Annotated in this window: 202 protein-coding genes, 3 tRNA genes and 2 riboswitches (1 of these 207 only partly in view); of the genes, 144 read left to right on the top strand and 61 right to left on the bottom strand. The window is 61.3% G+C overall.

Annotation, left to right across the window (positions count from 1 at the left end; translation table 11 throughout):
• Window positions 1-73, top strand: the end of a protein-coding gene (locus GEOBRER4_RS11585; RefSeq protein ID WP_185242424.1) for a TldD/PmbA family protein. Its footprint begins 1,268 nt before the window's first position; the window shows 73 of its 1,341 coding nt (coding positions 1,269-1,341); its start codon lies off the left edge, out of view; the stop codon is at window positions 71-73.
• 63 nt (window positions 74-136) lie between these two features.
• On the opposite strand, the gene GEOBRER4_RS11580 is transcribed toward GEOBRER4_RS11585, so the two are convergent.
• From GEOBRER4_RS11580 to GEOBRER4_RS11565, 4 genes are all read right to left on the bottom strand, one after another.
• Window positions 137-421, bottom strand: coding sequence for an ArsR/SmtB family transcription factor (locus tag GEOBRER4_RS11580; RefSeq protein ID WP_085812462.1), 285 nt, complete (start codon window positions 419-421; stop codon window positions 137-139).
• Between the two features lie 69 nt (window positions 422-490).
• On the bottom strand, window positions 491-1,471 hold the full coding sequence (locus tag GEOBRER4_RS11575; RefSeq protein WP_185242423.1) for an ABC transporter ATP-binding protein: 981 nt from the start codon (window positions 1,469-1,471) through the stop codon (window positions 491-493).
• A complete protein-coding gene (locus GEOBRER4_RS11570; RefSeq protein WP_185242422.1) occupies window positions 1,468-2,430 on the bottom strand; it encodes an ABC transporter ATP-binding protein in 963 nt (320 codons plus the stop codon). The genes GEOBRER4_RS11575 and GEOBRER4_RS11570 overlap by 4 nt, the downstream gene beginning before the upstream one ends.
• A gap of 88 nt (window positions 2,431-2,518) precedes the next feature.
• On the bottom strand, window positions 2,519-4,630 hold the full coding sequence (locus tag GEOBRER4_RS11565; RefSeq protein WP_185242421.1) for an HD domain-containing phosphohydrolase: 2,112 nt from the start codon (window positions 4,628-4,630) through the stop codon (window positions 2,519-2,521).
• 337 nt (window positions 4,631-4,967) lie between these two features.
• On the opposite strand from GEOBRER4_RS11565, the gene GEOBRER4_RS11560 reads away from it, so the two are divergent.
• The 18 genes from GEOBRER4_RS11560 to GEOBRER4_RS20285 all read left to right on the top strand — a co-directional run bounded on the left by GEOBRER4_RS11560 (window position 4,968) and on the right by GEOBRER4_RS20285 (window position 26,354).
• The gene (locus GEOBRER4_RS11560; protein WP_185242420.1) at window positions 4,968-6,077 is read left to right on the top strand and encodes a SpoIID/LytB domain-containing protein; all 1,110 of its coding nucleotides are present in this window, start codon (window positions 4,968-4,970) and stop codon (window positions 6,075-6,077) included.
• A 1-nt stretch (window position 6,078) separates the two neighbouring features.
• Window positions 6,079-7,104, top strand: a complete 1,026-nt coding sequence (queA, locus tag GEOBRER4_RS11555) for a tRNA preQ1(34) S-adenosylmethionine ribosyltransferase-isomerase QueA (protein WP_185242419.1) — start codon at window positions 6,079-6,081, stop codon at window positions 7,102-7,104.
• Window positions 7,105-7,174: 70 nt separating this feature from the next.
• Window positions 7,175-8,293, top strand: a complete 1,119-nt coding sequence (gene tgt, locus GEOBRER4_RS11550; protein ID WP_185242418.1) for a tRNA guanosine(34) transglycosylase Tgt — start codon at window positions 7,175-7,177, stop codon at window positions 8,291-8,293.
• Between the two features lie 110 nt (window positions 8,294-8,403).
• A complete protein-coding gene (gene yajC, locus GEOBRER4_RS11545; RefSeq protein WP_085812469.1) occupies window positions 8,404-8,724 on the top strand; it encodes a preprotein translocase subunit YajC in 321 nt (106 codons plus the stop codon).
• A gap of 36 nt (window positions 8,725-8,760) precedes the next feature.
• The gene (gene secD / locus GEOBRER4_RS11540) at window positions 8,761-10,359 is read left to right on the top strand and encodes a protein translocase subunit SecD (protein ID WP_185242417.1); all 1,599 of its coding nucleotides are present in this window, start codon (window positions 8,761-8,763) and stop codon (window positions 10,357-10,359) included.
• A gap of 11 nt (window positions 10,360-10,370) precedes the next feature.
• Window positions 10,371-11,276 carry a protein translocase subunit SecF gene (gene secF / locus GEOBRER4_RS11535; RefSeq protein WP_185242416.1) on the top strand — a complete coding sequence of 302 codons (906 nt, stop codon included), beginning with the start codon at window positions 10,371-10,373 and terminating at the stop codon, window positions 11,274-11,276.
• A 9-nt stretch (window positions 11,277-11,285) separates the two neighbouring features.
• A complete protein-coding gene (locus GEOBRER4_RS11530) occupies window positions 11,286-11,858 on the top strand; it encodes a tetratricopeptide repeat protein (protein WP_185242415.1) in 573 nt (190 codons plus the stop codon).
• A 144-nt stretch (window positions 11,859-12,002) separates the two neighbouring features.
• Window positions 12,003-13,712, top strand: a complete 1,710-nt coding sequence (recJ, locus tag GEOBRER4_RS11525) for a single-stranded-DNA-specific exonuclease RecJ (RefSeq protein WP_185242414.1) — start codon at window positions 12,003-12,005, stop codon at window positions 13,710-13,712.
• Window positions 13,706-14,605, top strand: coding sequence for a cation diffusion facilitator family transporter (locus GEOBRER4_RS11520; RefSeq protein ID WP_185242413.1), 900 nt, complete (start codon window positions 13,706-13,708; stop codon window positions 14,603-14,605). The genes recJ and GEOBRER4_RS11520 overlap by 7 nt, the downstream gene beginning before the upstream one ends.
• A gap of 134 nt (window positions 14,606-14,739) precedes the next feature.
• Window positions 14,740-15,600, top strand: a complete 861-nt coding sequence (locus GEOBRER4_RS11515; protein WP_185242412.1) for a cytochrome c3 family protein — start codon at window positions 14,740-14,742, stop codon at window positions 15,598-15,600.
• A gap of 257 nt (window positions 15,601-15,857) precedes the next feature.
• Complete coding sequence (locus tag GEOBRER4_RS11510; protein WP_185242411.1) at window positions 15,858-17,282, top strand: serine hydrolase domain-containing protein; 1,425 nt, start codon at window positions 15,858-15,860, stop codon at window positions 17,280-17,282.
• 398 nt (window positions 17,283-17,680) lie between these two features.
• Window positions 17,681-18,472 carry a metallophosphoesterase family protein gene (locus GEOBRER4_RS11505; RefSeq protein ID WP_226377767.1) on the top strand — a complete coding sequence of 264 codons (792 nt, stop codon included), beginning with the start codon at window positions 17,681-17,683 and terminating at the stop codon, window positions 18,470-18,472.
• A gap of 13 nt (window positions 18,473-18,485) precedes the next feature.
• Complete coding sequence (locus tag GEOBRER4_RS11500; protein ID WP_185242409.1) at window positions 18,486-19,661, top strand: amylo-alpha-1,6-glucosidase; 1,176 nt, start codon at window positions 18,486-18,488, stop codon at window positions 19,659-19,661.
• 143 nt (window positions 19,662-19,804) lie between these two features.
• Complete coding sequence (locus GEOBRER4_RS11495) at window positions 19,805-20,389, top strand: LemA family protein (RefSeq protein ID WP_085815101.1); 585 nt, start codon at window positions 19,805-19,807, stop codon at window positions 20,387-20,389.
• 18 nt (window positions 20,390-20,407) lie between these two features.
• Window positions 20,408-21,274, top strand: a complete 867-nt coding sequence (locus tag GEOBRER4_RS11490; protein ID WP_185242408.1) for a TPM domain-containing protein — start codon at window positions 20,408-20,410, stop codon at window positions 21,272-21,274.
• Window positions 21,274-21,921, top strand: a complete 648-nt coding sequence (locus GEOBRER4_RS11485) for a TPM domain-containing protein (RefSeq protein WP_185242407.1) — start codon at window positions 21,274-21,276, stop codon at window positions 21,919-21,921. The genes GEOBRER4_RS11490 and GEOBRER4_RS11485 overlap by 1 nt, the downstream gene beginning before the upstream one ends.
• Window positions 21,922-22,071: 150 nt before the next feature.
• Window positions 22,072-22,950: a response regulator gene (locus GEOBRER4_RS11480; RefSeq protein ID WP_085812481.1), complete on the top strand. Its 879-nt coding sequence runs from the start codon at window positions 22,072-22,074 to the stop codon at window positions 22,948-22,950.
• Window positions 22,951-23,240: 290 nt separating this feature from the next.
• Window positions 23,241-26,354 (top strand): PAS domain-containing protein, encoded by a 3,114-nt coding sequence (locus GEOBRER4_RS20285; protein WP_185242406.1) that lies wholly within the window; start codon window positions 23,241-23,243, stop codon window positions 26,352-26,354.
• Here GEOBRER4_RS20285 and GEOBRER4_RS11470 read toward each other — a convergent pair.
• From GEOBRER4_RS11470 to GEOBRER4_RS11460, 3 genes are all read right to left on the bottom strand, one after another.
• Complete coding sequence (locus GEOBRER4_RS11470; protein ID WP_185242405.1) at window positions 26,283-27,446, bottom strand: DUF819 family protein; 1,164 nt, start codon at window positions 27,444-27,446, stop codon at window positions 26,283-26,285. The two genes, GEOBRER4_RS20285 and GEOBRER4_RS11470, sit on opposite strands and share 72 nt — an antisense overlap.
• The gene (locus GEOBRER4_RS11465) at window positions 27,443-28,549 is read right to left on the bottom strand and encodes a dipeptide epimerase (protein WP_185242404.1); all 1,107 of its coding nucleotides are present in this window, start codon (window positions 28,547-28,549) and stop codon (window positions 27,443-27,445) included. Before GEOBRER4_RS11465 ends, GEOBRER4_RS11470 begins: the two co-directional genes overlap by 4 nt.
• 111 nt (window positions 28,550-28,660) lie before the next feature.
• Window positions 28,661-30,226 (bottom strand): hybrid sensor histidine kinase/response regulator, encoded by a 1,566-nt coding sequence (locus GEOBRER4_RS11460; protein ID WP_185242403.1) that lies wholly within the window; start codon window positions 30,224-30,226, stop codon window positions 28,661-28,663.
• 410 nt (window positions 30,227-30,636) lie between these two features.
• Here GEOBRER4_RS11460 and GEOBRER4_RS11455 point away from each other — a divergent pair, with 410 nt between their 5' ends.
• A complete protein-coding gene (locus GEOBRER4_RS11455) occupies window positions 30,637-30,819 on the top strand; it encodes a hypothetical protein (RefSeq protein WP_185242402.1) in 183 nt (60 codons plus the stop codon).
• Between the two features lie 89 nt (window positions 30,820-30,908).
• Here GEOBRER4_RS11455 and htpG read toward each other — a convergent pair whose 3' ends face one another.
• On the bottom strand, window positions 30,909-32,843 hold the full coding sequence (gene htpG, locus GEOBRER4_RS11450) for a molecular chaperone HtpG (protein ID WP_185242401.1): 1,935 nt from the start codon (window positions 32,841-32,843) through the stop codon (window positions 30,909-30,911).
• Window positions 32,844-33,046: 203 nt separating this feature from the next.
• Between htpG and trpE the strand changes: the two genes are divergently transcribed.
• From trpE to GEOBRER4_RS11420, 6 genes are all read left to right on the top strand, one after another.
• Window positions 33,047-34,522 (top strand): anthranilate synthase component I, encoded by a 1,476-nt coding sequence (gene trpE / locus GEOBRER4_RS11445; protein ID WP_185242400.1) that lies wholly within the window; start codon window positions 33,047-33,049, stop codon window positions 34,520-34,522.
• Between the two features lie 168 nt (window positions 34,523-34,690).
• Window positions 34,691-36,142 (top strand): sigma-54 interaction domain-containing protein, encoded by a 1,452-nt coding sequence (locus tag GEOBRER4_RS11440; protein WP_185242399.1) that lies wholly within the window; start codon window positions 34,691-34,693, stop codon window positions 36,140-36,142.
• A 381-nt stretch (window positions 36,143-36,523) separates the two neighbouring features.
• Window positions 36,524-39,538, top strand: a complete 3,015-nt coding sequence (gene pruA, locus GEOBRER4_RS11435; RefSeq protein WP_185242398.1) for an L-glutamate gamma-semialdehyde dehydrogenase — start codon at window positions 36,524-36,526, stop codon at window positions 39,536-39,538.
• Window positions 39,539-39,939: 401 nt separating this feature from the next.
• Window positions 39,940-40,920 (top strand): class 1 fructose-bisphosphatase, encoded by a 981-nt coding sequence (locus GEOBRER4_RS11430; RefSeq protein WP_085812491.1) that lies wholly within the window; start codon window positions 39,940-39,942, stop codon window positions 40,918-40,920.
• A 99-nt stretch (window positions 40,921-41,019) separates the two neighbouring features.
• The gene (locus GEOBRER4_RS11425; RefSeq protein ID WP_085812492.1) at window positions 41,020-41,262 is read left to right on the top strand and encodes a hypothetical protein; all 243 of its coding nucleotides are present in this window, start codon (window positions 41,020-41,022) and stop codon (window positions 41,260-41,262) included.
• 149 nt (window positions 41,263-41,411) lie between these two features.
• Window positions 41,412-42,860 (top strand): sigma-54-dependent transcriptional regulator, encoded by a 1,449-nt coding sequence (locus tag GEOBRER4_RS11420; protein ID WP_185242397.1) that lies wholly within the window; start codon window positions 41,412-41,414, stop codon window positions 42,858-42,860.
• A gap of 119 nt (window positions 42,861-42,979) precedes the next feature.
• On the opposite strand, the gene GEOBRER4_RS11415 is transcribed toward GEOBRER4_RS11420, so the two are convergent.
• Together GEOBRER4_RS11415 and GEOBRER4_RS11410 are read right to left on the bottom strand one after the other, a co-directional pair.
• Window positions 42,980-44,023 (bottom strand): HD domain-containing phosphohydrolase, encoded by a 1,044-nt coding sequence (locus GEOBRER4_RS11415; protein WP_185242396.1) that lies wholly within the window; start codon window positions 44,021-44,023, stop codon window positions 42,980-42,982.
• A complete protein-coding gene (locus tag GEOBRER4_RS11410; RefSeq protein ID WP_185242395.1) occupies window positions 44,020-46,341 on the bottom strand; it encodes a PAS domain S-box protein in 2,322 nt (773 codons plus the stop codon). The genes GEOBRER4_RS11415 and GEOBRER4_RS11410 overlap by 4 nt, the downstream gene beginning before the upstream one ends.
• 264 nt (window positions 46,342-46,605) lie before the next feature.
• Between GEOBRER4_RS11410 and fliK the strand changes: the two genes are divergently transcribed.
• Both fliK and GEOBRER4_RS11400 read left to right on the top strand, forming a co-directional pair.
• Complete coding sequence (gene fliK / locus GEOBRER4_RS11405) at window positions 46,606-47,550, top strand: flagellar hook-length control protein FliK (protein ID WP_185242394.1); 945 nt, start codon at window positions 46,606-46,608, stop codon at window positions 47,548-47,550.
• Window positions 47,543-47,821 (top strand): EscU/YscU/HrcU family type III secretion system export apparatus switch protein, encoded by a 279-nt coding sequence (locus tag GEOBRER4_RS11400; RefSeq protein WP_085812496.1) that lies wholly within the window; start codon window positions 47,543-47,545, stop codon window positions 47,819-47,821. Before fliK ends, GEOBRER4_RS11400 begins: the two co-directional genes overlap by 8 nt.
• On the opposite strand, the gene GEOBRER4_RS11395 is transcribed toward GEOBRER4_RS11400, so the two are convergent.
• The 3 genes from GEOBRER4_RS11395 to purM form a co-directional block, all read right to left on the bottom strand.
• Window positions 47,818-48,543: a ChaN family lipoprotein gene (locus GEOBRER4_RS11395; RefSeq protein ID WP_226377766.1), complete on the bottom strand. Its 726-nt coding sequence runs from the start codon at window positions 48,541-48,543 to the stop codon at window positions 47,818-47,820. The two genes, GEOBRER4_RS11400 and GEOBRER4_RS11395, sit on opposite strands and share 4 nt — an antisense overlap.
• A 251-nt stretch (window positions 48,544-48,794) precedes the next feature.
• Entirely contained in the window at window positions 48,795-49,409 is a 615-nt protein-coding gene (purN, locus tag GEOBRER4_RS11390; protein ID WP_185242393.1) for a phosphoribosylglycinamide formyltransferase, read from the bottom strand.
• 15 nt (window positions 49,410-49,424) lie between these two features.
• Entirely contained in the window at window positions 49,425-50,471 is a 1,047-nt protein-coding gene (purM, locus tag GEOBRER4_RS11385; protein WP_085812499.1) for a phosphoribosylformylglycinamidine cyclo-ligase, read from the bottom strand.
• 143 nt (window positions 50,472-50,614) lie between these two features.
• Here purM and rimI point away from each other — a divergent pair, with 143 nt between their 5' ends.
• The 6 genes from rimI to GEOBRER4_RS11355 all read left to right on the top strand — a co-directional run bounded on the left by rimI (window position 50,615) and on the right by GEOBRER4_RS11355 (window position 54,734).
• On the top strand, window positions 50,615-51,064 hold the full coding sequence (rimI, locus tag GEOBRER4_RS11380) for a ribosomal protein S18-alanine N-acetyltransferase (protein WP_185242392.1): 450 nt from the start codon (window positions 50,615-50,617) through the stop codon (window positions 51,062-51,064).
• The gene (locus GEOBRER4_RS11375; RefSeq protein WP_185242391.1) at window positions 51,054-51,863 is read left to right on the top strand and encodes a dihydroorotate dehydrogenase electron transfer subunit; all 810 of its coding nucleotides are present in this window, start codon (window positions 51,054-51,056) and stop codon (window positions 51,861-51,863) included. The genes rimI and GEOBRER4_RS11375 overlap by 11 nt, the downstream gene beginning before the upstream one ends.
• Before the next feature lie 2 nt (window positions 51,864-51,865).
• The gene (locus tag GEOBRER4_RS11370; RefSeq protein WP_085812502.1) at window positions 51,866-52,783 is read left to right on the top strand and encodes a dihydroorotate dehydrogenase; all 918 of its coding nucleotides are present in this window, start codon (window positions 51,866-51,868) and stop codon (window positions 52,781-52,783) included.
• The gene (locus tag GEOBRER4_RS11365) at window positions 52,783-53,817 is read left to right on the top strand and encodes a KamA family radical SAM protein (RefSeq protein ID WP_185242390.1); all 1,035 of its coding nucleotides are present in this window, start codon (window positions 52,783-52,785) and stop codon (window positions 53,815-53,817) included. The genes GEOBRER4_RS11370 and GEOBRER4_RS11365 overlap by 1 nt, the downstream gene beginning before the upstream one ends.
• A 349-nt stretch (window positions 53,818-54,166) precedes the next feature.
• Window positions 54,167-54,322, top strand: a complete 156-nt coding sequence (locus GEOBRER4_RS11360) for a hypothetical protein (RefSeq protein ID WP_185242389.1) — start codon at window positions 54,167-54,169, stop codon at window positions 54,320-54,322.
• A 19-nt stretch (window positions 54,323-54,341) separates the two neighbouring features.
• Window positions 54,342-54,734, top strand: a complete 393-nt coding sequence (locus GEOBRER4_RS11355) for a TraR/DksA family transcriptional regulator (RefSeq protein ID WP_185242388.1) — start codon at window positions 54,342-54,344, stop codon at window positions 54,732-54,734.
• A gap of 99 nt (window positions 54,735-54,833) precedes the next feature.
• Here GEOBRER4_RS11355 and GEOBRER4_RS11350 read toward each other — a convergent pair whose 3' ends face one another.
• The 3 genes from GEOBRER4_RS11350 to GEOBRER4_RS11340 form a co-directional block, all read right to left on the bottom strand.
• The gene (locus GEOBRER4_RS11350; RefSeq protein WP_085812505.1) at window positions 54,834-55,925 is read right to left on the bottom strand and encodes a dethiobiotin synthase; all 1,092 of its coding nucleotides are present in this window, start codon (window positions 55,923-55,925) and stop codon (window positions 54,834-54,836) included.
• Between the two features lie 150 nt (window positions 55,926-56,075).
• Window positions 56,076-58,004 (bottom strand): SpoIIE family protein phosphatase, encoded by a 1,929-nt coding sequence (locus GEOBRER4_RS11345; RefSeq protein WP_185242387.1) that lies wholly within the window; start codon window positions 58,002-58,004, stop codon window positions 56,076-56,078.
• Window positions 58,005-58,148: 144 nt separating this feature from the next.
• The gene (locus tag GEOBRER4_RS11340) at window positions 58,149-58,706 is read right to left on the bottom strand and encodes an HD domain-containing protein (protein ID WP_185242386.1); all 558 of its coding nucleotides are present in this window, start codon (window positions 58,704-58,706) and stop codon (window positions 58,149-58,151) included.
• Window positions 58,707-58,932: 226 nt separating this feature from the next.
• Between GEOBRER4_RS11340 and GEOBRER4_RS11335 the strand changes: the two genes are divergently transcribed.
• The gene (locus tag GEOBRER4_RS11335) at window positions 58,933-60,306 is read left to right on the top strand and encodes a sigma-54-dependent transcriptional regulator (protein ID WP_185242385.1); all 1,374 of its coding nucleotides are present in this window, start codon (window positions 58,933-58,935) and stop codon (window positions 60,304-60,306) included.
• Window positions 60,307-60,320: 14 nt separating this feature from the next.
• Here GEOBRER4_RS11335 and gptM read toward each other — a convergent pair whose 3' ends face one another.
• Window positions 60,321-61,619, bottom strand: coding sequence for a geopeptide radical SAM maturase (gptM, locus tag GEOBRER4_RS11330; protein WP_185242384.1), 1,299 nt, complete (start codon window positions 61,617-61,619; stop codon window positions 60,321-60,323).
• 337 nt (window positions 61,620-61,956) lie between these two features.
• Between gptM and GEOBRER4_RS11325 the strand changes: the two genes are divergently transcribed.
• Window positions 61,957-63,798 (top strand): TonB-dependent receptor plug domain-containing protein, encoded by a 1,842-nt coding sequence (locus GEOBRER4_RS11325; protein ID WP_185245318.1) that lies wholly within the window; start codon window positions 61,957-61,959, stop codon window positions 63,796-63,798.
• Window positions 63,786-66,284, top strand: coding sequence for an ATP-binding protein (locus tag GEOBRER4_RS11315; protein WP_226377765.1), 2,499 nt, complete (start codon window positions 63,786-63,788; stop codon window positions 66,282-66,284). The genes GEOBRER4_RS11325 and GEOBRER4_RS11315 overlap by 13 nt, the downstream gene beginning before the upstream one ends.
• Here the strand turns inward: GEOBRER4_RS11315 and GEOBRER4_RS11310 are convergent.
• The 8 genes from GEOBRER4_RS11310 to GEOBRER4_RS11275 all read right to left on the bottom strand — a co-directional run bounded on the left by GEOBRER4_RS11310 (window position 66,219) and on the right by GEOBRER4_RS11275 (window position 74,959).
• A complete protein-coding gene (locus GEOBRER4_RS11310) occupies window positions 66,219-66,515 on the bottom strand; it encodes a hypothetical protein (RefSeq protein ID WP_185242382.1) in 297 nt (98 codons plus the stop codon). The two genes, GEOBRER4_RS11315 and GEOBRER4_RS11310, sit on opposite strands and share 66 nt — an antisense overlap.
• Before the next feature lie 266 nt (window positions 66,516-66,781).
• Window positions 66,782-67,153, bottom strand: a complete 372-nt coding sequence (locus tag GEOBRER4_RS11305; RefSeq protein ID WP_085812514.1) for a response regulator — start codon at window positions 67,151-67,153, stop codon at window positions 66,782-66,784.
• Window positions 67,128-68,231: a chemotaxis-specific protein-glutamate methyltransferase CheB gene (cheB, locus tag GEOBRER4_RS11300; protein WP_185242381.1), complete on the bottom strand. Its 1,104-nt coding sequence runs from the start codon at window positions 68,229-68,231 to the stop codon at window positions 67,128-67,130. Before cheB ends, GEOBRER4_RS11305 begins: the two co-directional genes overlap by 26 nt.
• Window positions 68,232-68,262: 31 nt before the next feature.
• Entirely contained in the window at window positions 68,263-70,302 is a 2,040-nt protein-coding gene (locus GEOBRER4_RS11295; RefSeq protein ID WP_185242380.1) for a hybrid sensor histidine kinase/response regulator, read from the bottom strand.
• A complete protein-coding gene (locus GEOBRER4_RS11290) occupies window positions 70,303-72,039 on the bottom strand; it encodes a methyl-accepting chemotaxis protein (protein WP_085812517.1) in 1,737 nt (578 codons plus the stop codon).
• Between the two features lie 50 nt (window positions 72,040-72,089).
• Window positions 72,090-72,626 (bottom strand): chemotaxis protein CheW, encoded by a 537-nt coding sequence (locus tag GEOBRER4_RS11285; protein WP_185242379.1) that lies wholly within the window; start codon window positions 72,624-72,626, stop codon window positions 72,090-72,092.
• 36 nt (window positions 72,627-72,662) lie between these two features.
• Complete coding sequence (locus GEOBRER4_RS11280; RefSeq protein WP_185242378.1) at window positions 72,663-74,495, bottom strand: CheR family methyltransferase; 1,833 nt, start codon at window positions 74,493-74,495, stop codon at window positions 72,663-72,665.
• Between the two features lie 290 nt (window positions 74,496-74,785).
• Window positions 74,786-74,959 carry a hypothetical protein gene (locus GEOBRER4_RS11275; protein WP_185242377.1) on the bottom strand — a complete coding sequence of 58 codons (174 nt, stop codon included), beginning with the start codon at window positions 74,957-74,959 and terminating at the stop codon, window positions 74,786-74,788.
• A gap of 293 nt (window positions 74,960-75,252) precedes the next feature.
• Here GEOBRER4_RS11275 and wecB point away from each other — a divergent pair, with 293 nt between their 5' ends.
• The 3 genes from wecB to GEOBRER4_RS11260 all read left to right on the top strand — a co-directional run bounded on the left by wecB (window position 75,253) and on the right by GEOBRER4_RS11260 (window position 78,056).
• Window positions 75,253-76,344, top strand: a complete 1,092-nt coding sequence (gene wecB, locus GEOBRER4_RS11270) for a non-hydrolyzing UDP-N-acetylglucosamine 2-epimerase (protein ID WP_185242376.1) — start codon at window positions 75,253-75,255, stop codon at window positions 76,342-76,344.
• 421 nt (window positions 76,345-76,765) lie between these two features.
• Window positions 76,766-77,326 carry a M23 family metallopeptidase gene (locus GEOBRER4_RS11265; RefSeq protein WP_185242375.1) on the top strand — a complete coding sequence of 187 codons (561 nt, stop codon included), beginning with the start codon at window positions 76,766-76,768 and terminating at the stop codon, window positions 77,324-77,326.
• Window positions 77,327-77,762: 436 nt separating this feature from the next.
• Window positions 77,763-78,056, top strand: a complete 294-nt coding sequence (locus tag GEOBRER4_RS11260; protein WP_085812522.1) for a hypothetical protein — start codon at window positions 77,763-77,765, stop codon at window positions 78,054-78,056.
• 108 nt (window positions 78,057-78,164) lie between these two features.
• On the opposite strand, the gene GEOBRER4_RS11255 is transcribed toward GEOBRER4_RS11260, so the two are convergent.
• Both GEOBRER4_RS11255 and GEOBRER4_RS11250 read right to left on the bottom strand, forming a co-directional pair.
• Window positions 78,165-78,527 carry a GNAT family N-acetyltransferase gene (locus GEOBRER4_RS11255; RefSeq protein WP_226377764.1) on the bottom strand — a complete coding sequence of 121 codons (363 nt, stop codon included), beginning with the start codon at window positions 78,525-78,527 and terminating at the stop codon, window positions 78,165-78,167.
• Window positions 78,528-78,647: 120 nt separating this feature from the next.
• Complete coding sequence (locus GEOBRER4_RS11250; RefSeq protein ID WP_185242374.1) at window positions 78,648-79,166, bottom strand: nitroreductase family protein; 519 nt, start codon at window positions 79,164-79,166, stop codon at window positions 78,648-78,650.
• A 208-nt stretch (window positions 79,167-79,374) separates the two neighbouring features.
• On the opposite strand from GEOBRER4_RS11250, the gene GEOBRER4_RS11245 reads away from it, so the two are divergent.
• The 10 genes from GEOBRER4_RS11245 (at window position 79,375) to GEOBRER4_RS11205 (ending at window position 91,679) form a co-directional block, all read left to right on the top strand.
• A complete protein-coding gene (locus GEOBRER4_RS11245) occupies window positions 79,375-80,250 on the top strand; it encodes a universal stress protein (RefSeq protein ID WP_185242373.1) in 876 nt (291 codons plus the stop codon).
• Window positions 80,251-80,496: 246 nt separating this feature from the next.
• Complete coding sequence (locus GEOBRER4_RS11240; protein WP_185245316.1) at window positions 80,497-81,069, top strand: TetR/AcrR family transcriptional regulator; 573 nt, start codon at window positions 80,497-80,499, stop codon at window positions 81,067-81,069.
• Between the two features lie 208 nt (window positions 81,070-81,277).
• Window positions 81,278-82,570, top strand: coding sequence for an efflux RND transporter periplasmic adaptor subunit (locus tag GEOBRER4_RS11235; protein WP_185242372.1), 1,293 nt, complete (start codon window positions 81,278-81,280; stop codon window positions 82,568-82,570).
• 100 nt (window positions 82,571-82,670) lie between these two features.
• Window positions 82,671-85,829, top strand: coding sequence for an efflux RND transporter permease subunit (locus GEOBRER4_RS11230; RefSeq protein WP_185242371.1), 3,159 nt, complete (start codon window positions 82,671-82,673; stop codon window positions 85,827-85,829).
• Between the two features lie 2 nt (window positions 85,830-85,831).
• Complete coding sequence (gene adeC / locus GEOBRER4_RS11225) at window positions 85,832-87,256, top strand: AdeC/AdeK/OprM family multidrug efflux complex outer membrane factor (RefSeq protein ID WP_185242370.1); 1,425 nt, start codon at window positions 85,832-85,834, stop codon at window positions 87,254-87,256.
• A gap of 152 nt (window positions 87,257-87,408) precedes the next feature.
• Window positions 87,409-87,540 carry a hypothetical protein gene (locus GEOBRER4_RS20235; RefSeq protein WP_264177083.1) on the top strand — a complete coding sequence of 44 codons (132 nt, stop codon included), beginning with the start codon at window positions 87,409-87,411 and terminating at the stop codon, window positions 87,538-87,540.
• Window positions 87,541-87,611: 71 nt separating this feature from the next.
• Complete coding sequence (locus GEOBRER4_RS11220) at window positions 87,612-88,601, top strand: TAXI family TRAP transporter solute-binding subunit (protein WP_185242369.1); 990 nt, start codon at window positions 87,612-87,614, stop codon at window positions 88,599-88,601.
• Between the two features lie 23 nt (window positions 88,602-88,624).
• A complete protein-coding gene (locus tag GEOBRER4_RS11215) occupies window positions 88,625-89,917 on the top strand; it encodes an alpha/beta fold hydrolase (protein ID WP_185242368.1) in 1,293 nt (430 codons plus the stop codon).
• Window positions 89,914-90,699: an MlaA family lipoprotein gene (locus tag GEOBRER4_RS11210; RefSeq protein ID WP_185242367.1), complete on the top strand. Its 786-nt coding sequence runs from the start codon at window positions 89,914-89,916 to the stop codon at window positions 90,697-90,699. Before GEOBRER4_RS11215 ends, GEOBRER4_RS11210 begins: the two co-directional genes overlap by 4 nt.
• A gap of 29 nt (window positions 90,700-90,728) precedes the next feature.
• Window positions 90,729-91,679, top strand: a complete 951-nt coding sequence (locus GEOBRER4_RS11205; RefSeq protein WP_185242366.1) for a hypothetical protein — start codon at window positions 90,729-90,731, stop codon at window positions 91,677-91,679.
• Window positions 91,680-91,701: 22 nt separating this feature from the next.
• Here the strand turns inward: GEOBRER4_RS11205 and GEOBRER4_RS11200 are convergent, their stop codons facing one another.
• Genes GEOBRER4_RS11200 through GEOBRER4_RS11190 form a run of 3 tightly spaced genes read right to left on the bottom strand, consistent with a single transcriptional unit; the run spans window position 91,702 to window position 94,858 of the window.
• Window positions 91,702-92,433 carry an SDR family oxidoreductase gene (locus GEOBRER4_RS11200; protein ID WP_185242365.1) on the bottom strand — a complete coding sequence of 244 codons (732 nt, stop codon included), beginning with the start codon at window positions 92,431-92,433 and terminating at the stop codon, window positions 91,702-91,704.
• Window positions 92,434-92,486: 53 nt separating this feature from the next.
• The gene (locus tag GEOBRER4_RS11195; RefSeq protein ID WP_226377763.1) at window positions 92,487-94,397 is read right to left on the bottom strand and encodes an FUSC family protein; all 1,911 of its coding nucleotides are present in this window, start codon (window positions 94,395-94,397) and stop codon (window positions 92,487-92,489) included.
• Window positions 94,394-94,858, bottom strand: coding sequence for a MarR family winged helix-turn-helix transcriptional regulator (locus GEOBRER4_RS11190; protein WP_185242364.1), 465 nt, complete (start codon window positions 94,856-94,858; stop codon window positions 94,394-94,396). The genes GEOBRER4_RS11195 and GEOBRER4_RS11190 overlap by 4 nt, the downstream gene beginning before the upstream one ends.
• A gap of 173 nt (window positions 94,859-95,031) precedes the next feature.
• Window positions 95,032-95,109: riboswitch (cyclic di-GMP riboswitch) on the top strand.
• Window positions 95,110-95,216: 107 nt separating this feature from the next.
• On the opposite strand from GEOBRER4_RS11190, the gene GEOBRER4_RS11185 reads away from it, so the two are divergent.
• Window positions 95,217-95,525 carry a hypothetical protein gene (locus GEOBRER4_RS11185; RefSeq protein ID WP_185242363.1) on the top strand — a complete coding sequence of 103 codons (309 nt, stop codon included), beginning with the start codon at window positions 95,217-95,219 and terminating at the stop codon, window positions 95,523-95,525.
• Between the two features lie 65 nt (window positions 95,526-95,590).
• Here the strand turns inward: GEOBRER4_RS11185 and GEOBRER4_RS11180 are convergent, their stop codons facing one another.
• Entirely contained in the window at window positions 95,591-96,970 is a 1,380-nt protein-coding gene (locus GEOBRER4_RS11180; protein ID WP_185242362.1) for a rhodanese-like domain-containing protein, read from the bottom strand.
• Window positions 96,971-97,168: 198 nt separating this feature from the next.
• Between GEOBRER4_RS11180 and GEOBRER4_RS11175 the strand changes: the two genes are divergently transcribed.
• From GEOBRER4_RS11175 to GEOBRER4_RS11115, 13 genes are all read left to right on the top strand, one after another.
• Complete coding sequence (locus tag GEOBRER4_RS11175) at window positions 97,169-98,518, top strand: MATE family efflux transporter (protein WP_185242361.1); 1,350 nt, start codon at window positions 97,169-97,171, stop codon at window positions 98,516-98,518.
• A gap of 386 nt (window positions 98,519-98,904) precedes the next feature.
• Window positions 98,905-99,597, top strand: a complete 693-nt coding sequence (locus GEOBRER4_RS11170; protein WP_185242360.1) for a phosphoadenylyl-sulfate reductase — start codon at window positions 98,905-98,907, stop codon at window positions 99,595-99,597.
• A 70-nt stretch (window positions 99,598-99,667) separates the two neighbouring features.
• Window positions 99,668-100,573 (top strand): sulfate adenylyltransferase subunit CysD, encoded by a 906-nt coding sequence (gene cysD / locus GEOBRER4_RS11165; RefSeq protein ID WP_185242359.1) that lies wholly within the window; start codon window positions 99,668-99,670, stop codon window positions 100,571-100,573.
• A complete protein-coding gene (gene cysN / locus GEOBRER4_RS11160; protein ID WP_185242358.1) occupies window positions 100,573-102,228 on the top strand; it encodes a sulfate adenylyltransferase subunit CysN in 1,656 nt (551 codons plus the stop codon). Before cysD ends, cysN begins: the two co-directional genes overlap by 1 nt.
• A gap of 204 nt (window positions 102,229-102,432) precedes the next feature.
• Window positions 102,433-102,738: a hypothetical protein gene (locus GEOBRER4_RS11155; protein WP_185242357.1), complete on the top strand. Its 306-nt coding sequence runs from the start codon at window positions 102,433-102,435 to the stop codon at window positions 102,736-102,738.
• A gap of 152 nt (window positions 102,739-102,890) precedes the next feature.
• On the top strand, window positions 102,891-103,229 hold the full coding sequence (locus tag GEOBRER4_RS11150; protein ID WP_185242356.1) for an ArsR/SmtB family transcription factor: 339 nt from the start codon (window positions 102,891-102,893) through the stop codon (window positions 103,227-103,229).
• Between the two features lie 24 nt (window positions 103,230-103,253).
• The gene (gene arsB / locus GEOBRER4_RS11145) at window positions 103,254-104,309 is read left to right on the top strand and encodes an ACR3 family arsenite efflux transporter (RefSeq protein ID WP_185242355.1); all 1,056 of its coding nucleotides are present in this window, start codon (window positions 103,254-103,256) and stop codon (window positions 104,307-104,309) included.
• 13 nt (window positions 104,310-104,322) lie between these two features.
• Window positions 104,323-104,757 (top strand): arsenate reductase ArsC, encoded by a 435-nt coding sequence (locus GEOBRER4_RS11140; RefSeq protein ID WP_185242354.1) that lies wholly within the window; start codon window positions 104,323-104,325, stop codon window positions 104,755-104,757.
• A gap of 20 nt (window positions 104,758-104,777) precedes the next feature.
• Entirely contained in the window at window positions 104,778-105,170 is a 393-nt protein-coding gene (locus GEOBRER4_RS11135; RefSeq protein WP_185242353.1) for a DUF2703 domain-containing protein, read from the top strand.
• Between the two features lie 102 nt (window positions 105,171-105,272).
• Entirely contained in the window at window positions 105,273-106,220 is a 948-nt protein-coding gene (locus GEOBRER4_RS11130; protein ID WP_185242352.1) for a permease, read from the top strand.
• A gap of 12 nt (window positions 106,221-106,232) precedes the next feature.
• Window positions 106,233-106,868 carry a cation transporter gene (locus tag GEOBRER4_RS11125; protein WP_185242351.1) on the top strand — a complete coding sequence of 212 codons (636 nt, stop codon included), beginning with the start codon at window positions 106,233-106,235 and terminating at the stop codon, window positions 106,866-106,868.
• Window positions 106,869-106,911: 43 nt separating this feature from the next.
• Window positions 106,912-107,142, top strand: a complete 231-nt coding sequence (locus GEOBRER4_RS11120) for a thioredoxin family protein (RefSeq protein WP_085812546.1) — start codon at window positions 106,912-106,914, stop codon at window positions 107,140-107,142.
• Window positions 107,139-107,534 (top strand): thioredoxin family protein, encoded by a 396-nt coding sequence (locus tag GEOBRER4_RS11115; RefSeq protein ID WP_185242350.1) that lies wholly within the window; start codon window positions 107,139-107,141, stop codon window positions 107,532-107,534. Before GEOBRER4_RS11120 ends, GEOBRER4_RS11115 begins: the two co-directional genes overlap by 4 nt.
• 86 nt (window positions 107,535-107,620) lie before the next feature.
• Here the strand turns inward: GEOBRER4_RS11115 and GEOBRER4_RS11110 are convergent.
• The 8 genes from GEOBRER4_RS11110 to gap form a co-directional block, all read right to left on the bottom strand.
• Window positions 107,621-107,707 (bottom strand) — tRNA-Leu (locus GEOBRER4_RS11110).
• A 189-nt stretch (window positions 107,708-107,896) separates the two neighbouring features.
• Complete coding sequence (locus GEOBRER4_RS11105) at window positions 107,897-108,385, bottom strand: ferritin-like domain-containing protein (RefSeq protein ID WP_185242349.1); 489 nt, start codon at window positions 108,383-108,385, stop codon at window positions 107,897-107,899.
• Window positions 108,386-108,733: 348 nt separating this feature from the next.
• Window positions 108,734-108,820, bottom strand: a tRNA-Leu gene (locus GEOBRER4_RS11100).
• Window positions 108,821-108,964: 144 nt separating this feature from the next.
• Window positions 108,965-109,051: transfer RNA gene (locus tag GEOBRER4_RS11095), tRNA-Leu, on the bottom strand.
• A gap of 62 nt (window positions 109,052-109,113) precedes the next feature.
• Window positions 109,114-109,512 carry a preprotein translocase subunit SecG gene (gene secG / locus GEOBRER4_RS11090; RefSeq protein WP_185242348.1) on the bottom strand — a complete coding sequence of 133 codons (399 nt, stop codon included), beginning with the start codon at window positions 109,510-109,512 and terminating at the stop codon, window positions 109,114-109,116.
• A gap of 67 nt (window positions 109,513-109,579) precedes the next feature.
• Complete coding sequence (gene tpiA / locus GEOBRER4_RS11085; RefSeq protein WP_185242347.1) at window positions 109,580-110,335, bottom strand: triose-phosphate isomerase; 756 nt, start codon at window positions 110,333-110,335, stop codon at window positions 109,580-109,582.
• Window positions 110,336-110,432: 97 nt separating this feature from the next.
• Entirely contained in the window at window positions 110,433-111,632 is a 1,200-nt protein-coding gene (locus GEOBRER4_RS11080; protein ID WP_085812559.1) for a phosphoglycerate kinase, read from the bottom strand.
• Window positions 111,633-111,724: 92 nt separating this feature from the next.
• Window positions 111,725-112,720, bottom strand: coding sequence for a type I glyceraldehyde-3-phosphate dehydrogenase (gene gap, locus GEOBRER4_RS11075; RefSeq protein WP_185242346.1), 996 nt, complete (start codon window positions 112,718-112,720; stop codon window positions 111,725-111,727).
• 282 nt (window positions 112,721-113,002) lie between these two features.
• Between gap and GEOBRER4_RS11070 the strand changes: the two genes are divergently transcribed.
• The 11 genes from GEOBRER4_RS11070 (at window position 113,003) to GEOBRER4_RS11020 (ending at window position 126,743) form a co-directional block, all read left to right on the top strand.
• Entirely contained in the window at window positions 113,003-115,087 is a 2,085-nt protein-coding gene (locus tag GEOBRER4_RS11070) for an ATP-binding protein (protein WP_185242345.1), read from the top strand.
• Between the two features lie 117 nt (window positions 115,088-115,204).
• Window positions 115,205-115,978, top strand: a complete 774-nt coding sequence (locus GEOBRER4_RS11065) for an MBL fold metallo-hydrolase (protein WP_185242344.1) — start codon at window positions 115,205-115,207, stop codon at window positions 115,976-115,978.
• Window positions 115,979-116,254: 276 nt separating this feature from the next.
• Entirely contained in the window at window positions 116,255-117,550 is a 1,296-nt protein-coding gene (gene purB, locus GEOBRER4_RS11060) for an adenylosuccinate lyase (protein WP_085812563.1), read from the top strand.
• Window positions 117,543-118,631: a mechanosensitive ion channel family protein gene (locus tag GEOBRER4_RS11055; RefSeq protein WP_085815106.1), complete on the top strand. Its 1,089-nt coding sequence runs from the start codon at window positions 117,543-117,545 to the stop codon at window positions 118,629-118,631. The genes purB and GEOBRER4_RS11055 overlap by 8 nt, the downstream gene beginning before the upstream one ends.
• Window positions 118,615-121,605, top strand: coding sequence for a phosphoribosylformylglycinamidine synthase subunit PurS (locus tag GEOBRER4_RS11050; protein ID WP_185242343.1), 2,991 nt, complete (start codon window positions 118,615-118,617; stop codon window positions 121,603-121,605). Before GEOBRER4_RS11055 ends, GEOBRER4_RS11050 begins: the two co-directional genes overlap by 17 nt.
• Before the next feature lie 86 nt (window positions 121,606-121,691).
• Entirely contained in the window at window positions 121,692-122,516 is an 825-nt protein-coding gene (locus GEOBRER4_RS11045; protein ID WP_185242342.1) for a phosphoribosylformylglycinamidine synthase subunit PurQ, read from the top strand.
• 159 nt (window positions 122,517-122,675) lie between these two features.
• Window positions 122,676-124,100, top strand: coding sequence for an amidophosphoribosyltransferase (gene purF / locus GEOBRER4_RS11040; RefSeq protein ID WP_185245314.1), 1,425 nt, complete (start codon window positions 122,676-122,678; stop codon window positions 124,098-124,100).
• The gene (gene pyrE, locus GEOBRER4_RS11035) at window positions 124,100-124,648 is read left to right on the top strand and encodes an orotate phosphoribosyltransferase (protein WP_012530762.1); all 549 of its coding nucleotides are present in this window, start codon (window positions 124,100-124,102) and stop codon (window positions 124,646-124,648) included. The genes purF and pyrE overlap by 1 nt, the downstream gene beginning before the upstream one ends.
• Window positions 124,649-124,901: 253 nt before the next feature.
• Window positions 124,902-125,534 (top strand): YkgJ family cysteine cluster protein, encoded by a 633-nt coding sequence (locus GEOBRER4_RS11030; protein WP_449727631.1) that lies wholly within the window; start codon window positions 124,902-124,904, stop codon window positions 125,532-125,534.
• Complete coding sequence (locus GEOBRER4_RS11025; protein ID WP_185242340.1) at window positions 125,534-126,079, top strand: YaeQ family protein; 546 nt, start codon at window positions 125,534-125,536, stop codon at window positions 126,077-126,079. Before GEOBRER4_RS11030 ends, GEOBRER4_RS11025 begins: the two co-directional genes overlap by 1 nt.
• A 133-nt stretch (window positions 126,080-126,212) precedes the next feature.
• On the top strand, window positions 126,213-126,743 hold the full coding sequence (locus GEOBRER4_RS11020) for a dioxygenase family protein (protein ID WP_185242339.1): 531 nt from the start codon (window positions 126,213-126,215) through the stop codon (window positions 126,741-126,743).
• A 15-nt stretch (window positions 126,744-126,758) separates the two neighbouring features.
• Here GEOBRER4_RS11020 and GEOBRER4_RS11015 read toward each other — a convergent pair whose 3' ends face one another.
• The 3 genes from GEOBRER4_RS11015 to GEOBRER4_RS11005 form a co-directional block, all read right to left on the bottom strand.
• Window positions 126,759-127,508, bottom strand: coding sequence for a DUF72 domain-containing protein (locus GEOBRER4_RS11015; RefSeq protein ID WP_185242338.1), 750 nt, complete (start codon window positions 127,506-127,508; stop codon window positions 126,759-126,761).
• Window positions 127,509-127,524: 16 nt separating this feature from the next.
• Window positions 127,525-128,073 (bottom strand): phosphatase PAP2 family protein, encoded by a 549-nt coding sequence (locus GEOBRER4_RS11010; RefSeq protein WP_185242337.1) that lies wholly within the window; start codon window positions 128,071-128,073, stop codon window positions 127,525-127,527.
• A 224-nt stretch (window positions 128,074-128,297) separates the two neighbouring features.
• The gene (locus GEOBRER4_RS11005; RefSeq protein WP_085812571.1) at window positions 128,298-129,320 is read right to left on the bottom strand and encodes a cytochrome c3 family protein; all 1,023 of its coding nucleotides are present in this window, start codon (window positions 129,318-129,320) and stop codon (window positions 128,298-128,300) included.
• Window positions 129,321-129,467: 147 nt separating this feature from the next.
• On the opposite strand from GEOBRER4_RS11005, the gene GEOBRER4_RS11000 reads away from it, so the two are divergent.
• The 11 genes from GEOBRER4_RS11000 (at window position 129,468) to GEOBRER4_RS10950 (ending at window position 140,309) form a co-directional block, all read left to right on the top strand.
• The gene (locus GEOBRER4_RS11000; protein ID WP_185242336.1) at window positions 129,468-130,001 is read left to right on the top strand and encodes a DUF4124 domain-containing protein; all 534 of its coding nucleotides are present in this window, start codon (window positions 129,468-129,470) and stop codon (window positions 129,999-130,001) included.
• An 87-nt stretch (window positions 130,002-130,088) separates the two neighbouring features.
• Window positions 130,089-130,919, top strand: coding sequence for a carboxylating nicotinate-nucleotide diphosphorylase (nadC, locus tag GEOBRER4_RS10995; RefSeq protein ID WP_185242335.1), 831 nt, complete (start codon window positions 130,089-130,091; stop codon window positions 130,917-130,919).
• Window positions 130,916-131,899 (top strand): biotin--[acetyl-CoA-carboxylase] ligase, encoded by a 984-nt coding sequence (locus tag GEOBRER4_RS10990; RefSeq protein ID WP_185242334.1) that lies wholly within the window; start codon window positions 130,916-130,918, stop codon window positions 131,897-131,899. The genes nadC and GEOBRER4_RS10990 overlap by 4 nt, the downstream gene beginning before the upstream one ends.
• A 96-nt stretch (window positions 131,900-131,995) precedes the next feature.
• Window positions 131,996-132,760, top strand: a complete 765-nt coding sequence (locus GEOBRER4_RS10985; protein WP_085812575.1) for a type III pantothenate kinase — start codon at window positions 131,996-131,998, stop codon at window positions 132,758-132,760.
• A 156-nt stretch (window positions 132,761-132,916) separates the two neighbouring features.
• Complete coding sequence (gene fusA, locus GEOBRER4_RS10980; protein ID WP_185242333.1) at window positions 132,917-135,022, top strand: elongation factor G; 2,106 nt, start codon at window positions 132,917-132,919, stop codon at window positions 135,020-135,022.
• A gap of 91 nt (window positions 135,023-135,113) precedes the next feature.
• Complete coding sequence (locus tag GEOBRER4_RS10975) at window positions 135,114-136,274, top strand: SPOR domain-containing protein (protein WP_185242332.1); 1,161 nt, start codon at window positions 135,114-135,116, stop codon at window positions 136,272-136,274.
• A 6-nt stretch (window positions 136,275-136,280) separates the two neighbouring features.
• Window positions 136,281-137,222 (top strand): hypothetical protein, encoded by a 942-nt coding sequence (locus tag GEOBRER4_RS10970; RefSeq protein WP_185242331.1) that lies wholly within the window; start codon window positions 136,281-136,283, stop codon window positions 137,220-137,222.
• Between the two features lie 16 nt (window positions 137,223-137,238).
• Window positions 137,239-138,108, top strand: coding sequence for a GTP-binding protein (locus GEOBRER4_RS10965; protein ID WP_185242330.1), 870 nt, complete (start codon window positions 137,239-137,241; stop codon window positions 138,106-138,108).
• A gap of 5 nt (window positions 138,109-138,113) precedes the next feature.
• Complete coding sequence (locus tag GEOBRER4_RS10960) at window positions 138,114-138,797, top strand: MgtC/SapB family protein (protein ID WP_185242329.1); 684 nt, start codon at window positions 138,114-138,116, stop codon at window positions 138,795-138,797.
• Window positions 138,798-138,834: 37 nt separating this feature from the next.
• Complete coding sequence (rbr, locus tag GEOBRER4_RS10955) at window positions 138,835-139,371, top strand: rubrerythrin (protein ID WP_185242328.1); 537 nt, start codon at window positions 138,835-138,837, stop codon at window positions 139,369-139,371.
• 122 nt (window positions 139,372-139,493) lie between these two features.
• A complete protein-coding gene (locus tag GEOBRER4_RS10950) occupies window positions 139,494-140,309 on the top strand; it encodes a cytidylate kinase family protein (RefSeq protein ID WP_085812582.1) in 816 nt (271 codons plus the stop codon).
• A 235-nt stretch (window positions 140,310-140,544) separates the two neighbouring features.
• On the opposite strand, the gene GEOBRER4_RS10945 is transcribed toward GEOBRER4_RS10950, so the two are convergent.
• Window positions 140,545-141,399, bottom strand: coding sequence for a PHP domain-containing protein (locus tag GEOBRER4_RS10945; RefSeq protein WP_185242327.1), 855 nt, complete (start codon window positions 141,397-141,399; stop codon window positions 140,545-140,547).
• 142 nt (window positions 141,400-141,541) lie between these two features.
• On the opposite strand from GEOBRER4_RS10945, the gene GEOBRER4_RS10940 reads away from it, so the two are divergent.
• The 6 genes from GEOBRER4_RS10940 to GEOBRER4_RS10915 all read left to right on the top strand — a co-directional run bounded on the left by GEOBRER4_RS10940 (window position 141,542) and on the right by GEOBRER4_RS10915 (window position 146,789).
• A complete protein-coding gene (locus GEOBRER4_RS10940) occupies window positions 141,542-141,766 on the top strand; it encodes a hypothetical protein (RefSeq protein WP_085812584.1) in 225 nt (74 codons plus the stop codon).
• Window position 141,767: 1 nt separating this feature from the next.
• On the top strand, window positions 141,768-142,430 hold the full coding sequence (locus tag GEOBRER4_RS10935) for an endonuclease III domain-containing protein (protein WP_185242326.1): 663 nt from the start codon (window positions 141,768-141,770) through the stop codon (window positions 142,428-142,430).
• A 132-nt stretch (window positions 142,431-142,562) separates the two neighbouring features.
• Entirely contained in the window at window positions 142,563-143,420 is an 858-nt protein-coding gene (locus GEOBRER4_RS10930) for an NAD(P)-dependent oxidoreductase (protein WP_185242325.1), read from the top strand.
• Window positions 143,421-143,890: 470 nt separating this feature from the next.
• Window positions 143,891-145,690, top strand: a complete 1,800-nt coding sequence (gene ftsH / locus GEOBRER4_RS10925) for an ATP-dependent zinc metalloprotease FtsH (protein WP_185242324.1) — start codon at window positions 143,891-143,893, stop codon at window positions 145,688-145,690.
• A gap of 195 nt (window positions 145,691-145,885) precedes the next feature.
• Entirely contained in the window at window positions 145,886-146,362 is a 477-nt protein-coding gene (locus GEOBRER4_RS10920) for a YehS family protein (protein WP_185242323.1), read from the top strand.
• A gap of 43 nt (window positions 146,363-146,405) precedes the next feature.
• Window positions 146,406-146,789, top strand: coding sequence for a hypothetical protein (locus GEOBRER4_RS10915; protein WP_185242322.1), 384 nt, complete (start codon window positions 146,406-146,408; stop codon window positions 146,787-146,789).
• 29 nt (window positions 146,790-146,818) lie between these two features.
• Here the strand turns inward: GEOBRER4_RS10915 and GEOBRER4_RS10910 are convergent, their stop codons facing one another.
• Window positions 146,819-147,490 (bottom strand): hypothetical protein, encoded by a 672-nt coding sequence (locus GEOBRER4_RS10910; protein WP_185242321.1) that lies wholly within the window; start codon window positions 147,488-147,490, stop codon window positions 146,819-146,821.
• Window positions 147,491-147,679: 189 nt separating this feature from the next.
• Between GEOBRER4_RS10910 and GEOBRER4_RS10905 the strand changes: the two genes are divergently transcribed.
• The 25 genes from GEOBRER4_RS10905 to gltX all read left to right on the top strand — a co-directional run bounded on the left by GEOBRER4_RS10905 (window position 147,680) and on the right by gltX (window position 175,372).
• Complete coding sequence (locus tag GEOBRER4_RS10905) at window positions 147,680-148,471, top strand: dienelactone hydrolase family protein (RefSeq protein WP_185242320.1); 792 nt, start codon at window positions 147,680-147,682, stop codon at window positions 148,469-148,471.
• Between the two features lie 389 nt (window positions 148,472-148,860).
• On the top strand, window positions 148,861-150,126 hold the full coding sequence (locus GEOBRER4_RS10900; protein ID WP_185242319.1) for a metallophosphoesterase family protein: 1,266 nt from the start codon (window positions 148,861-148,863) through the stop codon (window positions 150,124-150,126).
• Window positions 150,117-153,080, top strand: coding sequence for an AAA family ATPase (locus tag GEOBRER4_RS10895; RefSeq protein ID WP_185242318.1), 2,964 nt, complete (start codon window positions 150,117-150,119; stop codon window positions 153,078-153,080). The genes GEOBRER4_RS10900 and GEOBRER4_RS10895 overlap by 10 nt, the downstream gene beginning before the upstream one ends.
• 13 nt (window positions 153,081-153,093) lie before the next feature.
• Window positions 153,094-153,990, top strand: coding sequence for a DMT family transporter (locus GEOBRER4_RS10890; RefSeq protein ID WP_185242317.1), 897 nt, complete (start codon window positions 153,094-153,096; stop codon window positions 153,988-153,990).
• Window positions 153,991-154,166: 176 nt separating this feature from the next.
• Window positions 154,167-154,847: a site-2 protease family protein gene (locus GEOBRER4_RS10885; RefSeq protein ID WP_185242316.1), complete on the top strand. Its 681-nt coding sequence runs from the start codon at window positions 154,167-154,169 to the stop codon at window positions 154,845-154,847.
• A gap of 40 nt (window positions 154,848-154,887) precedes the next feature.
• Window positions 154,888-155,871, top strand: a complete 984-nt coding sequence (gene trpS / locus GEOBRER4_RS10880) for a tryptophan--tRNA ligase (protein WP_085812596.1) — start codon at window positions 154,888-154,890, stop codon at window positions 155,869-155,871.
• Between the two features lie 19 nt (window positions 155,872-155,890).
• Window positions 155,891-156,748 carry a segregation and condensation protein A gene (locus GEOBRER4_RS10875; RefSeq protein ID WP_185242315.1) on the top strand — a complete coding sequence of 286 codons (858 nt, stop codon included), beginning with the start codon at window positions 155,891-155,893 and terminating at the stop codon, window positions 156,746-156,748.
• Window positions 156,738-157,316: an SMC-Scp complex subunit ScpB gene (gene scpB / locus GEOBRER4_RS10870; RefSeq protein ID WP_185242314.1), complete on the top strand. Its 579-nt coding sequence runs from the start codon at window positions 156,738-156,740 to the stop codon at window positions 157,314-157,316. Before GEOBRER4_RS10875 ends, scpB begins: the two co-directional genes overlap by 11 nt.
• Before the next feature lie 64 nt (window positions 157,317-157,380).
• Window positions 157,381-158,181 carry an AmmeMemoRadiSam system protein B gene (gene amrB, locus GEOBRER4_RS10865; RefSeq protein ID WP_185242313.1) on the top strand — a complete coding sequence of 267 codons (801 nt, stop codon included), beginning with the start codon at window positions 157,381-157,383 and terminating at the stop codon, window positions 158,179-158,181.
• A complete protein-coding gene (locus GEOBRER4_RS10860; RefSeq protein ID WP_185242312.1) occupies window positions 158,181-160,808 on the top strand; it encodes an A-adding tRNA nucleotidyltransferase in 2,628 nt (875 codons plus the stop codon). The genes amrB and GEOBRER4_RS10860 overlap by 1 nt, the downstream gene beginning before the upstream one ends.
• 269 nt (window positions 160,809-161,077) lie before the next feature.
• Window positions 161,078-161,461 (top strand): hypothetical protein, encoded by a 384-nt coding sequence (locus GEOBRER4_RS10855; RefSeq protein WP_085812601.1) that lies wholly within the window; start codon window positions 161,078-161,080, stop codon window positions 161,459-161,461.
• Window positions 161,462-161,628: 167 nt separating this feature from the next.
• The gene (locus GEOBRER4_RS10850; RefSeq protein ID WP_185242311.1) at window positions 161,629-162,678 is read left to right on the top strand and encodes a DHH family phosphoesterase; all 1,050 of its coding nucleotides are present in this window, start codon (window positions 161,629-161,631) and stop codon (window positions 162,676-162,678) included.
• A gap of 43 nt (window positions 162,679-162,721) precedes the next feature.
• Window positions 162,722-163,864, top strand: a complete 1,143-nt coding sequence (locus GEOBRER4_RS10845) for an aminotransferase class V-fold PLP-dependent enzyme (protein WP_185242310.1) — start codon at window positions 162,722-162,724, stop codon at window positions 163,862-163,864.
• Between the two features lie 143 nt (window positions 163,865-164,007).
• The gene (locus tag GEOBRER4_RS10840) at window positions 164,008-165,330 is read left to right on the top strand and encodes a PhoH family protein (RefSeq protein WP_085812604.1); all 1,323 of its coding nucleotides are present in this window, start codon (window positions 164,008-164,010) and stop codon (window positions 165,328-165,330) included.
• A 73-nt stretch (window positions 165,331-165,403) separates the two neighbouring features.
• Entirely contained in the window at window positions 165,404-166,432 is a 1,029-nt protein-coding gene (tsaD, locus tag GEOBRER4_RS10835; protein WP_185242309.1) for a tRNA (adenosine(37)-N6)-threonylcarbamoyltransferase complex transferase subunit TsaD, read from the top strand.
• Window positions 166,432-167,259, top strand: a complete 828-nt coding sequence (gene rsmA / locus GEOBRER4_RS10830; protein ID WP_404813839.1) for a 16S rRNA (adenine(1518)-N(6)/adenine(1519)-N(6))-dimethyltransferase RsmA — start codon at window positions 166,432-166,434, stop codon at window positions 167,257-167,259. The genes tsaD and rsmA overlap by 1 nt, the downstream gene beginning before the upstream one ends.
• A gap of 63 nt (window positions 167,260-167,322) precedes the next feature.
• A complete protein-coding gene (locus GEOBRER4_RS10825) occupies window positions 167,323-168,675 on the top strand; it encodes a UDP-glucose dehydrogenase family protein (RefSeq protein WP_185242307.1) in 1,353 nt (450 codons plus the stop codon).
• A gap of 91 nt (window positions 168,676-168,766) precedes the next feature.
• On the top strand, window positions 168,767-169,702 hold the full coding sequence (locus GEOBRER4_RS10820; RefSeq protein ID WP_185242306.1) for a UDP-glucuronic acid decarboxylase family protein: 936 nt from the start codon (window positions 168,767-168,769) through the stop codon (window positions 169,700-169,702).
• 6 nt (window positions 169,703-169,708) lie between these two features.
• A complete protein-coding gene (locus GEOBRER4_RS10815; protein ID WP_185242305.1) occupies window positions 169,709-170,119 on the top strand; it encodes an FtsB family cell division protein in 411 nt (136 codons plus the stop codon).
• A complete protein-coding gene (locus tag GEOBRER4_RS10810; protein ID WP_185242304.1) occupies window positions 170,116-170,286 on the top strand; it encodes a hypothetical protein in 171 nt (56 codons plus the stop codon). Before GEOBRER4_RS10815 ends, GEOBRER4_RS10810 begins: the two co-directional genes overlap by 4 nt.
• Window positions 170,283-171,947 carry an arginine--tRNA ligase gene (gene argS, locus GEOBRER4_RS10805; RefSeq protein WP_185242303.1) on the top strand — a complete coding sequence of 555 codons (1,665 nt, stop codon included), beginning with the start codon at window positions 170,283-170,285 and terminating at the stop codon, window positions 171,945-171,947. Before GEOBRER4_RS10810 ends, argS begins: the two co-directional genes overlap by 4 nt.
• 9 nt (window positions 171,948-171,956) lie before the next feature.
• Window positions 171,957-172,718 carry an SPOR domain-containing protein gene (locus tag GEOBRER4_RS10800; RefSeq protein WP_185242302.1) on the top strand — a complete coding sequence of 254 codons (762 nt, stop codon included), beginning with the start codon at window positions 171,957-171,959 and terminating at the stop codon, window positions 172,716-172,718.
• A 68-nt stretch (window positions 172,719-172,786) separates the two neighbouring features.
• Complete coding sequence (locus GEOBRER4_RS10795; RefSeq protein ID WP_185242301.1) at window positions 172,787-173,629, top strand: response regulator; 843 nt, start codon at window positions 172,787-172,789, stop codon at window positions 173,627-173,629.
• 83 nt (window positions 173,630-173,712) lie between these two features.
• Entirely contained in the window at window positions 173,713-173,901 is a 189-nt protein-coding gene (locus GEOBRER4_RS10790; RefSeq protein WP_185242300.1) for a DNA gyrase inhibitor YacG, read from the top strand.
• A 67-nt stretch (window positions 173,902-173,968) separates the two neighbouring features.
• Entirely contained in the window at window positions 173,969-175,372 is a 1,404-nt protein-coding gene (gene gltX / locus GEOBRER4_RS10785) for a glutamate--tRNA ligase (RefSeq protein WP_185242299.1), read from the top strand.
• Window positions 175,373-175,553: 181 nt separating this feature from the next.
• Here gltX and GEOBRER4_RS10780 read toward each other — a convergent pair whose 3' ends face one another.
• A complete protein-coding gene (locus GEOBRER4_RS10780; protein ID WP_085812615.1) occupies window positions 175,554-175,721 on the bottom strand; it encodes a DUF362 domain-containing protein in 168 nt (55 codons plus the stop codon).
• A 236-nt stretch (window positions 175,722-175,957) separates the two neighbouring features.
• Here GEOBRER4_RS10780 and GEOBRER4_RS10775 point away from each other — a divergent pair, with 236 nt between their 5' ends.
• Window positions 175,958-177,223 (top strand): acetate kinase, encoded by a 1,266-nt coding sequence (locus GEOBRER4_RS10775; RefSeq protein ID WP_185242298.1) that lies wholly within the window; start codon window positions 175,958-175,960, stop codon window positions 177,221-177,223.
• 104 nt (window positions 177,224-177,327) lie between these two features.
• Here the strand turns inward: GEOBRER4_RS10775 and pta are convergent, their stop codons facing one another.
• The 4 genes from pta to GEOBRER4_RS10755 form a co-directional block, all read right to left on the bottom strand.
• The gene (gene pta, locus GEOBRER4_RS10770) at window positions 177,328-178,329 is read right to left on the bottom strand and encodes a phosphate acetyltransferase (RefSeq protein WP_185242297.1); all 1,002 of its coding nucleotides are present in this window, start codon (window positions 178,327-178,329) and stop codon (window positions 177,328-177,330) included.
• A 90-nt stretch (window positions 178,330-178,419) separates the two neighbouring features.
• Window positions 178,420-178,917 (bottom strand): MogA/MoaB family molybdenum cofactor biosynthesis protein, encoded by a 498-nt coding sequence (locus GEOBRER4_RS10765; protein WP_185242296.1) that lies wholly within the window; start codon window positions 178,915-178,917, stop codon window positions 178,420-178,422.
• Between the two features lie 22 nt (window positions 178,918-178,939).
• Window positions 178,940-179,416: a cyclic pyranopterin monophosphate synthase MoaC gene (gene moaC, locus GEOBRER4_RS10760; protein ID WP_185242295.1), complete on the bottom strand. Its 477-nt coding sequence runs from the start codon at window positions 179,414-179,416 to the stop codon at window positions 178,940-178,942.
• A gap of 1 nt (window position 179,417) precedes the next feature.
• On the bottom strand, window positions 179,418-180,629 hold the full coding sequence (locus GEOBRER4_RS10755; protein ID WP_185242294.1) for a molybdopterin molybdotransferase MoeA: 1,212 nt from the start codon (window positions 180,627-180,629) through the stop codon (window positions 179,418-179,420).
• A 70-nt stretch (window positions 180,630-180,699) separates the two neighbouring features.
• Window positions 180,700-180,821: riboswitch (molybdenum cofactor riboswitch) on the bottom strand.
• A 328-nt stretch (window positions 180,822-181,149) separates the two neighbouring features.
• Here GEOBRER4_RS10755 and moaA point away from each other — a divergent pair.
• On the top strand, window positions 181,150-182,130 hold the full coding sequence (moaA, locus tag GEOBRER4_RS10750; RefSeq protein ID WP_185242293.1) for a GTP 3',8-cyclase MoaA: 981 nt from the start codon (window positions 181,150-181,152) through the stop codon (window positions 182,128-182,130).
• 68 nt (window positions 182,131-182,198) lie between these two features.
• On the top strand, window positions 182,199-182,630 hold the full coding sequence (locus tag GEOBRER4_RS10745) for an MOSC domain-containing protein (RefSeq protein ID WP_085812622.1): 432 nt from the start codon (window positions 182,199-182,201) through the stop codon (window positions 182,628-182,630).
• Here GEOBRER4_RS10745 and GEOBRER4_RS10740 read toward each other — a convergent pair.
• Both GEOBRER4_RS10740 and GEOBRER4_RS10735 read right to left on the bottom strand, forming a co-directional pair.
• Window positions 182,627-184,612, bottom strand: coding sequence for a cache domain-containing protein (locus tag GEOBRER4_RS10740; RefSeq protein ID WP_185242292.1), 1,986 nt, complete (start codon window positions 184,610-184,612; stop codon window positions 182,627-182,629). The genes GEOBRER4_RS10745 and GEOBRER4_RS10740 overlap by 4 nt on opposite strands.
• On the bottom strand, window positions 184,609-185,976 hold the full coding sequence (locus GEOBRER4_RS10735) for a sigma-54-dependent transcriptional regulator (protein WP_185242291.1): 1,368 nt from the start codon (window positions 185,974-185,976) through the stop codon (window positions 184,609-184,611). Before GEOBRER4_RS10735 ends, GEOBRER4_RS10740 begins: the two co-directional genes overlap by 4 nt.
• A gap of 268 nt (window positions 185,977-186,244) precedes the next feature.
• Here GEOBRER4_RS10735 and fdnG point away from each other — a divergent pair, with 268 nt between their 5' ends.
• From fdnG to GEOBRER4_RS10705, 6 genes are all read left to right on the top strand, one after another.
• Window positions 186,245-189,274, top strand: coding sequence for a formate dehydrogenase-N subunit alpha (fdnG, locus tag GEOBRER4_RS10730; protein ID WP_185242290.1), 3,030 nt, complete (start codon window positions 186,245-186,247; stop codon window positions 189,272-189,274).
• Window positions 189,271-190,110 carry a 4Fe-4S dicluster domain-containing protein gene (locus tag GEOBRER4_RS10725; RefSeq protein WP_085812626.1) on the top strand — a complete coding sequence of 280 codons (840 nt, stop codon included), beginning with the start codon at window positions 189,271-189,273 and terminating at the stop codon, window positions 190,108-190,110. The genes fdnG and GEOBRER4_RS10725 overlap by 4 nt, the downstream gene beginning before the upstream one ends.
• Window positions 190,111-191,322: an NrfD/PsrC family molybdoenzyme membrane anchor subunit gene (gene nrfD / locus GEOBRER4_RS10720; protein WP_085812627.1), complete on the top strand. Its 1,212-nt coding sequence runs from the start codon at window positions 190,111-190,113 to the stop codon at window positions 191,320-191,322.
• Between the two features lie 118 nt (window positions 191,323-191,440).
• The gene (fdhD, locus tag GEOBRER4_RS10715; RefSeq protein WP_185242289.1) at window positions 191,441-192,844 is read left to right on the top strand and encodes a formate dehydrogenase accessory sulfurtransferase FdhD; all 1,404 of its coding nucleotides are present in this window, start codon (window positions 191,441-191,443) and stop codon (window positions 192,842-192,844) included.
• A gap of 91 nt (window positions 192,845-192,935) precedes the next feature.
• Window positions 192,936-193,109, top strand: coding sequence for a twin-arginine translocase TatA/TatE family subunit (locus GEOBRER4_RS10710; RefSeq protein WP_015837255.1), 174 nt, complete (start codon window positions 192,936-192,938; stop codon window positions 193,107-193,109).
• Window positions 193,110-193,356: 247 nt separating this feature from the next.
• Window positions 193,357-193,809 (top strand): bacteriohemerythrin, encoded by a 453-nt coding sequence (locus GEOBRER4_RS10705; protein WP_185242288.1) that lies wholly within the window; start codon window positions 193,357-193,359, stop codon window positions 193,807-193,809.
• A 91-nt stretch (window positions 193,810-193,900) separates the two neighbouring features.
• Here GEOBRER4_RS10705 and GEOBRER4_RS10700 read toward each other — a convergent pair whose 3' ends face one another.
• Window positions 193,901-194,662 carry an SDR family oxidoreductase gene (locus GEOBRER4_RS10700; RefSeq protein WP_185242287.1) on the bottom strand — a complete coding sequence of 254 codons (762 nt, stop codon included), beginning with the start codon at window positions 194,660-194,662 and terminating at the stop codon, window positions 193,901-193,903.
• 263 nt (window positions 194,663-194,925) lie between these two features.
• On the opposite strand from GEOBRER4_RS10700, the gene GEOBRER4_RS10695 reads away from it, so the two are divergent.
• The 7 genes from GEOBRER4_RS10695 (at window position 194,926) to GEOBRER4_RS10665 (ending at window position 202,287) form a co-directional block, all read left to right on the top strand.
• Window positions 194,926-195,768 (top strand): DUF302 domain-containing protein, encoded by an 843-nt coding sequence (locus tag GEOBRER4_RS10695; RefSeq protein ID WP_085812634.1) that lies wholly within the window; start codon window positions 194,926-194,928, stop codon window positions 195,766-195,768.
• A gap of 32 nt (window positions 195,769-195,800) precedes the next feature.
• Window positions 195,801-196,154 carry a DUF488 domain-containing protein gene (locus GEOBRER4_RS10690; protein ID WP_185242286.1) on the top strand — a complete coding sequence of 118 codons (354 nt, stop codon included), beginning with the start codon at window positions 195,801-195,803 and terminating at the stop codon, window positions 196,152-196,154.
• Between the two features lie 43 nt (window positions 196,155-196,197).
• Window positions 196,198-198,144: an aconitate hydratase gene (locus GEOBRER4_RS10685; RefSeq protein ID WP_185242285.1), complete on the top strand. Its 1,947-nt coding sequence runs from the start codon at window positions 196,198-196,200 to the stop codon at window positions 198,142-198,144.
• Entirely contained in the window at window positions 198,128-199,105 is a 978-nt protein-coding gene (pdhA, locus tag GEOBRER4_RS10680; protein ID WP_185242284.1) for a pyruvate dehydrogenase (acetyl-transferring) E1 component subunit alpha, read from the top strand. The genes GEOBRER4_RS10685 and pdhA overlap by 17 nt, the downstream gene beginning before the upstream one ends.
• Window positions 199,106-199,171: 66 nt before the next feature.
• Complete coding sequence (locus GEOBRER4_RS10675; protein ID WP_185242283.1) at window positions 199,172-200,158, top strand: alpha-ketoacid dehydrogenase subunit beta; 987 nt, start codon at window positions 199,172-199,174, stop codon at window positions 200,156-200,158.
• Window positions 200,159-200,168: 10 nt separating this feature from the next.
• Complete coding sequence (locus tag GEOBRER4_RS10670; protein ID WP_185242282.1) at window positions 200,169-201,650, top strand: dihydrolipoamide acetyltransferase family protein; 1,482 nt, start codon at window positions 200,169-200,171, stop codon at window positions 201,648-201,650.
• 241 nt (window positions 201,651-201,891) lie between these two features.
• The gene (locus tag GEOBRER4_RS10665; protein ID WP_185242281.1) at window positions 201,892-202,287 is read left to right on the top strand and encodes a response regulator; all 396 of its coding nucleotides are present in this window, start codon (window positions 201,892-201,894) and stop codon (window positions 202,285-202,287) included.
• A gap of 81 nt (window positions 202,288-202,368) precedes the next feature.
• Here GEOBRER4_RS10665 and GEOBRER4_RS10660 read toward each other — a convergent pair whose 3' ends face one another.
• Window positions 202,369-203,958 (bottom strand): methyl-accepting chemotaxis protein, encoded by a 1,590-nt coding sequence (locus GEOBRER4_RS10660; RefSeq protein ID WP_185242280.1) that lies wholly within the window; start codon window positions 203,956-203,958, stop codon window positions 202,369-202,371.
• 373 nt (window positions 203,959-204,331) lie between these two features.
• Here GEOBRER4_RS10660 and GEOBRER4_RS10655 point away from each other — a divergent pair, with 373 nt between their 5' ends.
• Window positions 204,332-204,754, top strand: a complete 423-nt coding sequence (locus GEOBRER4_RS10655) for a PaaI family thioesterase (RefSeq protein ID WP_185242279.1) — start codon at window positions 204,332-204,334, stop codon at window positions 204,752-204,754.
• Window positions 204,755-204,927: 173 nt separating this feature from the next.
• Complete coding sequence (locus GEOBRER4_RS10650; RefSeq protein ID WP_185242278.1) at window positions 204,928-205,425, top strand: hypothetical protein; 498 nt, start codon at window positions 204,928-204,930, stop codon at window positions 205,423-205,425.
• Window positions 205,426-205,435: 10 nt separating this feature from the next.
• Here the strand turns inward: GEOBRER4_RS10650 and GEOBRER4_RS10645 are convergent, their stop codons facing one another.
• Window positions 205,436-206,389, bottom strand: coding sequence for a rhomboid family intramembrane serine protease (locus GEOBRER4_RS10645; protein WP_226377762.1), 954 nt, complete (start codon window positions 206,387-206,389; stop codon window positions 205,436-205,438).
• A gap of 390 nt (window positions 206,390-206,779) precedes the next feature.
• On the opposite strand from GEOBRER4_RS10645, the gene GEOBRER4_RS10640 reads away from it, so the two are divergent.
• The gene (locus GEOBRER4_RS10640; RefSeq protein WP_226377761.1) at window positions 206,780-207,289 is read left to right on the top strand and encodes a pyridoxamine 5'-phosphate oxidase family protein; all 510 of its coding nucleotides are present in this window, start codon (window positions 206,780-206,782) and stop codon (window positions 207,287-207,289) included.
• Window positions 207,290-207,292: 3 nt separating this feature from the next.
• Here GEOBRER4_RS10640 and GEOBRER4_RS10635 read toward each other — a convergent pair whose 3' ends face one another.
• Window positions 207,293-207,475, bottom strand: coding sequence for a putative signal transducing protein (locus tag GEOBRER4_RS10635; RefSeq protein ID WP_085812645.1), 183 nt, complete (start codon window positions 207,473-207,475; stop codon window positions 207,293-207,295).
• A 479-nt stretch (window positions 207,476-207,954) separates the two neighbouring features.
• On the opposite strand from GEOBRER4_RS10635, the gene GEOBRER4_RS10630 reads away from it, so the two are divergent.
• Window positions 207,955-208,314: a response regulator gene (locus GEOBRER4_RS10630; protein WP_185242276.1), complete on the top strand. Its 360-nt coding sequence runs from the start codon at window positions 207,955-207,957 to the stop codon at window positions 208,312-208,314.
• Window positions 208,315-208,845: 531 nt separating this feature from the next.
• Window positions 208,846-209,760 carry a hypothetical protein gene (locus tag GEOBRER4_RS10625; protein ID WP_185242275.1) on the top strand — a complete coding sequence of 305 codons (915 nt, stop codon included), beginning with the start codon at window positions 208,846-208,848 and terminating at the stop codon, window positions 209,758-209,760.
• A gap of 72 nt (window positions 209,761-209,832) precedes the next feature.
• Here GEOBRER4_RS10625 and GEOBRER4_RS10620 read toward each other — a convergent pair whose 3' ends face one another.
• The 3 genes from GEOBRER4_RS10620 to GEOBRER4_RS10610 are packed head-to-tail and all read right to left on the bottom strand — an operon-like array spanning window position 209,833 to window position 213,660.
• Window positions 209,833-210,237 carry a bacteriohemerythrin gene (locus GEOBRER4_RS10620; protein ID WP_185242274.1) on the bottom strand — a complete coding sequence of 135 codons (405 nt, stop codon included), beginning with the start codon at window positions 210,235-210,237 and terminating at the stop codon, window positions 209,833-209,835.
• 31 nt (window positions 210,238-210,268) lie between these two features.
• Window positions 210,269-212,287, bottom strand: coding sequence for a cache domain-containing protein (locus GEOBRER4_RS10615; protein WP_185242273.1), 2,019 nt, complete (start codon window positions 212,285-212,287; stop codon window positions 210,269-210,271).
• The gene (locus tag GEOBRER4_RS10610) at window positions 212,287-213,660 is read right to left on the bottom strand and encodes a sigma-54-dependent transcriptional regulator (protein ID WP_185242272.1); all 1,374 of its coding nucleotides are present in this window, start codon (window positions 213,658-213,660) and stop codon (window positions 212,287-212,289) included. Before GEOBRER4_RS10610 ends, GEOBRER4_RS10615 begins: the two co-directional genes overlap by 1 nt.
• Before the next feature lie 282 nt (window positions 213,661-213,942).
• Here GEOBRER4_RS10610 and GEOBRER4_RS10605 point away from each other — a divergent pair, with 282 nt between their 5' ends.
• From GEOBRER4_RS10605 to GEOBRER4_RS10580, 6 genes are all read left to right on the top strand, one after another.
• Window positions 213,943-215,946, top strand: a complete 2,004-nt coding sequence (locus tag GEOBRER4_RS10605) for a cation:proton antiporter domain-containing protein (protein WP_185242271.1) — start codon at window positions 213,943-213,945, stop codon at window positions 215,944-215,946.
• Between the two features lie 303 nt (window positions 215,947-216,249).
• The gene (locus GEOBRER4_RS10600; protein ID WP_185242270.1) at window positions 216,250-216,744 is read left to right on the top strand and encodes a DUF3124 domain-containing protein; all 495 of its coding nucleotides are present in this window, start codon (window positions 216,250-216,252) and stop codon (window positions 216,742-216,744) included.
• Window positions 216,745-216,757: 13 nt separating this feature from the next.
• Complete coding sequence (locus tag GEOBRER4_RS10595; RefSeq protein ID WP_185242269.1) at window positions 216,758-219,448, top strand: cation-translocating P-type ATPase; 2,691 nt, start codon at window positions 216,758-216,760, stop codon at window positions 219,446-219,448.
• A gap of 116 nt (window positions 219,449-219,564) precedes the next feature.
• Window positions 219,565-221,565 carry a cation:proton antiporter domain-containing protein gene (locus tag GEOBRER4_RS10590; RefSeq protein ID WP_185242268.1) on the top strand — a complete coding sequence of 667 codons (2,001 nt, stop codon included), beginning with the start codon at window positions 219,565-219,567 and terminating at the stop codon, window positions 221,563-221,565.
• Between the two features lie 99 nt (window positions 221,566-221,664).
• Window positions 221,665-224,157, top strand: coding sequence for a glycogen/starch/alpha-glucan phosphorylase (locus GEOBRER4_RS10585; RefSeq protein WP_185242267.1), 2,493 nt, complete (start codon window positions 221,665-221,667; stop codon window positions 224,155-224,157).
• 120 nt (window positions 224,158-224,277) lie between these two features.
• The gene (locus GEOBRER4_RS10580; protein ID WP_185242266.1) at window positions 224,278-224,775 is read left to right on the top strand and encodes a chemotaxis protein CheW; all 498 of its coding nucleotides are present in this window, start codon (window positions 224,278-224,280) and stop codon (window positions 224,773-224,775) included.
• A gap of 58 nt (window positions 224,776-224,833) precedes the next feature.
• Here GEOBRER4_RS10580 and GEOBRER4_RS10575 read toward each other — a convergent pair whose 3' ends face one another.
• The 3 genes from GEOBRER4_RS10575 to GEOBRER4_RS10565 all read right to left on the bottom strand — a co-directional run bounded on the left by GEOBRER4_RS10575 (window position 224,834) and on the right by GEOBRER4_RS10565 (window position 227,602).
• Window positions 224,834-226,366 carry a Ppx/GppA phosphatase family protein gene (locus GEOBRER4_RS10575; protein WP_185242265.1) on the bottom strand — a complete coding sequence of 511 codons (1,533 nt, stop codon included), beginning with the start codon at window positions 226,364-226,366 and terminating at the stop codon, window positions 224,834-224,836.
• A 140-nt stretch (window positions 226,367-226,506) separates the two neighbouring features.
• On the bottom strand, window positions 226,507-227,031 hold the full coding sequence (locus GEOBRER4_RS10570; RefSeq protein ID WP_185242264.1) for a helix-hairpin-helix domain-containing protein: 525 nt from the start codon (window positions 227,029-227,031) through the stop codon (window positions 226,507-226,509).
• Window positions 227,032-227,080: 49 nt separating this feature from the next.
• The gene (locus tag GEOBRER4_RS10565) at window positions 227,081-227,602 is read right to left on the bottom strand and encodes a SixA phosphatase family protein (RefSeq protein WP_185242263.1); all 522 of its coding nucleotides are present in this window, start codon (window positions 227,600-227,602) and stop codon (window positions 227,081-227,083) included.
• Window positions 227,603-227,787: the final 185 nt, after the last annotated feature.

Genomic DNA, 227,787 nt, shown 5'->3' with positions numbered 1-227,787 from the left:
CGACCTCCGCTTCTTCGGAGGGGCGGGGTCGCCTTCGCTGAGGGTCGGCGAACTGGAAATCAGCGGTGCCTAGATACAGGAAAAGGCCGCACCCGGATCGGGTGCGGCCTTTTCTTCATTTCAACCACAGATGACCTTAGGGCTCTTCGTGCAGTATCACGATCAGCCGGCGCACGAACGGGCTCACCACGGCATAGCGGACCTCGACGCCGTCCCGGGTCCCCTCTATGATCCCCTTGTTCTTCAAAAGAGCCAGATGCTGGGAGACCGTCGCCTGCGGCAGTCCCAGGCACTCCCAGATGTGCTTGACGTTGCACTCCTGGGTGCAAAGTCCGGCCACTATCTTGAGGCGGATGGGGTGCCCGAGCACCTTGAGCATCTCCGCTTCCTTGCCATAATCCTTCGTCTTGTCGAATGCCACGTGGTATCCTCCGGTAGATTCTTCTAGGGGTAATCTATATATACTGATGGGGCTTGTCAAGGAAAGCTTCTAGGAGCGGTAAATCCTCTTGCTGAAATGGCAGGCCGCCCGGTGGCCGGGCTCCTTCTCCAGGAGTTCTGGGCGCTCCTCGCCGCAGATCGCCTCCGCGTAGGGGCAGCGGGTATGGAAGGGGCAGCCGGCGGGCGGGGAGAGCGGGGAGGGGAGCTCTCCGCGGGCCACGAGTCGCCTGCTCTTTTTCTGCGGGTCTACGCTCGGTATGGCGCTCAAAAGCGCCTCGGTGTAGGGGTGCAGCTGCCTGGACAGGACATCGTCCCGGCTCCCGGTCTCGACGATCCGTCCCAGGTACATGATGGCGATCCGGTCGCTTAGGTGCTTCAACACCGAGAGATCGTGGGTGATGAAGAGAAAGGAAAGCCCGAGGTCCTTTTTCACTTCCTGTAGCAGGTTGATGATCTGGGCCTGGATCGAGAGGTCGAGCGCCGAAACCGGCTCGTCGGCGATGATGAGCCTGGGGGAAACCGCGAGCGCGCGCGCGATCCCTATGCGCTGGCGCTGGCCGCCGGAAAACTGGTGCGGGAAGCGGGCAAGCTGCTCCGGGGCAAGCCCCACCCGTTCCATCAGGCGCGCCACGCGCTCGCGCCGCTCGGCCTTGGTCCCGATCCCGTGTATTTCCAGCGGCTCCCCGATGATCTGCGCGACCCTCATCCTCGGGTTCAGCGAGGAGAAGGGGTCCTGGAAGATCATCTGCACTTCGCGGCGGTACTGGGCGAGTTCGTCCTTCCCCATGGCGGAGAGCTCGCGGCCGCCATAGCGGATCGACCCTTCGCTGGCGGGGATGAGCCCGGTCAGAAGCCTCGCCACGGTGGACTTGCCGCAGCCCGACTCCCCGGCGACCCCGAGCGTTTCCCCCGGATAGATCTCGAGGTCGACGCCGGCTACCGCGGTCAGCTCCCTTTTCTCGGCGAAAAAGCCGCCGCGCACGGGGAAGCGCTTGACCAGATTTTCGGCCTGCAAAAGGGGCGTGGTCATGGCGCTTTCAGGCAGCGGACCAGGTGGCCGGGGCCTGCCTCCTTCATCTCGATCATGTGCTTCGTACAGCGCTCCTCGCCGATGGGGCAGCGCTCCCTGAAGGGGCAGCCGGTGAACTCGCCCTTAAGGTCCGGGACGCTCCCTGCGAAGGTGGCGAGCTTCTCGCCCGGCTTCCCGGATTCCGGGAGGGAGGCCAAGAGGCCTCGGGTGTAGGGGTGCAAAGGGTTCCCGAAGAGCTCGGCGGTAGGTGCCGTCTCGACGATTTCACCGGCGTACATGATGGCGGTCCGGTCCGCGCGCTCGGCGACGATCCCCAGGTTGTGCGTGATGAGGATCAACCCCATGCTGTGTTCCGCCATGAGCCGGTCCAAAAGCTCCAGGATCTGCGCCTGGATGGTGACGTCGAGGGCGGTGGTCGGTTCGTCGGCGATGACGAGTTCAGGCCGCAGGGCGAGCGCCATGGCGATCATCACCCTCTGCCGCATCCCGCCGCTTAGCTGGTGCGGGTAGTCCTTCATCCGCTCGCGGGGCGCGGGGATGCCGACCTCGGAGAGGATCGCAGCCGCCTCCTGCTCCGCCTGCTTCTTGTCCAGCCCGCGGTGGACCCTGAGCCCCTCCGCCACCTGGTAGCCGATTGTGAAGACCGGGTTCAGCGAGGTCATCGGGTCCTGGAACACCATGGCGATCCGGTTCCCCCTGATCTCCCTCATCCGCTCTTCGGAAAGCCCTAAAAGCTCGATCCCCTTGAAGCGGACAGACCCGGCGGTGATCCTCCCCGGCGGGGGGACCAGGCGCAAGACCGACGCGGCTGTGATGCTCTTGCCGCACCCCGACTCCCCGACGAGGGCAAGCGTCTCCCCAGGCTCCATGGAGAGATCGACCCCGCGCACGGCCCGAAGGACGCCGGACTTCTGCGGAAACTCGGTGCAAAGACCTGCTATTTCCAGTAATGGGGACAAGGGCACTCCCTTAAGGCTTTGTGCCAACCGCTGCGGCATCGGCTGGGGGCCGGCGTTCGGCGAAAAGTTAATTTCTACCACATAGACTTCAAGGGGCAACGGAGGTCAGCGACCCGCCGGCAGGCTTGACGGGGAAGGGGACCACGTTCGGGGGCGTGGTTTCCTCGCGTTGCGGCAGGAAGTTAGGGGTCTTCAGCAGCTTGGTGAAGATGGGGACCAGGGCTGGGTCGAACTGGGACCCGCTGTTCTCCGCCAGTTCAGCGATCGCCACCTCGAGCTTCAGCGCCTTGCGGTAGGGACGGTCGGATGTCATGGCGTCGAAGGCGTCGGCGATGGCCAGGATGCGCGACTCCAAAAGAAGCTCCTCGGCGCGCAGCCGGTTCGGGTAGCCACTACCGTCGAAGCGCTCGTGGTGCTGCCCTATGCAGAGCCGCACGTCGTGGAGGAACTCGATCGGCTCCAGGATCTTCATGCCGATGGTCGGGTGCTGCTGCAGTTCGGCCACGTCCTCGCTGGTTAGGAGCGCCTCCTTGTGCAGCAGGGATAGGTCGATCCCGATCTTGCCGATGTCGTGCAGGATCGCGGCGCGCTCGATCACCTTGAGCCGGTTCTGCGGGAGTTCCAGCTTGCGCGCCAGGGCGAGCGAGAAGCGGGTAACCCTCTCGGAATGGCCGCGGGTGTAGCTGTCGCTTGCCTCGATGGCGGAGACCAGCGCCTGGATCGTGTTCAGGTAGGTCTTTTGCTGCTCGTCGTAGAGCATCGCGTTCTTGATGGCGATGGAGGCCTGGGCGGCGATGGTCGACAAAAGCTCCAGTTCCTCGTGGTTGTAGACCGTGTTGTTCAGTTTGTTGACCACGGCGAGGGTCCCGATCATCTCGTCCTTCACCATGAGCGGGGCGCAGATCAGGGTCTTGCGCTCGAAGCCGAGCGGGCTGACCGGGTCGAACTCCGGCATCTGGGCGATGTCGGTGATGAGCAGCGGCTTGCAGTTCTGGATCACCCAGCTGGAGACGCTGGAAGGCTTCATAGGGACGCGCAGGGCCTGCGCGTTGGGGTCGCGGTGCCCGACCAGGTTGGTCACCTTCAGCTCGCCGTTGTGGGCGTCGTAAAGGATGATGTAGCCCACCTGGGCCTGGAGGGTGTCCATGGTGGTCTTCACCACCAGCTGGTACAGGTCCTCGACCTCGATGGTCGAGTTGATGGCGAGCCCGAGCCGGTACAGGGTGGAGAGTTTCGCCACCGCCTTCTCCAGGTTGGTGTTCTTGTCTTCAAGTTCCCCGGCGAGGTCGGCGATCTTGTAGTTCGCCTCCTCGATCTCCTCGATCCGCTCCTCAAGGTTGATGTTCAGGTTCTCGATCTCGCGGATCTGCTCCTCGAGCCTGCCGTTTAGCTGGTGCGTCTCGCGGTGGAAGGCGAGCTTCTCCTGGGCCCGGGCCAGTTCACGCTCGTGCGCCACGGTCGATGCCATCAGCGAGGCGAGGGTCCTGACCATGTGGTTGAAGCTCTTGGCGAGGGTCTGCATCTCAAGGCTGGAGGTCAGGTTGATCTCCTGGCTGAAGTCGCCCCCCTCCACCTGCTGCATGCAGCGGATCAGCCTGCGGATCGGCTTCTCCACGTAGATGACCAGGAAGATGAAGATGGTGGCGACGGTCAAAAGGACCAGGAGCAGGCTGGAGAAGACGGCCAGGTCCCGCTCACGGGAGATGAAGCCGTTCATGTAGTCGAGGGAGAGCTTTATCTCGAGAAGCCCCAGGCTCTCCTTGCTGGCGGGGTGGCATTTATAGCACTGGGGGGCGTTGAAGATGCGGGCGTAGGAGACGAAGACCCCTTCGGCGGGGAAGAGGCTCATGTTGCGCGACTGCGACTGCTGCTCGCCCAGACTTGGTATCTTGCTCCCCACCTCGGCCCGGTCGGCGGAGATGAGGATCTTCCCCTCGCTGTCGACGATGCGGATCGACTTGACGAACTCCCTGGACTTGATCCGTTCGAAGATGCTCCCCACCTCGTCGGAGCGCCCGGAGAGCATCGCGTTAGCCACGCTGCTCTTTATGGTCTCGATCAGCACCGAGGTGTTGCGGTTGGCGATCTCGTGCAGCATTTCCTTTTGCTGCTGGAAATTGAGGTAGGCGACCGACGAGATGATGAGCACCAGAATCAGGGCCACCAGGGTGAGGATCTTCATCTTTAGGGAGTTGAACATATAGGTCCGGACTTCTTTGGTTGGAAACGCGAAATAGCCAGGTACCTCAGCGATATAGCCTGTTTTTGCGTTTCTGGCAACAGTTATTTGCCCCTGGCGCCCCCTTCGGTGGCGCAAAAACAGGGGTCACTCCGCGCCCTTAGCCTCGCCTGGCGGCTTGAGGCGACTGCCGGGGCGGTGCTGGGTATCGCTCTAATGAGAGAATAAGCAATTCACTTGCCAATCGCGCGCGGCGCCGTTTGGTTAGAACGATAAAATTATTGACTTTGTCGGCGGTTCCATGGTTTATATCTAGGGCTTTTTGCGTCGAGCTAAACGGTTGTTGTATACGGAAAATATGAGTCTCTTCAGGGCGTTGATCATACTATTTATTTGCCTCGCGGCCGGCGGCAGCGTCGCGGCGATGCGTCCCGAAACGGTCAGGGTGGCCCTCTTAAAGGGGGTGGAGAGCGTCAGGGTTGACGGCTCCGGAGTCCTTCTGACCGACGGCCGTGGCGAGCCCCTCGACCTGGAACTTCCCCTCGATGTCAGAAGGTCCTTCAGCGGCGTGTCGGTCAACGGCAAGAACGTCGACCGCCTCATCGCCGTTGCCGCAGGAAAACTCATCGTCAACGGCAAGGGTTACCGCTCCAAAGTGGAGGTGAGCGCCGCGGAGAAGGGGCTTTTGGTGGTGAACGACCTGCCGCTCGAGGAGTACCTGGTGGGGCTCATCAACTGCGAGATCTCCTCTGCCTGGCCCATTGAGGCCGTCAAGGCGCAGGCCGTGATCGCCCGTTCCTACGCCGTGTTCCAGATGCAGGCCAGGCGCGGCGCCCCCTACCAGCTGGAATCCAGCGTCATGGACCAGGTTTACGACGGGGCGGACGGAGAGGACAGCCGCGCCGCACGCGGCGTCGAGGAGACCGCAGGCCAGGTGCTCACCTACGACGGCAAGACCATCCAGGCCTTTTACCATTCCAACTGTGCCGGGCACACCGAGAGTTCGAAGAACGTCTGGGGGATGTCGGTCCCTTATTTGCAGGGAGTCGCCTGTCTTTACTGCGGGGGGGCGAACCCGATCAAGTGGGAATTGAAGCTCCCCCTGAAAAAGGTGGAGTCCTCGCTGCGCGCGGCCGGCTACCAGGTGGCCGGGATCAGGGAGTGCCGGGTGCGCGGCAGAAACGAAAGCGGACGGGTGCAGGAGGTTCTTGTCGAATCCACCCGCGGCAAGGTGGCGGTACCCGGAGTCGCCTTCAGAAAAGCGCTAGGCTACGGCGCCGTGAAGAGCACCAACTTCGATCTGCGCCAGTCGGGCGACGAGCTTTCCATCACCGGCTCCGGTTCCGGCCACGGCGTGGGGCTTTGCCAGTGGGGCGCCAAGGGGCGCGCCAACGAGGGGTTCGACTACCGCGAGATCCTGAGCTACTACTACCCGGGCGTGAAGCTTTCCGACGGGTACGGCCGCTAGCATGTTCCTTTCCGATTTCGATTACGAACTCCCCCCGGAGCTGATAGCCCAGCACCCGGCAAGCCGCAGGGACGGCGCAAGGCTTCTGACCCTCGAGCGCTCAAGCGGCGCCATCGGCGAGGGGACCGTGGCGGGCATCGCCGCGCATTTTTCGCCTGGAGACCTCCTGGTCCTGAACGACACCCGCGTCATCCCGGCGCGGCTTCACGGCAACAAGGAGTCCGGGGGAGGGGTCGAGATCTTCCTGGTGCGCAGGGTCCCCGGGGAGCCTGAGTGCTGGAGCTGCCTGATCAAGGCGTCCAAGAGCCCCAAGGACGGCTGCCGGGTCATCCTTCCCGGCGGGGTGACCGCGACCGTGCTCGGTCGCGACGGCGGCGACTGGCGGGTCCTCTTCGAGGGGAGCCCCGACTTCATGTCCTGGCTGGAGCGGACCGGCAGCATGCCGCTTCCCCCCTACATCAAAAGGGCGCCTGAGGGGGAGGACCTGGAGCGCTACCAGACCGTGTTCGCGCGCGAGAAGGGTGCGGTCGCAGCCCCCACGGCCGGGCTGCACTTCACCCCCGCGATCCTGGACGAGATCAGGGAGAGGGGTGTCGAGATCGCCCCGGTTACGCTGCACGTGGGGCTAGGGACCTTCATGCCGGTCCGGGTGGAGGACCTCTCCCAGCACACCATGCACCGTGAGCTGTACCGGATACCGCAGGAAACAGCCGCCGCGATCCGCCGCACCAAGGAGCGGGGGGGGAGGGTAGTGGCCCTGGGGACCACTTCGCTCAGAGCCCTGGAGCATGCTGCGGCCTCGGGTGAACTGGAAGCAGGCGAGCGGGAGGCGGATATTTTTATCCTGCCGGGATACCGCTTTAGGGTGGTTGACGCCTTAATAACGAATTTTCATCTCCCCAAATCGACCCTATTTATGTTAGTGTGCGCATTCGCCGGCAAGGAGGCCATGCTGAAAGCCTACCGCGAGGCGGTTTCCAGGCGCTTTCGCTTCTTCAGTTACGGCGACGCGATGTTCATCGGCTAACGAACTCTCCCCACATTGATGTCGGTAAGGGGAGGGGGAGCAAAGAATACAGGCAGCAAACGGGATATTTTTGGCAGCTATAAGCTTCGAACTCATAAAGAAAGACCCGGGCTCACTTGCCCGCCTAGGCTCTCTGACAACAACGCACGGCAGCATCCAGACCCCGATCTTCATGCCGGTCGGCACCCAGGCGACGGTAAAGGCGATGACGCCGGAGGAACTGGTCGAGGTGGGCTCCCAGATCATCCTCGCCAACACCTACCATCTCTACCTGCGCCCCGGCCACGAGCTGATCGGGCGGCTGGGGGGGCTGCACCGCTTCATGCACTGGGACCGTCCCATGCTCACCGATTCCGGCGGCTTCCAGGTCTTTTCCCTGGGGGAGCTGAGGAAGATCTCGGAGGAGGGGGTGAATTTTCGCTCCCACATCGACGGTTCCCGGCATTTCATCTCGCCCGAGGTCTCCATCGCGATCCAGGAGGCGCTCGGCGCCGACATAGCCATGTGCTTCGACGAGTGCCCCCCGTACCCTGCCGAGTATTCCTACGTGCAGAAGTCGCTGGAACTAACCACCCGCTGGGCCCTGCGCTGCAAGAAGGCGCACCAAAGGCCGGACCAGGCCCTTTTCGGCATCGTCCAGGGTGGGATGCACCCGGAACTTAGGCGGGAGAGCGCGAGACAGATCACCGACATCGGTTTTGACGGCTACGCCCTAGGCGGGCTGTCGGTCGGCGAGGAGAAGGAGGTCATGCACCGGATGATGCATGAGTGCTCCGACATCCTCCCGGAGAACTCCCCGCGCTACATCATGGGGATCGGCGCCCCGGAGGACCTGGTGGAGGCGGTGAACGCCGGCTTCGACATGTTCGACTGCGTCATGCCCACCAGAAACGCCAGAAACGGGGCGCTCTTCACCAGCTTCGGCAGGATCAACATCAAGGCGGCCGTCTACGCGGAGGACCAGTCCCCGATAGATCCCGCCTGCAGCTGCTACGTCTGCAGGAACTACAGTCGCGCCTACCTGCGCCACCTGTACCGCAGCCAGGAGATACTGGCCTCACGGCTGAACAGCTGGCACAACCTGCACTACTTCCTCGATCTTATGGCGCAGATACGCGCCGCCATCGGACGCGGGGAATTTGCCAGCTTCAGGAATGATTTTTACGCGGCGCGTGGTTCGCTGCTCTAGCTCCGCTGTTGACTAAATACACGCACTTACCCCTCCGGGGAGAGTGTCTCGAAGCTTTATCGCTTTTGCGTTGAAAAAGACGGATGGAATTCAAATCCAGGAGGTAACACATGTTTGGTGTGGCGGTTGCAAATGCGGCCCAGGATGCGGGCGCGCAGGCAGGAGGGATGATGGCGCAGTTCCAGGGGTTGATCCCGCTGGTGTTCATGTTCGCCATTTTCTACTTTCTGCTGATCAGGCCCCAGCAGAAAAAGGCCAAGGAACACAGAGCGCTTTTGGAAGCCCTCAAGAAGGGGGATCAGGTGGTGACAGCCGGCGGCATGCACGGCAAGGTGACCGCGCTCGACGACCAGGTGGTTACCCTGGAGATCGCCCCCGGCGTCAACGTCAGGATCAACAAGGGGTACATTGCGTCGATCAAGCAGGACTAGTGCACTGATTCAATTTTTCCGAAAGGAGCTTTTCCCATGAAGGGTTATACCTGGCGCATATCTTTGATTCTCCTCTTCATCATCGCCTCGTTCGTCTACCTGACGCCGACGCTCGTCGACACGCTCCCCTCCTGGTGGAGCGGACTGCTCCCCAAGGACAAGATCCATCTGGGTCTCGACCTGCAGGGGGGAACCCACCTAGTCATGGGGGTCGAGACCGAGAAGGCCGTGGAGGGGTCGCTTGACCTGGTCGCGACCGACCTGGAAGACTCGCTCACCCAGCAGAACCTCCGCTACAAGAGCATCGCCCGCGTCGGCAACGACAAGGTGCAGCTCGTCCTGTACGACCGCGGCAGCGCCGACGCGGCGCAGGCCCTGATCAAGAAGAAGTACCCCGACATGCAGATCCAGCCTGCGACCGACGAGGCCGGCTTCATCGCGATGCAGGTACGCATCAACGAGAAAGAGGCCCAGGTGAGAAAGGACCGCGCCGTGGCGCAGGCCCTTGAGACCATAAGGAACAGGATCGACCAGTTCGGCGTCTCCGAGCCGGTGATCCAGCGCGAGGGGCTGACCAACATCGTGGTGCAGCTCCCCGGCATCAAGGATCCCAAGCGCGCCATCGACCTGATTGGCAAGACCGCCCGCCTCGAGTTCAAGCTGGTGGACGAGACAGTCAATGCCGCCACCGCCACCGCTTCGAGCATCCCGATGGACGACGAGCTCCTCTACGAGAAGAGGGCCGACGCCACGACCGGGGCGGTCTCCGAAACCCCGATCGTGGTCAAGAAGAAGGCGATCATCACCGGCGACCTGTTGACCGACGCGCAGATCCGCATCGATTCCCAGTACAACCAGCCCTACGTCGCCATCGACTTCAACTCGACCGGCGCAAGGCTCTTCGATCAGGTGACCGCCGCCAACGTCGGCAAGCGCTTCGCCATCGTGCTCGACAACAACGTCTACTCCGCTCCGGTGATCCGCGAGAGGATCTCCGGCGGCAGCGCCCAGATCTCCGGCTCCTTCACCGAGAAGGAAGCGGCCGACCTTGCCATCGTGCTGCGCGCCGGTTCGCTTCCCGCACCGGTCAAGATCCTGCAGAACGTGACGGTAGGACCTTCCCTGGGTAAGGACTCGATCCACAAGGGGCTCATGGCCGGTCTCATCGGCGTCCTTCTGGTCGTCGGCTTCATGGCGGTCTACTACAAGCTCTGCGGCATGGTCGCCAACTTCGGGATGGTGCTCAACATCCTCTTCCTGATGGGCGCGCTCTCGGCGCTCGGCGCAACGCTCACCCTCCCGGGTATCGCCGCTATCGTCCTTCTGGTCGGCATGTCGGTTGACTCCAACGTCCTCATCTTCGAGAGGATCAGGGAGGAGCTGAGGCTCGGCAAGACGCCGCACGCTGCGCTCGACGCCGGCTACGACAAGGCGTTTCTCACCATCATGGACTCGCACGTGACCGCCCTCATCACCGCCGCAGTGCTCTTCCAGTTCGGCACCGGCCCGGTCAAGGGTTTCGCGGTCTCCCTGAGCCTCGGTATCATCATCAACCTTTTCACTTCGCTCGTTTCCACCAAGGTCATCTTTGACGCCTACCTGGAGCGTGCGCACGTGAAGAGACTCAGCATATAAGGGGGAGACCAATGGAACTTCTGAGAAATACCAACATAGATTTCATGGGGTTGAGGAAGATCTCCTTCATCATCTCCGGCATCGTCGCCATCGTCGGCATCTTGGGCGTCATCGCCATCGGGCGCGGCACCACCAACATGGGGATCGACTTCTCCGGCGGCATCGCGATGCAGGTGAAGTTCACCCAGCCGGTCACCACGCAGATCGTGCGCGACGCGCTCGGCAAGGGGGGGATCCACGAAGTCGAACTCCAGGAAATCACCGGCGGCAACCAGATCCTGGTCAAGATGCACAAGTCCGAGAAGACCGCGCAGAGCGTGGAGGAGGTGCTTAAACAGCAGATCCCCGGCAACCCGTTCACCGTGGAAAGCTCCACCGAGATCGGCCCCTCCATCGGTGAGAAGCTGAAGAAAGACACCCTGATCGCCGTGGCGCTCTCGATGCTCGGGATCATCCTTTACATCGCCTGGCGCTTCGACTTCAAGTTCGGGGTGGGCGCCGTCGTCGCCACCATGCACGACGTTCTCGCCATGATCGCGGTCTTCTACGTGCTGCATAAGGAGGTCAACATCCTCCTGATCACCGCGGTCCTCACCATCGCCGGCTACTCGCTGACCGACACCGTCGTCGTCTTCGACCGTATCCGCGAGAACATGCACAAAAGCCTCAAGGACCCGATGTTCGTCGTCTTCAACCGGAGCATCAACGAGACGCTCTCCCGTACCATCATCACCTCGGTCACCACCTTCCTGGCCGCCATCTCCCTCTATCTCTTCGGCGGCGAGGTGATCAACGACTTCGCCTTCGCGCTCGTGGTCGGCGTAGTGGTGGCAACCTATTCATCCATCTTCGTCGCCAGCCCGATCGTCGCCCTCTGGGAGAAGAACCCGGAAGCGACCGAAGCGAAGGCGGCCTAAGGAGGCATCGTGAGCAAGGAAAATTTACTCACCCTGATAGTGGCTCTGATCGTCGGCATGCTTGGCGGCTACATCATCTTCAACGTGGCCGGCAACAAGAACCTCCCTTCCAACGCGGCGGTGCCGCAGGGAGCGGGTTCACCGACCGATTACCAGCGGCGCATCGTCGAGGCCGAGAAGATCGTGGCCCAGGACCCGAAAAACGTGCAGGCCTGGACCCAGCTGGGCAACGACTACTTCGACACCGACCAGCCCCAGAAGGCGGTCAACGCCTACGCCAAGGTGTTGGAACTCGACCCCAACAACCTGAACGTCATGACCGACCAGGGGATCATGTACCGCAAGATCGGCTGGTACGACAAGGCGATCGCCAACTTCGAGAAGGCTCAATCCATCGACCCCAAGCACCTGCAAAGCCTCTACAACCTGGGCGTCGTCTACTACATGGACCTGAAGCAGATCGACAAGGCCAAGGAAGTCTGGACCAAGTACCTGCAGTTCGACTCCACGAGCCCCACGGCCCAGCAGATCAAGAACGACATGGCCAACCTGACCCAGATGCCGACCAGCTTCAAGAAGTAGCAAACCCTGTTCAAAGAGAAAAACCCGCTCCGGCGGGTTTTTTTTATTCTCCCATTAGATTCGCCGGCCCCCGGCCCTTATGCTATTATTTCCCCCTGACTGAACCCTGCCGCCCTCACAGGCCGGCGGCAACCCGGAGTACGGATGCAACCTGTAACCCACAAGACATGGCGGCCCCGCGAGGCCGACCCCGGCGCCGTCGAGGCGCTCACCCGCTCCGGGTTCCCGGCTTTACTGGCGCGGCTTCTGGCCAACCGCGGCATCGACGGAGAGAAGGGGGCGAAAGCCTACCTCTCTCCCGTTCTTTCCGGGCTGGAAAACCCTATGCTGATGAAGGGGATGGCCGAGGCCGTAGAGCGGCTTGTCAAGGCGCGCTTGCAAGGAGAGCGCGTTTGCGTGCACGGCGACTACGACGTGGACGGTGTCACCGCCTGCGCGCTTTTGATCAGCTTTTTCCGGGCCGTCGGCATCGACTGCTTCCACTACATCCCCAAACGCCTCACCGAGGGGTACGGGCTCTCCCCGCAGGGGGTCGCCGCGGCGGGGCAGGGTGGGGCGACCGTCATCGTCACCGTTGACTGCGGCATCACCTCGGTCGAGGAGGGGGACCTTTGCCGCGACAGCGGCATCGATCTCATCGTCACCGACCACCACGCCCCTGGTGAGCGCCTCCCCGATGCTCTAGCCGTGATCAACCCGCTGCAGCCGGGATGCCCCTTCCCGTTCAAGTCGTTAGCCGGTGTGGGGGTCGCCTTCCACCTCCTGATCGCGCTTCGCGCGAGGCTGCGCGCCGATGGCCGTTTCACTGAAGGCGAGCCGGATCTGAAGCAGTACCTCGACCTGGTGGCGCTTGGAACCGTCGCGGACGTGGTGCCCCTTCTGGGGGCGAACCGGATCCTGGTGAGCTACGGGCTGAAGCAGCTCACGTCCGGCTCCCGGATCGGCATCGCCGCACTCAAGGAGGTGTCCGGCGTGACCGGGGAGGTCGGCTGCGGCGCAGTGGGCTTCCGGCTCGCCCCGCGGATAAACGCCGCCGGGCGCCTGGAGGATGCGGCCCTGGGCCTTGAACTCTTACTGACCGGCGACCCTGTCCGGGCCAAAGAGATCGCGTCGCTTCTTGACGACAGCAACGCCGAGCGCCAGGCGCTGGAGCGGGCCACCCTCGAAGAGGCGCGCGCCATGCTGGAGCAGGGGGCCTGCCGGGGGAGAAACAGCATCGTGCTGGGGTCGGAACTCTGGCACCCGGGGGTGATCGGCATCGTGGCGTCCCGCATCGTGGAACTGTTCCACCGCCCGGTGATCCTGTTCGCCTTCGAGGGGGAGACCGGGAGGGGGTCCGGGCGCAGCATTTCCCGCTTCCATCTCCTGGATGCCATCAGGAGCTGCGGCAAGCACCTTCTGCGCTTCGGCGGGCACAGCCACGCGGCGGGGCTCTCCATCGCTCAGGAGGAACTGGAATCCTTCCGCTCGAGTTTCGAGGAAGCGGCCCAGACGCTCGACGCCGAGGCCCTTACCCCGGTCCTTCCCTACGACCTGGAGCTCCCCCCGGGCGCTGTGGACGAGGCGCTCGTGTCCGAACTTGAGCGTTTGAAGCCCTACGGCATGGGGAACCCCGAGCCGCTCTTTCTGATCAGGGGGGCGCGGGTCGAAGATTGCCGGGTCCTTAAGGGAGGGCACCTGAAGCTCAAGGTGGTTCATGGCGGTCGTGCCTTCGATGCCATCGCCTTCGGGCTCGCCGACAAGGGTGGGGCGGAACGGGTCGACCTGGTCTTTTCCCCAGGGATCAACGTCTGGAACGGGAAGAGGAGCCTCCAGCTCACCGTGAAGGATCTGCGCGAGGTGCCGAAGTGCTGAGGGGCGAGCGCTTCAATAAGGCGGACCGCGCCATCAGGGTCGGCTTCTGGCTCAACGCCATGCTCATGATCATGAAGCTTGCGGCGGGCCATTACGGCGACTCCGAGGCTGTCTTCGCCGATGGCGTGGAGAGCGCCTGCGACTTCATAGCGATAGGTATGACCCTTATCGCGCTGAAACTCGGACGCAAGCCCTACGACGAGGACCACCCCTACGGCCACGGCAAGGCGGAAAGCCTTTCCGCCATCTTCGTCTCCATCATCATCGGCGCCACCGGCGCCTGGATCCTCTACGGCGCCCTCGCCACCCTGGTGCACGGGACCTATCCCAAGCCCGCGTTGATCGCGGTCCTGGCTGCAGCGGTGACCATCGTGGTCAAGGAAGTCCTTTACCGCTACTCGATCCGGGTGGGGCGCTCCCTGGGGAGCCCGGCGCTCCTCGCCATCGCCAAGGACCACAGAAAGGACGCCGTCACCTCGGTCGCCACCCTGATCGGCGTCGGCTGCGCCTATTTCGGCGCCTCCGCCATGGATCCCATCGCTGCCGGCATCACCTCCTTCTTCATCTTCCACATCGGTTACCAGACCTTCCGCTCCTCGGCGCACGAACTGATGGACGGCCAGCCCGAGCAGGAACTGCTGCGCGCCATCACGCTTTTGGCCGAGAGGGTGGAGGGGGTCGACCTGGTGCACGAGATCAGGGCCCGGCATTCCGGGCAGTTTCTCATCGTTGACCTGAAACTGGACATGGACCCCGAGATGACTGTGAAGCGCTCGCACGCCATCGCCACCCAGGTGAAGGAAGATATCTTCGAGCACTTCAATAACGTGGGCGACGTGATGATACACATAAATCCCTCCGACGAGCCCCACGAAGATCTGAACCGGCTCTAGAAGTTCCGTCCCTTCTTCCCGCCCGATCCTCCCGCTCGCAGATCGTAGCAACAACTCTCGCTTGACAGAGGGTCCGCTTAGGTAGTATTAGGATCAGTCGGATTGTGAATACATTGTTATTTTCTGGAGGAGAGATGAAGAAGAAAGTATGTAGCGCACTGGCGAAATCCAGCTGGCTCTCGCTGTTGCTTTTGGGGGTGGTTCTAGCCGCTTCCACTGCCTTCGCAGCCAAGGTTGCGACCGTCGACATCCCGGTAAAGGCTGAGCTGTACGCCACTATGCCCGCACCGCTCAGCCCGGTCCAATGCGCCCAGTGCCACAACACTGTCTTCGGCGCGCTGAAGGACGCAGGCGGCAGGCACCGCTTCGACTGCCAGCAGTGCCACAAGACCATCCACGCGTACAACCCGAAGAAGGGGAACTACGACGAGATCATGCCCAAGTGCGCCTCCTGCCACACCGAGATCCACGGGCCCGCCAACAAGGACTGCTCCACCTGCCACAACCCGCACAGCCCCGGCAAGGTTGCCATGACCCCGAGGCTCGTCAATACCTGCGCCACCTGCCACCCGGCGCAGAAGGAAGAGCTGGTCAAATTCCCGAGCAAGCACAGCAAGGTCTCCTGCGACAGGTGCCACACCTCGCACGGCTACATCCCCACCTGCTTCAACTGCCACAAGCCGCACTACAAGGAGCAGCCGATCGAGACCTGCCTCAAGTGCCACCCGGTGCACCAGCCGAAGAGCATCCACTACCCGAGCCCCGAGCCGGCGCAGACCTGCGGCGCCTGCCACGGCAAGATCTACGAGAAATGGAAGAAGACCCCGAGCAAGCACGCCAAGGTCAACTGCGCGACCTGCCACAGGGACAAGCACGGCTACGTGCCGCAGTGCACCGAGTGCCACAAGGCTCCGCATCCGAAGTCGATCCTGGATCGCTTCCCGAAATGCCTGGGCTGCCACCTCGACGTGCATGACCTCCCCAGCATGAAGTAGGCGCTTAGCGCAAACCAGAAGCACAAAAGAGGCCCCGGTAAGTTTCCGGGGCCTCTTTTGGCATGTTCCTCCTCAAGTGTTCCCCGCACCACGCCGAAACGGTGACTTACATCACATTTTTTTCAGGCCTGCTCCTGTATCGTAGCGCAAGTCCGCAGCTCAACCGCGGCAACCCCCGTAGCTCGAAGGCGCAATCCGCTGGTTCCTTCACAGGCTCTGCCGCTTTCGACCCAGACACAGAACACAAAAGGAAGCCCGTGCGCGTCATCATCCTTATACTCATGCTTTTCCCGTTGCTGGTTCCCCAGGACCTGTTCGCCTCCGTGGACCCGGTTCCTCCCGGGCTGGTCTCCAACCTCGATCTGCTGCTGGAAAGGGCGATGTCCGAGAACCTGATCGCAGGTGGAGTCGTCGTGGTGGGCAACCACGAAGGGATCCTGGCCACCGCCTCCCGCGGCCAGGTCCGTTCCGCAGCCGGCGCCGAGCCGATCACGGACCGCACCGTCTTCGACCTGGCCTCGCTCACCAAGGTGGTGGCCACTACCCCCGCGGTGATAAAGCTCCTCGACGAGGGGAAGATCAACCTAGCCGATCCCGTTTCGCGCTGGTTTCCCGAATTCGAGGGATCGCAGCTCACCGTGCTGCACCTTTTAACCCACACCTCCGGCCTTGCCGACGTCCACGTCGGCTCCAGCCAGCCGATCCAGGGGGTGATAAGGAAGGCCGCGTCGCAACTCGCCCGGAAGAGCCCCGGGACTTCCTTCGATTACGCCGACATCAATTTCATCCTCCTGGGAGAACTGGTACGCAGGGTTTCCGGGGAGCCGCTGGACGTCTTCTGCAAGGAAGAGATCTACGAACCTCTGGGGACCAGGGTGACCCAGTTCCTTCCTCCGGCGGCCCTGGTTCCCGAGATCGCTCCCACCTCCGGCAACCGCGGCGGCGTGGTTCAGGACGAAAACGCCCGCCGGCTGGGTGGGGTTGCCGGGCATGCCGGCGTCTTCAGCTCGGCACACGACCTCTCCCGCTATGCAAGGCTTTTGCTGGGCAAGGGAACCCTCGACGGCAGGCGCATCCTGTCCGAGCAGGCGGTGGCACAGATGACCACCCCTTACCTCTGCAACAACGGGCGCGTCAAGCGCGCCCTGGGGTGGGACATGTCCTCGCCCTTCTCGGCCCCGAAGGGTAGCTTTTTCTCCGACTCCTCCTTTGGGCACACCGGTTACAGCGGCTCCTCGATCTGGATCGACCCCGAACAGGACCTCTTCGTGATCATGCTGACCAGGAGGGAGGATTACCGCAACGTAAAGAGCTTCAACCAGCTGCGCCGTGACATCTCCACCTACGCCGCCGCCGACTTCAGGGCCCCCGGCAGCCAGCTGCCGCAGCCCGTCCCGGTGGCGGAGCTGCCGCAGATCAGGAACCGGGTGCTCCTGGCTTCCGCTGCCGAGGTCATCGAGATACCGGTCCGGCGCAGCAAGGCCGCCTCCCACTCCAAGTGGGGCATCGACCGGCGCGCTGCCAAGTGCTCCACCAAGAAGGCGGACCGGCATCTCGCCAAGGCCCGCCCCGGCAGCCGCACCGCTAAAGTCGCCAGTGCCCGCTCCGGTCACAAAAATAGCCGCGTTGCCAAGGTGGCCAGGAATGAGTCCGGAAAGAAGCGCCGCTTGACCAAGAGCTAGCTGCGAATCTCTCTGCCGGTTGCTGCTGACATAGGCGTTGCTTCCAGATTTTTTTTATGTTAGCTTGTTGCAGGTTAAAAAACACAAATACTGTCTGGGGTTTTGCCATGGCTCGGAATGCATCAACCCACGATCTTGGAATGCTTTGCCGCTGTTGCGATTGCAGGTCCTATCTGCTTCCGGACCTTGAAGGGCTGACAGAAGACGAAGTGAAGACGATTGAGGAGCTGTGCAGACTCTGCGTCGAAAGCTCCAGGCGCAACGCGGCAAATGGCTGATACGTGGTTCCCGCCAGCCACACCGATGAACCCGCTTCTGTCACCTTCCGAAGGTTCCCGCCAACGATGATGATCCCGTCTCTAAGAGCATCTGCTCCCGTTTTAAGACTGCTCGTACTCGTGCTGCTGCTAATCTCCCCATTCTCGGGACTGTGCCGCGGCGAGACTCTCCACCAGCGCTCCAGCGTGCTCCTGGCGGCAAAGGCCCGTAAGGCGCCTGCCGACGACTTCAGCTTCGTGGTACTTGGCGACAGCCGCGGCGGGGACCGGACCTTCTCCAAGCTGCTGGAACTGGCGCGATCCTACAACCCACTTTTCATCCTGCATGCCGGCGACTACTCCGACGAGGGTAGCGAGACCGAAACGGCAAAATTCCTGGCGCTGCTGCAGCGGCAAGTGCCCGAGCTCCCGATTTTCGTGGTTATCGGGAACCACGAAAACCGGGAGATCTTCCCGCGTTATGTCGGGCCCCTCAACTTCACCCTCGATATCCCCCGGCTCGGTTTCAGGCTGGTGGCCCTCGACAACGCCGACGGCGAGCTGCGCCCCCCGGAGCAGGAGCTTCTGCGCGGGGAGCTTGCCTCGGCTCCGGCCGCTGTTTTCGCCGCCATGCACATCCCCCCCCGGACCGGGCGCTGGCGCGGGCACACCTTTAAGAAGGGAGCGGAACAACTCGAGATGATCCTGAAAGGAAGCCGGGCGCAGGGGCTCTTCTTCGCCCACTCCCACCTCTATGACCGCTCCGTATTCGCCGGCATCCCGGCCTTCATCGCCGGCGGCGCCGGCGCGCCCCTGGTGTGGTTCACCCGCAACGGGGAGACCGTGTACCACATCCTCGTGGTGCGGGTGAGAAAGGGGAAGGCAAGCTACCAGATGGTGCCGCTTCGCGAGGAGCCTCACCGTCGGCGCTGAAGAGGTAACCGTGATGGACCATGAACTGATGACGGAGTGCTACCGTGAGGCGCTGGCCCTTTTGCGGGAGAATTCCACGCCGGGCGGCATCCTGGCCTCTGGAAAGAACCCGAGGTCGGAGGGGCGCAACTACACCAGCATCTTCGGCCGGGACGCCTCCATCTGTGCCCTGGGGATGGCCGCGTCGGGGGATGCCGAGCTTGGGCGCACCGCAGTGGAAGGGCTCTTGACCCTGGCCCGGTACCAGGCCGTAAACGGGCAGATACCGAAGTACGTGAAGCCGGAGTCGGGCGAGGTTGACTTCTGGTATTCCGGCTGCATCGACGCCACCTTGTGGTGGCTGATCGCGATACGCGTCATGGACCGCTTCCTTCCCGAGGCAAGGCTTGGAGAGCGGCTTGCCCCGCAGACGACCCTGGCTCTTTCCTGGCTCAATTGCCAGGAGCACCAGGTCTGGCGCCTGCTCCAGCAACTGGACGCAAGCGACTGGGCCGACATCATGCCGCGGGCGGGGTACGTCCTTTACACCAACGTCCTCTGGTACTGGGTGAAGACCCTGTACGCCCTTCCCACCGCGGCAGAGACCAAAGAGTACCTGAACACGCTCCTCTCCCCCTTCGGCAGGACGGTCCCCGCGCACAAGCGCGCACGCCTGCTGGTCCACTACATCCGCAACCGCAGCAAACCTACGCCGTTCTACCTGAGCTTCGTCAACTTCTCCGACTGGGGGGAGGAGATAGACGTTTTCGGCAACATCATGGCCCACCTGGTCGGGGTCAGCCCCCCCTCCACCGGCGACAAGGCGGTGGAGGCGCTTTTGGCCCTTAAGGCGAACCAGCCGCATCCCATCAGGGTGGTTGGAGACCCTATCCGCCCAGGCTCGCGCCTTTGGCGCCCCTACATGCAGCGTCACCGGCAGAACCTCGCCTGGCAGTACCACAACGGGGGCGCCTGGCCCTTCGTGGGCGGGTTCTGGGTGCTGCTCCTGGCGCGCCTAGGGCGCACGGGGCAGGCGTGGTCGGAACTGGAGAAGCTGGCCCGCACGAACCGGGTGAACGGGTGGGAGTTCAACGAATGGTTCCAGGGAGAGACCGGAGAGCCGATGGGAATGCCCAGGCAGTCCTGGAACGCCGCCCTCTACGTCCTGGCCTACCGCACCCTTGCCGACGGCACCCGCTACCTTCCCTGATCCCTGGGCCCGTCGTTCACACGGCTTCCGTCCATCCTCCTTCTCCCGGACAAATTCATTTTTCAACTTTCTCCTTAGGTAGGGTGACATTTACCCCGGCCATGATTATTATTGTGCTCATGATATTCAAGGAGGATGAAAACATGAAAAGAGCCATCTTAATGATACTCGCGCTTGCCACCCTGCTAGGACTCTCCGGATGTGGCTACAACACCATGCAGGCCAAGGAGGAGGCGGTCTTCGCCGCCTGGGGCGACGTCGAGGCAGCGTACCAAAGGCGCGCCGACCTGGTACCGAACCTGGTGGAAGTGGTGAAGGGGTACGCGAAGCACGAGGCCGAGACGCTCACCGCCGTCACCGAGGCAAGGGCCAAGGTAGGCTCGGTGCAGGTGACCCGGGAGGCCATCAACAGCCCGCAGGCGATGCAGAATTTCCAGCAGGCCCAGTCGCAGTTGTCAGGCGCCCTGTCACGGCTGATGGTGGTGGTGGAGCGCTACCCCGACCTAAAGGCGAACCAGAACTTCATGGACCTGCAGAACCAGCTGGAGGGAACCGAAAACCGCATCAACGTGGCGCGGGTGCGCTACAACCAGGCGGTGCAGGATTTCAACACCACGATACGCAGCTTCCCCAACTCCCTTACCAACTCGCTGCTGCTGCACCTGCCGCGCAAGGAGCCCTTCAAGGCGGAAGAGGGGGCGAAGGTTGCCCCGAAGATCAAGTTCTAGCTCTTCGATCGAGACTGCATGAAAAAGCTCCTTTTAGCCATCTGCTTTCTTCTCTACGCGACCCTTTGCCTGGGGGCGGAGGTCCCGCCCCTCAAGGGCTACGTCAACGACTACGCCGCGATCCTCTCGCCTGCGGTGGCGCAGCAGCTGGAGAGCGAGCTGGCGTCCTTCGAGAGAAGCGACTCGACCCAGATCGTGGTCCTCACCATACCGAGCCTGGAAGGGGAGGTGCTTGAAGAGTACTCCATCAAGGTGGTGGAGAAATGGCAGATCGGCCAGAAGGGAAAGGACAACGGCGCCCTGCTACTGGTGGCGAAAAACGACCGCAAGGTGCGCATCGAATCGGGTCGCGGGCTTGAGGGTACCTTGACCGACCTGATCTCCGGCCGCATCATCCGCAACGAAATCACCCCCGCCTTCAAGAGGGGGGACTTCGACCAGGGCGTGGTCAGCGGAGTTGCGGCCATCATGGCGACGGTGCGCGGGGAGTATAAGGCGGAGCCGAACGACCTCCGGCACGGCAAAAAGGGGGCGAGCCCCATCTTCACGCTCCTTCTCTTCGTGCTGGTCGCATCCGTGTTTCTGGGAGGGATCTCCAGGTTTCTAGGGGGAGTGGCGGGGGCGGTCGGGCTCCCTGTGGCGGCTTTGCTCTCCTTCGGGGCGACCTCCCTGCTGCTATTGGGAGGGCTCGCGCTCCTGGGCTTCATCCTGGGCCTTTTCGTCTCCTTTTTGTTCGGCTCAGGGGGGAGGGGAGGGGGCTTCGGGGGCGGCCCCTTCTTCGGCGGCTTTGGAGGTGGCGGCTTCGGCGGAGGCGGTTTCGGCGGGGGCGGATTCTCAGGAGGCGGCGGCAGCTTCGGCGGCGGCGGCGCCTCGGGAGACTGGTGATGGATCTATCGCAGGTGCAACTGGCTGAGGAGTTCTTCTCCTCCGAGGAGAAGGAGCGGATCCGCGAGGCGGTCGTCCGAGCGGAGAAAGGCTCCAGCGGTGAGATAGCCACCATGGTCGTGTGGGCAAGCGACCGTTATCGCGAGGCTGAGGCGCTCGGGGCGCTGCTTCTGGCCGCGCTCGTCGCCGTGGTTGTGGCCGTAGCCTTCAGGCATGTGACCATCTGGAGCTACATCCCGCTGGTCTGCCTGCTCTTTTACCCGGTCCTGCTGCTGCTCCGACGTTTCCCCAGGCTGAAGCTCTCTTTCGCCGGAGCGAGCCGTGTGGCAGAGGCGGTCGGGGAAAGGGCGCTGGTCGCTTTCTACCAGCAGGGGCTGTACCGGACCAAGGACGAGACCGGCATCCTCATCTTCATTTCGCTTTTGGAGCGCAAGGTCTGGATCCTCGGGGACCGCGGCATCAACAGGAAGATCCCCCCCGGGCAATGGCAGTCCCTGGTGGACGAACTGACCCGCGGACTGCGCGAGGGGACGGCTGCGGACAGCCTCTGCCGGGTGATCTCCAGGTGCGGCGACGAACTCGCCCGTCATTTCCCCCGGCAAAGCGACGATCTGAACGAGCTCCCCGACGAGATTATCGCCTCCTGACGGCTCCCCTTCACCTGCATTTAGAAAAAGTCATTGACTTTCCATCCTTTTAGCTCTCATTATGATGATCCGTGCCGAGCTGCCATGAGCGCAGCCGGTCGTGCAAATCACCGCGCGGTTGCCGGAGAGGCGCCAACTGGAGCAGAAAGCATGTCCGCCGACATAGAGTCTTTGAACACCCCGCCGCAAACCCGCAAGCCGCTGGGGGAAATTTTCGTGGAGCGGGGGCTCTTGACCAGGGTATCCGTCGAGCGCCTGATCGAGCACGCCAAGAGCAAGGGGATCCGCCTTGGCGAGTTGCTGGAGGTGATAGGGCTGGTCTCGCCCGAAGAACTGGCCGAGGCGCTGGCGATCCAGTACCGCTGCAGGAAGATCTCGGATTTCTCCAAATACGCCTATCCCCCGGCGATGCTGCGCATGATACCGATGGAGATGGCGGTGAAGCATACCGTCTTCCCTTTGAAAATGGACGACGGGCGGCTCGGACTCGCAGTAGCCGATCCCACCATGGACGAACTGTTCCAGCAGATTTCGGAACGGCACAAGGTGAAGCTGATCCTTTACGTTGCCACCCGCATGGAGATCAACCGCGCCATCGCGAAGCACTACCTGGGGCAGCCGGTGACCGGCCCCGAGGGAAAGACCATCCTTCTCGTCGAGGACGACCCGCTCACCCGCGAGATGGTGGCGAAAATCCTGACCAAGCACGGGTGCATCGTCGAGACGGCGATCGACGGCATGGACGCCTTCGCCAAGATCTTCGCCCTGAAGCCGAAGCTGGTGATCACCGACAAGGTGATGCCGAAACTGGGCGGTTACGAGTTTCTTTACGCCATCCGCAATATCCCGGAATTCCGCTACCTGCCGGTTATCCTGATGACGGCCGCCGCGACCCCCGACGAGGAAAAGGAGGCCCTGGAGAAAGGGTTCTTCGACTTCGTGCTGAAGCCGGTCAAGGAGATCGGGCTCCTCACCAGGGTGAAAAGGGCCTTCCAGAGCAGGGAAGCCCTGTACGGCAAAACCGCCTAGTCTCTCCCCTTTTTTCGCCCCCCGGGGAGCCTCGTTTCGGCGCGGCTCCCCGTCTTATTCTCTGCCCCGCTCGCCTTCTTAATCTCCTCTCCGCTCCCCTTTCCTTTACTGCCTGTTCGCCGGCAGATACTCCTTCACGCATCCTCTGCAACGAATACCCCTAATGAGATCTCTCGCCCGGCCGAAAAGTAGAATAGGCAGTGCCACGGTCTGACAAGCTTCCGGCGCTGCCCCACCTCAACAGCTCGGAATCCAAGCTTTTACAGCCGTGGCGACCGCCGGAGCATCGCATGAGCGCTTTTTTTTCCAATAAACACGCAGGGCACTCCGCCAGAAAGCTGGTGCTCTGGACCACGTCGGTGGTGCTGCTGGTAAACCTCTTCCTCGCCTCCACCGGCTTCTTTTCCCTTTGGCAGAGCAGGGAGACCTACCTGACCAACGCCCACGTGCAAAGCGACAACCTGTTGCAGGCGCTTTCCTACAGCATCGCCGGGGTGCTGGACTCCGCTGACATCGCCATCCTTTCCATGGTGGACGAAGTGCAGCAGGACCTGCGGCAGGGTGGCATCGACGAGGCCAACCTGAACCGGCTGCTGGCTTGGCAGCATTCACGGCTGCCGATGCTGGACAGCATGCGGATGGCGGATGCCAAAGGGGATATCCGCTACGGGACCGGGTTGCTTCCGGGCGCCTTGAAAAACGTCTCACAGAGGAATTACTTCAAAAAACTGGCGCAGGACCCTCAGGCGGGGCTGGTGATCTCGGAGCCTATCATGGGGCTGATCAGCGGCAAATGGGTCATCACCCTGGCCCGCAGGGTTGCGCGCCCCGACGGCGCCTTTGCCGGAGTGGTCTACTGTGCCATAGACCTGGAGCGCGTCCGCGGCTTGCTCCTCCCCATGCAGATAGGGCCCCACGGCAGGATCACCCTGACCGATGCGGCACTCGCCCCCATCGTGCGGCACCCGCGCGGCGAGGATGGCGGCGCCTCATCAAGGGACACAGGCCTCATCGGCCGCATTGGTGAGCAGATCGCCCGGGAGCGCGAGAGCGGGAGTGACTATGCCGCAAGCAGCGCCGCCGGCTCGTCGAGGCTTGCCTCGTTCCGCAAGGTGGGACGCTTTCCGCTGTACCTCGTTCTGGAACTGGCACCGGAAGACTTCCTCGCCCGCTGGCGCGTCGAACTGCTCCAGGTGGGTATCATGGTCTGCGTCTTCATCGTGGTCACCCTGATTCTTTCCAGGCTCATCTACCTCAGGTGCCGCCGGCAGGTTGCGGCGGAAGATGCGTTGAACCTGGCCAAGGAGGAACTGGAGCAGAGGGTGGCGGAGCGGACGGCCGAGCTGCATCTTGCCAACCTGCAGCTTAAACGGGAACTGGCCGAGCGCGAGCAGGCCGAGAAAAGGGAGCGCGAAGGGCGCCGCATGCTGGCGCTGATCATAGACACCATCCCGCAGTTCGTCTTCTGGAAGGACCGGCAGAGCGTCTACCAGGGATGCAACGCGATCTTTGCCAGGGCGTCCGGCATCGCGCACCCGGACGATATCAGGGGCAAGACTGACTTCGATCTCGCCTGGCTGCGCGAGGAGAGCGAGGCCTACAGAAAAGACGACCGCTATGTCATGGAGCAGAACCAGGCCAGGTTCCACATCATCGAGCAGCAGCTGCAAGCCGGCGGCATGCGCCTGTGGGTGGACACCACCAAGGTGCCGCTTTTGAACGAGCAGGGAGAGGTGACCGGGGTGCTCGGGGTTTACGAGGACGTCTCCGAGAGAAAGGCGATCGAGGAGGCGCGCGACAAGGCCCTGGCGTTGGTCGAATCCCTTCTCGCCGCCTCGCCCACCGGGATCATGGTCTACGAGGGGGCAAGCGGAAGCTGCGTCATGGCGAACCAGGCGATGGCCGCGATGCTGGGAGGGACCCAGGAGCAGATACGTTACCAGGGCTTCAGGGAGCTGGTGCTCTGGCGGGAGGCGGGGATCCTGGAACTCGCCGAGCAGGTCCTTTGCGCCGGGGGGACCAGGAGCATAGAGGTCTGCGCGAAAGCGGCTTCTGACAAGATCATCCAGGCCGAATTCCTCCTGTCGCGCTTCGAGGTCGAGGGGCGTCCGCACCTCATGCTGATCGCGGTCGACGTGACGACGCGAAAAAGGCTTGAGGAGGAGAAGAGGCAGATAGAGGCCCAGATGCTGCACGTGCAGAAGCTGGAGAGCCTGGGGGTTCTGGCAGGGGGCATCGCGCACGACTTCAACAACATCCTGATGGTGGTGCTGGGCAATGCGGACCTCGCCTTGATGCGGCTTCCCGAGGTGACGCCGGCGCGGGAGAACCTGGTGCAGATCGAGCAGGCTGCAACCCGCGCCGCAGACCTGGCCCAGCAGATGCTCGCCTATTCCGGGAGAGGGAACTTCGTGATCCAGAAGCTCGATCTGGCGCGGACCGTGAAGGAGATGGCCCAGATGCTCGAGGTTTCCATCTCCAAGAAGACCCTGTTGCAGTACGATTTCGCCCCCGACCTTCCCGCCATAAGCGGCGACGCGACGCAGTTGCGCCAGGTGATCCTGAACCTGGTGTTGAACGCTTCCGAGGCGATCGGCGACAAAAACGGCGTGATAGGGATCAGGACCTGCTACATGGAGTGCGACCGCAGTTACCTCTCCGAGTCCTGGATCGACGACCGTCTCCCAGAGGGACCGTACCTGATGCTCGAGGTCTCCGACAACGGCTGTGGCATCAAGAAGGAAATCATCCCTAAGATCTTCGACCCTTTCTTCACCACCAAGTTCACCGGGCGCGGGCTCGGCATGGCCGCGGTGCTCGGCATAGTGCGCGCGCACAACGGCGCCATCAAGATCTACAGCGAGGAGGGTAGGGGGAGCACCTTCAGGCTGCTGCTGCCGTGTCTGCCGGCAAAGGGGGGGGAGCCGCAGCAGCAGGCGGATGAGGATCTGTGGCGCGGCAGCGGGACGGTCCTTCTTGCGGACGACGAGGAATCCATCAGGGGGCTGGGGCAGGAGATGCTTGAGACGCTTGGGTTCGAGGTGCTGACTGCCTGCGACGGGCGCGCCGCGGTCGAGGTGTTCAGGGAAAAGCGGGACGAGATAGTCTGCGTCGTTTTGGACCTGACCATGCCCGAACTGGACGGCGAGCAGACCTTTGCCCAGCTGCGTGAACTGGAACCCGGGGTGAAGGTGATTCTTTCCAGCGGCTACAACGAACGTGAGGTGAGCCGGAAACTCGCCGGCGCCGGGGTTTCCGGGTTCATGCAGAAGCCGTACAAGCTTTCGGAGATGAGCAGCAAGCTGCGGCAGATCCTCGGGCCCCGCGCCGGTTCAGACCAGGCGGCAGAGCTGGGCGGCCAGGATCCCGAACCAGGTCCCGACGATGTTTCCCAGGATGGCTAGCAGGAGCCCGACCGAGGCGAGGCCGGGGTGGTAGACCTCGGCCACGACCGGAGCCGAGGCGACCCCGCCGACGTTGGCCTGGCTTGCGGCGGCCACGAGGAACATGGGTGCTTTCAAAAGGTGCGCCCCGATCAGCAGGAAGAGGGCGTGGACCGCCACGATGAGGATTCCGGCGCCGATCAGGAGCAGAGCCGAACCGATGTCCGCGACCGAGGCCTTGGCCCCGATGGCGGTCAGGACGAAGTAGAGGAGATCATAGCCGGTCCGGGAGGCGCCGGATCGCTCCAGGCGGCGCAAAGGAGAGAAGGAGAGGATGATCCCGAGAAGGGTCACGATGACGATGGTCCAGGTATAGCTGGTCAATACGTCCTTGACCTGGGGCATCATCGAGCCTGCGAGATGGGCGCCAGCACCGCCAGCCAGGGCGACGGCGAGCGATATCGCTATCCCGCTAAAGGTGCGGCGGCCACCGGTGGTCGCCAGGTAGCGCACCGCCTCTTCCCCCAGGCGATCGAGCGCGGCGCGGTCCGAGCGGTTCCAGCGGTCGAAGGCAGGCTGCAGCCCGACGATGGCGATCATGAACCCCATCCAGAGGTAGGGGACCACAGTGTCAACGATCACCATGGGCGCGAAGACCTCGTCCGGCACCGAAAGCGCTTCCTTCACCGCGATCATGTTGGCGCTGCCGCCGGTCCAGGAGGCGGAGACCGCTCCGAAGCCGGACCAGAACTGGGCACCTATCACCGGTTTGAAAAGCGAGAAGGAGAGGGCGGCCCCGGCGATGATCCCGACAGCTCCGATGAAGAACATGGAAAGCGCCAGGGGGCCTAGCCTCAGGATGGCCTTGATGTCCACCGGCAGAAGGAGGAGCACCAGGCTTGCCGGGAGGAGCCAGCTGGTGATGAGGCCGTAGACCGGGCTCTTGGAGGCGATAAGCCCGAAGGTCGCCGCGAGCATGGGGAGGAAGTAGATCCAGAAGACGGAAGGTAGCAGGTCGAAGAAGCGCCTGGTCCGCTCTTGGCGCGACAACCAGAGGACCAGCGCCTCGATGGAGATCAGTACGGCTACGATGAGAGCCGGGTTGCTGATCATGTGATGTGCGGCTCCACCCCGATGCCGGGGCCGGCCTGGTGCAGGTCGAACCGCCCATGGTCGTCGAGGTAGGGGGATCGGGCCAATTCACCCTTCAGAAAGAAGGTGGTGTCCATGTCCAGGAAATCGAAGCAGGCGAGCCCCGCCGCGAAATGAGCCGAAGCGGTGACCGCCAGCGCGCTCTCCATCATCGCTCCCAGCATGAGCCGGATGCCGCGGGAGGCGGCGAGCCTCGCGATCTCGGCCCCTTCGAGGATCCCGCTTTTCATGAACTTCACGTTGATGGCGCTGACCGCGTTGCTGTCGATGGCGCGCCGGGCGTCTGCCAGGGAGCCTACGCTCTCATCGGCGCAGACCAGGGTCTCGCTTCCTGTGAGCGCCGCCGTGATCTCGGAGAGCCCCTCCCAGTCGTTTTTAGGCACCGGCTGTTCCAGAAGGACCGGCCGCACCCCTTTCGCCGCAAGACGGTCGAGAAACGCCAGCATCCCACCGGCGCTGAACCCCATGTTGGCGTCCAGGATGATCTGGCTCTTAGGCGCTATCTCGTGTACTGCAAGCACGCGCGCCAGGTCGAGTTGCTCGTCGCGGCCCACCTTGATCTTGAAGGCGCCGAAACCGCGCGCCGCGAACTCCCGGCCAGTGGCCCTCGCCTCGTCCAGCGAGCCGATGACGACGGTTATGTCGGTGGAGAAGGAAAGCCTTGGCTCAAGGGCCGCCACCGGGGCGAAGAGGCGGTAAAAGGGGATGCCGCGAACGCGGGAAGAGAGGTCGAGCAGCGCCATCTCCAGGGCCGCAAGCCCCGCGTGGTTGCCGGCGAAAGCCGCTGCGAACTGACGGCAGGTGCTCTCGGCGTCTTCGATGGTCTTCCCGCGCAAGGCGGCAGCCGCCTGCTGCAGGTTCGCCAGGGTTCCCTGCACGGTCTCCCCGGTGATGTGCGAGGCGACCGCAGCCTCCCCGTAGCCGGAGACCCCGTCAGGCGTGGAGAGCCTGAGAAAAACGTTCTCCAGTTCGTCGTGCTGCCCGGTGGCTATCCTGAAGGGGGAGGCCAGCGGCGCCCGGATCACGGCGGCGACGGCATCTTGTATCTGAAAGGAAGTCTCCATTATGTGTCTCCTCGGCGGTTTGCGGCCCTGTTTCCGGCCGTTGCGGGAAAAGCATGTTGTGAAGGATACCACCCCGCCGGAGGTTGATTCCCGTCTCCCGAATTTTCTACGCTAGCCGATGACCTTGCGCAGCGCGTCCATGTCGAAGGGCTTCTGCAGCACGCCCTTCACACCCTTCCCCTCGAAGCGGCGTGCGACTTCCTTTTCACTGTAACCGCTTGTTATGATGACCTTTACCGTGGGGTCGATGCCGCGCAGCTGCTCGTAGGTCTCCTCGCCGTCCATCACAGGCATGGTGAGATCGAGCATGACGAAGGCGTAGTCGTCGCGCTGCAGGTAGAGCCCTAGAGCGGAATGTCCGTCGCGGGCGGTGATCACCTCGTACCCCAGCCGCTCCAGCATGGCGCCGACCAACTGGCAGACCTCCTCCTCGTCGTCTACAAGTAGCACCGGTCCCATCCCCATCGGTTCGCCGTCAGGCTTCGTGGTCGGGGCTGCCGTCGGCACATCCTCGTCCACGGGGAAGAGCAGAGTGAAGGTGGATCCCTTTCCTACGTCGCTTTGCAGCCGCACCCCACCCCTTAGCCCTCTGACCACGCCCATGACGGCGGCCATCCCCAACCCACGTCCAGTATCCGGGAAGAGGCGCTCGAAGAACCGGGCCCTGGTTTCCTTGTCCATCCCGTACCCGGTGTCGCTTACCGAGAGGCGGATGTACGATCCGGGTGCGAGTTCCTCGCTGCCGCGGAATTCCGCAAGCTCTTCCTGCTGGTAATGCTTCTGTGAGGTGGAGATCTTGATCTTGCCTACTTCGTTTCTGAGCGACTCCGAGGCGTTCAGGACCAGGTTCATCACCACCTGGCGCATCTGGACCGGGTCTGCGGAGAAAAGGCCCAGCGGCCGGGAGGACTCCAGGCGCAGTGTCGCCTTCTTCGAGATGGCAGCCTGCAGCATCTCCGCCATTTCCTCCAACAGCAGGTTAAGGTCGATCGGTTCCGAGGAGAAGGGGCCCTTGCCCAGGTAGAAAAGCATCTGCTTTAGCAGGGCCGCCGCGCGGTGAGAGGCCCGCTCCACCCGGTGCAGGTTTTCGCAGGCGGGGGCCCCGGGGGTGAGCTGCATCAGCGCAAGCTCCGTGTTCCCCATGATTGAGGTGAGTATGTTGTTGAAATCGTGAGCGATCCCGCCGGCGAGCACACCTAGGCTTTCCAGCTTCTGGACGTGCTGCAGCTGCAATTGTTTGTGCTCGCGTTCCCGCTCGGCCGTAGTCACGGCGGCAGCCTGCTCAAGGCGCCTGAGCTGCGAGATGTCCCTCAGTGTGACCATGACGGCGTCGGGGGCTCCTCCCCGATCCCGCACCGGTATCGCGTTCAGGTTGACCCATACAGGAGCAGGCTTACCTTCCTGGTGTATCACCACGACAAAATCGTGGACCTCTTCGGCGCTCCGTAGCGCGATGGTGGCCGGGTGCTGGTCCGGCGAAAGGTCATCACCGCTTTCACCGGTCAAGCGCCAGCGGGGTTGGGTGCCACAACTGGCGAGGAACTCCTCCCTGGTCATTCCAAGCGTGGTCAAGGCAGCGTGATTGACATCGACCATGGAGCCGTCAGCACTTTGCAGGTACGCCCCCAGTTCCATGTTCTGGAACAACGTCTTAAACCCTTTCTCGAAATCGCTCATTTCACCACCCTCTAAGCTATCTGGCGAGACGGTCCGGCTTGTCGCTGCATCGAACGGCGCGGAAGATACAGGAATATATGACAAATCTCATGGGATGTAAATTAAAAACAGTGGGAGGATGGGGAGGTTGATGCGCGCACGAGACTCATGTGTTCAAATTTCCGACAGCCTAATGTGAAAGATGTGTCGGAGATTTTAACATCTTGGCGGAGGCGGGAGAGGTTGCCTCTCCTTGAGGTTGGAAAATGTCTGCATTTCCCGCAGCTTGCAGCAGGGGAAGGAAATCGCGCCAGATGCCATTTCTGGCACTGTCTATGCTGACTTAAAATCATTCTTGTCCAGGAGCTTCGGCCTTTCTGGCGGGAGTCAGCAACCAGAGGGATGCTCTGGATGAAAAGGAGGTGGCCGCTATGAATTACCTGAGCTACGGCCACGAATGCGTCGTTTTTCTGCTAGCGACGATGTTAGTTTCGCACCTGATCCTGGACCTGTTCCCTCCGGTGTTGCGCCGGCTGCGCACGGCGTTCGTCATCGCGCCGATACCTGCCAGTGCCGCCTTCATCCTCCTGGTTTCCGCCTACTTCTTCTTCTGAGCCGAGCGTTGCTTCCTGCGGCTCAGGGGTACCTTTAACATGTAAAAGCCGGAGGGACCTTCGTGTCCCCCCGGCTTTTTTTGCTTCCCTTACTTCCCGCCGGCTACCATCAGCTCGCTCACCAGCTTGGTGAAGCGGAGCGGGTCCTTGATCGGAGAACCCTCGGTGAGGAGGGCCTGGTCGAAGAGGAGCTCGCTGTAGTCCTTGAGCTTCGGATCTCCCTTGTCCTTTTCGTACATCGCGGTCATGACCTGCAGGATCTGGTGGTCCGGGTTCAGTTCCAGGATCCTCTTGGCTTCCGGGACCTCCTGGTTCATCGCCTTGAGGATCTTCTCCATGTTGGCGTTCAACCCCATCTCGTCGGCCACGAGGCAGCAGGCGCTGTCGGTCAGGCGGGAGGAGAGGCGTACTTCCTTCACCTTCTCCTTGAGGGTCTCCTGGATAAACTCCATCAGGCTCCCGTATTCCTTCTTCGCCTCCTCCTTCTTCGCTTCCTTCTCCTTCTTCTCCTCCTCGGTGTCGATCTCGAGGTCCCCCCTGTCGATCGCCTTCAGGTGCTTCTCCTGGTACTCGTGGATCGCCTGCACCACCCACTCGTCCACCGGGTCGGTCATGTAGAGGACTTCGTAATCCTTCTTGCGCAGCGCCTCCATGTAGGGTGAGTTCTCAACCGCCTCGCGGGACATGCCGGTGATGAAGTAGATCTCCTTCTGCCCCTCGGGCATGCGCTCCACGTACTCCTTGAAGGAGACGTACTTACCTTTCTCCGTCTTGGAGCTCTCGTAGAGAAGGAGGTCCTGGATCTTCTCCTTGTTGGCATGGTCGAAGTGGATCCCTTCCTTGAGCACCGGTCCGAATTCAGCGTAGAACTTCAGGTAGTCCTCGAAGTTCTTCTCCTTCATATCCGCAAGGGTGGAGAGGATCTTGCCGACCAGGGACTTCTGGATCCTCTTGATCTGCACGTCCTCCTGCAGGATCTCGCGGGAGACGTTGAGCGGCAGGTCGGAGGAGTCGACAACACCTTTGATGAAGCGCAGGTAGTCGGGGAGCAGCGCCTCGCAGTTGTCGGTGATGTAGACCCGCTTCACGTAGAGGTGCACGCCTTTCTTGTGGTCGCGCAGGAACAGGTCGTAGGGCTTGTGCGAAGGGATGTAGACGATCGCCTTGAACTCGCTCACCCCCTCCGCCGAGTAGTGTATGGTGGAAAGCGGCTTGTCGTAGTCGTGGGAGATGTGCTTGTAGAACTCCTCGTACTCCTCCTCGGTGATCTCGCTCTTGGACCTGGTCCAGATCGCCTTCATGGAGTTGAGGGTCTCCTCGGTGGTCTTCTCGATGGTGCCGCCACCCTCGATCACCTTGCCTTCGGCGTCCTTCACCGGCTCGGTGCGGGTCACGTCCATGACCACCGGGTACTGGACGTAGTCGGAGTACTTCTTCACGATGGAGCGGATCTTCCACTCGTCGAGGAACTCCTTCATGTCGTCTTTCAAGTGCAGGACGATCTCGGTGCCGCGGGTTTCCTTTTCGCATTCCTCGATGCTGTAGCTCCCGTCGCCGGTAGACTCCCAGCGGCAGCCGAACTCCTTGCCGCCGGCCTTCCTGGTGGTGAGGACGACCTTGTCTGCCACCATGAAGGAGGCGTAGAAGCCGACGCCGAACTGGCCGATCAGCTCCGGGTTGTCAGCCAGGTTCTGCTCCTTGAGCGCTGCGACGAAGCTCTTGGTGCCGGATTTGGCGATGGTGCCGATGTTCTCGGCCACCTCGTCCATGCTCATGCCGATGCCGTTGTCGGTGATGGTGAGGGTTCCCGCCTCCTTGTCGGCGTGGAGCTTGATCTTCCAGTCGGAGTTCCCCTCCAGGAGCTCCATGTTGGAGTGGGATTCGAACTTTATCTTGTCAATGGCGTCAGATGCGTTTGAGATCAGCTCCCGGAGGAAGATTTCCTTGTTGGAATAGAGGGAGTGGATCACCAGGTCCAGGAGCTGCTGAACCTCGGTCTCGAACTTTTTGACGGTCTTGGTCATGGTGGTAGTGATCTCCTTTGAGAAAGTGATTGGACCCGCAGAAGCTAATCACTGCAATCCCGTATTTCAAGGGGGGAAGAAAAGAAAACTGGTTTTGGTTTTGACTCTCACCGGGCGATATGTTAATAAAGTCGGGCTTAAATTCTTTCCCGGCAGGGAGATACGCCCGGTTTCCTCCTCCTTGCCACCCGTCAAGGAGCCCCATGTACTATCCCGATTTCGCTTCGTTCCAGACCCTTTCCACCAAAGGCAACCTGATCCCGGTCTACAGGGAGATCCTGGCAGACCTGGATACGCCGGTCAGCGCGTTCAAGAAGATCGACGACGGCCGTTACGGCTTTCTCCTGGAGAGTATCGAGGGTGGCGAGAAGTGGGGGCGCTACACCTTTCTCGGCTCCTCGCCGGCGGTGGTGATCCGCGGCAAGGACAACTGGGTGGAAATCGTGGAGGGGGGCGAGGTGCGCCGCGTGGAGTCGTCGGATCCGCTCAACTACATCCGCGACTACATGGCACGCTACCAGCCGGTGGAGGTCCCGGGGATCCCGCGCTTTTTCGGCGGTGCCGTGGGGTACCTGGGGTACGACGCGGTCAGGCACTTCGAGACACTTCCGGACAGCAACCCCAGCGACATCAACACCTACGAAGCCAACTTCATCATCACCGACACCATCCTCATCTTCGACAGCCTGAGCCAGAAGATCAAGGTGGTGTCGAACGCGCACGTCGACGGCGGCACTTCGCTTAAGGACGCCTACGACGACGCCATAGCGAAAATCGAGGGACTGATCGCCCGCCTGAAGACGCCGCTTCCTGCAAGTGAGAAGAAGCCGTCGAACGGAAAGGTGGAGTTCAGCTCCAACGTGAAACCGGAGGAGTTCGAGGCTGCTGTAACCCGCGCCAAGGAATACGTCAGAAACGGGGACATCATCCAGGTCGTCCTCTCCCAGCGCTTCTCCGGCAACCTCACGGTGGAGCCGTTCGACATCTACCGCGTGCTCCGGACCCTGAACCCGTCGCCGTACATGTTCTTCCTGCGCCTGGACGAGACCCTGGTCGTCGGAGCCTCGCCCGAGGTGATGGTGCGCAAGGAAGGAGAGATGGTGGAACTCAGGCCGATCGCCGGCACCCGTCCCCGCGGCGCGAATCCCGCGGCCGACGAGGAACTGGCGCGTGACCTTTTGGCCGACCCCAAAGAGCGCGCCGAGCACGTCATGCTGGTGGACCTGGGAAGAAACGACCTGGGGCGTGTCTGCAAGACCGGGAGCGTCAAGGTCACCGAGCTCATGGTCATCGAGCGCTACTCCCACGTGATGCACATCGTCTCCAACGTGCAGGGCGAACTCTCTCCGGGGCAGGACGCCTTCGACGTGGTGCGCGCGACCTTCCCCGCGGGTACACTCTCCGGCGCTCCCAAGGTACGTGCGATGGAGATCATCGACGAGCTCGAAGGGGTGCGGCGCGAGGTCTACGGCGGCGCCGTCGGTTATTTCTCCTTCTCAGGCAACATGGATATGGCCATCGCCATCAGGACCCTGGTGATCAAGGACGGCAAGGTGCACCTGCAGGCAGGCGCCGGCATCGTCGCCGACTCCGACCCCGCGGCCGAGTACACGGAGACGGTCAACAAGGCAAAGGCCGTGGTTAAGGCCATAGAAATGGCCGAACGGGGGTTGGACTAGAAAAAGGGAAGGTTTAGCCGATAAAAGGTAGAAAAGGGGACGGGCTACTTTGCGAAAATAAAGTTGCCAGTCCCCTTTTTTTGTCCTTTCGTTATTCGCTGTTGCATATTGTATGCAGGTGTGCATAATGCTTGGCGCTAGTACCTTCAGCCTCAGTAAGGAGTGACGATGACTGAACCGGTTACGGAAAATCTCTCCACGCTCGACCTCGAGGAGATGGCGCGCCAGATGCGGGCCTTCCAGGATCTGACCCGCGAGCTGGACGCGATCATCGATTCGTCTTCCGACGGGCTCTGGATCTGCGACGCCGGGGCCCGCGTCATCCGCATCAACCCTGCCTCGGAACGGATCAACAACATCAAGGCTTCTGAGGTCGTCGGCAAGAACATGCGGGAACTCCTGGAAGAGGGGTTCATAGACCGCTCTGCGGCGCTGGAGGCGATCACCACCAAGAAGGTGGTAAGCCAGCTTCAAAACAGGGAAGGGCGCAAGCTGATCTCGACGGGGACGCCGGTCCTGGACGCAAACGGCGAGGTGATCCGGGTCGTGGTGAGCGAGCGGGACATCACGGAAATCGACAACTTGCAGCGGGAGCTGGAGGAGCAGGAGGCTCTGCGGGACCAGTTCCGCAACCACATGCTGGAACTTCAGCAGGCGGATGTCGCTTCCAAGAGCGTCGTTGCCCGCAGCCCGCTGATGGTGAACGCCCTGAAACAGGCGCTCAAGGTGAGCGCGGTGAACTCTACGGTGCTCATCCTCGGGGAGTCCGGCGTCGGCAAGGGGCTTATCGCAGAGTTGATCCACAAGAATTCCACCAGGGCGGACAAGCCGCTTATCGAGATAAACTGCGGCGCCATACCGGAGTCGCTGATTGAGTCCGAACTTTTCGGCTACGAGAAGGGGGCCTTCACCGGCGCGCAGGCGACCGGCAAGCCGGGCTATCTGGAACTTGCCGACGGCGGCATCCTGTTCCTGGATGAGATAGCGGAACTGCCGCAGTCCGCGCAGGTGAAGCTCCTTCGCTTCCTGGAAAACGGGAAGGTGATTCGTCTGGGGGGGACCAAGGCGCGGCATCTCGACGTGCGTATCCTCGCGGCCACGCACCGAAATCTCGACGAGATGGTGCGGCAGGGGAGCTTCAGGCTGGACCTGTATTACCGGCTCAACGTGATACCGATCAGCGTCCCTGCTTTGCGTGAGCGGCGTGACTGCATTCTGCCGCTGGTAAGGCACTACTTGGATGTATTCGGCGCCCGGGACTCAATCCGCAAGCGTCTGACCCGTGCCGCCTCCGATGCGCTACTTGCCTATGACTACCCGGGAAACGTGCGCCAGTTGATGAACATCTGCGAAAGGCTCGTGGTCATGGCCGAGACCGACCTGATCGACGTGAAGGACCTTCCTGCCGAGATCTCCGCGGGCGAAGGCCGCTCAACCGCAGTTGCCGGCGTCTGGCTGGAGGATACGCCGCTGCAGGAGACGCTGGACCAGCTCGAGAAGGCGGTCCTGGAAAAGGCGCTGGCCAAGCACCGCAACCAGAGTCGTATGGCTGAAGTGCTCGGGGTGAACCAGTCCACCATCGCCAGAAAGCTCAGGAAATACGGGCTGAAAGGCAATTGAAAGGCAATTGACGATGGACAATTGACAACGTAACTTCATCCTTTCCTGCCACCGTTTCGACGTACCTGCAACATCCTCTTTTGCCTTATGCATGATTGCATAATCTTGCCCCCGCTTTGCCGCCTTGATCCGCTCTCAGCGCACCTCTAGCTGCCTTTCTTTTCCTGGTTTACGGAGCCATGCGCCGCAACAAGTTCCCTCAAGACTGTCCTTTCTGCTCAAATTTAGCCGTAAGTGCAAGCGGTTAGCGTGGCCCCTTTCACCACGAGACGGTCCGGTCAGCTGTCTTCCCTCTAGGCTGCATGTCGCTGGCATGGCTTGTGCTCTTAATAAGAGAGTTTATGATTACCTTCTGGAATATCTGTCTTAAAGGAGCTTTGGATGAACAACAGCGAACTGAACAATCGAGTCGTGGCAAGGGGCAAGGAGTTCTTCTCCACTATTTCCGGCGAAAAACCGTCCCTCTTTAATAAGGGCGCCTGGATGGGCAAGGTCATGGATTGGAGCATGAAGAACGAGACCTTCAAGATCCAGATGTTCCGCTTCGTCGACGTCTTCCCGTCTCTCACCACCGGGAAGCTGCTGACGGACCACATCCGCGAATACTTCGGCGAAGAGAAGGACATGCCTCCGGTCCTCTCCACCGGCGCCAAGGTGGCCGGCATGCTCGGCTCCTTCGGCGGGGCCGTTCTCAACAAGTTCCTCACCACGAACATCCAGGAGATGGCCCGCCAGTTCATAGTGGGGGAGAACACCAAGGAAGCGATCAAGAACATGGAGCGCCTGAGAAAGGACGGCTTCGCGTTCGTGGTCGACGTCCTTGGCGAGGCGACGCTTTCCGAGAAGGAAGCTGACATCTACATGAACACCTACCTGGAGCTTCTGGACTCGCTCAAGAAGGAGTACAAGGACTGGAAACCGCTGCCGGGCAGGGGAGGGGACGGAAGCCTCGACTGGGGCCACGCTCCCAAGGTGAACGTCGCGGTCAAGCCGACGGCGCTTTTCTGCCTGGCCAATCCGCAGGACTTCGAGGGTTCCGTCGTCGCCATCCTGGAGCGCGTGCGCAAGATCGCGGTGAAGGTCATGGATCTGAACGGCTTCCTCTGCATCGACATGGAGTCCTACCGCCACAAGGACATCATCATCGAGGTCTACAAGAGGCTGAAGCTCGAATACCCGGCTTACCCGCACTTCGGCCTCGTGCTCCAGGCGTACCTCGTGGACACCGACAAGGACCTCCCGGAACTTCTCTCCTGGGCCCGCGAGAAAAAAGTCCAGATCTCCATCCGCCTGGTCAAGGGGGCGTACTGGGACTACGAGACCGTAAAGGCGAAACAGAACGACTGGAAGATTCCGGTCTGGACCATCAAGGCCGAGTCGGATGCGGCCTACGAGCGCCAGGCCCGAATGATCCTGGAAAACTCCGACATCTGCCACTTCGCCTGCGCCTCGCACAACATCAGGACCATCTCCGCGGTGATGGAGATGGCAAAAGGGCTGAACGTGCCGGACGAGCGTTACGAGTTCCAGGTGCTCTACGGGATGGCGGAGCCGGTCCGCAAAGGGATCCTGAAGGTTGCCGGCCGCATCCGCCTCTACTGCCCGTATGGGGACATGGTCCCCGGGATGGGGTATCTGGTCCGGCGCCTTTTGGAGAACACGGCGAACGAGTCCTTCCTGCGTCAGAGCTTCGCCGAGGACGCGCAGATCGAGCGGCTCCTCGAAGACCCTGCACTGACCGCCGAGCGCGAGCGTGCAGTACGCGCCGCTAAGCAAAAAGCCGAAGTTAAGGGGCCCGGTAACCTTACGCCCTTCAACAACGAGGCGATGGTCGACTTCACCAGGGCAGACCACCGCGCCGCCTTCCCGAACACCATCGCGGAGGTGAGGAAGCAACTGGGCAAGACCTACCCCCTCTTCATCAACGGCAAGGAAGTGAAGACCGGCGACACCATTCCGTCGGTGAATCCCAACAAACCGTCTGAGACCGTGGGCATCGTTTGCCAGGCGGGTACTAAGGAAGTCGGCGACGCTATTGCCGCAGCCAAAGGCGCGTTCCCGGCATGGCGCGACACGGACATCAAGGTTCGCGCCGAGTACCTCGTGAAGGCCGCTGCGGTCGCGCGCCGCAGGATCTTCGAGCTCTCCGCATGGCAGGTGCTGGAGATCGGCAAGCAGTGGGACCAGGCTTACGCCGACGTCTGCGAGGCGATCGACTTCCTCGAGTACTACGCCCGCGAGATGATCACCCTGGGGAGCCCGAAGCGCATCGGACATGCGCCCGGCGAGCTGAACCATTACTTCTACGAGCCCAAAGGGGTGGCGGCTGTCATCTCCCCGTGGAACTTCCCGCTGGCGATCAGCATGGGGATGGTGTCGGCGGCGATCGTTGCCGGCAACTGCGTGGTGTTCAAGCCTTCCGGCCTCACCTCGGTCATCGGCTACCACATCGTGGAACTCTTCCGCGAAGTCGGCCTTCCCGACGGCGTCTTCAACTACACCCCCGGCCGCGGTTCGGTCATGGGAGATTACCTGGTCGACAGCCCGGACATTAGCCTCATCGCCTTCACCGGATCGATGGAGGTCGGCCTGCGCATCATCGAGCGCGCCGCCAAGGTGTACCCGGGACAGGAGAACGTGAAGAAGATTGTCTGCGAGATGGGCGGCAAGAACGCCATCATCATCGACGACGACGCAGACCTGGACGAGGCTGTCCCGCACGTACTCTACTCGGCCTTCGGCTTCCAGGGGCAGAAGTGCTCTGCATGCTCCCGCGTCATAGTCCTTGACGCCGTCTACGACAAGTTCGTGGAGCGTCTGGTCTCCATGGCGCAGGCGACCCTGGTCGGTCCCTCCGAGGACCCGGCCCACTATATGGGCGCCGTAGCCGACGACAAGGCGATGAAGACTATCAAGGAATACGCCGAGATAGGGAAGAAGGAGGGGCACGTGCTTTACGAGAGCAAGGTCCCGAGCGACGGCGGTTACTACGTCCCGATGACCATCATCGGCGGCATCAAGCCTGAGCACCGGATCGCGCAGGAAGAGATCTTCGGACCGGTCCTTGCGGTGATGCGCGCCAAGGACTTCGACCAGGCCATCGCCTGGGCCAACTCCACCAAGTTCGCGCTGACCGGCGGCGTCTTCTCCAGAAGCCCCGAGCATCTGGCCCAGGCCCGCAAGGAGTTCCGGGTGGGGAACCTTTACCTCAACCGCAACAACACCGGCGCACTCGTCGGCCGCCAGCCCTTCGGCGGCTCCAAGATGTCCGGCGTCGGGACCAAGGCCGGCGGGCACGACTACCTGCTGCACTTCATGGACCCGAGGGTGGTCACCGAGAACACCATGCGCCGCGGCTTTGCCCCGGTCGAGGAGGACGACGACTGGGTCGCATAAGACGGCTGTTGCTGAACCTGGTTCATCGATAGACAAAGCGCCTGCACCCGGAATGGGGCAGGCGCTTTGTCTTTGCTGATGAGAGCATCCCTCACCCCCGCACCCCTCCCCCAGAGGGCCATCCCCCTCTCACTACGGAGAGATGTATGGGTGGGTAATTCCGGGCATTTTGTCTCAAGGGGGGAGGGGGAGACAGTCACAGACGGAGCGGTTTCTCTCACAGCTCATGCTTTGACGAAGCAGGATAAAAAGTAGACAGTATCGCGACAGATTCCTTTGTTTAATGATAACTTAAGGGCCTCCTAAACCTCCTTGCCCGGCCATTTTTTCCTTGATTTATATGGGTATTTGACATACTCTACGTGGCCGTAAAATAATTTTAATTTAATCTGGAGGGAGATATGCCTAATGCACCGGGAACGTCCAAATTCCAAATAGATCTGCGCCGCCATCTGCGCGCCCAAAACATTTGCGACAACCTCGTCCACCTCATGTGCGAGATTGCCGAGGCCAGCAAGTACGTCATCAACGCAGTGCGCACCGGTGACCTCGGTGTCGCCGGTACCTCCAACCTGTACGGCGAAGAGCAGCTCGCGCTCGACGTCCTCTCCGACCGCATCATGCGCAAACGCCTGATCCACTCCGGCGTGGTCTGCAATATCGCCTCGGAAGAGATGGACGAGATCTACCAGTGCCAGGCGAGCGCCGACGGCCTGTATTCCGTGGCCTATGATCCCCTCGACGGCTCGTCGCTGGTGGACGTGAACCTCGCCGTAGGGACCATCGTCTCCATCTACGCCGGCTGCGACCTCTTGCAGCCCGGCCGCAACCAGGTCGCCGCCATGTACATCCTCTACGGGCCGAGGGTCTCGCTGGTCTACACCGTTGGAGACGGGGTGCATGAGTTCACCATGAACAACCTGATGGAGTTCACCCTGACCCGCGAGAACATCAAGATGGCTCCGGAGGGGAACATCTACGCCCCCGGCGGGCTCCGGAACAAGTACAACGCCGGCGACGAGAAGTTCATCCGCCACCTGGAGGCGAAAGGGTGCAAGCTCCGCTACTCCGGCGGCTTCGTTCCCGACATAAACCAGGTCCTGATGAAGGGGAAGGGGCTCTTCATGTACCCGGCGCTGAGCGGCTCCCCCAACGGCAAGCTGCGCATCCTTTTCGAACTTAACCCCATGGCTTTCATCATCGAGCATGCCGGCGGCGCGGCCAGCAACGGCAGCATCCCCATCCTCGACATCGTGCCGGAATCGCTCGACCAGAGGGCTCCGATCTACATCGGCTGCAAAGAGGACGTGAAGACCGCGACCTCGTTTGTCAACGGCGGCAAGCAAGACGTCAACATGGCAGGTTCGTTTGTAAACGGGTAACGCTTTGTTGTAAGATGGTCCGTCCCGGGACAACTTTTCGCTAAAGTTGTCCCGGGATGAGTCGATAGTAAATAATTAGTAATTCTCAGAGGTAAGCTGATGGAAACACAACCCGCAACAAAGAGGCTATGCAGTGAAATTCAACTTTTCGACCTGTGTGACCTTGATACCTGCACCTGCAAGGACGGCCGTTACTGCACCAATCCGGCGATCCTGGCGCGTTTCGAGGCCATAAAGGAAGAAGACGAACGCAATCACTATGTAGCAGAAGAGTTTGACGAAGAAGACGAGGACGCTGAAGAGTTCGACGGGCATGATGACGACTACGAAGAGGAAGAGTAGCGACAACCTCTGTTCATTGATCATGTAAACGAGAGAACCGCTTGCTTCAGGCGGTTCTTTTGGTTCTTGCCCCAAAATTCCTGTCATTTCGTTGCGCCTGACTTGGCAACAGCCTCAGGCGAATTATAATAGCGCATCGGGGGACAGCCATGACTGCAAAACTGCTCATATTGGATGACGATCACGACATCCTGCTCATGTTAAAGAGCATCTTCGCCGGCGAGGATTACGAGCTGCTGCTTGAAAGCGACAGCGAAGGGGCCTTGAAGCGCGTTATCTCCGACCGTCCCAATGTGGCTATCATGGATATCAGCCTGCCGCAGAAGTCGGGCATCGAGGTCTTAAAGGAAGCGAAGAAGATAGATCCGGGCCTCGCCGTCATCATGGCTACCGGCTACAAGACCACCCAGAACGCCATCGAGGCTATGAAGTACGGCGCCTTCGACTACGTCACCAAGCCCTTCGACATGACGAAGCTAAAGGGTGCGGTGAAGAAGGCCCTGGAGTGCAACCTCCTGAGCCGCAAGGTGCGTTACACCCGCGAGCGCCCGCAGGTCGAGGAGGACCTCACCGAGGACCTGATGATAGGTTCCTCCCCCGAGATGATCGAGATCTGGAAGATGGTGGGGACCGTGGCCGATTCCGATGCGACGGTGCTGATCCAGGGCGAGTCGGGAACCGGCAAGGAACTCCTGGCCCGCGCCATCTACAACAACTCCCGGAGAAAGAACCGCCCCTTCCTGGCGGTGAACTGCGCCGCCCTTCCGGAGGCGCTCTTGGAGTCCGAGCTTTTCGGGCATGAGAAGGGGGCCTTCACCGATGCCCATTCCAGGAGGATCGGGAAGTTCGAGCAGTGCAACGGCGGCACCATTTTCCTGGACGAGATAGGGGAGATGAGCCAGGCGAACCAGGGTAAGTTCCTGCGCGTCTTGGAGAACCAGGAGTTCGAGAGGGTGGGGGGGAACGAGACCATCAAGGTGGACGTCCGGGTCATCGCCGCGACCAACAGGAGCCTCATCACCAACGTGAAGGAAAAGACCTTCAGGATGGACCTTTACTACCGGTTGCGGGTGGTGAACTTCTTCCTGCCGCCCCTGCGGGACCGAGCCGAGGACATACCTCTCCTGGTCGACCTCTTCGTCAAGAAGTTCTCCAAGAAGTACGGCAAGAACATCAAGGCGGTGGCGCCCGAAACCATGGCTATGCTGATGACCCATCCCTGGGAAGGCAACATCAGGGAGCTCAAGAACGTCATCAATTCCGCCACGGTTTTCTGCCGCGGCGACATCCTGATCCCCGGGGACTTTGAGTCTTTCCTCACCGCAAAGGCCGGCTTCAAGGAGGTCGACCTGGAAGCTGCCGGCGACGATTACTACGAGGTGTTCTGGAGCATGCTCGAGCCCGTCTTCGACGGGATCTGCCAGAAGAACAAGGGGGCGATCTACGAGAGCGTCAACATGGGGCTGGAAAAGGCCCTGATCCACATGGCCATGGAGAAGAGCAACAACAACCAGGTCTTTGCAGCGAAGCTCCTGGGTATCAGCCGCAACACCCTGAGGGATAGGCTGGAGCGCTACCGTATCGGGGCCGCCGACTAAGGCACCGCCGCAGTCCCGCAAACCGGGGTACCAGACAAAGACAAAGCCGGAATGAACCCGCCTCGTGGTTCGCTCCGGCTTTCTTTATTTCTGTCGCCATAAGGTGCGGCAGGGCGCCGTTACAGTTTCTTGCCCGCCGCGTTTTCCCATTCTTGCTTGGGGATGCTCAGGAACAGGTCGACGAGCCTCGGGTCGAACTGCTTGCCGCGGCAGCGCGTCACCTCGTCCAGCACCGCATCGAAGGTCAGCGCCTTTCTGTAGGGCCTGTCGGAAGTCATGGCGTCCAGGGTGTCCACCAGTGCGAAGATGCGCGCGCTGATGGGGATCGCCTCCTCCATCAGCTTCCCCGGGTAACCGTTCCCGTCCCAGCGTTCGTGGTGGTTCAGCACCAGTTCCGCGGCCCCGGAAAAATACCGGATGCCGGAGAGGATGTCGAAGCCGATGCTGGGATGCTGGCGCATGATCTCCCACTCGGAGTCGTCCAACTTCGCGGGCTTCAACAGGATGTTGTCGGAGACCCCGATCTTCCCGATGTCGTGCAAGAGCGCGCCCTTGCCTATTATGATGCGATCTTCCTCGCTGATCCCCGCGGCTTGTGCCAAGAGCTTGGCGTAGGACATCACCCGCTCGGAGTGAGACCCTACCTCCTTTTCCCTGGCGTCCAGCGCCCTAATCAGCGCCACCAGCGTGTGTTCATAGGCGAGGTTGATTTCCCCCATCACGGTGCGGATCACCTCGGTCTGCTCGGCTACCTTCTGCTCCAGGTTCGCCTGGTATTCCTTGTTCTCCAGCACCAGCCTGCGCTTTTCCAGGGTGTTCTTCACGGTGAGGAGCACACGGTCCAGGTTGAACGGCTTGGTGATGTAGTCCTCGGCACCGAAATGGATGCAGGAAAGTGCGGTATCCATGTCGTTCATCGCCGTGATCATCAGCACGGTGGTGTCGGGGGTGGCCTCCTTGATGTCTTTCAGGAGGTCGATCCCGGAGCGGCCGGGCATCATTATGTCCAAAAGCGCCAGGTCCAGCTTGTGCTTGTTGATTATCTCCAACCCCTCCTCGGCGCTAGCGGCCTGGAAGCAGGTGAACCCTTCCTTTGACAGGGTGATGTTGATCAGTTCCCTGATCATGTCCTCGTCATCGGCGATCAAGATGTTTCCTTTCAATTGCTACCTCCTGAAATCTCTAACGCCGTCTGCGCCGCCCCCCCTTTCAGGGTGTCCCTCACCTTTCTGATGAGTGCGTCGCCGGCAAAGGGTTTTGGCAGGAACTGCATCCCTTTTTCCAGTATCTTCTCCAAGTTGGCCCTGTCGTCCGTGTGCCCCGACATGAACAACACCTTCAGTTCCCGCTTCCTGGCTATCAGCTGCTCCGCCAGGGCAGGCCCGCTCATGAACGGCATCACCACGTCGGTGAGGAGCATGTCGATCTCCTGCGAGTGCTCCTCGAACAGCGCGATCCCCTGTCCCGGGTCCGTTGCCGCGAAAACGGTGAAACCCCGCATTCTCAGGGTGTGCACCACGAGGTTGAGCACCCCGGGCTCGTCCTCGACGACCAGTATCGAGTAAGAGGAGTCGATGTCCTCTTCGGCCGGGTGCGCAGCCGGCGCGGGGAGAGGCTCAGAGGCGCGGGGGAGGTAGACGTTGATGCAGGCTCCCTGTCCCGGTTCGCTGACCACCTCTATGTACCCTCCGCTTTGCTTGACGATGCCGTACACCGTGGCGAGACCGAGGCCGGTGCCGCGACCCATCTCCTTGGTGGTGAAGAAAGGCTCGAAGAGCCGCTGCTTCACCTCTTCGGACATCCCTTGTCCCTGGTCCGCCACGCTGAGCCTGACGTAGCTTCCAGGAAGCGACCCAGGGTGCAGGTGCGAGAACTCGCGGTCCAGCTCGAAATTGGTCGTGGCCACGGTGATCACCCCTCCGATTTCGGAGGCGTCGCGCGCGTTGACGATCAGGTTCATGACAATCTGTTCCAGCTGCCCCGGGTCGATCCTCACGAACCCTGTGTCTTCGGAAAGCGAGGTGACGAGCCCTATGTGTTCCCCGATCAGGCGTTGCAGCATCTTCTGCACCGCTTTCACCTGCTTGTTGATGTCGAGCACCCTCGGTTCCAGTACCTGCCTTCTGCTGAAGCTCAGAAGCTGTCTGGTAAGGTCGGCGGCACGCTCGCCCGCCCGCAGTATCTGTTCCGCCTCCTTGTGCGCCTGTGATCCTTGGTCCATGGATCGCACCAGGAGCGTGGAGTAGCCGTTGATCACGGTGAGCAGGTTGTTGAAGTCGTGCGCTATGCCACCCGCCAGTTGCCCGATCGCCTCCATCTTCTGTACCTGCCTCAGGTGTTCGATGGCGAGTTTCCTCTCGGTCACATCCTCCTTGACCCCTACGAAATGGGTGACCTGCCCCTCGGAGTTCTTGATGGCGGAGATGTGCCCGCTCTCCCAGAAGAGCTCGCCGTTCTTTTTCCTGTTGTGCAGCTCGCCGTGCCACTCCCGCCCCGAGGTTATGGTGGACCAGAGTTCCTCGTACACCTTGGGGTCGGTGAGTCCAGATTTCAGGATGCTCGGGTTTTTACCGATCAGCTCATTTTCGCTGTAGCCGGAGACCTCGATGAACTTCGGGTTCACGTACTCGATCCTGCCGAAGAGGTCCGTTATCACCACCGACACCGGGCTTTGCTCGACGGCGCGCCAAAGTTTGCTCAGCTCGGCTTCGGCGCGCTTGCGCTCGGTTATGTCGAGCAGGGTCCCAATGATGGCGGCACTGCCGTTTACCCAGGTTCTGGTGCCGTTCACCTCTAGATCGATCAGGCTCCCGTCGCGGCGCTTGCCCCGGAAGAAGAAGTGCAGGCTGTCGCATCCTTCCATGAGAGGGCGCAGGAACCGGGTCATCACCTTGATCTGGTCCTCCGGCGCGACCAGCTCCAGTAGAGACCTCGCTTCGATGAGCTGCTGCGGCTCGTAGTCGAAGATGTCCCCGAACTTCGGGTTCACGTAGATGAAGATGTCGTCCTGCAGCATGAAGATACCGACGAGCGACTGTTCCACCAGGCTATGGAAGCGCGCCTCCGTTGCCGAGAGCGCCTCCTCCGCCATTCTTCGCTCGCGGCGAACCACAAAGTCGTTCAATTCACGTTTGATGGCTGGTGTCAGCCTGGAGAGCCTGTCCTTCAGCAGGTAGTCGTGAGCGCCGGCGCGCATCGCCTCTACGGCTGCGTCCTCGCCCATCTGCCCGGAGACCATGATGAAAGGGAGGTCCATGCCCTGGTCGTGAAGGAGCTTCAGCGCCGCAAGCCCGCTGAACTTCGGCATGACGTAGTCAGAGATGACGATTTGCCATCCCCCGTTCTCCAGTGCTGCCTGCATCTCTTCAGGCGTCTCAACCCGCTCGTAGCTTACAGAGAATTCCCGCTGTATCTGGCGCACTATGAGTGCGGCATCTTCGGCGGAGTCGTCCACTATCAGGATACGCAGTTCGTGTTTCATCGGTGACCTGCCTCTGAAGTACAGGTGAAATTTGACCGTTACTTCCTTATCGGCTGCGGATCAAGATATGTTTAGCAGCTTACAGCAAAAAATAGGAGATGAAACCGCGGCGCAGCAGATAGGATTTCTACACTACTAATTGGCCGCAGAGTGTGCTATGAATCGGGAAAGCCGCTTGCGCCATGACTTTCACGCCCGTCTCAGATGGTTGGCTCCTTTTCCCGCGCGGACCAGATAGCGACGCCAGCACCACAGGATCCGGACATGTTCATCAACGACGAAAGCCAAAAACAGGTTTTGCCTATCCTGGCCAAGGCCGCAGTCACCCCCGTCGTGGAGGCCCAGCACCGGGCAAGCCAGCAGCTGCAGCTGAATCCGGGCCAGCAGGTGAAGGCCGAGATCATCTCCAACCTCCCTAACAGCCTCTACATCGCGCGGGTGGCGGGCGAACTGTACCACCTCGAGATCCCCATGAACGTGGCGCCAGGGGAGACCCTGGAGATGACCTTCCTCACCGCCGACCCGCGCGTCACCTTCCAGGTGCTGCGCCCGGAGGTGGGTGAGTCGGTGAAGCTGAGCTCGATGGGAAAGTGGCTCGCCGACGTGGTCAAGAACGCGCAGCCGCTCCCCCCCCAGGAACCGCTGCTGGAATTCCCGGAACAGGCATCGGCGCACCTGGCCGACAGACTGAAGAGCGCACTGACCCAGTCAGGTCTTTTCTACGAGTCCCACCTGGCCCAGTGGGCCGGCGGAGCTCTGCAGCTCAAGGAACTCCTGAAGGAGCCGCAGGGCAAACTCTCCCGTGCCGCAGAGGGGGAGGGAGGCGAGGGGGACGGGAAAGAGAGCGCTGCGGCCGACTTTGCCGACAGCAGGACGCTGCCGCTTATCAAAGAGCAACTGCAGCTTTTGAACTCGGGGGTGCTTGCCTGGCGCGGCGAGGCCTGGCCCGGCCAGGACATGGAACTGGCCATCCGCGAGGGGGACGAAGAGAGGTGGGAGCAGGGTATCGAGGCTACCCTGTCGCTCGACCTGCCGCGGCTTGGCGGGGTGAAGGCGACGCTTCGTTTCTCGGCCGAAGGCCTCTCCGTCGATTGCGTCTGCAACAGGCCCGGCTCCTCGGAGCTGATGCGAAACGAGGGTGCGGAACTGCGTGCGGCGCTTGAGTCGTGCGGACTGCACCTGACCAGGCTGGCGGCAAAAGATGAGTAAGGACGCGAGCGAAATGAAGCGAGCGGTGGCCATGGCCTACAGCGGCGAAGACGGCGCGCCAAGGGTCGTCGCCAAGGGAACCGGTGTCACCGCCGAAGCGATACTCTCGCTGGCCCAGGAGCACGGGGTCTACGTGCACCAGTCGCCCGAGCTTTTGAACCTTTTGATGCAGGTCGACCTGGACAGCGAGATCCCCCCGGAGTTGTACCAGGCGGTGGCTGAGCTCCTCGCCTGGCTTTACTCGCTGGACCAGGCTCTGCCGGAGCGCTAGAGAGGCGACTCCACCAGCAGGTAATCGGCGTCCGCGCCGGTGACGGTTTTCTCCCCAAGCGGCGGAATGGGGGGGAGGACGATCTTGTAAGAGATCCCATTCCCGAGTTCCGCGGCAATCCCCCCGGTACCCCTGGCGTGCCCCCCTCCCGCGATGACTACCACAGTAGTGCCGGGATGAAGCTGCAGATAATCCTCGACTTTCCTGGCCATCACCTTGTTCCTTAACAGCTGCGCCTCGGCCAGGTTCCTGAGCGCTTCGCCCTTTTTACCGTGGCTTGGGATGCTGGACCGCATCGAGAGCAGGTACTCGTCGCTTGCCTTCGCGTCGATGCCGGTGGGGAGCTTGGCGAGCTCTGCGTCGGTGAGCGATGTGAACCCGTTCTTGCCGACAGCCTGCACCACGTCCCTCGGCGCGTTGATGGCAACGACGGGGACGTGGTTGTCGCGCGCAAAGAGCAGCAGGTCGCGGTACATCTCCCACGGGATGAAGCGCCAGCTCCACTCGTACACCTTCCTGAAGGCGTCCTCCGGCACTTTCCCGGCGCTCCAGGCGTCGAGGGCTGGTTGCGTCGTCTCCTCGAACATCTCCATCGCGATGGCGAGCTGTTTCCCCTGCGCCTTGAGCCCCTTCAGGACTTCGAGCTGCAGCTCGTGATGCGCTGTGGCGTCGTGCCGCTCCCCCAGAAAGACGAGCCTTGTCCCTGAAAGCTCCTCGATCATGGACTTCACCTCGATCCGCTCGCGGTCCTCTACCCGGATGGCCTGGGTGATGGCGCACCCTGAGAGGGAGACGATGAGGAAGGGGAGGGAGAGGAAAAATTAGAGGTGTCGTTTGAGCATGCCGCAGGTTATAGCAGAACTCGAAAACCATTGGCAAGGAGAACATCTGAGGAAATCTTGGAAGAGCAAAGATAAAAAAATCCCCCTCGTTCCGTGAGGGGGATTTTTGTTTTAAAGCCGGATTGTCAGGATCAGGTTCCGACGGCGACCACGCGGCCGTTGACTTCAAGGAGCCCCTCGGTGAAGAGCCGGATCGCCTCGGGATAGAGGCGGTGCTCTTCCTTCTGGATCCGCGCCGAAAGCGTCTGCTCGGTGTCACCCTCAATTACCGGCACCGCGGCCTGCAGGATGATGGGGCCGGTGTCGGTGCCCGGGTCGACGAAATGGACGGTGCAGCCGGCAACCTTGGCGCCGTAATCGAGCGCCTGCTGCTGGGCGTGCAGCCCGGGAAAGGCGGGGAGCAGGGCCGGGTGAATGTTCATCACCGCCATCGGGAAGGCCTCGAGGAGCACCGGGGTGATGATGCGCATGAAGCCGGCGAGCGCCACCAGCTCGACGTCGAACTCGCGCAGGGTGGCCACCAGTGCCTCGTCGTAGGCCTCCCTGCCGGAATAGGCGCGGTGGTCCAGGTGCAGCGCCGGGATGCCGGCTTTGCGCGCGCGCTCCAGGCCGAAGGCGTCCGCCTTGTTGCTGATCACGCAGGCGACCCGCGCCTTGAGCCTGCCTGCGGCGCAGGCGTCCATGATCGACTGCAGGTTGCTGCCGCTGCCGGAGATAAGTACCCCTATGTTGAGAACTCTTTCCATAGTCTCGAAGCCCGCCTAGACGAGCTCCACGCACTCCTTGCCGGCGTCGCACTTGGCCACTTCGCCGATCATGAACGCGGTCTCGTTGAGCCCGGAGAGCCTGATCATGATCTCTTCGGCCTCTTTCTCGGGGACGACCAGCACCATGCCGATGCCGCAGTTGAAGGTCCTGTACATCTCGTTTTCCTCGATGTTGCCGGCCTTCTGCATGATCTTGAAGATCTCGGGGACCTCCCAGCTGTCCTTCTTGATCACGGCCTTGCAGCCGTTGGGAAGCACACGGGGTACGTTCTCCAAAAGGCCGCCGCCGGTGATGTGGGCGAGGCCGGAGATGTTGAAGTCGCGCAAGAGGTTCATCACGCTGCGCACGTAGATGCGGGTCGGGGTGAGGAGCTCCTCGGCGACGGTCTTCCCGAGGCCGGGGAGCTGATCGTTGATGCCGAGCCCCATGTGCTCGAGGATCACTTTCCTTGCCAGGGAGTAGCCGTTGCTATGCAGACCGGAGGAGGCAAGGCCGATCAGGCGGTTGCCGACGGTGATGGAAGAGCCGTCGATGATCTTCTCGCGCTCGACGACGCCGACTGCAAAGCCGGCCATGTCGTACTCGTCGCCGCTGTAGAAACCGGGCATCTCGGCGGTTTCACCGCCGATCAGGGCGCAGCCTGCCTGCACGCACCCCTCGGATACCCCTTTGATGATGGAGGCGCCCTTGGCGGGGTCGAGCTTGGCGGTGGCAAGGTAATCGAGGAAGAAGAGGGGTTCCGCCCCCTGGACGATGATGTCGTTGACGCACATCGCCACGAGGTCGATGCCGATGGTGTCATGGCGGTCGGCGAGGAAGGCGAGCTTCAGCTTGGTCCCGACCCCGTCGGTGCCGGAGACGAGCACCGGGTGTTTGTACTTGCCCATGTTGAGGGAGAAGAGCCCCCCGAAGCCGCCGATGTCTGCCAGCACCTCCGGACGCGAAGTCGCCTTGACTAAAGGCTTGATCATCTGGACAAAAGTGTTGCCGGCATCTATGTCTACACCGGCGTCTTTATAAGTAATCTTAGTCTCTTTCAAGGGAGAACCTCCGATAAAGTAAAGAAGAAATTTAAACCATCTCCCTGTAAAAGTCAAAGCGAAAAAAATGTTTACTTCGCCTTGGCGTTTGCTTATGATGCCTTGCTGTGCCTGATCTCACGGGGAAAATAAAGCTTGCTCCTATGCGTTCCGAGGAGCTCAAAGCGGTGCTCGAGATAGAGTCCGCATCGTTCTCGAGACCATGGACTGAGCAGCACTTCCAGTACGAAATCGATTCTCCTTTCGGCCATCCCATGGTGGCGCTCGCCGATGACGGAACCCTCGCCGGTTACCTCTGTCTCAAGATCGTCCTGGACGAGGCCGAGATACTTGACGTTGCAGTCGCGGCGTCCCATCGCGGCAAGGGGGTCGGCAGGCTCCTGGTGCAGTGGGCGCTCGATTTCAGCCGCGAGCGCGGGGCATCGCTTCTCTTTCTGGAGGTGCGGGCCGGCAACGTCGAGGCCATCGGGCTATATCGCTCCTTTGGCTTCAGGGAGTCGGGGCGCCGCAAGAACTATTACGACAATGGCGAAGACGCCATTTTGATGGAGATACCAGTCTGCCTGCAGTCAGAGGAGGATCATGCAGTTTAAATCGATGGTAGTGTCGAACGTGGAGCTGTCGCCGAACTACTTCAGGATGAGGATGACGGCCCCGCAGGAATTGCTCGCCTCGGCCCCCGGGCAGTTTCTCATGCTCAAGGTGACCGACGCCATAGACCCGCTGCTCAGGCGCCCCTTCGGGCTTTTTGACGTCGGGACCTTCACCGCCGAGTACGCCGGGTGCGGCGCTCAGACTTACTGCGAGATCCTGTACAAGGTGGTGGGGAAGGGGACGAAGCTCCTCGCCGCCCTGCACCACGGCGACGTGGTGGACCTCCTGGCGCCCCTGGGCAGAGGTTTCGACCTGGGTCCCGCAGGGGAGGAAAAGGTGCTCGTCGGAGGCGGCGTAGGCCTTGCCCCCCTTTACTACCTCGCCAAGGCGCTCGTCGAGCGGGGCGAGAAGGTGCGACTTTTCGCCGGCGGCAGGAACCGCGACGACATCCTCTGCATCACCGAGTTCGAGAGGCTGGGAGTCGAGACCTACGTGGCGACCGACGACGGCACCCTGGGCGAGAGCGGGTTTGTGACCCAGGTGCTGGAACGGCACCTGAATAAAGGGATGCGCATCTTCGCCTGCGGTCCGACGCCTATGCTCGACGCCGTCGCCAAGATGTCCGCCCGGCACGAGGTCCCCTGCCAGGTCTCCATGGAGGCCTACATGGCCTGCGGCGTCGGCGCCTGCCTCGGCTGCGTCATGAAGGGGGCGAACCACACCGAGGCCACCCCCGACTACCGCTGTGTCTGCAAGGACGGTCCCGTCTTCGACAGCTTCGACCTGCAATGGAGTTAAACATGCAAAGACCTGACATGTCCGTGGCTGTCGCCGGGATCAAGATGCGCAACCCCGTGATGACCGCATCCGGCACCTTCGGCTACGGCGCCGAGTTCGCCGACTACCTGGACCTCGAGAGCATCGGGGCGATGATCAGCAAGGGTCTGTCGCTCAAGCCCAAGGCCGGGAACCCGACCCCCCGCATCGTGGAGACCCCCGGCGGCATGCTGAACGCCATCGGCCTGCAGAACGTCGGCATCGACGCCTTCATCGAGCAGAAACTGCCGTATCTCAAGAACGTCAACACCCCTGTGATCGTGAACCTCTACGGCAACACGCTCGAGGAGTACGGCGAGGTCGCGGCCAGGCTGGACGGCCTTTCCGGCGTTGCCGGCATCGAGGTGAACATCTCCTGCCCCAACGTGAAGCAGGGGGGGATCGTCTTCGGCACCGACCCTGGCGCAGCCCAGGAGGTGGTCCGGCTGGTGAAGAAGAACACCTCCAAGCCGATGATAGTGAAGCTCTCCCCCAACGTCACCGACGTGGTGCTCATGGCCAAGGCGTGCGCCGACGCCGGAGCCGACGCGCTATCCTTGATCAACACCCTGACCGGGATGGCGATCGATCTGGAGCGTCGCCGCCCGGTGCTGGCCAACGTCACCGGCGGGCTCTCCGGTCCCGCCATCAAGCCGGTCGCGCTCAGGATGGTCTGGCAGGTGGCCAGGGCGGTGAAGCTTCCCTTGATCGGCATCGGCGGCATCATGAACGGCCGCGATGCGCTGGAATTCATGCTGGCCGGGGCGACCGCGGTACAGGTAGGGACCGCAAGTTTCCTCGACCCCTCCGCCGCGCAGAGGATCGCCGGGGAGATGGAGCAGTACCTGGTGGACCACAAGATAGATTCGGTCTCCTCCCTGATCGGAGCCCTCGAGGTCTGATGGAAGCCTGGGAGAAAAGCCTAAAAAACTGCATCACCAGCCCGGAGGAGCTTTCCGGGCTTTTTAGTCTTGAGGGCGCGGTGCTTTCCGCCACGGTCACGCGCTACCCCATGCGCATCACCCCGTACTACCTCGGGCTGATCGAGGAAGCGGGAGATCCCATCTGGCGCCAGTGCGTACCGGACCCCTCCGAGCTCGACGACCTGACCCAGTCCCCCGACCCCTTGGACGAGGAGCGCCTCTCGCCGGTCCCTGGGTTGATCCACCGCTACCCGGACCGCGTGGTCTGGATCGTTTCCTCCGCCTGCGCCGTCTACTGCCGCTTCTGCATGAGGAAGAGGGGGGTGGGGTGCGCCGGCATGGCTCCGGCCCGTGTCGACGACGCCATCGCCTACATCGCCGGCGAGCCCCGGATCAGGGACGTGGTCCTCTCAGGCGGTGACCCGCTCCTTTTGCCGGACGACCGTCTAGCCGAAATCCTCACCGCCCTTTCCCGCATCCCGCACGTCGAGATGGTGAGGATCGGAACGCGGGTGCCGGTGACCCTTCCCGAGAGGGTCACGCCGGCGCTAGCGCGCCTTTTGAAGCGCCACCACCCCGTCTACGTCAACACCCACTTCAACCATCCCCGGGAGATAACGCCGCAGTCGGCCAAGGCCTGCGCGAGGCTCGCCGATGCCGGAGTGCAGCTGGGAAACCAGACCGTGCTCCTCAAAGGGGTGAACGACGACCCGCAGACGATGCTTTCCCTCATGCGGCGCCTGCTCACCATCCGGGTGCGCCCATACTACATCCACCAGATGGACCTGGTCCAGGGGACCGCCCACTTCAGGACCCGCGTGGCGCAGGGGATCGCCGTGATGCAGGCCTTGCGCGGCCACACCTCCGGGCTTGCCGTTCCCCACTACGTCATCGATCTCCCCGGCGGCAAGGGAAAGGTCGACGTCCTGTCCGGGCGTCTCGGCAGGGACGGCCGCACCAGGCTCTTCACAAACTACCTCGGCGAAGAAATAGAGTACCCAGAGCAGGATTAACTGTCACTGCCGCCTTCCGCTTTCCTCTCACCTTTGCAACAACCCCTTCATGCACAGGGATATTACCACTTCCCCCTCTCAACGCCGAAGAAGCGTTTGCCTTAGTGTCGCCACCCTGTTTGATCCTACTTTTACAGGCCTTCCTCATGCTGCAGCGTGCTCTTAAAGCGGGCTCGTTCCCAAGTTGCAACTGTCTATGGCGATGAAGGTGCAGTTTGTTCGATGGAATTGCGCTTTACGGCCGGATATATGCGGCAAGGGATGAGGTTTTTTTGCAGCCGGGCTTGCATCCCGATTTTAGGGTATACTATGGGCTGTTTTGATGGCCGGCGCTGCAAAAGGAGGAGCCATGAGAAGAGAGAGCATCGAGGAGCAGATCCTCAAGGATCAGCCTGTGATCAAAGACAAAAAGGAAGTTTGCGCCCTGTGCGGATCTCCGCTGGAACAGGACGAGGAAAGCGGTGAGCTGCGCTGCCCAGTTTGCGACACCGAAGAAGCGCCCTGACCTAACGAGGAGGTGTGAGATGCCGGATAAACTTGAAGGGGACGAACTGGAATTCAGGAACCTCTTGGCGGAGCAAAAACGCAGGCTGTGGGCCGAGTTGAGGGATGAGATCTTCTCCCAGACGGGGAGCGATCTCGCCACGCAGTACGACATACCACAGGACCTCGGGGAGAAGAGCATCCTCGACATGCTTTCCGATGCGGGACTCGCGATAGCCGACATACGGCGCAACCAGCTCACCGCGTTGGAGGAGGCGCAAAGGCGCCTGGAGCAGGGGACTTACGGCAGGTGCGAGAACTGCGGGGAGGTGATTGACATCCAAAGGCTGCACTTGATGCCTTTCGCCGCCTACTGCGTCCCCTGTCAGAAAGAGAAGGAAGGGCCGGGCAAGCCGCCGGGGACTACGCTTTGAAGGCAGGAACTAGGGGCTGGGCTAGGGGTGGAGGAGAGCAGTGCGCCTCGAACCCCGAACCTTGAACTTTTAACCTTGAACTTTGAACTTTGAACAGCCCTAGAGCAGCGCGTCTATGGCCTCGAAGTCCATCCCCTTCTCGGCGTTCGCCATGATCCAGTTCAGCTTCTCCTGGTCCTCGAAGGTGATTTTGGCCACGTCGTCGGAGAGTGCGGTGAACACCTCGGCGGTGGTCTCTTCCACCCGGATGTAGGGGATGCCGGAGTCGTTCAGGATCTGCTGGCTGATGTCGGAGACAGCGCAGTGCCCGGAAACAACGAGCCCCGCGATCTTCTCCTTGTAGGCAGGGATATGGTAGAGGGAGGAGAGGGTAACGATCAGCTCGTCCCTGGAGCTGGTCACGATCATCAGGGTCGAGTCGAGCAGACCGTCGATCACGCGCTGAGAGGAAGCCGCGCCCAACTGTATGTTGTGGATGATGCGGCTTTTTTCATTCACGTCGCCGTGAAGCGGCAGGTCAAACAGCTTGGAGATGTGGCTCAAGGTCGGGTTGGCCAGGATGGGGGAGTAGTTGAAGCCGTCGGTCACCTTGACGTTGAGGGGCTCGAAAGCCTGTTTCAGGTACTTGTTGGTGAGCTCCTTCTTGCCGGGGAGCATCTTGTTGACGATGATGCCGCGCACGTCGGCCCCTTCACGCTGGTACAGCGCCAGGTTCAGATGCACTGCATCGATTACCTTGCCGATGCCGCTTTCGGTCACGATCATGACCGGGGCGTCGATCAGCTTGGCGACCTTGGCGTTGCTGAGCCCGATGACGGAGCCGACTCCGCCGTGTCCCGCCCCCTCGATGATGAGGAAGTCGTATTTCTGCTCCAACTCCCGGACCGCCCCCACCACACAGTCGGCCAGCGACAGGTCGTCGAGTTTGCCGTTCAGGTAATCCTTGGTGAAATCGCGGTGCAACGCCACCGGTGACATGAGGGCGATGTCGTCTTCCATGCCGAAGGCCTTCGCCATCAGCAGAGCGTCCATGTCCACCATGAAGTCGTCATAGAGGAGCACCTTGGGACCGAAAGGCTTGACGAAGCCGACCCTACGGTACTTCTTCCTGGCCTGGTGCATGAGCGAGATGCTGATGGTCGTCTTGCCACAGTTTTGTCCGGTCGCCGCCACGAAGATCTTTTTCGCCATGCCATACCCCTCGTCTGAATGCCTCTCGAAAACGTACTGCACCCCTTGCCGTGCGGGGTTAAGGGCCGGAACAGGAACTGCGAAAGGGCGGATCCTGTGCCGGTGGCGTATGTTTACACAACGCACCGGGGGACGTCAAGTAAAGTGATGTTAAGGATGGGAGGAGAGGGGGCCGAACTTGAGAAGGAGCATAGAGATGTCGTCGTTGAAGGCGTCGCTGCCGGTGAAGGTCCTGACTGATTCCATCACGGCGGCGATCACCCCCGCTGCGGATTTGTGGTGCTCGCGCGCCACTACCTGACGCAGCCGTTCCAGGCCGAAGAACGCCCCCTCGGGGCTCTCGGCCTCGGTGATGCCGTCGGTGAAGAGGAGCAGCAGGTCCCCGTCCTGGACCTGGAGCGAGGGCTCCTGGAAGTCGACCTGCCGGTGAACCCCCAGGATGAGACCCTCGGCGTCCAATTCGAAGAACTGGTCGTTCTCGTGGCGGTAGATCAGGGGAGGGGGGTGTCCGGCGTTGGTGTAGCGCAGCGTTGCGGTGGGGATGTGGTAGCTCAGGTACGACATGGTGATGAAGAGCTCGGCCCGGCTCAGGTCGTCGTGCAGCAGTCGGTTCAGGGCAGACAGGATCTCGGCAGGCCCCTGCAAGGCAGCAAGCTGGGCCCGCAGCACGCTGCGGGTTTCGACCATGATCAGCGCGGCGCCGACGCTGTGGCCGGAGACGTCGGCGATGACGAGGTCGAGCCCTTCGCCATGGGGGAGGATGTCGTAGTAGTCACCGCCGATGTGGGTGGCGGGGACGCAGCTTGCGGCGCAGTCAATGCCGGGGAGACAGTGCGGGGTGATCGGGAGCAGGGACATCTGGATCTGCTTGGCGATCTCCATCTCCTTGCGCATGCTGGTGTTTTGCATCAGCGCCTCTTCGGCCTGCTTGCGTTCGGTTATGTCCTGCTTGATGCAGATGAAGTGGTTGATGCGACCGTCATCGTCGAGCACCGGCGTGATGGTCTGCTCCTCGGGGTAGAGCGTTCCGTCCTTGCGCCGGTTGATCATCTCTCCGTGCCAGACCTCGCCGGCGTTGATGGTCTCCCTTAGGCTGCGGTAGAACTCCGGGCCGTGCCGCTCGGACTTGAGGAAGCTCAAGTCGCGCCCCAGCGCCTCCTCTCGGCTGTAGCCGGTCATCCTGGTGAATGCCTGGTTCACCGAGATGATGATTCCGTTGCTGTCGGTGATGACGATGGCGTTGGCCGCAGCTTCCAAAGCGGCGCTTTGCAGCTGTAGCGATTCCTCCGCTCGCTTTCGCTCCGATATGTCCGAGATGAGGCCGTCGTAGGCGATCAGCTCCCCCTGCTCGCTGTAGCGGGGGACGATGGTGTTGATGACCCAGCGCAGCGAGCCGTCCTTGTGCCGGATCCGGTGCTCCAGCGAGGGGATGTCCTTGCCCGCCCGGAGGTCCTCGGTGAGGCTCATCACCGCGTCACGGTCCTCCTCGTAGATCATCTGGTACCACAAAAAGGGGTTGTCCACGTACTCCTCGTGGCTGTAGCCGGTCACCGACAGGCATCCCGGCCCATGCGAGGTCTTCACCACGCTCCCCTTATGGATGATCACGGTGTAGATGTAGTCGGTGACCGCCGAGACCAGCCGCTTGTAGCGCCTCTCGCTTCTCACCAGCGCCGACTCCGCCTCGCGCCTTTTGCGCCTTACCTCGGCCTCCTGCATCTCCCTTTCGATGGCGGGGATCAGGCGCGAGGTGCTCCCCTTGATCAGGTAGTCGTTCGCCCCCTCCTTCATCGCCTTAACCGCGTCTTCCTCGCCGATCTTTCCGGAAACGATGATGAAGGGAAGGTCCAGCCCCGAGCCCCGCACAAGCTTCAGCGCGTCAAGCCCGGAGAAGCCGGGGAGGACGTAGTCGGAGATCACCATGTCCCAGCTCTCCTCCTGCAGCGCCTTACGCATAGACTCTGCGTTCTCCACCCGCTTGGTAACGGGAGCGTAGTTGCCGCGACGCAGCTCGAAAACGAGCAGCAGCGCGTCGTCTTCCGAGTCTTCGACTATCAGCACGCGAAGCGGTTTTCCCATAAGAGCACCTAGTACCGGATCGGAAAGCCGGCAGCAGCGACTGCCTTGCCGGAAAGGAGGATTGGAAGCATCCAGATCGGTCCCAATGAGTGAGGCGGCATCGAGTATATCATAAATTGTAGGCGCCGCCCCGCGACTGGGGCTCTAGAGGGGGTCACCCACACCGAAGGCGCTGAGCCAGCTCTCGAAGATCTGCACCTTTTCCTCCCCGAACCGCAGCAGGTCGCAGCGGACCTGCTGCGTGCTCTTCTCAAGGTCCAGTTCCCCCCCTTTTTTGGAGAAGAAGAGGTCGGCCAAGGCGACGATGCGCTCGCTGGTGGTGACCGGGGACATCTCCCTGACCGGCAGGCGCAGCCTTTGCGCCACGATGTCACCCGCTGTGAGACCTACGCCGATGTGCCTCTCGCAGACCATGGCATGGCGCGGCAGCCCTTCGGCATCGAGGATCTCCCGGCCGATGACCCCATGCCAGACGTAGGGCGCCTTGCCGAAGCAGTTGAGCTTCGGGGCGTAGATGCGGCAGACGCCGATGTCGTGGAGCAACGCGGCCTCCTCGATGAAATCCAACTCTTCCTGCGGCAGTCCGGCCTTTGTCGCTATCTCAATCGCCTTGTCCGCGACATTTCGACTGTGTCTGTAGACGATGTCGAGGGCGACTTGGTTGTTTTCAAAGTATTTCTCCAGCAACGCTCTAGGGTCCAAATCTTCCTCCGTCAAGGTTGTATCGATCAGGCTCTAGATTATGCCGATTCGCCCTGTCATTGCAACAGTTGTCGCTGGGACAAGAAGAGTGGCGCGGTTTTGCTCCCTGAGGCTGGCAATAAAAATGTTGAATAACGTGCCGTGGCCATATATGATGTGAATCCTTTAAATAGCCCGTACTTTTTCTTGCGGAGAGATCAGAGTGAAGTCGTCGACACAACAACATATGCTTTTAGTGGATGACGAGCCCGGGATCCTTACCGAGGTGTCGCTGCTTCTCGCCTCAAGCGATGTGCAGCAGGTGGCGACGCTGTCGGACAGCAGGGAGGTGGTTGGCTATGTGAAGGAACACAAGGTTAGCTCGGTGATCCTGGACTGGGTCATGCCGCATGTTTCCGGAGCCGAGATACTGCACGCCCTGACCTCCGAGCACCCGGAGATTCCGGTGATCGTGATGACCGCCATGGGAGACGTCGAGACCGCGGTCGCCTGCATGCAGCAGGGTGCCTTCGATTTCCTTACCAAGCCGGTCGATCCGAACCGGCTGGTGGCCAGCGTGAAAAAGGCGCTCCAGGTAAGCGAGCTTGGGCGGCAGAACCTGATGCTCAAGGACTACCTGCTGGCGGACACGCTGCGAAACCCGGACGCTTTCGCCGGGATCATCGCCACCTCGAAAAAGATGCGTGGCATCTTCCAGTACATAGAGGCGATCGCTTCCTCGCGCCTGCCGGTGCTGATCACAGGGGAGACGGGTGTTGGGAAGGAGCTTCTGGCGCGCGCAGTCCACGATGTCTCCGGCGTCCCCGGCCCTTTCATCTCCCTCAACGCCGCCGGGCTTGACGACTTCATGTTCTCCGACACCCTCTTCGGTCACAAGAAAGGGGCCTTCACCGGCGCCGACAGCAAGCGTGACGGCCTCATCGCCGCGGCAGCAGGCGGGACCCTCTTTCTGGACGAAATAGGGGACCTGAACCTCGCCTCGCAGATCAAACTGCTGCGGCTTTTGCAGGAGCGGGAGTACTACCGGATCGGTTCGGACCTGCTCCTGAAAAGCGACGCGCGCATCGTCGCCGCCTCCAACATGGACTTCGCCGCGCTCAGGTCAGCCGGAAGTTTCCGCAACGACCTCTACTTCCGCCTCTGCGCCCACGAATTCCGGGTACCCCCCCTGAGGGAGCGCCTGGAGGACGTGGGTCCCCTGGTCGACTACTTCGCGCACAACATAGCGCTGCAGCAGGGGAAAGCGGTCCCCGCAGTTCCGCACAACGTGATCGCTGCGCTGGAGCAGTACCGCTTCCCGGGCAACGTCCGGGAACTGTACAACATGGTGCACCACGCGGTGACCTGCAACGAGGGGCAGCCGCTCACGCTCTCCGACTTCCCAGGGGTAGCGGCCGCTCCTGCCCTGGTTCCGGAACAGGTTGACGCCGGCAATCCGCTGTTCGCCTTGTTCGGGAAGTTTCCAACCGTGCTGCAGGTAGAGGAGTACCTGATCGCCGAGGCGATGAAACTTACCGGCGGCAACCAGACGCAGGCAGCGGAACTTCTTGGGCTTGCGCGCCCCACCTTGAACAAGAGGTTGAAGCAGGAGCGCCAGTAGGGGCGGGAGCTGAGCTAGGCCGGAGTTGTTCCGGCAGCGGGGCAGGTGAGGTTTTGCTGCAGTATGCGCTCCAAGGTGGCGTCCAGGAACTGGCGCTTGCAGTCCACATCGGAAATCAGCTTTCCCTGGCTGAGGGTGAGGAAGCGACAGCCGCCGAAGCATAACGGGAGGTAGCAGCACTCGAGGCACTCCTCCGTCTGCCAGTTGCCGATGCAGTGGGAAGCGTGATACTGCTTCATCCCTTCGGCCAAGCTCCCCACGCTCAAACCCTCCCACCCCATGAACGCAGGGCACTTGTAGAGCTTCCCCTCGCAGTTCACCACGATGTTGTCTTCCAACTCCACCACACAAGCCGACACCCCGGGCCTGGAGGTCTTGAACCCCCTGGAGAGGATCTCTCCGCGCAGGTACATGAGCGCGTCTACCAGCCAAGGAGCGTCGGAGGAGGCGCACCCGGAGCTTTGGTCCGCACAGCCTGCCTGTGGTGTGACCGGGGTGAACTGGACGTGGCGCAGTTTCTCTGGGGTGATACCGCGTGAAACCAAAAGATCGAGCAGGCGCGGAAACTCGAGGTAGTTGCATTCCCTGAAATTTCCTCCCAGGTTGATAGGAACCAGATCCCAAATCGAGGCCATGTTGTCGACGATCGCGTCGAAGCTGCCGGCACCAGAGGCGAAAGGTCGCTCCCCGTTGTGGATCTCGGGGGGGCCGTCCAGGGTGAACTTTGCGCCGGTCAGACCAAGCGGCACCAGTTTCTCAGCCACTTCCCTTGTTAGCAGGGTCCCATTGGTCACTAGGTTGAAGCCGAATTTGACCCCCTTTTCGCGGGCCATGCGCTGCAGCGGCCTGGAGATCCTCTCGATCAGGTCGAGCGACAGGAGAGGCTCTCCGCCGTAGAAGGAGAGGGTGAGGTCCCACCCCTGGCAGATCCTATCTCGTGAAAAGGTCTGCACCAAAAGGTCAGCTGTCGCCCCGGACATGTAGTGCCCGCCCCTGAACTGCCCCTCGTAGCAGTAGCCGCAGTCGAGGTTGCAGTCGAGGTTCAGCACCACCATCGCCTTGAAGTTGCGGCTGCGACCGTTGGCCCGCTCCAGCAGGCCGCGCATCTGCTCCTTTTCCGTGTCCGGGTCCGGAACCAGCATGCCGAGCCTGGAAAGTGTCTCCGCCTCCGCTGTGAAGCCCTCTCCCTGCTGCAGTGCCTGCAGGGTTGCCGCCGGGACTGCGACCATGGAACCGCGCAATGTGGAGTAGAGCAGGAAGTGGTCGGGCTTGTCGAGGGACGGGAAAACTTTCAGGTAGCGTGACAGGTGCATGGCAGGAGTCCTGTGTCGGGTGTAATTGCATTCATGAGACTTTGCAGCGGCGGCATACTCTCACTCAACAGGAGTATGCCGCCACAAGCAGCGTCCTACTGGTCGGTATAGTAGAACATGAACAAAGACCAGCAGCAGCCCAACCCTTCGGTAGTTACCTCTGCGTCTCTTCCCTCTTCCAATACTTCCAGTGCCAGTTTCTCGTTTGCCATTGTCTTGCCCCCCTTTTTTTCGTGTCGGATTTGTTTGAGCTTGACTTTACGGACAAGTCACACTAGCATGACATTATTTTCATTGCAATAATAAAATTTAAATTTTTTAAGAAGGATGGGCTTTGATGCAACCGTGTGTCTATTCACTCCTCTGCTCTGTCAGAGCCAGGCTGGTGCTGCTTGGTTGCACCCTTTCCATGATGCTGTGCGCTCCTCCGGCAAACTGTGACGACGACCTGCGTTCCCTTGAGCTGTACAACGGAGAGGGGACCGAGGTTGTCTCAGGGACCCGATCGCCGCGTCCGGCATCGCAGACCGCCGAGAATATAACAGTGGTCACCGCCCAGGACATAGACACCATCAACGCCCACACCCTGGCGGATGTCCTAAGTTACGTCACCGGCGTGCAACTGGAGATGACGCGCACCCCCGGGACCCCGGTGAATTTCGAGGTCCAAGGGTCGAACTACAACCATGTCCTTGTGCTTCTCGACGGGGTCCCCATCAACAACCTGGCCGACAACTTCCCGGATGTCAGCTCCATTCCGGTGCAGCTGATCGAGCGAGTAGAGGTCGTGAAGGGTGCGGCTTCCTCCTCCTGGGGAAACGCGCTCGGGGGGGTCATCAACGTAATCACTAAGTCTCCTGACCCCGAGCGACCGGTGGGAGGGGTGGTTTCGGCTTCCTACGGACAACGTGAAACGCTCGATGCGCGGGCGGAGCTAACCGGAACCAATAATCGCTTCGGCTATTACCTGACCGGGGGAAAGCTTCGCTCCGACGGCCTTTTGCCGAACAACATGGCCGACAAGAACAATTTCTACGGAAAGCTCCAGTACGCCCTGCCGGCCCGTGGTTCGCTCAGTCTGACCACTGCCGTCATGGACGGCGAAAGCGGCATGTTCGGCGCCGGGGTGAACCGGGCGAACACGGACAGTACCCTGATCGTTTCCACGCTTGCCAGTCAGTACCAGCTCATGGACCATCTGCTTGTCGAGGGGGCACTGGTGACGACTGAGTCGAGCGCCAAGCTTTTGAGACAGGGGTTGGTTGCCCCTGGCACAGTCGGCACCATGGCTTTCGAGACGGAGGAGTCCCGCCTCGGAGGCAACCTTCAGCTCTCCTGGCTGGATGACCTGCAAAGGATCACCGCCGGCATCGATTACGAGCACGTCAGCGCTCACATGGTGAATGGTATCGCTCTAGCCGATCTGCTTAACCGAAGGGCGGACCGGGTCGGTCTTTACCTAAGCGACACCCTCACCCTTGGGCGCTTTGCGCTCACGCCCAGTGCCCGCTTCGACAGCACCGGTTCGGCAGGCGACCACTTCAGCCCCAGTTTCGGCGTCACCTATGCGCTCACCGAGAACAGCGTCTTGCGCGGCTACACGTCTAGAGGGTACAGTCTCACCTCGCTGAACCGCTCCGCCTCGACGGAGAAGGTGTGGACTTCACAGCTTGGATTCGAGACAGGCGACATCCCTGGGCTGTGGCTTAAAGGGACCCTGTTCCGAAATGATACCTGGGACATCATCTCCGGCAGCACGCGCGCCATCACCTATGAGAGGCACGTGAAGCAAGGGGCCGAGATCGAGGCGAAGACGATTCCTATTTTCCGGACCTCTCTCACCACCGGCTACACCTACATCCGGGGAACCCATGGTGACAGCGGCCCCCATCTCGACGGCGTCCCGAAGCATACAGTGCAGGTTGGCCTCAGGTATCAGGACTACTCAGCTTTCCAGGCTCACCTGAACGGCCGTTTCATAGATTGGGATAACCCTGGGACCGGGAAGTACGGGGCTATCATCTGGGACCTGCACCTGAGAAAGACGGTGGAATTATCCGAGACCTCCCTCGAGATCTTCGCCTCAGTACGGAACCTCTTCAACGGCGACCAGTACCTCGACGCTGTCTACCGCAATCCGGGCCGTTGGGTGGAGCTGGGGGTTAGATGCAACTTCTGAGATTCCTCCTGATTGCCTCGCTGTTGTCCATACCGCTTCCAGCCTTCTGTTACGAAGTCCTGGTGCTGCAGTCGCTGCACGAAAAGGGTTACGAAGAGGCGGTGAACGGCTTCAAGCGCGAGTGCCGGGTCAGCATGAGAAGGGTGGTCCTGTCGGAATACGCCGAGGCCGACGTGACCCGCATCACCCGCGAGGAGCACCCGAAGCTGATCGTCGCCGTCGGGGACCGCGCCCTGAACCTCGCCCTGAAGCAAAACAGCACGCCGGTGCTTTACATGATGGCCTTGAACCCAAAGCCCCGCCGGTTTGCGACCGGCGTCAGCATGCTGCTCGACCCGTCCCGCTACTTCTCCGTTTTCGAGGCGCTGGGGACCCCGAAGGTGGGAGTGGTGTACGATCCCTCCCGCAGCGGGGCGTACCTGAAGCGCGCCCTGTCGCTGGCTTCCCGCAGTCCCGTCGACCTCGTGCTGCGCGAGGTGCACGCGGCCAAAGAGACCCCGGGGATGCTGCAGTCGTTGCGGGGAAAAGTCAACGCCCTCTGGATGATCCCTGACCCGACGGCGGTTACGCCCGCCTCGACCGAGGCTTACTTCCTCTTCTCCCAAGGGGAACGGGTGCCGGTGGTCACTTTCGCAGACATCTACCTCACCATGGGCGGAGCCGTGGCGCTCACCATCGACCGTTTCGACATCGGGCCGCCAACTGGGGGAGATGGCGCTGAGCGTCCTGGACGGCAAACCGGTCGACGAAATCCCCCCCGTGCCGCCGCGCCGCGCGATAACCAAGTCCAACGACGGGGTGGTGCGCCAACTGAAGCTTTCCAGCGTGGCCGGCCGATGAAGCTGAGACTGAAAAGAAGGTTCCGGCTCTCCCTCTTCAACAAGAGCTTCCGTTTCCGCCTCTACCTGATCTTCACCGGGATCATCGCGCTTTTGACAGCGGCCTTCGCCACTTTCTACGTGCTGACCGAGATCAACTCCTACCGCGGCGCCCTGGAGCGCGAGGGGAGGCTTCTTGCCACCATCCTCGCTCAAAACGCGCGCCTCCCCCTTTTCGCGGAAAACAAGGAGGCCCTGTCCGTGCTGGCCGAAGCGACCTCGCGCCAGTCTTCGGTAGTTTCGGTGACCATCAGCGACCATCAAAAGATCGTGGTGGCCGAGGCCTGCAAGGTGAAGGTGCCCAAGGGGGAGACCGTCAAGATGGCCGTACCGATTACCTCTCCCGGGTCGGTGCTTTCTCCCGAGTCTGTGCTCCTTGGTCACGAAACGACCGAAGAGCAGCGGGTCATCGGCCATGTGCTCCTGATGCTCGACATGTCGGCGGTACGGGAGCGGCTGGTCAACCTGGTCGCCGCTTCGCTTGGCATCGGGACCCTCTTCTGGGTGGCGGTATCCCTGCTCAGCTACCAGGTGATCAAGCGGGTCACCTATTCCTTCAACAAGCTTATGGGGGGGATCGAGGAGATAGGTTCCGGCAAGCTCTCGGCGCGGGTGGAGCTGGATGCGGACGACGAGCTGGGGCGCGCCGCGAACGCCATCAACGCCATGGCCGCTTCCCTTGAGCTGCGCGAACTCGAGAACGTCGCACTGCAGGAAGAGCTTCTGAAGGCGATGAGGCTGGAGGTGCAGGAGGAGAAGAAAAGGGTCATGGCGCGGCTGATCCAGACCAATAAGATGACCTCGCTGGGGCTGCTTCTCTCCAGCATGGCCCACGAGATCAACAACCCCAACGCCTCGATCCGCTTTTCCGGCCACATGATCGGCAAGATGTGGAGCGATGCCGTTCCGCTGCTCGACCGGGTCCGCGAGGAGGAGGGTGACTTTTACCTGGGCGGCGTCCCATTCGAAAAGGCGCGTCTTGCCTTGACTGAGAACGCCGGCAAGATCATCGAGAACTCGGAGCGGATCGCGCGGGTAGTTCAGGGGCTCAGGGACTACGGGGTGGGGGGAGAGGCGCACCGGCACCAGAAACTGGAACTGAACGCCGCGGTATCGGCCGCCCTTTCCGTGCTCGCCTGCCAGACCCAGAAGGGGGGGCAGTTGAAGACCACCCTTGGCACCGGGATTCCGGTGATTCCGGGAAGCCAGCAGCAGATAGAGCAGGTGCTGATCAACCTGGTGCTGAACGCCATGCAGGCGCTGGAAGACGGCCGGGGGGAGGTGCATCTGACTACCCGCTACGACGTCCATAGCGGTGAGGTGGTGGTGGAGGTCAGGGACAACGGCGTCGGCATTGCGCCGGAAACCATGGGGCGGCTCTTCGAACCCTTCTATTCCACGAAGCTGGACCGGGGAGGGAGCGGCCTCGGACTCTACATCTCGCAGTACATCGTCGCCGAACATGGCGGCCATTTGCTGCTCGACTCGACCCCGGGGTGCGGGACCCTGGCCCGCGTGGTGCTCCCGGCCCCTTCGCCTGCCTCAGTGCGCGTGGTCCCCTCCGAGGACGTTCAACATCCCGCCGATACGCTCCATCAGGTCGGTTAGCGCTTCTCCCTCGTGCCTCCCGCCGCAGATCCTGCGCATCTGGCTCAGGAGCCCCTCGAAGACATCGTCCCCGCATCCGTTGCGCGCCAAGTCGCTGGTGAGGCTGTCGTTCAGAAGCAGCCGCTTCATCTGGATGAGCTGTATCTCGACGCGCAGCTTCTTTATGGTCGGCATGTCGCTCTGCTTCAGCAACTGCAGGCATTGGTTGATTATGCTGTACTGGTGATCCATCGTGTCCTCCCGGCGCTGCGGTTATTGGTACAACTTAACGTTTATTCCAATAAGCGTGCCAAAACTGGCGCCGGGAGGACTGCCTTTATTTCAATAGGTTACGGCTGAGGTGCTGCGGCCGCGCGTACCGGGCGGGGTGTGAAATTTTTTACAGTTTGCGTCCGGCCTGGCAGAAAAGCCACGCAGAAACAGCACGTTGCCGCTTTGCTGTAAAAAAATTCACTGTTCGTTTTTTTACAGTTGCCGCCCAAGGGACAAGCGCGAGGTCATCCCCTAAGGGCCGACCTCACCTTCTCGGTAAGTTCGTCCGCGTTGAACGGCTTGAGGATGTAGCCGTTCGCCCCAGCCTCGGCCGCCAGCTCGCGCATCTCGTTTTCACTCTTGGAAGAAAGAAGCAGGATGGGGATGTCCTTGCTCACCTCGTTTTCCTTGAGGAGCTTCGCCTTTTTGTTGCCATCGAGCATCGGCATCATGATGTCCATGATGATCAGGTCCGGCCTTTGCTTCGAGAAGATGAAGCGGTTGGCCTCGATGCCGTTGGTGGCGGTGAGTACCTGGTATCCGGCCTGTACCAGCGCATCCTTGGCCATGGCCAGGACCACCTCGCTGTCGTCAATGATCAGTATCGTTTTTGCCACAATTGGTCTCCTTTGTCGGGGTAGTCGGCCGTGATGGCCCGCTGGGGGGCTGCGCCGCGAAGAGCTTCGCGATGGCCCCGGGGATCAGATCCAGAGGGAGCACCTGGTCCACGGCTTTGAGAGAAATGGCGGCCTTCGGCATCCCGAATACCGCGCAGCTCGGTTCGTCCTGCACGATGGTTGTCCCCCCGGCGTCCCTGATCCGGAGCATCCCCTGGGCGCCGTCGCGCCCCATGCCGGTCAAAAGGACGCTGACTACGCGGTCGCAGCGCGTACGTGCCAGTGAATTGAAGAAGACATCGATGGAAGGGCGGCAGCAGTTGACCGGCGGGTCGGTAACGAGCCTGGTGGTTCCCTCGCAAAGCGTCATGTGCCTGCCGTCGGGGGCGATGACCGCCTCGCCCGGGAGGTACTTCCCGCCGTCGACGGCCAGTCTGACCGGGAGCAGGCACTCCCGGTTGAGCCAGGAGGCGAAGCCTGGCGCGAAGCCGGCGGCGATGTGCTGTACCACGAATACGGTGGCGGGAAAATCTGCAGGGAGGCTCTTCAAGAGGGTCATCACCGCCTTGGGACCTCCGGTCGAGGCCCCGATGGCCAGGATGTCGGGACCGGGTCCCGATACGGGAAGCTCCAGGGGGGGAGGGGGCCTGAGCTTGCGGCGCGGGTGCCTGATGACCCTGATGCGTGCCAAAAGGCGCACCTTCTGCAGCAGCTGGCGTCCGAATTCCTCCAGCGCGCCTGAGCTTGCAAGCTCAGGCTTTTCCATCACGTCGAGCGCGCCGCGCTTTATGGCGGTGAAGGCGCGGTCGACCTCGCTCGCTTCCACCGCGGCGGAGAGGACCAGCACCGGGGTCGGGGCCTGGGCCATGATCTCCTCGATCGCCTCATGCCCATCCATGACCGGCATGCGGATGTCCATGATCACCAGGTCGGGCCTGAGCCGGAAGGTGAGCTCGCACGCCTGTCTGCCGTCACAGGCCTCACCCGCAAGCTCTATATCTTCCTCCTCCTGCAATATATCCCTCAGGATCTGGCGCACCAAAGCCGAGTCGTCAGCCACTAGAATCCGTATGGTCATGGAAACCGCCCCCGCCGGCGAACCGTCGCCGTCAGCCGATCAGCATCTGCACCGTCTCCAGGAGCATCCCCTGGTCGAAGGCCCCCTTCACGATGTACGCCTGCGCGCCCGCCTGCAGCGCCTGCCTCTTGTCCTCGTCGCGTGAAAGCGACGACACGATGATGACGGGGACCTCCCGGTAGCGCTCGGACTCCCTGAGTCTGCGGGTCAGCTCGAAGCCGTTGACGCCGGGCATCTCCACGTCTGAGATGATCAGGTCGAAATCCTCCGCGTCGCACTTATCCAGGGCGTCCTCCCCCGATACGGCCGTAACGACCTGGTACCCGTGGGTGAGCAGGATGCTCTGCTCCATGGTCCGGGTGGTGATGGAGTCGTCTACAACCAGCACCCTGAAGCGCCGCGCCTCGGCCCCCCCGGCTTCGTCTCGCACCGCCGCGCGTCCGCCGTTGGCCGCTGCCGCGAATAGGTCGGGGACGTTCAAAATCAGGGCGGGGTTGCCGTCCCCCATGATGGTGGCGCCGAAAAGGAACCTGACGCTGCGAAACTGCTTGCCGAGCCCCTTCACCACCACCTCGGAGCTCCCCAGGTGCGCGTCCACGGCGAAGGCCAGGCGTTGGTCGGCCAGCTTCAGCACGATGACCGCCAGTGCCTGTGCGCCCTTCGCCTGCCGCGGCAGCTCCAGCATGGCGGCCAGGCTGTAGAGGGAAGTGGTGACGCCGCGCACCTTGATCACCTCGCCTGCTCCCAGCAAAGAGATCTCCTCGGGGCGCACCTTGAGGATCTCCTGCACGTAGTTGAGCGGCAGTGCGAAGCACTCGCCGCCGCACTCGACGAGGAGCGCCTCGATCACCGAGAGGGTGAGCGGCAGCTGCATGGAGATGCGGGAGCCGCTCCCTTTCTCGCTGGTCAGGGTGATGTTTCCTTTGACCCGTTCGACGTTGCGCTTCACCACGTCCATGCCGACACCGCGCCCGGAGACGTCTGTCACCATTTCTGCAGTGGAGAAGCCGGTCCTGAAGGTGAGGTACAGGGCCTCCTCGTCGCTCATCGCCTCCGCCTCGCGCGGGTCGATCACCCCCTTGGCCAGGGCGGCCGCCTTGATCCGCGCCGGGTCCATCCCCTGGCCGTCGTCCGCCACCTCGACCAGGACCGAGCGCCCCTCGTGGCGTGCCGACAGCGACACCACCCCCTCGCGCGGCTTGCCGGCCGCGGCGCGCTTCTCCGGTGATTCGATGCCGTGGCAGACGGCGTTGGTTAAGAGGTGGATGAGCATCGGCTTGAGCCCCTCCAGAAGCACGCGGTCCATTTCGATGCCGTGGCCGGCGATCTGGAGCCTGACCTCCTTGCCAAGCTGCTGGGCCAGGTCGCGCACCAGCCTTTCGAAGCCGTCGCAGATGCTTCTCAAGGGGAGCATCCTGAGCGCCATCGCCTTCTCGTGCAGCTCCTGGATCAGGTAGTCCAGGTAGAGGACGTCCTCCTCCAGGTCGCGGCGGAAAAGGGAGAGGGCCTGAGCCTCTTCGCCCGGAAGCGCTTCGGCGATCCCCTTCAGGGTGGAGAGCTTCGCCTCCAGCCGTTTCTTGTTGATGATCATCTCGCCGATCAGGTTCACCAGCTGGTCGAGCGTCTTGACGTTCGCCCGTACCGTCTCGCTTTGCTGCTCTGGTGCCGCCTCGTGGCCTTCGGCCGGCGCCGGATGGGAGAGCTCACCCCGGTCGTACTCGGCCACGAAGCGCTCCACGTCGAGGTCCGGGACCTCCCCGCGCAAAAGCGCCGAGGTGATCAGAGCCACGGCGTCGGCCCCTTTCAAAAGGAGGTCCACTGCCTGCGCGTTCACCTCGCGCTCCCCGCGCTCCATCCCCTTAAGCTGCTCCTCCATGGTGTGGGTGATGGCGCTTATGTCGGAGAGCCCCACCATGCGGGCCGAGCCCTTAAGCGTGTGCGCGTTCCTCAAGAGCTCGTGCAAAAGCGAGGTCCGCTCCGGGTGCCTCTCCAGGACCAGGAGCCCGCTTTGCAGCGAAGCCAGGTGCTCTTCTGCCTCCCGGCAGAAGATCTCGAGGTAGCGGCTTCCCATCTACGCCTCTTCCTCCGTGATCTCCTTGAGCCTTTCGGCAAGTTCGAGGATTTCCGCTATGGCCCGCTCGGTCTCGGTCGCCGACATCGCCACCTGTTGCGCCACGTCGCGCACCTCGCTCATGGTTTCGGCCATCTGCTCGCAGGCCGAGGTCTGCTGCTGGGTGGAGAGCGAGATCTCCTTGGCCGTCCGCGCCGTCTCCTGTGCCGTCCCAACGATCGACGCGAAGGAGAGCTGTACCTTGTCCACGAGGCTTGAGGCGTAGTCGACCGCCTTGGTTCCCTCCTCGGTGACCATGATGGTGTTGTTGGTGGCGCTCTGGATTTCGCTGATCAGCCCCTTGATCTGGCGGGTCGCCTCGACCGTGCGGTCGGCGAGCCTTTTCACCTCGTGCGCCACGATTGCGAAGCGTTTCCCCGCTTCTCCTGCTCCGGCGGCCTCGATGGCGGCGTTCAAGGCGAGAAGGTTCGTCTGGTCGCTGATCTCGTCGATGATCTCCACGATGCCGCCTATCTTTTGGCTGTTGTCGCCCAGCTCCAGCATGCTGCGGGCTATGCTCTCCACCTGGCTGCGGACCCGCCCCATCCCTTCGATGGCGTTGGTCACGTCTTCGCGCCCGTTGTTGCAGTTGCTGGTGGTGTCCTCGGCGACGGTCTCGACGCTGCGGGCGTTAGCGGTGATCATCTTCGCGGTGATGGCGATCTCCTCCGAGGTGGTGGTCACCTCCTGGACCGCGCTCGCCTGCTGGGTGGAACCAGACGCCTGCTGTGCCGAGATCGCCATCATCTCGTTGGCCGCGCTGGAGAGCTGGATCACTGCCTCCTTGACCGATGCGATCAGGCGCCCGCTGCGGCCTATCTCCTCCTTGAGGTCTCGCACGATCACGGTGGTCATGGTGTTGAAGGCCTCTGCCAGCGTCCCTATCTCGTCGTTGCTCTCTACTGGGATGGTCTCGTCGAGCTCGCCGCCGGTGATGCGGTGGGCTGCAGCGGTCAGTTTGGCCAGAGGCCTTATCGCGCGGCTCACCACGAGCAGGATGGTCACCGAGCAGGCGATCAGCATGACCAGCATGCTGAGCACGATCTCGTTTCTAAGCTCGGCCCCCTTTTGTTCGGTCTTCTGCATGGAAAAGCCGATCCTGAAGGCGCCCCAGTGTTTCCCCTGGACGTAGACCGGAACCGAGAGGTCCCACATCTTCTCCCCGGTGTCGCGCTGGTATACCTGCTTGATGAACGGGGTGAGGCTGCGGGCCGCGGCGAGGCCGACCTCGTCCTGGAACAGGCGCTTGGTGCGGTTGGCATTTTTGTCCCGCTCCCGGTCTCCGGTAAGCGGGGCGGAGAACTTGCTGTTGTGGGTGGGAAGGTAGCCGTTTCGATCCACGAGCACCGCGAAGACGATCTGGTCGTCCTTGAGGAATTCGTCCTCCAGGGCCTGGATCGCCTGGTCCAGGAACCGGTCGTACTGGGTGTGGTACTTCTGCGGTTCGGTGTTGGGGATCGGGACGTAGCGCTCGTCGAAAAGCTGCTCCATGGTGAGCTTGCGGTTCTCTATCGCCTCAGCCAGGATGCGCTCCATGGACTTCGCCCCCGTCTGCGCCAGGATCCGCCCCTTGGAAAGGAGCTCGTCCTCCATGTTCTGCCTGCGCGAGCGGACGAAGTACACCGAGAAGGCGGTCATGATGACGATCATGACCATGATCAGGACGCTGACGATCTTTAACGATAGCTTGTTGGACATGTTGATCCCCGTGCCTTTGTGAAATTAAAGCGAGAACGGTCTAATTTTTTCTATCCCTCGCCGACCACGATCTCCGGCGCGGCCAGTAGCGCCTCCATGTCCAGCAGGATGATGGAGCCCTCTTCCTCGTTGAAGTGCCCCCTGACGAAGCGCTTACCCCTTGCGGCCGGGGCTGGCTCGAACCCGTCGCAGCAAAGCCCCTGCACCCCGTGCGCAGCCTCGATCAGGATGCCGGTGGCGAACTGGTCGCTTTTCACAACCACGATCCTTCCTGCGGCGCCGATCTCGGGCTGGGGGAGCCCCAGCATGGGGCGGATGTCCATGGCCGCGGTGATCTCTCCGCGCAGGTTGAAGACCCCGGCGATGAGCGCCTGCACCGCGGGGACCCGGATCAGCTTCGGCACCCGGATCACCTCGCTCGCGTGCTGGGTCTCGAAGGCGAACCGCTCCCCCCCCAGGGTGAAGACGAGGCACTCCAGCACTTCCCTTGCCTGCGCCTCCTCTTCGGAAAGCGCCTGCCAGTACTCTTCCCGCATCTGCCCGAGGATGCTGCGGATGTCGTAGGCTTCCTCTTTTGCCGTGGTCATCGGTTACCTCTTTTGCCGCTGGTTGCGGCTTTTGCCTCAGGCGACCTGCGCCAGGGCGTTTTGCAGCTGCATCATGCAGACGGCCCGGGTCAGGCCGCCAGAGAAGGGGACGGTGTCGTTGCCGTCGTGCCGGGCCAGGATCCTGATGCTGTTCCTGATCTCCCGCGCCGCCTCGGCCTGGCGGCCCAGTCTCAAATGCAGCCTCCCCATGTGGTAGCGCGGCATGACGAAGTCGTGCTCCAAAAGGAGCGCCTTCCGGTATTCGTCGGCGGCCTCGGCCAGACGGTCGTCGGCGTCGAGGATCACTCCTTTGAGGAAGTACGCTTCCGGCAAAAGGTCGTTCAGCTCCAGGACCCGGTTGCAGGTCTCCAGTGCCTGCTGCAAAGCACCTTTCCCAGCCTGAATGAATGCCACCAGCACCAGCGCAGACGCATTCGCCGGTTCTTCCCTGAGAATCCGGTCCAAAAGCTCCTGCGCCCGGTCGAAATCCTCCTGGTCGAAAAGTTCGCGAGCTGCCTCCAGGGGAGGGGCAGGCGTCAAGGGAGGTGGCGGGGCGGCGCTCCGCGGGGGAGAGAAAACCTTTCGAGGAGCGGTCGCCGGGGGCGGCGCTGCCGGCAGTGGGCGCCGCGCCGGCGGGGCGCTGGCCGAAGGGGGTGCTGCCTGGCGTTTGCGGGGCTCGCTCTTCAGGTAGAAGAAGCCTTTCCCCTGGTGCCTGAGCTCCAGCGTGCTGTCGTGCTGCAAAAGCGTCTCGGCGTGCCCCAAAAAGAGCTGGCCCGAAACCTTGAGGGCGTCGGCCAGGCGGCGCAGCATCGCGTCGGCGGTCTGCGGCGTAAAGTATATGAGGACGTTGCGGCAGAAAATCGCGTCTAACGCTGAAAGCTCCTGCCACAGCTCGTCGTGTACCGGGCCCAGCAGGTTCAGGTGACGGAAATGGACCAGCCGCTTCACCTCGTCTTTGATAAGAAAGCTCTGCCCGACCCGTTCGAAGTAGCGCTCGACCTGCTGCTTTTGCGTTATCCGCAGGGACCAAGGGGAGTAGACGCCGTCGCGGGCCAGTTTCAGGGAGCGGTTGTTGATGTCGGTGGCGATGATCCTGATGTCGCGCTCCCTCCAGTCCGGCAGTGCTTCCATCAGCGTCATCGCAATCGAGTAGGGCTCCTCCCCGGTGGAGCATCCCGCGGACCAGATCCGTAGCGGCTGGTCGACGGGTGGTGGGAGGGTGAAGCGCTCCTTCAGGGCCGCGAAATGGGCGGGGTAGCGGAAAAAATAGGTTTCCCCCACCGTGAGGAACTGCAGCAGTTTCTGCAGTTCGTGGCGGTCTTCGCCGTGCAGCTTCAGGTAGGCCAGGTATTCGCTGTAGCTCCCGATGCGCAGGGCGCACATCCGCTTGGCGAGCCCGCGCAAAAGCGCTGCGCGGTTCCTCTGCTCGAAGTGCAGCCCGGTGCAGCGGAGGATGTGTCTTGAAAACTCGCTGCAGAGCTCGTCGCTGATCTCGTCAGCAGCGCCTCGCGGCGCGTCGCGCCGTTCAAGTAAGGCGAGGTCGTCGAAAAGCCGGTTTAGCTGCAGCGGCTTGGGGATGAAATCGAAGATGTGCAAAAGCTCCGCTTCCAGCCTCAGGCATTCCGAGATCACTATCACCGGAATTGCTCTCGGCTCAGGGGTGTGGACGCGGTGCTCGACAGCCAAAGGCGCCACCTTCTCAGGCCCTACGGCCAGGATGATCAGTTCCGGCTTCTGCCGTCTCACCGCGCGAAACGCCTGGCCCGGGTCAAGGAGCGTCGTCACGGCATGTCCCGCCTCGGCAAGGAGCCGCTCCAGGTACGCTGCAAAGGAAGCGCTGTCGCTTATGACGAGGATCTGCAATGGCAAATGGCTGTTCCTCTTGCGGGATTATAGGCGCTAGGGGGGCGGCCGGGCGCCGAAATGTCAAGCCTAAAACGACAGCTTTGACACCAAGTGGCCGACATTACGGATACTATTTGTTTGCCAGTCGTGGGTCAACAAAAAAATTGCGGGAGATAGAATGCTGTTTGCAGGTCAATGAAAGGCTTCAAATGGTACTGCGTCAGCGTTTGGGCTGCGGAGATAGCCTTTCGTGCGCGCGAGGTGAGGGAGGATGCTTTACCCCCTGCGCCAAAGAGAAACCCTGGTACCCGGGGCTATTCGAACTCGCGGTGCTTTGGATGGGTGCAGAGGTAATCGTCGCCGAACAAAAAAGCGTGGTTGCACCGGCAGCGTTTTTCCTCGGTGAGGCAACTGGAGAAGTTGTCGTTGATGTGCTGGGTTCGGCAACGCAGATCTTCCCGGTCCCTGCTCTTCTGTTCCTGTGTCATGCCTGCCTCCTGTGTGCGCGGGTTCTGCACTTCCTCATGATGAAAGACCTTTGAGAGGATTATTATATATCTCAAATGAAAACGCAACTGTCGCCATGATTATTTTCCCGCGCACACTGTGGAGTGATCTTGTCACGGTCGCTGTTCGATTTGCATTTGTCTTCTTGAATGTTAAAACACAATAATGTTTTCGAAGGGTCCGGCTGGTGCCGCGTCCTTCGCACCAGTTAATCACGCCTTACACCCGCCTGAACTTTATCCCCGCGCTTGCCGCGGAAACCGGGGGGAAACCAATGAACGTCCTGCTGATCGCCGGGGCCCGGCCGAACTTCATGAAAATCGCACCCATTTACCGCGCTTCGCTTTCCTACAAAAACGTCGTCTGCAGCATCGTCCATACTGGGCAGCATTACGACAAGGAGATGTCAGGCACCTTCTTCGAGGAACTGGAGATACCGCAGCCACGCTACGCGCTGAACGTGGGATCTGGAAGTCACGCGACGCAGACAGCGGGCATCATGGTCGCCTTTGAGGAGGTCTGCCGGCGGGAAGCGCCGGACCTCGTGCTGGTGGTGGGGGACGTCAACTCGACCCTTGCCTGCAGCATCGTCGCGAAAAAGTGCGGCATCTCTGTGGCGCATGTAGAGGCGGGATTGCGCAGCTTCGACCTCTCCATGCCGGAAGAGATAAACAGGATGGTCACCGACGCCATATCGGACAGCTTCTTCGTCACCGAAGAAAGCGGCGTCGCGAACCTGCTCCGGGAAGGGAAACAAAAGGATCGCATTCATGCGGTAGGGCACGTGATGGTGGACAACCTGCTGCACCAGGTCAAGCGTATGGAGGGGATTGAGCCTTCGTGTTTCGAGACATACCGGCTCAAGGAGGCTGCGGGCCCGTACCTCTTTCTCACCCTGCACCGCCCCTCCAACGTCGACTCGAAGGAGGTCTTCGGAGGCATCGCCCGGGCCATCAACGAGCTGGCAGCACAAAGGACCGTATTCTTCCCGGTGCATCCGCGCACCAGGAACATGATGAGCGTGCATGGCACCGAGTTGAGCGACAGGGTGATACTGCTGCCGCCTCTTGGCTACCGGGACGCGCTCTTTCTCTGGAAGGACGCGGAAGTGGTGCTCACCGACAGCGGCGGGCTCCAGGAGGAAACCACGGCGCTCGGCGTTCCCTGCGTCACCATCAGGGAGAACACCGAGCGCCCCATAACGGTCGAGATAGGGACCAACGTCCTCGCCGGCACCGCACCGGAGAGGATCCTTGCCGGGTACCGGCAGAGCCTGGAGAAGCGGGGGCGGGCCAGGGTGCCGCAGTTGTGGGACGGCAGGGCCGCCGAACGGATCTGGCAGGTGCTGGCCGGAGAAGGGCGGTGAAGCGGTTCGGGAAGTTCAGAGTTTTCCGATGAAGAGCAGGGTGCCGTCCCAGGCCGCTCCATTTGTGCTCCACATCTCCTAGTCAGGCGTGCCGCTGTCACGCACCTTCACGTTCCCCCCGCAGCCGATATCACTGAAATCGAATAGCTCAATACCAATCCGCATCCGTCAAAAGGGCTCGTTCCCGATGTTGCAGCTTGGGTATCTCGGCGTCTGTCGGGGCAAATTCTGTGGAATATTCCTCTGTAGGGGTGGGGATATTCTGCAGCCGTCCTGCAGGCCGGACCCGCTGCGGGGCTCTTTGAGTAGATGATCTTCCATGGCTACGGCACGTTAGCGCCGCGCAGGGCTTTGGGCACGTTAATTGATAAGGACAGGGATCGGTTTCTTCGGAGCCGGAGACTTTTTATTTGGAGCCGGCATGAAGGTCTTGCAAATAGCTGCAGTCGTTCTTTTAACTTTCCCTGCGTCGGCTATGGCCGATCCGGCCCTCCCGGTGGACGGAGTAGTCACCTCCGGGGTGGGGTGGCGGACGGATCCTTTTGGCAGCGGCAAGGTCGCCTTTCACCGCGGCATCGACATCGCTGTCCCCGTTGGTACCCCGGTCCGCGCCACCCGTAAAGGGAGGGTGCTGTTCGCCGGGGAGCGTCGAGGCTACGGCGCTACCGTCATCGTCGAGCATGCTAACGGTGACAGGACCCTCTATGGCCACAACGCCAGCGTCAAGGTGAGCGCCGGCGAGCAGGTGGAAGCAGGCGCCGTGCTCTCCTACTCTGGAAATAGCGGGAGGTCCACCGGGCCTCACGTGCACTACGAACTGCTGGCTGGCGGCCGTCCGGCAGTCGATGAAGTCGCAGCCGTGGATCTTGCCGAAGACAAACCGGCAGCAACCGGCAACCAGCGACGGTTGCTTGAACAAAGGATGGACCAATCCCTCGACTCCCTTCTCACGACCATCAGGTCGGACCTTACAGGCGGCTGACATGTTATCCGGCACATCCTGATCCTCCTCCAGGGTGTGCCGTCTTTTTTCCGGTCGGACCCTACTCCGTAGTGAAAATCCCTCTTGCAAGTAATTCCTTCTGCAGCATCCCTCTTTTTAAAAGCAGCCAGGCATCGTCAGGAAACGAGGTCGTCTGCGCTCCGCGTCCCGACTCCGGGAAAAGCCACCGCGATAGGTCCCCTCGATCCCCTCATCCCACTCAAGTAAGGGGAGGGGGATCAAAGGGGAGAGTGCCGCAGCCAAAGGGGAGGGGAGGTTAGAGAATATGCCACGCGATGTTGTTGAATATTCTTTATTCTCCTCGCCGTGACTGTAAGTGCGATTGTGATTTCAGCAAGTTACGGTTTGGCACGCGCAATGCTAAGAAGAGGTTGTTGCAAGACGACATCATAAAAATCCAAAGGAGGATGTAACGATGAAAAAGAAATTGGCAATGCTCTTGGCGGTATCGATGTTTGCGGTGGCAGCTCCGGCCCTGGCCGCTGATGGACATCGCGCGCAAAGCCACAACGACCAATGCGCCAAGGAATGCGAACTGCTTCTGAAGGACTGCGGGCAGGAGGTTGACAGCATCCAGGACAGGATCAAGAAACTGCAGGTGATGATCAACGAAAAGGGAGCGACCACCTACACCAAAGAAGAACTGAAGCTCCTCAACCGCAAGCTCCAGGAGGCAAACGAAACGCTCCGTGTGCTCAACAAGCACTGACGCCTGAAGCCGGCTCAGGCTGAGGTGTAAAAGACGAAAGGCCCGCTCATAGAGCGGGCCTTCTGTTTGTGCGCCCGGTAAGGCTCAACTGAAGCCAAGCGGCTTCGGTCACTTCGAGAGGAATCCGAATGGGCGGTGAGGCTGCGCCCAGAATGCCCTCGCTTCTGGGCTCTGGGTCTCCGGATCGTCGTGCCAGTGGTTCTCCAGTTTCTTCAGGAAAATGGATTCGGCGTACTGGTACATGGCGGAAGCGATCCCCCTGCGCCTGTACTCGGGCTCGACCTTCACATGATGGCAGTAGGCCGAGTCGCCGTCGTCGGTAAAGCAGGCTTCCGCTACAACTGCCCCCCTGAACCTGACGCAGACGTCGAGGTTCTTCAGGAACCTGTCCCGGTGGATGTTGTGGGAAATGACGTATCCCATCTCCCTGAGTTTCTCCCGCACCTTTATCTCCATTGTTACCAGCGACACGCCGTTCCAGGACCGGACGCCCTTCTGCCCAGCAGAAAGAGGAAGTTGATTCTCAGCGACGCGAATTTAGTACCTTCCAGTGGCGTTGTCAACGATTGCCGCCGCCACCGCGGTGCACCTTCACCAGCGGTTTTTCCTGATCTTCTCGCTTTGCAGCTTCTCCGCCGGCAGTGGGCGCCTCAGCTCGGCTGGATGGCCGATCCCCAGTATGCATTCAACCTTGATCTGCTCCGGCAGGCCCAGCAGTTCCTGGAGGTACTCCTCTGCGCTCCTGACCGCGTCGTGGCGGCGGTTCCTGATCTGGGCCCAGCAACTCCCAAGCCCCAGGGAGAGCGCGGTGAACTGGAGCAGGATCGCGGCGATCGAGCAGTCCTCCACCCAGACGTCGGACTTGGTGCTGTCCGCGCAGACCACGACGGCCAGCGGGGCGCCCGCCACGAACTCGGAACCGTGCTGCTTCGCGCGGGCCACCTGCTTCAAAAGCGCCGGGTCGTCAACGAAGATGAACTCCCACGGGTTGAGCCCCCTGGATGACGGCGCGCGGAGCGCGGTCTCCGTGAGCGCATCCAAAGCCTCTGGCGACACCTGCTCCTGCGTGAACTTGCGGATGCTCCGCCGCTTGCGTAGCAGACCGATCATGCTTCCTCCCCCATGTTTTGAACTGCGTGTGGCGCGTGAATCTACAGCAAAAACTCCCTGCAGTCAAACAGTCAGGGCCAATCGAGGCAGATCGCCGAGCAGATATACTACGAACTCAACGTTTCCTCCCTTCCCGTCGATCTCAGCTTGAATTTTGCCCGACACGGGGGAGAATTAAGCGGTACGGGAACTGTCACAGGAGGGCAACATGTTCTGGAAAATTCTTGTAGCTACGGATCTGACTCCCGCCTCCGACGAGCTCATTGAGTGCGTCGAGTCCTTCAGAGAGCTCGGTACTGAAGAGGTCGTCCTCGCCCACGTGACGGAACTGGTCGATGCCACCGGCGCGGTCGAGGTTCTCCCGGTGCAACCGGTTGATGTTGACTTGGTGCTTAGGAGGCAGAAGGATACTCTGGAGCGGCTTGGGTTGAAGGTCGTGGTCCAGACCCTTTTGGGAACGCCGGCCCTGATGCTGGAACAGGCCGCGAGGGATCACGGGGTGAACGTCATCCTGGCTGGATCCCACGGCAAGGGGCTGATCCGCTCCGCAGCGCTTGGGAGCGTTTCCAGGGAGCTTTTGAGAACCACGAGCCATCCGCTCCTTCTGGACCGCCTGGACCTCGGCAAAGAGGGGGAGGCTTCCTGCCGAAGGATCTTCTCACGCGTCCTCTTCCCGACCGACTACTCGGAGACCGCCGAGAAGGCACTCGATTTTCTGGGCAAGATAGCACTGGAAACGGGCTGCTCGGTAACGCTGATGCACGTCATGGAATCGCAGGGAGAAGACCAGGAAAACGAGCGCCGTCGCGAAGAGGAGTGCTGGTACCTCTTGGAGGCCAAGAAGCGGCGGCTGGAAAGGCTTGGCGCTGCCGAGGTGAGCATCGACCTGGTTCACGGCCGTGCTGCGGAGGAGATCCTTTCCCGCATGAGCAAGGGGGCCTTCACCTCCATAGTCATGGGAGGAAAGGGGAAGGGGGTTCTGACGGAGCTGATCCTTGGCAGCACCGCCAATGAAGTAGCCCGACATGCGACGCTCCCGGTTCTCTTTGTGCCTGCGGCAGTTGCCGAAACTCCCGGCTCATAGCAGCGGAAAGCCGCCTGTATGAAGGCTACCCTCATATTCTGCTCCTGAGTCCCCACTCTTTGTGCCAGTTGCACGCCACCTTCAATCGCCCGCTGCTGCTCCTTCCCCCTTGCCGAAACTGTCCCACCGATGGCCGTTACTGAATCTTTGACCATTTTAATTGCCGCTGCAAAGGAACATTCTTGACAACGAAACTGCCGCGGACTTATAAGGAATGAAGATTCATTCCGCATAGAGGGAGTCATGATGGAAAAGTTGGACAAGCGGGACCTGATAGTCCAGGCGGCCCTGGAACTGGTTGCGGAGCAGGGTTTCCATGGCGCGCCGATGGCGATGATCGCCGACAAGGCGGGGGTCGGGGCAGGGACCATATACCGCTACTTCGAAAACAAGGACGCCCTGATCCGAGACATCTACAGCATGGTCGAAGCGCGTGTAGTAGCGGCGATCATGAAGGACTACCCCGAAAAGGGGCCGGTGCGCGAGCGCTTCATGCACATCGGCAGGGTCTTGGTCAACTACCTGGTCTCGGCTCCGCTTGAGCTGCGCTTCGTCGAGCAGTTCCACAACTCCCCCTTCGGCGTGGACCACCGCCGGGAGAAGATCTTCGGCAAGGGGGAGAAGGACATCATCAGCGAGCTGTTCCACGAAGCGCTTGAGCAGCAGATCTTCAAGCCTCTCCCGCTCTCTATCCTCTTCGCCCTGTTCTTCTCGCCATTGATCGACGTCTGCCGCGACCAGATCCTTGGTTTCATCAGCCTCGACGATGAGCTGATCGAGCAGATTGTCGGCGCCTGCTGGGACGCCGTGCGCAGATGACGAATGAACATTCATTTTTTAGGAGCTGAACCAAAACATGCTGATGAAGATCTTCCTGTTCCTGGTTGCCGTAGTCTGGGGCGGCATCATCGTGATTGCCTTGCTCAGGCGCAAATGAATTGACTCCGGCTGCTCGCGCAGCCGTGGACGATATTGAGGCAGTATCTGAAACTTATCGACTGAAGTATCAAAAACTACGAGGTGTTTCATGCAGAGTAAGTACAGGGCGCATTTGTTAACCGTCGTTTTTTTGAGCGGCATCCTGGGTCTGGCTGGCTGCGGCAAGAAAGAGCAGCCCAAGGGGCCTCAGATGGGCCCGCCCGAAGTAGGCGTCATTGAGGTGAAAACCGAGCGTGTCGCATTGACGACCGAGCTCCCGGGGCGCACCTCCCCCTACCTCATAGCGGAGGTGCGGCCGCAGGTAAGCGGCATCATCCAGAAGCGGGTCTTCGTTGAGGGAAGCGACGTGAAGGCGGGGCAGGTGCTCTACCAGATCGACCCCGCCACCTACCAGGCTGCCTACGCCAGCGCCAAGGCCTCCGAGGCGAGGGCCGAGGCCAACCTCGTTCCGGCGCGGCTCAAGGAGGAACGCTTCCGGGACCTGGTGAAGATCAACGCCGTGGCCAAGCAGGACTACGACAACGCCTACGCGGCCCTCAAGCAGGCCGAGGCGGACGTCGCCGCCGCCAAGGCCGCCGTCGAGTCCGCCAGAATCAACCTCGCCTACACCCGCGTGACCGCCCCCATCTCCGGGCGCATCGGCCGCTCCACGGTGACCGACGGCGCGCTGGTCACGGCGAATCAGCCAGCGGCACTGGCGACCATACAGCAGCTTAACAGCGTCTACGTGGACGTCACCCAGTCGAGCTCCGACATGCTGAAGATGAACCGCAGCCTCGCCAGCGGCCTTTTGAAAAGGGACGCCGCCGGCCAGGCCCGGGTGAAGCTCCTCCTCGAGGACGGCACCCCGTACCCGCTCACCGGGACGCTCAAGTTCTCTGACGTCACCGTGGACCAGAGCACCGGCTCCATCACGCTTCGCGCCGTGTTCCCCAACCCGAAGCAGACGCTTCTCCCCGGGATGTTCGTGCGCGCGGTGCTGGAAGAGGGGATCAACGAGGCGGCCATCCTGGTGCCGCAGCGCGGCGTGACCCGCAACGCCGCCGGACAGCCGACGGTGATGGTGGTAGGTGCCGACGGCACGGCGCAACCCCGCCCGATCCAGGTGGCCCGCACGGTCGGTGACAACTGGCTGGTGAGCGGCGGCCTGAACCCCGGTGACAAGGTGATCCTTGAGGGGCTCCAGAAGGCCCGCCCCGGCACCCCGGTGAAGGCAGTCCCGTTCCAGGCCCAGCCGCAGGGTGCTCCCCAGGGAGCTTCCGGCGCGGCCCAAGGGGCACCCCAGGCGGGCGCTCCAGGTGCGGCAGCCCCAGGCGCCAAGGCAGCGGCACCGGCTGCCCCTGCAGCGGCACAGCCAGCGGGTCAGCCCCAGAAGAAGTAGCGGCAGCACGGGCGGCCCAAAGAGACCGCCAGCGCTGCATGTCGCGCAGTATGTAAACGAAGAACGTTAACCGACGGTCGCCAGTCAAGGAGCTTATTCCATGTCCAGGTTTTTCATAAACAGGCCCATCTTCGCCTGGGTCATTGCCATAGTCGTCATGCTGGCCGGTCTGCTCGCCATCAAGGCGCTGCCGGTCTCCCAGTACCCGCCGATCGCTCCGCCGCAGATCTCGATCAACGCCGTCTATCCCGGCGCCTCGGCGCAGACGGTCCAGGACACCGTGACCCAGGTAATCGAGCAGAAGATGAACGGCATCGACAACCTGCTCTATATGTCCTCCACCAGCGACTCCGCAGGTGCCGTGAGCATCAACATTACCTTCAGGGCGGGGACCGACCCCAACGTAGCCCAGGTGCAGGTGCAGAACAAGCTGCAGCTTGCCACGCCGCTTCTGCCGCAGGTGGTGCAGAGGCAGGGGGTACAGGTGGTCAAGTCCACCCGCAACTTCCTCCTGATCGTGGGGCTCGTCTCCGAGGACGGGTCGCTCAACCGGCACCAGTTGACCGACTACATGGTCTCCAACATCCAGGACATCGTGAGCCGGGTCCAGGGGGTAGGGGAGGTCACCGTCTTCGGCTCCCAGAACGCCATGCGCGTCTGGATGGACGCCGAGAAGATGAACAACTACAAGCTGACACCAACCGACGTGGTCAACGCTCTGCAGGCGCAGAACGCCCAGGTCTCTGCGGGTCAGTTCGGCGGGCAGCCGGCCGTCCAGGGGCAGCAGCTGAACGCCACCGTCACCGCCCGCACCCTGCTGCAGACCCCGGAGCAGTTCGACGAAATCATCCTGCGCACCAACCCCGACGGCTCGACGGTTAAGCTCAGGGACGTCGCCAAGACCGACGTCGGCACCGAAAACTACGACATCCTCGCCCGCTACAAGGGGAAACCGGTTGCGGCCATGGCGCTGCGTCTTGCTGCCGGCGCCAACGCGCTCGACACCGCCGACCGGGTCAAGGCCAAGATGGCCGAGCTGGAGAAATTCGTACCGGCAGGGGCCAAGGTGGTCTACCCCTACGACACCACCCCCTTCGTCAAGATCTCCATCGAGGAGGTGCTGAAAACCCTGATGGAGGCGGTGTTCCTGGTCTTCATCATCATGTTCCTGTTCCTGCAGAACATCCGCGCCACCTTGATCCCGACCATCGCCGTGCCAGTCGTCCTCCTGGGCACCCTCGGGGTTCTCTTCGCGGCAGGTTTCTCCATCAACACCCTGACCATGTTCGCCCTGGTCATCGTCATCGGCCTTCTGGTCGACGACGCCATCGTCGTCGTCGAGAACGTGGAAAGGATCATGACCGACGAGGGGCTCTCGCCGCACGACGCGACGGTGAAGTCCATGGGGCAGATCACCTCCGCTCTGTGGGGCATCGCGACCGTTCTTTGCGCCGTCTTCATCCCGATGGCGTTTTTCAGCGGCTCCACCGGTGTCATTTACCGCCAGTTCTCCATCACCATCGTCTCGGCGATGATCCTTTCAGTTTTGACCGCCCAGATCCTCACCCCTGCGCTTTGCGCTACGCTCCTCAAGCCGGTGAAGAAGGGGCACCTCCCCGGCGAGGGAAGCTTGTTCAGCGGTTTCTTCGTCTGGTTCAACAAGGTCTTCGAGGGGGCACGGCACAAGTACGAATCCATAGTCGGCAACTCTTTCGGCAAACCGCTGCGCTACCTGGTCATCTACGGCTGCCTGGTCGGCATCATGGCCTTCCTCTTCCTGCGTCTCCCCACGGCCTTCCTGCCGGACGAGGACCAGGGATTCATCGTCTGCCAGGTCCAGCTTCCTGCCGGCGCGACGCAAGAGAGGACCCTCAAGGTACTGGAGCAGGTGGAGCAGTACTTCATGGTCAAGGAGAGCAAGACGGTCGACTCGCTTATCACCGTCGCCGGCTTCAGCTTCGCCGGCCGCGGTCAGAACATGGGTCTCGCCTTCGTGAAACTTAAAGACTGGAAGCTTAGGCCCACCCCGGACCTGAAGGCTCCAGCCCTGGCGGGACGCGCCATGGGTGCCTTCTCCAAGATCAAGGACGGCATGGCCTTCGCCTTCTCGCCGCCGGCGGTAGTCGAGCTGGGGCAGGCCAACGGCTTCGACTTCCAGCTGCAGGACCGCGGGGGGCTCGGTCACCAGGCGCTGATGGATGCCCGCAACCAGCTCCTCGGCATGGCGATGAAGAACCCCAAGCTGATGGCGGTGCGCCCCAACGGCCAGGACGACACACCGGAATTCAAGCTGAACATCGACGACGTGCGCGCCGGGGCCCTCGGGGTCTCCCTTGCCGACGTCAACAGCGTCCTCGCCACAGCCTGGGGCTCCTCCTACGTGAACGACTTCCTGCAAAACGGCAGGGTCAAGAAGGTCTACGTGCAGGCGGACCCCAAGTACCGCATGGTCCCCGAAGACATCAACAGGTGGTACGTGAGGAACAACACGGGGGAGATGGTTCCCTTCTCCTCCTTCGCCACAGCTCACTGGGATTACGCTTCGCCGCGCCTTGAGCGCTACAACGGCATCCCCTCTATGGAGATCATGGGGAGCGCGGCACCTGGGGTAAGCACCGGCGAGGCGATGGCCGAGATGGAGGCCATTGCCGCCAAGCTCCCGCCGGGGATCAGCTACGAGTGGACCGGCCTCTCCTACGAGGAGAAGGCGGCAGGGGCGCAGGCCCCGGCGCTGTACGCGATCTCGCTGCTGGTCGTCTTCCTGGCGGTCGCCGCCCTCTACGAGAGCTGGACCATCCCGTTCGTGAACCTGCTGATGCTTCCGCTGGGCCTGGTCGGCGCCATCACGGCCGTTACCTTGAGGGTGCTTCCCAACGACATCTACCTGCAGATCGGCCTGCTGACCACGGTCGGTCTCTCGACGAAGAACGCCATCCTGATCATCCAGTTCATCAAGGACCAGATGCACCAAGGGCACGAACTGGTCGAGGCGACGCTCACCGCGGTGAAGATCAGGCTGCGGCCGGTCATCATGACTTCGCTGGCGTTCTTCTTCGGCACGCTCCCCCTGGCACTCACCAAGGGGGCCGGCGCCGGCGCCCAGAACGCCATCGGCACCGCGGTCACCGGCGGCCTCCTCTCGGCGACCTTCATCGACCTGATCTTCATACCGTTCTTCTTCGTCATGGTGACCAAGTTCTTCATGAAGAAGAAGCCGGCAACAGAACCTGCAGCACCCCCCGTCTCGGAGGTACATTAGAGATGAAACGTTCGACCACCAGATCACTGACCCTGGGCGCGCTCCTCTTCCTTGCGGGGTGCGCCTCCATGGCTCCCAAATACGAAAAACCGGCGCCCCCGGTTCCTAGCGCCTGGCCCACCGGCCCGTCCTACAAGGAGGGGCAGCAGCCCAAGGCCGAGCAAAAGCCTCTGGCTGAGGTCCCGTGGCAGGATTTCTTCCTCGACCCGCAACTGCGCAAGGTGATCGGGCTTGCCCTGGACAACAACCGCGACCTGCGGGTGGCGGTGCTCAACATGGAGCGCTTCCGCGCCCTCTACCAGATCCAGCGGGCCGACCTCCTGCCGCAGGTCGACGGCAACGCCGGCTTAAGCGTCCAGCGGACCCCGGACGACCTCTCTCAAAACGGGAATGGGCGGACGGTGCACCAGTACGACGTGGGGGTGGGGATCAGCTCCTACGAGCTCGACCTCTTCGGGCGGGTGAGGAGCTTGAAGGACCAGGCCCTCGAGGAGTACCTCTCCACCGAGCAGGCGCGCCGCAGCGTCCAGATCAGCCTGGTATCGCAGGTGGCGACCGCCTACCTGGCCCTCGCCTCCGATCTCGACCGGCTCAAGCTCGCCAAGGACACCCTGGCCAACCAGCAGGAGTCTTACCGCCTGAGCCGCAGCCGCTTCGAAGCCGGGGTGGCCTCGGCCCTCGACCTTCAGCAGGCGCAGACGAGCGTCGATGCCGCCCGGGTGGACATCGCCCGCTTCACCACCTTCGTGGCGCAGGATATGAACGCGCTGAACCTTGTGGTCGGCTCCGGCGTCGGGAGCGACCTGCTCCCCAGCTCGCTCTCGGAGAACCTGACTCCGATAAAAGACCTCGCCCCGGGGCTCCCTTCGGACGTCCTTCTCGCACGCCCGGACATCCTGCAGGCCGAGTACCTTCTGCGCGGGGCCAACGCCAACATCGGCGCCGCCCGCGCCGCGTTCTTCCCGCGCATCACCCTGACCTCCAGCGTCGGCTTCGGCAGCGACCAGTTAACCGGCCTCTTCAAGCCGGGCAACTTCGCCTGGAGCTTCGCGCCGAGGATCACCGTCCCGATCTTCGAGGGGGGGCGCAACAAGGCGAACCTGCAGGTGGCACAGGCGGACCGCGACATAGCGCTGGCCCAGTATGAAAAGGCGATCCAGACCGCGTTCCGCGAAGTCGCAGATGCACTGGCGCAGCAGGGGACCATCGACGAGCAGGTTGCGGCGCAGCAGTCTTTGACCGGCGCCACCGCCGAGACCTACCGCCTGTCGCAGGCCCGCTACCAGACCGGGATCGACAGCTACCTGAGCGTGCTCGACGCTCAGCGCTCGCTCTACACCGCCCAACAGAACCTGATCACGGCGCGCCTGGTGCGGCTGAGCAACCAGGTTACGCTCTACCGGGTCCTTGGAGGTGGGAGCAAGTAGTCTTCTTTGCTCCGGCCTGAGCGGTACCTCACTCATTACTACCCAAGTCGCTGAACATGCCGGGGAACTTCCAGTCAGGAGGCTCCCCGGCGTTTTGGCTTCGACATCAAAGTCCCGGTCCTTTTTTTCAGGGCCGCTTCAGGAGGGAAGCCGTGTCAAGAAGAAGAATCGCGCTCTACCTTTTCATCGCCTTCATAGCCCTGGTGATCGCTTACTACAACCTTGTGGACGAGCCGCAACCGGAGTGGCCGGTTAACCTGGTGCACTTTCTCATGCGGCACTGACTTGAAGGAAAAAGATGCTATAACACTTAGGGTCATTCAACTAACGATAGAACGGCAGGAGGGCGTTGCCTATGATCCGGCACCGGCGGTACCCGCGCTTACTGGCGCTGCTCATCGTGACAGCAACCGCGCTGTCCGTCCCTACTTCTCTCACCGCCTTCCAGTATCCCTCCCTCACCATCTCCTCCGGGACCACCACCGGTTCCTACTATGCCGCCGCGAGCGCCATAGCAAAGGTCTTCAACAACAGCAGCGCCCGAAACGGGGTGAGGCTCGCCACCGTCGCCTCGCCAGGGTCTGTGGCCAACATCGACCAGGTCGCCGACGGCAAGGCCGCCTTCGGCATCGCCGAGACCGAACTCTTGAGGCGGGCCACGCAGGGGGTGCGCCCCTGGGAAGGGAAGGCGCGCACCGGTTTGCGCGCGGTGATGGGGCTCTACGTAGAGAGCGTCACCATCGTCGCGGCCGTCGACAGCGGCATCAGGCAGGTCAGCGACTTGAAGGGAAAGCGGCTTAGCATCGGAGCCCCGGGCTCCATCGACAACACCTATGCCGGCACCTTGCTGCAGATGTCCGGCCTGAACCCGGGCGAGGTCGTCACCTCGGAGCACTCCACCGCCATCGCTCCTGAACTGCTGCAAAAAGGGGAAATCGACGCCTATCTCTGCATCGTCGGCCATCCAAACCTGACGGTGCTTGAGGCGAGCACAGGCAAGCGCAAGGTGACCCTGATATCCCTGGACAACGCCCTGATCCAGCAGGTGGTGAGCCACAACCCGCTGCTTATGGCCGTAGCCATCCCCACCAATTTCTATCCCAAGGTCGAGGTAGACGGCAAGGTTCCTACCATCGGCCTGCGCGCCGTTCTCTTCACCTCGGCCGATCAGCCCGAGGAAAACGTGTATGCGGTGGTGCGGGAGGTGCTGACGCACCTCGACCTGTTCCGCCGCCAGCACCCCATCCTCCACGACCTCTCCCCGCGTGACGCGGCGAGGGTGGGCGTCATTCCGCTTCACCCAGGCGCTGTCCGTTACTTCAAGGAGGCAGGGCTCGTTCCCTGATGCACGCTCTCAGGAGGTAGATCATGATGCGCTTCACGGCGGCAGTGCTACTTTTCTGGTCCCTTTGTCTCGCGTCCCGCGCCGCGGCGGCCCCGCCACCGTACTTCTACCCGTTCGTGAACCCGTACGAGGCGACGGTGATGGAACTTCCGAAGGAGTTCGAGGTATCGCTCCCGATGAAGGTGCCGCTGCGCGAGTTCGTGGTGCGGCCGTTCCCAAAAAGGGATATACCGGGGGTGTTCTGGTACGAAAAAGGGCTCGGATGCAGCCTCGCCTACCAGGAGCACCAGGCGCCGCTGGTTTTCCTGATCGCCGGCTCCGGTTCCCGCTACGACGTTCCGCGGATGCAGAAGCTGCAAAAGGCGCTGTATCAGGCAGGGTTCCACGTCCTCTCCATCACCTCTCCGACCCACATGGATTTCGTGGTGAACGCCTCCTCGGCTCTTCCCGGGATAGCCGAGGACGACGCGAAGGACCTGTACCGGGTGATGGAGCTCGCTTGGCAGGAGGTGCGCGGCGACATCGCCGTTTCCGACTTCCGCCTTGCAGGCTACAGCCTGGGCGCCTTCAATGCCGCGTTCGTGTCGAAACTCGACGAAGAGCAAAAGCATTTCAACTTCAAGAGGGTGCTCCTGATCAACCCGCCGGTCAGCCTCTACGATTCGGTCCAGGTGCTGGATCAGCTGCTGGTCGACAACGTCCCCGGCGGGATGGACAACTTCGACGCCTGGTTCCACGACATCTTCACCGAGACCATGCACATCAACGAGGCCTGGGAGCCGGGGGGGCTGAGCGGCGAATCGATGTACCGCACCTACAAGCGGCTGCAGCCAAGCGAAGCGAACCTTGCCGCCCTGATCGGGCTTACCTCCAGGATGAACGCGGCCGACATGATCTTCACCGCCGACGTGATGAACGGGGGAGGGTACATCGTCCCCAAAAACGTCCGGCTCACCTCCACCACCTCGCTCACCCGCTACGCCATCGTCGCCTACAAGACCAGGTTCGTCGACTACTTCGATGAGTGGCTCTTCCCGCATTATCAGAAGAAGGCGCCGGGGTTGACGCGCCAGGCGCTCTTGGCGCGACAGGACCTGCACTACCTGGACCAGTACCTGAAAAGCTCGAAAAAGATCGCCCTGATTCACAACGAGGACGACGTGATCCTGGTCCCCGGGAACATCGCCTACCTGCAGCAGCTCTTCGGGGACCGGGCGCGGATCTACCCAAGCGGCGGCCACATGGGGAACATGTTCCACCCAAGCGTGGTTGCTTCAATGGTCGAGTTCCTGAACGGCAAGGAGGTGGCGCAATGAAAACGCGACGCGAAGCCGCTATGGTGATCGCCGGCTTGATGCTGCTGATGCTTGAATCCGGCTGCAGCACGCTTCCCGAGGCGGGGCCGGGGCCTGTCGAGCCGCCGCTGCGCAGGTACGAGGAACTGGTCAAGCCCGGGACGCACAACATGCTCGACGTGAAGGACTCCGTCGAGGGTTTCAACCGTGGCAGTTACCTCTTCAACTACTACTTCGACGAATATCTCTACCGTCCCGTGGTGCGCGGCTACGAGATCATCATGCCCAACTACCTGGAGGACCGTGTTTCCAACGCGATCGACAACCTCAACGAAATTACGAACTTGACAAACAACCTGTTCCAGTTCAAGTTCAAGGCCGCCGGCGTCACGCTGGGGCGTTTCCTGGTCAACTCCACGGTAGGTGTCGCCGGTTTGTGGGACCCGGCGACAAAGTGGGGGCTGGAACGAAAGAGCCAGGATTTCGGCCTCACCCTCGGGCATTACGGCACGCGCGACGGGTCATACCTGATGCTGCCGGTCCTGGGCGCCTCCAACGTCAGGGATACCGGCGGGTTTGCTGCCGATACCGCCACCTTTGTCTACGCCGGGCCTATAGCCTGGATCAACAACAGCACCTTCACCACGACCTACACCGGCGTCAACGCAGTCGACCGGCGGCATCGGATCCCTTTCCGGTATCGCCAGACCGGCTCCCCGTTCGAATACGAGTTGTTGCGGACCCTGTACACCATGAAAAGGGAGTACGACGTACAGCAAGGCAAGGAAGAGGGGAAAGAGTGAGCTTAGCATCGTCAGGCCGGAGGTAGCAGTTGCTGAGGTTCTTCAAATCGATCTTTCGCAGAAATCCGCAACATGGCAGGGTTCCGGAATCCCTGGTGAAGGCCGCCATCGAGCGCGCCGTAGACGGCACCGACCCCTGGATACGGGCCGTTTCCGGCTACAAGAAGAAGTTGCGCCCCGCAGTCCTGCACGCCATCGACCACGTCATCTCTTTGGTGGACCAGGCCGGCCCGCCGGTGAACCTGGACCGGAAAAGCTACGACAGCGATCCACTGCTGCGTAGCTTTTTCATTTCCGCTGCCGATCTCGAGCGGTTCCTGGAGAGAGATCCATGCCTTGCTGAATTGAGGAAAAACAATGGGGAGGGGGGGCACGCCTTCGCCCTTTTGCTGATGGAAAAGCGCGAGAGGGCGACCCTGGGCGCGGAGGTGTCCGGGGAAGTGGTGCTCCGCGACGTGCCGCAGGTCAGTGTCAGCTTCGAATCGCACCGGCTGTTGGACGTGTCTTTAAGCGAGGAGCAGACACGGTACCAGCTCAAGCGTCGCGCCTACGATCACCTGCTGGAGATCGCTCTGGGGATGATCACCGAGACCAAGATGAGGCGCGGCAAGCTCGAGAAGCACCGAACCCTCTTGGAGTCGAAGCTTGCGCTTTTGCACCGCGGCGGATGGGGGTTCGATGAGAGCGGCGACGAGAAAATCGACGCTGCGGAAGTCGAAGATAAGTTGGCCCAGATCGAGGCCCAGCTGCTGGAGATAGGGAAGGAAGACAAGGTGCTCGACCTCTACCTGGCCCTGGTGGCCGACGTGCTGGGGAGTGCCGAGCTGCATCTTTGGGCCGGCAGCGAGGCGTTGGTCGTGGACCGGATGGGTATAAAGCGCAAGGAGGCCGCGGCGGGCGCCAAAGAGCTCCCGCTCCAGGTGATGGGGGATTCGCAGGGGAGGCGGCGGGTGGTCGCGCTGGTCGCCCTAACGCTTTAGCCGCCCCCCCTGAACGGTTACTCTAGCCGGGAATCATGGCGGCGAACTGCCGCTCGACCTCCTTGGGTGCCTGCAAAAGGGCCGCAGAAACCTCTTGCGACATCGCGTCGGGATATATCTCCTCCTGCTCCTTTTCTATTCCCTCCAGTATCGCCTGCGCCACTTCCTCGGTAGTCGCCTTAGGCATCTCCTGACCGGAGGTCATCCTGGTGCCGACAGGGCCGGGATAGACCCCGAGCACCTTGACCCCGCGCGGCGCCAGCTCGGCCCGGATCCCCTGCAGCAGCGAGTGCACCGCCGCCTTCGAGGCGCTGTAGGTACCGTTGACCGGGAGGTTGACCAGCCCGATCACGGAACAGACGTTGACGATGCACCCCTTGCGCTCGATGAGGGCTGGGGCGAAGGCGCGGCACATGGCGAGCGTCCCCAGGTAGTTCACCTTCATCTCCTGGCGCGCGTTCTCGATGGCGTTTTCCGCCAGAAACCCGGCACATCGGTTGATACCTGCGTTGTTGATGACAAGGTCCACGTCCGGGCAGTGATCCGCTGCTGCAGTTACGCTGGTGGCGTGGGTGACCTCAAGCCTCACGGCCGCCACCCGGGCGTCGATCCTTGAGAGCTCCGCTACTGCTTCGATGCTCCTTGCCGCCGCGTAAACCCTGGCGGCCCCTTTTTTAAGCAAACCCTCGACCAGGGAACGGCCGATCCCGCCGTTGGCGCCGGTCACCAAGACTGTTTTTCCTGCGATTTCCATTTTGACTCCTTTTTGTTGTCTATCTCGTGCGGGGCTGGCCGGATGAACCCTCGTCAGATGGCCAGCACGATCTCTGATCCCATGGCAGCCGGCTCTTGCTCTGCTTCAGCTTGATTTGGCGGCAAAGGGGCGATGATGGCGGAAAGTGCATCCGCCCAGGGGTGCAGCAGGCAGCTTTGCACAGGAGGCTTGCGTGCGGCGCCGGATATCCTGGCAAGCTTCTCCCGTGTCTGCCGGGCGTCCTCCGGGTGGAACTCGTCATGTTGCAGTTTCTGGCGCAGCCGCTCGATGGAGGCGGTAAGCGCTAGAAGCGCGATGGCCCCGGAGACCACGGCTACGCGGTTTGTATCGCAGCTTTTCGCCAGGGCTAGGAGTCTCAGCACACGGTGCTGCAGCTTGGCCCGGATGCGTGCCGGCGCAACGCCTTGTTCATTGGCTGACATCCGTGCCACGTCTTTTGCTATGGCAGCCAAAAGGGAGCGCCTGCGTATGGCCGGGTTGACCGGGACCAGTAAGGTGTAGCCGATATAGGCGGCGGCTACTCCGGACACCATGGCGACGGCCCCGATAGCAAGGTCGGCTGCGGCGATGGTCACCGGCACCCCAGGCTGGATCACGAAGATGAAAAAGAGGGTGGCATCCGTGGCTGGTATCACGGTACGGCGATGCTGCATGGCGTAGGCGCCGAGCAGTATGAAAGGGGCGATGACTGCGACGGTTTCGGTAAAACCGCTCACTCCGTCGAGCAGCACCACGCGGCAGAATACGGCTAGCGCAGACCCGGTCGCCGCACCGATGAAGATGTTGCCGACAAACATCGCCGGGTGCTCCTTGTTGGAGAAGATGCTGATCATGATGGAGAGCGCCATGAGCATGAGCGGCCCTTTGCTCCAGCCGGTCAGCGACCAGACGAGACCGACGACGGCGATGACGAGCCCCCCGCGAACGGCGGCGCGGCCGGCCTCCTGCCGGTCCCGATGGCGGATCAGGTGGTAAGCGGGCTCCTTCGCTCCATCGTACATGCCATGGTCGAGGACGACCTCGTTGGCCCCGGCAAGATCGTAGAGGGCCCGTCCCACCTGGGGAAGGTGGAGCCCCGTCTCGGCAGCCACGGCTTTTACCTTCCGGCACCATTCAGATATCGGGGCGCGTTCCAGTCCTGCCGCCAGCTCCTGAAGCTGCCGGCCCCACGCTTCTCTCCACTTCGTCGCCGCGCTCCCTTGTTCCTGTCGGACCGGCGGCTCGGCGTCGAGCCTTCCCAGCGCCAGCAACGAAAGTAGGGCGCCCAGCAGGCTTCTGGCGTTCCGCCTGTGGTTTTTGAACGAGGCGCTCATCCCGCCGGCATCCAGCAGCGCCTCGATATCCGCCGCCTCGCGGAGGATTTCCTGTTCCAGTTCCGCTGCGGCCTGGCTCCGGGCACACCCCAGCAGGCCCAGCCAGCGCACCGCATCTGCCGTAACGTGCGTGAGGCGCCGGTCCAAGTCGTCCATGCTGTGGCGAGGAGTGAAAAGGGCGGTGACGCAGGTGGTGACCAGTATGCCGATGATGATGCAGGCGACCCGGCCGAAAGCGAGGTCATCTGCGTGACCTGGGTTCTGGTAGCCGCTCATGGCGATCACAGCGCAGGTGCATGCGGCCATCAATGCGGCATAAGAGCGCAATCCGTGGAGCAGGTTCCCGACGCCGACACATGCGGCGATCCAGATGGAAAGCGCAGCGGTCAGAACCAGCGGGGAAGCGGTCTGGAGCAGCAGGAGCCAGGCGGCCGCGGAGCCGATGGCTGTGCCGATCAGGCGGTAATAGCTCTTCTCGAACAGCAGAGCCCTCGTGGGTTGCACCACTATCAGCGCGGTCATGGCGGCCCAGTAGGGATTCTCGAGGCGGAGCAGGTGGGCGACAGCCAGAGCTGCCAGTGCGGCGACCGCGGCTCTAACGGCAGGAATCAGTTCAGGCAACTGCATCATTTGCCTTTCTGCCTCGCGTCCGCTACAGCCGTCTCCAGCCTTTCCACCAAACAGGTCAGTTGTTCCAGTTCACTCCCGCTGAAATTGTTCAGCAGTTGCTCCTCCCGGAAGACGACGGTCTCCCTTATGCGCGCGACCATCGAGTGCCCCATGTCGGTCAACGAAAGCAGTTTCGCGCGGCGATCGGTCCTGTCCTCCGCCCGGTGTACCAGCCCCTTCGCGATCAAGGTCTCGACGAGGCGCACCATGGACGGCCCTTCGATGCCGACCGAGGCGGCTAAGTCCTTCTGGCGGATGCCGTCGCCCAGGTGGCTGAGATGCAGAAGCGGACGCCAGGTGGCTTCGGTGAGGCCGCAGTTCTGGAAATCCGCGTTCAGGACTTTGCGCCAGTTCCTGGTGAGTAACCCCAGGTGGAAGAGGAGGTTGTTCTTGGTGATCTTCTTTGTTGGTGATTGGGTCATGCATAATAGGTAGCATGCTATCTATTATTTTGCTACCTATTTTTTGCTTTGCCGTGGCGAAGGGGCGGAGGGGAAAGTCACAAAACGAGGCGGGAATGTCATAGACGCCCAGTCACATCCTGATTGACAATTGCTGCTAATTATCGTATCCATATCCAGACGGAAAACTCATACACACGAAAAGGCAAACCCAGGGTAACCTGGGGACGCAAAGCCACCTGTCCAGCATTCTGGAAAGAGGGGTTGTCGAAGTGGCCAGTCAGAGCCTGCCATTTCATTTTTGGTGGGCTTTTATTGTTTCGGGCTGCTCATGACCAGGTTCAGGATGTTGGCGACAATAATCCAGGAGGTCGGGCCTATGAGGACATGCAGTTACACTGCAATGAACGGCGAAGCCAAAGTGCTGAAACTGGACTCTGCGATCGATATCGCTGTAGGTCGAAGTTCCCTGCGCAGAGGATGGTCCGCCACTCTTTTATTCAATCCTGCGACGCTTTCCTTCATCGAGTACCGCTGCTCCCCACCGGACCGGTTCGGACAACGCAAGGAGGAGGCTCAGGAAGTCACCAGCCACTACATCTACAAGAATTTCAAGCTCGATCCCATCCTCCTCTTGGCGATTCAGCAAAACCCGCGGGAGTGGAAACCGGCGAACCAGACAGGGTGACGCCTGGAACAAAAACGCCCCGACGGGCAGCCGTCGAGGCGTTTTTCAGTTGACCGCAAGAGGGCCTACTTGATCTGGAACCCGCCGTCGCTGGCGACGGTGATGCTGGCGTCGAGGAAGCGCGCCTTGTACCCCTTGTCTTTCAGGATGTTGTACGCCATCTCCGCCCGGGCGCCGGTCGTGCAGTGCAGCACGAGCTCCTTCTCCTTGGGGATCTCGGCCAGCCGCGAGGCGACTTCGTCGGCTGGGATGTTCCTCGCCCCCTTGATCATCCCTTTCTCGACCTCGTCGCCACCGCGCACGTCGACGATCAAAACGTTTTCCGGGAGCGCCTTGGCCAGCGCCTGGAACTCGGCAACGGATATGGAGCCGGCCTTGGGTTTGGGAACATAGGCGATCTTCGTTGCCGGGGCTTCAGCCTCGACGGCCAGCTTCGCTCCCTGCCAGGCGGCAAAACCGCCGGAAAGGACCCGCGGTCCCGGGAACCCTGCCTTCACGAGCGCCGTGGCGACCTTCTCCGCGCTTCCTTCCCCCTTGGAGTCATAGATCACGATAGGGGGCTTTTGCTCCTTGAACGGTTTGAGCGCAGCGATAACGGCTTCGGGATTCAGGTTTACCGCCCCCTTGATGTGGCCGGCCTTGGCCTCTTTCTCGGGACGCAGGTCGACCAGCACGGACGAGACCTCTTTGTCCAGCCACCCCTCCCTGAGGGATTGCGCGCTCAGGACGGTGAAATTTCTCTTGTTCCACTCGGGCATTCCGTCGTGGAAGATCTTCACGTTGGTGTAGCCGGCTTTTTCCGCCTCACGGGCGGAAGAGGGACTGAGCGCTCACGTGACTCCGGCACAGAAGTAGACCAGCAACTCCCCCTTGTCCTTGGGGAGCTTGTCCAGGTTCTTCTGGAAAGCAGGGAGCGGGATGTTGATCGCGGTCGGGATCGATCCCTCCTGGAACTTTACCGGGGGACGGGCGTCTACCAGGGTGTATTTCACCTTTCCCGACAACAGTTTTTCCACCTCTTCGACCTTCACCTGCTTTTCCGCAGGCACCTTCATGGCGGGCTTGATGGAGATCTCCGAGATCTGCTTCATGCCGTCCGCCCCGACGACGTAAGCCACCCTGACCTCGTGGCCCTTCTTGATGTCTTTCAGAGACTTCTTCACGTTCTTCGGGTCGGAGCCATTGATGACCTTGAGCTCTTCCGCGTCGAACTTCACCACCTCGAAGGAGTTGTCGAGCTTTAGCTGGATGCTGTCCGACTTGAGCGCAACCTGGTCGAAGAAGGCCCGCATCTGCCCGTCCACGGGCTTGTGGCAGACCGAACAGGACTTAACGTCCTTCTGTTTCGCAGACGACGCCTGTTCTGCTGCCCACAGTGTCTGTGTCATAGCCAGCGCCGTCAGTGACAAAGCGGCTAACGACTTCCTCATTACCCTACGGTCCATAGCTTTTATTTCCTCCTTTATTGTGCGACTCACTTGCTCAGGATTCTTTAGCTAATTGTGTGAATTTATCCGAATCGTGCTGAGAAGGCAACGCAAAATCTCACCTGTTGCATTGCATGCCGGTGGAAGCCGACCTTGTTTTTGGAAAGAGGGCCTTAGTGCTCGACAGTGCCGAACCTGATGAGGTACATTGCCGGTATGAAACAGAACCATATCCCGCGCCTGCTGAAACTTGCAGGCCCCATGATCCTCTCCACTTCCACCATAACCTTGATGCAGATCATCGACGCGCTGATACTGGCACGGCACTCCAGCGCGGCGGTGGCGGCGATCGGTCCTTCCGGGCTCGCGGTCATCCTGTTCCAGGGGTTCCTTTTCGGGACCGCCGGTTACGCCGGGACCTTTGTTGCCCACAATCACGGGCGGGGCGACGCTGGCGGGGTCCGCAGGTCTGCCTGGCTCGGCATCCACACCTCAATCGCATCCGGAATCCTGGCACTTGCCTGCGCCTGGCCCCTGGCGCAGCTTTTCCTTTTGGCGGGGCATGAGCCGCAGGTTTCAGGCGACGAGCAGGTTTATTTCCTGCTCTGCATGGCCGGATCCTTGTTCCCCGTGCTCGGCTCGGCGCTCGCGGGGTGGCTCTCGGGAATAGGGCGCCCTGCCGTGGTCACGGTGGTGACCTTCATCTCCTTGATCGTCAACGCGCTGCTCGCCTGGGGGCTCGTCCTCGGCGCCTGGGGCTTTCCGCGGATGGGTATTGCCGGGGCGGCGGCTGCTACCGTAAGCGCCCAGGCCGTTGCCGCCGTGCTCTACCTGGGCATCTTCGCCCTCGGCGGAGGCTTCTCGGACCGGATCGCCCGGCGCCTTGACTGGTTGGAATGGCGCCGGTTCCTCGCCCTTGCCACCCCCATGGGGCTCAGGATCAGCGGCGAACTTACCGCGTGGACCCTTTTCCTGGTGGCGATCGGGCGCCTGGGGACTGTGGAGCTTGCCGCCTCAAGCATCGCCTTCCGTATCAACGGACTCGCCTTTTTCCCGGCGCTGGGGCTGGGTCAGGCCGCAGGGATCCTGGTCGGCCATGCCCGCGGGGCAGGGGAGGACGACCAGGTCCCGGCCATCGCCTGGCAGTCGCTTTTGATCTGCGAGGTGTGGATGCTGGTCATGGCGGTCCTCTTCGCCACGGCGTCGGCGCCCCTCATGACGCTATTTGCCGGAGAGGGAAGTGACGCTGCCGCCATAGTGGCCGCTGGGGCCCTGATCATGAAGTTCGTAGCCTTTTATTGCCTCTTCGATGCAGCCAACGTCATGATCGGCTGCGTGCTCGCCTCGGCGGGGGACACCCGCTGGATTGCCCGCACCTTCCTCTACTCTTCAGCCGGCTTCCTGGTGCTGTTGTGGCTCATCGACCACACCATGCCGGGGCTGGTTGCAGAATGGACCCTGGCCACCTTCTTCGTTTTCGTCACCGCGCTGATCTGGTCCCTGCGCTTTCGTTTCGGCGCCTGGAGGCGGACCCGGGTCCTCCATGAACCGGAACTGTCGGCTTGATCTCTGAAAGCTTCCTATTCATTATTTTAGATTGTTTACCTGTATGCAGGGGTAACATGTTGCCCCTGTAGCCCACCTCCCACAGCTGATTTACCCTACCCGCAGCTGTGGAATATTCCCGATCTTCGATAATTCCTCAAGATGATCTCCAAGAAGATAACGGATGGTTGCCTGTTTAAAAACCCTGTCGCGATAGTAATTTAACGTGGTTGACCTTGGCCTTTGCTGCATCTCTTATCCTGTTCTGTCTGTAAACACTACTTTGACGTGTGACAATTGAATAAATTTTTCTTGACTACTTTGGTTACATATTGTACAAGGTGAACAACGAAATTAAAGGGTGAGGGGAGTGCCGCTCCTGTAACACCCTGGCAAAGGAAGCCGCTATGAAATCTGTTCCTGAACTTTCCCCGAACGCGTCCCCGCAGGATATACTCCGCCTCGGGCTCGAAGCCGCGCAGGGCCCGGTCAAACTTGCCTGCTCCTTTTCGCTGGAGGACGTCGCCATCATCGATCTGGCCAAGGCCGCCGGTCTGGAGATCGGCGTCTTCGCGCTGGACACCGGGAGGCTCAACGAGGAGACCTACGAGGTCGCCGATGCCATCTCCCAGCGCTACGGCATCTCCATCGACTGGTACTTCCCGCTGCATGAAGCGGTCGAAAAGCTGGAAAGGGAGAAAGGGCTCTTCTCCTTCAGGGAGTCGCTCGATAACCGCCACGAGTGCTGCCACATCCGGAAGGTGGAGCCGCTGGGCCGGGCCCTTCAGGGGCTCTCCGGGTGGATCACCGGGATGCGCCGGGAACACAACGTGACCCGCGTAGATCTCAAGCCAATAGAACTCGACAACTTAAACGGCGGCATCTTGAAGCTGAACCCGCTGCTTAACTGGAACGAAGAGGAGCTCCAGGCCTACGTGCAGGTGCATCGGCTTCCTCAAAACCGCCTGTTGAAAGAGGGATACCGATCCATCGGCTGCGCCCCCTGCACCCGCGCGGTACAGCCGGGAGAGGACGCCAGGGCCGGCCGCTGGTGGTGGGAGAATCCGGAGCACAAAGAGTGCGGGCTACACAGAAGATAGGAAGCCAACGAGGGGATTACCCGGTGGCAGCATCGGGCAACCGGCACACAGCTTTGAAATGGGAACTCATATGACCAGACAATTTACCCATCTGCAGCAACTCGAAGCGGAAAGCATCCACATCATCCGTGAAGTGGTAGCCGAATTCGACAATCCGGTGATGCTTTACTCCATCGGCAAGGACTCGGCGGTCATGCTTCATCTCGCCCGTAAGGCCTTCTACCCGGCTCCGCCACCCTTTCCCTTGCTGCACGTCGACACCACCTGGAAGTTCCGCGACATGATCGAGTTCCGCGGGCGGATGGCCAAGGAATCTGGTATGGAACTTCTGGTGCACGTGAACGAGGACGGCGTGAAAAGGGGGGTGAGTCCCTTCACCCACGGCTCGGCGCTTTACACCGACGTGATGAAGACCGAAGGGTTGAAGCAGGCGCTCGACCACTACAAGTTCGACGCAGCCTTCGGTGGGGCTCGACGCGACGAGGAGAAATCCCGCGCCAAGGAGCGCATCTTCTCCTTCCGCAGCGCGAACCACCGCTGGGACCCGAAGAACCAGCGCCCAGAGCTCTGGAGCCTCTACAACACCCGGATCAAGCCGGGCGAGAGCATCCGGGTCTTCCCCCTCTCCAACTGGACCGAACTCGACATCTGGCAGTACATCCATCTGGAGCAGATACCGATCGTCCCTCTTTACTACGCCGCCGTAAGGCCGGTGGTCGAGCGCGACGGCATGCTGATCATGGTGGACGACGACCGGCTCGAACTCAAGCCCGGCGAGAAGATCGAGTACAAATCGGTCCGCTTCCGCACCCTGGGATGCTACCCGCTCACCGGCGCTGTCGAATCCGAGGCCGATACCTTGCCCGAGATCATCCAGGAAATGCTCCTCACCCGCACCTCCGAACGCCAGGGGCGCCTGATCGACCACGACCAGGCCGGTTCGATGGAGAAGAAGAAACAGGAGGGGTACTTCTAATGGCACATCAATCCGATCTGATCGAGAAGGATATCCTCGCCTACCTGAAGAGCCAGGAGGAGAAGTCGCTGCTCCGTTTCATCACCTGCGGCAGCGTGGACGACGGCAAAAGCACCCTGATCGGCCGCCTTCTGTGGGACTCGAAGATGGTGTTCGAGGACCAGCTGGCGGCGCTTGAGGCGGACAGCAAGAAGGTGGGTACCCAGGGGGGAGCCATCGACTACGCGCTGCTTTTGGACGGGCTGCAGGCCGAGCGGGAACAGGGTATCACCATCGACGTCGCCTATCGCTTCTTCTCCACCGACCGCCGCAAGTTCATCGTCGCCGACACCCCCGGCCACGAGCAGTACACCCGCAACATGGTGACCGGCGCCTCCACCGCGAAGGTGGCGGTCATCCTGGTGGACGCACGCAAGGGGCTTTTGACCCAGACCCGCCGGCACAGCTACCTGGTGTCGCTGGTGGGGATCCGCCATATCGTCCTGGCCATCAACAAGATGGACCTGATCGATTTCGACGCGGAGAAGTTTGCCGCCATCGAGAGGGAGTACCGGGAATTCGCCGCTCCGCTTGGCTTCAGCTCCATCACGGCGCTCCCGATCTCGGCTTTAAACGGCGATAACATCATCGAGAAGAGCGCCAACACCCCCTGGTACCAGGGGCCGCCGCTTTTGCACTTCCTCGAGACCGTGCAGGTCGAGGATGACCGTGTCGACCAGGCTTTCCGGCTGCCGGTGCAGTGGGTGAACCGTCCCAACCTCGATTTCCGCGGTTTCTGCGGCACCGTCGCCTCCGGGGCCATCCGTCCCGGCGACGAAATCCGTGTCGCCTCGTCCGGGCAGGTAAGCAAGGTCTCAAGGATAGTCACCATGAACGGCGATCTCGATGAGGCTGTCGCCGGCCAGGCCGTGACGTTGACGCTCGAAGACGAAATCGACATCAGCCGCGGCGACATGCTGACACGCAGCGACGCGCCGCCGCTTTACACGCGGCATCCCGAGGCGCAGCTCGTCTGGCTTCACGACGAACCGCTGCAGCCGGGGCAGCTGTACCTGGTGAAGACTGCCACAGGTGTCACCCCCGGCAGGGTGACCGCGGTCCACTATGCGACCGACGTGAACACCCTGGAGCAGAAGCAGGTGGCAACGCTTGGGCTGAACGAGATCGGCCTGGCGAGGCTGGAGCTGGACCGCCCGGTCTCCTTCGACCCGTACCGCGAGAACAGGGATACCGGCAGCTTCATCCTCATCGACCGCTTCACCAACGCCACGGTGGCGGCCGGCATGGTGGTCGAGGCTCTCCCCAAGGACGTCGCAGAGTTGACCGAGGGAGGGGCTGGAACCGGAAGCTCCTGGGTTCGACGCATCAGCCTCGGCGAGGTGGCAGCGACCAACCTGAACCTGGTCGACCTGAGGGAAGAGAAGGGGGCCTTCGTGCTCGACGTGCCGCAGGGTCTCCTGGAGCACCTCGCTAAGGGGAACCGTCTGCTTTTCAGGCTGCGCGACCTGGGGCAGCTGGAGCCTGTCGCGTTCGTCGCCTACGAGAACTGCCTCGCCTTCGAGTTCGACCGGACGCCTGAGGGTATCAGCGTGCTCCTTTACAAGCGCAGCAGTCACCCCCACAAGGATATCGGAGACGACGGGGTCGGGATCTAAGCTAGCCACCCCGCAGTAAAAACCCATGGCCAAGGAGTGCGTCGGATCGCTCCTTGGCCTTTTTCTTTGAGCACCGGAATTGGCTAAGGCTTGACATAAATACTGGCTGTGCGATTATTTCCCCGGCTGCTGCTTACCCCACAGAGGAATGTTGTAGGGGCTGTGAGCATATTTAACTGAACCAGTAGATTTGTGAGGTGGCAAGTGAGTGTAAAAACTTTGGCAGCACATCTCGTTGCAGCTCTTTCTTTGGTCTCTGGGTCTGCCTTTGCTGACCAGATTGTCATCAGCTACAGTTCCGGCAAGACTCAAACAGTAATTTTGGATGATCAGATTGAGCAAGTGAAGGACATCAGGCTTGATCGGAATGGAGGGGCGGTATCCGAGAAGGTTAAGGAACTGCTGACCGGGAAGCCCGGGAACGAGGAGCAGGGGGCGAGAAAGGAGCAGTCCCCTGCAAAGCAAAACCGACAGCCCAAGATCCAGTGGGCGCCGCCGCTATCCGAGTGAGAGCAGGGTAGCAAAAAGGGCCGAGGCTTAACGTCTCGGCCCTTTTTCGTCTCTGCGTGACAACACAACTGGAGGAAGTCCCCTGCCTGGTACCATGACAACTCCGTTGGGAAGTTCTTGACGTATCCGCTTATCCGGATATAATCGCCGCCATGAAAACGACCGTACAGTGCTTCAAAGCCCTTGCCGATGAAACCCGCCTCCGTATCGTGGCGCTGCTCCTTTTTTCCGGGGAACTTTGCGTTTGCGACATCACCGCGACGCTTAAGCTGCCGCAATCTACCGTTTCCAGGCACCTTGCCTACCTGAAAAACGCCGGATGGGTCACTGACCGCAGGGAAGGGGTCTGGATCATCTACGCAATTTCGGCCGACAACCCCATGAAGGCTCAATTGGCGGGTGTGCTGAAGGAACTGCTCACCGAATTGCCGCAGGTCGTCGCCGACCTGAAGAAGATCTCTTCTTTTGCCAAGGGGGCCAACTGCGCCTGATTTTTTTTGTGATAAGGAGGAGTCATGTCTACCGGGGTCTCCCAGAAACTTTCCTTTCTCGACCGCTATCTTACCCTTTGGATCTTCCTCGCCATGTTTGCCGGGGTGGGAACGGGATATTTCTTCCCCGGGATTGAAGGGTTCATCAACAGCTTCCAGGTCGGGACCACAAACATCCCCATCGCGGCAGGTCTCATCCTCATGATGTACCCACCCTTTGCCAAGGTGAAGTACGAGGATATGCCGGAGGTCTTCCACAACAAGCGCGTTCTCGGGCTCTCCCTGGTCCAAAACTGGCTGATAGGGCCGGTCCTGATGTTCATCCTGGCAGTCGTATTTCTCCCCGACAAGCCTGAGTACATGGTGGGACTCATCATGATAGGGCTTGCCCGATGCATAGCCATGGTCATCGTCTGGAACGATCTGGCTAAGGGGAGCACCGAGTACGCCGCAGGGTTGGTCGCGTTCAACAGCGTTTTCCAGGTACTTTTCTACAGCGTCTACGCCTGGTTCTTCATCACCGTCCTCCCTCCTCTGGTCGGTCTGTCCGGCAGCATGGTGGAAGTCGGCATAGGGCAGATCGCGAAGAGCGTCTTCATCTACCTGGGGGTGCCGTTCATCGCCGGTGCGGTCACCCGTCTGGTCGGCGTCAAACTGATGGGGAAGGAGCGCTACCACCGGGAATTCGTCCCCAGGATCGGCCCGGTCACGCTGATTGCGCTTCTCTTCACCATCGTCGTCATGTTCAGCCTGAAGGGGAACCTCATCGTTTCGCTCCCTCTCGACGTCGCCCGGATCGCGCTCCCGCTGCTCATCTATTTCGTCGCCATGTTCTTCGTCTCCTTCTGGATGGGGAAGAGGCTCGGCGCCGACTACAGCAAGACCACGACCCTTGCCTTCACCGCCGCGAGCAACAACTTCGAGCTCGCCATCGCCGTCGCCGTTGCCGTCTTCGGGCTCAATTCCGGCGCAGCCTTTGCCGCCGTAATCGGCCCCCTGGTGGAAGTTCCGGTGATGATAGCCCTGGTGAACGTGGCTTTCTGGTTCCAGCGCCGCTACTTTTCAGGTACCGGCCTTTGACAGGAGACAAGTGATGCAAGGAAAAATAAGGGTCTTGTTTGTCTGCATACATAACAGCGCCAGAAGCCAGATGGGGGAGGCGTTCTTGAAGCAAGCGGGCGGGGAACGGTTCGAGGTGCAAAGCGCCGGGATCGAGCCGGGGAGGCTGAACCCTCTCGTGGTCCAGGCCATGAAGGAGGTCGGCATAGACATCTCCGGCAATGTAACCAAAGAGGTTTCGCAGTTTATCGAGAAAGGCGCCCCATTTGATTACGTCATCACCGTCTGCGATGAAACCAGTGCCGAGAGGTGCCCGCTTTTTCCGGGGAAGGCGCAGAGGCTTCACTGGGGTTTCCCCGATCCCTCGGCGCTGCAGGGGACCGATGAAGAAAAGCTGCAGTCCATCCGCGCAATCAGAGACGACATCAAAAAGAAGGTGGAAAGCTGGATCATCTCCCTGGCCGCATAGAAGGGAGCGCGGGAGGCACCATGCCGGAACTCAGGATCAAGTGGCAACGCCTTGTAGACGACACCGGGCAGACCTGCAGTCGCTGCTCCGGGACCGGCGATGAAGTCGCAACCGCCGTCGGAATGCTGTCCGACGCACTTGCCCATCTGGGTATCACTGTCGCAGCGGAAATGACGGAATTGAGGACCAACGACTTCCTCCAGGACCCGCTGGAGTCTAACCGGGTCTGGATTGGGGGTAAGCCTCTTGAATGCTGGCTGCACGCTGAGGTAGGCAAGAGCGATTGCTGCGGTCCCTGCGGTGAAAGCCAGTGCAGGACCCTCTCCGTTGGCGGTCAAGGTTACGAGGTTATCCCGAAAAAACTGATACTGAAGGCAGGGCTTCTGGCCGCCGCCGAAATGGTCGGCTCTTAGCGACCTGAAGAGCCACCAGAAACGCGCGCACTGAGGGCGGCAGGGGGCTGCTGCAGCAGCTGCAGTTGTGATATGTCTTTTGTCGTTGTACCGGAGTAACAGATGCTGAAGAGCTTTGCAGACTATGTGGTATTCGGTGTCATGGGGCTTTCGCCGCAAAGCAGGCTCGGCGACGCCCTGGACTTCTTCGTCTATGACACCCTGAAGATCTTTTTGCTTTTGACCACCATCGTCTTTGCAGTCGCGGTGATAAGGTCGTACTTCTCGCCTGAACGCACCCGCCGCATCCTTTCCCACAACAGGGAGTACGTCGGCAACGTTCTGGCGGCCCTGCTCGGCATCGTCACCCCCTTTTGCTCCTGCTCGGCCGTCCCTCTTTTCATCGGCTTCGTCGAGTCCGGTATTCCCCTGGGGGTTACCTTCTCCTTCCTGGTTTCCTCGCCGATGGTCAACGAAGTGGCCCTGATCATGCTCTGGGGCCTCTTCGGGTGGAAGATAGCGGCGATCTACATCGGGGCGGGGCTCGTGGTGGCCATTGCTGCAGGTGTCGTCATCGGCCGGCTTAAGATGGAAAAGTACGTCCAGGACTACGTCTGGGAGGTCAAGGTTGGCGCTGCTGAGATCGAGCAACAGAGCTTCGCTCAGAAGCTCGCCTATGCACGGGATTACACGATCAGCCTGCTGAAGATGATCTGGCCCTACGTGGTCGTCGGAATCGGGGCCGGCGCCTTCATCCATGGCTATGCTCCCGCCGATTTGCTGCTCCAGTACGCAGGTCCGGGCAACCCTCTTGCGGTGCCGCTTGCTGTGCTCATAGGCGTGCCGCTTTACTCCAACGCGGCCGGCATCATCCCGATAGTACAGGCCTTGATGGAAAAAGGGATGGCTGTCGGCACCGTGCTGGCGTTCATGATGGCGGTGACGGCACTGTCGTTCCCCGAAGCCGTGATCCTGAAAAACGTCCTGAAAACGAGGCTCCTTCTCACCTTTTTCGGAACGGTTGCCTGCGCAATAGTCGTCGTCGGCTATCTGTTCAATCTGATCTTGTAAAAGGCGGTATCTATGAAAACATCCGGTTACCAGCGCGCGAGCTATCTGGCTCTTTTCACCATTCTTTACAACATCCTGGAAGGGCTCGTTTCCGTTTGGATGGGGGCGTCCGACGAGACGCTGGCGCTTTTCGGTTTCGGGGCGGACTCATTCATAGAGGTCATATCCGCGGTGGGGGTCTGGCACATGCTGCAGCGGATTAGGGCGAACGCTGGGGAGACCCGCGACGAGTTCGAGCAGCGCGCCCTGAAGATCACCGGCGTCTCTTTTTACCTGCTGACCGCAGGGCTCGTGGCGACTGCGGTCATCAACATCTACCAGCACCATAAGCCCGAAACCACCTTTTGGGGCGTCGTCGTTTCCCTGGTCTCGGTCTCTTTCATGTGGTACCTGATACGCCAGAAGACGGCCGTGGGCAAGGCCCTCAATTCGCCTGCAATTCTGGCCGACGCCGCTTGTTCTCGCGCCTGCCTGTACTTCTCGCTGGCCCTGCTGGTTTCCAGCATCGGCTACGAAGTTACGGGGGTGGGGAGTCTCGACGCCGTTGGAGCGATGTTCATCGCCTACCTGAGTTTCCGGGAGGGTAGGGAGGCTTTCGCCAAAGCAAAAGGGATGACTTGCTCCTGCGGCTGCAGTTGTACGCCGTAGTTGGCGCTGCACGTTTGAAATAAATCCAGGAAGGAGAGCGGCAATGAAAATCGAGGTTCTGGGAACAGGCTGTGCGAAGTGCAAGACTCTTTTTGAGAATGCCAAAAAGGCAGTGGAAGAGGCGGGGGTGGCGGCGGAGGTCGTCAAGGTAGAAGATATCCCGACGATTATGAAATACGGCGTGATGAGCACGCCAGCCTTGGTAGTCGACGGGAAGGTGAAGTTCTCCGGCAAGGTGGCGTCCGCCGCTGAAATCGCGGGGATGCTGTCATGAGAGCGCTCCTTGCCGCAGCATTGGTCCTTACAGCCGTCAACGCGCAAGCGGAACTGCCGTCGGCGTCCGACGCCGCAGTGCGCCAGGCACTGGCCTCAGGAAAGCCCGTCATCATCGATCTCGGCGCACGTACCTGCATCCCGTGCAAGAAGATGGCGCCCATCCTGGAGGGGTTGTCCCTTGAGTATCGGGGCAAGGCTAGCGTCCTCTTCATCGATGTGCACGAGAACAAGTCCGCCGCCGACCGGTTCAAAGTTCGGATGATCCCCACCCAGATTTTCTTCGATGGTAAAGGCAAGGAAGTAAGCAGCAGGTTGCAGATCTCCAGGCAAAGGGTCATACCTGAAAACGCGGCTGTCAGTTCTGGAGGTGCGGAAGCGAGCTTAGGGTAGGGGTGCCAAGGTTGACAAAAGTCGTCAGGTCGTCAGGGAGAAGACAAAAAAAGGGATTAGGCTGTTAGCCTAATCCCTTGATTTTTTGGTGCCGAAGACTGGAATCGAACCAGCACACCCTTGCGAGTACTAGAACCTGAATCTAGCGCGTCTACCAATTCCGCCACTCCGGCTTGCGAGAGACCTACTTATAGCATCGGAGGGGTCTCCGTGCAAGAAAAAAATCGACAGAGATAGTATTTTTTTTCTCCTGCTTCCGCTATTGACGGCCTTCTACGCGTAAATGCCCAAACCGCCGCAGGATATGACTGGACGCTGCGGTTGCTTCTCAATGCGGTGAGTGGCTGTGCCCACGGAGCTGGCTATTCCCTTACAAAGGTGTCCATGTCGGACTCGTCCACCATGGCCATGATGCGGGCGTACTCCGATTCGATGGTCAGGTAGTGGTTGTGGGTCTCGTTCGCGTTAAGAATGAAGATCTCCTTGATGGCAGGGTCGGTGATCCTGGCGGCCGTTTCCCTGAGAGCCTTCTCCAGGTGGGTCTCCTTCTCCATGGCGTACTCAAGGGCTTTCTGTTCGGTGAAGTCGGGACCGATCACCTTCTGGATGGAGTTGATCCACAACGCCTCGTTCTGCGGAGGGGTGGCTATGAATTCGTCGAAGCTACCGAGGTCGCTACCGTTGTAGGCCCGAAAGAACTGCAAGGCGTGCTCCTTCTCCTCTTTGGCCAATTGTTCGAAGAGCCTCTTTGCTTCCGTGTCCTTCATCTGTTGAGCACCGATCTCGTAGAAGTTCATCGCATTCTTCTCTGTCTGAATTGCCTGCCTGATTGCATCTTGTGTGTCTTTCATATCTCCTCCCATCTAATATTTCATTAAATCTGCGGTGTAAACATTATATGGGGTGTCGTTGACTTGTCAACGCAGGGTGGTTGACTTTTGTGGTGCAGGTAAGTGTGTGAAAAATTGTAGTATTGCTGATTGCTGAGCGGAGATTAATACAGTTCTTGTGCAGTTTAAGCTTGGTGGAGCATGGGCTGTGGCTAGGGTGGGGTGTCTGTGACTTTGGCCGGGTGCATCAAAAAGGGCGGGTAGCGTAGAAAAAGGGGGCAAGCTACTTTATGTTTCGGAAAAGTAGCAGTCCCCGTGTAACAAAAAAGCGCCTTGGCTCATAGTGAACCAAGGCGCTGAGTTTTTAGATGGTGCCGAAGACGAGACTCGAACTCGTACAGGCTGTCGCCCGCCACCCCCTCAAGATGGTGTGTCTACCAATTCCACCACTTCGGCAAGAAGAACCACATTATTAACATTTGTGCTGAAGCAAGTCAAGACAGAATCTTTAATGATACTGATTTTGTTGCCGCAGGCCGAGAGCTTACTGATTGAAAAAACGCCCTGGCTCTATGTAAGCCAAGGCGTCTGTGTTTTAGATGGTGCCGAAGACGAGACTCGAACTCGTACAGGCTGTCGCCCGCCACCCCCTCAAGATGGTGTGTCTACCAATTCCACCACTTCGGCAAGAAGAACCAACTTTCTATCATCTGCTGACAGAGATGTCAACAGCAAAAAACCGTACGCTGCTACTTCTGTGCGGGTGCTGCAGGGGCTGCAGGAGCGGCGGGAGCTGCCGGAGCGGCAGGGGCAGCTGCATTACCAGGAGCCGCCGGCGCGACCGGCTGCTGAAGCGGCATGCCGCCCATCGGTGCCGGCTTCGCCTTGGGGGCTTTGGACATGATGGAGGACCCGCCGCCTTTGCCCGAGGCAAAAGCCAGTGCCAGTGAGGTAAGCATGAAAATGATCGCTGCACTGGTGGTCAGTTTGCTCATGAACGTGCTGCCGCCGCCTGCGCCGAAAACCGACTGGCTGCCGCTGGCGCCAAAGGATGCACCCATCTCGGCTCCCTTGCCGGACTGCAGAAGGACCACGACGATCAGGGCAAAACATACCAGAATATGCAGGGTTACCAGTAGAAATGTCATTTAAAGACTTACCTCCAAGTGTGTTCAAAGAGTCTTTCTAGCATATTTGCTCTAAATAACCAAGAATTTATTCACCGTAACGTACGATTGAGGCAAAAGATGAGCCTTTGAGACTTGCGCCTCCCACGAGAGCGCCGTCTATGTCTGGACGGGACATGAGCCCCTTGGCGTTTTCAGGCTTCACGGAGCCGCCATAGAGTATGCGCACCTTTTCCGCGGCCGGTTTGCCGAACATCTCCGCGATGACGCTGCGAATGAAGGCGTGAGCCTCCTGCGCCTGATCGTCCGAGGCCACCTTGCCGGTGCCGATCGCCCAGACCGGCTCGTAGGCAATGATCACCGGTGCGAACTGCGTTGCGGTCAGCCCTTCAAGCCCCCCTCTCAACTGGCGTTCCAGCACCTTGAACGTGTCCCCGGCTTCGCGCGCCTCCAGGGTCTCGCCGATGCACATTATGGGGACAAGCGCCCCCTTGAGGGCCGCCTTGACCTTCTTGTTCACTGTTTCCTCGGTCTCGCCGAAGTACTGCCTGCGCTCCGAGTGGCCGATGATGACGTGGCTTGCGCCGGCGTCGAGGAGCATGCGGGGCGAAACTTCGCCGGTGAAGGCGCCTTCTTCTTCCCAGAAAACGTCCTGCGCCGCGAGGCTTATGCCGGTGCCGGCGAGCGCGGCGGGGAGGGTAGGGAGCACGGTGAAAACCGGCGCTACCACGATTTCGACGTTGCTCACGCCGGAGACCAGCGGTGCCAGTTCCTCTATCAGTGCCAGCGCCTCGTTCTTAGTCTTGAAGAGTTTCCAGTTGCCTGCTATGACCGGCTTGCGCATCTAATACCTCCAGGAGATATATAAGATTGAGATCAAGATAAGATGAGAGAAGGCGAAAAAGCCCTGTCTCAATTTAATCTTGATCCCAATCTGCTTTTTATTGGTGCCCCTTGTCTTCCAGGACCTTGATGCCGGGGAGCTTCTTACCTTCGAGCAGTTCGAGGAAGGCGCCGCCGCCGGTGGAGATGTAGCTTATCTTCGCGTACTCGCCGGCGCGGTGTACCGCGACGTCGGTGTCTCCCCCGCCGACGATGGTAAGCGCGTAGGAGTTGGCCACGGCGGAGACCATGGCGAATGTGCCGCGGGAGAAAGCGTCCATCTCGAAGACCCCCATCGGTCCGTTCCAGACGATGGTTTTCGCGTTTTGCAGCGCTTCGGTGAAGAGGGTTACGGTGGCGGGGCCGACGTCGAGCGCCATCCAACCTTCGGGGATTTCCTGGATCGGGCAGACCTTGGTCTCGGCTGCCGGATTGAACTGGTCGGCCACCACGCAGTCGACCGGTAGGTAGAACTTGACCCCCTGGGCGCGCGCCTTCTCATAGGTCTTCATGGCGGTGTCGATCAGGTTGTCCTCGACGAGCGACTTGCCAACGTTGTACCCCATCCCCTTGAGGAAGGTGAAGGCCATGCCGCCGCCGATGATGATCTTGTCGACCTTGTCGCAGAGGTTCTCGAGCACCTCGATCTTCCCGGAGACCTTCGCGCCGCCCAGGATGGCGACCAGGGGGCGGATCGGGTTCTTCATCGCCTTTTCGAAGTAGTTCATCTCGTTTTTCATCAGGAAGCCGGCAGCCACCACGGGGAAGCAGTTGGTGATGGCCTCGACCGAGGCGTGGGCCCGGTGCGAGACGGCGAAGGCGTCGTTGACATACACGTCGCAGTCATTGGCGAGCGCCTTGGCGAAGTCGGCGTCGTTTTTCTCCTCGCCGGCGTAGAAGCGGACGTTCTCCAGCATGATCACGTCGCCGGGCTGCATGGCGTTGATCATCGCCTTCACCTCGTCGCCGATGCAGTCGGAGGCGAGCTTCACCTCCTTGCCCAGAAGCCTTGAGAGGCGCTTCGCGGCGGGAGCCATGGAGTATTTTTCCTTGCGCTCTCCCTTGGGGCGCCCAAGGTGCGAGGCGAGGATGATCTTTGCTTTCTGGTCGAGGGCGTAATTGATGCTGGGGAGGACGGCGCGGATCCTCGTGTCCTCGGTGATGTTCTGGTTGTCGTCCAGCGGCACGTTGAAGTCCACGCGCATGAAGAGCTTCTTGCCGGACAGGTTTTCGATCTCGTCGATGTAGCGGATTGACATGACACCTCCTGAATCAATAAAAATAAATACGGGGAGGAGTAGCCTCCCCCCCGTCTACTTATCACATCTTCCCTTTCAAGTACCACCTTTTCCTAAAGGAGAATCTTCATCAGCCCGACCACCCTGGTGGAGAAGCCCATTTCGTTGTCGTACCAGGAGATCACTTTCACCATGTTGCCGCCGATCACCTTGGTGGAGGGGGCGTCGACTATCGAGGAGAGCTTGTTGCCGTTGAAGTCGATGGAGACGAGCGGCTCCTCGGAGAAGCCCAGGATCCCCTTGAGCGGCCCGTCGGCCGCGGCCTTGAACGCCGCGTTCACCTGCTGTGCGTCGGTCTCCTTGGAGAGGGTCGCCACCAGGTCGACCACGGAGACGTTCGGGGTCGGCACGCGGATGGCCATGCCGTCCAGTTTCCCCTTGAGCGCAGGCAGCACGAGCGCCACCGCCTTGGCGGCGCCGGTGGTGGTGGGGATCATGGAAAGGGCCGCGGCGCGCGCCCGGCGCAGGTCCTTGTGCGGCAGGTCGAGGATGTTCTGGTCGTTCGTGTAGGAGTGGACCGTGGTGACGAGCCCCTTCTCGATGCCGAAGCTCTCCTGCAGAACCTTGGCGACAGGGGCGAGGCAGTTGGTGGTGCAGGATGCGTTGGAGACGATGTGGTGCTTGTTCTTGTCGTATTCCTTGTCGTTGACGCCCAGCACGACGGTGAGGTCCGGGTCGGTGGCGGGGGCCGAGATCACCACCTTTTTCGCCCCGGCCGTCAGGTGTTGCGCCGCCTTGTCGCGGGCTGTGAAGAGACCAGTCGACTCGAGCACGATGTCGACGTTCATCTCCTTCCAAGGGAGCTCCGCCGGGTTTCTTACGGCGAGCACCTTGATGGCTTTGCCGTTGACGATGATCTTGTCGCCGTCCACCGACACTTCGCCGGGAAAAGTTCCATGAACGGAATCATACTTTAACAGGTGTGCCAAGGTCTTCGCATCAGTCAGGTCATTGATGGCGACGAACTCAAAACCCTGCTCCTGTGCAGCTGCCCTAAGTACGCAACGTCCGATTCTGCCGAATCCGTTAATAGCCACTCTTAAAGCCATTGTGCTCCTCCTGTTAATTAAGTATTCTTTCACAATTGTGGATATTAACAACGTGAGAGAGGGGCGTCAACAATTTTAATTCAAGATATTACCGCGTTCGCCGAAGACACGAATGGCTCGAATGCGCGGCTTGGACAGGCGCCGCAGTCCCGTTTTGCCGCGGTTCCCGCAGCGGTAAATAAATCCATAAAATAATTGACTTTTCCGAGGTGGATAAATTACTCTTGCGTGGACCATGATGCGCACTTACCTCGCTTACGTTAGATGCTGGATCGTATATAGATGAAAATGACTCTGGAAAAACGCATCTTACTGTTCTCTTTCCTGATCCTGTTCCTGGCGATCTCCGTCGGCTCTGGCATGGATATCATGGCGCTGCGCAAGGATCAGGTCAACGCGCTCCAGCTGCGTTCCAAGGGGCTTGCCACCGCCCTCAAATCCAACATCGAGAAGGTTCTCAACCTCGGTCTGGAGTTGAAGGATATGACCGGGGTCTCCGAGAAGTGCCGCGAGATCATCGAGGGAAACCAGGATATCGCCTACTGCGTTGTCTCGGATCTCTCCGGCACGGTCCTTTTTGCCAGCGATCCCCGATTCATCACCTTTCCTGCGCGCCAGTTGCTGTCCGCGCCCAACAAAGAAGAAGATCGCCTGGAATCCGGAGTCTACAAGAACCGGATCTCCATGGCGGTCGACGGCGTCGACACCACCTTTTACGATTCCGCCGTCCCGGTCTTAGGCCCGTACGGCAAGCCAATCGCGCTGGCGCACGTAGGCTTCAGCGAGCAGGTGGTCTCCGACAAGATGAAGGGGATGGTGTTCAAGACCCTCTTCCTGTTGGCCGTATCGCTTTTCACCTCGTTCTCGCTGATCATGCTATTCATGAAAAAGTACGTGATGCAGCCCATCTCCGTGCTTCTCAAGGGGGTTAAGCAGATCTCGGAAGGGGCCTTCGACACCCAGATAGGGGAGGTGCAGGTCTACGAGTTCAACGAGCTTGCGCGCAACGTCAACATCATGTCCCAGTTCCTAAAGAACAGGGACGCCCAGATAAAGAAGAATTACGAGGACATGGAGCGGACCTTCGAGGAGCTCCAGGAGTCCTACCGCAAGCTGGAGCGGCTCTCCACCGACCTCGAACGCTCCGAGGAGCTTTACAAGTCGCTGATGGAGGACGCAAGCGACGCCATTGTCGTCATCGGGGGGGACGAGTCCGTCCGCATGGTCAACAAGATGGCGGAGGAGTTCTTCGGCTACGAGGCGAAGGAGCTTTTGGGCCTGCCGCTGACCAAGATGCTGCTCCTTTTGAACATCAGCAACATCCCCAAGGTGCACCGGATCTTCCGGGAGGCAGCCCAGGGGGCGCACATCGCCGAGGAGATGCAGCTCTGCAAGAAGGAAGGGGGCGCCATGGTCGCCATGCTGCACGCCTCCAGCATCAAGAGCGGGTCGGAGAACGTGGTGCAGGCCATCTTCCGCGACGTGACCCGCGAGCGGGAGATCATCCTGAACCTCGAGAAGAGCTCCGCTGACCTGGCCCGGCTGAACCGCATGAAGGATTCCTTCCTGGGCCTTGCCTCCCACGAGCTGAAGACGCCGCTCACCGTCATTATGGGGTACTCGGAACTTATCACCACCGACCTTTCCGACCGGATCGACAAGACGGTCCTGGAGATGGTGGTGAATATCGCCAACGCCGCCTCGCGCCTGGACAACATCATCAAGGACATGGTCGACGTCTCCATGATCGACGAGAAGAGGCTGCAGCTCAAGGTCGAGGACATTCAGCTGAACCGCCTCATCGAGGCCTCGGTGAACGAACTCCGCTTCTTCTTCTCCATGAGGAAGCAGGAGGTGGAGGTAAACCTCGACGAATCCATCCCCACTATCCGCGGCGACGCGCTGCGCCTCATGCAGCTTCTCTCCAACATCCTGGGCAACGCCATCAAGTTCACCCCCGACGGCGGCAAGATCACCATCAGCACCTCCGCCAAGTACCTTTTGCGCGGAAAGGCCGGTTCCGACGGAAGCGGAGAGGGGCGCGAGCACCATCTTTTCCTGGAGATCACCGTCACCGACACCGGCATCGGCATCGACCGGGAGGACCAGTTGAGGGTCTTCGACAAGTTCTACGAGGTGGGGAACATCCAGGAACACTCCAGCGGCAAGGTCGCCTTCAAGGCCAAAGGGGCGGGCCTTGGCCTGTCCATCGCCAAAGGGATCGTCGACATGCACGGCGGCGAGATCTGGGTGGAATCGACCGGGTACAACCCGGAGCGCTTCCCCGGCTCCACTTTCCACATCCTGCTGCCGCTTGCCCCAGGCATCGGGGAGAACAACACCGACTACAGCAGGCTCCTGCGTTAAGCAAATCTCAGCAACTTGATCTTGAATCTGCCACCCGTTTCCTGTATAAAAATAAGGTTTTTCTGCCATTCATGAGCCCCTGTTTCGGGCTTGATCAGCGCAAATTCGGAGGGATGCATGAGGCTCAGCCTCTTGGCGAGTGGCAGCAAGGGTAACTCCCTTTTCATGGAAACAGGTGCCTGCCGCCTGCTGATCGACGCTGGGCTTTCCGGGCGGGAGACCATCGCCAGGCTTTCCTCGATAGGGGTCGATGCTGCCACGCTGGACGGCATCCTGATCACCCATGAACACACCGACCACATCCGTGGTGTGGGGGCGCTTGCCAGGCGCCTGAAGCTCCCGGTGCTGGGGTCAGCCCGCACACTCCAGGCTGCGCGCCACGTGATCGGCCGTGTCGACTATGTCGAGTTCGAACCGGGCGTCCCGTTCGTCTTCAAGGGGGTCTCCATCGACCCTTTTCCGGTCACCCACGACGCCTGCGATCCCGTCGGGTACAGGATCGAGAGCGGGGAGGGGGGGATAGGCTTCGCCACCGATCTGGGCATTGCCACCAGGCTCACCCACGACAAGCTGAAAGGGTGCCGCGCCCTGGTTCTCGAGTTCAACCACGACGAGCGGATGCTGCAGGATGGCCCTTATCCCTGGCACCTCAAGCAGCGCATCCGCTCCCGCCACGGCCATCTTTCCAACGCCGAAGGGGCGGCGCTCCTGGAGGAGCTGCTGCACCCGGGGCTTGAGAGCGTTTTCCTGTCTCATCTGTCGGAGGTCAACAACGATCCGTCTCTCGCCATGGCCTCTGCCAGAGGGCTCGTCGACAGCCAGAACATCTGCGGGCCGGATCTCTTTCTCGGGTGGCAGCACCAGGCCAGCGGAGTGTTTAAAACAGATTGAGATTAAGATCAAGATTAAGGTAAAGACCAAGAAGAGAGTAGCGCGCGGGTTCTCAGGACCTTCCTGTTTCACTCTTCCAGTTTCAGCCCCTTGATCTTTTTCTTTTTCCTAACCTCAGATCTTGATACGGTCTTATGCTCAGACTGGACTTGATCTCAATCGTAATCTTCAGCTGGTTTCTTAATCTTAACCTGCTTCTTCTCTTAATCTTGATGCATCTCTTAATCTTAAACTGACTCTTAATCTTAAACTGATTTCAATAGGGGGAAATGACTAGTGATCGAACGTTACAGCCGTCCTGAAATGGCCCGCATCTGGGAACCGGAAAACCGCTACCGCAAGTGGCTCGAGATAGAGATTTACGCTTGCGAGGCACATGCCGAGATGGGGCGCATACCCAAGGACGCAGTGGCCCGCATCAAGGCGAAGGCCAACTTCGACGTTCCCCGCATCGACGAGATCGAGCGCACCGTCAAGCACGACGTCATCGCCTTCCTCACCTCCGTCGCCGACTACATCGGGGAAGACTCCCGTTTCGTGCACCTGGGGCTTACCTCGTCCGACGTCCTTGACACCTCATTCGCCATGCTGTTGAAGGAAGCGGGTGAGCTGATCCTTGCCGACATCAAGCGGCTTATGGCCGTGATCAAGACCCGCGCCTACGAGCACAAGATGACGCCGCAGATGGGGCGCTCGCACGGCATCCACGCCGAGCCGGTCACCTTCGGCCTGAAGATGGCGCTTTGGTACGACGAGATGGCCAGGAACCTGAAGCGGATGGAAGCGGCGCTTGAGACCATCTCCTACGGCAAGCTCTCAGGCGCGGTCGGCACCTTCGCCAACATCGACCCGCAGGTTGAGGATTACGTCTGCAAGAAGGCCGGGTTGAAGCCGGCCCCCTGCTCGACTCAGGTGCTGCAGCGCGACCGCCACGCCGAGTACTTCACCACCCTCGCTATCATCGCCTCCTCCATCGAGAAGTTCGCCGTCGAGATCAGACACCTGCAGCGCACCGAGGTGCTCGAAGCCGAGGAGTTCTTCAGCAAGGGGCAGAAGGGCTCCTCCGCGATGCCGCACAAGCGCAACCCGGTCCTCTCCGAGAACCTGACCGGCCTGGCGCGCCTGATCCGCGGCTACTCGGTCTCGGCCATGGAGAACGTCCCGCTGTGGCACGAGCGCGACATCTCCCACTCGTCTGTTGAGCGCATCATAGGCCCGGACGCAACGGTCATGCTCGACTTCATGCTGAACCGCGCCATCGGCCTGATCGAGAACCTGGTGGTCTACCCCGAGAACATGATGCGCAACCTGAACCAGATGCGCGGCCTCATCTTCTCCCAGCGCGTGCTTTTGAAGCTCGCCGAGTCCGGCGCTTCCCGCGAGAAGGCATACGCGCTGGTGCAAAGAAACGCCATGAAGGTGTGGGAGGAGGGGAAAGACTTCCAGACCGAGCTTCTGAACGACCCCGAGGTCGCCGGTTTCCTCCCCGCCGAAGAGATCAAGGAAGCCTTCGATCTCGGTTACCATCTGAAGCACGTCGACACTATTTTCACGAGGGTCTTTGGTGGATAGCTTTTTGTACTACCTGACGCCCAACGAGATGGACCCGTTCTATCTCTTCTGGGCCAAGCAACTGTTCCTGTCGGCGTGCATCATCGCCGTCTTTTACCTCCTTTCGAGGCTCCTGCAGCGGGTCCTGGCCAAGGTCGGGACCCGCCTGTGCGCCTACACCGACACGGACCTGGACGACCGGATACTTGAGATCGTCTCCGGTCCGGCCATGGTGCTGGTCAACTGCGCCGGCCTCTACTACGCGATCAAACGTCTGCCGCTTCCCGAAAAGATAGGAGTGATAGCGGCCGGCGTGCTGTTCGTGGTCAACATGGCCATCATCACCACCGTCGCCTTCCGCATCGTCAACGAGATGCTGGAGCGCTTCGGTGACCGGGTCGCCGGCCCGGAGATGAGCCGCCAGCTGATGCCGCTGATCGAGAAGCTCTGCACCATCTTCCTGATCATCATGGCGCTCATCATCACCCTGAAGCACTTCAATTACGACATCCTCTCCCTGGTCACCGCACTGGGCGTCGGCTCTCTGGCTATAGGTCTCGCGGCCAAGGACACCCTGGCCAACATGATCTCGGGATTCACCCTGATGCTCGACCGTCCCTTCAGGATCGGCGACAGGATCCAGGTCGCCTCCCAGACCGGCGACGTGGTCGACATTGGACTGCGGAGCACCAAGATCAAGGCCCTGGACAACACCTTCCTGATCATCCCCAACGCGGACCTCTGCAACTCCACAGTGATCAACCAGGCCTTCCCGGACGTCCGCGGCAAAGGAAGGATCAACATCGGCATCGGCTACGATTCGGACGTGGAGCGGGCCAAGGAACTCCTGGTTCAGACCGCGAAGTCGGCGCCGGACGTCCTTGCCGAACCGGCTCCCGAGTCGTATTTCATGAACTTCGGCGACAGCGCCCTGAACCTCTCGCTCTTCTTCTGGGTGGCCGACTACACCCATCTCGTCAAGGCGACCGACCAGATCAACTGCGCCCTGGTGAAATGCTTCCAGGACAACGGCGTCAACATACCGTACCCGACGCGGACGGTCATATACGAAAAGGACACAGACCATGCCCCACAGGATTGAAATCACCCTAAAGGACGAGGTCCGCGACCCTCGCGGCGAACGGATCAAGCGTGAGATCGAGCACTTTCTCCATCTCCACGTGGACCAGGTCCGGACCATAGACGTCTACACGGTGGACGCGCAGCTCACCTCCGGGGAACTGGAGCAGGTGGCGGCCGGCCCCTTCAGCGACCCGGTCATCCAGAACTACAGCGTCGGCAAGCCCGCCGCTTCCGGCTTCGACTTTCTGGTCGAGGTCGGTTTCCGTGCCGGCGTCACCGACAACGTCGGCCGCACCGCAGGCGAGGCTATCGGCTACCTCCTGGGGCGCCCGCTCGCCTCGGGCGAAGCGGTCTACACCTCGGTGCAGTACCTGATCTCCGGGAAGCTTTCCCGCGAGGACGCCGAAAAGATCGCCACGGGCCTTTTGTGCAACACCCTGATCCAGCGCTACCAGATCCTGGACGCCGCCTCCTTCAAGGCACAGGGTGGCGTCGCTCCCTTCGTGCCCAAGGTGCAGGGTGAGGCGAAGGTCGAGGTGAACAGCGTCAACCTCGAGGTATCCGACGAGGAGCTGATGCGCATCAGCCGCGACGGCGTGCTGGCGCTCACCCTGGACGAGATGAAGATCATCCAGGCGCACTACCGCGACCCCAAGGTGCTGGAGGCCAGGAAGAACGTGGGCCTGGGTGCTGCTCCCACCGACGTGGAGCTCGAGGCGCTGGCTCAGACTTGGTCCGAGCACTGCAAGCACAAGATCTTCTCGGCAGACGTCAGCTACGATGACGGGGAGGGGAACCGCGAAGAGATCAAGTCGCTCTTCAAGAGCTTCATCCAGAAGACCACCGCGGACGTGCGCGCCGCCATGGGCGACAAAGACTACTGCCTCTCCGTCTTCAAGGACAACGCCGGCGTCATCCGTTTCAACGACGACTGGTCGCTGGTCTTCAAGGTCGAGACCCACAACTCGCCGTCCGCGCTCGACCCCTACGGCGGGGCGCTGACCGGCATCGTCGGCGTGAACCGCGACCCGTTCGGGACCGGCAAGGGGGCGAAGCTCATCTTCAACACCGACGTCTTCTGCTTCGCCGATCCTTTCTACGGCAAGGAGCTCCCCAAGCGCCTCTTGCACCCGCGCCGCATCTACGAAGGTGTCGTTGAAGGGGTGGAGCACGGCGGCAACAAAAGCGGCATCCCGACCGTCAACGGCTCGCTGGTCTTTGACGACCGCTTCGCCGGTAAGCCGCTGGTGTTCTGCGGCACCGCCGGGATCATGCCGGCGAAGATCAAGGACGAGCCCTCGCACCAGAAGAAGATCCTTCCGGGCGACCTGATCGTCATGACCGGCGGCAGGATCGGCAAGGACGGCATCCATGGCGCCACCTTCTCCTCCGAGGAGCTGAACGAGAACTCGCCGGTGTCCGCGGTCCAGATCGGCGATCCGATCACCCAGAAAAGGATGTTCGACTTCCTGATCCGCGCCCGCGACAAGGGCCTTTACCGCTTCATCACCGACAACGGGGCAGGGGGGCTTTCCTCCTCCATCGGCGAGATGTCCGAGGAGTGCGGCGGCTGCCAGCTCGACCTCTCCCTGGCGCCGCTCAAGTACCCGGGACTCGCTCCCTGGGAGATCCTGATCTCCGAAGCACAGGAGCGCATGAGCCTCGCGGTGCCCCCCGAGAACATCGACGCTTTCATGCAGATGGCCAAGCGCTTCAACGTTGAGGCGACCGTGCTCGGGAGCTTCACCGATTCCGGCATCTTCCACATGCTCTACGGCGAGAAGACCGTGGCGTACCTGCCGCTTTCCTTCATGCACGCGGGCCTTCCGCCGATGCAGATCCCGGCCCGCTGGGAAAAGCCGGTGCACGAAGAACCGGCCGTCGCCGAGGCGGCCGACTACACCGGTGACCTAAAGGGGCTTCTCTCCTCGCTCAACATCTGCTCCAAGGAAAGCGTCGTGCGCCGTTACGACCACGAGGTCCAGGGGGGAAGCGTAGTCAAGCCCTTCACCGGCGTCGACAACGACGGCCCGTCTGACGCCGCCGTGGTGCGCCCGATCCTCGACTCCTTCGAGGCGGTCGTCGTCGGGCACGGCATCTGCCCGCGCTACAGCGATATCGACGCCTACGACATGGCGGCCAACGCCATCGACGAGGGGCTCAGGAACTACGTTGCCGTCGGGGGCTCGCTCGACCTCGTCGCCGGCCTGGACAACTTCTGCTGGTGCGACCCGGTCCTTTCCGACCGGACCCCGGACGGGCCGTACAAGATGGCCCAGCTGGTGCGCGCCAACAAGGCGCTCTACGACTACTGCACCGTCTTCTCCATGCCGCTCATCTCCGGCAAGGACTCCATGAAGAATGACTTCTACGACGGCACCACCAAGATCTCCATCCCGCCGACCCTGCTTTTCTCGGTCATCGGCAAGATGGAGGACGCGCGTCTCGCCGTGACCATGGACGTGAAGCGCGCAGGGGACCAGGTGTACCTCCTGGGTGCTACCGCGAACGAGCTGGGTGCCTCCGAGTACCTGGCGCAGAAGGGGTACGTCGGCAACAACGTCCCGAAGGTGGACGCCAACGCTGCCCTCGCCACTTACCGCGCCTACCACGGCGCACTGAACGCAGGGCTCGTCGCCTCCTGCCATGACCTCTCCGACGGCGGGCTTGCCGTCGCCGCAGCAGAGAGCGCCTTTGCCGGCGGCTTCGGGATGGAGCTGGACCTGGCCAAGGTCGCCTTCAAGGGGGAGGCCGCCGACAAGAAGGACGCCGTGCTTCTCTTCTCCGAGTCCGCATCGAGGCTTTTGGTGACGGTGCGCCCCGAGAAGGTCGAGGCGTTCGAGAAGGCCATGGCCGGGACCACCTTCGCCAAGATCGGCGCGGTGACCGAGGCGAAGAACGTTTCGGTGAAGGGGCTTTCGGGGAAAGTGGTGGTCAACTCCGATATTTCCGAGCTGAAAGCCGCTTGGCAGGAGCCGCTCAAGGATCTGTAAAATCTTATATGCAGAAAAAATGCGGGTTATGCCATAATGAGCGACGTTGCTTCCCGCTACCAATCTTTTCATAGAGGACTTATTTGATGACCAAGGCTAAAGCGCTAGTCATAACAGGCAACGGCACCAACTGCGAAATGGAGGCGGCGCACGCCTGCCGGTTGGGCGGCTTCGACGAGGCCCGCATCGCCCACATATCGGAACTCATGTCCGGCGAGGTGAGCCTGGACGATTACCACTTCCTCAACCTCACCGGCGGCTTCCTCGACGGCGACGACCTGGGGAGCGCCAAGGCGCAGGCGAACCGTTTGCGCTACGCGGCAGTGGAAGGGAAGGGGGAGCTCCTGGTGGACCAGATCTCCCGCTTCATCGCTGACGGCAAGCTGATCCTCGGGGTCTGCAACGGTTTCCAGCTCCTGGTTAAGATGGGTATGCTCCCGGCTCTGGGCGGCGACTACCTGAAGCAGACCGCGACGCTGACCTACAACGCCAACGGCCGTTTCCAGGACCGCTGGTGCTACCTGAAGTGCGACCCCGCTTCCCCGTCGCTGTACACCCGCGGCATCGAAGGGGGAGTATATCTCCCGGTGCGCCACGGCGAAGGGAAGTTCCTGGTGGACGATGCCAGGACGCTGGAGGCGATCGAGGCTAAGCATCTCTCCTGCCTCAAGTACTCCGACAAGAACTACAGTGCGCCCACCATGGAGTTCCCGGAGAACCCCAACGGCTCGGTTAACGCCATCGCCGGCATCTGCGACGAGACCGGCAGGGTGATGGGGCTCATGCCGCACCCCGAGGCGTTCGTGCACCGGACCCAGCACCCGCGCTGGACCCGCGAGGAGCTGCCGGAAGAGGGCGAGGGGCTCATCTTCTTCAAGAACGCGGCGAAATACGTGAAGGAAAACTTCTAGATAATTACTCCCCCCTCCTGACCTCCCCCCTCCGGGGGGAGAAAATATCGGAGTGACCTCCCCCCTTTCGAGGGGAGGAAATGATGGACGGTCCCTTCGGGGAACACAACAAGGATTGACAGGTAAGCAGTTCTTTTATAAGGAGCAGTCGTGGAAGAAATGATGATGCGCAGGCCCGAAGAAGAGTGCGGCATTTTCGGTGTATTCAACCACCCGGAGGCCTCGAACCTCACCTACCTCGGACTCTACGCCCTTCAGCACAGGGGACAGGAAAGTTGCGGTATCGTCTCCTCCGACGGAAACAACCTGCACTCCCACAAGAGCATGGGGCTTGTCGCCGACGTCTTCGGCAACCAGGAAATCTTCAAATCTCTGCCGGGAAAGGCCGCCATCGGCCACGTGAGGTACTCGACCACCGGATCGTCGGTGATCAAGAACGTGCAGCCGATCATGGTTGACTACTCCCGCGGCTCCATCGCCGTGGCCCATAACGGCAACATCGTCAACGCCCAGATCATAAAGGACGAACTCGAAGCCTACGGTTCCATCTTCCAGACCACGATGGACACCGAGATCATCGTGCATCTTCTGGCCACCTCCAAGGCCATCTCGCTGCAGGACCGGCTCACCGACGCGCTGAGCCGTATCCAGGGGGCCTACTGCCTGCTTTTCCTGACGGAGACCCGCATGGTCGCCGTACGCGACCCGAACGGTTTCCGCCCGCTCTGCCTCGGTCGTCAGGGAGGCTCATACGTGGTCGCTTCCGAGAGCTGCGCCCTCGACCTGATCGACGCCGAGTTCATCCGTGAGATCGCGCCGGGCGAGATGATTGTCATCGATAAAAACGGCATGAACTCCTTCTTCCCGTTCAAGAAGGTGGACCCCACCCCCTGCATCTTCGAATTCGTCTACTTCGCCCGCCCCGACTCCCACATCTTCGGTAGGAACGTCTACCAGGTACGCAAGGAGCAGGGACGCCAACTGGCCCGCGAGCACAAGGTGGACGCCGACATCGTGATCCCAATCCCGGACTCCGGCGTCCCCGCGGCGCTGGGCTATGCCGAGGAATCCGGCATCCCGTTCGAGCTGGGGCTCATCCGCAACCACTACGTGGGGCGCACCTTCATCGAACCGCAGCAGGCCATCCGCCACTTCGGCGTGAAGATCAAGCTGAACCCGGTGCGCGAGGTGCTGAAGGACAAGCGCGTGGTGGTCATCGACGACTCCATCGTGCGCGGCACCACCTCCAGGAAGATCGTCAAGATGATCCGCAACGCAGGGGCTAGAGAGGTGCACGTGCGCATCTCCTCACCGCCGACCAGCTACCCCTGCTACTACGGCATCGATACCCCGAACCGCAAGGAGCTGATCTCCTCGTCGCACTCGCTCGACGAGATCCGCCGCTACATAACGGCCGATTCCCTCGGCTATCTTTCCGAAGAAGGTCTCATGTCATCCGTCGGCGCGGAAAATGCCGGCTTCTGCACTGCCTGCTTCACCGGGGGCTACCCGGTAAAATTCCCGCGGCTTCTCGACCAGGACGAGCCGCAGATGGGGCTATTCGAAAAGGAGATCGAGAAATAATGAGCGAGAAGGAAAGGCTGAAAAAGATCATCATAGAGCTGTCCTACGAGAAGCGGAACGTGACCCTGGCCTCCGGCCGCCAGAGCGATTTCTACTTCGACGGCAAGCAGACCACGCTGCACCCGGAAGGGGGCTACCTCACCGGGAAGCTCTTCTTCGACGCGATCAAGGACGTCGAAGGGGTTGAAGGGGTAGGGGGGCTTACCCTTGGCGCCGACCCGATCGCGACTGCCACCTCCATCGCCAGCTTCCTGGCGGGGAAACCGGTTCCCGGCTTCATCATCAGGAAGGAGCCCAAGGGGCACGGCACCGGCGCCTGGCTGGAAGGAAGGAAGAACCTGAAGCCCGGCTCCAAGGTCGTCATCGTCGAGGACGTCGTGACCAGCGGCGGCTCCTCCATCAAGGCGATCAAGCGCGCCGAGGAGGAAGGGCTCGTGGTACTGGGTGTGGTCACCCTGGTGGACCGCGAGGAAGGCGGGCGCGAGAACATCGAGGCCGAAGGTTACTGGCTCAAGTCCATCTTCACCAAGTCCGAGATCCTCGCCTAGCAAACGGCTGACAGTTTTTCACCGAAAGGCGGCAATGACTTTATTGCCGCCTTTGTTTTTACAACCAAAGCGGAACACAGAGGTCTCGGCGGTTCACTGGGGTCACGGAGGAAAAGCTCTAATGGAGGGAGAACCCGGTTTTCCCTTTCTTTTTAGCTTTTCCTTTGTGTCCTCTGCGTACCTTCGTGACCTCTGTGGTAACGCTTTCGGCTTTAAAGGTTTTATGGAAGAAGTGCTCGCTAAATGGCGGATCTTGCTTGACAAGATTGACGCCTGGTTCGCCCGCTCGATGGAGCTCTACCCGGAGAGCATCGCCTGCAGGAGCGGCTGCTCCGCCTGCTGCCGCTCGACCTTCGACATCACGCTTCTCGACGCCTATTACCTGAAGCTCGGCTTCGACCAGCTTCCTGAGGCGACCAGGGAGAGGGTGCTTGCCAAGTGCCGCGAAAGGCTCGACTTGATGCGGGAGACTTGGCCCGAGTTCGACCACCCATACCTCTTGAATTACCGCGACGAGGAAGAGTGGGACGCGCTCATGCCCGACGAGGACGAAACCCCCTGCGTGCTGCTGGGCGAGGACGGCCGCTGCCTGGTCTACCATTACCGCCCCATGACCTGCCGGCTGCACGGCATCCCCTTGATCGACACCGGCGGCGAGGTGATGCACGACGAGTGGTGCACCATGAACTTCACCGACGCGGACCCGCTCCAGATTGACGGGCTCAAGGCCCCCTTCGATGCCATGCTACGCGAGGAGGTGGCGCTTTTCAGGGAGTTCACCGCGGCGCTCTTGGGAAAGAGGATGAACGAGTTGGACACCTTCATACCTACCGCGCTTTTGATCGATTTCGAGAACTGCGACACCTTCAAGGATTGGATTAAGTAATGGCTCTTCCCTCAACGATTTACCGCGCTTCCGTGCAGCTCTCCGACCTCGACCGCCAGATCTACGAGCAGTTGCAGACGACTGTCGCCCAGCACCCCTCCGAAACGGCGGAAAGGCTTCTTGCGCGTCTTCTGGCTTACGCCCTTTGTTTCCGCGAGGAGCTCGTTTTCACCAAGGGGGTCGGCTCGGGGGACGAGCCGGATCTCTGGAGCAAGGGGCCTGACGGGAGGGTGCAGCTCTGGATCGAGGTGGGACTCCCAGATCCTGAGAAACTGGCCAAGTCCTGCCGGCACGTCGAGCGCGCCATTCTCTTTGCTTTCGGGTCGGGGTTGAACCGCTGGCTGCCGCAGCACCAGGCGAAGCTCGCTTCCATCCCGAACCTCACCGTCATCGGTCTCGATTTCGGGTTCCTTTCACAACTCGCCGAGAATCTGCAGCGCGTCATCTCCTGGTCCCTCACCGTCACCGAGGGAAACCTCTACTTAACCGCAGGCAACCAGACCATGGAGAGCGCCCTCCAGCAGGTGAGCGGTCCGCCTCTGTGATTTGACAAGCTCCGGAAGTACTGTTACGCAAATAGCTTGAATCTTCTCGCAGTGTTTAGATCCTGACCGTGTAACCCGCGCTCATTTGCGTTTCATCGTAAAGCTGGAGGGCTGGATAGCCAAAGGGGGTGAGATGAGGAAGGACCGCTTCTCTCGTTGTTGCCTGTTCGCACTGATGCTGTTGCTGGCGAGGCAGGGTATCGCTGATGCCCGCCGCTGCTCCCCGACCCCTTGGGACGAGATCGGCCCCTTCTACCGTCCCAGCGCACCGGTTCGAAACTCCATAGGCAAGGGGTACGTGCTGACCGGTACGGTCCGCTCCTCTGCCGATTGCTCCCCGATTCCCAACGCACGCATCGAGTTCTGGCACACAGGTCCCGCCGGAACCTACGATGACGCCCATAGAGCTACGGTTGTTACCGGGAAGGACGGACGCTACCGGCTGCAAACCTCGCCTCCTGCAAGTTACGGGCAACGCCCGCCGCACATCCACATCCTGGTCGACGTAAAGGGGTTCGAGGGACTGGTGACGCAGCATTACCCCAAAAGAGGGGCAATAAGCGCCACGCTTGATCTTGTTTTGGTGCCTGAGTCTGAACAAGGTGATGGGGGAGGGAATGGCCGCGCTGAAGATCTGGTACGGCCGGGGAAGCAACATCGCTAGCCCCCCGGTCGCTTTTTACGCTTGCTTGGGCCAGGTAGCTTCTTGCAGCATGGAGGCCAGTTCCTGCGCGTTCTGGGGAGCCGCTCCGCCAAGGTCGTTGTTGTAATAGATGTACACGTCGAGCTGCCGGTCCAGGTAGCTTCTGATCCTCGCCGCATCCCTCGCCAACTGCTCGTTGCTGTAGAACCCGTTGTAGCTCCCCTCCATGCCGTGCCTTCTGATGTAGACGAAGTCCGCAGTCGCGGGCGGGGCGTCGATGAACGGGGGATGATCCGCCATGCACAAGGAGACGTTGCGGCTTTTGCATAGTGCCACCACCTCGTCGGTCAGCCAGCTCTGGTTTCTGAACTCCAGCGTGTTCCTCGTGTGGTACTGCGCCACCTGGTCGAGGAAGACCTCAAGCCTGGGGAGGTCAGCCTTGAACTGCGGGGGGAACTGCCAAAGGACTACCTGCAATTTTTCCTGCAACTCCTTTGCTGCGCCGAAGAACCGGTCCAGCGCGCTCTCCACGTCGATGAGCCTTTTGATGTGGGTGATGTACCGGCTACCCTTGACGGCAAAGGAGAAATTCTCTCCGCTCTCCTCGTACCAGTGTCTGAAGGTTTCCGGGCCGGGGGTGCGGTAGAAGGTGACGTTTAACTCGACTGTGGCGAAGACGGAGCGGTAGTGGGCGAACCACTCCTTTTGCGAGATGTCTTCGGGGTAGAAGTTGCCTCGCCAGTGCTTGTAGCTGAAACCGCTGCATCCTAGATAGAGCTTTGCCATCTCTTTCCTCCTTGAACTAGAAGGATCTCTCCCACCTCAGTCCCAGCCAGTCCGGCCCGATGACCGGCGCGACATAGGATGCGTTTTCCGGCGTCACGAAGAGCTTGCCCACCCCGTAAGATAGCGCCATGGATGCGATCACGTCGCGCCAGTGATGGTCATGGTTCTGAACCCTGTTGTTGGCAACGAATGCAGTGGCGAGCCAGGCGGGGACCCCGTACTTCCAACCGTATCGTTCGCTGTAGAAGGCAGCGCCGGAACCGGCGAAGGCTACGTGCCCGGAGGGGAAGCCGTAGCCGTTGCCGGTGGGGCGCCGCCCCAGGCTGGTCTCATTGAAGCCGAGCCGTGCGATGGAGGTCAGGGTCTGGTTGGCGATGACGTTTCTAAGCCATTGCTTCTCGCCTTCCACGTCGTTATTGAAATAGGCGACGGCGAAGGCTGATACCGGTATGGCTGCCATCACCGCATGACCAACTATTTCAGAGGAAACGCAAAGTGCCGGAGCCGGTCTGAACAAAGTGAACAGGAGGGCGAACAGGGCTGCGCAACGCAATATTCTGGACATTGTGTGCCTCCTTGCGACCGCGTTTGTGATGTGCCGGTCGCCGTTTTCATGGGTGCAGCCGGTGGTTTTGTTTATTGGTAATTTCAAACTTCGGAAGTATACCGTAACCTTTGAGGCGGGCCAGGAGTCAGCTGGTTTTCCTGGTTGCAGGGGGGCGTGGGAAATAAAAAAGGCGGGGCCTGATAGCAGGCCCCGCCTTTTGCATTTGAAGCTGGGTCAGTCTATTACATCGCGTGGCACTTGTCGCAATCGCCGTTGGAGGTGAAGGCGTCTTTGCCGTTGTGGCAGGCACCGCAGGATTTGCCGTGCTCCATGTCGCCCATGGTGAAATGCTTCTGGCCAGCCTTGAAGGTGAAGATCTTGGTGTGGCAGTCAGCGCACTTGTAGGCTTCCAGGTGGAAGTCGTGGCTGAACTTCACGTCGCCGCTCTCGGTCTTGAAGGTTATGGTCCCGGGCTTGTACCCTTTGTGGCATTTGTTGCAGTCGCCGTTGGAAGAGAACGCTTCCTTGCCGTTATGGCAGGCGCCGCAGGACTTCCCTTTCGCCATGTCCGCCATGCTGAAGTGCTTCACGCCGGCCTGGAAGGGGTAGATCTTGGTGTGGCAGTCCTTGCAGGAGAAGGCTTCGATGTGGAAGTCGTGGCTGAACACCGCGTTGGTGGCGCCCTTGACCTTGAAGCTGATCTCGCGCGGCTTCATCCCTTTGTGGCAGCTGCCGCAGTTGCCGGCGACGGTGAAGGCTTTTTTACCGTTGTGGCAGGCGCCGCAGGTTTTCCCTTTCTCCATCTGGGCCATGGTGACGCGCCCTTCCTTGCCGGTGATGACCACGCCGTTATGGCAGGCCCTGCACTCGCCTTTGAGCTTGGACAGGTGGCTGGAATGGCTGAACACGGTCTGTCCGGCGTTCTTCACTTTGAACTGGACGTCACGCGGCTTGCCTTTGTGGCATTTGACGCAGCTTTTGTCGTCCGCTACGCTGAAAGCCTTGACGCCGGTGTGGCAAGCGCCGCAGGACTTAGTCTTTTCCATCTCGGCCATGGTGAAATGACGCTTTGACTTAAGGTTGAAGATGGCGTTGTGACAGATCCTGCAATTGTTGTTATATTTCTTCAGGTGAACGTCGTGGCTGAAAACGACGGCCTCTGCATTCTGAAGAGGGAATTTGATGTCCTTTGTCTCCTTCGCCAACACTGCGACAGGCAGGAGGCAGACAATGAGAAGCGTAAGGGTGGCGAGGCGAAACTGCATGGTACACTCCTTCTAGCTTGGTATTTGCTTTGCCGACCGAGGCATTAGCCGGGATAATATACACATCGACAAGGTGGCCGTCAATTCAAAAGTATTGATTGTTTTTTATGTTTTATGCCTGAAGTGTCTCTTTTTAAGAGGTAAATCATGAAGACTTGCCTGCCTATTTTCCTGGTGGTTTCTTTGCTGATCTCGGCCCCTGCCCATGCCGCTTTTTATCAATGGACTGATGCCAATGGTGTCGTTCACATGACCGACGATCCCCGCAACGTGCCTAAGCAGTACAAGGGGAAGGCCACGCGCATCGAGGTACGGGAGCCGGCTTCGACCCCCAGGGAGGCTGCGCCCGAGCCTCAGAGCGCTCCCGCCGCCTCTGCTGCGGACAGAGGTGCGGCCGGCGTGACCGGGGGGCACGACGAGGCGTGGTGGCGCGCCCAGTTCGCAGAGCTCAGGTCGGAATTGACAACGGTGCAGGCGGCCCGCAGCCAGAAGGAGCAACAACTGGTCGAGCTGAGGCGGCGCCGGGTGATCTTCCAGCGGGCGCGCGACCGTGTAGCGGTTCACGAGCTTGAAGCACAGGTCTCGGCCGATGACGCCCGCATCAGCGACTTGTTGAACCGGATAGCAGCCTTGGATCTTGCAGCTTCCAAAGCCGGGGTCCCTCTGGAGTGGCGACAGTAGCTTTGATAGCGGAATTATTAGCGGTTGCGGGGCTAGTTAAGCTGTGCTATAAAAAATTGCCGCTTTTCGAAGGAGATGCCCGATAACATGAACCAAATTGATAAGATAATCGATAACGCCCTCGCCGAAGACATCCACACCGGTGACATAACCACCCTCTCAGTTTTACGCAAACCGCGCCCCATGCGCGCCCGGTTGGTCGCCAAGGAAGCTATGGTCCTGGCGGGGATAGCCGTCGCCGAGCGCGTTTTCTCCCGCATCGATGCAAACATCTCCTTCAAGGCTGAGTTCGCCGACGGCGACCGCCTCGACAAGGGGGACGTCATCGCCCGCATGGAAGGAAACGCCGCCTCCCTTTTGCAGGGGGAGCGGGTCTCTTTGAACCTCTTGCAGCGCATGTGCGGCATCGCCACTCAGACCGCTGCCTATGTGAAGGAGCTGGAAGGAACCGGGGCCCGCGTCGTGGACACCAGGAAGACCACGCCCGGCCTGCGCGTCCTTGAGAAGTACTCGGTAAGGGTAGGGGGGGGGACCAACCACCGCACCGGGCTCTACGACGGCGTCCTTATCAAGGAAAACCACATCGCAGCAGCAGGCGGGATCATCGAGGCGGTGAGCGCGGCGCGCTCCTACATAGCGCACACCTTGAAGATAGAGGTGGAGACCGAGAACCTCGAACAGGTGGCGCAAGCGCTTCAGGCCGGAGCCGACATCATCATGCTGGACAATATGGGACTGGAAGAGATGACCCAGGCGGTCCAGATGATCGGCAAGAGGGCGCTGGTCGAGGCTTCCGGCGGGGTGAGCCTGCAGACCATCAGGTCCATAGCCCAGACCGGGGTCGACATCATTTCGGTGGGGGCCCTGACCCACTCGGTAAGGGCTACGGACATCTCCATGCTGATGGAGGAAGTTTGAAAGAATCCGGTGTAGACGGAAGGATCCTGGAACTGTTCCGCTCCGGCGACGGGGTGGTATCCGGCGCCGCGCTGAGCAAGGCGCTGGGCGTTTCGCGCACCGCAGTCTGGAAGCACGTCAAGGGGTTAAGGGTCAAAGGGTACCAGATCGAGGCGGTTCCCTCCAAGGGGTACCGGCTCCTCTCCTCCCCCGAAATTCTCACCAATCTCGACATCACCGCCGGCCTCGCCACGAAGAGGATCGGCTCTTCGATACTCTGCCTGAAAGAGACCGATTCCACCAACTCGGTCGCCTTCAAGATGGCGGAGGAGGGTGCGCCCGAAGGGACCGTCGTCATCGCCGACACCCAGTCGGCGGGCAAAGGTAGGCTGGGGCGGGTCTGGCTGAGCCCTCCGGGGGTGAACCTTTACTGCTCCGTGGTGCTGCGCCCCGCAATCGCGCCCGTCGCCGCCTGCCAGCTCACCTTCCTCTCGGTCGTTGCCGTGGCCCGTGCCGTCGAGCGCTGCACCAAGCTCAAGCCGCAGATAAAATGGCCCAACGACATCCTGATCAACGGGAAGAAGGTGGCCGGGCTTTTGAACGAGATGAACGCTGAGACGGAGAAGGTCAACTTCGTGGTCCTCGGGATCGGGGTCAACCTGAATCTCCGCATGTCCACCCTGAGCCAGGGGCTTTTGCGCCACCCGGCTACCTCGCTTCTTGAGGAGGGGGGGGAGGAGGTGGACCGAATCAGGTTCACCCGAGTCCTTTTGGAGGAGCTGGATCAGCTCTACGGCGATTTCCTGGTGGAGGGGGACGGACCGGTCCGGGCCGAGTGGCTGGCGCGCTCTGCCATCAAGGGGCGCAGCGTCAAAGTAAGCCAGCAGAACCGCGAGTTCCGCGGCGTGGTGCAGGGGGTCGATTCCTTCGGCGCGCTCCTGGTACTTCTTAGCGACGGCACCCTGGAAACGGTGCTCTCGGGGGACGTCGCGCTGCTCTAATTCAATGGGCGCCTGGTCGGGAAATCATTTTAATAACACGCATTAGGTGCAGAAGATTGCTCTGCCCTTTGCGGCTTTGCGTGAGGAGGTTCTGGTTTGCTTCTGGTTATCGACGTCGGGAACAGCAACATCGTGCTCGGGATTTACGACGAACAGCGCCTGGTCAGGGACTGGAGGGTCTCCACCGACAAGTCGAAGACCATCGACGAGTACGGCATCTTGTTTCACGACCTGTTCCGCCTGGCGGACATCGTCTTCACCGACGTGAAGGACATCATCATCTCCTCGGTGGTGCCGACTTTGACCGGCGTGCTGGAGAAGCTCTCCCGCCAGTACTTCAAGATATCCCCTTACGTGGTCGGCCCCGGCATCAAGACCGGCATGCCGATCCACTACGACAACCCCAAGGAAGTCGGCGCGGACCGCATCGTCAACGCCATCGCAGGGTTCGAGAAGTATCGCACGGCGCTCATCATCGTCGATTTCGGCACCGCGACCACCTTCGACTACGTGAACAAGAAGGGTGAGTACTGCGGCGGCGCCATCGCCCCCGGTCTCGCCATCTCGATGGAGGCCCTGTTCATGAAGGCGAGCAAGCTGCCGCGGGTCGACATCGCCCGCCCCCCCAGCATCATCGCCAAGAACACGGTGAACTCCATGCAGGCAGGCATCTTCTTCGGCTACGTTGGGCTTGTGGACGGGATCGTGCAGCGGATGAAGGGGGAGGGGAAGGAGAATCCCAAGGTCATCGCCACAGGCGGGCTCGCCTCGCTGATCGCGCCCGAGTCGGTCACTATCGAGGAGGTGGACGAGTTCCTCACCCTGGAGGGGCTGCGCATCATCTACCAGAGGAATAAATAGGAACACCAACGCCCGCACCTGGGGCAAAAGGAGGAGGTCCCCCCATCGAGATACGTACCGCCGGGTAGTTTGTTGTTGGTTTCGTTTGCTTTACTCAAGTCAGATCTCGTTTCAGAGTAGTTAGATCAGTGATTTTCTATTCTAAGGGAGGGCACTATGGGAAGGTATGAAACGGCAAAACTGCGGAACCTCGGAATTGTAGCCCACGGCGGTGCGGGCAAGACCTCGCTCGCCGAGGCGATCCTGTTCGACACCGACATGATCGACCGGTTGGGACGGGTCGACGACGGCACCTCCACCATGGATTACGAGCCCGAGGAGGTCAAGCGGCGCATCTCCATCACCTCCTCCCTGGACCACTGCGAGTGGAAAGGGTGCTCCATCCACCTGGTCGACACCCCGGGCTACGGCAACTTCATCGCCGACACCCGCGCCTGCATGAGAACGCTCGACTGCGCCGTTGTGATCCTCTCCGCCATTTCCGGCGTCAAGGTCCAGACCGAGGAGGTCTGGCAATGGGCAAACGAATTCGAGATCCCGCGCATCGCCTTCGTCAACAAGATGGACCGCGAGAGGGCCAACTTCTTCCGGGCCATCGACGACATGGAGAAGGCGCTCGGGGCGCGCGGCGTAGCGGTGCAGATACCGCTTGGGGCCGAGGAAAACTTCGAGGGGGTCATCGACCTGGTGCGCATGAAGGCGTACCGCTACCAAAAGGACGGCTCGGGCAAGTTCAGCGAGGGTGAGATTCCCGCCGACTACCTCGCCGAGGCGCAGCGCCTGAGGGAGCTGATGGTCGAGACGGTGGCGGAGGCCTACGACGCGCTCACCGAAAAGTTCCTGGAAACAGGCGAGCTGACCGAGGAGGAGATCCTGGACGGGCTCAGGGTCGGCACCCTGAGAAGCACCTTCACCGCCGTCTTCTGCGGCTCCGCCACGGCCAACATAGGCGTCGCCCAGCTTCTGGACGGGATCTGCGCCTACCTCCCGTCGCCTCTGGACCGCACCAAGGCGGTGGGGATCGATCCCAAGACGGAGCAGATCATCGAGCGTGCCCCCTCGGAGAGCGAACCTTTCTCCGCGCTGGTTTTCAAGACCACCTCCGACCCCTACACCGGGAAGATCACCATCTTCAGGGTCTATTCCGGGGTGCTCAACTCCGACTCGCTGGTGTACAACTCCACCAAGGAAGTGCAGGAGAGGATCGGCCAGATCTACGAGCTGGAGGGTAAAAAGCAGCACCCGATCAAGCAGGCGGTTGCGGGCGACATCGTCGCGGTGGCGAAGTTGAAGGAGACCGTCACCGGCGACACGCTCTGCGACGAGACGAAACCGATCGTCTACGAGCCGGCCCAGCCGCTCCAGCCGGTCATCTCCTACGCCATAGAACCCAAGACCAAGGCGGATGAGGACAAGATCCACTCGGCCCTGCAGCGCATGATCGAGGAAGACCCGACCATTGAGTCGCACCGCGACCCGCAGACCCGCGAGTTCATCATCTCCGGGATGGGCCAGGTGCACCTCGAGGTGATCGTCGAGAAGATGAAGCGCAAGTTCGGCGCGGACGTCCTCCTGAAAACCCCCAAGGTCCCGTACCTGGAAACGATCCGCGGCAGCGCGAAGGTGCAGGGAAAATACAAGAAGCAGTCCGGCGGCCGCGGCCAGTACGGCGATTGCTGGATCGAGCTTTCCCCACTGCCCCGCGGCGAGGGGTACCTGTTCGAGGACAAGATCGTCGGCGGCGTCATCCCGCGCCAGTACATCCCCGCGGTGGACAAGGGGATCCAGGAGGCGGCCAAGGAAGGTTTTCTCGCCGGCAACCCGGTGGTCGATTTCAAGGTAGCCCTCTTCGACGGCTCTTTCCACACCGTCGACTCGTCGGAGATGGCGTTCAAGGTGGCGGGTTCCATGGCCTTCAAAAAGGCGATGGAACAGTGCAAGCCGGTGCTCCTGGAGCCGATCGTCAACATGAAGATCACGGTCCCCGACGAGAACATGGGGGACGTCATCGGCGATCTCAACTCCCGCCGCGGCAAGGTGGTCGGGGTCGAGCCCAAGGCGAACTCGCAGATCATCAGGAGCGTGGTCCCCATGTCCGAGGTGCTCACCTACTCGAACGACCTGCGCTCCATGACCAGCGACCGTGGCATGTTCACTTCCGAGTTTTCCCATTACGAGGAGGTTCCAAGCCACCTGGCGCAGAAGATCATCCAGGAGGCGCTGGATCAAAAGGGTAACGGCAACAACCATAAAAGCGCATAAACTCGAGCGCTATGTATAACGCGCCCGGCCGCCTCGAGGCCGGGCGCGGCCTTAATTCAACAATGAGATGCAGAAAGGGAGGACGAGTTAGATGCAGAATCAATTCACACCGGATGCCGACGAACACGACGAGACCCAAGCGAAGAAGAGTTCGCAGCAACGGCTCCTCCTGCTTCTCTTGCTGCTCATAGCCCTTTTTGCCTACCTTTACTTCTTCACTGGGCTGATCAAGCCCCGCACAGACGAGGCAGCGGCACCCGCTCCGGAACCTGCCGCCCAGCAGGCGCCTACCGTGGTTAAAAAGCCGCTGCCGCCCAGACCGGAAGCTTCGGCCTCCGCCGAGGCTACGGCCGACAAGTCGGCAAATGGCGCCGAGATTACTGCGGGCAAGCCCGCAAATGGCGCCGAGGCACCGGCCTCCGCCAAGGCTACGGCGGGCGAGCCGGCTAAACCCGCACCCACGGCCGCAGCTAAGCCTGCTGCACCTGCCGCTCCGGCTAAACCCGCACCTGCGGCAGCAGCTAAACCTGCCGCACCCGCTGCGGCTGCCAAACCTGCTGCCACTGCGAAAGAGGCCAAGCCTGCCGCGAAGGAGGCCAAGCCGGCTGCTGCGACTAAGGAAACCAAGACCGCGGCTGCCAAGCCCGCCGGCAAGGAGACCAAGCCCGCTGCCAAGGAGGCAAGACAGGCCGCCGCTGCAAAGCCTGTCAAGGAGGCAAAAGCTGCCAAGACCGCTAAGGCTGAGACGGCGGCTCCGTCCAAGAACGCTAAGCCTGCTGCCAAGGCCGCGACCGGCGTCTATGCCCTCGACATCAACGGCGACCTCGCCGAAAGCGAGATGGGACCTGTGACCGCCAAGCTGAAAAAAGCGGGCATCTCCCACCTGGTGAAGACCAAGACGCAAAAGGGCGAGCCGATGCACCGCCTTTTCCTTGCCGACTTCGGCGACAGGAACGAGGCCATCGAGCAGCTGGACCGGTTGAAACAGGTAGCACCCAACGCCTTCATGCTCAAGGAAAACGGCAGGTACGCCGTGTACGGCGGGTCCTTCATGCGTGAAGGGAAAGCTGCCGTTGAGCAGGACCGCCTCTTCGACAAGGGGGTAAAACTCATGCTGCAGAAAGCCACCATACCGGTATCGGTGGTCAAACTGCGTGCCGGCAGCTTCCCGGACCAGGCGAGCGCCCAGAAGGCTGCTGCCAACCTGAAGAGCGCCGGACTCTCCGCGAAGGTCGTCAAGGTCGGGAAGTAGCGCTGCGTGTCCGGAAAGGTAACCTTCAGGATCTCGGCTGCGGCCGCCCCTTACATCGGTGCGGACAAACCCCGGCAGCAGCGGCTTGAAGCCGCCCGCGGCAAGGTGGCGCTTCCGCCTGCGGATTTCGTGCTGCTCGTCTATTACCTGTGCCACGACCAGGACCCGGAGGTTAAACGGAGCGCGGTCACGACCCTGCGCTCACTGGACGCCGGGCTGCTGATGCAGGTGCTGGCCGATCCGGCGTTGCACCCGCGCATCCTCGACGCCTTGGTGCAGCTGCACGGCAAGAACCCGGACCTCCGCCCCATCTTCGCCAAACACCCGAGCCTCTCCAGCGCCGCCGCAGCCGCTTTAGCGGTAAACGGAGGGACTGCGTCAGCGCCGACCCCGGCTGCTGTTGCGTCAGTCTCCACGCCGGAATATGGAAGTTCCCCCCGGCGCGCCCACAGCGAGACCCCGGAAGCAGCCGTCGACGAGGAAGCGGGCGCGGTGCAACCGGACGAGGACGAACCGATAGACGAGGAGGAGTACCAGTCTAAGTACCAGATGGCCCAGGCCATGGGGGTCAGCGACAAGATCAAGATGGCGATGACCGGCGACAAGGAATGGCGCTCCATCATGATCAAGGACAACAACAAGCTGGTGTCCTCGGCCGCCATCAAGAACCCGCGCATGACCGAGTCCGAGGTCCTCTCCATTGCGAAGTCTGCGGTAGGAAACGACGAGATCATGCGCGTCATCTGCAGCAACAAGGAATGGATCAAGAATGCGCAGATCAGGAAGGCGCTGGTGATGAACAGCAAGACGCCGCTGCCGCACGCCCTGCGTTTCGTGGCGACTCTCCCGGAAAAGGAACTTGCCCAACTGGCCAAGAGCAAAAACGTCAACTCGGCCATCGCGTCGCAGGCGCGCAGGATCCTGATGAGCAAGAAAGACAGCAGATAAACTAGGGGGAATCCAGATGGCTCTGGTCAACCAGGCAAAACGTGAAATAAACGCGAAAATCGTCTTTTTCGGACCGGCGCAGGCCGGTAAGGCGACCAGCCTGAAGCACGTCTTCAACAAGCTGAAGCCCGAGTTCCGCGGCGCCATGAAGGTGATGAACGTCCAGGACGCCCGCATGCTATTTTTCGACTTCACCCCGCCGGGCGACGGTAACGTCGACGGCTTCAGGGTTCGCTTCCACCTCTACACCGTCTCCGGAAGCAGTGTGGACCCCGCTGCCTGGAAGATGGTGCTGAAGGGTGTGGACGGGGTCGTCTTTGTGGCCGACTCCGCTCCCCAGCAGCAGGAACAGAACCAGCGTTGCATGGATGAGCTCGTTTCCTTTCTCAAGGGGTACGGGCAGAGCCTCGTTTCGGTCCCGACGGTGCTGCAGCTCAACAAGAGCGACCTCAGCGACGCCATCTCCATGGCGGAGATGGAGCGCACCCTGAACCCGTCACGGCTCCCCAGTTTCAGGGCAAGCAGTCAAAGCGGCGAAGGGGTGCTCCAGGCGCTCATGGCGCTGGTAAAGACGGTGCTGACCGGCCTCAGGTCCAGGGGCGCCGAAGGTATCGCCGGAGGGGAAGGACTGCAGCGGATAGTCGATGAACCGGTAGCCTCTCCAGTCACCGCCAAGCCCCTGCCGACTTCTGCAGCGCCGCAGCAAGCGGCCCGCACCCCTGAGCCCCCAGCATCCGAGGTCCAGGAAGAGCCGCTCACCCTGGAACTGGCCGGACCTCCCACCGCGGCAGAAGGTGACATCATCTCTGTCCCGCTCACCATCCGCAGCGGCAGCCGCAGCAAAGAGGTGGTCTTGACCCTCTCACTTGCCGTAGGGAAGGGGTGATCGGCTTGGGGCCCGAATTGCATTTGCACCTGTTCGCACGCCTGCTGCTGGCCTCCCTCCTCGGCGGCCTGATCGGTCTTGAGCGCGAGGTTCACGGACGGCCAGCCGGGTTCAGGACGCACCTGCTGGTATCGCTTGGATCCTGCCTGTTCTGCCTTACTTCCATCGAGATCTACCATATCTACGGAAATTTCGGCGGTGCCATCCCGGTCGGCGTCGACCCGGGCCGGATTGCGGCACAGGTGGTGACCGGCATCGGTTTTCTTGGAGCCGGCGCCATCATCAGGGAGAGGGCCTCTATACGTGGGCTGACGACGGCCGCCTGCCTGTGGGTCGCGGCCGGGCTCGGCATAGCCTGCGGTTTGGGGCTCTTTCAGATGGCGATTGCCGTGACGGTCATCGCCCTCATTAACCTGCTGCTGTTAAAGCAGGTGGAAAAACGGCTCAACCGCGACATCTACGTCGTGGTCAAGGTGTGGAGCGAGGACCGTCCTGACTTCATCTCGCAGGTGTATCAGCTCCTGGGTACGTCTGGCGTAGATCGAGTGGAAGCGAAGTTCGAAAGAGACCTGGAACGAAAACAGATGTTTATCGAGTTTCAGATGAAGCGCGGAAAGAAGGTAACTTCCCCGGATCTGCTCGCCAGACTGAGCGAGCTTGAGGGGGTAAAGCGGGTAAGTGTGGATTAGGCTGGTTAAACACCGCAACAGGAAAGGAGTTACGGACATGGCTGAACTTAAGGGAAGCAAGACGGAAAAGAACCTGCTGGAGGCATTTGCAGGCGAGTCTCAGGCGCGCAACAAGTACACCTACTACGCGTCGGTCGCCAAGAAGGAAGGGTACGAACAGATCGCCTCGCTCTTTCTGGAGACCGCGGAAAACGAGAAGGAGCACGCGAAACTCCACCTTAAGGCGTTGGGCGGCATCGGGGACACCATCACCAACCTGAAAGCCGCAGCCGCAGGCGAGTACGCCGAGTGGGTGGACATGTACCCGCGCATGGCCAAGGAGGCCAAGGAAGAGGGTTTCACCGCCATCGCAGCCATGTTCGATGGTATCGCCAAGATAGAGCAGGCGCACCAGGAACGCTACAAGGCCCTCCTTGCCTCCATCGAGGATGGGACGGTATATAAGGACGAAGAGCCGACGCTCTGGAAATGCCGCAACTGCGGTCATATCCATGAGGGGACCGAACCGCCCCAAGGCTGCCCGGTGTGCCATCATCCCAAAGGCTACTTCGAGCGCAGCGCGGAAAACTACTAGCATCGGTTCTGCCAGGCCCGCATCCCTCTGTCAGGGCAGCATCTTGCCGCCAAAATCCCTTGTATACAGAGTGATTCACATGATATGATGCCCTGGTTTCTCATTAGCAATAGGAGGCATGCATGGCAATCATCACAATTTCCAGAGAGATGGGTACCGGCGCTTACGCCATTTCCAAGGAGCTGGCGAAAAAGCTCAAGTACACGCTCGTCGATCGCCTGAAGATCGAGGAGCTGGCGCCGGCGTACGGCCTCACACCCGAGATCCTGGAGAGGGTGGACGAGAAGCCCCCTTCATACCGGACCGCCGAGGACCGGTTGCAGGCAGCGCATCTCGCCACGATGGAACTGATCCTTCTGGACAATGCCAGGAAGGGGAACGTGATTCTTTACGGAAGGGGTGCTCAGGACCTGATCAAGGGAGTCACCAACGTGCTCAAGGTCCGCTTCATCGCTCCTTTTGAAGACCGGGTGGAAAAATTCGCCGAAAGGGAGTGGATCGACCCCGATCTGGCCCGCGAGCTGATCCGAAAGAGCGACCACCAGTTGGGCGGGTTCATCCACTTCTACTTCGATCGCGATTGGAACGATCCGATGGCTTACGACCTGATCCTCAACACCAGCAAGTCGAGCCACAGCGCCATGATCGAGTGTGTCATCGCAGCCTCCAAGGATCCCCGCCTCAAGCAGGGGGAGGAGGAATCCATGGCGCTTTTGGACGATTGCATCCTGGCCAAGCGGGTGGAGGCCGAGATCCTCAAGTCCTCGCTGGAGCGCAGGCTGCGCATCACCGCCAAGGACGGCGTGGTCACGCTCTCCGGGCACGTACAGGCCGAAGGGCAGATCGAAGAGGCTGTACGCATCGCCGGTTCCGTTTCCGGCGTGACCGATGTGGACTGCGATCTGGATGTGGTGAGCTACAAACCTGTGAAGGACTAGAGGCAGGGGAGAGGCAGGGGCTAGGGGGTAGTGATTAGGGACCCTTGGCGCTTTCACGAAACTCTCGTATCTGCTGCATCTAGTATAAAGAGGCGTACCAGTAGAAAGGGGCTGGTGGCGTAGGAGATGGGGCAGATTTTGCCAACCCCGTTTCCCTAGCCCCAGCCCCTGTTTTATTTCCAGCCCGAGCCCTCGTAGCTGCCTTTTCCAGCCCCTAGCTCCTAGCCCCTGTTTTCTAGCCCCTGTTTCTGGCCCTTTTGAGGTCAACCACGCAACTGTAGGGCACAGCCATCGAGCCTCTGCCGGTCCCCATGCAGATCCCTTCCTCGATGCCGTGGTAGTCAGACCCTCCGGTCCAGACCATCCCCCTTTTTTCTGCGAAGTTGCGCAGGTAGGCGCTATCCTGTTCGCTGCAGACGTTGTTGAAGACCTCTAGGCCGTCAAGCCCCATCTCCGCCAGTTCTTCGATGACACGCAAGAGCGGTTCGCGCTCGTTTGTTATGGTGGTCGGATGCGCCAGCACGGCGACTCCTCCCAGCCTCTTTATCGTCGCAAGCGCCTCGTCGACCGGGAAATATCGCTTCGGGACGTCGCAGGGAAGCAGGTACCGGACGAAAGCGTCCTGCATGTCGCGGACGTAACCCCTTGCCATCAGCACCTGGGCTATGTGCGGGCGTCCAAGAGCCCCTCCCGCCAAGGCCGCCGCTTCGGCACTGGTGATGGTGGCCTTTCCCTCCAGCGTGAGCTTCTCATTGATGCGGCCGATGATCGCGTCGCCGCGGGCCTCACGCTTGTCCCGGAAATCCTTGAGCATGGCGAGAAGCTGCGGGTCGCGGTGGTTCAGCAGGTAACCCAGCAGGTGAACGTCGCGATAAGAGCCGAAAGCGACTGAGAACTCCATGGCGGGAAGCACCTCGACTCCGAGCGAGGTTCCGGCGGCGATCGCCTCGTCTATGCCGTCGACGGTGTCGTGGTCTGCCAGGGCGATCGCCCTGAGTCCCAGTTCTGCTGCCATGGCGACAAGTTCCGCAGGAGTGCGGACCCCGTCGGAGAAAGTGGAATGTAGGTGCAGGTCAACCATGTTTCTCATTGTGTCTCCAATTTTGTCAGATGGCCATTATAAGGGCTTTCCTCTTTTGTGCAACTGATAACTCTGCATATATCAGTTGCCTTGGCCCATGGCATCTTGTATAAGTAGGCATTACTTTTTCCAGCAATAACAAGAGGTGTTTGTGGCACAGATAAGAGGAATGGGCGGTGCGATCTTCGCCATTGCCACGTTCGTTCTGGGAGGGATCTTGACCTTCTCCGGACTGGGACTGATTGCATTTATGAAATACAAGGACCTGTGGGGGCTTGGTGAGGGACGGAGCATCGGCATTCTGTTCGTCTGCGTCGGACTGCTTATGTCGATCCTTGGAGTGATGGTGATGCGTATCGTGCGCAACAGGATCTAGTGTGAGGGACGACCAGATACATGAGGGCATGGCCATCCTTGAAGATGCGGTGCGGACTCGGGGGTGGGTGACTCCCGCGGTCACCATCGTGGCCACGCAGGACCGGGACCCCTACAAGGTGCTGGTTTCCTGCATCCTTTCCTTAAGGACCCGCGACCAGGTAACAGCCGAGGCCTCGCAGCGGCTCTTTGCACTCGCCGACACGCCGCAGAAGATGGCTCTGCTCGAAGTGGCGAAAATCGAGCGGGCGATCTACCCAGTTGGGTTCTACCGGGTCAAGGCCCAGCAGATTTTAGAACTCTCGTTCCAACTTTGCGAACTGTACCAGGGGAGGGTGCCGGACGAGTTGGAGACGCTCCTGACCTTCAAGGGAGTGGGGCGTAAGACGGCTAACCTGGTGCTGACGCTTGGATACGGCAAGCCCGGCATCTGCGTCGACATTCACGTGCACAGGATCTGCAACAGGTGGGGCTATGTGAAAACAGGCACACCCGAGCAGACAGAACTTGCCTTAAGGAAAAAGCTTCCGCCGGAGTACTGGATCATAATCAACGATCTTCTAGTGACTTTCGGACAGAACCAGTGCACACCCGTCTCCCCGCGCTGCTCTACCTGTCCCCTGTACGCGCTCTGTGACAGGGTGGCAGTTATCAAGTCTAGATAAAACAGTGTTGCACAAAAACGCTCTTTGAGTATAATGAGTCCTTGAGTTTTTAAGCCGCATTCTCACCGCCGGTTAGACGCGGTGGAAATTGTTATCTGCTGATGCCGCGCATCAGCCACTTTCGGGGGTATTATGCTGAAGAAAATCGGTTTTGTAGGTCTGGGTACCGTGGGCGTCCACATGGCCGCCAACCTGGCCAAGTCGGATTACCAGTTAACGGTGTTTGATCAAGATGCCAAGGCTGTTGCAGAGCTGGCGACCCTGGGAGTCAAGGTCGGCGAGTCGCCCATGGCGACCGCAAAAGGGCAGGACCTGGTCATCGTCATCGTGCCTGACAGCGACTTCCTCGTCTTCGGCCAGGACGGCGTTTTTGAAGGGATAGACCCCGGGACCATCCTGGTCGACATGGGGACCCACTGCATCGAGACCATCGAGCGCATGGCCCAGGAGGCCGTGAACCATCGCGTCATGTTCCTTGAGGCCCCGGTGTGGGGAAGCAAGGAGCACGCGGCAAACGGTCTGCTGACCATTCTCGCCGGCGGCGACGAGGCGCTTCTTGGCCGCTGCCGCGAACCTTTCTCCTATTTCGGCCTCAACATCATCCACATCGGCAAGATCGGCGACGCCACGCGGATGAAGCTGATCGTCAACCTGCTGCAGGCCGAGATGATGCAGTCACTTTCCGAGGGGCTCGTCTTCGGCGAGAGGATGGGGTTCAAGCCGGACAAGATCCTCGAGGTGCTGGACTCCGGCGGGGTCGCCTCTCCGCTGTTCCACTCCAAAGGGCGCTCCATCGCCCGCGGCGATTTCAGCCGTAACCTGGCGCTCAAGTACGTCCACGCCCAGATGCTGAGGGTGCTGGAGACGGCCGAAAAGCTCGGGCTCGAGCTTCCCGCTGCGAAGACCGTCTCAGGCATCTTCGGCCAGGCTGTGGCCGACGGCAGGGGGGAAGAGGATTTCTCCGCCATCGTGAAACTGCTGAGGAAATAACAGGGCGCGCTATAGAATCAGAAAGTAAAAAGGGGCATCCCATCCAGGGGTGCCCCTTTTTTGTTTCCTCCAAGGACTAGACGAGGCTATTGCGCTTCCCCCTTCGCAGAGGTTCATCCGGAAATACTGTAGTGCTGTGTCGCCTCGAAGGAGTGGCGAGGATAAGACGTTCCCCCCTTTGCGAAGGGGGGACAGGGGGGATTTGCCTTACGACTGATGAGCGTGAGGAGCTCTTCTTGCGACGTAACTCCCTGATTGTTAGAAAAAATTTCCTATACAAAAAAGTTTACGATGCGGTAAAACTAGATGTCTACTTTTTGACTCGACGACTTCAGCGGTTTTTATATTGTATTAACAGCTGGTCATTTTGCTGATGATCACATTGGAATACCTGAACAAAGTACCTTAAAACATTTATAACAAAATCATCAGCGCAACCTTACTACTACTTCAGTAGTAACAGGAGCATTATGGCGAACACGAACAAGAAGAAGTTACTGATACTCGTAACCGTTTTGGGCATTGTGGCAGGAAGCTGCTACGGTATCTACGCCTGGAAGCACTCTCATTCCGACCAAGGGAAACAGATCAGCTACACCGCGTTCATGGATAAAGTCAATGCCGGCAGCATAACCAAGGTGAAGATCGCCGGTGATCAGATCGACGCGGTAGGAAAGTCTGGTGAAAAATTTCAGCTGTTTCTCCCTGTCGGTGCGGAACTGGCCGACATCCTGGTAGCCAAGAAAATTGATTTTTCCTCCAATCCAGCAGCCTCCCAGCCGAAGTGGTTCGAGATCAGCATCATCCTCATGGTTGCCCTTTTTCTCGTCATGGTGCTTAGGAGGTACGGTGGGGTGGGACGGAGCAAGGCGAGGATCATCGACTGCACCGAATCGCCGACCCGTTTCAGCGACGTAGCCGGCGCCGAGGAGGCAAAGGCCGAACTTCTTGATACGGTCGAGTTCCTGAAGGACCCGCAGAAGTTCAGCACCCTAGGCGGGAAGATGCCGACGGGCGTCCTCCTCGTGGGCCCTCCGGGCACCGGCAAGACCCTCCTCGCCAGGGCGGTGGCGGGCGAGGCCGACGTTCCCTTCTTCTCCATATCGGGCTCCGAGTTCGTCGAGATGTACGTCGGCGTCGGCGCTTCCAGGGTGAGGGACCTCTTCGCCCAGGCCAAGAAGGCGGCTCCCTGCATCGTCTTCATCGATGAGATCGACGCGGTCGGCCGCAAGCGTGATGCAGCGGTCGGCGGCGGTGCAAGCGACGAGCGCGACCAGACCCTCAACCAGCTCCTGGTGGAGATGGACGGTTTCGCCGTTAACTCCGGCATCGTTGTCCTCGCCGCAACAAACCGCCCCGAGATCCTCGATCCGGCGCTGCTCCGCTCCGGGCGCTTCGACCGCGAGGTCACCGTGGGCGCTCCTGACATCCGGGGACGCGAGGCAATACTGAAGGTCCACTCCAAGAACGTCCCCCTGAGCCCAGAGGTCGACCTGATGGTGATCGCCCGCGGGACGCCGGGCCTCTCCGGCGCCGACCTGGCCAACGTGGTCAACGAGGCGGCCATTCTGGCGGCGCGGTCCAACAAGGGTTGCGTCGAGATGCTCGACTTCGACAACGCCAAGGACAAGGTGCTGATGGGGGCTGAGAAGAAGTCGATGGTGCTCTCCGACAAGTCAAAGCTCTCGACTGCCTACCACGAGGCGGGACACGTGCTGGTGGCGAAGCTCGTGCCGGGATGCGACCCGGTGCACAAGGTCTCCATCATCCCGCGCGGCAGGGCGATGGGCGTCACGCTCCAGATCCCGGAGGAAGACATCTACTGCTACACCAAAGAGATGCTGATGGCCCACCTCAAGGTGCTCATGGGGGGAAGGGCCGCCGAAGAGATCATCTTCCACACCACGACCACCGGAGCCGGCAACGACCTGGCACGCGCCACCGATACCGCAAGGAAGATGGTGAGCGAATGGGGCATGTCCAGGGCCTTCGGTCCGGTTGCGTTCGGTCACCAGGAGAACACCGACGGCGGAGGCAAGAAAGGGTTCAGCGACGCTACCGCGCTCGAAATGGACAACGAGATCAGGTCGATCGTAACCACCTGTTATGCCGATGTCCGGACCCTTCTTGAGGAGAACCTCGACGCGCTGGAGCGCCTAACCAGGGAACTGGTCGTCAAGGAGACGCTGGACGCGGCAGAGATCGACGCCATACTGGAACTCGACCTGCCTGACCATGCCGTCGAAGAAGCCAGCTGCGCCGCTGCCTGATCAAACCACGCAGCTTCTCTATCTGAATAACCATCCCTGACTTTGCCGCTGCCGCCTTGCTTGTAGCAAGGGCGGCAGCGGCAGTCTAACTCCCTGCCAACGTGTCACTCTGTCACATCTAAAGCTTGCCCCCTCTCCTGTTAAATGCTATCTAGTATCAGGCCGCAGCCTAAGACCCCCGGGAGCTATATTTAGATGACCAACAACGACGTATTCCGCAGATTGCGCTATGCCATGAACATGGGTACCCAGACAGTGGTGGAGGTATTCAGACTGTCCGGCATGAAGATGGGGCAGGCCGATATCACCTCCCTGGTCAAGAAAGAGGATGAAGCGGGCTATAAGGAGTGCAGCGACGAGGTTCTGGAAGCATTCCTGGACGGTTTCATCGCCCTAAAAAGGGGGAAGCGGGAAAGCGAGCCCGAAGCGAAAAAGGATGCGGTCCAGCTGACCAACAACGACATCCTGAAAAAGATCCGGATAGCCCTGGCCCTGAAAGAAGACGAAATGCTGGCGTTGTTCAAATTGGCGCATTTCCCCGTCTCAAAGTCGGAGCTGTCGGCGGTCTTTCGCGCCCAGGGGCAGGAAAACTACAAGCCGTGCGGCGACCAGATGCTGCGGAATTTCCTGAAGGGACTTACGGTCAAATATCGGGACACGTCAGCTAAATAGAGCCGGGCGATGCCTTTGGAGGTCGGATCTGAACGATCAGCCGATGGACAAAGAGAAACTGCCGGAACAAGGAAGCGAGGTTGCAGAAGCCCCGGTTGACGCCGTCGAAGCGGTGATCGACTCGGCTGTCATCAGCGCTGGACTCTCGAAGATCCGCAGGCGCCGCTGGATGGTCTGGAGCGTGATGATCATTTACCTCCCCACCATGTGGACGACGCAGAAGATCACTCACTCCTTCAATGCGTCGATGCCCGTGTTCTTTATCTGGTTCCTGCTGCTTTTGGCCGCCATGGGATATTCAGCGGTGGCGCGGTGCCCGCGCTGCGGCAATTACTACCATGTGAACGGAATGATCCTGCTCTACTTGCGCAAGTGCCTGCACTGCCAGCTTCCCCTCAACGAAGACAAATCCAGGCCGCAGTTCTAGTCGCGGTCATCACCCCCCATCCGGCAACGCTACTGTCTTTCCTTGCCCTGTGGGAGAGGGGAGGGGGGAAGTCCAGCCGTTTTTGCATCCTGCACCAGTGCCCGTGCTTGCCCCAGCGCCCGGGTCAAACTCTCCTCGTCAACAGCCGCCTTCCTGATGAATATATCAACGGTCTCGATTCCCTTGGTGGTTGGATTGGCGGAGAGAGCCGGCCTGATGTTGCTTAAGTCCGACTCGAACGCACGGTAAGCCCGGCGTACCGAAATTGCCGCTGCAGCGATCGGGTCAAACGCCGCCCCCAGTTCCAAAGGCTTGGTCCTGGCGGTATTGGACAGGCGGGGGTACTGGCATTCTGTTGCTGATTTTTCCGCCTCCACCAGGTAGGACTTTCCTCGATACTCCAAACCGTCGGCATGTCGCACCAACCGCTCCCCGACAAGGTTCATCCTCGAAGCCCTCTCGGTAAACTCACGATAGGCCCGCCCCAGATCGGGAGGGTCTGACAGGACCAGTTCGTCCAACGCTTTCCTGGTGCTGTCGGCCTGCAATTGGGCGTATTCCAGATCCGCATCCACCGTCTGCAGCGAAGCGCTGTTGCTCACATGGAAAGTTATCCGTCCCCCGGCGCAACCCGCGATGCCAAGGCTCCAAAAGACAAGACCCAGCACCAAAATAAAATGAACCTGGCTTGGTTGTCTCATGACACGCTCCTGTTATGATTTCGCGACTGGTTAATGTTACTTGACGCATCCTTGCTGTCAACGCGCCATCTTGGGCCTGTTCTACAGGCAGAGAAGTTTCTGATAAACTCATGATAGTGGTCCAGCAGCCAATGAGATAGTAGCGCCGGTCACTAAAAAGACAGGCATTTCAACAGTAGGAGGTTGATCATGAAACAGTACCTGTTCGCACTGATGATAGGAATGGTCGCCCAGAACGCATTCGCCGGCGTGGTCGGCAAGACGGTCGAATACCGCCAGGGCGACACCGTACTTGAGGGGTATGTTGCCTATGATGACTCGGTAAAGGGGAAACGGCCTGGAGTTCTGGTGATTCACGAGTGGACCGGGTTGGGGGCGTACGAGAAGGGTCGAGCCGACCAGCTTGCCAAGCTTGGGTATGTCGCCTTCACCGCGGATATTTACGGCAAAGGGGTCCGTCCGGCCACCCAGGAACTGGCGGCAAAGGAAGCGGCCAAGTATCGCGGCAACGACCGCAGCCTCATCCGCGCACGCAGCGCCGCCGGTTTGGAGACCTTAGCCAAGTTGCCGCAGGTGGATCCCAAGCGGCTGGCGGTGATCGGATATTGCTTCGGCGGCACCGCCGCTTTGGAGTTGGCACGCAGCGGGGCCGCCGTTTTGGGGACGGTCAGCTTCCATGGCGGCTTAAGCACCCCGGCTCCCGCAGATGCGAAGAACATCAAGGGGAAGGTGTTGGCTCTCCATGGGGCTGACGATCCCTACGTAAAGCAGCCCGAGGTTGAAGCGTTTCAGCAGGAGATGCGCCAGGCAAAAGTCGACTGGCAGATGAACTACTACGGTGGTGCGGTCCATAGCTTCAGCAATCCGAAGTCCGGCAACGATCCGAGCAAGGGAGTCGCCTACAACGAGAAGGCTGACCGGCGTTCGTGGCAGGCGATGAAGCTGTTTTTCAACGAGATATTCGGACAAAAGCAGAAGTAGTGACCTTCCAACAGTCCCCGCCCCCGGAGGGGGAGGGTTAGGGAGGGGGACACCGTTTCTGATAGTCCATTCTTCCCACCTCCCAGCCTCCCCCCTCCGGGGGGAGGAGAGTTGGCAGGTGCTGGCCACGCTACATTGTTCCTGAGAACGCGCCGCGCAGCGTCCCACCTCCATTACGAGGGAAGAACTGGTTGCGGGGGTGAGACCGGACTCCTTCAACCTGCAGAACATGGCCCAGCGTATTGCGGGATTGGTACAGGACCCCTTGGAGGGGTGCTTCGAACTGCGGCAAAAGCTTCCCGGCGAGGGAGTGGACCGGCCGGAAAGGGGCCTTGACTTGGGGCGCCAAGCGGCGGTATACCTGTGGAATTCTTTTTCCCGGAGCCGTCATGCCCGTCAGATTCATTCACACCTCAGACATCCACCTGGGAAAAACCTACCGCAGCTTGGGCGGCGACGCCGAGCGCTACCAGGACTTCTTCACCACCTTCGCAGCAATCATCGCCGATGCGGTCAAGGAAAAGGTCGATTTCGTCCTGATCGGCGGCGACCTCTTCCATACCGGCCAGATCCTCCCCAAGACCTTTGCCAAAACCATCGAGATCCTGCAGCCGTTGAAGCACGCCGGCATCCCCTGCCTGGCCGTCGAGGGAAACCACGACTGGATCCATCGCCGCGACAGCGTCTCGTGGATGGAGGCGCTCTCCCAACTGGGGTACATCAGCCTTCTACGCCCCTCCCGTACCGGCGAGGGAGGCTACATCTTCGAGCCCTTCGACCAGGAGCAGGGAGCGGGGGGGCATATCGAGGTCAAGGGGGTCAACATCTACGGCCTCGGTTACATAGGTTCCCAGGCGGGATACCATGTGCCGCGCATCTGCGACGCCATCGTCACCAAGCGCAACATCCTGCTCTTTCACGTCGGTGTCTGGACCTATTCTCCGGTCGAGATAGGCAACATAAAGCCTGAGGAGGCGCTCCCCTTGTCGGAGTGCTTCGACTACGTGGCGCTTGGGCACGGCCACAAGCCGTACGTGGTCAGCACCCCCGACGGCCGTCCCTACGCGTTCAACCCTGGCTCCCCCGACTGCGTCAACTTCGGCGAAGAGCGCTACGACAAGGGGTACTACCTGGTCTCGCTGGAGTCTGAGGGGAGGGCGCTGCATGAATTCAGGCGCACCTCGCCGCGTCCGATGCTGGTCGTTACCGCCAACCTCGATGGTGCCGGCAACTCAGGGGAGGCTCTGGAACGGTTCAGGAGCCAGATGGCTGAAAAGCTTTCCGGCTGCCGGGAAGAACGGGCGCCACTCGTTGAAGTGCGCCTGGCGGGAAAGGTGGGGTTTCATCCCTTCGAGCTGAGCCGCGACCGCCTGCGCTCGGCACTGTGCGAGATCTGCGATCCGCTGCACCTGGAGATCAAGAACCACCTGTCGCAGGTCTCCGGCGGGGGAGGGGAGGACAAGGTCAAGAAGAGCCTGGCTGAGATCGAGCGGGACGTCCTGGGCGAGCTTATCGGAGCGAACAGCCAGTACCAGGGGCGCGTGGAGGAACTGACTCGCCTGAGCCTGTCGCTTAGGGACTTGGTGCTCAAGGGGGACGTGGAAGGCGAGGAGCTTTTGAGCCTGCTTGATTCTGGAGGTGAGCCATGCGCATAGTCTCGGTCCATCTCAAGAACATCAAGTCTCACCGCGAGAAGGAACTCGCCTTCTCGCCGGGGATCAACGTCCTCTCCGGCGCGAACGGCTCCGGCAAGAGCACCATCTTCGAGGCCATCGGCTACGCCCTTTTCGGGGTGGATGCCAAGGACTTCGTCTCCAATGCCGAACGCTTCCTTACCATCGGAGCCAAGCGCGGCGAGATTGCCGTCGTCTTCGAACCGGCGCCGGGGGAGCTGTACCGGGTAACCCGCACCGTGGGAACGGCCGGGAAATGGCTCTTGGCCAAGGAGGCAGGCGGCGAATTCGAGGTCGAAGAGCACGCCAACATGGAGGAGACGGAGTCGCGCATCGCAAAGCTGCTCGGCCTCTCCACCGGCCGCCCGCTGTCGGAGCAGTTCAAGCTGGTGATCGGCCCCTTCCAAAACGACTTCCTCGGCCCGTTCGTGATCAAGCAGCCCGCCAAGCGCCAGGACGCCTTCGACGAGATCCTGGGCATCGACGCATGGCGCAAGACGCAGGACAAAACAAAGGTTTTGACCAGCGCCATTAAGGCCAAGCTTGACGTGCTGCAGGCCGAGGTGGATACCAGGTCGGAGCAGGTTGCCGTGCTCCCAGTGAAGGAGGAGGAGTTGTCGACCCTGCGGGGGCAGAGTGCGGCCAAGAAAGCCGAGCTCGATGCGACGAACAGCAACCTTGAGCGAGCGACTCTCCTTCTCAATACGCTGGAGTCGAAAAAGGAGGCGATCCAGGCCGTCCAGCAGGAAGCACAGGGACTTGAGGAGCGCGCCGAATCCGGCAGAAACTACGTCTCGAACCAACAGCTCCTGGTCGAACAATCCCGGCAGGCGTCGGCATCGGTCTTGGCGGCGACCGCCGGCAAGCAGGCTTACGATGCCGCCGAGGTCAGGATAAAGGAGTTGCGCGAGCAGGAACAGCGCAAGCGCCTGGTGGAAAGGAAGCTGGCCGACCTGGAAAAGGAACAGGGAACAGTTCAGGCGATGCTGGATGCGGAGACCCGGGAACTAGAGCTGGCCAGGTCGTCGATGGAGCAGGAGCGGGAACTCCTGAAGGTGGACCGGGAATCGCTGGCTACGGCTCTGGCGGAGCTGAAAAAGTCGGAGGCCGAGGCGGCCCAAGGGCTGGCTGAGGCGGAACAAAGCCGCACGAAGTTCCGCAAACTCCCCATGCACAACATCGAGACCACGCTGCCGTACCTCCACGTTGCCCTCAGCAGGATCGAGGAGATCGACAGGCAGATCCGGGAACGGGAAAAAGCGGTGGCAGGCAGTGATCCTCTGAAGGCCGAAGCCGAGCAGCTTGCCGCGCGCCAGTCCCGGCTGGAGCAGATCCAGGCGCAGCGCTCGGAACTGGCCGGGCGTAAGCACTCCCTGGTCGAGGGGCGCGACAAGATCGGGACCGGCGCCTGTCCCTTCTTCATGGAACCGTGCCAGAACCTTAGCGGCGGGGACCCCGCAGGTATCTTCGACGCCCGCATAGCCGCTCTCGAAGACGAGATGGCGCGGCTTGACCGCGAGGCAGCCGAACTTGCGCCACAGGTGAGCAGCGCGCAGCAGGCCGTTCGCGAACTGGCCGGTATGGAACAGGTCTGCCTGGAACTGACCAAGGCGGGGCGGGAGCGGGCCCAGCAGGAAGAGGAATTCAGCCGCAACTACGCCCAGATCGCCACGCCGGTACTTCGCGTCCCGCTTGAGGAGTGGCTTTCGACTGCCAGTGTTGACGCTTTCTCCGCCGACCGGTTGCCGGTCCTCGCTCTCGACGTGTCGGCGGCTCCGCAGCAGCGCCGGGACGCGCTGTCTCAGGCAGCCGACGCTTGGCAGCGCGTCATCGCCGAGTTGGAAGCGGCCCTGGAGGACCGCGTCAAGCGGGCAAGCGAACCGGTTCAGGAGTGTGCGAGCAAGCTCGCCGAGCTCTCGGCGCGCGGAGAAGTGCTGGAGCGGCGGGAGCGCGAGCTTGCCGCGGCTCAGGAAAAGGCGGTCCTGCGCGAGCAGTCTGTAGCGCGGCATGCAGGGCGGCTCGCCGGATTGCTGACCGAGCTCGATGCACGGAAAACGGAGATCTCCGCCTTTGCGGATGTCGAGCGTAGCGTGAAGGACGCGGAGGAGGAACTGGTCCGTTTCCAGCCCGCCCGCGACAGCTACATAGCCAACCTCAAGTCCGCGGAAGAGTTTGACAAGCGACTGGAAACCCTGGAGAAATTCCAGGCGCGCCTGCAGGAGGTAAAGGCCGCCCTGGCCGCCAAGCAGGCCATGCTCAGTAAGCTTGTGGCCGATTACCGTCCGGAGCAGCACGAAGCAGCGAAGCAAGACCGCGAACAGCTGGTGATGGCGGCGACACGGCTTGAATCGGAGATCCGGTCCATTTCCGAAGGAGTGACCCGGCTGGAGGGGGAAACTGCCGCTTTGCGCGCGGTTGCCGCCGAAATCGAGCAGAAGCAGGCAGCAATCAAAAAACTCAAGGATCAGGCAGACCTGGTGAAGTTCCTGCGCAACCAAGTGTTCAAGAACGTCTCCAGCCAGCTTTCCGAGCGGTTCCGGGAGGAGATCAGTTTCCGCGCCGACCGGATCTACCGCAGCATCTGCGAGTCCGACGAGGAACTGGTCTGGGGCGACAATTACCAGGTGGTGCTGAAGGACATGGCGGAGGGGCAGGTCCGGGAGAGAAGCGACGACCAGCTTTCCGGGGGGCAGATGATGAGCGCCGTGGTGGCGCTGCGCCTGGCCCTTTTGCAGACCATCGGCGCGCGCATCGCCTTCTTCGACGAGCCCACCTCGAACCTCGACGCCGAGCGGCGCGAGAACCTGGCGCGCGCCTTCCGCGCCATCGACGTGGGACAGGAGGAAGTGACCGAGCACTGGTACGACCAGTTGTTCCTGGTCAGCCACGACGTGAGCTTTACCGAGATAACAGATCAAACCATCCAGCTCGATTAGAGGATTTCCCCACATGTCCCAAAAGCACCACGGCGCCTGGTTGATCGCCGCCTCCGCAGCAGGTTTCGCCACCCTCGGCATCCTAATCAAGAGCGCTTTTTCCGGCGGCGCCAACATCAGCACTATCCTTGCCGGGCGCTTTCTGATCGCGTCCTTCTTCCTGTTCCTCTACCTCAGGGCGCGCAAGACCCCGCTATGCATCGGGCGCAGATCGTCGCTGCAGCTCATGCTGATGGGGATGGTCGGCTACGGCGGCATGTCCATGCTGTACGCCAACGCCATCCACTATCTCCCCGCCTCGCTGACCGGGATGCTCCTTTACACCTATCCGGCGCTGGTGACAGTCATAGCGCTGGTTTTGGGGGAGGAGAGCTTCAATGCCGCCAAAGGGGTGGCGCTCGTGGTCTGCAGCGCAGGCTTGGTGCTTCTGTTGGGGGCGTCTTTTGAGGGGGCGCGGCTGGAGGGAGTCCTCTCCGTTTTGGGGGCCGCTGGCATCTACAGTTGTTACATCATCATAGGCAACCGGATCCTGAAGAACATCGACCCGTTGGTCACCTCCCTTTGGGTCTGTGCCTCCGCAGGATTCACCTTTCTTGTCTATGCCCTTGCCACCGGCGGCCTCACGGTGGACCTCGCCCCCGTAGGCTGGCTTTCCATCCTTGGGATCGCCCTCTTCCCCACGCTGATCGCCGTCGTCGGTTTCTTTGCCGGGCTGCGCCTGGTAGGCGCCACCAACGCCTCCATCATCAGCATGCTGGAGCCTTTGGTCACCGTACTCCTGTCCGCCGTTCTTCTGGGGGAGCGGATCACCGCCCTGCAAGGTTTCGGTGGTGCGGTCCTGCTGTTCGGAGGCTTGATCCTGCAGTTATGGGGTAACGAAGTGCGGCACGAGACCGTAACCGAAGTTTAAAAGGGAAGGGTAGCCTGCACCCCGGTATCTTTGCAGTGAAGGTTCAGCCTGCGCACCGTAGCCTTGTAGTGAAGGTGCAGCCTGCGGACCGTAGCCTTGGCGAAGGTCCGTTGACTTTCCTCCCCTGATCTGCTAGAGACATAGGGCTTGTAGCCAACCTAAACTTGAAGGATTTCATGGAACAGTTCTTTCTCAAGCTTTCCATAATGCTGGTTCCCGCGCTCATGGCGATCACCTGCCACGAGGTGTCCCACGGCTACATCGCGGACCGGCGCGGCGACAATACCGCGAGATACCTGGGACGCCTGACGCTCAACCCCCTGAAGCATCTTGACCTCTTCGGCACCCTGATGATCTTCATCATCGGCATCGGCTGGGCTAAACCAGTGCCGGTCAACTTCAACAACCTGAGGCGCCCGAAAACCGACATGATCTGGGTCGCCGCTGCCGGCCCCATCACCAACTTCCTGCTTGCCACCTTTTCCGCATTCGTCATGCGCGCGCTGATCGGCGCGACTCAAGGGGTGGCGGAGGGTTCCGCGCTCGCCACCTTTGTCGACCCCGTCACGTTGATGCTCGCCTTCTCCGTGTACATCAACCTGCTGCTCGGCATCTTCAACCTGATCCCGGTGCCGCCGCTGGACGGCGGCAGGGTGGCGGTCGGTCTCCTGCCGCTGCGCCCTTCGATGGCACTGGCGAGGCTTGAGCCGTTCGGCATGATCATCATCATAGTCCTGGTCTTTTTCACCAATGCCTTCAGTTACGTGATCTCGCCGGCACTGAACTTCGGGGTGAACCTTTTGGCCGGACCTCACAGCAACCTCGTCTTCGGAGTAACCAGGCTCATGCTGAAATAGCAGGGCCGAGAGAAGGAAAACCCAAAGGAGTCCGCATTCTATGAGCAATAACCGTATCGTTAGCGGCATGAGACCGACTGGAAAACTGCATCTGGGCCATTACCACGGGGTGCTCTCCAACTGGCTTGAGTTGCAGCGTAACTTCGAGTGCTTCTTCTTCGCTGCCGACTGGCATTCGTTGACCACGGAATACGCCACTACTGACGGTATCAAGGACAACATCAGGGAGATGGTGCTCGATTGGCTCGCTTTCGGGATCGATCCCGAGCAGAGCGTCATTTTCGAGCAGAGCAGGGTGCCGCAGCACGCCGAGCTGAACCTGATCCTCGGGATGATCACCCCGGTTTCGTGGCTTGAGCGCAACCCCACCTATAAGGAGATGCAGGAGAACCTCTCCACCAAGGATCTCTCCACCTTCGGGTTCCTGGGCTACCCGGTGCTGATGGCCTCCGACATCATCGTGTACAAGGCCGCACGCGTTCCGGTCGGCCAGGACCAGATACCGCACCTCGAGATCACCAGGGAGATCGCCCGCCGCTTCAACTACCTCTACGGCGAGGTCTTCCCGGAGCCGGCAGCTCTCCTCACCGAGACCCCCAAGGTGCTCGGCACCGACGGCAGGAAGATGAGCAAGTCCTACGGCAACGCCATCTTCCTCTCCGACGACGCAGAGGAGACCAGGAAAAAGGTGATGACCTACGTGACCGACACCCAGCGCCCGTTCAAGAAAGACCCGGGCGAGCCGGACCGCTGCATCGCCTTCACGCTGCACTCGCTCTACGTGGACCAGGCCAAGCGCGAAGAGATCGTGGCCGGCTGCCGCAGCGCCCAGCTTGGCTGTGTTGACTGCAAGAAGATCCTGGCGCAGGCCATGGTTGAAACCCTGGCGCCGCTCAGGGCAAAAAGGGTCGAACTGGCTGAGAAGCCTGATCTCGTTACCGAGGTGCTGGCGGAGGGTAGCCGCAAGGCCGAGGTAGTCGCCCGCCAGACCATGGAAGAAGCACGCGCGGCCCTCAAAGTTTAGGCAGGTCTAGGGAGTTTTCTTGTCGCTGGATACGATGCAAAGCAACCTTTTTTCTGACGCCCTGGAGCAGTCTTACCGGGTTCAGATCGAGGAGTTCGAGGGACCGCTCGATCTTCTGCTCCACCTCATCAAGAAAAACGAGGTGGACATCTACAACATCCCCATCGCCGCCATCACCAGGCAGTACCTGGAATATATGGAGCTGATGAAGGAGCTGAACCTGGACATCGCGGGGGAGTTCCTGGTGATGGCCGCGACGCTCTTGCAGATAAAGTCGCGCATGCTGCTTCCGGCTACCCAGGAGGAGGACGGGGAGGCCGAGGTTGAGGACCCGCGTGCAGAACTGGTCCGCAGACTCCTTGAGTACCAGCGCTACCGCGACGCTTCACAGCTGCTCTCCGCCCGCAACCTGCTCGGCCGCGACGTCTTCGCCAGGACCTTCGATTCCCCTGAGCTCGCGGCCATGGAGCCGCAGGAGGAGCCCGCCGACGTCGAGCTCTTCGAACTGATCGAGGCGTTCCAGCGCGTGCTGGCGCGGGTCTCGGTGGACACCTTCCACGACGTCGTCGCCGACGGCATCTCGATTGCGGACCGCATCGGCGAGGTGCTCTCGGTCCTGCATGCGGAGAAGACGGTCTGCTTCGACGCCCTCTTCACCACGGGCATGACGCGCGACCTCCTGGTGGTCACCTTCCTCTCCATCCTGGAGCTGGCCAAGCTTAAACTGATCAGGGTGACCCAGGTCGAAAGCCTCGGCTCCATCTGGCTCACCCTCGGCGCGGACCAGCCGGAGGGCGGCGCGGGGGAACAGGGCGGGGAGCAGGAAGGGGAAAATCTGAACAGCAAGGAAACAGCGGAGGACGCAGTTGTCGGGTAAGTCCTTGAAATCGATAGTAGAGAGCCTCCTGTTCGTGTACGACCAGCCGCTTTCGCTGGACCGGCTGGCGCTGATCCTCGAGGAATTCGAGCGAAGCGATCTGCGCGCAGCGCTGGACGAGTTGATGGAGGAGTACGCCGGCGCCGAGCGCGGCATAGTCCTTTCCCACGTGGGTGGGGGGTACCAGCTGCGCAGCCGACCTGAACATGCAGACTACATCCGGCGGCTCACCAAGGCCAAAGGGGTCAAGTTCAGCCAGTCCGCGCTGGAGACCCTCGCCATCATCGCCTACCGCCAGCCGATCACCAGGGCGGAGGTCGAGTACCTGCGCGGCGTCGATTCGGGAGGGGTGATGAAGAGCCTCCTGGAGAAGAAGCTCCTGCGCATCCTCGGCAAGAAAGATGTCCCCGGCAAGCCGCTTATCTACGGGACCAGCCGGGAATTCCTGGAACTGTTCGGTCTTAAAGACCTAAACGCGCTCCCGACGCTCAAGGAGATCCAGGAACTGGTGCCGCCTGATCCCTTCGCCGACCAGCCGACCCTCCCGTTGGGGTCGGTTGAAGGCTAGCCCTTGCTGCGTTAGAATATGGCGTGGTTCATGGTAATGAGAAAGTCTGGTTAGGAGGCCCGCCATGGTACGCATGCCCGCAGTAGCCGGGAAGTTCTACAGTGCCGACCCGGTACAGCTCCGTCAGGAACTTTCGGAAATGATCCCCCAGGACAAGCCCCGCAAAGCTATCGGGGTCATCGCCCCCCATGCCGGCTACGTCTACTCGGGGAGCGCCGCAGGAAAGGTTTACGCAGCAGTCGAAGTTCCAGATGCGGTCATCGTGCTCGGGCCGAACCATACCGGTATGGGCGCCGCCGCGGCTCTCGCGCCCTCCGGAGAGTGGCTGACGCCGTTTGGCCTGGTCCCGGTAAACGACCGCCTCTCCCAACTGATCATGAAACATGCTCCGCTTGTGCGCGAAGACAGCACGGCTCACCGCTTCGAGCACTCGCTGGAGGTGCAGGTCCCTTTCCTGCAGTATCGAAACCAGCATGTCTCCATCGCGGCGCTTTGTCTTGCCCTGCCCGATTTCGACTCCATCTCCCGCGTCGGGACCGGCATCGCCCGCGCCATAGCCGAGTACGGCGCCGAGGTGCTGATGGTTGCCAGCTCCGACATGACCCACTACGAATCCGCGGCCAAGGCCAAGGCGAAGGATGAAATGGCTCTGGAGCGGCTGGCGAATATGGACCCGGAGGGGCTATTGCAGGTCTGCCGTGACCACGAAATCTCCATGTGCGGCGTCATTCCCGCGACCACGATGCTCGTTGCCGCCAAGGCGCTGGGGGCCACCGCCAGCAGGCTCGTCTGCTATACCAACAGCGGCGAGGTGAGCGGGGACCTCGATGCCGTGGTGGCGTACGCTGGGCTAACGGTTTCTTGATGGATGTAATTACCACGCATCTAAACGCCGACTTCGACTGCATTGGCTCCATGGTTGCCGCCAAAAAGCTTTACCCGGAAGCACTTCTGGTCTTCTCCGGCGCCCAGGAAAAGGGGGTGCGGGACTTCTTCCAGAAAGGGCATCCGCAGGATCTCGAGTTCGCCCGCATCAAGGAGATAGATTTCTCCGCCATCACCCGCCTCATCGTCGTCGATTGCCAGCACTCGTCCCGCATCGGAAAGTTCGGCGACCTCGCCAAAAGCGGCGCCGTCGAACTCCACATCTACGACCATCACCCCACAAGTTCCGGCGACCTGGACCCCACAGGCGGCGTCATCCGCCCCTGCGGCTCGACCACGACCATCCTGGCCGGGATGCTGATCGAGCGCGGCATCCAGATCACCCCCTTCGAAGCCACCGTGATGATGCTCGGTATCCACGAGGACACCGGCAACCTCACTTTCCCCTCCAGCACCGCCGAAGACTACACCGTCGCCGCCTGGCTCCTGGAGCGCGGGGCCTACCTGAACGAGGTCGCCGACTCCATCGGCCGCGAGCTCACCGTGGAACAGGTGTCGCTTCTGAACGACCTCTTGGTGTCGCTTAAGACCACCACCTTGAAAGGGGTGGACGTCTCGATAGCCCACGCCTCCGTCGACCGCTACATAGGGGACATCGCCACCCTGGCGCACATGATCCGGGACATGGAAAATCTGCAGGCGCTTTTCCTTGTGGTGGGGATGGAGGACCGGGTCTTCGTCATCGCCAGAAGCCGGGTGCCCGAGGTGCGGGTAGGGGAGATCCTGCAGGAGCTGGGGGGGGGAGGGCACGCCACGGCCGCCTCGGCTACGGTGCGGGGGCTCACCCTGATCCAGGTGCTGGAGCAGCTGGATGCGGTGCTCAAGCGCCGTGTGGATCCAAGGCGGGTGACGCGCGACATCATGTCCTCCCCGGTTAAGACCATTTCCCCCGACTGCAGCATCGAGGAGGCGCAGGAGCGCCTGGTACGCTACAACGTGAGCGCCATGCCGGTGGTCTCTGGCGACGGGGTCGTCGGCATCATCTCCAGAAAGACGGTCGAGAAGGCGCTCTACCACAACCTGAACCAGGTGCCGGTCTCGGACTACATGCACTCGGAGTTCCACGTTGCCACTCCCGAGACCCCCATCACCGAGATCCAGAGCTACATGGTGGGGGGGGACGCCCGACTGGTCCCGGTGATTTCCGGGCAGGGACTGGTAGGGGTCATCACCCGCACCGATCTGCTCCGCTACAGCCTGGGCGGCGAGGCGCTCTATGATCTTTCGCGCGACGCCCTCCAGGTGAAGAGCAGGGAGGTGGAGGCGCTGATGAACAAGCACCTCCCGAAGCGCACCACGGCGATCCTGCACGACCTCGGCCGCACCGGGGACCAGCTCGACCTGACCGTCTACGCGGTCGGCGGCTTCGTCCGCGACCTGCTTCTGGACATCCAGAACATGGACATCGACGTGACGGTGGACGGCGACGGCATCCTCTTCGCCGAGACCTTTGCGGCCCAGTTCGGCTGCCGGGTGAAAAGCCACCAGAAGTTCGGCACCGCGGTCATCGTCTTCCCCGACGGCTTCAAGATCGACGTTGCCAGCACCCGCCTTGAGTACTACGTCTCCCCCGGTGCGCTTCCGACCGTGGAGCGCTCCTCGCTCAAGATGGACCTGTACCGCCGCGACTTCACCGTCAACACCCTCGCCATAGCCTTGAACGGCGAATCCTTCGGTAGGCTGATCGACTACTTCGGGGCCTACCGCGACCTGCAGTCGAGGGTGATCCGGGTGCTACACAACCTCTCCTTCGTCGAGGATCCGACCCGCGTCTTCCGGGCCATCCGCTTCGAACAGAGGCTCAACTTCAAGATCGCCAAACATACCGAAGACCTGATCAAGAACGCCGTGAAGATGGAGTTCCTGGAAAAGCTTGGAGGGCGCAGGCTCCTTTCGGAGCTGGTCCAGATCCTCAGGGAGAAGGAGCCCCTGAAGGGAATCGGTCGTATGGCGTCGCTTGGGCTTTTGCGTTTCATCCACCCTAGCATCGAGCTGACCCCGGCGATGCAGGGGGCGCTGGATGAGACCCGTTACGTGGTTTCCTGGTTCGATCTGCTCTACCTGGAGCGTCCCTATGAGAGGTGGTCGGTATATTTCCTGACCCTTTGCGAGGGGCTCTCGGAAGAGCAGTTCTTGGGGACCTGCACCAGGCTGGCCGTCGCCGAACACTACAAGGAAAGGTTGGTTGAGATGCGCAAGGAGGGCGAGCGTCTGATCGCCGCCCTGGAAAGAAAGGTGGCAGGCTCCGAGAAGGTGGAAAACAGCGAGATCTACTTCACGCTCAGGGGGCTTCCGGTCGAAGTGCTCCTCTACCATATGGCCAAAAGCCGTAGCGCCGAGGTGAAGAGGTGCATCTCGCTTTACTTCACCAAGCTCGACGGCATGCACCCGCAGATCCGTGGCGAGGACCTGAAGGAGCTCGGCGTGGCGCCAGGCCCACTGTACCGGGAGCTGCTGGACCTGGTTTTGAGCGCGCGGCTGAACGGCAAGGCGGCGAGCCGCGAAGATGAGATCCGGCTGGTGCGGGAGGTGCTGGGCGGGGTGTAGCTTTTTTGCCACAGCACCGCTTTTTCACGTTATTTCGCCAAGTGGCCGTTTTAGCTCGGTTTTGCCTTTGGCCCCTGCGCCAGGTGTTGCGAATGGGGCACAACCGCGATATTACCACCTGCTGCTAATTAAATGCGGCGTGCTTTCGCTTTAATTTTTTACTTCTTTAATATCGGTGGCTTATCACTGAGGGGTGCCTCGACCAACGCTTGTTGGCCTCTTGTTTGCAGTGTCCCGGGTGGACTTGCACACACAGGAGCGTGAATTCTATGAACAAATTGAAGCGTTGCATTGCAATCGTCGTCACGCTGGTTTTCATGGCAACACCCTGCCTTGCCGCAGAGAACGCGTTCAAGACCGTCTTCGAAGACTCCATGTACGGCGGTCTCGTAGGCGGCCTCGTCGGCGCAGCTCTCGTGGTCTTCACCCACAAGCCAGCTGACCACCTCGACTACATCGCCTACGGCGCTGCCGGCGGTGTCCTGGTCGGTGCAGCCTACGGAGTGGCCTCCACTTCGAGGTCTTTCGCGGAAATCGATAACGGCAAGGTGAAATTCGCCATGCCGACCGTCAAGCCGGAATTCCGGGAAGGAAACGTGAAAGGGCAGACCACGCTGGTCGCCGTAGCCGAACTGATCCGCGGCAAGTTCTAGCCAGTACCGAAATCCTGAAACTCCGAAGGGGGCGCTCCATGCGCCCCCTTTTTTGTGGGCCGGAGGCCACCCCCGGTTTCCATATCAGGCTTTGCTCCCTTCTTGCCTTAGCTGCGCTGCTGGTATAGACTTCACAAGTTTTTCAGTGTCCAAAACGGGGGTGTCTCGTGGAAATAAGTACCCAACCGCCCGACCTCTTGGCCTACACCGACTCCTTGCTGACCTGGGTCAGCGGCCGGGGGCGCATCCTGATCGTGGTGCACGACAACCCCGACCCCGATTCGCTCGCCTCCGCGATGGCGCTGCGGCACTTCTTCGCGATGAAGCTGAACCGCGAGGCGGTGATCGCGTTCTCCGGCATGATCGGCAGGAGCGAAAACCTGGCCATGGCCAAACTGCTCCAGATACCGCTCACCCCGCTTCCCCTCATCGACCTCAAACTCTTCCAGGTGATCTGTCTTTTGGACACCCAGCCCGGCACCGGGAACAACTCGCTCCCGGCAGGCATCCGTGCCGACATCGTTATCGACCATCACCCCATGCGCGAGTCGAGCGCCTCCTGCCGCTGGGTCGACATCCGTCCCGATTATGGAACTACGGCAACCATCCTTTACGAGTACCTGAAGGTGCAGGGGGTTTCGATCGGGACCAAAATGGCCACCGCTCTCTTCTACGCCATCAAGTCCGAGACGCAGGACCTGGGGAGGGAGGCGCGAAGGGCGGACCGCGACGCCTACCTCGACCTCTTCCCGTTGGCCAACAAGACCCTCTTGAACAGCATCACCCGGCCCAGCCTGCCGCGGGAGTACTTCATCTCGCTGCATAACGCGCTTGAACATGCGACGTTCTACGGCGAGGTGCTCGTCGCCTCCCTCAAGGTTATACAGTTCCCGGAGGTGGTGGCCGAACTCGCAGACCTCCTGGTGCGGTTGGAAGGGACCGAGACTGTGCTTTGCCTTGGACACTACAGCTCCGAGCTGGTTCTCTCCATCAGGACCTCCAACGAGGAGATAAACGCAGGTGAACTGATACGAAAGCTCGTGGCCGGCATCGGCGCTGCGGGCGGTCACGGCATGATGGCCGGCGGCAAGATCGACCTGAGCGACAACTCCGAGCAGGCGATTCACGAGCTGGAGAACCTGCTCACCGAACGACTCCTCACCGAGTTGCAGATATCGAGCCTGGAACCGGTGCCGCTTGTCCCTGAAAGCTCATGAAACCGGTTGCCAAACGACCCTCAAAATGCTAGTAGTTACACCTATGCCCGTCTTCCTTGACAACGCCGCGACCTCGTTTCCGAAACCGGAAACGGTCTACCAGGCCATGGACGCCGCCCTGCGGGAAGTGGGGGTGGCACCTGGAAGGGGAGGGTACCGGCAGTCACTCGCTGCCGCCCGCATAGTCTACGAGGCAAGGTCGGCGCTGGCGCGCTTCTTCGGCGTCAGTGACTCGTCCCGCCTGATCTTCACCCACTCCGCAACGGAATCCATCAACATCGCGGTCAACGGGCTCTTGAAGCCGGGGGATCACGTGGTCTCCACCCGCGTCGAGCACAACGCTCTTTTGCGGCCGCTGCACCTGGCCGCGACCCGCGGCGTTGAAGTGAGCTACGTTGCCTCCGACCGTTTCGGGGTGGTGTCGGAGCGGGAGATAGAGCTGGCGCTGCGCCCCGACACGAGGCTCGTGGCGCTGGCGCACTGCTCCAACGTTACCGGCGCGGTGCAGCCGATCGAGGCTATTGCCCGGGTGGCGCGGCAAAACGGCGCACTCTTCCTGGTGGACGCGGCGCAAAGTGCCGGCTTTTTCCCCATCGACGTGGAGCGGATCGGGATCGACCTTTTAGCCGCCCCTGGGCACAAAGGGCTCTACGGCCCTCCGGGCACCGGCATTCTTGCCATTGCCGATGGGCTCCAGCTCGAACCGCTGATGGTGGGAGGGACCGGTGGCAGCGCAAGCAGCCCCGAACAACCCGACCAGCTTCCAGAGCGGCTGGAGAGCGGCACCATCAACACCCCTGCCATCGCCGGGCTCAAGGCGGGGGTCGATTTCCTGCTCTCCACCGGGCTCGAAGCGATCCGTGCCAGGGAAGAGCTCCTGGTCGGCGAACTTCTGGAAGGGCTCAGGGCAACGCCCGGGGTCGAGGTCTACGGGCCGCTTCAGGGGGAGCGCGGCGCCGCGGTCTCCTTCAACGCGGCGGGGCACGATCCGGCCGCGCTCAGCTACCTGTTCGACTCGCAGTACGAGATAAGCGTCCGCGCCGGGCTCCACTGTGCCCCCGACGCGCACCGCAGCATCGGGACCTATCCGGCGGGCACGGTCAGGGTCAGTCCCGGTTTCTTCAACACCGAGGCGGACATAGAGTTTTTTCTCAAAGCCCTGCACGAGATATTGGCGGGCCGCTAGTCCGCGCCCTGACTGCTGGGATCACCACAATCTACGAAGGCGGCGCAAGCCGGGAAGGGGATAGTCACACGAAAAGCTCAAATTTGGCGGTAATTGATCGGGATAGGCCGACTGTTCATCATGATGCAGCGCAGGGGGGGGATGTGAAGAAAATCTACGTGCTGGACACCAACGTTCTTCTGTACGACCCGCAGGCTCTCACCAAGTTCGAGGACAACTCCATCGTCGTGCCCATAACGGTGATCGAGGAGATAGACCGGTTCAAGAAGGACATGAACGAGACCGGCCGCAACGCGAGGCAGGTCTCTCGCCTCATGGACGCCTTCCGCAAGGAGGGGTCGCTCTCTCAGGGGCTGGCCCTGGAAAGCGGCGGCACGCTCAAGATCGAGATCTACGAAGAGAAGGTGATGAAGAGGCTCCCGCCGGAGCTGCGCGAGGAGCGCGGTGACAACCGCATCCTGGCCGTCGCCGTGGACCTGATGGAATCCCAAAGCGAGATGCCGGTCATCCTGGTGACCAAGGACACCAACCTCCGCATCAAGGCGGACGCGCTCGGACTTGACGCCCAGGACTACGAGTCGGACAAGGTCGCCATAGACGAACTCTTCGCCGGCTTCGTGAGCCTCGAGGTCGGGGCCGAAGTCGTCGACCGCTTCTACAGCCAGGGATGGCTGGAGACCGATCTCGAGCTCCAGCCCAACGAGTACGTCCTCATGAACCAGGCCGGGAACCCCTCCCACAGCGCCATAGGCCGTTTCGACCGGGTCTCCGGCCGAATCGTGCCGCTCGGGAAACTCGACAAGGAAGGGGTCTGGAGCGTCTTCCCGAGGAACCTTGAGCAGTCCTTCGCGCTCGACGCGCTTTTGGACGACAACATCAAAATCGTCACGCTGGTGGGGAAGGCCGGTACCGGCAAGACGCTCCTCGCCATCGCCGCGGGTCTGCAGAAGACCGCGGAGGAAAACGTCTACAACCGGCTTTTGGTCTCGCGCCCGGTGTTCCCGATGGGGCGCGACTTAGGCTTTCTCCCAGGCGACATCGAGGAGAAGCTCACCCCCTGGATGCAGCCGATCTTCGACAACGTCGAGCTCCTTCTGAGCGGGCACGAGGGGGAGAAGCGCCAGCACAACAAGGGGTACAAGGAACTGATGGCGATGGGGATCCTCGATATCGAGCCGCTCACCTACATCAGGGGGCGCTCCATCCCGAACCAGTACATGATCGTCGACGAGGCGCAGAACCTCACCCCTCACGAGATCAAGACCATCGTGACCCGCGCCGGCGAGGGGACCAAGATCGTCCTCACCGGGGACCCGTACCAGATCGACAACCCGTACGTGGACGCCGAGAGCAACGGCCTCACCTATGTCGTGGAGCGGCTCAAGGAGCAGACTATCTCCGGGCACGTCACCATGACCAAGGGTGAGCGCAGCGAACTCGCCGAACTCGCCGCGAATCTGCTATAACCCTTCCGGGTTAACCGGACAACACCTAACATCAGGAGAACAAAGGGGGCACGTACTGTGCCCTCTATTTTTTATGCTACTTCTTGCCTTGGAATCATCCTGCGACGAGACTGCTGCCGCGGTGGTCAAGGACGGCCGTACCGTCCTCTCCAGCATCGTCGCCTCCCAGATCAGCGTGCACGCCGAATACGGCGGCGTGGTCCCCGAGATCGCCTCCCGAAAGCACCTGGAGTCGGTCTCCTTCGTGGTGGAACAGGCACTGGCCGAGGCCGGTGTCGGGCTGGACCGAATCGAGGGGGTCGCCGTGACCCAGGGGCCGGGGCTCGCCGGTGCGCTCCTTGTCGGTATCTCGGTGGCCAAGGGGCTCGCCTTCGGGCGCTCGCTCCCGTTGGTCGGGGTGAACCACATCGAGGGGCACCTTCTGGCCGTCTTTCTGGAGGCTCCGGTGCAGTTTCCCTTCATCGCACTCGCCGTCTCAGGCGGGCACTCGCACCTGTACCGCGTGGACGGCATCGGGCGCTACCGGACCCTGGGGCAGACGGTGGACGACGCCGCGGGCGAGGCCTTCGACAAGGTGGCGAAGCTGATCGGGCTCCCTTACCCCGGCGGCGTTGCCATCGATCGGTTGGCCGCCTCGGGCGACCCTAAGGCGATCAAGTTCCCGCGCCCGCTTCTCAACGACGGGAGCTTCAACTTCAGCTTCTCCGGGTTGAAGACCGCGGTCCTTACTCACGTCGGCAAGCACCCCGAGGCGAAGGATGCGGGTATCAACGACCTCGCCGCCTCGTTCCAGGCGGCCGTCTGCGAGGTGCTCACCAAGAAGACTGCGGCGGCAATCGCCGCCACCGGGATCAAGAGGCTTGTGGTTGCCGGCGGGGTCGCCTGCAACAGCGCGCTGCGGCGCTCCATGGCCCAGTTTGCCGACGAGAATGGAGTCGAGCTCTCCATCCCTTCGCCGGCCCTTTGCGCCGACAACGCCGCCATGATAGCGGTCCCCGGCGACTACTACTTGACCCACGGGGTGCAGAGCGGCTTCGACCTGGACGCGCTTCCCGTCTGGCCCCTGGACAAGTTGGCCCTCAGGCTGAAGGAGCAATGCTGATGGAGAAGATCCGCGCCAAGAAGGAGTTCGGTCAAAATTTCCTGGTGGACGACAGCGTGCTCACCCGGATCGTCTCCTGCGTGGCCCCTGCGGCCGACGACTGCATACTCGAGGTGGGACCTGGGAGGGGTGCTCTCTCCAGGCTCCTTGCTCAAAGCGGCGCAAAGTTCCTCGCCGTCGAGTGGGACCGCGAGCTGCTCCCACTTTTGAAGGCCGAATTCGCCACCGCTGCCAACGTGGAGATAGGCCACGGCGACATCCTCCGGGTCGACCTGCCGCTTCTGCTCGGCTCGCGCGGCGGTGGCAAGAAATGGAAGGTGGCGGCGAACCTCCCCTATAACATCTCCTCGCAGGTGCTGTTCCGCTTCATGGAGCACAGCGCGCTCTTCGAGAAGCTGGTGCTCATGCTGCAAAAGGAGGTGGGGGATCGGCTCACCGCGCCCCCGGCCTGCAAGGAATACGGTGCTCTCACCGTGCTGCTCAGGCTGCACTTCGACATCCGCCGGGAGTTCATCGTGAAGCCCGGATCCTTCAGGCCGGTCCCCAAGGTGGACTCGGCGGTGCTGAGTTTTCTCCCGCTGCCGGAGCCCAGGGTGGAGGTGGGGGACGAGGAGCTGTTCCGCCGCGTGGTGAAAGGGGCCTTTCTGCAGCGTAGGAAAACCCTCTTGAACTCGCTGCGCTCCTCCGGTTTCGACGACGCCGACGGCACCCTTTCCGCCGCCCTTACAAGGAGCGGGATCGATGGCGGCAGGCGCGGCGAGACCCTCTCTCTTGAGGAGTTTGCCCGCCTCACCCGCGAACTTTTGGCCGGGAAAACTCTGGCGTAACTCCACAGGTGTGTGCTATATAGAAACGCTAATTTTTAAATTCTTCTTGGAGGATGACGCAATATGAAAGTATGTGTGGTCGGATCAGGGTACGTGGGCCTGGTAGCCGGCACCTGTTTTGCCGAAAGCGGTAACGACGTCATCTGCGTCGACGTCGACAAGGACAAGATAGACGGTCTTAAACGCGGCATCATCCCCATCTACGAGCCCGGCCTGAAGGAAATGGTCTTGAGGAACTGTGAGGAGGGGAGGCTCAACTTCACCACCGACCTCGACCTGGCCGTCAAGGAATCTCTCGTCTGCTTCATCGCGGTCGGCACCCCCCCCGGCGCCGACGGCTCCGCCGACCTGCAGTACGTCCTCTCCGTCGCGCGCTCCATCGGCCGCGCCATGGAAAGCTTCAAGATCATCGTAGACAAGTCCACCGTGCCGGTGGGGACAGCCGACAAGGTGCGCGCCGCGGTAAACGAGGAGCTCAATAAGCGTGGGGTCCACATCGAGTTCGACGTGGTGTCGAACCCCGAGTTCCTCAAGGAAGGCGCCGCCATCGACGACTTCATGAAGCCGGACCGCGTCGTCATCGGCACCGACAACGTGAGGACCGCGGAGATCATGAAGGAGCTCTACTCTGCCTTCATGCGCAAGTCGAACCGCCTGCTGGTGATGGACATCAGAAGCGCCGAGATGACCAAGTACGCCGCAAACGCCATGCTCGCCACCCGCATCACTTTCATGAACCAGATCGCGAACCTGTGCGAGAGGATGGGCGCGGACGTAATGGCTGTCCGCGAAGGGATCGGCTCAGACTCCCGCATCGGCTACGATTTCCTCTTCCCCGGGGTGGGCTACGGCGGCTCCTGCTTCCCCAAGGACGTGAAAGCCCTGGTGAAGACGGCGGACGAGTGCAGCTACGACTTCGTCCTCCTGAAGGCGGTGGAGCTTGCCAACGAGCGGCAAAAGGCGGTCCTTTCCGACAAGATACTGCGCAGGCTCGGGACCTCCGGCGAAAAGCCCCTGGCGGGGAAGCGCTTCGCCATCTGGGGGCTCTCCTTCAAGCCCCGCACCGACGACATGAGGGACGCACCTTCGCTCACCATCATCAACAGGCTCCTGGAGATGGGTGCAAGCGTGCACGCCCACGACCCGGAGGCGATGAACGAGGCGAAGAAGCATTTCGGCGACCGCATCAGCTATAGCGTGAACAAGTACGACCTGATGAGAGGGGCCGACGCGCTGGTCATCATCACCGAATGGAACGAGTACAGGAACCCGGATTTCGACCGCATCAAGGAGCTCCTCATCAACCCGATCATCTTCGACGGCCGCAACCTCTACCACCCGGGCCGCATGAAGGACGCCGGGTTCGAGTACCTCCCCATCGGCAGAAACGGCGAGGCCGTCTGCGAGATGGCCTGAGGCGTATTCCGGGACCCACCGGGATCAGCGCCTCGGCGGCTCCTGAACGAGACGCAAACTAGAAGCCACAACGGACAAACGAGAGGTTTTCATGCGCGTGCTAGTAACCGGCGGCGCCGGTTTTATAGGTTCACATCTTTGCGAAAGGCTCTTGAGGGAAGGGCACGACGTCATCTGCCTGGACAACTTCTTCACCGGCAGCAAACGTAACATCTCGCACCTGCTCGACAACAGCAGCTTCGAACTGGTCCGCCACGACGTGACCCAGCCTATCCTTTTGGAAGTGGACCGGATCTACAACCTCGCCTGCCCGGCGTCCCCGATCCACTACCAGTACAACCCGGTGAAGACCACGAAGACCAGCGTGATGGGGGCGATCAACATGCTGGGGATCGCCAAGAGGGTGCGGGCCAGGATCCTGCAGGCCTCGACCTCCGAGGTATACGGCGACCCCCAGGTGCACCCCCAGACCGAGGCCTATTGGGGTAACGTAAACACCCTCGGGATAAGAAGCTGCTACGACGAGGGGAAGAGGGTTGCCGAGACGCTGATGATGGACTACCACCGCCAGAACAATGTGGACGTCCGCATCGTCAGGATCTTCAACACCTACGGCCCGAAGATGGCGGAGAACGACGGCAGGGTGGTCTCCAACTTCATCCTGCAGGCGCTCAAGGGGGAGGACATAACGGTCTATGGGGAAGGGGAACAGACCCGCTCTTTCTGCTTCGTTTCCGACCTGGTCGAGGGGCTGATCCGGATGATGGAGTGCCCCGGGTTCATCGGCCCGGTCAACCTCGGTAACCCTGCCGAGACCACCATACTGGAGTTCGCCAAGAAGATCATCGCGCTGACCGGCTCCAGTTCTCGCATCGTCTACCGGCCGCTTCCCGCCGACGACCCGAGGCAGCGCCAGCCCGACATCTCGCTCGCCAAAAAGATGCTTGGATGGGAGCCCAAGGTGCACGTGGACGAGGGGCTCAAGCAGACCATCGACTACTTCAGCTCGCGGCTCAACACGGCGTAACCGACCATGCAGAAACGGCTATTTTTCGTACCGCTGGCGGTCATAGTTTTCATCCTCTACTTCACGGTGTTCGGGGACCGGGGACTTCTGCGCATCAACCACCTGCACCGGGACCTGGACGAGACGCAAAAGCGCCTGTCCCAGCTCAAGGAAGAAAACGACCAGTTGAAGAGGGAGATAGCCGCCCTGCAGTCAGACCGGCGCTACCTGGAGAGCATCGCCAGGCGCGACTTCGGCCTGGTGCGCAGCAACGAGGTGGTCTACCAGTTCACGCCGCAGGCGCTTACTGCGGCGCCCCAGGCGGAAGCGCCGGCCCCCGCCGCCGTGCAACCGGCGCCCCCCGCGGCCGCCGTAAAACAACCGCCAGCGGCCGCCTCAAAGCAACCGCCCGCGGGCGGAGCGAGGAAAAGCCCATGAGTGAGACATCCAGTAGACAGTGTTGCGTGGTATGCGCCTGGCGCGAGCACTGCAACAAGAAATTCTGCGTCGCCGACGGGGGAGCACGCTGCCCCGACTTCACGCGCGACGTCACCATAAAGTCCGTGCCCGCCACGGAAGATGAGAAAAGGGAGGAGAAGATATGAAGGAGCAGCTGCGCGCCTGCATCCTGAAGGGAATCGAGGGGTGTTTCGCCGACGGCACGCTCACCTCTGGTGAAGTTCCTGCCATCAACGTGGAGAAGCCGGCGCATGCCGAGCATGGCGATTTCGCCACCAACGTCGCCATGCAGATGGCCAAGCAGCAGAAAAAGGCGCCGCGCGCCGTGGCCGAGATCCTGGTCGCGAAGCTTGCCGGCGCCTCGGACCTCATCGAGAGCCTGGAGATCGCGGGTCCCGGCTTCATCAACTTCTTCATAAAGGAGAGCGCCTGGAGAAGGACCCTCACCGAGATCGACCGCGCCGGCGACGCCTGGGGCAAAAGCGGCATCGGCCGCGGCAAGAAGGTACAGGTCGAGTTCGTCAGCGCCAACCCGACCGGGCCTTTGCACATAGGGCACGGCCGCGGCGCCGCGACCGGCGACGCCGTTGCCTCCCTTTTATCCGCCGCGGGCTTCGACGTGCAGCGCGAGTACTACATCAACGATGCCGGGAACCAGATGAACACCCTGGGGCTCTCCGGGCTTTTGCGCTACAAGGAGCTTTTGGGCGAGAAGGTCGATTTCCCCGAGACCTGCTACCAGGGCGACTACATGAAGGACATCGCCCGCGACGCGGTCACGAAGTACGGGGACCGGTTCCTCAAGGTGCCCCAGGAGGAAGGGGTCGCCTTCTTCTCCAAGATGGGGGGTGACCTGATCCTCGCCGGGATCGACCAGGACCTGCAGGACTTCGGCATCCGTTTCGACAACTGGTTCTCCGAGCAGTCGCTCTTCGATGAGGGGAAGGTGAAGTCCGCCATCGAGGAGATGCAGACCAAGGGGCACATCTACGAGCAGGACGGCGCGCTCTGGTTCAATACCACCGCCTTCGGCGACGACAAGGACCGCGTCGTGGTCAGGAGCAACGGGGTGACCACCTATTTCGCCTCCGACATCGCCTACCACAGGGACAAGTTCGCCCGCGGCTTCGACTGGGTCATCGACGTCTGGGGCGCCGACCATCACGGGTACGTCCCGAGGCTCAAGAGCGTGGTGCAGGGGCTTGGGCGCGACGCCGCCGACCTCGGCATCATCCTGGTGCAGCTCGTCTCGCTTCTGCGCGATGGCGTTCCGGTCGCCATGTCCACCAGAAGCGGCGAGTTCGTCACCCTGAAGGAAGTGGTCGACGAGGTCGGGCGCGATGCGGCACGCTTCTTCTTCCTGATGCGCCGCTCCGACAGCCAGCTCGATTTCGACCTGGAGCTCGCCAAGCGGCAGAGTAACGACAACCCCGTCTACTACGTGCAGTATGCCCACGCGAGGATCAAGAGCATCTTCGACACGGCGCGCGAGCGGGGCGTCGCTCCCAAGTTCGACGGCGTCAAGCTGGAACTCCTGCAGACCTCGGAAGACCTGAGCCTGATCAAGAAGCTCTCAGTCTACCCGGAGATCCTGGAAGGGGCCGCGGTCAACTTCGAGCCGCACCGAATCACCTACTACCTGCAGGAGCTGGCCGGCGAATTCCACAGCTTCTACAACAAAAGCCGCGTGATCACCCCCGAGGAGCCGGAACTTACCCAGGCGAGGCTCTTCCTGCTGCACTGCGTAGCCATCACCCTCAAGAACGCGCTCACAGTACTCGGCATCTCGGCGCCGGAAAGGATGTAGGGGAGTCTCATGCGGCTCGATTACAGCGATAAGGTCGCAGCCCTGAGGGAGAGCCCGGAGCGAAAGCCCTTGCAGAAGCCGGCGCCCAAGAACCGGCCGAGAAAGGCTCCGCTCGGGCTTTTCGCCTTCCTGTCGGCACTGCTTCTCCTGGGAGCCACCTTCGGCGCCGGCGTTTTCACCGGTTGGCTCCTCTTCAGGGGGAGCGGCAAGCCCGCGGCTGCCGGGAGCCCCACCGCTACAGTCCAGGCGAAGCAGGCACAGGTTCCGCCGCCGGCCGCTCCCGGTGCCCCTGTTCCCGAGACACCGCTCACCTTTTACAAGACCCTCCCCTCTGGCGGGCACGGCGCGATGGGAAGCGGGGTGAACCTGAAGCTCTCCGATCCCCCCCCTCAGTCCAAGGCTGTGCCGGCTGCTCCCGCCGCGAAGGCTGCGGAAGGGACCCCGTCCGAGACCAAGTCCGCGCCTGAGAAGGGGGCTCCAGAGAAGGGTACGGCCGAAAAACAGGAACCCCAGAAGCAGGAACCGGCCAAGGCTCCTGCCGCGGCAGAGACACGGTACCTGGTGCAGATCGCCTCTTACCGGGACAAGAAGGAGGCAGAGACGGCCCAGTCGAAGCTTTCGGCCAAGGGGGTCGCTGCCTATCTCGCGGAGTCCAGGGTGCAAGGCAAGGGGGTCTGGTACCGGTTGCGGGTAGGGCGGCACCTTTCCAAAGCCGAGGCGGAGCAACTTGCGGCGAAGTTGGGAAGCGGAGCCACCGCTCTTTCCGAGTAGGTTTTTTCCAGGCGCGCATGGTTTTTCGCCTTCCCGATGCTACAGTTATCCCTTGTGGGGACTCTGCCATGGAAAAGAGAAAGAAACTAGGCGAAATATTTGTGGAAAACGGCGTGATCACCGAGAAAACGGTGGAGCGGATGCTTGCCGTTTCCAAGCGCCTCAACAAGCGCTTCGGCACCGTGCTGGAGGACCTGGAGCTTGTAACCGGGGAGGAGCTTGCTGCGGCTCTGGCGATCCAGTATGGCTGCCGGGTGGCGAGCAACTTCTCGGGCTACTCCTTTGCGCCGGAGCTGCTGGCGACCATACCCGTCGACGTCGCCATGCAGAACAACATCTTCCCGCTCAAGCTCGACAACAACAGGCTGGCGCTGGCCATGGCCGACCCCACCGAAACGCGGGTGGTGAGAAACATATCGGCCAACCACGGCTTGAGCATCACCCCCTTCATCGCGACCCGCAAGGAGATCTACTCCGCCATCTGCAGGAACTACCTGCAGAAGGAGGTCTGCTCATCCGCGGTGCAGACGGTGCTCGTGGTCGAGGACGACAAGCTGATCGGCACCATGTTCGGCGACTTCCTGAGCCGCCAGGGGTACCGGGTCGTCTTCGCCTCGGACGGGCTGGAGGCGTACAAGGCGGTTTTGACAGAAAAGCCGCAGGTAGTGCTGACGGACCTGATGATGCCCAAGCTGGACGGTTTCGGCCTCTTCGACGCGCTGCACACCATCCCGGAGTTCTCCTCCATCCCGGTGATACTGATCACGGGGTCGATGCGTCCAGAGGACGAGGTGAAGGCCTTCGATAGGGGGTTCTTCGATTTCATCGAAAAGCCGGTCAAGGAAGGTACCTTGATCACCCGGGTGAAAAGAGCGCTTCAGTTCCACCAGCGGAAGTACCAGATCCCCTGAAGAAGAGCGTTAACAAAGGATTCGAATCAACCACCGACCCTCCAGGGCGCAGGCTTTGGAGGGATTTGTTTGCAGGTAACGCCATGAACGCCATCACGACCATAAAATGCCCGCAGTGCCGCAAGGAAACCACCCTCACCGGCAACCCTTACCGACCCTTCTGCTCGCAGAGGTGCAAGATGATCGATCTCGGCACCTGGGCGGACGAAGGTTACCGCATCCCCGGCGAAAAGGCCCCCGAGAGTGGGGACGACGAGTCCGGGGAGCAGTAGCCGGGGCATTCCCGGCAAAACATTTATTGCAGTCATGCAATGATCACAGCAAAGGAAGGAGCTTTTCATGTCACAAGTACGCCTCCGTTTCGCACCCAGCCCGACCGGGTACCTCCACGTAGGGGGAGCGCGCACCGCGCTTTTCAACTGGCTTTTGGCGAGAAAGCAGCAGGGGAAGTTCATCTTGAGGATCGAGGACACCGACGTCGCCCGTTCCACCCAGGAGTCGGTTGACGCCATCCTGGAGGGTATGACCTGGCTGGGGCTCGACTGGGACGAGGGGCCCTTCTACCAGTCGGACAACTTCCCGCTCTACAAGGAGTACGTAGAGAAGCTGATCGCCGCCGGGAAAGCGTACAAGTGCTATTGCAGCGCCGAGGAGCTTGAGGCCAAGCGCGAGAAGGCGCTAAAGGAAGGGGGAAAGCCCAAGTACGACGGGACCTGCCGCAACCTCCCGCAAGGCCCTGACGACGGGCGCCCCTACGTGGTCCGCTTCAAGGCGCCCCAGGAGGGGACCACCTTCTGGAACGATCTGATCAAGGGGAAGATCTCTTTCGAGAACGCCGAACTGGACGACCTGATCATCCAGCGCACCGACGGGACCCCCACCTACAACTTCGTGGTGGTGATCGACGACGCCACCATGGGGATCACCACGGTCATCCGCGGTGACGACCACGTCAACAACACTCCGCGTCAGATCCTCCTGTACGAGGCGCTGGAGGTGCCGGTGCCCCAGTTCGCCCACGTCCCCATGATCCTCGGCGCCGACAAGGCGAGACTTTCGAAACGGCACGGGGCGACCTCGGTCATGGCCTACCGCGACATGGGCTTTCTTCCCGAGGCGATGGTCAACTACCTGGTCCGCCTGGGCTGGAGCTACGGCGACGAGGAGATCTTCTCGCTCGAGGACCTGATCCAGAAGTTCTCCATCGAGAACGTGGGACGCTCCGCCGGGGTCTTCAACCCCGACAAGCTTTTGTGGCTCAACGCCCACTACATCAAGAACGGCGACCCGGTGCGCCTGGCCGGGCTCCTGGTCCCCTTCCTGAAGGAGCGTGGCGTAGCCGATACCGCGGGCGGACCGGAGCTTTCGGCCGTGGTCAAGACGCTGCAGGAGAGGGCCAAGACCATGCTGGAGTTGGCCGACGGCGCCCTGTTCTACTACCAGCAGGAACTCACCTACGACGAGAAGGGGGTCGCCAAGTTCTTCAACGCGGAGACGCCGGCGCTGCTCAGGGCGCTGCTGGAGAAATTGCGCGGAGCGGGGGAACTCACCACCGCCGGCATCGAGGGGGCGTTCAAGGAGCTTTGCGAGGAGAAGGGGATCAAGCTCGGGCAGATAGGCCCCGCCGTGAGGCTCGCGCTGTCGGGTTCGACCGCTTCGCCCGGTATCTACGAGATGATCGAGGTGCTGGGGCTGGAAGAGACCGGCAGGCGCCTGGAGCGGGCCATAGCCAAACTCTGCTAGGAGTTAGGCAACGAAGGTCAAAACAAAGAGGGGAAGCTTACGTGGCTTCCCCTTTTTTCGTCGGTGCAAAGAGAGGTGGTTCCGGTAGTAACGCTTTTTGACTTCGGCGGCGGGGCAAAAAAATAGGCCTGCAAGCGGACGAGCCGCTGCAGGCCATGGCATTTCATGAATCTGGTGTTGGTTAGGCCGAGATTGCGCTCACCGGGCAGGTGTCTACGCAAGCGCCGCAGTCGATGCAGGTATCTGCAGCGATGGTCCTTTTGTTGCCAGCCTCGCTGATTGCGTTGACCGGGCAGGAATCGTCACAGGCGCCGCAGTTGATGCATTCGTCGCTGATGGTATGTGCCAAAGTTTTCACCTCCTTCACGTTTACTGGAAAATTCCGGACGAAAACTAACATATGACCGGGAAAAAGTCCACCATAAAGCTGTATGACATTTCCGGCGCGGCAGGAAGGGAGAAAATCCTTGAACTGTAGACCAGTCTACGGTATATATAAAAAACAGTTTTATTTGTAAACTTTTTTGGCCGGGCTACAGTGCCCATCGTACCGGGTTAAACTACAATGACGGGGGATGCAGATCGATGGATATACTCGCACTTAACTGCGGAAGTTCTTCTGTAAAATACCAGTTGTTTGACTGGGACAAAAAAGTGGTGGTCGCCAAGGGTATGGTCGAGCGCGTCGTAATCGGCGACTCCTTCATCCTGCACGAAGTCCCGGGGCGCGAGACCTACCGCGAGAACTCTGACTGTCCCGATCACAAGACCGCCGTCGACCTTATCCTGCGCACCCTGACCTCTCCGGGACATGGCGTACTCACCGATATCAAGCAGATAGCCGCCGTCGGGCACCGCGTGGTGCACGGCGGGGAGCGCTTCACCAAGTCGGTGCTGATCGACGACGATGTGCTCGCCGCGGTCACCGAGGTGCAGCATCTGGCGCCTTTGCACAACCCCCCCAACATCGCCGGCATCGAGGGGGCCATGGCCGTGCTTCCGGGCGTCCCCCAGATCGCCATTTTCGATACCGCGTTTCACCAGACCATGCCGGAACACGCATACCTATACCCGCTTCCTTACGAGTGGTACGAGAAGTACGGGGTGAGGCGCTACGGCTTCCACGGCACCTCGCATCTCTACGTCTCCAAGCGCATCGCCGCCATCCTCGGCAAGCCCGCCAGCCAGTGCAACGTCATCACCATGCACATCGGCAACGGGGTCTCGCACTGCGCCATCAAGAACGGGGTGTCGGTCGACACCAGCATGGGGCTCACCCCGCTCGAAGGGGCCATGATGGGTACACGCTGCGGCGACATTGACCCGGCCATCCCCGCGTTCATGATGCAGAAGGAAAACCTCTCCGCCAAGGAGATCGACAGCATTCTGAACAAGAAGAGCGGCGTCATCGGGATCACCGGCCGCTTCACGGACCGCCGCGACGTGATCGAGAACGCCAACGGCGGCGACAACCTCTGCAAGCTGGCGCTCGACATCGAGGCGTACCGCCTCAAGAAGTACATCGGTACCTACATGGCCGTGGTGGGCAAGCTTGACGCCGTGGTCTTCACCGCCGGGGTAGGGGAGATGGGGGCGCCGATCAGGGAGCGTGCCATCGAGGGGCTGGAACACCTGGGCATCATCCTGGACCGCGAGCGCAACGCCTCCGCCATGACCAGGAAGCGCGAGACGCTGATCACCACCGACGACTCCCCGGTGAAGGTGTACGTGATTCCGACCGACGAGGAGCTGGTCTTCACCGAAGACGTGGCGGCCATCCTGGAAGGGACCTACACGGACCACATGCACTTCGAGTACAGCTTCTCCAAGCCCGACTTTGTCAGGAAGTAAGGGCTGAGAAAACGACGCAAGAAAGGCCGGCGGGGTTCCCCGCCGGCCTTTCTTTTTTACAGGTTTCGTCGGACCAGTCGGACCAGTCGGACCAGTCGGCTTGGCTACCCCTGTGCCTGCACCGCGGTGATGGCGGTCACGTCCACGATGTCCTGGACCGAGCAGCCGCGGGAGAGGTCGTTCACCGGCTTCGCCAGCCCCTGGATCACCGGGCCGATCGCCTTGGCGCCGGCGATGCGCTCAACGAGCTTATAGGCGATGTTGCCGGCGTCGAGGTCGGGGAAGACGAGGACGTTGGCCTTGCCGGCCACATTGCTGCCGGGCGCCTTCTTGCCCCCTACGGCAGGGATGAGAGCGGCGTCCGCCTGGAGTTCGCCGTCGATGCTGAGGTTCGGGTCCATCCCTTTCGCCAGCTCCAGCGCCTTCAGTACCTTGTCCGCATCAGGGTGACTAGCGCTCCCCTTGGTGGAGAAGGAGAGCATGGCGACACGTGCAGGCACGTCCAGAAAGGACTTGCAGTTTCCCGCGGTGGCGATGGCGATCTCCGCCAGGGCCTGCGCGTCGGGGTTGGGGTTTACGGCGCAGTCGGCAAAGAGGATGACCCCGTTCTCGCCGAACTCGGGGCTCTTGGTCGCCATCAGGAAGAAGGAGGATACGGTCTTGATGCCGGGGGCGGGGCCCACGGTCTGGAAGGCGGCACGCAAAACGTCGCCGGTGGTGCCGGTGGCGCCTGCCACCTCGCCGTCGGCATCCCCCTCGCGCACCATCATCCCGGCAAAATAGAGGTTGTCTGCGCCGCAGAGAAGCTCGCGCGCCTGCTCGGCGGTGAGCCCCTTCGATTTTCTCAGCTCCACCAGTTTCGCCACGTATCCCGCGAGCTTGTCGGAGGCTGCGGGTTCGATGATCTCGACACCGGCGAGGTTGATCCCTTTCTCAGAGGCGGCCGCTTTGATCGCCTCAGGCTTCCCCAGAAGTACAATGTGCGCCAAACCCTGTTCCACGATGTTCTGGGCGGCGTACAGCATCCTCTCGTCGTAGCTTTCCGGCAAGACGACGGTCTTCTTGTTGGCCCTTGCCTTGTCGTGAATCTGCTTAACCAACGGCATGATGATCCCTCCGTATTAAATTTTCAAACCGTGTTAGGATATATAACCCAGCCGGGGGGATCGGTCAACAGAAAAGGGTACGGATATGCGTCACTTGGGAAGCGGCGTCCCGCATTCCTCAGGGTCTCCCTGGAGCTTGGCAACGGCGTGGGGGACGGCGGCCCAGACGAAACCGATGTTTTCCGTGGCCCCCCTGGGGCTGCCGGGGAGGTTGATTATCAGGGTGTTCTTCCTGATCCCGGCGATGGCGCGGGAGATGATGGCATGCGGGGTCTTTTTGAGGCTCTCCGCGCGCATCACCTCGCCGAAGCCCGGGAGCACCCGGTCGACCACGCGTTCGGTCGCCTCCGGGGTAACGTCGCGCGGCGAGACCCCGGTACCCCCGGTGGTGAGGATGAGGTCGAAGCTGCCGCTGTCGGACCAGGTAGCCAGCTTCTCCGAGATGAGGTAGGCGTCGTCCGGGATCACCTCGGTGCAGGCGACGGTCACACCGCGCTCCTCCAGGAAGCTTTTCAGGGCGGGGCCGCTGCCGTCGGCCCGCTCGCCGGTGGAACAACGGTCGCTCAAGGTCAGTATCGCTGCTCGCATGGAAAAATCTCCTTTGGCGTTGTTACGCTTCTCTCTTGAAGACGCCGCTCTTGCCGCCTTCCTTGTAGTGGAGCTTGACCTCCGAGATCACGATCCCCTTGTCGCTCCCCTTGCACATGTCGTAGACGGTGAGGGCGGCCACCGTCGCCGCGGCCATCGCCTCCATCTCCACCCCGGTCCGCTCGAAGGCGCGTACAGTCGCCAGGACGGCGATGGTACCCTTCTGCTCGTCCACCTCGAACTCGATCGAGACGTGGTGCAGCGCCAGCGGGTGGGAGAGGGGGATCAGCTCCGGGGTCTTCTTCGCCCCGGCTATCCCCGCTATGCGTGCCACACCCAGGACGTCACCCTTGGCTACCCGCCCGGAGACGATCGCCTGCACGGTCTCCGGCTTGAGCGAAAGTACCGCTCCGGCTATTGCGGTCCTAAGCGTCGGGACCTTCTCGCTTACGTCGACCATGATGGCGTTGCCGCTTGCGTCGAAATGATTGAAAGACATCTCAGGCCTCCATTTCCAGGGTGGGATCCAAAAGGTGCAGCTCGACCTCTTCGCCGGCGGCAAATTCGGTGCGGTCTGCCGGGAGCAGCGCCAGCGCGTTGCAGCGGAGCATGGTCTTCAATATCCCCGTGTTCTGGTCGCCGGCGGTGCTGGCCAGGTAGCGGCCCTCCTCGATGCTGACCTGCACCCGCAGGAAGTTCAGTTTCCCCGCTTTCTTGCGCGTCCCCTCCTTCAAATAGCCGCGCACGGTCCGCCTCAGCGCCTTCTCGTGCCCCATCATCCTCAAAAGCGCGGGGCGGACGAATTCGTCGAAGGTGATCATGGTGGAAACGGGGTTACCTGGGAGGGAGAAGACCGGCTTACTCCCCATGAGGGCGAATGCGGTGGGGCCGCCGGGCTTCACTCCCGGTTTCCAGAACTCTTCGACTACCCCTAACTCCGCCAGGATCTCGCGCACCAGGTCGCGGTCCCCGGCGGAAACGCCCGCGGAGGTGATCAGCACGTCCGCTTTCAGTCCTTCGCCGATATAGGCCAGGTGGCTTTCCCTGTTGTCCCTGGCGATGCCGAGGATCACCGGCTCCGCGCCGCAGAGCTTGACGGCGCAGGCAAGGGCCAGGGCGTTGCTGTTGACGATCTGGCTCTCCTTGGGTTCCGTGCCGATCTCCACCAGTTCGTCCCCGGTGGAGAGGATCGCCACCCGCACGCGCCGGTACACCGGAACCATGGCGGCGGAAAAGGAAGCGAGGAGGCTCACCTGCGGCGGGCCGATCAGGGTCCCCTTTGGCATGATCAGGTCGCCTCGGCCGACGTCCTCCCCCTGAAAGCGGATGTGGTCTCCCTTTTTCACCTGCTGCAGCAGCTTCACGCTTTGATCCGTTGCTTCTGTCTCCTCGATGGGGACTACGGCGTCCGCCCCGGGGGGGATGGGGGCGCCGGTCATGATTCTCGCGGCGCACCCTTCCGCGACCGCGTCGCCGGAGCTTACACCTGCCGGGATGTAGTCGGTCACCTTGAGCACGGTCCCGGGCGCGCAGCCTGCGCTTTTCACGGCGAAGCCGTCCATGGCGGAGTTGTCCCAGCGGGGCATGTCGCTGGGAGCGGCGTAGTCCTCGGCCAGTATCCTTCCTGCCGCTTCGAGCAGCATGACCCGCTCGACCCCGGCGGGTGCGACTTTTTCGAGAATGGTGCGCCGGGCAAGTTCGTAATTCATCATCGTTACCTCTTCGCAGTGGAATGGGAAAAGAAAAGGGCCCACATCCCAAAAGGAGAGGACCCCGTGCGCGGACAGCGGCGGCGGTTCTCCTTTCCAAAAGGGAGGCGGCGCCGTTTCCGGCAGCACCCAACGGCCCCGGCTTCGTGGGGGTACACCCCTTTAGAAAGCTGCGGCTCGGAGACTAGCTACTGATTTTGCTTAAGCCATAACACATTTGTCGAAAAATAAAAAATTATATTATTCCCAGAATTTCCACTGCGGCTTTCTTCTCGCTGCGCCTGCCAAAATAACTCCCCGTAAAATCGCATTCTTATACCATTATAGCCTTCTTCCTACAGCTGCGTATACGTTTTCTCACCCGTCATCTGCCGGTTGTCCACCGATTTTTAAGGGATTGCATTCCCCCCATCAAACAGGGTATGGTTTTTGGCATGCCGCCGGAACTCACTGGGGGAGGGCGGTCACTTTCGCATTCCAGCCGTCGGCGGCAGCCGACGGTTTCTGGGGAAGAAGCTTAGCTATGGCACTGATAGACACTTACGGCAGGCGCATCAACTACCTCCGGCTCTCCGTCACTGACCGCTGCAACCTCCGCTGCCGCTACTGCATGCCGGAAGAGGGGGTGGAGAAGCTGGACCATTCGGAGGTCCTCTCCTACGCCGACCTCTTGCGCATCTCGACCGAAGCGGTGGCTGCGGGGATCGAGAAGATCCGCGTCACCGGCGGCGAGCCCCTGGTCCGCAAAGGGATCCTGTCCTTCCTGGAGCGGCTGGGTGCGCTTCCCGGGCTCAAGGAACTGGTACTGACCACCAACGGCCTGCTCTTGAAGGAGATGGCTCAGGGGTTGCGGGAAGCGGGGGTGCAGCGCCTCAACATCAGCCTCGACTCCCTCAAGCCCGAGACCTTCGCGAAAATCACCCGCGGCGGCGAACTCCAGCGCGTCCTGGACGGGCTGGAGGCCGCTGAAAAGGCCGGTTTTTCCCCACACAAGATCAACGTGGTGGTGATGCGCGGCATAAACGACGACGAGATCCTCGACTTCGTGGAACTGACCATGAAGCGTCCCTACGTGGTCAGGTTCATCGAGTACATGCCGACCTGCGGTGACGCCGACTGGCGCGAACTCTGCGTCCCGGGTGCTGAGATCAGGGAGCGCATCGGCGCGCGTTATCTCATCGAAGAGGTGAGCCACAGCGAGCGCTCCGGCCCCTCGAAGAACTTCAAGGTGCAGGGGTCGCAGGGGTCGCTTGGGATCATCACCGCCATGACCGGGCATTTTTGCAACGGCTGCAACCGCTTGCGGGTGACCGCCTCGGGAATCGCCAAGGGGTGCCTCTTCTCGGGGGAAGGCGTGGACCTGCGGCCGGTATTGGCCACAGGCGACGACGCGCTCTTGCGCCGGGAGGTTCAGCGCATCGTCGCGGCGAAGCCCGGGCGCCACGAGGTGACGGACGAGGGAGCGGAAACGGTCCCGTTCGCCATGTCCAGGGTCGGCGGGTGATCAAGGGGTAGGTTGGTCCAGGAATTGAGGTTGCAGAGATATAGACAGGTTCAACAAAGGAGTCATCTATGACTGGAAAAATCATCGCGGTGAACGTGAGCCTCAACAAGGGAGAGCGGAAAACGCCGGTCCCCGAGGTCACGCTGCGGGAAAACCACGGCATCGAGGGTGATGCCCATGCGGGGGACTGGCACCGGCAGGTGAGCCTCCTGGCACAGGAGAGCATCGCCAAGATGGTCGCCCTGGGGCTCGACGTGAAAGAGGGGGATTTCGCCGAGAACATCACCACCGAAGGGGTGGACTTGGTGCATCTCCCTATAGGGACCCAGATGCAGCTGGGTGAGACACTCCTAGAGGTGACCCAGATCGGCAAGGAGTGCCACAACCGCTGCGCCATCTACTACCAGGCCGGTGACTGCGTCATGCCCAAGGAAGGGATCTTCGCCAAGGTGCTGAAGGGTGGGGTGGTGCGCCCCGGCGATGCGGTGACGGTACTCTAGGGTCCCGCGGCCTGGGAGCGCGGGAGCAACACGGTGAAGGTGCTCCCCCCGCCCGGGACGCTCTCGACGTCGATGCGCCCCCCGTGCTCCCGGATGATCCCGTAGGAGACGGAAAGCCCAAGGCCGGTGCCGTTGGCCTTGGTGGTGTAGAAGGGGTTGAACACCTGCCTCAGGTTCTCCAGCGCTATGCCGACGCCGGTGTCCGCCACCTTCACCTCGCATCCCCCCTCCGCCCCCAGGGGGCGGGTCCGGACCGTAAGCACGCCACCTGCCGGCATCGCCTGCACCCCGTTCAGAACCAGGTTGGTGAACACCTGCCGCAACTGGTCCGCATCCCCCTCCACCTGCGCCACGTTCTCCGCGTACTGCTCTACTATCTCCACTCCCTCCAGCGGCACCTGGTGCCCGATCTGGCCGACAATCTCGTGCAGGAGCTCGTTCAGCCGCACCGCGCCCGCCTCCATCTGCTCACGCCTGGCGAACTTCAACAGGTTCGACACGATCCGCTCCACCCTTTTTACCTGCTGAAAGATGGTGTCCACTTCCTCCCGTATCGGGGCGTCCTCCGGCACCGAGAGCTGCAAGAGCTCGGTGTTGCCGCGGATGATCGCCATCGGGTTGTTGATCTCGTGGGCGACCCCAGCCGCAAGCTCGCCTATCGCCGCGAGCTTTTCAACTCGCAGCAGTTCCTCCCTGGTCTGCACCAGGAGCCGGTTCTTTTCCTCCAGCTCGGCGGTTCTCGATTGCACCTTCTCTTCGAGGTTGCGGTTGAGCTCGATGATGCTGTCCTCGCGCTCAACGAGCGAGCGGCTCATGTCGTTGAACCTCCCCGCCAAGTCCCCGATCTCGTCCCGGGAATCGATGCTGCTTTTCACGTTGCGCTCGCCGGCTGCCACCCGGCGCGCCAGTGAATCGAGTTCGCGTATCGGCTGGGAGAGCTTTTTCCCCAGGAAGCCGGCCATGGAGACCCCGACCAGCCCGCTCACCAAAAGGACGAAGCTCAAAAGGACGGCCATGTCGATCTTGACCGCAGAGTACTGGCTTTCCAGCATCCCCACGTAGAGGGCGCCGATCGGGACCCCCTGCAGGGAGAGGATCGGCTCGTACGCGGTCAGGTACCAGTCGTTCACGACGTATGCGCGCCCGACCCACTTTGCCCCCTTGAGGAGCACCCGCTCCTGGACCGGCGCGGAGAGCCTGGTGCCGACGGCCCGGCTGCCGTCGGTGTTGGGGACGTTGGTGGCGATCCTCATGTCACCCTGGAAGATGGTGGCGTTACCTACGTCACTGCCGTTTTTGCGCGCCCCCTCATAAACAACGGAACGGATCCGGTCCACGAGCTTCTGGTTATTGTTGAGGAGCACCCCTCCGTAGAGCGCACCCAAAAGGTTTCCCGCCTTGTCCCGCACCGGCGCCGCGACCAGGAGGAACATGGCGCCGTTCAGCTGCACCGGGGCCTGGGCGCTGGGGAAGATGCGCGCCTGGTGCACCAGGCTCTCCCCCTCGAGCTCCAGCTCCGAAGAGGGGAGGATGGTGGTGCCGCTGGCGATCTCCCCCTTGAGGGCGCGCGCCACGAACTGGTTTCGGGTCTTGTCGTCGCCGCGCAGCTCGGGGTTGTTGGCCCTGAAGATGACCTTCCCGGAGGCGTCGACGGCAGCAAGTATGTCCAGGCGCTCGCCGGTGCGTACCGAAGAGAGCGCCTCGCTCACCGCTCGCTCGTCGCCAGAGGCTATGGTCTCCGCGGTCCTGCCGAAGGAGGCGGTGAGCTTCACCACGTCGTAGATTCGGGAAAGCTCGCTCTGGTACGCTTCGCGGGCGACGCTCAGGTCGTAGCGCACCTTTTCCTGCGCCTGGGCTGCGACCTTGGCGCTCAGGATGAAGACCCCGGCCATCCAGCAGATGAGGATTGCTATCCCGAGCGGGATCAGTGTCGCCACGGTGAGCTTGGTCTTTATGGGAAAGCGCAGCTTGGGAAGGTTCATGAGGGGAAGGTGATCTGGTATTCCGCTATCTTGCGGTCGAGCGTCTTCCTGGAGATGCCCAGGATCTCGGCGGACCTGCTCTTGTGGTACCCGGTGCCCGAGAGGGTGCGCTCGATGGCCTCCTTCTCCACGTTCTCCAGGGAGACGAACTGCGCCTCGCGCGGTGGCTCCGCCTTCTGGGGCTGCTTGCGCCAGATGGGAAGCTCCTTCACGGTGACGGTCCCAGTCCGTGCCAGGATCACGGCGCGCTCCATGACGTTCTCCAGCTCCCTTATGTTGCCGGGCCAGTCGTAGCCGTGGAGCAGCTGCAGCGCCTCAGGGGCGAGCGAGGTCACCTGCTTCTTCATCTTCAGGCTGTACTTCTTCAGGAAATGCAGCGCCAGCGGCTCCACGTCGTCCTTTCGCTCCCTAAGCGGCGGCAGCGGGATGTTGATCACGTTCAGCCGGTAAAAGAGGTCCTCGCGGAAGCGCCCCTCCCGCACCTCCTGCTCCAGGTCCTTGTTGGTGGCGGCGACGAAGCGGATGTCGGCGCTCTTTGGGCGGGTGGCCCCCACCGGGATGAAGTCGCGCTCCTGAATCACGCGCAGAAGCTTTGCCTGGATGGGGAGGGTCATGTCGCCGATCTCGTCCATGAAGAGGGTGCCGCCGTCGGCCTCCTCCAGTAACCCCTTCTGTGCCGCGACCGCGCCGGTGAAGGCGCCGCGGACGTGTCCGAAGAGCTGGCTCTCCAAAAGCGTATCGGTCAAGGCCGCGCAGTTTATGGAGAGAAAGCGCCGGTCGCGCCTCAAGCTGTTGTAGTGGATGGCGCCGGCGATGAGCTCCTTGCCGGTTCCCGACTCCCCCAAAACCAGTATGTTCGCCTCGCTGGCGGCGACCTGCAGGGTTAGGTCGTAGATCTCCTGGAACGCGGCGCTTCTGAAGATGATCGACTCCTGCAGGATCGGTTTCTCCAGCTCGTTTTTGAGCGCCCGGTTCTCCTGCAAAAGCTGCTCTTTTTCCAGCGCGTTTTTGAGAACGCTCAGGATCTTCTCCTTGGGAAAAGGCTTGGTGACGTAGTCGTAGGCGCCGAGCTTGATCGCCTCAACAGCCGCATCGATGGTCCCGAAGGCGGTCATGATTACGATGGGAAGCGCCGGTCTCAAAGATTTCACTTCCTTTAGCACGGTGATGCCGTCCATGTCGGGCATCCTTACGTCCTGCAAGAGGAGATCGGCATCGGTCGGGTCCCCCTCCCTCAGACGGCGCAAGAGCGCCGCTCCCCCGTTGAAGGTCTCCACCTGGTATCCCTGGGTCTGCAGCAGCTTCTTCAGGTAGATGAGGATCCCTTCCTCGTCGTCGCAGATAAGTATCTTTTCCTGTCTCATTTCCCGGTGTTCCTCATGCTGCTCCTGCCACTGTGTCCCGGATGTAACCTGGTCAAAATGTCACACCATATGACAAAACGGCACATCTTTAAACTGTCCTTAATATTGCCGTTGCCCGCTCTCGACGGCGACAACATTAACATTTCAGACCCTTACGGTACACAACTATTTTTGATATTTGCGTAAACGCGCTGGCATGGCAATTGCCGTATACGCGTGCCTACAAACGGTGGCACGACGTTTATCATGGAAAAAGGAGAGATTCAACATGGCTGTTTCACGGAGGGAGTTTCTGCAGGGAGGGGCGCTGGCTACGGCACTGGTCCTTTCCGGCAAAAAAGCTGAAGCGGGCGGAGCTGACGCCCCGCAGATGCGCACCAAGGGGCTGAAAAGTTCGACCACCATCTGTCCCTTCTGCGCGGTAGGTTGCGGGCTTGTGGTGCATACCAAGAACGGCAAGATCGTCAACATCGAGGGGGACACCCAGCATCCGATCAACCAGGGTGCGCTTTGCTCGAAGGGAAGCGCCCTGTTCCAGGTCGCCAACAACGATCGCCGCCTGCAGAAGGTCATGTACCGTGCCCCCGGCAGCGACAAGTTCGAAGAAAAGAGCTGGGAATGGGCGCTGGAGCGGATCGGCCAGAAGATGAAGGAGACCCGCGACAAGACCTTCAAGGCCAAAGAGGTCAACAAGAAGGACAACAAGGAATACGTCGTGAACCGCACCGAGGGGATGGCTTTCCTTGGGGGCGCAGGTCTCGACAACGAGGAGTGCTACCTCTGGAGCAAGTTCGCCCGCGCCATGGGGGTCGCGAACCTCGAACACCAGGCCCGAATATGACACTCCGCTACAGTCGCCGGTCTGGCGGCTTCGTTTGGACGTGGGGCAATGACCAACCACTGGATTGACCTGAAGAACGCCGATGCCATCCTGGCCATCGGTTGCAACCCTGCAGAAAACCACCCGATCTCGATGAAATGGATCGAGGCGGCCATGGATAACGGCGGCAAGCTTCTGGCCGTCGACCCGCGCTTCACCAGGACCGGCTCCAAGGCCGACCACTACGCGCAGATCCGTCCCGGCACCGACATCGCCTTTTTGGGCGGGATGATCAACTTCGCGCTGCAGAACAACATGATCCATGAGGAGTACGTCCGCGAGTACACCAACGCCTCCTTCATCGTCAACGAGAAGTACGACTTCAACGAGGGGATGTTCTGCGCCTTCGACGACCAGGAAAAGACCTACGACCCGAAAGCCTGGGCCTACGCGGTCGACGGTGCAGGTAACCCCAAGCGCGACAAGTCGCTGAAGGACCCGCGCTGCGTCTACCAGCAGTTGAAGAAGCACTACTCCCGCTACACCGTGGACATGGTCTGCTCCATCACCGGCACCAAGAAGGAGGACTACGTGGCGGTCGCCAAGGCGTTCTGCTCCACCGGGCGCGCCGACAAGGCCGGCACCATCCTCTACGCCATGGGGATCACCCAGTCCACCCACGGCACCCAGAACGTGCGCGCGGTTGCCATGCTGCAGATGCTTCTGGGCAACATCGGCATCGCCGGCGGCGGCGTCAACGCGCTGCGCGGCGAGAGCAACGTACAGGGCTCCTCCGACTACGGCCTGCTCTTCCACCTGCTCCCCGGCTACCTGAAGTCGCCTGAGTTCGACAACGTCGACCTGAAGGCGTACCTGGAGAAGTGGACCCCGAAGACCAAAGACGCGAAGAGCGCCAACTGGTGGGGGAACACCCCGAAGTACACGGTGAGCCTCCTCAAAGCCTGGTACGGCGACAGCGCCACCGCGGAAAACGGCTTCTGCTACGACTACCTCCCCAAGAGAAGCGGCAACTACTCCTTCATGAAACTGATGGAGAAGATGGGCAAAGGGGAACTGCAGGGGCTCGTCTGCATGGGGCAGAACCCGGCGGTGGGGGGACCTGACTCCCTGAAGACCCGCGATGCCCTGGGAAAACTCGACTGGCTCGTCACCGTCGACCTCTGGGAGACCGAGACCTCCATCTTCTGGAAACGCCCAGGCGTGAACCCGAAGGACATCAAGACCGAGGTCTTCATGCTGCCGGCAGCCTCCTCCGTCGAGAAGGAAGGCTCCATCTCCAACTCCGGCCGCTGGGCCCAGTGGCGCTACAAGGCCGCGGAGCCAGTGGGTGATGCGAAGAGCGACCTCTGGATCATCGACCAGTTCGCCAAGCACGTGAAGAAGGCGTACGCCAAGGGGGGAACCTTCCCCGAGCCGATCACCAAGCTCTCCTGGAACTACGGCACCGGCGAGGAGCCGGAAGTGCACCTGGTCGCCAAGGAGATCAACGGCTACTTCACCAAGGACATGACCATCGTCGACAAGGACAAGACCCTGGAGTTCAAGAAGGGTGACCAGGTCCCGATGTTCAAGTACCTGCAGGACGACGGCTCCACCGTCTCCGGCTGCTGGATCTACTGCGGCTCCTACACCAAGGACGGCAACCAGATGGCCCGCCGCGACGCCACCGACCCGACCGGGCTCGGCATGTTCCCGAAGTGGTCCTGGTGCTGGCCGGTCAACCGCCGCATCATCTACAACAGGGCTTCCGTCAACCCCGACGGCGCGCCGTTCAACCCCAAGCGCGCGGTCATCGCCTGGGACGCGCTGGAGAAGAAGTGGAAAGGGGACGTCCCCGACGGTCCCTGGCCGCCGATGAACGACGCGAAGGAAGGGAAGTATCCCTTCATCATGCTGCCGGAAGGTCACGGCCGCCTCTACGCGCTCGACATGAAGGACGGCCCCTTCCCCGAGCACTACGAACCGATCGAGAGCCCGGCGAAGAACCTTTTGTCCAAGGTGCAGAGCAACCCCGCGGTCAAGGTCCCGGCCAACATGTCCAGCGACCTGAACAAGTACCCGTTCGTCGGCACCACCTACAGGATGACCGAGCACTGGCAGGCAGGCGCCATGACCCGCAGCCTCCCCTGGCTGGTGGAGCTGGTCCCGACCATGTTCGTCGAGATCTCCCAGACGCTCGCCTCCGCCAAGGGGATCAGCAACGGCGACCAGGTGAAGATCACCACCGAGCGTGGTTCCATCGAGGCGAAGGCCCTGGTCACCACCAGGCTGAAGCCGTTCAACGTGCAGGGGAAAATGGTGGAGCAGGTGGGCCTTCCCTGGCACTTCGGTTATGCAGGTCTTGCTACCGGCGACTCGGGCAACGTCCTGACCCCGTCCGTTGGCTGCGCGAATACGAGCATCCCCGAATTCAAGGCATTCCTCTGCAACATCGAGAAAGGGGGTAAACGCGCATGAGCGAGATGAACCAGGATTTCAACAAGAGCAAGGCGTTCTTGATCGACATGACCAAGTGCACCGGCTGCCGCGGCTGCCAGGTCGCCTGCAAGCAGTGGAACCAGCTCGACGCCGAGAAGACGGAGTTCTTCAACGGCGAGGGTTACCAAAACCCGCCGCTTATGTCGGAACACACCTTTACCCGCATCAAGTTCCGCGACTACGAGAAGAACGGGCAGAACGAGTTCGCCTTCTATAAAGAGATGTGCATGCACTGCAACGAGCCGGCCTGCGCCTCCGTCTGCCCGGTCGGCGCCTTCAAGAAGACCAAGGAAGGCCCCGTCGTCTACGACGCCAAGCGCTGCATCGGATGCCGTTTCTGCATGGTCGCCTGCCCGTTCGGGGTGCCCAAGTACGAGTGGAGCAAGGCGCTTCCCCTGGTGAGAAAGTGCACCGGCTGCTACTCCAGGGTCAAGGAAGGGCAAAAGCCCGCCTGCGCCACCACCTGCGTCTCCGCCATTACCTACGGCGACAGGGGTGAGATGATCAAGGAAGCAAACAGGCGCATCGCCACCCGCCCGGAGAAGTACCTGAAAAAGCTCTACGGCGCCGAGGAGGCAGGCGGCACCAGCGTAATCTACCTCACCGCGCTCCCCTTCGACGAGCTCGGCTTCAAGCCGGTCACCAAGAGGCCGCTCCCGTCCTACACCTGGCAGGCGCTGCGTCTCGTGCCGGGGATCTTCCTTACCGTCGGAAGCTCGCTTTCTCTTCTTTCCTGGTTCAACCACAGGAAGGAAAGGATCGCCAAGGAAGAGGAACAGAGAAAATCCGGCCAAGCGCCTAAGGAGGAGAGCTAGATGACCGCTGCAAAGATAATCATCAACGAGATCAAGGGATACCACCGCTTCGTGAAATTCCTGATCGTCCTGGTATCGCTGGGCGCGCTCGCCTCACTGGTCCGCTTCGTGTTCGGGCTCGGTGTCACCACCAACCTGAACGACACCTTCCCCTGGGGACTCTGGATCTCCTTCGACGTCGTCACCGCAGTCCCCCTGGCTGCGGGCGCCTTCACCCTGGGGGCCATCGTGCACTGCTTCCACATCAAGAAGCTGGAGCCCTTGGTGCGTCCGGCCATCGTGACCGGCTTCCTCGGCTACTCGCTTGTCTGCGTGGGGCTGCTCCTTGACCTGGGGCAGCCGCAGCGCTGCTGGCACACCATGGTGTACTGGAACCCGCACTCCCCGATGTTCGAGGTTTCCATGTGCATCGCGGCGTACACCACGGTTCTCTTCTTGGAGTTCCTGTCGCCGGTCTGCGAGAAGTTCGGCTACCACGTGCCGCTGAGGCTCTTGCGGACCATCGAGATGCCGCTTGTCATCGCCGCGGCCTCCATCTCGACCTTGCACCAGTCTTCCTTGGGGACCTTCTTCCTGATCGCGGTCGATAAGCTGCACAGCCTCTGGTACAACCCGCTCTTGCCGCTTCTTTTCTGGGTTTCGGCCATGTGCGCCGGCATCTCCATCATCATCGTGGAAGCGACCATGAGTCACAAATGGATGGGGCAGCCCGACGAGAGCGAGCTTCTGGAAACCCTGGCGAAGATCCTCCCCTGGGTCATCACCGCGTACCTCACCCTGAAGCTCTTCTCCCTCTTCGCGCTGACCGAGGGGCCGCTTTTCAACCGTCCGGGGCTGTTGGTGCTGTTCGCCGTCGAGATGCTGGGCGGGGTGATCGCCCCGCTGGTGATGCTGATGAACGGCAACGTACGCGAGAACAACCGTCTGCGCGCCACCGCCGCCTGGCTCGTGATCGCAGGCGTCATCCTGAACCGCTTCAACGTGTCGATGTTCGGTATGGAGGCCCCTGGAACCTTCTACTACCCCTCCTTCATCGAGAGCCTGGTGACCATCGGCATCATCGCGGCGCACATCCTGTTCTTCGTGCTGATCGCTAAATACTTCCCGATCTTCGAGCACCATCCGGAGACCGTGGACTACTCGATCCCCGACAACTTCCACAAAACCGAGAAGGGGCACGCGGTGCACGGCAAGGTCGCAGGCGAAGCCTAACCGCAGGGAAGCATAAGATAACCGCAAGTTAAGCAGACGAAGTACGAGGATACCCTCAGCAATCCCCTCTCCCCCGGGAGAGGGGATACCCCTAGCGAATAACAGAAGGAGTAACCGGGTGGCTAGCAAGATCTACAGTTTCAACAAAGGTATGCTGGAGCAGGAAGAGGGCGGGGTGGTCGAGGAATACCCGCTGCAACTGGTGGTGAACGGCCGCGAGCTGGCGACGCTCATCGCTTCGCCTCACGACCTACGCTTCCTGGTGGCCGGCTTTTTGCGGCTGCAGGGGTTCGTCTCGAAGGTGGAGGATTTTCAGGCGTTAGCCATCTGTCAGGATTTCGGTGCCGCAAGCGTCACCATAAAAGGGGAGCTTCCCGAGCGCCTGAAGCCGGTGCTCACCTCAGGCTGCGGCACAGGCATCAGCTTCAACATGCCGAAACCCGTAGAGAAAAAAGGGCCGTCCCGGGTCCATTCCCCCGCGTCGATCTTCACGCTGATGAACCAGCTGGCGCAGAAGGCGGAGGGGTACAAAAGCCACGGCGGGATGCACTCCGCAGGGGTGGGCGACACCGAACTCATCCTGCACTCCGAGGACATCGGCCGCCACAACACCATAGACCGCCTGGCCGGAGAGGCCCTTTTGAAGGGGATCTCCCTGGAAGGAAAGATTCTGGTCACCTCCGGGCGCGTCTCGACCGAGCTGGTGGCGAAGGCCTCGCTTTTGGGGATCGATGTGATCGCCTCCCGCACCTCGCCGACCGACATGGCGATCAGGATGGCAGAACAGGCCGGCATCACCCTGGTCGGCTACGTCAGGGCGATGAGCTTCAAGCTCTACACCCACGTAGACGGGATCGACTTCCGCGCCGGCGACGGCAAGGTTCAGGGGGTGACCGGCGTGATCCTAGCCGGGGGAGCCTCAAGCCGCATGGGGAGCAATAAGGCCCTGCTGCCGCACAAGGGGGGGCGCTTCATCGAGAGCATCTACCGGGAGCTCTGCGAGATCTTCCCCGAGGTGATCCTGGTGACCAACACCCCGGAGCAGTACCAGTTCCTTCCCTGCCGCAAGGTGCCCGACCTCTACGAGGGGATGGGGGCGCTGGCCGGAATCCACGCGGGTCTTTCCCAGAGTTCCAACCCGGCCGTCTTCACCGTGGCCTGCGACATGCCGCATCTCAACCCGGAGTTGATCAGGCACATCGCGAGCCACCGCCACAGCTGCGACCTGGTGCTTCCCATGAGCCCGCACGGTTACGAACCGCTGCACGCGCTCTACAACAAGGGGTGCCTGCCGGCCATGGAGTCCTCGCTCAAAAACGGCAAGCGCCGTATAGTCTCCATCCTGCCGCGGGTGAACGTGCGCGAGATCAGCCCCTCCGAGGTGGCCGGTTTCGATCCGGGCTTCGACTCCTTCAGCAACATCAACACCCCGCAGGAATACTACGACCTGAGAAACGCCGACAAGGAAAAGACCGCGGCCGGCGGCCAGTTCCCCGACGCAGCTGCCAAGCTGCAGGCCTGAATTTGAAAGCGACCCCGGGCCAGGGCTCGGGGCTTATATAAAACCTACATAACATCGATCTGTTTAGGCAGTTACTTAAAGGAGAAGTTAAATGTTTGGATTCGGTATGCCGGAAATGATTATCGTCCTCGTCATAGCACTGGTCGTGGTAGGGCCGGCGAAACTTCCGCAGTTGGGGCAGGCACTGGGAAGCAGCATCAAGAACTTCAAGAAGGCCTCCACCGGCGAGGACGTGGTCCAGCTGAACGAGGAGAAGAAGGCGTAACCGCTTAAGGAATGATTTTTACCCGATGGCCACAGGCGACCTGCTTGTGGCCATTTTACGTTCATGCCGTTTAGATGCGACTGGTGGCTGACAAAGAGGCTTGCCGCTTTTGGTTATGCCATTGATCGGCAATGGCATAGCGATGTTATTCCTAAAGTTACTTTCCGTTTTGCCGATGATAGACCACAGAGGGCGAAAAATTACCCTCGTACTCCGTCGGGAGAATGGCGGCACAGGAGATAGATGCATGTTGACGCAGTGGCGTGATGAAATGACGACGGGAAACCATGAGATCGACGGACAGCACCAGGAGCTGTTGCGCCGTGTGGACGATTTATTGAAGGGCGCCAGGGCGAAAAAGGGGAGCGAAGAGATCGGAAAGCTGATGTGGTTCCTGAAAAAGTACGTGCGCAGGCACTTCAGGGACGAGGAAAAACTTCAGCTGGAATCCGGGTATCCCGGCTACGAGGCGCACAAGGCCCAGCACGAGATGTTCTTCCGGGAGGTGCTAAGGCTGGAGGCACTGCATGCCGAGCAGGGAGAAAACACCCTGATGATTGTTGCCGCCGTCAACGCCATGTGCGAGTGGTTGCGCAGCCACTTCAAACGGATGGACATGGAACTGATCCAATTCCTGCGTGACAATAACATCACCCGTCGAGCGGTAGAGCCCGACGACGAGGAAACCGATAACGACTGAGCGCCAAGTACTGCAGCGCTACGGTTAAACAAAAGGAGCAACTTCCTGGCATCAGGTCGTTGCTCCTTTTTTCTTTTCGACGCAACCTATGCTAGAGAGCCCCGCGGTGCACCGCCAGAGGACCCCAGGCCTGGCAGACCGACATCACCTCGACGCAGTTTATGTTGACCCGTTGCGGCACCGAGGTCACCCAGGCAACTATCTCCGCTATGTCCTCTGCCTGCAGCGGCTCCGTTCCGGCGTAGACGCGTTGCGCCTTTTCATCCTCCCCCTTGAAACGCACCTTGGAGAACTCGGTCTCGGCCATGCCGGGTTCGATATTGGTGACCCTTACGGCGGTCCCGAGCAGGTCAGCACGCAGGTTCCGCGAAAACTGCTGCACGAACGCCTTGCTGGCTCCGTAGACGTTCCCTCCAGGGTAGGGCCAGCTTCCCGCGACGGAGCCTATGTTGACCACGTGCCCACGGTTCCTGGCGACCATGCCCGGGAGGATGGCACGGGTGCAGTACATCACCCCTTTGATGTTGGTGTCGACCATAATTTCCCAGTCCTCCAGCGAGGCCTGATGCGCCGGCTCGAGCCCGAGGGCCAGCCCGGCGTTGTTCACCAGCAGGTCTATCTCGGCAAACCCGGCCGGTAGCGAGGCAAAGGCCTCTGAGACGGCTTGTCGGTCGCGGACGTCCAGGGTGATGCAGCAGACCCTGGCCTCACCTCCCAATTCCTCTTTGAGTTGCTCCAGCGCCTCGCGGCGCCGGGCGGTCAGGACCAGCTTCCATCCCTTGCTCGCCAAGGTGCGGGCGCAGGCGGCTCCGAACCCCGACGACGCCCCGGTTACCAGCGCAGTTTTATCCATGGTATCTCCTCATTATTTCACCTGGTCAGCTGTCTGATTAAAAAGAAAGCTATCTTAGATGAGATCCCCGACCTTTACAAGCCCGTCAGGAGAGGGTCGAGCGGTCCCAGCCCTAACCGTGAAGTTTCCAAAGCCCTCTCCCATTAAAAAGTGGCGCTCACATTGCCGTGCAAAAACAATCGGGTAAAGTTATCGAATTGTTTTTTCGAAACACTTTTTGCTTAATTTGGCTTTTCCCCGCCAACGGCAGGAGGTGCCAGGTCATGCGCAAGATCATTTATAGCAGTGAGGTGCACGCGGCGCTTGATACCGTATGGAAGCTTCTCATCGACAAGGTTGAGCAGCCGCAAACCTACCTTCCGGGAGCGGTTCAGGCCCGAACCCTGCAGCATTACGGCAACGGACTCCTGCGCGAACTTCGCGGGGAGGGGCTTTTGATCAAGGAGAAGGTGGTGATCGACAAGCCCCACGGCGAGGTGCACTACTTCCTGGTCGAGCACCCGCTCTTCACCGGGCGGGTCATCAACCGCGTGGTCCCGTCCTCGGTGCAGAGCCCGGTGGCGCCGCAGGTCCTCAGCATCGAGGTCGACTGGGCGCCGAAAGACGATGAGGCCGAGCGGCTGATACAGGCTACGATTCCCGAGCAGATCCAGCGTGAGGTGCTGAGCCTGAAACGGCAGGCGGAGGCGCTGGAGAAGGAGGAATCGCTGCCGCTGCATACCCCCTATGCCTTCGGCATCACCCTGATGCTTCCTTTCAGTGACGCGATGACGCGGGTGCAGCAGGAACTGCAGAAAGAGGGGTTCGGCATCATCTCTTCGATCGACATCAAACAGAAGTTCCAGGAAAAACTGCACAAGGATTTCCGCAACTACCAGATCCTGGGCGCCTGCAACCCAGGCCTCGCGTACCAGGCCTTCGGTATCGAGCTCAACATCGGTACGCTGCTGCCGTGCAACGTCGTCGTCTATTCCGTTTCGGAGGGGCGTACCGTGGTTATGGTCATGGACCCGGTCGCGGCCCTTTCCCTGGTTGGGAACAGCCAGCTGGTCGAACTGGCGGAGACGGTCAAACAGAGCATGCAGAGGGTGATCGACGCACTTTGAACCGTGCTTGGATCTCGCCCAACGGGAGATTTATGCTGAAGATAAAGCGCATTTACCAGGAAGCTGACCCCAAGGACGGCCTGCGTATCCTCGTCGACCGACTCTGGCCCCGCGGCATCTCCAAGGAGCGGGCGCACGTCGACCGCTGGGAGAAAGAACTTGCCCCAAGCGATGAGTTGCGCCGCTGGTTCGGCCACGATCCCGAACGCTGGCAGGAGTTCAAAAGCCGCTATGGCGCCGAGCTTGAGGGGCAGGGGGAACTGCTGCATGAATTAGCGGCCAAGGCCGCCAATGGGCCGGTGACTCTGCTGTACGCCGCAAAAGACGAAGAGCATAACAACGCGGTGGTGCTGCAGGAGCTTCTCGGCAAAATGGCGGCCAGGTGATTGGGCGCCAGGGTAGCAAATGACAGGCAGGCGAGGAGGCTGCATGGGCGACAACGTGGCTTTGAAAATATTGAAGGAGCACCTGGTCGAAGGGGAGCTGGTCCCGGGGCAGGAAATCGCCCTGAGGATCGACCAGACGCTTTTGCAGGATGCGACCGGGACCATGGCGATGCTTGAGTTCATGGCGATGGGTCTTCCCCGGGTGAAGGTGGCGCTGGCGGCGCAGTACGTGGACCATAACCTCTTGCAGACCGACAACAAGAACGCGGACGATCACGCCTTTCTCACCAGCGCCGCACAGAAATTCGGCGTCTACCTCTCCAAGCCCGGGAACGGGGTCTCGCACCAGGTCTCACTGGAACGCTTCGGCGTCCCGGGAACGACGCTTCTGGGTGCCGATTCGCACACGCCGACCGCGGCGGGGCTGGGACAGCTGGCGATAGGCGCAGGCGGGCTCGACGTGGCGCTCGCCATGGCGGGACATCCTTTCCATCTCACCTGCCCCCGCATCTGGGGGATAAAGCTCACCGGAAAGCTGCAGCCCTGGGTTTCGGGGAAGGACGTGATCCTCGAGATGCTGAGGCGCCACAGCGTGAAGGGGGGCGTGGGGAAGATCATCGAGTACTACGGCCCCGGTGTGGCCACCCTTTCCGCCACCGACCGCGCCACCATCGGCAACATGGGAGCGGAACTCGGCGCAACCACTACCGTTTTCCCCAGCGACCTGAACACGCTCGCCTTCCTGAAAGCCCAGGGGCGCGGCGAGGTGTGGCGAGAACTCCTGGCTGACCCGGACGCGACCTACGATGACCACGACGAGATAGACCTGAGCCAGGTGGTCCCGCTCATCGCCTGCCCCTCGTCCCCGGACAACGTGGTGCCGGTCTCCGAGATCGAGGGGTTGAAGGTGGATCAGGTCATCATCGGGAGCTCGGTCAACTCGTCTTTCCGGGACCTGATGACCGTCTGCCGGATCCTCGATGGCCGCAAAATCGCCCCAGGCGTCGCCTTCCACATCAACCCCGGCAGCCGGCAGGTGTTGGAGAACGTGGTGGCGCAGGGGGGCTTCATGATGCTCCTTCTGGCCGGAGGTCAGGTGCACCAGCCCGGGTGCCTGGGGTGCATCGGGATGGGGCAGGCCCCTGGGACGAACCAGGTGTCGCTCAGGACCTTCCCGCGCAACTTCCCGGGCCGAAGCGGCACCAAGGAGGACCGGGTCTACCTCTGCTCCCCCGAGACCGCAGCGGCGGCAGGTGTCTTCGGGGTGGTCACCGATCCACGGAAGCTTTCCGACCTGCTCCCCTGGCCGGCGGTGCAGAACCCGGAACAGTACCTGGTGGACGACGCCGGCATCATCTTCCCTCCCGAGGACGGCGGAGCGGTCGAGATCGTCACCGGTCCCAACATCGTTCCCTTCCCGGAACTCCCGGCGCTTCCCGACCGGCTCGACCTGGAGGTGATCATCAAGGTGGGAGACAACATCTCCACCGACACGATCATGCCGGCCGGGAACAAGGTGCTGCCGTTCCGGAGCAACATCCCAGCCATCAGCAAGTTCGTCTTCGAGCAGGCGGACCCGGAGTTCGCCGCGCGGGCCTCCGAGAAAGGGGACGGCGCCGTCGTCGGCGGCGAGAATTACGGGCAGGGGTCGTCGCGCGAGCATGCGGCGCTGGCGCCGCGCTACCTGGGCATCAGGGTGAAGCTAGCCAAAAGCTTCGCCAGGATCCACCGCTCCAACCTGATCAACTTCGGGATTCTGCCGCTCACCTTCAGGGACAAGGGGGACTACGACCAGGTCAAGCAGGGGGACCGGCTGCAGATCGCCAACCTGCGCGAACTGGTGCAGGGGGGAGCGACCGAGATACCGGTCAGGGTCAACGGCGGCGAAATCGTCACCCTGCTTCATGCCTCGGAGCGGGAGCGGGCGGAACTCCTGGCCGGGGGGCTCTTGAACAAGGTGAAGGAGGAGACAAATGGCGGGCAATCTTAGGGAGCTGCTTTCAGAGGAGGAACTGCTGAAATTCTACGAGCAGATGGTCGTATGCCGCGAATTCGAGGAGAGCTGCGCCGAGCAGTACTCCAAGGGGCATATCACCGGTTTTCTGCATCTTTATAGCGGGCAGGAGGCGGTAGCAGTCGGGTGCACGGCAGGGCTGAAGCAGACAGACTACGTGCTGTCGGCCTACCGCGACCATGCCCAGGCCATCGTCAGGGGCGCCGATCCCAAAAGGGTCATGGCTGAGCTCTTCGGCAAGGCGACCGGCATCTGCAAGGGGAAGGGGGGCTCGATGCACCTCTTCGCCCCCGAGCTTAACTTCATGGGTGGCTACGCCATCGTGGGGGGGCAGTTCCCCATCGCCGTCGGCCTTGCCTGGGGGAGCCAGCTCCAGGAACAGGACCGCATCACCGCCTGTTTCTTCGGGGACGGCTCCATGAACCAGGGAACCTTTCACGAGTCGCTGAACTGGGCCAGACTTTGGGACCTCCCCGTGCTTTTCATCTGCGAGAACAACTTCTACGGCATCGGGACCGAGGTGCACCGGGCCTCGGCCCAGGCTGCTTTGCACCGGCGTACCTGCGGCTACGACATCCCCAGCGAGAAAGTCGACGGCATGGACGTGGTCGCCATGTATCAGGCCACCAAGAGGGCGGCGGAGTGGGTGAGGGAGCGGCAGCGCCCATACTTCATCGAGGCGGTCACCTACCGGTTCCGCGGCCACTCCATGTCGGATCCCGCCAAGTACCGCAGTTCCTCCGAGGCCGACGTCTGGAAAAGCCGCGACCCGATACCAAACCTGTCGCGGCGCCTGCTTGAGGAGGGGATCGCGGACCAGGCCCGCTTGGACCAGATCAATCAGGCCGCCCTGGCCCAGGTCCGGGAAGCGGTCCGGTTCGCCGAGGACTCCCCCTGGCCGGAGGACGCCGAGGTCTGGAACGACATCTACGTCTGACTTCCGCAGGTGCTGCATCCCAGAAGGTGAAACTGCAGCAATCGATCGACCGACAGGAGACTTGTCATGCCTGAGATGACCTATCGTGACGCCATTAACCTGGCGCTGAAAGAGGAGATGCGCCGCGACCAGAAGGTGGTGGTTTACGGTGAAGACGTGGCACTTTACGAGGGGGCGTTCAAGGTGACCCGCGGGCTTCTCTCCGAATTCGGGGAGCTGAGGGTCCGGGATTGCCCGATTTCCGAGAACACCATAGTCGGGGTGGCCGTGGGGGCCGCCATGGCAGGGGTGCGGCCGGTAGCCGAACTGATGACGGTCAACTTCGCGCTTCTCGCCATGGACCAGATCGTGAACCACATGGCGAAGGTCCGTTACATGTTCGGCGGCCAGATATCGGTCCCGATGGTGGTCAGGATGCCCGGCGGCGGCGGGAGCCAGCTGGGAGCCCAGCACTCGCAGAGCCTGGAGAGCTACTTCATGCACTGCCCCGGGATGCTCGTTGCCTATCCCGCGACACCTGCAGACGCCAAGGGGCTCCTGAAGAGCTCGATCCGGACCGACAACCCGGTGATATTCCTGGAGCACGAGCTCCTTTACAACAGCAAGGGGGAGGTCCCCGAGGACCCGGAATACCTGGTCCCCTTCGGGAAGGCCTCCATCATGCGTCAGGGCGAGGCTGTGACGCTTATCGGGTACGGGCGCATGTCCATCCTCTGCCTGCAGGCGGCACAACTGCTCGAGAAGGAAGGGGTCTCCTGCGAGGTGGTCGACCTGCGCACCCTGTCCCCCTTGGATACCGAGACCTTCCTTGCCTCGGTAGCGAAGACCGGACGGGCGGTGGTGGTTGAGGAGTGCTGGAGAAACGCGGGGCTTGGCGGCGATATTGCGTCTCGCATCTACGAGCGCTGCTTCGATACGCTCCTGGCGCGGGTTAAACGCATCTCCGGACTCGACGTGCCGATGCCCTACTCGCGCAAGATCGAGAAGATCTGCATACCCCAGGCCGAGGGGATAGTGCAGGGGGTCCGGGACCTATTAAACGAATCGTACTGAGGGAGCCGCTATGAACGACATCGTCATGCCGAAACTGTCCGACACCATGACCGAGGGGAGGCTCGTTTCCTGGAATAAGAGGGTAGGGGAGACGGTCACCCGCGGCGAGGTAATAGCCGAGGTCGAAACCGACAAGGCCAATATGGAACTCGAGGCCTACGTATCGGGCGAACTGCTGGAGATTAGGGTGCAGGCAGGGGACTTGGTGCCGGTGGGGACGGTGATAGCGGTCATCGGCAACGCGGGTGAAAAAGGAGCAGGCGCGGCACAGCAGTCCGCCCCGGTGCCGCACCTGGAACCTGAACCGGCTAGGGCGCAGGGGGAGCCTTCTTCCGGACCGCCGGCCGCATCCCAGCCTGAGGCTGCAGCTGGAGAGAGCGGGGCGGCAGCCGCTGAACCACCGGCCGCTAAGGGGAGCAAGCCTGCCGAAGCTGTCGATCTGGTCCCTCCCGAAGGTGAGAAACAGGCCCCTGCCGCGCCGCCAAGGCCCAGTGCCGCAGAGACGCAGCCTTCCGGCGAGCCGAAGGAGCCGTATCGTCCTGAAGTGCCCCCCGCGGGAGCGCCCCCTGCAGCTTCGCCCAAAGGCCCGGAGCCTGCTGCCGGAGCGGGGCGGGAAAAGGCGGCCCCCCTGGTCAGGCGCCGGGCACGCGAGCTGGGAATAGAGCTGGCCCAGGTGCGGGGAAGCGGCCCTGAAGGGCGCATCCTGCTGACCGACCTGGAGACGCAGGCGAAGGGGGCTGGAGAAGCTCCTGGTGTGCCGCAACCGCCGGCCGGTCGAGGAGTCCCGGGGACAGCGGAAGCGGGGGCGGCACCGCAGGGAGAAGGTCCAAGGCTGTTGTCGCGGCTGCGGAGCGCCGTAGCCAAAACGGTGATCGAATCTTGGAGCCACATCCCGCATTTCACCGTTACCATGGATATCGAGATGGACGAGGCCGACTCGGTCAGGCGCCAGTTGAAGCAAAGCGGCAAGCCGGTCAGCGTCAACGACCTCATCGTCAAGGCGGTGGCGCTGGCGCTGCAAAAGTTTCCCCAGATGAACGCAAGCTTCACTCCTGAGGGGCTGCAGTTCCACAACGAGATCAACATAGCGATCGCGGTTGGCATGCCGGACGGCGTTTTGATGCCGGTTCTGACCGGCTGCCAGAAGCGCTCTTTGCTGGAAGTCTCTGAGGAAGGGAAACGGCTCGTGGAGCGCGCACGTTCCGGCAGCCTTACGGAGCAAGAGATGCATGGCGGGACCTTCTCCATTTCCAACCTGGGGATGTTCGGCGTCAGCAGCTTCAGCGCCATCATCCATCCCGCCCACTCAGGCGTTCTCGCTGTCGGGGCGATCGCCGAGGTGGCGAAGGTGAGCTCGGGGGGGCTGAGCAGCATCAAGGTCATGAAGGTCACCCTCTCCGCAGACCACCGCGCGGTCGACGGGGCCTACGCCGCTAAGTTTCTTGCCGCTCTGAAGGAAATTCTGGAAAACCCCGTTCGGCTGCTCATCTGAAAGTCGCAGCAGCCCCCTTTGTACCCGGGGTGGCCTGAGCGCCACCCTTTTTTTTCAAGGGATACCCGCCGGATCTCAGCCCGCCTGCAGCGCACCTTTTGCCCAGCCATCCCCCATCTTTTTTTAATTGAGAGGCTAAAGAACGGTTCCAATGAGCCGATAGGGAATGTATGCCTGGCGTTTTGGGGTCAGGCGCTCACGGTAACTACTACTCTACCTGTACACATTGTGGGGGAAGATTATGAAGTGTTTGATAGTGGACGACGAGCTCTTTTGCCGCGATTTCGTGGCCACCCTCCTCAGCGCGACTGCGGATTGCCACCACGCCGGCAGCGGTGTCGAGGCTCTCGAGAAGTACAACGCGGCGCTTTCGGCGGACGACCCGTTCGACCTCGTCATCATGGACATCATGATGCCGGGCATGAGCGGCCACGATGCCGCCAAGGCGATCCGGCACATCGAGAAGGAGCAGAAGCCGGCTAAGCGGGTGAACATCGTCATGCTGACCGCGCTCAACTCCTCCAACGACGCCATGGAGTCCTTTTGCAACGCCCAGTCTGCCGCGTACCTGGTGAAGCCGGTTTCCAAGGATGGGCTCTTCAACGTGCTTTCGAAGCTGGGGCTTATGAAGCGGTAGGACCAGCCGGCTGTTAATAAAGGAGCGGCATCAGCCACGGCAATACAGGGCCGTGAAGGATGCCGCTCTTTGTCGTTGGCATCAGTTGAGCTTGAACTGCGTCACCAGCGTGCTCAGGTCGTCGGACAGGCTGGCAAGCTGGGCCGCAGCAATGGAGGAGTCCTGCGACCCCTGGGCGGTCCTCTGGACCACCTCGGTCATCCTGGTTATGTTACCGCTGATCTCGCTTATGGTCGCCGTCTGCTCCTCCGCCGCGGTGGCGATCTGGTTCACCTGCATGCTCACCGCGTTGATCTGGTCCAGGATCTCCTGGAGCGCACTTCCCGATTTCGCCGCCTCCTCTGTTCCCTGCTGCACCTCGCGCACCCCTTCTTCCATCGCCTGAACCGCCCCCCTGGTCTCGGCCTGGATCGCCTTGATCATCTCGCTGATCTCCCTGGTCGCCTTGGCGGTCCGCTCGGAAAGCGCGCGCACCTCGTCGGCCACCACCGCAAAACCCCGCCCCTGTTCTCCGGCTCTCGCGGCTTCTATGGCAGCATTCAAGGCCAAAAGGTTCGTCTGGTCGGCGATGTCCTCTATCGTACCGACTATTGCGCCTATCTGGTCCGAGCGCTCCCCCAGGCTTTCCACGGTCCGCGATGTCGCATTCACCCGATCCGCGATCCGGTTCATAACCTCGACGGTCTGCGCCACCACCTGCGCCCCGGTTTCCGCTGCATTGCTGGCCTGCATTGCGTTTCGCGCCGCGGCATGGCAGCTCTGGGCGATGTCGTTAGATGTGGCGGACATCTGTTCGCTCGCCGTGGCGACTGTCTGCGCCTGGGAGGCAACCTGCTCCGCGCCGCTTGCTATCTGCTCAGAGGTTTGATGCAGCTGTGTGGAAGAGGTGGCGATGCTCGTGGATATCCCGCTCGTCTGCGAGACGATGCCGCGCAGGTTCTGCACCATGTTACCCATGGCCGTCATCAGGTGCCCCGCCTCGCTGCCGTCGCCCGCGCAGACCTGCACGGTGAGATCCCTTTCGGCGATCCTGTCGGCAGTCTCTATGGCATCGGCCAGAGGCTTGATGATGCTTTTAACCAGCCAGTACGCCACCCCCGCGACTACGCCCACAGCCAGGAACAGCAAGGAAATTGTGGCGACACGGGCACGGGTAGCCTTTGCAGCGGCCGCGACCCGTTCCAATTGCGCCTGCTGCGCCAGGTAATTGCCGAATCCGGTCAGCGACCCCTGGTAGTCGACCTGTTTCTCTCGCAGGAGTTTCAATCCCTTAACGGCCTCCGCCTTCCTACCCTGGTTCACCATCGCCGAGGTCTTCGCGCGGCTGGAGGCAAAAGAGGACATCTTTGCCGATAGCGCCTGGAAAAGAGCCTGCTCCCTTTCGGAGGTGAGGGACCCCTTCAACTGCTCCATGGCGCGGATTTCGCCTTTTTCCACCGTGGATGCCGAGGCAGGTGTCGAGCCGTTTGCGCCTGCGGCAACCCTCTGTACCGATGCCGAGCTCGCCGCTTCGAGCTCTGCCACCGCCTTCATCTGCGTCAGCCTGTTTTCGAGCTCTCCCCTGCCGACGCTCAAGCCGGAAAGCGCTGTGACGGCGACAACCGCCGAGGCGAATATCGTGATTCCAAAGCCGGTGAGGAGTTTTCGCTTGATGCCCATTTCGGTTCTCATTCTCGACCTCCGCTTTTGTCGGATCACTCTTATTATTTTCAGTGACAGTTAGTTTTAATTAGGCATTATCAGGTTGTGTTCACGTTATTACCAGCCAAAATAACAGTGTCTTAGTATATGATTGGTACAATTACTGTCAAGATGTTTTCATTGTTCATTAAATAGTTGGCGTAGGCTAGATTGTAGTTATGTATCACCCGCGAGATTCGGTGGCACCAACAGCTGATTCAATGCGATTGGGCTCGTACTTTTACAGTTAATCGATGCTGCATATTTCTATTAGCCTTTGCGCCTTCTGGTGGAGACATGCTATCTTGGGCCCACATTCAACCACTTCGATCTGTCACATCGCAGGTATTGAGGAGAATTCTCTATGGACCAGCAGTTGAAGGAGGCGATCTACCGGCAGGCCACAAGGGAGCCTTATGCACAGACACTGAAAATGGAGCTGGTGAAACTGGAGGAGGGTTTTTCTGCCGTCGAGATGAACTACGACCCGGAGAGGATGGATAACATGTTCGCCCGCGCCCACGGCGGCGCCGTCTTTTCCCTGATAGACGAGGCTTTTGAGACCGTGTGCCAGACGGTTGGGAGCGTCACCGTCGCCATGAATGTGTCGGTCAATTACGTCTCCAGCCCGCAGCCGGGGGCGCGGCTTAGGGCCGAGGCGCGCGAGGTGAGCAGCACCAAGCGCACTGCAACCTACGACATAAGGGTCTGCGACCAGGAGGGGGTATTGATCGCGGTCTGCCAGGCATTGGCATATCGCACCGGGAAACCGCTTCCTTTCCTTTAACCGTCGCTCCTTTGTCGCACCGAGTCGCTGCAAGTCTTGTATTGAGCGCGGTTGGGTTTTAAAATGGAGCATGAGCCCATGGCTCAGCCTCCTGTGGTCACGCCTTGATTCAGTGACACATCTCCCTATGAGCATGGGCGCTTTTACCGCTACTGTTTTTACGAGGAGGTATCATGAAAGCACTTCATCTGATCCAATTCCTTCGCCAGGCATTCTTCCTTCCCCTGCTGCTACTCGCGGTCATGACCGGCAGCGCGGCGGCAGGCGTCAACCTCTCCGTCAACATCGGTCCTCCTGTTGTCGTGGTCGAGCCTCCGGCCGTCGCAGTTGTGCCCGGCACAGGCGTATATTTCGTCCCGCAGTTCGACGTCGACATCTTCTTTTACAGCGGCTACTGGTGGTCCCCACGCGGGGACCGCTGGTATCGTGCACGGGAGTACAACGGGCCTTGGCGCGTCGTGTCGCGCAGCACTGTGCCCCGGCCTGTTTACCGCGTCCCCGGTGATTACCGCAGCGTCTACGTGAAGGAGCGTCACATACCTTACGGTCAATGGAAAAAGGAGAGAAGCGAGTACCGCGGCGGCAAGGGGGGAAGAGGGGAGCATAGGGAACATGGCGAACGCAAAGGGGACGGGCATCGTGGCGGTCACGGTCGCGGCGGGCACGACTGATGCTGGTAGGCTAACCTGAAGAAGTGAGCGCCAGCGACCAGGCGGTAAGTAGCACTGAAGCGCTGGTCAGCGCGAGGAGCGCGTTGACCAGCCGCCCCGGTTGCCCCAGATAGCCGACCAGCAGTTCCGCGAACATCCCGAAGATCGTGCCGAAGCCGAAGCCCAAGAGATGCGCGCCAAGGTCGGTCCTTTCTCCCTCGGTCCCCAGCAGTACCAGCAGCGCGAGCGCCGCTGCGACAGGGAGGGGCCAGCGCCTGCGCAGGTGGTGACGGTAGCGCATCATCGAGATAGCGCCCAGTATCCCCACCGCTCCGAAGACCGCTGTGGATGCCCCGACCGAGTTGTGGCTCGGGAGCTGAAGGTAGGCGTTGGCCAGGTTGCCGCAGGCCCCCGAGGCCAAAAGCAGCGTCCAGGCGAGCCCGGACCCCAGGTCCCGGCAGAGGTAGACGATGAAGACCCCGCCGATGGCCAGGTTGCTCATCAGGTGCAGCGCGTCCGCGTGCAGGGTGAGCGCGGTGATGACGCGCCACCACTCGCCTCTAAGGATGGCGCTGCCGTGCGCGCTCCCGATCTCCATCCAGTCCACCGGCCGACCGAGGAAGTTCAGTTCCAGGTTGGTCAGGTTGTGGAAGGTGGCGAGCAGCAGCAGCACGCACAGGGTGGGGAGGGTGTTCCTCGCCATCGGGCGCACCGGCGGCAGGAACGGGGGCCAGTTCCGATTCTCCTCCACGTAAAGGCGCAGCTCGCGGCAGGCGTCCTCCAGGCGCGCGGCGGGAACCATTACCTGCCATCCTCCTACTCCTGGTTCCACCCGGTTCTCTATGAAACGCGCCTGGAGCACCAGGGCCCAAAGACGCGCCCGCCGCTGCGCCAGGCGCGCTCCCGCCTGTGGCTCCACGTCGGCCGGCGGCACCGCTACCCATTCCTCCAGCGTATCTATGCCTTCCTCCTGCTCGTTTTTCATGGCGGCAAGTATCGCAGATCCTTCTTCTGGAGTCACCATCAAAGCGCGAGATAAGACAAGCGGCGCTGCCTGCACAGTTAAGTGTTCCTCGTTCCGTTCCGTCGAACCGTGCACACCTTCCACCATGACGTCTCCCCCGCAGGCTCCAGAGCCCGCATCCCGCCGTCTTGACTAATTACGGCGCAGTGCTAAAAGAAGCTAGTGCTGACGCCCGGTTAAATCAAGGGGTGCGCAGGATAAAAGACAGGGTCGGTGTTTCTTCGCATGCTTTACCTACTGATTCCGGTTTTAGGTCGGAGGTCGTCCGCAGCTGGAATCGAAGTGGCGGGGGCAAACGGTTCCTCCGCCGCCTCGAAAGGGGAAACGGGAATGCGAGCAAGGAAGATCCGCTTGATCCCATCAGTCGCCGCACGTTACGACTTCCGGCACCCTTCCCGCAGGATCCCGATCCGGGTCCGGTGGCACAGACGGTTGGTCCGCATCGGAAAAAGGAGGTACGTCTACATGATCAACGAGGAGATCAGGCAGTTCGTAGATAGGGTAGGCCATGCCTTTGTAGCCACCGCCGATGCCACAGGCAATCCCCACCTGGCGGCGGGGAGGGGGATCTCGATCCTGGAGCCGGACAGACTCGTCTTCGAGTCGTGGTTTTGCCAGACCAGCCTGAAGAACCTGAAGGAAAACGAAAAGGTGGCGGTCGCCATCGCCGATCCGGTTACGGGAAACGGGTTCCAGTTCCTGGGGCGGGTGGAAAAGACGGTCGACACGGCAGTGCTCGACGGCTATGCGCCGGAACTCGAGCCGGCCGGCCTGCCTCAGGTGCAGTGGCGGCTTGAGATAAGGGTGGAGAAAGTGATGGCCTTCACGGCCGACGCCCACTCGGATCGTCCCCTGGGTTAACGTTCATGCGCTCTCTTTTTCCTGCAACAGCTCCTCTGCCTTAGGAACATCCTCTTCCGCCACCTCTATTTCCCTGGCGGCGCCTTCCTTGGCTTCACTGAGGAAATACTCGATACCACCCTTCCTGAGAATCGCCTCGACCCGTGCCAGATCTGCTTCGTCCTTAGGGTTGTAGAACCTCACCATGGCTTCCTCCTTGCTGTCCCCGCCTCGCTTTCGGAGGCGGTGCTTGAAAAACCTAGCAAATTCTAGTCGGCCTGATCTTAAAATCAAGTGACCGGTCGACGTAGAGTAAAAGCACACTGCTTGTAGGTGTTTGGCCATTTCGCGTCGGTTGCGCCCAGGTTCCCGTGAAATGACGCAGGAACCCCCCGTACCACCGATGTGCTGTTGTGCGGCCTCCCAGGTGAAACAGGTCTGCGATCTGCAGTGTCCGCCGCCGGCAGAGCTCCAAACTCTAATGATCCTACCTGACGTACCAGTATTCCCCCTGTCATTGCTGGCGGTTGGTCGGAGGGGCCCGTGCCGCAGCTTTAATAAAACCAATCTAAAGACAATCCGGCGGCGGAACAGGCACAAAATTAACCGTTTGGGCACGCGTTAAGCAAGTAGTGGTGCATGGCTGTACAGGGTATGCCCGTTTTTTTTATGCGATGAGGTGTGATATGAAGAGAAGGGTCTTGATTGTGGACGATGTAGAGGACATCAGGGTGATGCTCCGTCACATGATCGAGAAAGAAGGGCACACCATCGTTGCCGAGGCCACTAACGGGATCGAGGCAGTGGAGAAGTTCCGGGAGCACCACCCGGACGTAACCATCATGGACATCGACATGCCCTTCAAGACCGGGGTGGAGGCGGCAAGAGAAATCCGCGAGTTGGCACAGTCGTCCCGTATCGTCTTTTGCAGCGGCGGGTTCTCGAAGCACGAAACCCCTCCGGCTGAGTTGCGTACCGGCCCCAGCAGCCTGCTGCGAAAACCGTTTCTGCCGTCACAGTTGTACCAGGAGTTGTGTGCCTGCTAAGCAGGTTGTACCAAATTCGCTGACTGCTATGCCATGTGATTGGGTTTGTGATGTTTTTGCCTGTATGTGATTTTTCTGCATGCGATGCCATGTGATGCAATGAGTTGAATGCAATGCTTTGTATGTGATCCTTTTTTTCTTATGCCTTAAAGATGAATTGCTATGTTTGCCCATGTAATTGTGCAATCGACCAAGGTGTCGACGGAGACCGCTGGGTAGCCGGTGTGTGAAGCAGTTAGAAGATTTTTGCCTATGAAGTATCTTCGCCTTCAGGCGAGTGGGAGCCAAACGGCTCCCATTTTTTTTGCAGCTGAATGTCACGCTTTTGCGACTGATGCTCGCAGGGCACTTTGCGGCACAGGCAGTGAAGTCATCACCGGTGAGAAGTACCAAAAAAATGATGTATGCGTTTGAGACCTGCTTGTGCTAGGGTATGAGGTCGTCGTCGGCAACCGCTGGTCTCATCTGAGACACAGCGCCCCTCCCGTCGGCTGCGCAAAATAAAGAAATGGCAACAAAAACGGGTACCCCATGACACCACAACTGCAAAACGTACACTCCCAACTTGCACAACTGCACGGCCACGCCTACTTCAGGGTGGACGAAGGTCCGCTCAAGGAGAGCATCACCAGGGTCATCCTCGACGACGCGGCAGGTGATCTGGCGGAGCAGCTGTCGGACTCCTCCTTCGGGCTCGAACTGAGCGTCGGTCAGCAGGAAGGGGAGAGTGAGCCGACTCTGAGCTACAGCGTCGACCACCCGGGGATGGTTTACCGCTCCGAGATGCCGCTTTCGCGCCTTGATGCCGAGGCCCTGGAGGATCTGGCAAAGTACCTCGGCCGGATGCTGCAAAAGGAAGAGCCGGTGCCAGAGAAGCCGACTTCGGGTACTGTGGTGCGCAAGAAGCAGGAACATGATCACCATGAGCAGGATGCTGCCGCGGCCAGGCTGAAGGTTTCGCCGCAATGGCTGAAGAGCGTGGTACCCTGCACAGAGTACAGCTACGACGAGATTGACGGCAAGAAGTACATCCGTGAATACTACTGGTCCCGCGACCTCATCGAGAACCTGGTCAGGATCAAGTCCACCAAAACCACTCCTGAAGACCTGCAGTACGTAGCCAAGGAATGCTGCGATGGGGACCTCGACTGGGCCAAGGATCTGATTGCACGGCTGAAGTCTCCCAACCGCCCCGAACCTGCCCCGAAGGAGCAGCCCCAGAAGGGGGGACAGAAGGTACAGCCCCAGGCAAGAACTGCAGGGCAGCCGCAGGCGAAACAGGCAGGGCAGGCCCAGGCGAAGCAGGCCGGACAGCCTCAGGCGAAACAGGCGGCCCCCGGGGAACGCGTGCGCAACCGCTCCAGGAACCGGAAGCCTTTCCGGCAGGGAGCCAAGGAGGGCCAGCGCAAGCCGGACCAGCCTGCCCCCAAACCGCCGCAGGGGTAATCGAGCAAAAAAGGGAGACGCCACCGGCGCCTCCCTTTTTTTATTCCTTCAGAGCCTTTGCGGCTCGGGGCATCAGGCTTCGGAGCGCAGGTACCCGGCAAAAGCCATGTCAGTCTTGCTGATATGCTGCAAAAGCCACGAGGAGAGGGCCTTGTTGGTCTTGATCACCAGCGGCAGCGTCGCCCCCTCCGCTGCGAATTCGCGCGCCAGGCGCTCCACCTCCGCGATGAAGCTCGTATGCTGCGCCTTGTGCTCGGCGTACTCGGGGTAGGCCGAGCGCAGTTGCAGTCTCTCCTCGGCGGAAAAGTGCTCCTTCACGTACTCCTGCAGGAATAAAAGCAGCCGCAGCACCTCTTCCTTTCCCTTTCCCTCGCTGCAGGCTTTGAAGAGCCGGTCGAACCTGCTGAAGATCTCCTTGTGCTGGTTATCTATCTCCGCCACCCCTGTCGCGAGGTCGCTGCTCCACTGCATACTCATGTAGTTGCTCCTTATGGATGAAAGTTTCACTTTAAATATCTTCGCTTTTTTCCTGCGCTTGCTGTCCAGTTTCTGTTTCCCCCGGCAGCACGATCTTGAAGCAGGTGCCGGCACCCGGCGTGCTGGAAACCTGAATGTCGCCGCCGTGGTCCCTGACGATGCCGTAGGAAACGGAGAGGCCGAGCCCGGTGCCGCTGTCCCTGGTGGTGAAAAACGGCGTGAAGATCTTTTCCAGGTGCTCGGGGGGGATACCCTTGCCGGTGTCGCGGATTTCCACCTCGCAGCCGTTGCCGGGGCCGTGCGGGCGGGTGGTGAGCCTTAGCGTCCCCCCTTCGGGAAGCATCGCCTGCACCGCGTTCAGGATGATGTTGCTGAAGACCTGCCTCAACTGGTCGGTATCACCGGTGACGGGGCCGAGGTTCATGTCGTATTCCCACTGCACCGAGATGGCGTCCATGGGAACCTGGTGCCGGATTTGGGCCACGATGTCGTCCAGGATCTCGTGCACCAGGAACTCCCTTTGGTTCAGCGACTTCTGGCGCGCGAAAGTAAGCAGGTTGCCGACGATCTTCGCCATGCGCTCGGTCTGCATGCTGATGATCTCGACCTCCTCGTGGTTGGGGTGGTCGGGGGGGAGGCACATCTCCAGGACCTCGGCGTTGCCGCGTATGATGGCGAGCGGGGTGTTGATCTCGTGGGCCACGCCGGCGGCGACGATGCCGAGGTCGGCGAGCTTCTCTGCGCGGGCCAGGTCGGCCTGGGTCTGCAAAAGCAGGCGGTTCTTGTCGGAGAGTTGAGCCGTCCGCTCCTCCACCTTCAGCTCCAGCGCACGGTGCAAGAGGCCGATTTCCGCCTCCTGGCGGCTCAGCGCCTTGGTCATCAGGTTGAAGGCGTCGGCAAGATCCCCGACCTCATCCTTTGTGTGCACCTCCATCTGCAGGTTGCGCTCGCCGCGCGCCACCCGGTGCGCGAGCTTCTCCAGTTCCTTGATGGGACGGGCGAGAAGCGTGGCGATGAAACCTGAGACGGCCAAACCGATCAGCGAAGTGACGAAGAGCACCATGTACAGGATCGAGTTGACGCTCTTTTGCATGTGGGTGTAAGGCTTCTCCAGCATCCCCACGTAGAGCGAGCCGATCGCCTTACCCTGCAGGTCCAGGATCGGCTCGTAGGCGGTGAAGTACCAGTCGTTCACCACGAAGGCGCGCCGGATCCACTTCTTTTTCTCCACGATTACCCGCTGGTACACCTCTTCGGAGACCCGGGTCCCGATGGCCCGGGCGCCGTTACTCACGCGCACGTTGGTAGCGATACGGGCGTCGCCCAGAAAGATGGTGGCGCTCCCCACGTCGGTGCCGTTGAACTGCACCCCTTCGTAAACGATCTGCTTGATCTTGTCGACCAGGGCGTTGTTGTTGTTGAGCAGGACCGCGCCGTACAGAGCACCGATCACCTGCCCGGCATGGTTTCTCAGGGGGGCGGCCGCGACCATAACCATCCCGGTTTTCTCAACCGTGTCACTGCGAGGACGGGCATGCGGCGTCGAGACCAGCGGAATGGTGGCGCGGTCGGCAAGCGCTACCCCCTCGCGGGCCAGTTCCTGCTCCCCCATGAGTGCCGTTCCCGTCACGGCCACACCCTTGAGCGCCTGCTGTACGAAGTAGCTCTTTTGCAGGTCGCCGGCAAGGCTCGGCGTGTGGGCGCGGTACAATACCCGCCCTTTGGCGTCCACGGCCGTCAGGATGTCCAGCCGTTTCTTGTAGAGCCGCTGGCGTAAAAGCGCCTGGATCTCGGGATCCCCGGCGACGATGGAGGAGGAGTTGTAGGGGTTGGTCGCGGTGAGGTCGATCATCTCCCGGATCCGGTCCAGCTCGTTGCGGTACACCTCGCGCGCAGAGTTGAGGTCGGTGCGCACCTTTTCCTGCGCCTGGCTCGCGATCTTGTCGTTGATGATGTAAAGGCCTGCCAGGGAGCAGATGAAGAAAGCGACGAAAAGCGGAGCCAGCGCCCCGAAGGTGAGCTTGGCCTTGATCGGGAAGCGCTTGAGCATCAGCGGGAGCCCCCGTCGTCCAGGCCGTATTCCTCGATCTTGCGGTCCAGCGTGCGCCGGGCGATCTCGAGGATCTTGGCCGCTCGGCTTTTGTTGTTGCCGCAAGCCTTGAGGACGTGAAGGATGTGCTCGCGCTCCACCGTCTCCAGCGAGACCAGGCGGTTCACCCCCGTTTTCGCCTCGGCAGGCTGGGGGTTGCGCCAGACCGGGAGGGTCTCGGCGGTGATGGTGTGGCCGCGGGTGAGGATGGCGGCGCGCTCGATGGCGTTTTCCAGCTCGCGGATGTTGCCGGGCCAGTTGTAGGAGGTGAGCAGCTGCATCGCCTCCTTGGTGAAGGCGGTGATCTCGCGCTTCATGCGGGCCGCGTACTTGGTCAGGAAGTGCCGGGCCAAGAGCTCGATGTCCTCGCCGCGCTCCCTAAGCGGCGGCAGGTGCAGGGAGATCACGTTTAGGCGGAAGTATAGGTCCTCCCGGAAGCGCTTCTGGCGCACCTCCTCCTCCAGGTCCTTGTTGGTCGCCGCCACGAACCTGATGTCGACGCTTCTCGCCCTGGTGTCGCCCACTGGAATAAAATCCCCCTCCTGCAATACGCGCAGAAGCTTCGCCTGGATGGCCGGGCTCATGTCCCCCACCTCGTCCAGGAACAGGGTGCCGTGGTTGGCCGCGTCGAGAAGCCCCTTCTGGGCGTTTACGGCGCCGGTGAAGGCGCCGCGCACGTGGCCGAAGAGCTGGCTTTCCAAAAGCGTGTCGGAGAGCGCGGCGCAGTTGATAGTGAGAAAGCGCTCCTTGGCCCTCGGGCTGTTGTTGTGGATCAGGCTCGCCACGAGCTCCTTGCCGGTGCCGGACTCGCCCAGGATCACCACGTTGGACTCGCTTTGCGCCACCAGCATCGCCATGTCGTGGACGCGCCTGAAGCTCTCGGAGGAGAAGATGAGCGGCGTGGAAGGTGAGGGGATTCCCAGTTCGTCCTTGAGCGCGGAGTTCTCCTTGAGGAGTTCCTTGCGCTCCAGGACCTTCTCCAGGATCCCGAAGATCTTCTCCTTGGGGAAGGGCTTCGTGACGTAGTCGTAGGCGCCGAGCTTCATGGCCTCTATCGCCGAGTTGATCGAGGCGTAGGCGGTCATCATCACCACCGGGACCTCGAGGTTCATCTTCTTCACCCGCTGCAGTATCTCCAGGCCGTCCAGGTCCGGCATCCTGACGTCGAGCAGCAAAAGGTCCGCGGCGTCGACACCGCGGTTCTCCAGGTAGCTCATCAGCGACGTGCCGGAGCTGAAGACCTCCAGATCGAGCCCCTTTGCTGTCAGTATCTTGCTCAGATACCTGAGAATCTCGACCTCGTCGTCGCAAATGATGACCCTGCCGTTGTACATAGCTCTCACCTTTATTCGCCGATCTCTGCGGCCGCAGCCGCGTCGGCTCCGCCCAAAGTTCTCAAGGGCTCCCCGGCGTTTCCGACGGCCCTGCTACCGGGCCAATCGCGCAAGGGTTCAATATCTTTCGTGTGGGGCAAGGTTGTCAAGGGAAATTCCTTGGACTGCGCTGCCTGGCGGACTGCAGCCGGAGAGCGGTTCCAAAGCCGCGCCCCCTGCACGGCTGTGCACGTTGCCTCTGAGGTCCGAGCTGTTATCATTAACATTTTCGAGGTGGCGGTTATGCACGAGATGACGCTTTTGATCAACATAGCGGTGGCGCTGGTGGCGGCTTTCTTCGGTGGCCTTGCGGCCAGGCGGCTTGCCCTTCCTCCCATCATCGGCTACATGCTGGCCGGAATAGCCATCGGCCCCTCCACCCCCGGCTTTGTCGGCGATCTCAATACGATCAGCCAGCTGGCCGAGATGGGGGTGATCTTCCTCATGTTCGGCGTGGGGCTGCACTTCTCGCTGGGGGACCTCTGGAGGGTGCGCAACGTCGCCATTCCGGGCGCCCTGGGGCAGATGCTTCTGGCCACCCTGCTGGGAGTGGCGCTGGCGCGGCTTTGGGGCTGGTCCACGGCCAGCGGACTCGTGCTCGGCTTCTCGATTTCCATAGCCAGCACAGTCGTCCTTTTGCGCGGGCTCATGGACAACGGCCTGCTGAACACCCCGCATGGTCAGGCGGCGGTTGGGTGGCTGGTCCTCGAAGACCTGGCGACGGTCTTCATCCTCATCGTCATGCCTTCGTTGGCCGCCACGGGAGCGGGATTTGACTGGCTGAACCTCGGGGCGACGCTCTTAAAGGCGGGGCTGTTCGTGCTGCTGCTCATGTTCGTGGGGCAGAAGCTGATCCCCTGGCTGCTGTTGACCATCGCCCACACGAAGTCCCGCGAGCTCTTCATCCTCGCGACCCTGGCACTGGCGCTGGGCACCGCGCTCGGCGCCGCACAACTCTTCGGGGTGTCGCTCGCGCTCGGCGCCTTCATGGCCGGCATTCTCGTCGGGCGCTCTCCGCTCAGTCACCAGGTCGGCGCCGATCTGCTCCCGTTTCGGGAGGCCTTTTCCGTCTTGTTCTTCGTCTCCATCGGCATGCTGGTGAACCCGGGATACCTGGTGGACAACATCGGCTCCGTCCTGGTATTGGCGGTCCTGATCATGATCGGGAAACCCGCGATCACCATGCTCATGGGGCTGATCTTCCCCTGGCCCGCCCGTACCGCCCTCGTGGTCTCGGCAGGTCTGAGTCAGATCGGGGAGTTTTCCTTCATCCTGGGACAGGCGGGGATGTCCCTCAATTTCATAAACCGCGACCAGTATTCCCTGATCCTCGCCGGCGCCTTGTGCTCCATCACGCTGAACCCCGCCATGTTCCGCCTGATCCTCCCCGCCGAGCGCTGGCTGCAGGGGCATCCCGCCCTGTGGCGTGCGCTGAACCGTCACGGGACGGCGCCACCCGCTGTCGAGGAATCCATAGCCGATCACGTGGTCATCGTCGGTTTCGGCCAGGTCGGCCGCTACATCGTGACCGTGCTTGGGCAGATGCGGATCCCGCATCTGGTGGTGGAAACTGACGCCGCCCGTGTCGAGGAACTGGCACGGTTGAAGGTTCCCACCCTCTTCGGGGATGCCGCAAACTCGGAGGTCCTCGAGCATGCAGGCCTAAACCGGGCACGTACCATGGTGGTAACGGTCCCCGAGGAAGCCGCCGCTGAAATGATCGTCTCGGCCACCCGCAGCCTGGCCCCGTCCCTGCCGATCATCGTCCGTGCGGCCACCGACCACGGGGTGCAGCGGCTGGCCGACCTCGGCGCCCAGCACATCGTCCACCCCCAGATGGAGGGAGGGCTGGAGATTGTTCGTCACACCTTGCTGCAGCTGGGGTTCCCCATGCGGGAGGTCTACCGGTACGCCGACGCGGTGCGCCGGGAACGCTACGACTCCGGACGCGATGGGGTGACGGACCACCGGGTGCTGAACGAGCTCATCGGGGCGGTCAACAGCATCGAAATCACCTGGATCACCCTTTCCCCCGGGAATGCCCTGGCGGGCCGTACCTTGGAGGATGCGGCCGTACGCTCCAGAACGGGTGCCTCCGTCGTCGCACTCCAGCGCGATCGCAACCTTATTGCCAATCCAAACTCTTCGACCGTTCTCATGCCGGGGGACCGGGTGGGGCTCATAGGGGAATCGGAACAGCTTGAGGCTGCGGAAAAACTGTTTACTTCAGGCGGCGTTACTCTTTAAGGGTGTCCGTGCTGCTATCGGCGCGCTCAGCCCATTGATCAAGTTAACTTTTTTCTCTTTCTTTCCCTCATTCTTCCGCTTTTTGTGTTATCTTTTTCCCTTCACAGCAAAGTCAACGATGCAACCGGGCTTGATAGTCGTCGCCCTTGACGATCTTACTGCTCTGTCCGTCGCCTGATCTGTTTTTTCCGTTCGCTTCTCTACTTCTGCTTGACCGGACGCAGAAACAAGCGGCCTCTTAGATGAATCAGCAAGCTCCCTTTGGCTGGATCCGGTTCCACAATCTTGCTCTGGAGAATCGTCATGCTTTTTCACCGTCGAAATCTTCGTCACTGGCTCCCGCTTGTCCTGTTCCTTTGCCTTTTGTGCCCCGCCGCGGCGCTCGCTTCCGGCGAGGTACGGCTGTCCCGGGGGCAGAGCGTCTACGTACCGGTGTACTCGAACGTGTTCAGCGGTCCGCGCAACCTTCCCTTCCAGTTGGCCGCGACGCTCGGGATCAGGAATACCGATCCCGCAGCCTCCCTGAGCATCACCTCCATCGACTATTACGACACCAAAGGGAAGCTGATCCGGCGCTACCTCGACAGGCCGGCTCCCCTGGGCCCGCTGGCAACGCGCTACGTGCACCTGGAGGAAAAGGACGAGGCTGGCGGCTTTGGCGCCAACTTCATCGTCAGGTGGCGTACCGACCGCGTCATCAACGCCCCCGTCATCGAATGCGTCATGATCGGCGCCACCTCCGGCCAGGGGATCTCCTTCGTAAGCCCCGGACAGGAGATCCGCGAAGGGAACAGGTGAGAAGGGGGGCGGCATGAGCGCGCCAGAAGGGAGCAAGCAGCAGCCCTGGCACCTTGTGGAAGTCGAGGCTGTCCTGGCCGCTTTAGCCTCAAGGCCCGGGGGGCTGTCCAGCGCGGAGGCGCACACCCGGCTTGAGCGGCATGGCCCGAACGAGCTGACCTCCGCGCGCCGCATCTCCCCCTGGTCCGTGTTCCTAGAGCAGTTCAAGAACGTGCTGATCCTGATCCTGCTGGTCTCCGCCGGGCTCTCCGCCTTTCTCGGGCACGCGGTCGAGGCTGTGGCCATCGCGGTGATCGTCCTTTTCGCGGCGCTCCTCGGCTTTCTCCAGGAGTACCGCGCCGAGAAGGCCATCGAGGCGCTGCGCGAGATGGCGGCCCCGGAAGCGGCCGTACTGCGGGACGGCAAGGAACAGCGGGTGCCGGCGCGCGACCTGGTCCCCGGAGACCTGGTGCTTCTGCACGCAGGCGACCGGGTCCCCGCCGATCTAAGGCTCGTCGAGATCCACAACCTGAAACTTGAGGAGTCAGCTCTCACCGGGGAATCGGTAGCTGTGGAGAAGAACCCGGGTGCCCTCGGCGACCCAGCGCTTTCTCTTAGCGAGCGGAGCAACATGGCCTATGCCGGGACCGCGGCAAGCTACGGCCGCGGCAGCGGGGTTGTGGTTGCGACCGGCATGGAGACCGAGTTCGGCAAAATCGCCGGGATGATAGCGGGCATCGAATCGGGCCGGACCCCCTTGCAGGAGAATCTGGACCGGGTGGGAAGACATCTGGCCAAGGCCGCCCTGGTGGGGGTTGCTGCTATCGTTGCCGCCGGATTTCTGCGCGGCGAGCCATTCGTGCAGATGCTGGTTTTCGGCATCGCCCTGGGGGTCGCCGTCGTTCCCGAGGCGCTTCCTGCCGTGGTCACCATCTCGCTCGCCTTGGGCGTGCAGCGCATGGTGAAGCGCCATGCGCTGATGCGGCGTCTGGCCGCGGTCGAAACGCTTGGGAGCACCACGGTCATCTGCTCGGACAAGACCGGGACCCTGACCCGCGACGAGATGACCGTCCGGAGCTGCTTCGCAGGGGGGGAGTCTTTCGACTTTTCCGGGGCCGGTTACCAGCCGCAGGGGGAGGTGAGCCGAAACGGGGCGGCCGTCGAGCCTACACCGGCGCTGAAACTCCTTTTGCGTGGGGCGGCGCTTGCCTGCGACGCGCGTATAGAGCAGGAAGAAGGGGGGCGCTTCGCGGTCCAGGGGGACGCCACCGAAGGGGCGCTGGTCGTCGCCGCCGCCAAGGCGGGACTGGAGAAGGCGGTCCTGGAGGAGCGCTACCCGCGGGTGGACGAGATACCCTTCACCTCCGAGAGCAAGCGGATGACCACGCTGCACCGCGACGGCGAGGCGGTTGTCGCTTTTGCCAAGGGGGCGCCGGAGGTGATCCTCGCCTCCTGCGACTTCGAGCTCTGCGCCGATGGTGAGCGCCCGCTGGGAAAAGAGGCCAGGGAGCGGATAGGCGCGGTCTCCCGGGCCATGGCCGAGTCCGCGCTCCGGGTACTGGCCGTTGCCCGCAAGAAGGATACGGACAAAGACGGAGCTGAGCACGGGATGACCTTCCTGGGGCTCGTGGGGATGATCGACCCGCCAAGACCCGAGGCTGCCGAGGCTATCCGCACCTGCGGCCGGGCCGGGATTAGGCCCGTCATGATCACCGGGGACCACCCGGTCACCGCCTCGGCCGTGGCCCGTGAACTCGGCCTTCTCACCGAAGGGCGGGCGGTCAGCGGTGCAGAGCTCGAGGCGATGGACGAGGCGCAGTTAGAGCAGATAGTGGAGTCGATCCAGGTCTACGCCCGGGTGGCCCCGGCCCACAAGCTGCGGGTGGTCACCGCGCTGCAGAAAAAGGGGCACGTCGTCGCCATGACCGGTGACGGCGTCAACGACGCCCCGGCGCTGAAAAAGGCGGACATCGGCATCGCCATGGGGATCACGGGGACGGCGGTCAGCAAGGAGGCCGCGGCGATGATCCTCACCGACGACAACTTCGCCTCCATCGTGGCCGCGGTGGAAGAGGGAAGGGGGATCTACGACAACATCAAGAAATACCTGATGTACCTCCTCTCCTCGAACGCGGGGGAGATCGGCCTCATGGCCGGTGCCATGCTCCTTGGGCTCCCCCTCCCTCTGAGCGCGGTGCAGATACTATACGTGAACCTCGCCACCGACGGCCTCCCGGCGCTCGCGCTAGCCGTAGACCCGGCCGAGAAGGACCTGATGCTGCGCCCGCCGCGCGACTCGTCCCGGGGGATCTTCACCCGCCCGGTGCTGACCCTGATCCTCGTCGGGGGGGCCTGGTCGACGCTGGTGAACCTCGCCCTTTTTTCCTGGGCGCGGGCATCCGGTTGCGGCGACCGCGAGGCGATGACGCTCACCTTCGTCTCGCTGGTACTGATCCAGTTTTTCAAGGCGTATAACTTCCGTTCCGACCGGCATTCGGTGCTGCGCAGCCCCTTCGCGAACCGCTGGTTGAACCGGGCCGTCGTCTGGGAGTTGCTGCTTTTGCTGCTTGTGGTTTACCTCCCCCCCCTGCAGCACCCCTTCGGCACCTTCGCCCTGACGGGGCGGGAATGGCTCCTCATCGCCCTCGCCGCCGGGACCATTTTCCCGGTACTGGAATTCTGCAAATGGCTTGAGCGGCGCGGCGCCTTCGGGAAGATGGAGTAGGGGAAGGGCAAGGCGGAGTAAAGATAAAGATTAAGATGGAGATCAAGGTTGACGCGGATGCAGGCAGGGCACTGTCGTGTTTCGCAAAGTAAGTAATCTTTTTAAAGCGAGGTGGCATGGAATTCGTAGCATTAAGGGATATCGTGGTTCTTTTCGGGTTGGCGCTTTTGACCGTGGTGCTGTTGCGCCGGTTTAAGCTCCCCTCCATCATAGGCTTTCTCGTCACCGGCGTGCTCGCCGGCCCCCATGCCCTGGGTTTCATCAAAAACGCACATCAGGTCGAGCAGATGGCGGAGATCGGCGTGGTGCTGCTTCTTTTTACTATCGGCATCGAGTTCTCCCTGAAGGAGCTGATGCGCATCCGCCACCTGGTACTGCTGGGTGGTGGCTTGCAGCTTTTCCTCACCATAGCTGTGGTGGCGGGCATCAGCAACCTAGACGGATTTCCTGCGCCCCAGGGGATCTTCTTCGGCTTTCTGGTCGCGCTTTCCTCCACGGCCATCCTGATGAAGCTTCTGATGGACGCGGGGGAGACCGATACCCCTCAGGGTAAGACCGCCTTTGGCATCCTCATCTTCCAGGACCTTTGCATCGTGCCGCTCATGCTCTTTACCCCGTTTTTAGCCGGCGGGGGGAGCGGCTTGCTCGACGTGGTGATTGTCACGCTCAAGGCCGTCGCCGTCGTGGTCGGGGCGCACTTCGGGGCCAGGTTCGTGATCCCGTGGATCTTCGAGCAGGTGGTGAAGACCAGGAGCCGGGAGTTGTTCGTGCTCAGCATCATCTTCATCGGCATGGGTACCGCATGGCTCACCTCGCAGGCGGGGCTGTCGCTCGCGCTCGGCGCCTTCATCGCGGGGCTCGCCATCTCCGAATCTGAGTACAGCCATCAGGCGCTGAGCGACATCATGCCCTTTCGCGAAGCCTTCATGAGCCTCTTTTTCATCTCGGTCGGCATGCTCCTCAAACCCGCCATCCTGCTGAAGTTCCCGTTTTTGATCATCGGGATGGTGATCTTCATCATCTTGATCAAGGCGGTCCTTACCTCGGCGGTCGTCTTCGCCCTCGGGCTTCCCATGCGCATCGCAATCCTCGCGGCGCTCTCCCTGGCCCAGATCGGCGAATTCTCCTTCGTCCTCTCCAGAAGCGGCCTCTCGCACGGGCTTTTAACCCCCGAGACCTATCAGCTTTTCCTGGCGGCCTCCATCGCCACCATGGCGCTCACCCCCCTCTGTATGAAGGTGGCCGGCCCCGTCGCCGACTACCTGACCGGGCTGCTGCCGCACGAATGGACCAGGGGGAGAAGCGCACTGGCGCAAAACGGCGCCAAGGCGACCATGAGCGATCACGTCATCATCGTCGGCTTCGGCGTGAACGGCAGAAACCTGGCCCGCGTCCTCAAGAACCTGGATATACAGCACCTCGCCATCGACACCAACCCTTACACGGTCCGCAACCAGAGCAGGATGGGGGAACAGATCCTCTTCGGCGACGCCTCTAAACCCGAGATCCTCACCCACGCAGGGATCGAGCAGGCGCGCATAGTCGTGGTCGCCATATCAGACGCCGCAGCCAGCAGGCGCCTGGTCTCGCTCGCCAGGAAGATGAACCCGTCCATCCATGTCATCGTGCGCACCAGATACCTGCTGGAGATGGAGCCTCTCTTCATGCTGGGAGCAAACGAGGTGATCCCGGAGGAATTCGAGACCTCGGTGGAGATACTATCCAGGGTGCTGAAGCGCTTCCTGATCCCGCAGGACGTGGTCGAGGAGTGCGTTGCCGACGTGCGGAAGGGGGGATACGAGATGCTGCGCACGGCGAGCAAGCGTCACAGCCACGCGGTGGGCATCACCGGGTTCCTGTCGGGGGCAGAGGTGGGGAGCTTCCGGGTGCAGAAAGGGTCGCCGGTCGAGGGGGGTGCCCTGAGAGAGGGGCTTTTGCGCACCCGTTCCGGCGCCACCTTGGTAGCCGTCAAGCGTGGCGCCGAGATCACTCCGAACCCGGACCCGGTCTGGGAGTTCCACGAGAACGACATCGCGCTGGTCCTCGGGACGCCGGAGCAGATGCGGGCGGCTGCGAGGCTCTTCGAGCCGGCAAGGGGTACGACTGGCGAAAGTTGAGCTTTCAGTTTTCGTGGCCGGCAACCGAAAAGCAGGTAAACTTCCCCGGTTGCCGCAGCCGGACCCGAATCACAAATTTAAGCTCAAGGAGCATGACCGATGGCGAAAACCGAAGCTGACATCCTCTGCGCCCCCGGACTCGAAGACCTGCCTCCTCTCCCCATGGATGCGGAGAGCCTGGTGACCGATTTCACCCACCACTACTTCCATCATTTAGGGCGGGACAGGAATTGCCGCAACGTCCGCTACCACTACCAGGCCCTTGCCTTCACGGTCAGAGAGCGCCTGATCGAGCGCTGGAACAACACCCGTTACGCCTACATCGACGCAGACACGAAGACCGGCTATTACCTCTCGCTGGAGTTCCTGATGGGGCGCGCGCTGGGAAACGCCATGCTGAACCTGGGGCTCGACGACGCGGCCCACCGGGCCATGGAAAGGCTTGGAATCCATCTGGAGCAGGTGGCGGGCGAGGAAATCGATGCGGGACTCGGCAACGGCGGCCTGGGGCGGCTCGCCGCCTGTTTCCTGGACAGCTGCGCCACCTTGCAGCTTCCCGTAATGGGGTACGGCATCCGTTACGAATACGGCATGTTCCGCCAGCGCATCGAAAACGGCAGGCAGGTGGAGGAGCCGGACCACTGGCTGCGAGACGGCAACCCCTGGGAAATGGAGCGGCCGGAATACACCCAGCGCATCCGCTTCGGCGGGCGGACCGAGTGCAGCCGCAACGACGACGGGAGCCTCACCTACCGCTGGCTGGACACCCGCGACATCCAGGCCGTCCCGTACGACCTCCCCATCCCCGGCTATAAAAACGGCACCGTCAACACGCTGAGGCTCTGGAAGTCCGCCGCGACCGACGTCTTCGACCTGCAGGAGTTCAACGCCGGCAGCTACACCGAGTCGGTGGCCATGAAAAACGAGGCGGAGAACATCACCATGGTGCTCTACCCGAACGACGCCAGCGAAAACGGCAAGGAGTTGAGGCTCAAACAGCAGTACTTCCTGGCCTCCGCAAGCCTGCAGGACGTCCTTGCCCGCTGGGAAAACAGGCAGGGAGAGGTGTTCGGCCACTTCGCCGAAAGAAACGTGTTCCAGTTGAACGACACCCACCCAAGCTGCGCCGTCCCGGAACTGATGCGGCTGCTCATGGACGAGAAGGGGATGGGTTGGGACGAGGCGTGGTCGATCACCACCCGCACCATGGCCTACACCAACCACACGCTGCTCCCCGAGGCGCTGGAGAAGTGGCCGGTGCCGTTATTCAGACAGCTTTTGCCGCGCCTGCTTGAGATCATCCTGGAGATAAACGCGCGCTTTCTGGCCGAGGTCTCCAGCCGCTGGCCGGGCGACAACGAGCGGCTGCGCAACATGTCCATCATCGAGGAAGGGCCGGTGCCGCAGGTGCGCATGGCCTACCTTGCCATTGTGGGAAGCTTCTCGGTCAACGGCGTCGCCGCCCTCCATTCGCAGTTGCTGGTCCAGGGGCTTTTCAAGGACTTCTACGAGCTTTGGCCCGAGAAATTCAACAACAAGACCAACGGCGTCACCCCGCGCCGCTGGCTCGCCAAGTGTAACCCGGGGCTCGCCTCGCTCATCGCCGGCAGGATAGGGGAGGGGTTCATCGCGGACCTGGGGAGGATCTCGGAGATAGCGCCCTTGGCCGACGATCCCGATTTCCGCAGAGAGTGGCACGCGGTGAAGCAGGCCAACAAGGAGCGCCTGGCCGCGGTGGTCCTCGACCAGTGCGGGGTCGCCTTCAACCCCGAGAGCCTCTTCGACGTACAGGTGAAGAGGATCCACGAGTACAAGCGCCAGCTTTTGAACGTCCTGCACGTGATCCATCTCTACGACCGGATCAAGCGCGGCGACACCGAAGGTTGGACCAACCTCTGCGTGCTCATCGGAGGCAAGGCCGCCCCAGGCTATTACATGGCCAAGCTGATCATCAAGCTGATAGGCAACGTAGCAAAAGTCGTGAACGAGGATCCCCTGGTCGGGGACAGGCTCAAGGTCGCCTTCTTCCCCAACTACCGGGTCACCGCCATGGAAGTTATCTGCCCGGGGACCGACCTCTCCGAACAGATCTCCACCGCCGGCAAGGAAGCCTCGGGAACCGGGAACATGAAGTTCATGATGAACGGCGCCATCACCATCGGGACTCTGGACGGCGCCAACATCGAGATCCGGGAGGAGGTGGGGGACGAGAACTTCTTCGTCTTCGGCCTGACCGCAGAAGAGGTGGAGCACCAGCGCCGCAGCTACAACCCGGCCGGCATCATCGCCGCCGACCCTGACCTGGACCGGGTGATGCAGCTATTGACCAGCGGCCACTTCAACATGTTCGAGGCCGGACTCTTCGACCCCATCATCCAGGCGATCAAAAGCCCGGGCGACCCCTGGATGGTCGCAGCCGACTTCCGCAGCTACGTCGAGGCGCAAAAGCGCGCGGCCAAAGCCTATTTGGACCGCGAGGCGTGGACACGGATGAGCATCGTCAACAGCGCGCGCAGCGGCAAGTTCTCCACCGACCGGACCATCGCCGAGTACAACCGGGAGATCTGGCGTCTGACGCCGGTGCGTCCGTGACCGTCTCTTTTTTCTGCTTTAGATTTCGCCCTGGCTGCCGATAACCGACAAATAGGCGGCATTAGCAGATAAGAGCCGGCCCTCACACGACGAAGACAAGACATCTCCCGGAGGAACCAAATGTCGACAGCCATAGTGCCTGCAAAAACCGGTGAATCGAAGCATGAACTCATCCAGCTGGTCAGCTTCAACCTCGGCGCCGAAGAGTATGCAGTCGAGGTGCTCAAGGTGCGCGAGATCATCAGGATGACGCCGATAACCCATATCCCCAACACCCCCCCCAGCGTGGAAGGGATCATCAACCTGCGCGGCAAGGTGATACCCATCATCTCGCTTAGGAACCGGTTCGGGATGTCGAGCACCGACGACGATCAGCACACAAGGATCATGGTGATGGACATAGACGGCAAGCTGATGGGGTTCATCGTCGACGGCGTGTCGGAAGTGATCCGCATCTCCAACGCCGAGATCCAGCCTCCACCCAGCATCGCCGCCGGCGGGATCGACCAGGATTTCATCTGCGGGGTCATCAAGCACGGCGAGCAGTTGCTGCTCATGCTGCAGCTGGACCGGATGTTCACCAGCGAGGAGCAGGACGCTTTCGCCGGGTTGGCATAGGCTTCAGCTTCCAGCGATTAAAAAAAAGGACCCGGTGCCTGCCGGGTCCTTTTTTCGTTCAACCTGCCTCCAGCGCCAGCTTCAGCTGGAAAGCCTCCTGCAGCAGATCTCCCTTCGCCTTCGCGCCGTAGAGTTCAACCGACATGTCCTCTGCGCCGTAGAGGGTCACACGCAGGGTACCGTCCGGCAGGAGCCGGCAGGAAAGCTCGCGCACCACGCCGTTTCTGCGCCGGTCCAGGCCGTCGCAGAGCCTGAGGATCCCTCCCAGACGTGAAACCAGCAACTGGTCGGCAGCCGGCAGCCGTACGAACTGGTCGTGCTTTTTCTTCGGGACCGACTTACGGTGATAGCGCGCCACGTTGGCGATCAGCTCGCGCTCACGGGGGGTGAAGCCGAAGAGGTCGGCGTGCCGGATCAGGTGGTAGGAATGCTTGTGGTGGCTCGAATAGTTGATGAAATAGCCGACGTCGTGCAGAAGCGCCGCGGCCTCCAGCAACCGGAGATCCCGTTCCGCCAGCTTGAATTTGGGCGCCAGCGACTTCGCCACCTGGTGGGCCAGTTTCGCCACGTGCTCGGCATGCGCCTGGTCGAAGTGGCAGGAATGGCCGAATTCCAGCGCGGAATTGCGCCAGGAGCGGCTCCTTTTCTCCTGGGGGAGCAGGTTCTGCCGACGCAGCCCCCTGAGGATCAGCCCCTCCCTGATGCCGCGCTCGTTCACCTTGAGCAGGTTCACCTGGAAGAAGTCCATCAGTTCGTCGACGACGGTCACCCCGGCCACGATGATGTCCGAGCGGTCCGGGTTGAGCCCAGGGACGGTGCGCCGCTCCTTGTCGCTCTTTCTCGCCAGCATCGCCAGAAGGTGCACCACCTCGGAGCGGAGCAGTTCGTAGCCGTGCACCGAGTCGTATTTCTCCTTCCGTGTGGCGGCAACCATGGCGGCGATCGAGGTGACGGTGCCGCCGGAACCGACCAGGCACTGCATGCCGCTGCGCTCCCCGGTGTAGGCGCGTTTCAGCGTCTTGCGGATGTGCTTGCGCAGCTTTTCCAGTTCGGAGGGGGAGACCGGGTCTCCCTTCAGGAAGCTCTCGGTGAGAAAGACCGCTCCCAGCTCCAGGGAGAGCATCTCCTCGGTATGGGCGCCGAGCGCGGCTATCAGCTCCATGCTCCCGCCGCCGATGTCGAAGATAAGGTGCCGGACTCCCTCCAGCTCGAAGTTGTGCGCGGCGCTCAGGGCCGCGAGCTCCGCCTCCTCCTCGCCGCTTATGACATCCACCTCGACGCCGGTTGTCTCCTTGATCGCCTGCGCCAGGGCGGGGCCGTTGCTCGCCTTGCGCATGGCGCTCGTAGCAACCGCATCGATGGAGGCGACCCCGTAGCCGTCGATGATCTTCTTTTGCCGCGAAAGCGCCTCCAGGGCGCGCCTGCAGGCAGCCGGCGAGATGGCGCCGCTTTGGTGCAGCCCTTCGCCTAGGCGCACCAGCACCTTCTCGTCGTCGAGGATCTTGTATTTGCCGTTTCCGGAGGTCTCGATGATGATGCTGCGGATGGAGTTGGTGCCGATGTCGATGGCGGCAAGCCTTGTCTGCTTCAAGAGGTTCTCCTCGCGCATTCCTTGTCGCAAAGCCCCCGGCGGTGGCGCCCGGCGCTTCGGCGTGCTTGATGACAGGATGGCAGGGATTGTATCAAGAGGGAGCTTTCCTGGCAATGCCGGGAAGAGTTGGTGACACAGGATCAGCGCAGTGCTTTCAGCACCGTCTTCTTCGCTCTCTTAAAGCCTTTGCGAACCTTCTTGAGAGTTGCGTCCTCTAGTCCTGTGACTCTTTTTTCCGCTTTTACCAGCGCCTTGTCTACGCGCTTGGACCTTTTCTTGCCGAAGTCGTGCATCTGCAGCAGCGCCATCTCTATCCGGTTCAGGTCGGAACTGATCTTTCTGCCGCATCCCTTGCTCATCTCCTCGCCGAAGCGGTCACGTGTCTTCTCGGCCAGGGTCTCCACCATGCCACGCACCTCGGCGACCCGCCTCTGCATGACCTCCTCGGGTCCTTTACCTGGGTGCTGCGTCATCCCGGCGAGCTGTCTGGATTGCTCGACGATGGAGCTGACAGCGCGAGGGCTTACGCCCCTTACCTTCTTAAGCCCCTCCTCGCCGGCCTCGGCGATCTTGGCGATGCTGTCGAACCCTGCGTCGAAAAGACGTTTTCCCAGGACGATGCCAACTCCCCTGAGCCGTTTCAGGTCCTCCGTTGACTGCACCATCTTGCACGCTCCTTGTAAGTTGATCCCTTTGCGGTTTGTATCAGGCCGGTCAGCTGCCGTCGTTTTGCAAGCGGTCCAGCGCCTTCGTGCGCGAGGTGATGATTTTCCCCGAACCGGTGACCATCTGCAGAAAAGTTGCCTCGCCTCCGTCGAACCCGCGCTTGAATGAGACCGCACCCCCCTTCGGGAGCGCGCAAGCCTCCTGCACCCCCAAAAGGGCCTGTACCAGCAGGCCCATGTCCGGCTCATGCCCGACCAGGACGATCTCGCGCGCCTGCGGATTCGTCCTCAGCAAGTCTTCCAGCGCTTCCGGCCGAAAGCCGGGCGCCAGAGGCCCCGATACGGCAAGCTCCCGCTTGTAGCGCAGGCTCTCCGCAAGGATGTCTGCGGTCTGCACCGAGCGAACCAGCGGGCTGGTTAAGATGATGTCCGGCTGGATCCCCAGCGTCTTGAGGCTTTTGGCTGCTTTCCTGAAGCGCCTTCTGCCGCGCCGGGTGAGGAATCGGTGTTCCTCAGGGACCAGCGGGCTTCTCTCTATTGCTTCCGCATGTCTGACGACGTGTATGACCATGACATCTCCCTCATGTGAACACGCTGAAGACTTTAACCAATATGTCTCAATTTGCAACCCGCTGTCTCAATTTTGGACCGGTTTTACGTGGGGACGGCACAGTGCTTTTAAGCGGCTGTCATCTGGGTAAAGGGCTAGCATGCAGCAGGTTGCGCATCAGTCACTGTTGCCATATTAACTGTCAT

The sequence above is a fragment of the Citrifermentans bremense genome, from assembly GCF_014218275.1.
Classification (GTDB): Bacteria; Desulfobacterota; Desulfuromonadia; order Geobacterales; family Geobacteraceae; genus Geomonas; species Geomonas pelophila.
Note: the sequence above shows the minus strand (reverse complement) of the source record. Positions and strands in the feature narration are given on the sequence as shown.

Excerpts from the sequence above, each read along its gene's own strand:
- amrB (WP_185242313.1), top strand. The coding sequence starts at position 157,381 with ATGGTACGCATGCCCGCAGTAGCCGGGAAGTTCTACAGTGCCGACCCG.
- GEOBRER4_RS11050 (WP_185242343.1), top strand. The coding sequence starts at position 118,615 with ATGCCCCACAGGATTGAAATCACCCTAAAGGACGAGGTCCGCGACCCT.
- GEOBRER4_RS10885 (WP_185242316.1), top strand. The coding sequence starts at position 154,167 with ATGGAACAGTTCTTTCTCAAGCTTTCCATAATGCTGGTTCCCGCGCTC.
- fliK (WP_185242394.1), top strand. The coding sequence starts at position 46,606 with ATGTTCATCAACGACGAAAGCCAAAAACAGGTTTTGCCTATCCTGGCC.
- pta (WP_185242297.1), bottom strand. The coding sequence starts at position 178,329 with ATGCCGTTGGTTAAGCAGATTCACGACAAGGCAAGGGCCAACAAGAAG.
- GEOBRER4_RS11560 (WP_185242420.1), top strand. The coding sequence starts at position 4,968 with ATGAGTCTCTTCAGGGCGTTGATCATACTATTTATTTGCCTCGCGGCC.
- argS (WP_185242303.1), top strand. The coding sequence starts at position 170,283 with ATGAAGGAGCAGCTGCGCGCCTGCATCCTGAAGGGAATCGAGGGGTGT.
- wecB (WP_185242376.1), top strand. The coding sequence starts at position 75,253 with ATGAACGTCCTGCTGATCGCCGGGGCCCGGCCGAACTTCATGAAAATC.
- tsaD (WP_185242309.1), top strand. The coding sequence starts at position 165,404 with ATGCTACTTCTTGCCTTGGAATCATCCTGCGACGAGACTGCTGCCGCG.
- GEOBRER4_RS11295 (WP_185242380.1), bottom strand. The coding sequence starts at position 70,302 with ATGGGAAGCCGCTACCTCGAGATCTTCTGCCGGGAGGCAGAAGAGCAC.
- GEOBRER4_RS11130 (WP_185242352.1), top strand. The coding sequence starts at position 105,273 with ATGCTGAAGAGCTTTGCAGACTATGTGGTATTCGGTGTCATGGGGCTT.
- GEOBRER4_RS11480 (WP_085812481.1), top strand. The coding sequence starts at position 22,072 with ATGTCCGCCGACATAGAGTCTTTGAACACCCCGCCGCAAACCCGCAAG.
- GEOBRER4_RS10795 (WP_185242301.1), top strand. The coding sequence starts at position 172,787 with ATGGAAAAGAGAAAGAAACTAGGCGAAATATTTGTGGAAAACGGCGTG.
- purF (WP_185245314.1), top strand. The coding sequence starts at position 122,676 with ATGATGATGCGCAGGCCCGAAGAAGAGTGCGGCATTTTCGGTGTATTC.
- GEOBRER4_RS11315 (WP_226377765.1), top strand. The coding sequence starts at position 63,786 with ATGCAACTTCTGAGATTCCTCCTGATTGCCTCGCTGTTGTCCATACCG.
- gltX (WP_185242299.1), top strand. The coding sequence starts at position 173,969 with ATGTCACAAGTACGCCTCCGTTTCGCACCCAGCCCGACCGGGTACCTC.
- GEOBRER4_RS10595 (WP_185242269.1), top strand. The coding sequence starts at position 216,758 with ATGAGCGCGCCAGAAGGGAGCAAGCAGCAGCCCTGGCACCTTGTGGAA.
- GEOBRER4_RS10735 (WP_185242291.1), bottom strand. The coding sequence starts at position 185,976 with ATGAGACAGGAAAAGATACTTATCTGCGACGACGAGGAAGGGATCCTC.
- GEOBRER4_RS11220 (WP_185242369.1), top strand. The coding sequence starts at position 87,612 with ATGATCCGGCACCGGCGGTACCCGCGCTTACTGGCGCTGCTCATCGTG.
- GEOBRER4_RS10660 (WP_185242280.1), bottom strand. The coding sequence starts at position 203,958 with ATGAGAACCGAAATGGGCATCAAGCGAAAACTCCTCACCGGCTTTGGA.
- GEOBRER4_RS11240 (WP_185245316.1), top strand. The coding sequence starts at position 80,497 with ATGGAAAAGTTGGACAAGCGGGACCTGATAGTCCAGGCGGCCCTGGAA.
- GEOBRER4_RS11120 (WP_085812546.1), top strand. The coding sequence starts at position 106,912 with ATGAAAATCGAGGTTCTGGGAACAGGCTGTGCGAAGTGCAAGACTCTT.
- GEOBRER4_RS11485 (WP_185242407.1), top strand. The coding sequence starts at position 21,274 with ATGGATCTATCGCAGGTGCAACTGGCTGAGGAGTTCTTCTCCTCCGAG.
- GEOBRER4_RS10775 (WP_185242298.1), top strand. The coding sequence starts at position 175,958 with ATGGATATACTCGCACTTAACTGCGGAAGTTCTTCTGTAAAATACCAG.
- GEOBRER4_RS11275 (WP_185242377.1), bottom strand. The coding sequence starts at position 74,959 with ATGACACAGGAACAGAAGAGCAGGGACCGGGAAGATCTGCGTTGCCGA.
- GEOBRER4_RS11015 (WP_185242338.1), bottom strand. The coding sequence starts at position 127,508 with ATGGCAAAGCTCTATCTAGGATGCAGCGGTTTCAGCTACAAGCACTGG.
- GEOBRER4_RS11395 (WP_226377766.1), bottom strand. The coding sequence starts at position 48,543 with ATGATCGAGGAGCTTTCAGGGACAAGGCTCGTCTTTCTGGGGGAGCGG.
- GEOBRER4_RS11440 (WP_185242399.1), top strand. The coding sequence starts at position 34,691 with ATGACTGAACCGGTTACGGAAAATCTCTCCACGCTCGACCTCGAGGAG.
- GEOBRER4_RS10945 (WP_185242327.1), bottom strand. The coding sequence starts at position 141,399 with ATGAGAAACATGGTTGACCTGCACCTACATTCCACTTTCTCCGACGGG.
- GEOBRER4_RS10700 (WP_185242287.1), bottom strand. The coding sequence starts at position 194,662 with ATGGATAAAACTGCGCTGGTAACCGGGGCGTCGTCGGGGTTCGGAGCC.
- GEOBRER4_RS11425 (WP_085812492.1), top strand. The coding sequence starts at position 41,020 with ATGGAAACACAACCCGCAACAAAGAGGCTATGCAGTGAAATTCAACTT.
- GEOBRER4_RS11565 (WP_185242421.1), bottom strand. The coding sequence starts at position 4,630 with ATGTTCAACTCCCTAAAGATGAAGATCCTCACCCTGGTGGCCCTGATT.
- GEOBRER4_RS11250 (WP_185242374.1), bottom strand. The coding sequence starts at position 79,166 with ATGATCGGTCTGCTACGCAAGCGGCGGAGCATCCGCAAGTTCACGCAG.
- GEOBRER4_RS10920 (WP_185242323.1), top strand. The coding sequence starts at position 145,886 with ATGACCAACAACGACGTATTCCGCAGATTGCGCTATGCCATGAACATG.
- GEOBRER4_RS11010 (WP_185242337.1), bottom strand. The coding sequence starts at position 128,073 with ATGTCCAGAATATTGCGTTGCGCAGCCCTGTTCGCCCTCCTGTTCACT.
- GEOBRER4_RS11105 (WP_185242349.1), bottom strand. The coding sequence starts at position 108,385 with ATGAAAGACACACAAGATGCAATCAGGCAGGCAATTCAGACAGAGAAG.
- GEOBRER4_RS11215 (WP_185242368.1), top strand. The coding sequence starts at position 88,625 with ATGATGCGCTTCACGGCGGCAGTGCTACTTTTCTGGTCCCTTTGTCTC.
- secD (WP_185242417.1), top strand. The coding sequence starts at position 8,761 with ATGAAGGGTTATACCTGGCGCATATCTTTGATTCTCCTCTTCATCATC.
- htpG (WP_185242401.1), bottom strand. The coding sequence starts at position 32,843 with ATGACCAAGACCGTCAAAAAGTTCGAGACCGAGGTTCAGCAGCTCCTG.
- GEOBRER4_RS11190 (WP_185242364.1), bottom strand. The coding sequence starts at position 94,858 with ATGACCCAATCACCAACAAAGAAGATCACCAAGAACAACCTCCTCTTC.
- GEOBRER4_RS10685 (WP_185242285.1), top strand. The coding sequence starts at position 196,198 with ATGGGCGACAACGTGGCTTTGAAAATATTGAAGGAGCACCTGGTCGAA.
- GEOBRER4_RS10725 (WP_085812626.1), top strand. The coding sequence starts at position 189,271 with ATGAGCGAGATGAACCAGGATTTCAACAAGAGCAAGGCGTTCTTGATC.
- GEOBRER4_RS11245 (WP_185242373.1), top strand. The coding sequence starts at position 79,375 with ATGTTCTGGAAAATTCTTGTAGCTACGGATCTGACTCCCGCCTCCGAC.
- GEOBRER4_RS10790 (WP_185242300.1), top strand. The coding sequence starts at position 173,713 with ATGAACGCCATCACGACCATAAAATGCCCGCAGTGCCGCAAGGAAACC.
- GEOBRER4_RS20285 (WP_185242406.1), top strand. The coding sequence starts at position 23,241 with ATGAGCGCTTTTTTTTCCAATAAACACGCAGGGCACTCCGCCAGAAAG.
- GEOBRER4_RS10565 (WP_185242263.1), bottom strand. The coding sequence starts at position 227,602 with ATGGTCATACACGTCGTCAGACATGCGGAAGCAATAGAGAGAAGCCCG.
- GEOBRER4_RS11210 (WP_185242367.1), top strand. The coding sequence starts at position 89,914 with ATGAAAACGCGACGCGAAGCCGCTATGGTGATCGCCGGCTTGATGCTG.
- GEOBRER4_RS10695 (WP_085812634.1), top strand. The coding sequence starts at position 194,926 with ATGCGCAAGATCATTTATAGCAGTGAGGTGCACGCGGCGCTTGATACC.
- GEOBRER4_RS10745 (WP_085812622.1), top strand. The coding sequence starts at position 182,199 with ATGACTGGAAAAATCATCGCGGTGAACGTGAGCCTCAACAAGGGAGAG.
- GEOBRER4_RS10855 (WP_085812601.1), top strand. The coding sequence starts at position 161,078 with ATGAACAAATTGAAGCGTTGCATTGCAATCGTCGTCACGCTGGTTTTC.
- GEOBRER4_RS11310 (WP_185242382.1), bottom strand. The coding sequence starts at position 66,515 with ATGGATCACCAGTACAGCATAATCAACCAATGCCTGCAGTTGCTGAAG.
- GEOBRER4_RS11170 (WP_185242360.1), top strand. The coding sequence starts at position 98,905 with ATGAAATCTGTTCCTGAACTTTCCCCGAACGCGTCCCCGCAGGATATA.
- GEOBRER4_RS10655 (WP_185242279.1), top strand. The coding sequence starts at position 204,332 with ATGGACCAGCAGTTGAAGGAGGCGATCTACCGGCAGGCCACAAGGGAG.
- GEOBRER4_RS11470 (WP_185242405.1), bottom strand. The coding sequence starts at position 27,446 with ATGATCAGCAACCCGGCTCTCATCGTAGCCGTACTGATCTCCATCGAG.
- GEOBRER4_RS11355 (WP_185242388.1), top strand. The coding sequence starts at position 54,342 with ATGCCGGATAAACTTGAAGGGGACGAACTGGAATTCAGGAACCTCTTG.
- GEOBRER4_RS10590 (WP_185242268.1), top strand. The coding sequence starts at position 219,565 with ATGGAATTCGTAGCATTAAGGGATATCGTGGTTCTTTTCGGGTTGGCG.
- pruA (WP_185242398.1), top strand. The coding sequence starts at position 36,524 with ATGAACAACAGCGAACTGAACAATCGAGTCGTGGCAAGGGGCAAGGAG.
- GEOBRER4_RS11500 (WP_185242409.1), top strand. The coding sequence starts at position 18,486 with ATGGACCATGAACTGATGACGGAGTGCTACCGTGAGGCGCTGGCCCTT.
- cysN (WP_185242358.1), top strand. The coding sequence starts at position 100,573 with ATGGCACATCAATCCGATCTGATCGAGAAGGATATCCTCGCCTACCTG.
- GEOBRER4_RS11000 (WP_185242336.1), top strand. The coding sequence starts at position 129,468 with ATGAAGACTTGCCTGCCTATTTTCCTGGTGGTTTCTTTGCTGATCTCG.
- GEOBRER4_RS11410 (WP_185242395.1), bottom strand. The coding sequence starts at position 46,341 with ATGAAACACGAACTGCGTATCCTGATAGTGGACGACTCCGCCGAAGAT.
- tpiA (WP_185242347.1), bottom strand. The coding sequence starts at position 110,335 with ATGCGCAAGCCGGTCATAGCAGGCAACTGGAAACTCTTCAAGACTAAG.
- GEOBRER4_RS10815 (WP_185242305.1), top strand. The coding sequence starts at position 169,709 with ATGCAGAAACGGCTATTTTTCGTACCGCTGGCGGTCATAGTTTTCATC.
- queA (WP_185242419.1), top strand. The coding sequence starts at position 6,079 with ATGTTCCTTTCCGATTTCGATTACGAACTCCCCCCGGAGCTGATAGCC.
- GEOBRER4_RS11400 (WP_085812496.1), top strand. The coding sequence starts at position 47,543 with ATGAGTAAGGACGCGAGCGAAATGAAGCGAGCGGTGGCCATGGCCTAC.
- GEOBRER4_RS11140 (WP_185242354.1), top strand. The coding sequence starts at position 104,323 with ATGCAAGGAAAAATAAGGGTCTTGTTTGTCTGCATACATAACAGCGCC.
- trpE (WP_185242400.1), top strand. The coding sequence starts at position 33,047 with ATGTACTATCCCGATTTCGCTTCGTTCCAGACCCTTTCCACCAAAGGC.
- GEOBRER4_RS10950 (WP_085812582.1), top strand. The coding sequence starts at position 139,494 with ATGGCAATCATCACAATTTCCAGAGAGATGGGTACCGGCGCTTACGCC.
- GEOBRER4_RS10690 (WP_185242286.1), top strand. The coding sequence starts at position 195,801 with ATGCTGAAGATAAAGCGCATTTACCAGGAAGCTGACCCCAAGGACGGC.
- GEOBRER4_RS11265 (WP_185242375.1), top strand. The coding sequence starts at position 76,766 with ATGAAGGTCTTGCAAATAGCTGCAGTCGTTCTTTTAACTTTCCCTGCG.
- GEOBRER4_RS11200 (WP_185242365.1), bottom strand. The coding sequence starts at position 92,433 with ATGGAAATCGCAGGAAAAACAGTCTTGGTGACCGGCGCCAACGGCGGG.
- GEOBRER4_RS11045 (WP_185242342.1), top strand. The coding sequence starts at position 121,692 with ATGACCAAGGCTAAAGCGCTAGTCATAACAGGCAACGGCACCAACTGC.
- GEOBRER4_RS10915 (WP_185242322.1), top strand. The coding sequence starts at position 146,406 with ATGGACAAAGAGAAACTGCCGGAACAAGGAAGCGAGGTTGCAGAAGCC.
- GEOBRER4_RS11020 (WP_185242339.1), top strand. The coding sequence starts at position 126,213 with ATGAGGAAGGACCGCTTCTCTCGTTGTTGCCTGTTCGCACTGATGCTG.
- GEOBRER4_RS10615 (WP_185242273.1), bottom strand. The coding sequence starts at position 212,287 with ATGCTCAAGCGCTTCCCGATCAAGGCCAAGCTCACCTTCGGGGCGCTG.
- arsB (WP_185242355.1), top strand. The coding sequence starts at position 103,254 with ATGTCTACCGGGGTCTCCCAGAAACTTTCCTTTCTCGACCGCTATCTT.
- GEOBRER4_RS10675 (WP_185242283.1), top strand. The coding sequence starts at position 199,172 with ATGCCTGAGATGACCTATCGTGACGCCATTAACCTGGCGCTGAAAGAG.
- GEOBRER4_RS11005 (WP_085812571.1), bottom strand. The coding sequence starts at position 129,320 with ATGCAGTTTCGCCTCGCCACCCTTACGCTTCTCATTGTCTGCCTCCTG.
- recJ (WP_185242414.1), top strand. The coding sequence starts at position 12,003 with ATGCAACCTGTAACCCACAAGACATGGCGGCCCCGCGAGGCCGACCCC.
- GEOBRER4_RS11465 (WP_185242404.1), bottom strand. The coding sequence starts at position 28,549 with ATGGAGACTTCCTTTCAGATACAAGATGCCGTCGCCGCCGTGATCCGG.
- GEOBRER4_RS10635 (WP_085812645.1), bottom strand. The coding sequence starts at position 207,475 with ATGGTGAGGTTCTACAACCCTAAGGACGAAGCAGATCTGGCACGGGTC.
- GEOBRER4_RS10890 (WP_185242317.1), top strand. The coding sequence starts at position 153,094 with ATGTCCCAAAAGCACCACGGCGCCTGGTTGATCGCCGCCTCCGCAGCA.
- moaC (WP_185242295.1), bottom strand. The coding sequence starts at position 179,416 with ATGTCTTTCAATCATTTCGACGCAAGCGGCAACGCCATCATGGTCGAC.
- GEOBRER4_RS11460 (WP_185242403.1), bottom strand. The coding sequence starts at position 30,226 with ATGAGCGATTTCGAGAAAGGGTTTAAGACGTTGTTCCAGAACATGGAA.
- fusA (WP_185242333.1), top strand. The coding sequence starts at position 132,917 with ATGGGAAGGTATGAAACGGCAAAACTGCGGAACCTCGGAATTGTAGCC.
- GEOBRER4_RS10845 (WP_185242310.1), top strand. The coding sequence starts at position 162,722 with ATGCCCGTCTTCCTTGACAACGCCGCGACCTCGTTTCCGAAACCGGAA.
- GEOBRER4_RS10620 (WP_185242274.1), bottom strand. The coding sequence starts at position 210,237 with ATGAGTATGCAGTGGAGCAGCGACCTCGCGACAGGGGTGGCGGAGATA.
- ftsH (WP_185242324.1), top strand. The coding sequence starts at position 143,891 with ATGGCGAACACGAACAAGAAGAAGTTACTGATACTCGTAACCGTTTTG.
- trpS (WP_085812596.1), top strand. The coding sequence starts at position 154,888 with ATGAGCAATAACCGTATCGTTAGCGGCATGAGACCGACTGGAAAACTG.
- GEOBRER4_RS11195 (WP_226377763.1), bottom strand. The coding sequence starts at position 94,397 with ATGATGCAGTTGCCTGAACTGATTCCTGCCGTTAGAGCCGCGGTCGCC.
- rimI (WP_185242392.1), top strand. The coding sequence starts at position 50,615 with ATGCGTTCCGAGGAGCTCAAAGCGGTGCTCGAGATAGAGTCCGCATCG.
- GEOBRER4_RS11430 (WP_085812491.1), top strand. The coding sequence starts at position 39,940 with ATGCCTAATGCACCGGGAACGTCCAAATTCCAAATAGATCTGCGCCGC.
- GEOBRER4_RS10610 (WP_185242272.1), bottom strand. The coding sequence starts at position 213,660 with ATGTACAACGGCAGGGTCATCATTTGCGACGACGAGGTCGAGATTCTC.
- GEOBRER4_RS11420 (WP_185242397.1), top strand. The coding sequence starts at position 41,412 with ATGACTGCAAAACTGCTCATATTGGATGACGATCACGACATCCTGCTC.
- GEOBRER4_RS10820 (WP_185242306.1), top strand. The coding sequence starts at position 168,767 with ATGCGCGTGCTAGTAACCGGCGGCGCCGGTTTTATAGGTTCACATCTT.
- GEOBRER4_RS11285 (WP_185242379.1), bottom strand. The coding sequence starts at position 72,626 with ATGACCACGGCAAAAGAGGAAGCCTACGACATCCGCAGCATCCTCGGG.
- GEOBRER4_RS10600 (WP_185242270.1), top strand. The coding sequence starts at position 216,250 with ATGCTTTTTCACCGTCGAAATCTTCGTCACTGGCTCCCGCTTGTCCTG.
- secG (WP_185242348.1), bottom strand. The coding sequence starts at position 109,512 with ATGACATTTCTACTGGTAACCCTGCATATTCTGGTATGTTTTGCCCTG.
- gap (WP_185242346.1), bottom strand. The coding sequence starts at position 112,720 with ATGGCTTTAAGAGTGGCTATTAACGGATTCGGCAGAATCGGACGTTGC.
- cheB (WP_185242381.1), bottom strand. The coding sequence starts at position 68,231 with ATGACCATACGGATTCTAGTGGCTGACGACTCGGCTTTGGTGCGCCAG.
- yajC (WP_085812469.1), top strand. The coding sequence starts at position 8,404 with ATGTTTGGTGTGGCGGTTGCAAATGCGGCCCAGGATGCGGGCGCGCAG.
- GEOBRER4_RS11360 (WP_185242389.1), top strand. The coding sequence starts at position 54,167 with ATGAGAAGAGAGAGCATCGAGGAGCAGATCCTCAAGGATCAGCCTGTG.
- GEOBRER4_RS10670 (WP_185242282.1), top strand. The coding sequence starts at position 200,169 with ATGAACGACATCGTCATGCCGAAACTGTCCGACACCATGACCGAGGGG.
- GEOBRER4_RS10710 (WP_015837255.1), top strand. The coding sequence starts at position 192,936 with ATGTTTGGATTCGGTATGCCGGAAATGATTATCGTCCTCGTCATAGCA.
- GEOBRER4_RS11260 (WP_085812522.1), top strand. The coding sequence starts at position 77,763 with ATGAAAAAGAAATTGGCAATGCTCTTGGCGGTATCGATGTTTGCGGTG.
- GEOBRER4_RS10665 (WP_185242281.1), top strand. The coding sequence starts at position 201,892 with ATGAAGTGTTTGATAGTGGACGACGAGCTCTTTTGCCGCGATTTCGTG.
- GEOBRER4_RS10740 (WP_185242292.1), bottom strand. The coding sequence starts at position 184,612 with ATGAACCTTCCCAAGCTGCGCTTTCCCATAAAGACCAAGCTCACCGTG.
- GEOBRER4_RS10810 (WP_185242304.1), top strand. The coding sequence starts at position 170,116 with ATGAGTGAGACATCCAGTAGACAGTGTTGCGTGGTATGCGCCTGGCGC.
- GEOBRER4_RS11455 (WP_185242402.1), top strand. The coding sequence starts at position 30,637 with ATGAATTACCTGAGCTACGGCCACGAATGCGTCGTTTTTCTGCTAGCG.
- GEOBRER4_RS11335 (WP_185242385.1), top strand. The coding sequence starts at position 58,933 with ATGCTTTTAGTGGATGACGAGCCCGGGATCCTTACCGAGGTGTCGCTG.
- GEOBRER4_RS10605 (WP_185242271.1), top strand. The coding sequence starts at position 213,943 with ATGCACGAGATGACGCTTTTGATCAACATAGCGGTGGCGCTGGTGGCG.
- GEOBRER4_RS11345 (WP_185242387.1), bottom strand. The coding sequence starts at position 58,004 with ATGGGAAAACCGCTTCGCGTGCTGATAGTCGAAGACTCGGAAGACGAC.
- GEOBRER4_RS10800 (WP_185242302.1), top strand. The coding sequence starts at position 171,957 with ATGCGGCTCGATTACAGCGATAAGGTCGCAGCCCTGAGGGAGAGCCCG.
- rbr (WP_185242328.1), top strand. The coding sequence starts at position 138,835 with ATGGCTGAACTTAAGGGAAGCAAGACGGAAAAGAACCTGCTGGAGGCA.
- gptM (WP_185242384.1), bottom strand. The coding sequence starts at position 61,619 with ATGCACCTGTCACGCTACCTGAAAGTTTTCCCGTCCCTCGACAAGCCC.
- GEOBRER4_RS10630 (WP_185242276.1), top strand. The coding sequence starts at position 207,955 with ATGAAGAGAAGGGTCTTGATTGTGGACGATGTAGAGGACATCAGGGTG.
- GEOBRER4_RS10930 (WP_185242325.1), top strand. The coding sequence starts at position 142,563 with ATGCTGAAGAAAATCGGTTTTGTAGGTCTGGGTACCGTGGGCGTCCAC.
- GEOBRER4_RS11070 (WP_185242345.1), top strand. The coding sequence starts at position 113,003 with ATGAAAATGACTCTGGAAAAACGCATCTTACTGTTCTCTTTCCTGATC.
- GEOBRER4_RS10965 (WP_185242330.1), top strand. The coding sequence starts at position 137,239 with ATGGCTCTGGTCAACCAGGCAAAACGTGAAATAAACGCGAAAATCGTC.
- GEOBRER4_RS11495 (WP_085815101.1), top strand. The coding sequence starts at position 19,805 with ATGAAAAGAGCCATCTTAATGATACTCGCGCTTGCCACCCTGCTAGGA.
- moaA (WP_185242293.1), top strand. The coding sequence starts at position 181,150 with ATGGCACTGATAGACACTTACGGCAGGCGCATCAACTACCTCCGGCTC.
- GEOBRER4_RS11175 (WP_185242361.1), top strand. The coding sequence starts at position 97,169 with ATGAAACAGAACCATATCCCGCGCCTGCTGAAACTTGCAGGCCCCATG.
- GEOBRER4_RS11080 (WP_085812559.1), bottom strand. The coding sequence starts at position 111,632 with ATGTCAATCCGCTACATCGACGAGATCGAAAACCTGTCCGGCAAGAAG.
- GEOBRER4_RS11375 (WP_185242391.1), top strand. The coding sequence starts at position 51,054 with ATGCAGTTTAAATCGATGGTAGTGTCGAACGTGGAGCTGTCGCCGAAC.
- GEOBRER4_RS10905 (WP_185242320.1), top strand. The coding sequence starts at position 147,680 with ATGAAACAGTACCTGTTCGCACTGATGATAGGAATGGTCGCCCAGAAC.
- rsmA (WP_404813839.1), top strand. The coding sequence starts at position 166,432 with ATGGAGAAGATCCGCGCCAAGAAGGAGTTCGGTCAAAATTTCCTGGTG.
- cysD (WP_185242359.1), top strand. The coding sequence starts at position 99,668 with ATGACCAGACAATTTACCCATCTGCAGCAACTCGAAGCGGAAAGCATC.
- pdhA (WP_185242284.1), top strand. The coding sequence starts at position 198,128 with ATGGCGGGCAATCTTAGGGAGCTGCTTTCAGAGGAGGAACTGCTGAAA.
- GEOBRER4_RS11575 (WP_185242423.1), bottom strand. The coding sequence starts at position 1,471 with ATGACCACGCCCCTTTTGCAGGCCGAAAATCTGGTCAAGCGCTTCCCC.
- GEOBRER4_RS11325 (WP_185245318.1), top strand. The coding sequence starts at position 61,957 with ATGCAACCGTGTGTCTATTCACTCCTCTGCTCTGTCAGAGCCAGGCTG.
- GEOBRER4_RS10755 (WP_185242294.1), bottom strand. The coding sequence starts at position 180,629 with ATGATGAATTACGAACTTGCCCGGCGCACCATTCTCGAAAAAGTCGCA.
- purN (WP_185242393.1), bottom strand. The coding sequence starts at position 49,409 with ATGGAAAGAGTTCTCAACATAGGGGTACTTATCTCCGGCAGCGGCAGC.
- GEOBRER4_RS10645 (WP_226377762.1), bottom strand. The coding sequence starts at position 206,389 with ATGAAAAACGAGCAGGAGGAAGGCATAGATACGCTGGAGGAATGGGTA.
- GEOBRER4_RS11185 (WP_185242363.1), top strand. The coding sequence starts at position 95,217 with ATGAGGACATGCAGTTACACTGCAATGAACGGCGAAGCCAAAGTGCTG.
- GEOBRER4_RS11135 (WP_185242353.1), top strand. The coding sequence starts at position 104,778 with ATGCCGGAACTCAGGATCAAGTGGCAACGCCTTGTAGACGACACCGGG.
- GEOBRER4_RS11370 (WP_085812502.1), top strand. The coding sequence starts at position 51,866 with ATGCAAAGACCTGACATGTCCGTGGCTGTCGCCGGGATCAAGATGCGC.
- GEOBRER4_RS10580 (WP_185242266.1), top strand. The coding sequence starts at position 224,278 with ATGTCGACAGCCATAGTGCCTGCAAAAACCGGTGAATCGAAGCATGAA.
- GEOBRER4_RS11065 (WP_185242344.1), top strand. The coding sequence starts at position 115,205 with ATGAGGCTCAGCCTCTTGGCGAGTGGCAGCAAGGGTAACTCCCTTTTC.
- secF (WP_185242416.1), top strand. The coding sequence starts at position 10,371 with ATGGAACTTCTGAGAAATACCAACATAGATTTCATGGGGTTGAGGAAG.
- nrfD (WP_085812627.1), top strand. The coding sequence starts at position 190,111 with ATGACCGCTGCAAAGATAATCATCAACGAGATCAAGGGATACCACCGC.
- GEOBRER4_RS11515 (WP_185242412.1), top strand. The coding sequence starts at position 14,740 with ATGAAGAAGAAAGTATGTAGCGCACTGGCGAAATCCAGCTGGCTCTCG.
- GEOBRER4_RS11150 (WP_185242356.1), top strand. The coding sequence starts at position 102,891 with ATGAAAACGACCGTACAGTGCTTCAAAGCCCTTGCCGATGAAACCCGC.
- GEOBRER4_RS10585 (WP_185242267.1), top strand. The coding sequence starts at position 221,665 with ATGGCGAAAACCGAAGCTGACATCCTCTGCGCCCCCGGACTCGAAGAC.
- GEOBRER4_RS10910 (WP_185242321.1), bottom strand. The coding sequence starts at position 147,490 with ATGAGACAACCAAGCCAGGTTCATTTTATTTTGGTGCTGGGTCTTGTC.
- GEOBRER4_RS10570 (WP_185242264.1), bottom strand. The coding sequence starts at position 227,031 with ATGGTGCAGTCAACGGAGGACCTGAAACGGCTCAGGGGAGTTGGCATC.
- GEOBRER4_RS11365 (WP_185242390.1), top strand. The coding sequence starts at position 52,783 with ATGGAAGCCTGGGAGAAAAGCCTAAAAAACTGCATCACCAGCCCGGAG.
- GEOBRER4_RS10825 (WP_185242307.1), top strand. The coding sequence starts at position 167,323 with ATGAAAGTATGTGTGGTCGGATCAGGGTACGTGGGCCTGGTAGCCGGC.
- adeC (WP_185242370.1), top strand. The coding sequence starts at position 85,832 with ATGAAACGTTCGACCACCAGATCACTGACCCTGGGCGCGCTCCTCTTC.
- GEOBRER4_RS11115 (WP_185242350.1), top strand. The coding sequence starts at position 107,139 with ATGAGAGCGCTCCTTGCCGCAGCATTGGTCCTTACAGCCGTCAACGCG.
- GEOBRER4_RS11350 (WP_085812505.1), bottom strand. The coding sequence starts at position 55,925 with ATGGCGAAAAAGATCTTCGTGGCGGCGACCGGACAAAACTGTGGCAAG.
- GEOBRER4_RS10765 (WP_185242296.1), bottom strand. The coding sequence starts at position 178,917 with ATGCGAGCAGCGATACTGACCTTGAGCGACCGTTGTTCCACCGGCGAG.
- nadC (WP_185242335.1), top strand. The coding sequence starts at position 130,089 with ATGAACCAAATTGATAAGATAATCGATAACGCCCTCGCCGAAGACATC.
- GEOBRER4_RS11025 (WP_185242340.1), top strand. The coding sequence starts at position 125,534 with ATGGCTCTTCCCTCAACGATTTACCGCGCTTCCGTGCAGCTCTCCGAC.
- pyrE (WP_012530762.1), top strand. The coding sequence starts at position 124,100 with ATGAGCGAGAAGGAAAGGCTGAAAAAGATCATCATAGAGCTGTCCTAC.
- GEOBRER4_RS10900 (WP_185242319.1), top strand. The coding sequence starts at position 148,861 with ATGCCCGTCAGATTCATTCACACCTCAGACATCCACCTGGGAAAAACC.
- GEOBRER4_RS10895 (WP_185242318.1), top strand. The coding sequence starts at position 150,117 with ATGCGCATAGTCTCGGTCCATCTCAAGAACATCAAGTCTCACCGCGAG.
- GEOBRER4_RS10860 (WP_185242312.1), top strand. The coding sequence starts at position 158,181 with ATGGATGTAATTACCACGCATCTAAACGCCGACTTCGACTGCATTGGC.
- GEOBRER4_RS11125 (WP_185242351.1), top strand. The coding sequence starts at position 106,233 with ATGAAAACATCCGGTTACCAGCGCGCGAGCTATCTGGCTCTTTTCACC.
- GEOBRER4_RS11490 (WP_185242408.1), top strand. The coding sequence starts at position 20,408 with ATGAAAAAGCTCCTTTTAGCCATCTGCTTTCTTCTCTACGCGACCCTT.
- GEOBRER4_RS11230 (WP_185242371.1), top strand. The coding sequence starts at position 82,671 with ATGTCCAGGTTTTTCATAAACAGGCCCATCTTCGCCTGGGTCATTGCC.
- GEOBRER4_RS10705 (WP_185242288.1), top strand. The coding sequence starts at position 193,357 with ATGTTGACGCAGTGGCGTGATGAAATGACGACGGGAAACCATGAGATC.
- GEOBRER4_RS10625 (WP_185242275.1), top strand. The coding sequence starts at position 208,846 with ATGACACCACAACTGCAAAACGTACACTCCCAACTTGCACAACTGCAC.
- GEOBRER4_RS11290 (WP_085812517.1), bottom strand. The coding sequence starts at position 72,039 with ATGTCCAACAAGCTATCGTTAAAGATCGTCAGCGTCCTGATCATGGTC.
- GEOBRER4_RS10650 (WP_185242278.1), top strand. The coding sequence starts at position 204,928 with ATGAAAGCACTTCATCTGATCCAATTCCTTCGCCAGGCATTCTTCCTT.
- GEOBRER4_RS10975 (WP_185242332.1), top strand. The coding sequence starts at position 135,114 with ATGCAGAATCAATTCACACCGGATGCCGACGAACACGACGAGACCCAA.
- GEOBRER4_RS11235 (WP_185242372.1), top strand. The coding sequence starts at position 81,278 with ATGCAGAGTAAGTACAGGGCGCATTTGTTAACCGTCGTTTTTTTGAGC.